The organism is Acinetobacter sp. YH12236 (genome assembly GCF_013417645.1).
In the GTDB taxonomy this organism is placed as follows: domain Bacteria; phylum Pseudomonadota; class Gammaproteobacteria; order Pseudomonadales; family Moraxellaceae; genus Acinetobacter.
In genome coordinates, this window is the sequence record NZ_VPDM01000003.1 from 1 (window position 1) to 188,372 (window position 188,372).

A 188,372-nucleotide genomic window follows, 5' to 3' on the forward strand; every position below is an offset into this window, starting at 1 on the left:
AAAATACAAAATAATTCGGTAATATGATCCATTGAGAAGCCTTGTTTTATAACATTTTGTCTTGAGAACCAATATGTTACAAAAACAGGGCTTTTTTTCTACTCTTTTTTTATATCGAACTCAGGTTAAATATTAAGTATATTTATGAAATAAGCTTATTTTTAGAAAGTATTTAAGTATTTTCTACCTGCATATTGGGATATTCGACCCAGCGAGAATCCTTAACTTTAATATCCCGAACATGATGAAAGCTGGACCAGATCAGTTTGCTACCTTTACTCCATTTTAATGTAGAGATACGAGATTCAACTTTCTCAATCTCTTCCGCTGTTGCAGGACGTAAAGAGCCAATCTCTGCATATAAACGTACACCGGGATAATGCTTAAATTTTCCCTTGAACATGGAACTTAACCAGAACAGTTTGCTGCTATTCACAGCCTGAATGCAGGCAAGTGGCTGATGCTGTAAATTTTCAGAGAAGGTGGTGGAGTAAGTATCAAAAAAGAAACCTGTACTAGACTGCTGATCCAGAAAGACAGTTCCGATCGGAGTAATACTAGGAAAGCCTTGGGGATTGACGGTTGCGATCGAACAATGCATTGCTGCACGCTGCGCATCTGCAACAACTTGACGGATATTTTGCCATTCAGAAGGGGAAATCATGATGTTTTCTCTTTATTATTTTAATCAAGCTTAATCTGTATGTCTAAAATAGGCATTGCCATAAAAATATTCAGGCAAGGGCAATTTAACCAATTAAATATATTAGGTAAATTCCCTGTAAACGAAAAAGAGCCGATATGGCTCTTTCAAATTTTAGAAATGGAAAAATGAATTAACCATCATATTCCACATAATCCCACAGGTTTAAGCGCGCTTTAATTTCTTTGCGGATATTCGGCAACATCGGGAGTAATGTCCCGTCAATCCATAAACTTAAAGCTTGTGCAGAAATCAGTTGCTGTTGTTCATCGACCAGTTGCGCGCCTTTAACCATCACCAGTGTTTCTTCAGAAGCTTCGGTTTCAACACCTTTGAATAGCACCTGTAATTCATAACCGGTATCCTGAATCAGCCATTCCAGTTCGACCTGGATATTCTGATTAGATTTAAGTACGACCTGACCTTCGACCAAGTCCGAATCAGACAGGCAGTCATGTTCAACCCGTATTTTGGCTAAAAACCATTCTTGTTGAGACAGATCCTGCAAGGTCTTAACAGGGGTGAGAATATCACTGAGTTTAAACTGACGACTTAAATCAAAAAATTGCATGGGAGTGGAAAGCGAAAATTCGCAAAATACTGGAAAAGTGTAATTTTAGAGCAATCAACGGAATAGGTAAAACCTTTGTAGGTATTGATCTGATTAATATATAAGAAATAAGCTGAAAAATATAAGTATAAAAACCCGATTTAGAGATTTAGTCAATTTTATATTGTTCAGCTTATCACCAATAAAGATTTAAAATATCCAAAGCCAACTATCAATTAAGGAAAAATCACATTAAATGTAATTTTATTGCAATGTATCTGTCATTACATTAACCATTCTCCCGGGAATTTTGTTGCCAGATTCATCATATAACGCTGGAACTGTGTCGTTTCAGGGTCATGATTATGCTGAATGACTGAACCATTTTTTTGGTGTTCCAGCCAAATGATCTCACCCTCTTTATCTAACTTCAGTTGATAAGCCATTCTGGGTAAATACTGGTTTAAGGACTTAGTAATTTCATCTTGAAGTTGATCGGATTCAATCACCAGACCGACTTCAGTGTTTAAATAGGCAGAGCGTGGATCAAAGTTAAAGGAACCAATAAATACCATGCCATCCAGATCAAAGAATTTGGCATGTAAACTGGAACTGTTCTTATTTTTGGCCGGAATAATATTACCGGTCATAATTTCATACCAGGTCCGTTTTGGCCGTTCAATATAAGGTTTGAATTCCCAGAGCTCGATTCCATTCTTGAGCAGCTGTTTACGGTATTGCTGATAATAGGCATGAACCAAAGCAACATCATTTGCTTGGAAAGAATTGGTTAAAATTCTGATTTTGACACCCTGTTGGGAACGTTTACTTAAATAATCCGCACCTTCCTGAGTAGGAATGAAATAAGAAGAAACCAATTCCAGGTGGTCTTTGGGTTCACCCATGAGTTCCAGCATATGGGTATAAATATAATCGCCATTCTGGGCGCTACGACGAACCTTGGAAGGGGCATCGGCAACAAAATAGGCATTTCCCCATTTGATCGGGCGCTTTCTCAGTTGTTCATCAATCTGCTGCTCCGCAATACCGACTCGGCGTTTCAATTCATTTTTATCGACTTCATCTTCTTTAAATTCAGTTCTTAGTCGTTTTAAAAGTTGTGGATTACCCGAATCATTTAGAACTTGTCGGATATCATAGCTTAGATCATCGTTCCAGAATTTGATAAAGGTTTGATTCGCATCGTGTGCTGGCTTTCCGGCAAAGAAAATATCAACATCGCTAAACTGAAAATCCTTACTGGCATCAAAATATTCACTACTGATATTCCGACCACCTGTGACCGCTGCCGTACCATCCGCAATAATCAGTTTGTTATGCATACGCGGATTAATATATTTCATACGGAATCCGTAATCCAGGGCACGCAATTGACGGAATTTATAAGGATTAAATAGTCGGACTTCGAAATTAGGATGCTGGGCTAAGGCCAGCAACTTATCATCCAGTTGAGTCCCGTTCTGGTCATCAATCTGAACCCGAACCTTCACCCCACGGTCTGCGGCTTTTAATAATTGGGAGAGGATCATGTTGCCAATATAGTCATCTTTCCAGATGTAATATTGCAGGTCGAGATGGTATTTGGCTTGATTAATCAGATATAACCTTGCCGCCATACTCATAAAACCGTCATATAAAGGCAGATAAGCCGTTTTCCCTTCCTGAATCTGTGGCAGTTGTTCCTCTCTGATCCAGTGGGTCGATTGTACTGGAGTAATAGCTTCTTCTTTTGCTGTATTGGGAGCTAATTCACAGCCAGAAATAGTCAGGCTAAAAACAAAAATACTTAAACATGTAATTGACGAGGGCTTAGTCATTGATGTTCCATTAGTTATAGGGGTTTTATTCCTCAACTTGTGATGTTAATGGTTGAATCTCCGAATAGAAAGAGGTTACTGTTAACCATCTGTAAATCAGTAATAAAAGGATCGTTTTACATGAAATCACGTGCAGCGGTTGCATTTGGCCCAGGTCAGCCATTAGAAATTGTGGAAGTAGATGTTGCTCCACCAAAAGCAGGTGAAGTACTGGTAAAAATTAGCCATACTGGCGTATGTCATACCGATGCATTTACCTTGTCTGGTGATGATCCGGAAGGCGTATTTCCAGCCATTTTAGGCCATGAAGGCGCGGGTGTGGTCGTTGAGGTAGGTGAAGGCGTGACGAGTCTGAAACCGGGTGATCATGTGATTCCACTTTACACAGCAGAATGTGGTGAATGTCTGTTCTGTAAATCGGGTAAGACCAACCTGTGTGTAGCGGTTCGTGCGACTCAGGGTAAAGGTGTAATGCCAGATGGAACTACCCGTTTTTCTTATAATGGCCAGCCGATTTATCATTATATGGGCTGTTCAACGTTCTCTGAATATACAGTCGTTGCAGAAGTTTCTCTGGCGAAAATTAACCCTGAAGCTAACCATGAGCAAGTGTGTTTATTGGGCTGTGGCGTGACTACCGGTATTGGTGCAGTACATAACACTGCTAAAGTACAGGAAGGCGATAGCGTCGCTGTATTTGGCTTAGGCGGTATTGGTCTTGCAGTTGTACAAGGTGCTCGCCAAGCCAAAGCCGGCCGTATTATTGCCGTGGATACCAATCCAGATAAATTCGAACTGGCTAAACAGTTTGGCGCTACTGATTTTGTGAATCCAAAAGACTATGATAAGCCAATTCAGCAAGTGATTGTGGAAATGACCGGTTGGGGCGTAGACCACTCTTTTGAATGTATTGGTAATGTCGACGTAATGCGTTCAGCACTAGAATGTGCACACCGTGGCTGGGGTCAGTCTGTGATTATTGGCGTAGCAGGTGCAGGTAAAGAAATCTCAACTCGTCCATTCCAGCTAGTCACAGGCCGTAAATGGATGGGTACGGCATTTGGTGGTGTTAAAGGCCGTTCTCAATTACCGGGCATGGTTGAACAGGCCATGAAAGGTGAAATTCAGTTAGAACCATTTGTGACACATAAGATGCCATTAGAACAGATCAATGAAGCCTTTGATCTGATGCATGAAGGCAAATCGATCCGTAGCGTGATTCATTTTGATTAAAATGATTTAGCGATTTAAACTTCATAAAGGCCGGTAAACACCGGCCTTTTATTTTAATAATTAAAATATATCAGATACATTTGCCTATCAAAGCACCACAGAGCTTTACCTAAAAAACACAAGGCTTCTAAGGTCATTACATGCCAGATGCTTATAGTGAATAGAAGCGTATCGATAGACGCGATTAAAACCATGTTTAAGAATCATTTTAAAGAATAAGGATAAGCTCTATGTCGAATGATAGATTTGATCGTATTAAAAATTCTCCTAAAGATGTCCGTGATGATTTAAATGCCGATCCAATTAGCGGCGAGCCAGGTGCACATCCTATTGGTACAGGCGTAGGTGCCGCCGGTGGTGCAGCTGCAGGTGCAGCGGTCGGTGCAGCAGGCGGTCCTGTTGGTGCAGCAGTAGGCGGTGTTGTGGGGGCAGTGGTCGGTGGTCTCGCAGGTAAAGGCGTAGGCGAAGCTGTGAACCCGACTGAAGAAGCAGCTTTCTGGCGAGATAATGCTGTTGAAACCCCTTATTATTCAGATGCCCGTACCACGTATAGCGATTTAGATTACGATCGTGACTATGATGCGGCCTATCGTGTCGGTTATGAAAACCGTGGGGCATATGATGCTAATACCCGTTTTGAAGACGTAGAAAGCGATCTGAAAGTAAAATGGGAGCAAGTAAAAGGCCAGTCACGTCTGAACTGGGAACAGGCAAAATTTGCAGTACGTGATGCATGGAATCGCGTAACCCGTTAATTGCAAATGCCAAAACCAAGATCTAATATGCTCTTGGTTTTAAGGAAATGGGCAAAGTCTGCTGACCGTCACGACTTTGTCCATTATTAATATCTGAAAGGTTAGAATTCTAGGGCGATAAGTAAAAGTATAAATACTGATAAATATTTTTTTATATTTACTACTTGTCAAAACTGGATAGAGCGCGTATTTTAATTTCAGATTCACATTTTTATGAAAGACATAAACATGTTAAAGCAACCTATCATTTCAAACGCTTATTTTTATTTCTGGCAGTTTAGATAATTGCCTGAATGCGTTTGGGCAATAAAAAGGTTGCCCACCAGTTAATACCTGATCGGCAACCCTGATCAGGTTTTTTTATGCATGTGATTTAACAATTTTTTGGAGACAGCCATGACAAACTTTAACTATTCATACTTTAGCAACTTTTATTGGTCTTACTTTAGCCAGCTAATGACGCTTTCGACATCTTCGATTAGACCCATAACGCTCAAATAAAAGTTTGGACTGATTGCCAGTCCCAGGATTTAAAGTCATGAATATTGCACATACATCACAACAACATCAAACAGAAACCATTTTAGCTTTACCACAGCAGCTTAAGCAGCAATTGCCACTGTCTCCGCAATTGGCTGTACAAGTCGCTGAACAGCGTCAAATTATTCAAAATATTTTAGAGGGTAAAGATCACCGTTTAATGGTGATTACCGGACCATGTTCCATTCATGATGAAGCTTCCGCACTGGAATATGCAGAAAAATTAAAACAGCTTCAGGAACAGGTTTCTGATCAAATTTTCCTGGTTATGCGGGCCTATATTGAAAAACCACGTACCACCGTAGGCTGGAAAGGCTTCCTGTATGACCCAGAACTCGATGGCTCATCCAATATGCAATTGGGTCTGGAAAAATCTCGTGCACTGTACCTAAAACTGATTGGCATGAGCCTGCCGATTGCCTCAGAGATCTTAAGTCCAATGGCAACGGCGTATTTCGATGATCTATTGGCCTGGGGTGCGATTGGCGCGCGTACCAGTGAATCACAAATTCACCGTGAAATTTCCAGCCATATGCCGTACAGCATCGGTTTCAAAAATGGGACAGATGGTTCGATTCAAATTGCTCTTGATGCTATTCAGTCAGCTTCCAATCCACATCAGTTCATGGGCATGAGCCAATCGGGTCTGCCGTGTATCCTGAGCTCAAAAGGGAATCCAAAAGCACATTTGATCCTGCGTGGTTCAAATAGTGGTCCGAACTACCAGTTGTCTGAAATTGAAAAAATTAAAGCGAAACACTCAACCGATTTGCCGGCCCTGGTTATTGATTGCAGTCATGGCAATAGTTCAAAAAACCCAATGCTACAACCTGAAGTGCTGGAGCAGATCGTCGCTGAACGTTTGCACAGCAATGTGCGGGGTGTAATGCTCGAAAGTCATCTGGTCGATGGCAATCAGAAAATCTCTGAAGATATGGTTTACGGCCAGTCAGTGACTGATGGATGTCTGGGCTGGACAAAAACCGAGCAATTATTGTTAAATATGGCTGATTCACTGCGATGCGAAAGTTTAAAGCGTAGCGCTTAAACTCACGATCTTATCTTTCCTCAATTCGTTGAGGAAAGATATTATGATCGGATATGGTTGTTCAGAAGTATTTTTCTAAATGCTGAAAGCAACAATTCGATATTTTGAAAATTAAAACAATGAGTATTAAAACGATTTTAAAAAATTCATAAAAAATAATTAATTTAAAAAAATAAACAATAACAATAACAATAATTATTAGAGGTCAGCCTGATACTGTTTTTAAACAGCGGATGAGTAATGATCCCGGGAAGCTTGCTATGTATACAACTGAATTACTCGATGAAGCACGTAAATTTATGCACCATATGCTGACCAAAGTCGTGGAATATGGTGGTTCCGATCTTTTTATTACAGCTGATTTCCCGCCCAGTATCAAACAGCAAGGGTTAATGAAACCGTTTGGCCAGCAGAAACTCACAGCCGATAAGACCCGTTTGTTTGCTTATGCCTTGATGAACGAGCGACAGATTCAGGAATTTGAATCGGTGATGGAATGCAATTTTAGTATTAGCATCCCGGGCGTGTCGCGTTTCCGGGTTAATGTCTTCCAGCAACAGCACAATGTAGGCATGGTGATTCGGGTCATTACGACAGATATTCCAAGCTTTGAGCAGTTAGGCTTACCAGCTTCATTGCAACAGGTCATCATGCAGAAACGTGGTTTGGTGCTGGTAGTTGGTGCAACGGGTGTCGGGAAATCGACTACATTGGCAGCCATGATTGATTATCGTAATACGCATACTGAAGGGCATATTATTACGATCGAAGACCCGGTGGAATATGTCTATCAGCATAAAAACTCGATGATCACCCAGCGTGAAATTGGTGTAGATTGCGTTTCCTGGCACAATGCACTGATTAATACCATGCGGCAGGCACCTGACGTTATCGTGATTGGCGAAATCAGGGATACAGACAGTATGGAGCATGCAATTGCCTTTGCTGAATCTGGCCATTTATGTCTTGCAACACTCCATTCTAATAATGCCGATCAGGCACTGGACCGGATTATTAACTTCTTTCCAGAAGAACGCCGTAATCAGTTACTGCTAGATTTATCAGCTAATATCAAAGCCGTGATTTCTCAGCGGCTAATTCGCACTGAAGATGGTAAAGGTCGTCGGGCTGCGGTAGAAATTCTGCAAAATACCCCTTTAGTTTCTGACCTGATTCGTAAAGGTGAATTCCATGAACTTAAAACGATTATGGCTCGTTCGCGGGAACTGGGCATGCAAACCTTTGATCAGGCATTATTTGATTTATATAACCAAGGCATTATTTCTTATGAAGAAGCCTTGCGTAATGCAGACTCCAGCAATGAATTACGTTTGCAAATCAAGCTGAAGAGCAGTCGTATTAATCCTGTTTTACAGGCAGAAAATGCACAGATTTCACTTCTGGAACAGTCCAGATCGCGTGTACTTTCTCCTGATTAATCTTTTTTTTAATAAACAGATTACTATTCAGCTCAATAGAACTGAGTCATAAATCTTCTTTAATGGTGGCTTTTAAGCAAGGCAGCTTTCAGCCACCTATCTAATTTTTTAATTTTATCCTTACTTACCTGGTGAATTCAGTTTCACCATCTTGCATTTATCCTGAATATGATCTTGTTCATCGTAATATTCTTTTAAAATGAAGTAGTTTTTAAAATGCAAATTTTGCCTAGTTAATTGATATTTTGTTGAACTTCATCACATAATATTCCAAAAATATTTTCTTTATAAATCAAATCTGTTTGAGGCTTTAAAAAAAACGCTGCACAATAAAAATCAAATGATATTGGCATGAATCAAGCATTTAAATTCATGTAATTGTGTATTTCCAGGGGAAGAGAATGTTCACGGCAGAACTGTTGGACGAAGCAAAAAAATTCATGCATCACATGCTGACCAAAGTAGTGGAATATGGGGGCTCAGACTTATTTATTACCGCAGATTTTCCACCGAGTATTAAACATCAGGGCTTAATGAAGCCCTTTGGACAACAAATTCTTACTGCTGAAAAAACCAAACTGTTTGCTTATAGCTTGATGAATGATAAACAGCGTCAAGAGTTTGAAGCTGAACTAGAATGTAACTTCGCGATTACTGTACCGGGTGTATCGCGCTTCCGGGTAAATGTTTTTGTACAACAGCTTCAGGTCGGGATGGTAATCCGGACCATTACGGCAGAAATTCCAAATTTCCAGAAACTGAAATTACCAGAATCATTGAAACACGTGATTATGGAAAAACGCGGTCTGGTACTGGTTGTAGGAGGAACGGGTTCAGGTAAATCGACCTCTCTGGCAGCGATGATTGACTACCGCAATGAAAATTCGGCGGGGCATATCATTACCGTGGAAGATCCGGTGGAATATGTACATAAACACAAGAAATCCATGATTACTCACCGTGAAGTTGGAGTCGATTGCCATTCCTGGCACAATGCGCTGAAAAATACCTTGCGTCAGGCCCCCGATGTAATTCTGATCGGTGAGATTCGGGATACCGAAACCATGGAACACGCAATTGCCTTTGCTGAAACCGGACATTTATGTCTGGGTACACTGCATTCCAATAATGCTAACCAGACTTTGGACCGGATTATTAACTTCTTCCCGGAAGAACGCCGTAATCAGTTATTAATGGATTTATCTTCGAATATGAAGGCGATTATTTCCCAGCGTCTGATTCGTACTCAGGATGGAAAAGGGCGTCGGGCTGCAATTGAAATCATGTTAAATACACCTTTGATTTCTGATCTGATTCTAAAAGGTGAGTTTCATGAGCTGAAAGCCATTATGGGCAAATCTCGTGAACTGGGCATGCAGACTTTCGATCAGGCCTTATTTGACCTGTATAACGAGGGTGCGATTTCTTATGAGGAAGCATTGCGTAATGCTGATTCGACTAATGAATTACGTTTACAGATCAAGCTGAAAAGCAACCGCCAGGATAATCCTGCTGCTGGAGAAGCAACACAATTCACGATGATGCAAGAACCGAAAGCTGAAGAAAAAGAACAGGAAAATACTTCAGCATCTGAATAAATACATCTTCGTGTCAGAATTAAAACAGGCAGTTCATCTGCCTGTTTTTTTATTATATTTAGATATTAACTTGTATTAGGCAGTCTTAACTTGAACGACCAGTTTAAAGTAAACAATACTGCATAAGGTGAGTAAACTACAGAGAATAAAGGCGAACTGATAACTATAAGTCGCAATAAGCGCCCCAATCAGTAGCGAACCGACCGCAATTCCTACATCATAGAAGGTATAAAAGGTCGAAGTAGCATAACCAATCCGGTGTTTCGGTGCACGTTGAATGGCCAGTGTTTGAATGCAAGGTTGTGCGCTGCCAAAACCGACACCAATCAATACCGCAGCCAGTAAGAATCCCCACAAAGTCTGAATCTGACTGAGTAAAAAAAGTCCTAAACTAAATACTAAGAGCGCAGGATAAATTACATATTGTGGGCCTTTACGATCATAAATTTTTCCGGTAATTGGACGCAAACTCATCATGGAAATGGCAAATACAACAAAGAATAAACTGGCATAAGCCATCAGATTTTTACTGGCAGCAAAAGGCGCAATAAAAGACATGATGCTGGCGTAAGAGAAGGAAATCAGAGCAGCCAGAACAGCAACAGGCAGCGCTTTCTTTTCTACAACATCAGACAACGCCAGTCCTTTTTTCTCAGGAATAGTTTGAATGATGTTCTCAGTCTCCTTGACCGGAATCATTAAGCAGAAAGCAAATCCGATAAAAACTAATGCAATCAGCAATGTTGTGATCTGAAAATAAGACCAGTATTCAATCAGACTTAAGCCAATCAATGGTCCTAGAACAATACCCAGATTGACTGACATAACGTAATAGCCCATGCCTTCGCCTTTACGCTGCTCTGGAATAAACTGATTCACCACAGGAACACAGACGGTAGTCAAAATACTAAACCAGATCCCATGCAAAAAACGGATGATAAATAAGGTCGTCAGCTGATCGGCAAGCAAGTAGGCTAGGGAAAATAGACTGAAAAAGATTCCAGAAACAATCAAGGTTTTACGGATACCCAATTTCTCAATAATCAGGCCGCTAAATGGTCGTACAGCAATCGCTGAAATCATGAACAAGGTCATGGCCAGACCAGCTTGGGCTAAGTTTCCACCTAATTCTTTCAGGATATAAATCGGTAAAATCGTGGTTTGTGCAAAATAGAAAATAAATAAAAACAGGTTATTGGCCAGACACAGCACAAAAGGCTTGGTCCATAAAAGCAATAGATTGGATTTCATAATTTTCCTAAATTGATCTATAGGGAAATGCTGCGATGAGCATGAATATTATTTTTATAAAGCAGCCTGAGCTATCTGATGCGAGTGATAGCAGGTACAGCAAAGACTTTAAGAAAAATGTGTGAAAAATACAATAAAATTCCGATATAAATACATTGTATTTGATGGTGAGCTTTAAATACGAAGTTTTCAATGCGTAAAAAAATCAGCCCGCAGGCTGATTCTTATTTTTCCATACTAAATCAAAGTAGCTTATAGGCCAGCTTCATATTCTGTATTAGACAATAGCTTTTCTACATCTGCCATATTGTCCGGTTTGATTTTATAGATCCAGCCTTTGCCATACGGGTCATCATTAATGAAGTCAGGATCATCTTCAAGCGCAGCATTGATTTCAACCACTGTACCAGAGACAGGTGCATGAATATCAGAAGCAGTTTTCACTGATTCAACCACGCCAGCCTGTTCGCCCGCAGTAATATGTGAGTCAAGATCTGGTGCTTCTACATAAACCAGATCACCTAATGCATCCTGTGCATGGTCGGAAATACCGGTCACAACAAGATCACCCTCAATGCGTACCCATTCATGCGTACTTGCGTACTTTAATTCTGAAGGATGATTCATTGATAACTCCCTAAAAATCTTAAGATCATTTTTGATATGTTTTATACATTCTTTTTGGCCAAAACAAAAGGTTTATCCGTGCTTATAAATAAGGATCTTTACGCCAGTTGCTCGGGCTACGACCACTCCAGCGCTTAAACGCCCGACTAAAATTGGCCACATCACTATAGCCAAGTTCATCAGCGATCTGCTCCAGAGTAAAGTCTGTACGGGATAATAAGGAAGTGGCATGCCGGTAGCGCACTTCATCCACCAGCGTTGAAAAAGAAGTACCTTCAGCGGCCAACTGACGCTTTAAGGTTCGATCCGACATATGCAGCCGTTCAGCTACGCTTTCAATACTCAGATAATGCTGTTCGGAATGAGTCAGAATATCCCGTACCCGCATGGCAATCCGGTGCCGTTCACCAAGTGCCGATAATTCAGCTTCACACTGGTTAATCGCAATCTGGCTAGCAATTGGATCAGCGTGTACCAACTTGTTCATCAGGTAGCTTTTATCAAAGCTTAAAATTAAATGCGGCTGTTCAAAACGGAACTGATGCGTAGGAAATTTCGCCATGAAGCGCTCAAAACCTTCCGGTTTTTTGAAATCAAAGTCGATTTCACCGGTTGCATCGTTAACCCCGGTAATGGCTTTGGCCATACTGATCAGGCCAATCATCAGGGCAATTGAAATTTCGGTGCGAAGCGGTTCCAGCTGAATATCAGTTTGCAACTGTACGGTTGCCTTAGCGCCAAAGGTCGAGAAAAATAGCTGCAGGAAGGGTAAACGTAACTGAATGAATCGGTTCGCTAGCACCAGAGCTTCGGTAATATTATTCGCCGTCATGATGGCATAACCGATAAAGCCATGAATCGAAATCCGCATCTGGGTACCTAAGTGATAACCCAGTGTCGGTTCACCAGTGAGCTTCAGGGCATGCTTGACCAGTTCATTGGCCACAGGGGTCGGAATACGGTAATCAGGATCTGCCAACTGTTCACTGGTCAGGCCAAAAGGCTTAAAAAGCGACTCATTATTATACCCCCAGCGGGAAATGACATCGAGAAGCAAGAGACCGTATACACCTGGAATACCTTGGTCTTGGCGTGGAGCTATTGTTTTCATGCGCGATCCGTTGCACTCATTCAAATTTTTTTATTTTCACTTCATATTGGCATGAAAAAGCCATTTTCTTGATAAAAATTGTTGGACAAAGCTGTGGCAATTTCCACAAGCAGATTTTAATCAACTTAAAGCAGAGTAGCTCAACTTAAAGTTGGAAATCAATGTAAACCAGAGATATTTTAGGGATTTAATTTAAAGCCTACAGATTTCTATTAATTCAGAATAGGGCTGTTTTTTGAATAATCTGGAATTTAAAAATGCTTGTGGAATAGTTGATATTCCCATAAAAGCAAACCGAAGCATGGCTATTCAAGTGACTCAAATAGAATGCTTCGGTTTCTGTTGTAGAGCTTAGCTACTACTGGATAGAGCGATTATGCTTCGTGTAAGTTATCAGTTTTGGCATGTTGCTGTACCAAGAACCCGCCGGTTTGACGCTGCCATAGCTGCGCATAGATTCCGTTTAAGGCCACCAGTTCATCATGCGTACCTTGCTCGGCAATTTTACCTTGATCCATCACAATCAGACGATCCATCTGCGCAATGGTAGAAAGACGATGCGCAATGGCAATAACCGTTTTACCTTGCATCAAATCATCCAGACTATTCTGAATAGCCGCTTCAACCTCAGAATCCAGAGCACTGGTGGCTTCATCCAGAATCAGAATCGGCGCATCTTTCAAGAATACCCGGGAAATGGCAATACGTTGGCGCTGTCCACCAGAAAGCTTCACGCCACGTTCACCTACATAGGCGTCATAGCCTCTACGGCCACGCAAATCAGTCAGATTCGGAATAAATTCTTCTGCTTTGGCCTTGCGTACAGCTTCAAACATCTCTTCATCAGTTGCATCCGGACGACCGTATTTGATATTTTCAGCTACGGTACGATGCAGCAAAGACGTATCCTGAGTGACCAGCGCAATATTTTTACGCAAACTGTCCTGAGTGACATCGGCAATATCCTGATCATCAATCAGAATACGGCCCTGATTCAGATGATAGAAATGCAATAGCAATTGAATCAGGGTCGATTTACCAGCTCCAGAACGCCCCACGATGCCAATTTTTTCACCCGGACGAATGGTCAGATTAAACTGGTCAATCACCGGTTTTTCATTATAGGCAAAAGTGACATTATCGAATTTAATCTCACCGTGTTTCAGTTCCAGTTCTTTCGCATCTTCTTTGTCTTGAATATTGATCCGACGACCCAGAGTTTTCATCCCATCTTGAATGGTACCGACATTTTCAAACAGGGCAGAGGTCTGCCACATCATAAACTCAGCAATACTATTCAGCTTTAATACCATTGCTGTAGTGGCTGCAATAATCCCGAGCTGCGCCTGACCTTGCATCCAGAGCCAGATCGCAGTTCCCAGCACACCTGCATACAGCACAACGCTCAGCATCAGAATGCTGATTTCGTATTGAGCGCCCAGCCGCATTTGCTTATACACCGTAACCATAAATTCCTGCATAGAGGATTTGGCATACTGGCTTTCACGACCCGCATGCGCAAACAATTTTACGGTCTGAATATTGGTATAGGCATCAGTCACACGTCCGGTCATGACTGCACGCGCATCCGCTTGTAAGGACGAAATCTTGCTTAGTCTTGGAATGAAATAGCAAGCAGCACAAATAAACAAGAATAGCCAGACCATAAGCGGCAAGATAAGTAAGGGTGAAATGGCACCCAAAACAATATTAATTGTGACGAAATAAATCAGCACATAAGCCAACATATCGCCCAAAATGACCCAGAATTCCCGGATCGCCAGCGCCGTTTGCATGACTTTGGCCGATAAACGTCCGGCAAAATCATTATGGAAGAAGTCCAAACTCTGTTTGAGCAATAAATTATGGAAGCGCCAACGCAGACGCATCGGGAAATTACTGTATAAAATCTGATGCTTGATCAGGGACTGGGCACTGGCAAACAGGATATTGGCCAGCAAGATAATACTCAATAAGGTCAGGTTGCTGGCATGTTGATCTAAAAAAGTCTCTGGCTGACTTTGACTCAACCAGTTCACCAGATCACCAATTTTTGAATACAGTAAGGCCTCAAAACTGGCTGCACCTGCGGTACACAATACTAGAATCAGCAAATAACGGCGTACCCCATAAGCTGCCTGCCAGACAAAGGGGAAAAACCTGGTGGGTAAAGGTTGATTCAGGTTTTTGGTGGGATAGGGATCTACCAGCCGTTCAAGCCATCGAAACATTCACGTACTCTTATCATGTATTTTCTTTGCGGAAATTATAAAGGATTCTGCTTTTTGAAGTCTGAATTTGAGTGAAATTGCCACAAATGTTTAACTAAATCAAACTTTAGGTTGCAGAGCAGAAACTCATGCCAGATTTATACCAAATAATATGAAGACTAAAAATAAGAGATTGAATTCATTTTAAATACTGAATAAAAAGCCCGAAATAAGAGATTATTTCGGGCTTAAGTTGAGAGGTTAGTTTAAGTGATAATCGGAGATGAAGAACTCGTGTTAAAAGATTCCTTAAAATCACTTCCAGAAGGCGCCTGATATACCTTCAAGCCAAATTCCGGAATAATCGCCAGAATATGATCCATGATATCTGACTGGATATTTTCATACTCTGCCCAAACTGTTGTATTGGTGAAAGCATAAATTTCCAGTGGTAAACCTTCGCTGGTCGGTTGTAATTGACGCACCATCAATGAGAAATCTTTGGCAATACCCGGATGCTGTTGCAGATAAAATTCCAGATAAGCGCGGAACGTTCCTAAATTGGTCAGACGGCGCTGGTTGTATTGTGAATGATGCTGGAGCTGCTGGTTAAACTTCTCTAGTTCTTCTGATTTGGTATTCAGATATTGATCCAGCAGGATAAAATTTTTCAGCTTGTTCTGTTCTTCAGCCGTCATGAAATGTACGCTGGTTTGATCAATATGAATTGAACGTTTGATCCGGCGGGCACCCGCTTCCTGCATGCCGCGCCAGTTTTTAAAGGTATCAGTCACCAGTTTATTGGTCGGAATCGTGGTCACAGTCTTGTCAAAGTTCTGCACAGTCACTGTATGTAATGACATATCAATGACATCACCATCGGCATTTAGGGTCGGCATTTCAATCCAGTCACCAATACGTACCATGTCATAAGATGAAATCTGAACCGAAGCCACCAGTGACAGAATCGTATTTTGAAAGACCAGCATCAGGACAGCGGCCATCGCACCAAAGCCAGCGAGCAAGGTGAATACATCTTTTTTCAGGAAAGTGCCTAAAATCATCAAGCCACAAACAATGAAGATGATCAGCTTGACCAGCTGTAAATAACCTTTAATCGGCTTGTTGCGTGACTTGGGATTACGCTGATAAATCAGGTTAAAGATATTCAGTAACTCACCGAGTGCCAGAGCAATGGTCAGGAAAATAAACGCCTGAGCACCCATTTGCACAAAGGTTTGCACCTTATCGGATAAATGCGGGACAGTGGTAATCCCGTTCATGATCACGATTGCCGGAACAATATTGGAAATCCGGCGAATCACACTATGTTCAGCAAAAATCTGATTATTGGCAAAGGGCATTTTGGAAATCAGTTGACGAATACCGCGTACGACAATCTGTTTGGCAAACACATTGGCAAGGATGGCCAGTAAAATCACAATACTCAGTGAAGATAACATTTCCAGCCATGGGTACTGATCGGCCCAATCTCGAATATTCTGAATAAAATTAAACTGTTCCAACTGATCTTTCTCTTTAACTCAAAAAATTTGTTAGAGTTTATAGGTTTAAACGCAATTTTTTAATCTTGGATAACCTTTTAAAACATATCTTTCTTAGAGGAGGCGAACTTAATCACTATTCAGGCATTTATTTTTTCCTTCAGGATAATTCAGATTAAATAGATCAATGAAAATTGATTGGTTAATGGCTAGGAAATGTGAAAAATCGATAGAACAGCCTAACTTGGTATTCCTATGCTTCTTTTTAAACTTTAAAAAATTAAAAAAGGTCAGAGTGAATTAAAGAATTTGGTATAGCGTTTATTATGTTAGTTCAACATAACTTAATGTTTATTTTACATTTTATATACTTACTTTTTTTAGGGGATAGTGCTAGGATTAAAATCATATAATCTTAATCATTAAAAATGAAAAATCTTCAAATAGTTATAGCACAAGCTTACATTCCTATGAACTGGAACATATTGAGCAATCAATAAGCCATGAAATTAATAACACTATATTAGAGATAGTGGTTAATGATGAATCTTTTGAAAAAATTGATTGTTACTTGTATTCAAAAAAAGATACGAAAAAATTCTTAAAAGCTCTATACATTATGTAATAGCACTCTTAGAAAGAGCAAAGTATAGGGTAGAAAAAGCTCAGCAAAATAACGTGAGTCCTTTGCATATCTGCTTATACGTGATTAAGAAAATTGAGGGATTTATTGAATATTTACAGACTAAATTTTAGTTATTAGCGCTTTCATTTAAAGCCTGTTATATGAAATCTTAAGTTTCCAAATAGGATTTGAATTGAGTGAAATTTGCTATCTATTAAAACAAGAATATGCAAAAGGCAAGCTGACATAGACTTAATGAAACAGATTAAAAAAACCGGCAAATATGCCGGTTTTTTATTTATGCTTTCCTTTTAAGGAAAATGTGCTTACCACATTAAATCATCAGGAATCACATAAGCTGCATATGGATCTTCTTCATCAGTAGTTTCTTCATTTTTCTCTGAATTATTCACGATGATAAAGCCTTCCATTTTTGAATTGATGCGATCCGCCAGAGCTTTAGGCAGGAAGGCATAACTCTCATTTTCACGTGCAATCACCAGACTGCCAGCGACCAGTGCATTATAAATCTGCTGGTTGATATAAACTTTCTTGATCTTGCTGTCATCAATAAACTGATAACTAATTTCGCCATCCGTATCGCGGATTTTATGCTGATTAATCATCTGCATGATGGCAGCTTTGAGTCCTTTTTCCTGCAACTGGGCTTTTTTCGCTTGTTCAATGGCTTGGTCTTTAGCCAGCTTTTCCTGTTTGTCCTGTTCAATCTTGGCCTTGATTTCGGCTTCTTTACTGTCACCTGTGCGTTTTTCATGTACAGCCTGTTTAGACAGTTTGTTGGCTTTTTTATTATCGACCAAGCCTGCCTTTATCAATTGTGCCTGTAATGCATTTTTAACCATGAGAATTTCCAGAAATTAGTCGTGTTGATGTCGATAACGTAAATAGATCACCCAATAGGTCAGGCTAAGCAGCAGGCTTAACACTGTAGGGACCAGGAATGCATTTAATTTTAAATAAGGATAAATCCAGCTGGCAAGTATGCCACCCACCAAAAAGCCGGCCAGAATCAGCATATGCAGGATCACTTTACGAGATTCTACTACCAGACCACGCAGGCGATAGCCCATAGCCAGACCTAAATCGGTCAGTACACCAGACAAATGGGTGGTCCGGATAATCGCACCTTTATAGTGGCTGACCATGGCATTTTGTACACCCATCGCGACACAGGCCCATAACAAGGCATAACGCGGGAAATAGGGCAATAACAGCCAGCAAATGAATATAAAAAAAGCCACTAGGCTTAAAGGATAACCATACAGGCGTCCCAAGCGAAAGTGACTATTTCCTAAAATCAGCCCGCTATACATCGAGCCAATCACATAACAGAGCGTAACCAGAATCAGATACAAAATCTGGCGTGGTTGCCAGTCCAGCAGCGCCATCGCCAGCATACTGACGTTACCGGTCATATGTGAAACGGACTGATGCAACACGGTCACCAGTCCTAATACATTAATCATTCCGGCATTTACCGCAAGGAAGAATGCACCCAATTGAACCCACGATGGTAAACGCTGTAATGGCATGGCAATATCATTAGAAAAACATCTTGATTCTTCAATATAAAATCAATCTGTAGCGCGGTCTACTGCTGTTGTAAATAAAACATCGGTAGATGAGTTGAGTGCAGTCTCGGTAGAGTCCTGCAATACACTGATCACCATACCAATTGCCACCACTTGCATTGCGATATCTGAAGAAATCCCGAACAGGCCACAAGCCACGGGAATTAGCAATAGTGAACCACCAGCCACACCTGAAGCACCACACGCAGACACAGTCGCTACGATAGAAAGAATTAGCATAGTAGTGAAGTCAACATTAACACCTAAAGTATTTACTGCAGCTAAAGACAACACGGTAATCGTCACTGATGCGCCGGCCATGTTAATTGCTGCACCTAAAGGAATCGCTACGCTTGAAGTAGTCTCTTTCACACCTAAGCGTTTTGCCAAGTCCAGGTTTACTGGAATATTGGCAGCAGAACTGCGGGTAAAGAACGCAGTAATGCCACTTTCACGTAAGCAGGTAAAGACCAGTGGATACGGATTACGACGGGTAATGAAACCGACCATTAACGGGTTAATCACCAAGGCTACAAATACCATGGTACCCAGCAGAACAGCTAATAAATGCGCATAGCTGGTCAAGGTATCTAGGCCCGCTTCAGCAAAAGTCACGGCAACCAGACCAAAAATACCCACTGGCGCAAAGCTGATCACCAGACGAATTACATAATTGATTGCATTGGCAGCGTCATTTAAACAGGTTTTAGTTGTGTGTGATGCATGACGGAAGGCAATTCCTAACGCAATTGACCATGCCAGAATTCCAATAAAATTCGCTTCAGCAATGGCAACCACCGGGTTCGCTACAAAGCTCAGCACCAGATTTTTGAGAATTTCACCTAGGCTGCCTGGTGGCTGTAAATCACCTTGCGCTGCAATATCCAGAAATAATGTGCTTGGAAATAAAATACTGGCGATGACAGCGCTTAGTGCTGCCAGGAACATGCCGACAGCATACATCAGCATAATAGGTCTTATCGTTGAATTGGTCTGGCCAACCTGGAAATTTGCGATTGATGCAAGAACCAGAATGAAAACCAGAACTGGCGCGACGGATTTTAGTGCCTTAATAAAAAGATCGCCCAATAGGCTTAAGGAAGGTGCAGCTTCAGGAAATAACAGAGCCACACCAACGCCTAGAATAATGGCGATGATGATTCGGGAGACTAAACTCAGACGCGATAGGGCAGAAAACATAAGGTTGCCTTGTGAAAATTACGAGGGCTAAATGCGAAAAAAATTTGCGTTATTTTATACTTAAATTAAGGATCGCTTAAAATATATTTTTAGATAATATTTAAATATCTGAAAATTAATAAATAATTAAGATGATTTTTTATCTTGATCGTATTATTTCCATACAAAATTCTTAGAAATAGCCAGATTCAATGATCGGTTTTTAATCTTTATTTTTTAGATGAATATAAAATTTAAATCAATCATTTCCAGTTATATTTCAGTTCAATTCTTTGCATGACAGCATGTTTATCATGCAAAGAATTGAAAAATCTTAAATCATATAATGCTGAGGCTTCTCGAAGATTTCCGGAGCCAGATCCTGAATTGCCTGAAAATGGGTCAGATAAATCTGTCCACTCAAATGTGTCATTAGTTTGGAGGCCTGCAAGCGGTCGAATACCGGGCCTTTCACTTCTGCAAAGTGCAGTCGAATATTCAGTTTAGACAATTCAGCATTGAGTTCTTCCAGCGTTTCCAAAGCACTCAAGTCAATCGCACTGATACTGGAGCAGTTCAAAATCACATGCTCTAACTTGTCATTTAAACTTAACTGATTAATCAGATAACCTTTTAAGGTATGTGCATTTAAAAAACTTAGGTTTTCATCTATACGCAGAGACAAAACCCGATCAGAGGTCATCACCTGATGACGCTGGATATTTCGGAAATGCTGGGTGCCTTCGACCAGACCCACGACTGCAATATGAGGACGGCTGATGCGCCATAGCATAAGAATAAAGGTCGAAATAATCCCGACAATCAAGCCAGTGGTGATATCCAGTAATACCACGCCAAAAAAGGTAATCCACATGGCAATGCCGTCAGCTTTGGAATAACGCCAGGCATCGACAAAAGGCTGGAAATTGACCAGTTTCCAGATAGACACAATAATGGTTGCAGCCAGAATGGTCAGCGGCAGATCCTCAAAAAAGCTGGTAAAGAACAGACTAACCACGACAATCAATAAAGAAGACAAAACACCAGCCAAAGGTGTTTTGGCACCAGCGTCAGCATTAACCACCGTACGTGACAGGCTGCCGGTTACAGGAAAGGCGGAGCTGATTCCGGCACTGATATTGGCTACACCGAGCGCAATTAATTCCTGGTTACTGTTTAAATTGCTACGCTGCTGTAGCGCCGTTGCCTGAGCAATAGAGAGAGATTCTACAAAACTGATCATGGCAATCATGCTGGCACCCGGTAATAAGGTCATCACCAGCTCCCAGTTCCAGTGTGGGAAAGACAAGGGCGGAAAGCCAGAAGGAATTTCACCGACCGTTTTAATGCCTTGAACTTTTAAGTCTAAAAACAGAACGGCTGCAATACCGAGAAAAACCAGAATCAGTGGAACTGCTCGAACCAGAAAATCAGTCGAACCGATCCGGCTTTGTACTGCTTGAGATTTTAATAGTTTCGGCAGATAAACCAGTAAACCGATAGAAAGCAGGCCAAAGATCAGACTCGGGAGATGCAAAAGTGGTAAATATTCAATCAGGCTTTTCACCAGCTCGGGAATATTATTGGCTTTTAAAGGTAAATCCACCAGAAACTTGAACTGACCAAAAGCAATCAATAGAGCCGAAGCAATAATAAAACTCTGAATGACCGGATGGCTGATCAGCTGAATTAAAAAGCCGAAACGGAATACACCTAAAAGCAGGGAAATAATGCCGACCATCAATGCCAATAAAGTTGCCGCTTCAATATAGACCGGAGAACCCACTTCAAATAATGGATTCAGTGTGGCAAAGGTCATCATGGAAATGATGGCTACTGGTCCAATCGATAAGGTCGTACTGCCGCCCAATAAGGCATAAATGATCATTGGTAGAATACTGGCATAGAGTCCCATAATCGGTGGCAAACCTGCCAGCATGGCATAGGCCATCCCTTGGGGTACCAGCATCGCGACGACAATCAGGGCAGCCAGTACATCTGATTTTAATTTCACTGGGCTGTACTGACTTAACCATGACCAGGCAGGGAGTCTATTGAGCAGTCTAGACTTAAAATTTGGCATATACAGGTCTAAATCACAAATATAGATATATTATGCACAAATTCTGCTAAGAAGTCTTAGGATATAAATAGGTGATCATTCACATTTTAAAAAATGAATGAGGGGACAAAGGATCAAGGCAAAAGACTTAAAACTCTCAGTAAAGAAAATTTAAATCAGGCAGATCGCTTTAAAATAAAACAGGACGAATGAGGTAAATTGCAGCTTTAAGCGACTGCTTGATTTACACAGTAGATTTGATAAAGCTTTTTTAACATTTCTACCAGGTTCTGGTCTTTGATCGAATAATAGATCTGTTTACCGTCTCGACGGGTATTTACCGCATCGCTTTTACGCAAAATCATGAGCTGCTGAGACAGGGTTGGCTGTCTGATGTCGGTAATCTCTTCAATTTGAGAGACATTCAGTTCATTTTGGGAGAGATGACATAAAATGAGCAGTCGGTCCGTATTGGCCATTAACTTTAAAATACCGACAACCTGTTGAGCTGAATCCCGCATCGCGGCAATTTCAAGATCGGTTTTCATTTACTATGTCCATTTATACAATTACAGCCCGCGAATTATACGACTCGAACAGCGTGAATTGATGGATAGAAAGCGTGAATTACTATGGTTTTTAATGAATTGTGTTATCAAGAATAGTTATAATTTACTAATTAAAATATAAGATAATTTTATCGTGTTCCGGTTTTTTAAAAAGAAGATGTTTCATTTCAAACTGCTATCGTGATTCCATCTTGTTTCAGGCATCTACAAAGCCGGAAAATGCTTGTATCATGTAAATACATCTTGGCGAATAACATCAAGGATATTCTAATGACTACAGATTCAGCTTTTCCAACACCTGCCAATTTAGGTATCGCGGTTTATAGCAATAATGCAGAGGCAATTGGTAATACCCCTCTGGTTCGTATCAATCGTGCCATTTCAGGCGGAGCGACTGTACTTGCGAAAATTGAAAGCCGTAACCCGGCATTTTCGGTGAAATGCCGTATTGGCGCAGCCTTGATTGCTGATGCAGAAAAGTCAGGTAAATTGAAGCCGGGCATGCACATTGTTGAGCCAACCAGTGGTAATACCGGTATTGCGCTGGCATTTGTAGCAGCGGCTAAAGGCTATGATATTACCTTAACCATGCCATCCAGCATGAGTATTGAACGCCGTAAAGTGGTGAAAGCATTAGGTGCTAATTTAGTACTGACAGATCCAGCCAAAGGCATGAAAGGCGCGGTGGAAGAAGCACAACGTCTGGTGAATGAAAATCCTGAACTGTATTACCTGCCACAACAGTTTGAAAATCCAGCTAACCCAAAAATCCATGAAGAGACGACCGGTCCTGAAATCTGGGAAGCGACTGCAGGTAATGTCGATATTCTGGTAGCGGGTGTAGGTACAGGCGGTACGATTACCGGTATTTCACGCTTTTTTGAAAAAGTGAAAAACAAGCCGATTTATTCAGTTGCTGTAGAGCCTGCTGAATCTGCCATTATTGGTCAGGCAAAACGTGGTGAGACACTCACTCCAGGACCACATAAAATTCAGGGTATTGGCGCGAACTTTATTCCAAAGAACCTGGATCTGGATCTGGTAGATGAAGTGATTGCCATTACCAGTAGCGATGCAGTGGAATGGGCACGTAAAACTGCGACTCAAGAAGGCATCTTGGTGGGTATTTCAAGTGGTGCTGCAATGGCTGCAGCTGCGCAACTGGCTGCACGTCCTGAAAATGCAGGCAAAAATATCGTGGTGATTCTGCCAGATGGTGGTGAGCGCTATTTATCTTCAATTCTTTTTGAAGATATTTCTGCTGAGTAAATATTTAACAAATTAGTTTCACTAAATCTCGAAAAAGCCTGAAGTCATCTTTGGGCTTTTTTATTGGACTTTATGCCTTCATATAATGAAAGATCAAGAATTTAAACCAGAAGCTTGACCTTCCCATTATGGTAATGTTTAAGCTATAGCATAGGCAGTGAATGGGTGAATGGAGAGCGCAGAATGAATACACCAGCAACCACACAGTTGTACGAACAGCAGGTACAGATTTCAGGAATGACCTGTGCCTCTTGTGTCGCACGTGTGGAAAAAGCCTTAAAGAAAATTGAAGGTGTGGTGGAAGCGAACGTCAATCTCTCCACTGAACAGGCTTTTTTAAAAAGTGAACAACCTATTCCTGCATCGCAACTCGTCAATGCTATCAATAAAACCGGTTTTGAAGCCGTGATCCAGCAGTTTGATTTAAATATTGAAGGCATGACCTGTGCCTCTTGTGTAGCTCGTGTTGAAAAAGCCTTGAAAAAAGTCGATCAGGTACTGGATGCGCAGGTTAATCTGGCAACCGAAAAAGCTCACGTCACTGCAATTCATCCTCTCGCTGTTTCTCAATTGATCAAGGCTGTACAAAAAGCTGGCTTTGATATTCAAACCGACCGAATTGAACTGGCTATTGAAGGAATGACCTGTGCCTCCTGTGTGGCACGTGTAGAAAAGGCTTTATTAAAAGTCGATCAGGTAAGTGAAGCACACGTCAATCTCGCCACTGAAGCAGCTTGGGTCAAGGCGCCGCGTAGTCAGCTTCCAGCTTTAATTGCTGCCGTCAAAAAAGCGGGGTATAACGCCCATGAAAAATTAGATGCGCAGACTATTGATGCTCAAACGATTTTTCAGGAAAAGAAAACCGCTGAAACTGAACAGCTAAAACGTGACTTATGGTTAGCACTAATTCTGGCTGTTCCGGTGTTTATTCTGGAAATGGGTTCACATCTGATTCCGGCTTTTCATCACTGGATTGCACATACGCTAGGTACCCAAAACAGCTGGTATATCCAGTTTGTACTGACGACTCTGGTTTTGCTGATACCAGGACGGCGGTTTTATCAGCATGGGATTCCGGCATTGTTGCGACTGGCACCCGATATGAATTCTCTGGTTGCCGTGGGAACAATAGCCGCTTATGGATTTTCCTGTATTTCCACTTTCTTTCCGCAATTATTGCCGCAAAGCACTGTACATGTGTATTTCGAAGCGGCGGCTGTGATTGTTGCCTTGATCTTACTGGGACGTTATCTGGAAGCTCGAGCCAAAGGTAAAACCTCTGAAGCGATTCAATATCTGGTTGGCTTGCAGCCAAAAACTGCTCGAGTACAGCAAAATGGAACCTGGGTTGATCTGAAAATTGCTGATGTACAGCAGGGCATGCTGATCGAGATTCGTCCGGGTGAGAAAGTCGCAGTTGATGGTGAAGTCATTTCTGGTCAAAGTTATATCGATGAAGCGATGATCAGCGGTGAACCTTTAGCCGTGGCTAAACAGGCTGGAGATCGGGTGATTGGCGGAACGGTAAATCAGAATGGCACCTTGCAGATCAAGGCGACAGCAGTCGGACAAGATTCAGTTCTAGCTCAGATTATTCATATGGTGGAACAGGCACAAGGCGCAAAACTTCCCATTCAGGCGGCAGTCGATAAAGTGACCTTATGGTTTGTACCGGCTGTGATGCTGCTCGCGACTTTGACTTTTATTGTCTGGTTCCTGTTGGGTCCTGAACCGAATCTGACTTATGCACTGGTCAATGCTGTTGCAGTACTGATTATTGCCTGTCCTTGTGCAATGGGCCTGGCTACGCCAACATCTATTATGGTCGGCACCGGCCGGGCAGCAGAGCTGGGTATCTTGTTCCGTAAAGGCGAAGCATTGCAACTCTTGCAGCAAACCAGAGTTGTGGCGGTGGATAAAACCGGAACCTTAACTGAAGGGAAACCAGCCCTAACCGATTTTGCAGTGACATCTGGTTTTGAGCAGCAAATAGTATTGCAAATGGTCGCAGCAGTGGAAGCCAAATCCGAACATCCCATTGCTCATGCGATTGTGGAAGCTGCGAAAGCACAACAGTTGCAACTACCTGAAGTCAGTGATTTTGATTCAATCACTGGTGCAGGCGTGAAAGCTCAAGTTTCAGGTCAGCAAATTCATATTGGCGCAGAACGCCTGATGCAGCAATTGGGTTTAAGTGTCGATATTTTTAAAGAGAAAGCACAACAGTTAGGTGAACAGGGACGTACTCCTTTATATGTCGCTATAGATCAAAAATTGGCTGCCATTATTGCTGTGGCTGATCCGATTAAAGCCACAACCTATAGTGCGATTCAGGCCTTACATGATCAAGGCTTAAAGATTGCCATGATTACCGGTGATAACCAGCATACTGCACAGGCCATTGCCAGACAGTTGAAGATTGATCATGTCATTGCTGAAGTTCTGCCTAATGAAAAAGTCGATGCGGTACGCCAACTCCAACAGCAACATGGCATCGTCACTTTTGTCGGTGACGGGATTAATGATGCACCTGCTTTGGCTCAGGCCGATGTTGGAATGGCAATAGGAACTGGTACGGATGTCGCAATCGAAGCAGCAGACGTGGTGCTGATGTCTGGAAATTTACAGCATGTGGCAACCGGTATTGGCCTGAGTCAGGCGACCATGCGCAATATCAAACAGAACCTGTTCTGGGCCTTTGTTTATAATATTGCCTTGATTCCGATTGCTGCAGGTCTACTATATCCATTCTTCGGTATTTTGTTATCACCGATGTTTGCAGCAGGTGCAATGGCCTTATCCTCAGTTTTTGTGGTCAGCAATGCGCTTCGTTTAAAGACTTATCAGCCGATCCAGTTGAAGGAGGCAGTGTAATGAATATTGGACAGGCCGCGAAACGCTCCGGGATCTCGGCCAAAATGATCCGTTATTATGAAGATATCGGTTTATTACCCAATCCTAAACGTAGCGATTCGGGTTATCGTATCTATAGTGACGATGACATCAAGACTTTAAGTTTTATTCAGCATGCGCGTGAACTGGGTTTTTCTTCTGAACAGATGAAAGAATTGCTCGGCCTGTGGCAGAACGATGCCAGACACAGCAGTGATGTCAAACAGTTGGCGCAAAAGCATATCGAGTTACTGCAACAGAAAATTGCGGACATGCAAAACATGATGAAAATTTTGCAGCAATCGGTTGCGCAGTGTGCTGGAGATGAGCAGTCTGATTGCCAAATCCTGAAACAGATTGAGCAGGGTGTGTCACATGGGAAAACTGCCCATACGGCTATCAAAGCAGATCAATAGGCTTGAATTAAAATTCGCTTAACCCAAATTTAAACTGATCAAAGGGAGATCAAGATGAAATTCCGTATTGAAAATATGACTTGTGGTGGTTGTGCGCGTAGTGTGACGGCAACCATTCAGGAGCTGGATGAAAATGCTAAAGTCAATGTTGATGTAGTCAGCAAAATGGTGGAAGTTGAATCGAGTGCAAGCGAATTTGAGATTATCGCGGCATTAACTGAAGATGGCTTTCCGCCTGAAACTATGGCTTGATATTTGCCATTTAAAAAATAATTTTAAAATGCCTAATCATGATTAGGCATTTTTTATGAAACTGCAGATATTTTATCTGGCGTCATCAATGCCTGATTAATATACAGTTTAATCAAGCGTTCACGCGAACCAATCGCTTTTTGATAACTGGTCGAATTTAATAATAGTGAAGCGCCGTAAGTGACCGTCCAGATATAAGATAAATAATCCCGGATTGACATGGCACTGTCTAAAGATACCAGATAATCATGGGTCATATCTTTAATGCGGATAATCCGTTCTTCACGAATACGATAGAGTTCCTGAAATAACTCTTTCAGGTTTTTTTCATTATTGGTTAAACGCTCTTCAATAACATGCAGCAAAATAGTCCGGTTTGAATTGAGCATGTGATAAAGCATATATTGCGAAACATAATTTTTAATATCGTTATTATATTTATCGGAAATTGCCAGAATTCTTTTTTCATTCAGAATGATGAGTTCTAAATATAACTGGTTCTTGCTTTTAAAATGCTTGTAGATGGTTCCTTTGGCGATGTCTAGTTCTTCAGCAAGTTCACTCAAGGTGATGTCCTGATTATTATCAAGCAGTAGACTTTCCGCCATGCTCAGGATCTTCTCTTTACGAAGAAGGAAGTTCTGCTGTCTTACAGTCGTCATCTTCTTGACTCATCATTTTCGAAAAGGAACCTACTAAGAATATGCTATTTTCACATGTATAGCTATAAAACTAAGGTCGTGATATTTATCTAAATTTGTATATTTATTCAACATTTCTTGTAGAAAAAAGTCATATACAGCTGCGCTAAAAATATTGTCAAGAAAATTGAACCCTTGAGATCAACTTTGCTAAATAAAATTCCATTTTCAATATATTTGATTTATGGTTTTAGGGCATAAAGCTGAATCATATTTTCGTTTTAAACCCAGACCAGACAAGGTTTAGCGAAGTGAAGCCAGAGTCATTTTAACAGCTTAAATTTTTCATTCATTAATGGATTTAAGTTTTAAGGATTCAGTAAATACCAAAGGTATAAAGTTTGTGATTTTAAATTTTATATCGCTAATTTATGTCAATGAATTCATCACCAGATTAATTCGACATGATGATTTTTGAATGACATGCATGGATTCGAGCAAAAAGCCTCAAAATATTTTCTCGAATCCATAATGAAAAAATACTCAGTAACAGGATTGAGTATCACCAGTGAAGGAATGTGAAAATGCCTATTTATAATGCGCCGCTAAAAGACATGGAATTTATTTTAAATGATGTGTTTCAGGCCGAACAATTTTGGCAAGACAATGAAAATCTTGCACATTTAGATATGGCAACTGCAAATGCAATTCTGGAAGAGATGGCCAAGTTTTCCAAGAATGTGATTCTTGATCTGAACCGCCCTGCAGATGAAGAAGGTGGTGCTCAGTTTAGTAATGGTGAAGTCAAAACACCTGCAGGCTTTAAAGAAGCGTTCAGACAGTTTGCCGAAGGTGGCTGGGTAGGCTTGGGTGCTCCTGAAGAATGGGGCGGTCAGGGCATGCCAAAAATGCTGACTGTACTTGCAGACGAAATGATCTGGAGTACCAATCCCTCTTTCATGCTTTACCCGCTGTTAACCGTGGGAGCTGGCATGGCGATCAATGACCGTGCTTCGCAGGAACAGAAAGAAACCTATCTGCCAAAATTCTATACGGGTGAATGGTCAGGCACGATGTGTTTAACTGAGCCGCATTCAGGGACAGATCTGGGCATTATCAAAACCAAGGCTGAACCAAATCAAGACGGTTCATACAACATTACCGGGACCAAAATCTTCATTACCAGCGGTGAGCATGATCTGAGTGAAAATATCATTCACCTGGTACTGGCCAAAACCCCAAAAGCGCCAGCAGGTTCACGCGGTATTTCTCTGTTTATTGTCCCTAAATTCCTGGTTAATGCCGATGGTTCACTCGGTGAGCGCAATGCGGTCGCTGCCGGTTCGATCGAACATAAGATGGGTATTAAAGGCTCGGCAACCTGTGTCATGAACTTTGATGGTGCCAAAGGCTATATGGTGGGTAATGAAAATGAAGGTCTGGCGGGCATGTTCGTGATGATGAACTACGAACGTTTGTCGATGGGGATTCAAGGCATTGGCGCGGCAGAATTTGCTTATCAGAATGCCGCACAATATGCGACCGACCGTTTACAGGGCCGTGCATCAACCGGTGCTAAATCACCAGAAAAACCAGCCGATTCAATTCTGGTCCATGGCGATGTACGCCGTATGTTGCTGAATGTGCGTGCCAATAATGAAGCTTCTCGTGCTTTCGCAGTCTATGTCGGCCAGCAGCTGGATATTACCAAATACTCCACCGACCCTGAGGCGGTACGTAAAGCAACTGATCGTGTGGCTTTATTAACGCCTATTGCCAAAGCTTACCTCACCGATAAAGCACTGGATGCTGCACTTGAAGCACAAATGTGCTTCGGTGGTCATGGCTATATCCGTGAATGGGGCATGGAACAATGTATCCGTGACCTGCGCATTTCACAGATCTATGAGGGGACCAATGGGGTGCAGGCAATTGACCTGATTGGCCGTAAAACTACGAAATGTAAAGGTGCATATATTGCAGAGTATATTGCAGAAATCCGTGAATTTGCCCAAAGTCTAGATGATGCCTTAACGATTAAAAAGGCAACCTTAGATACCTGTCAGCAACTGGAAGATATTACCAATTTTATTGTTGAGCAGTCTCAGCAGAATCCTGATTTCGCCAACTCCATTGCTGTTGATTATCTGCATGCGGTAGGTTTGTTGAGCTTCGTCTATATGTATGCGCGTATCAGTAAAGCGGCGGTTACCAAAGAAGAAAGCTATTTCAAAAACAAGCTGGTACTGGCAAATTACTATATTGCTAAAGTACTCCCGGATTTGAGTGCGAGAATTCAACGTATTCAGGCAGGTGCGGAGCTGGTGATGCAATTGCCAGAAGAATATTTCACTGCACAGGCCTAAACCCGCAAATATTGCGAAGGACGAACACTGTAGAGCTATTACTTTGCAGTGTTGATAACAATGATGTTAAAGGATGAGATTAGAATGATTGTAATTGTAGAAGCTGTACGTACCGCAATGGGCGGTTTTCAAGGCTCACTTTCAAGCTGTACGGCACCAGATTTGGGTGCTGTAGCGATCAAGGAAGCGGTAGCGCGTGCAGGTCTGGCAGCCAATGATATTGATGAAGTGATTATGGGCTGCGTTCTTCCTGCCGGTTTAAAACAGGGTCCGGCACGTCAGGCCATGCGTCAGGCGGGTCTACCGGATTCCACCGGGGCGACCACGATTAATAAAATTTGTGGTTCAGGCATGAAGGCGGTGATGCAAGCAGCAGACGCAATCAAGGCCGGTTCAGCAGAGATTGTGGTTGCAGGTGGTATGGAATCGATGTCAAACGCACCCTATTTAATGGACAAGGCACGGGCCGGTTTCCGTATGGGGCATGGCAAAGTGACTGATCACATGTTCCAGGAAGGTCTGGAAGATGCGGAAACAGGTCTGTCGATGGGAATCCTTGCTCAGGAAATGGCAGATAAAAAGGGCTATACCCGTGAGCAGCAGGATGCCTATGCGATTGGCTCATTAAATAAAGCCGTGACAGCGGTGCAGCAAGGTTTCTTTAAAGATGAAATCGTACCGGTCACTGTCAGTAGCCGTAAAGGCGATGTCGTGGTAGAACAGGATGAACAGCCTTTAAATGCCAAGGCTGACAAAATTCCAACCTTACGTCCAGCTTTCAAAAAGGATGGAACAATTACTGCGGCAAATGCCAGCTCCATTTCTGATGGTGCTTCGGCACTGGTTGTGACTTCTAGTGAAATTGCCGCGCAGCGTAACTTAAAGCCGCTGGCTAATATTGTGGCCTATGCCAGCCATTCGCAGCATCCATCAGAATTCACCATTGCACCAGTGGGCGCGATTGAAAAAGTCCTGAAAAAAACGGGTTGGGATGCTCAGGAGGTTGACCTTTGGGAAATCAATGAAGCTTTTGCCATGGTGACCATGTTAGCAATAGATGCTTTTAAACTTGATCCAGCAAAAGTGAACGTCAATGGCGGTGCCTGTGCGCTTGGTCATCCCCTAGGTTCTTCCGGTTCCCGAATTATTGTGAGCTTGATTCATGCCTTAAAGCGTACTGGTGGCAAGAAAGGCATTGCAGCACTATGTATTGGCGGTGGGGAAGCAACAGCGATTGCTGTAGAACTGATTTAAGTCTTTTCATAATTGCATGATCATATGCTTAAAGTAGCAAACTTAAATATTTTTTGAATTAGACCACAATGCTTCTGGTACGCCAGGAGCAGGCGTCTCTTTATTTTTAATTTTTGAGAATTTTTATGAACGGTTTAGAGCGTATTCGTTTGCTCGCATTACAAGATAAAGTAGTACCTGTAGAAAAAGCACTACAATTGATTCAAGATGGTGATGTAATTGGTTTGAGCGGTTTTGGCGGCGCCGGTGAAGCGAAAACTGTGCCTTTGGCATTGGCTGAATATGCCCGGCAGCATCCGATCCATATTACCTTGGCGACAGGTGCAAGTCTGGGGAACCGGATTGATGGGAAACTGAATGAAGCTAACGTTATAACCCGCCGTTATCCTTATCAGGCTGATCCTTCTTTACGTCAGGCCATCAATAATGGTGAAGTGATGTATATCGATCAGCATCTTTCTGAACTGGCAGACAATATCCGTCATAAAAACCTGCCGGCGATTAATGTAGCTATAATTGCCGCAACGGCCATTACTGAAGATGGCCAGATTATTCCGACCGGTTCTTGTGGAAACTCGGCGAATTTCATCGAAATGGCAGATCGGGTCATTGTTGAAATTGATACAACAGTTAATCCGGTGCTAGAAGGCGTACATGATATTTATTTGCCTAAAACCCGTCCAAACCGTGGTCCGATTCCTTTGACGCAAGCCAGTGACAAGATAGGTACAATCGGAATCCATGTTGCACCTGAAAAAATTGCTGCGATTGTCATTAATGAGATTCCGGATACTTCTTTCGCAATGGATGAGCCGGATGAAGAAACACTGGCGATTGCCAGCCACTTAATTCAATTCTTTGAAAATGAAGTCGCCGCAGGACGATTACCTGAAAATCTGGGGCCGCTGCAGTCCGGAGTAGGTTCCGTGGCAAATGCCGTATTTGCAGGTTTTGAACATTCTAATTTCAATAATCTTGAAATGTATTCTGAAGTCCTGCAAGACTGTACTTTCCAGCTTATCGATTCAGGAAAAATGACCTTTGCTTCTGGTTGTTCCATGACCCTGAGCGATGAATGTGCGGCACGGGTGATGAAGAATTTTGATCAGTACAAAGATAAAATTGTCTTACGCCCGCAAGAACTTTCCAACAACCCTGAGCTGATTCGCCGTCTGGGTATAATTGCAATCAATACCGCACTGGAGTTTGATATTTACGGGAATGTGAATTCAACCCATGTCGCTGGCACCAAGATGATGAATGGTATTGGCGGCTCAGGTGATTTTACCCGTCATGCACATATTGCGATTTTTGTGACTAAATCCTATGCCAAAGGTGGTGCGATTTCGTCTGTGGTTCCACTGGTGAGCCATACAGATCATACTGACCATGACGTGGATATTCTGGTAACAGAGCAAGGTTTGGCCGATCTGCGCGGATTGGCACCACGTGAACGTGCCCGCAAGATTATCGATATTTGTGCTCATCCCGATTATCGTAAAAGTCTGAATGATTACTTTGAGCGCGCCTGTGCGCATGGTGGGCAAACACCGCATTTGTTAAATGAAGCTTTGTCCTGGCATGCCCAGTTTGAAGAAACCGGTTCAATGAAAATTGCTTAGTTCTCTTTCTTAAAATAAGCCCAAAATAAAGCCTGTGAATCACGGGCTTTATTTATTGTACTAGATAAATATTTTAGTTCTGAATCAGACGTGGGTTATTAAAGACTTTATCCAAGATATGCCGATGAATGAAACGCAGTTTATCTTTCACAGCTTCAGTCAGCTTAAAGGGGTAAGCATCTTCCAGACCCATACTGCGGTTTAAGGCATTCAAATTAAAAGTCAGGGTGACCCAGTTTTCCAGGATATGTTCAAAATCCTGTCCACCAATCGGGCATTCTTTAAAGTCCATACTGGCTAGATTTCGGCCATTACCTTCCACGCGTAGACCGGCATAAAATGCAGTTTCCAGTGTTTCCATGATATGCAGATAATGTGACCAGGTTTCAGCCCAATCTTCCCACGGGTGTGCAGTGGCATAGGGACTAATATATTTTTCATGCCAGTTGATAGGCGCACCTTGATTATAGTGCCTCTCTAGTGCTTCACTATAATTTTGCCGCTCATCTCCAAAATAATGGCGAAGTTCATCGAGTAATTCCGGATGTAGATGCTGGATGACATTAAAATAAAAATGCCCACTTTCATGACGAAAATGCCCTAATAATGTCCTGTAATTTTCACCCATATTGACCCGGGTTGTTTCCCGATAAACCACATCGGCCTCGAAGGCATTTAAGGTAATCACCCCATTGGCATGGCCGGTAAGTACTGGCTTGTCTTTTTCAGGAAGAAGAAAATCAAAACGCAAACCTAATGGATCATCATCCGAATGTTTTGGACGAGGCATAATGTTCATACGTTGGGTCAGATATAGAAACCGGCGTTTGGCTTCCTCAAGCCGATACCAGTAAATCATGTTTTCGGCATTTTCCAGATTTGGAATTACATGAGTCAGCTGGCAGGATTCGCAAAAATCTTCCTCGTCATCTACGGGGATCATCCAGTTACATACCTGATGATGGGTATAGTTATAACAAGGTTTATAACGGGAATGTTGATACTTTTCGGCAACGGGAACCCACTCCTGAGCATTCAGCTTTTTAAATGTCGTCATTTCTTTTTCGGATGCGATATAGCCGATAGGAGAAAGGCAGTGATCACATACGAATTTGGCGAAAAAGATCTGCTGTTCGCAAACTGGACATTCAAAATACTTCATCGATACTCCCTGCAAAATGAATAGAATTACAATGGATTGCTGACAATCTATAATTTATATTCATCTTGCATTGCGGAATTTTATCCTGTTTAAAAATTCATCATAAAAATTTCTTAAAAAACACTATGTTGATTAATTGTAAATGCATGTGATCGATTATTCATTAAATTATAGTTTAGTGACTGTTTATAGAAGAAAAGCTGACAGAAATAAAAAAACCGATGAACTGACCTATGTATTTTTTTCTTAAATAAAAACGAGAGTATCAATTTAACCAATCTGAATAACGCAAATAATAAAAAATCAGAGAGCAAAAATTATTAAAAATAAAATTGATTGAATAGCGTTTTTCAAAAGACCTAATTGGTATATATTTTACTCAATTTTCAAAAATATATCATGCTGAAAAATAAATTATTTTTCATTTTATAGTTCTGCTTTTGGGGTATTAAAATATGATGAAGATAAGAAAAGCCACTGTTCAGGACACACTAGCAATTGCGAACGTCATTACCCCATTTGTTGATGTCTTGATTTCTAGTGAAGAGGGACGCAAGCGTTTTCAACCTAAAATTCTTCAGACCATTTTTGATCGAGCTGATATTCATTATTTTGTTGGAGAAATTAATCAAAAAATTGTGGGCGTGGTGGCCTATATGGAACCTGCACACTTCATGCACTTTTTTCTGGATCCAGCTTATCAGGGGCAGGGATATGGACGACAAATGTGGAATTTTTTAGAAGAAAAAATTCGTAATCAAGGGCATCAAAAAATTACAGTCAAATCCAGTTTATATGGCTTCAATATTTATAAAAAATTTGGTTTTGTAGAAACAGGTGAACTTACTCATGAACATGGCATTCGCTTTATTCCAATGGAAAAAGTTTATTCTGATGAAACATCTTCAGTCTCTTAAAATAGAAGAGCCGTTTATTATAAGTTAATCAAAGATCAGGAGTTATTTTCTTATTTATTAGCATAGTTGGAATCTGAGAAATCAATTTTATCCCTGTCAAATTGATAAATTTTAATTATTTTTAAATTAGAAAATTAAACTTTTAGCTATTAGCCATTATCTCATTTTTAATTAGTCATAGATTGTACTAAGGCATAGAATTAATTCACTTTTACGGTATTAATGATCAGGGTATGGCAATCAGCTGGATTTTCTTTACTTTAATGGCTGCATTTATGCAGGCCTGGCGAAATGCCTTTCAAAAGCAGCTCAGTACCACTGTCGATATTTGGGGCGTGACACTGGCACGTTTCCTGTTTGGCTTGCCGCTGGCCGGGCTTTACATTGCAGCTTTATACCACTTCAAACCGGTAGAAAGTGTGGTGCATTTTACCCCGAAGTATTGGATCTATATTCTGATTGCCGGTATCAGCCAGATTCTGGCAACTGCCTTGATGGTGCAGCTGTTTAAACAGAAAAATTATGCGATTGGCATTGGACTGGCAAAAAGTGAAGCGATTCTGGCTGCCATTATTGGAGTAATTTTCCTGTCAGATCATCTGTCTGTACTCGCCTGGATTGGGGTGCTGATCGGTGGTTATGCGGTATTCCTGCTGAGTAAGGGCAATCAGCTCACCGGCCTATCCACCAAGACTTTAGCCATCGGAATCGGCAGCGGTTTGAGCTTTGCTATTACTTCACTCTTGGTACGTGAAGCCAGTCTGGAACTACCAATGTTGCCAACCGTACATCGCGCTTCATGGGTACTAATTTCGGTGATTGGTTTCCAGTGCATCAGTATGCTGATTTACCTGAGCCTGTTTAGTCGAAAAACCTTAGTTGCCATGTGGCAACGTTTAGGTCTAACCTTTAAAGTCAGCTTCTGCAGCTTTATAGCATCCCTCGGCTGGTTTACCGCCATGAGTATGATGAGCGTGCCAATCGTGAAAACCTTGGGACAAATCGAAATCCTGTTCAGTCTGCTGATTTCAGCTTATTTCTTTAAAGAAAAACTGGCGCGTGCCGAGCATTGGGGCTTGGTACTGGTGGTGATTGCAGCGATGCTGGTGATCTGGGCTTAACAAATACTCGAATAAAAGAAAGCCACGAATTATCGTGGCTTTTTTATAAGAATGAATTAAGCAGCAAGAAAAGTTTGTACGGCCTGATTAAAGGCTTCCGGTTGTTCAATATTGGAAATATGCGAAGCATTGATTTCAAACAACTGGCTTTGAGCAATTTCAGCCTGCATGGCTTGTCCATCTGCAACCGTCGTCACTGGATCTTGCTGACCGGCCACAATCAGTACCGGCACTGAAATCGTTTTGATCTGTTCACGTAAATCCGCCTTAGCCAAAGCTTCGCAGCAACTTGCATAACCTTCCGGGCTGCCAGCTCCAAGGTCGTTTGAAAGTTCTGCAACGACTGCCGGGTTGCTCTGGATAAAGGGATCGGTAAACCAGCGTGATGCCGCAGTTGCAGCAATCGGAGCAAGACCTTGCTCACGGACAAGCGCAGCACGGTCTTGCCATGCCTGTTCCTGGCCAATTTTGGCTGCAGTATTGCAGACAATCACCTGGCTAAAACGTTCTGGCTTATGAATCGCTAACCATTGACCGGTTAAGCCACCCATAGAAATACCACAGAATGCTGCTTTTGCAATGTTCAAATGATCCAGAAGATTCACTATATCCTGACCTAGCTGTTCAAGGCTATACGGACCTTGCGGTGCAGAAGAAGCCCCATGACCACGCGTGTCATAACACACGACAAAATAGTCTTGCTGGAAAAATTCAATTTGTGGCTGCCACATGCTGAATTTGGTACCCAATGAGTTAGAAAAAACCAGGGCAGGTTTGCTGGCATCACCAAAAGTCTGGTAATTGATCTGGGCATCGTTGGATGTAAATGTTGGCATTTTTTTAAGTCCTTAATCTTATAAATCCCCCTAAATCCCCCTGAGCAAGGCTTAAGCATTGCTTTAAGCTGAAGTGCAAGAAGGGGGACTTTTAATGAGGATTAAACACGTTCAATAATCAACGCGATGCCTTGACCGACACCGATACACATTGAACATAGCGCATATTGACCACCGGTGTGTTCCAGCTGGTTGAGTGCAGTCGTCACTAAACGCGCACCTGAAGCACCGAGTGGATGACCCAAAGCAATCGCACCACCATTTGGATTGACTTTCTCTGAACCGTCTTCGATACCCAAGTCACGGGTACATGCCAGTGCCTGAGCAGCAAAAGCTTCATTCAGCTCAATCACATCCATCTGCTCTAAAGTCAGACCGGTTTGTACCAGTAATTTCTTGATGGCAGGTGCTGGACCAAAACCCATGATTCGTGGTTCAACACCTACAACGGTTGAGCCAATAATTTTGGCACGTGGTTTTAAGCCATGCTGAGCAACAGCTTCATCAGATGCAATCAGCAGGGCAGCCGCACCATCGTTAATACCAGAAGCATTACCCGCCGTTACAGTCCCCTCTGCTTTCACCACAGGTTTCAGTTTCGCCAGAGCTTCTGCTGTGGTAGAGGCACGCGGATGTTCATCAGTATCGACAACGATCGGATCGCCTTTACGCTGCGGAATCATCACAGGAATGATTTCCTTGGCAAAGAAACCTTTGGCTTGTGCTGCTGCTGTACGTTGCTGGCTGGTCAGGGCAAACTTGTCTTGATCTTCACGATTAATATTGAACTGTTCTGCCACGTTTTCAGCAGTTTCCGGCATGGTTTCCACGCCATACAGTTCTTTCAGTTTCGGGTTGATAAAACGCCAGCCCATGGTGGTGTCTTCAATTTTCTGGCTACGGCCATAAGCGGTTTCTGCTTTACCCATGACAAAAGGGGCGCGTGACATGGATTCCACACCACCAGCCACAATCAGATTCGCTTCACCGGCTTTAATGGCACGTGCCGCAATCGCTATTGCATCCAGGGAGGATCCGCAAAGACGGTTAATGGTAGTGGCTGGCACTTGATAAGGTACACTTGCAAGCAGTGCTGACATACGACCCACGTTGCGGTTGTCTTCACCGGCCTGGTTGGCACAGCCGTAGATAATGTCATCAACTTTTTCCCAGTTGATACTTGGGTTGCGTTCCATCAAGGCTTTAATCGGGATCGCGCCAAGATCATCAGCACGAACAGGTGCCAGCCCACCAGCATAGCGACCGAATGGGGTACGAATGGCATCGATGATATATGCGTTTTTCATTGTGTATTTGCTCACATATTTAAAAGAAGAAAACTCCTCCCTTTTTAAAGGGAGGTTGGGAGGGATTTAATGAAGTAGTTTTAATCCTCAAATCCTCCCTAAATCCCTCCTTTAATAAAGGAGGGACTTCCCCTTAATTTGATTGAGTCGCATCAATCAGTTTGGCACCAGTTAATGCCTGCAATTCTTCAAATGACAGACCTTCAACTTTCTCAATCACTTTCATCCCTTCAGGTGTCACATCAATTACACACAGGTCAGTATAGATGCGGTCCACACATTTCAGGCCAGTCGCAGGATAAGTCAGTTCAGCCACAATCTTAGGTTCGCCTTTTTTAGTGACGTGATTAGTAGTGATAAAGACTTTCTTGGCGCCGACGGCCAGATCCATCGCGCCACCGACTGCAGGAATTGCATCGGGTGCACCGGTATGCCAGTTGGCCAGATCACCATTTTCAGCGACTTGGAAAGCACCCAAAACTGCGATATCTAAGTGTCCGCCGCGCATCATCGCAAAAGAATCCCCATGATGGAAGAAAGAACCACCTTCGAGCAAGGTCACGAATTCTTTACCGGCATTAATCAGCTCAGGATCGCGGTCTTCTTCAGCAGGAGGAGGACCGAAAGCCAGCAGGCCATTTTCAGAGTGCAGGAATACGTCTTTGTCGCTTGGCAGGTAGCTTGAAATCTTGGTCGGCAGGCCAATACCGAGGTTCACATAAGCACCATCAGGAATGTCTTGTGCCACACGTTCAGCGATCTGGTCACGGGTCAGTTTGTTATAGCTCATGAATCTTCTCCTTATCCGTGATTACTGTGCAGGTTTAACTTGAACAACGTGTTGAACAAAAATTCCTGGGGTAATGATGTGCTCTGGATCCAGTGCACCCAGTTCAACCACCTCAGAAACCTGTGCAATGGTTACACCAGCTGCCATCGCCATAATCGGGCCAAAGTTACGGGCAGATTTACGGTAGACCAGATTGCCCCAACGGTCGCCCTGATGGGCCTTAATTAAAGCAAAGTCAGCTTTAATCGGATTTTCCAGGACAAAATCTTTGCCTTCATAGTTCAAGGTTGGTTTGCCTTCAGCCAGCAAGGTACCAAAACCGGTTGGGGTATAGATTGGACCTAAGCCCATACCTGCTGCCTGAATACGGCAAGCCAGATTACCTTGCGGCACCAGTTCCAGTTCGATCTTGCCTGCACGATAGAGTTCGTCAAATACCCAGGAATCAGACTGACGCGGGAAAGAGCAGATAATTTTACGCACAGCGCCCGCTTTAAGCAGTTTCGCCAGACCATAGTCGCCATTACCAGCATTATTATTGACAATAATAAGATCCTTGATTCCCAATTCGATCAGACCATCAATCAGTTCAGCAGGCTGACCCGCTGTCCCAAATCCGCCGATCATAATGGTAGAACCATCCTTGATCTGGGAGAGTGCTTCTTTCAATGATAATGAACTTTTATCTATCATAATCTGGTCCTTACATACCCTAAACTAATGGATGTCTTTAAATTCGTTTTGAATCTGATGTTGCAACCGGAACAGCATTACGGTCTTTCTGTGACAGCAGAAAATGTGCTACCAGGCCAATACAAATCCCCCAAAAGACTGAACTCAGCCCCAAGAAATGCATGCCGGAAGCAGTTGCTAAAAAGGTGATCAGTGCGGCATCACGTTGCGACTCTTTGCCCATCGCCATAGAGATGTTAGTGGCAATTGCTCCGAGTAAGGCCAGTCCTGCCAAAGCTGCAATTAATTCCTTCGGCATCAGGCTAAACAGCATGACAATGCTGCCGGCAAACAGGCCGCCTAAAATATAAAAAAGCCCGTTCGCCACACCCGCGATATAACGCTTTTCTTTCAGCTCGTGCGCGTCTTTGCCTAAACACAATGCGGCCGTAATAGAGGCCAATACAATAGTAATCCCCCCCACACAGGCTACTGCGAGCGAGGCAATACTGGTTGCACTGATAATTGGCTTGGCAGGCATGTCATATCCACTGATCTTGATAATGGCCATTCCTGGTAAAAACTGGCCCGACAGACTGACCAGAATAAGCGGGAGGGCCAGATTCAGGGTGGAACTCCAAGTCCATTCCGGTGCAATAAATTGCGGAATTGCCAGACTGAAATCTGCCGTGACCGGATTAATCTTGCCCAGCAGCATGCTTAAAATCACACCGGCAACCAGCACCCAGACCATGGCATAACGTGGACTGAAACGCTTGGCCAGCAAAAACACCGCCAGCATGCCAAAGACGATATAGGGCATGGTATCGGTCGCGGTGAACAGTCCTAAACCAAACTGCAGTAAAATTCCGGCCATCATTCCGGCAGCGACTTCCTGGGGAATCCAGGACAGCAATTTGTCGAAATAACCGGTAATCCCAATGAGAAAAATCACCACAGCAGAGGTGATATAGGCCGCAACCGCTTCATTGAGCGAAATATCGGGAAACAGCGTGACCAATAGTGCCGTTCCGGGCGCAGACCAGGCGGTGACAACAGGTATTTTGTATTTAATCGATAAAAAGATACCTGCGAGCGCCGCACCAATAGAAATTCCCCAAATCCATGAAATCATCATGTCTGGGGAAACCTGGGCTTGCTGCGCTGCCTGGAAAAAAATGATCAGTGGTCCTGAATAGGAAATCAGCACTGCTAGAAATCCTGCAACAGTCGCTGAAATTGACCAGTCATTTTTTAATGTCTGAAACAGGGTGTTCATTGGTAATGTGCCTCCTTGCGTCGAACCATGAGCCTGTCAAAAATCGTGATGATCAGGACTAGCCTTGATCTCCACCACCGACCGGTACTACGGTACCTGTCATATAAGATGATTCATCGGAAGCCAGGAATAGAATGGCATTTACTTGCTCCTGAATTGTGCCGTAGCGACCCATAAACGTACGGTCAATGGTCTGATCTACCACTTGCTGCATCCATTCTTGTTCAGATTCAGTCAGTGGATTGGCATTGCGCGGTACTTTACGGGGAGGTGCTTCGGTGCCACCCGTTGCAACTGCATTAACGCGAATACCATCTTTGGCATGTTCAAAGGCAAGGGAAGCCGTCAGGCCATTTACGCCACCTTTCGATGCCGAATATGGCACACGGTTAATGCCGCGTGTGGCAATAGAAGATACGTTTACAATGGTACCCTTCTGATTTTTAATCATTTCTGGTAAAACTGCACGGCAGCACCACAGCGTTGGAAACAGCGAACGGTTCACTTCCTTGATGATTTCTTCTTCAGAGAATTCTTCAAAAGGTTTCATCCAGATGGCACCACCCACGTTATTGATCAGTACATCGACACGACCATAGGTATCTAAGGCTTTTTCAACGACAGATTGAGCACCGGCATAAGTTTCCAGATCGGCTTTTACAGTAATGGCATCGCCACCTGTGGCTTCAATCTCTGCCAATACTTCTTCTACATAGGGAGAAAGATCGGCCATGATAACTTGAGCGCCTTCGCTCGCCACCTGAATCGCGACACCGCGACCGATGCCTTGCGCAGCACCAGTCACGATCACGACTTTATTTTCAAATCTTGGGTTACAGTTCATGAGGTTCTCCGGCTTCTAAACTTAGTTGGCAGAGAATTTTTCAAACAGGAAGCTGGCAGGTTTAACACCTTCCGCATCCAGCCAGCCGCGAACCGCTTCAACCATTGGCACTGGACCACACAGATAGATGTCGACATCGCCACCATTTAACCATTCATTTTCAATATGACCAGTCACATAACCTTTACGTTCATGTGCAGATTCCGGGTTTGCCACTACAGTACGGTATTCGAACCACGGGAATTTATCTTGTAGTTCATTCAGTTTTTCAATGGCCACCAGATCAAAATCATTGGTCACACCAAATACCAGACGCACTGGATGCTCTGAACCTTTTTCTTCCAGCACTTGCAACATCGACATGAATGGTGCAATACCTGTACCACCCGCCAGCATCAAGACAGGGCGGGTCACAGGGCGCAGGTAGAAGCTACCAAACGGACCGGTAAAGGTCATTTTGTCACCGGCTTTTGCGTCAGCGCTGAGGAAGCTCGACATTTTGCCGTTCGGCACATTGCGCACCACGAAGCCGGTTAAACGGTTGCCCGGCTTGGAACTGAATGAGTAAGAACGGGTTTCAGTGGTGCCAGGAATGCCGACATTGACATATTGTCCGGCCAGAAAATGGATATCTGGTTGACCATCATCGAGTTGAATATCAAAAGTAATGGTGGAATCAGACAGGTTTTCTACACGGGCCAACGTACCTTGAAATGCATGAATCTCGGTTTTACAGACATCAGAGGAGGCCTGAATTTGGAACACGGCATCCGAAGTCGGTTTACATTGGCAAGCCAGGATAAAACCTTCTGCGGCTTCTTCTGGAGTCAGTGCATCTTCAATGTACATTTCTTCAGGCATGTCATACGCACCTGATTCACAAAAAGCGCGGCACGTTCCACATGCACCGTCACGGCAATCTAGAGGGATATTGATCTTTTGACGGTAAGCTGCATCGGACAAGGTTTCGCCTTGGGCAACACTAATAAAACGTGTAACGCCATCTTCAAATTGGAGTGCAACATTGTGGTTTGACATGGCTGAATATCCTATATAAATCTTTGAAACTGGACCCTTCAGCCAATTTTCCATCTGGCTAAAGGGTTTTACCTGGCTGTCGAGACAGTCTTAGAGGTGATAAATGTCGATAACCTGGTTGATGTAATCGTTTTTCAGTACCACGTATTTGCTTAAAATCTGTGGTTTTTCGCCTGAAAAATCGATTACATAACGAGACATACCGAAGTAGCTGTAACTGGTTTTGTAGCGGAAACTCAGGGTATTCCAGTTAAAACGTACAGTGACCTTGTCGCCATCACGTTCCACAATTTCAATATTGCAGATGTTGTGGCTGGTACGGGTATCCGGCATGGTGGCAGATGAACGTTCTGTCTTGATCCGGAACACACGGTCTTCAAGACCCTGACGGTCTGGGTAGTAAATCAGTGAGATTTCAGACTGTGGATCTTCAGTCAGACGGTCATCATCATCCCAAGCAGGCATCCAGAAAGAAGCAGTAGGGGCGTAGCACTGTAACCAGTCATCCCATTGCTCATCATCTAAAAAGCGGGCTTCCTGATACAGGAACTGTGCAATATTTTCTAAAGTGATGTCGCTCATGCGGTTTCTCCTTCAGTGCTTGCAGCAATTTCTTTTTCAGTCGCAATGCCTTTTTTGATCAGCTCTAACCAGTACTGGTGCTGAGCCAGGTACAGGCCTTCATCTTCTGTTTTAATACCAGACAGTTTTGGTTTCAGGCCAATTTCATTGGCTGCATCATCTGGCCCTTGAATCCAGTGCTTAGACCCGCGACACATGTCGTTCCATTCCAGTGCGATCCCGGCATAACCAGCCTGACAGGCACGGAATTCTTCCAGATCGTCTGGGGTAGCCATACCAGAAGCATTAAAGAAATCTTCATACTGACGGATACGGCGAGTGCGTGCTTCCGGCTCTTCACCGACAGGACCGATACAGTAAATCGTCACTTCAGTCTTATCGACAGAGATTGGACGCAGAACACGGATTTGTGAGCCGAACTGATCCATGAAGTAAACGTTTGGATAGATACACAGGTTACGTGAACGTTCGATCATCCATTTCGCCATGGCTTCACCATACCGTTCGGTATATTCATCTTTCTTGGCAAAGTTTGGACGGTCTTCCGGGTTGGCCCATTGTGTCCAAAGCAGCATGTGACCATGTTCAAAGCCGTAAGAACCACCGCCTTGTTTGCCCCATGAACCTGCGCTCATGGCACGAATATTATCGCCAGCTTCTTTTTCCTTACGTTGCTGAGTCGTTGCAGCATAGTTCCAGTGCACGGCAGAGACGTGATAACCATCGGCACCGTTTTCTGCAGTCAGCTTCCAGTTACCTTCATAGGTATAAGTCGACGAACCGCGTAAAACTTCCAGACCTTGCTCAGACTGACCCACGATCATGTCGATGATCTTGGTGGCTTCACCCAGGTATTCTTCCAGAGAAGGAACATCCGGATTCAGGCTGCCAAACAAGAAGCCTTTGTAATTTTCAAAACGGGCTACTTTTTTCAGGTCATGAGAACCGTCCTGGTTAAAGCAATCTGAATAGCCTGCATCAGCCGGATCTTTCACTTTTAACAGCTTGCCCGAGTTATTGAATGTCCAGCCATGGAATGGGCAGGTATAGGTTGCTTTATTGCCACGCTTATAACGGCACAGTTGTGCACCGCGGTGAGAGCAGGCATTGATCATGGCATTCAGTTCGCCATTGCGGTTACGTGCAATGATGATTGGCTGACGGCCAATATGGGTTGTGTAGTAATCGTTGTTATTGGGAATCTGGCTCTCATGGGCCAGATAAACCCAGTTTCCTTCAAAGATGTATTTCATTTCCAGATCAAACAGGGCTTGATCAGTAAATACGGAACGGTGCAGTTTAAATTCACCAGATTCAAAATCATCGACCAGTAATTCATCAATACGGTCTAAATGGCTGGTGTTAATTACAGGAATACGAGGCATGTCCAGTCTCCGACTTTCCAAGGAGGGGAAGTCATCGGGATGTTGCTCAGACTGACATCCCGATTCCATTTTGAATTAAGCGCTTGCGCGACGACGTTCTACTTCAGTGCTTGGCGCTGCAGCCTGGTCTTTCACCAGTTCAATATTGAACTGGATATGTTTGAATGGATCATTTAAACCACGGCGTGCGATTTCAGCTTCATCGGTCACATCAACAGCGGTTGCGACCAGACCATCACGTGTGGCGAAGGCAAAGTCATCCCACAGGTATTGATCGCCTTCGATATTGAACTGTGTGGTTAACTTTCGGTAACCCGGTGCAGATACGAAGTAATGCACATGAGATGGGCGGTTACCGTGACGACCTAATTTGTCCAGTACGAACTGGGTAGTACCTTCAGGTGGACAGCCATAACCGACCGGCATGGTAGTCAGGGCAACATATTTACCGTCTTGATCGGTAAAGATAGAACGGCGCAGGTTAAAGTCAGATTGCGACTTGTCAAAGAAAGAGTAGTTGCCCAGGCTGTTGGCATGCCAGACTTCAACTTTTGCACCTTCAATGATGTTGCCGTCAGTATCGGTCACTGTGCCTTCAATAATCAGGGTTGGAATTTTGCCCTCTTCAGAACCGTCATCCATACGCGCAAAACCAACTGACTCAGGAGCACCTGCAACATACAGCGGGCCTTCGATGGTACGTGGTGTACCGCCAGTAATGCCTGCTTTGGCATCTGCTTCATCCGCGCGTAAGTCTAAGTAATGTTCCAGACCCAGACCTGCAGCCAGTAAGCCTAATTCATTGGCTTGACCTGCATCAGTAAAGTATTCCAGACCTTTCCAGAGTTCAGTCTGAGAAATATCAAGATCTTCAATAGCCTGGAAAAGATCACCTAATAAACGTACAACAACTTGTTGTACACGCTCATCAACTGGTCCTGTCGCTGTATCGACATTCATTTTTTTAACCAGTGCATCAATTTCTTGGCGGTTCATACTATTGCTCCTAAAGTATGTTTTCATATTTTAGTGGCGCATGTTTTAGCATTCGTTTGGCTGGCTAAATCTTGCTGGCCACAAGTCCTTTTGGATTACCCTCAGGTGTAAGGGGGGAAGAAAACTCTTTCATTTCCATTCCCGAATTTATTCATTACTTGTCATCATCCCGAATCGATGATGGATGGCGGTTCAATGCCATAACTTTGATGTTCATATACGGGTAGAGCGGCAAGCCTTGTAGCAGGTTGTGCAACTCTTCATTGCTTTCAACATCAAAAATACTGATGTTTGAATACTGTCCGGTGATGCGCCAGATATGACGCCACTTACCTTGACGTTGCAGATCCTGTGAATAGGCTTTTTCGACAGCCTTAATTTCATTGGCCTGTTCAACTGGCATATCTTTTGGAATATTGACGTCCATTCGTACTTGGAAAAGCATGGGATTCTCCTGGAATTATTGACGACGCAAGTTGTCAATTTTGTTTTCATCCAACTCAATACCCAGACCTGATCCTTTCGGAATCTCAAGTTCAAAGTTTTGATACTGGAGTGGGGTTTTTAAAATATCTTCAGTCAGTAGCAGGGGGCCAAACAGTTCGGTGCCATAAGCGAGACTTTCAAAAGTCGAGAATGCATGGGCAGAGGCGATCGTGCCCACCGGGCCTTCCAGCATGGTGCCGCCATACAGGTCGATACCTGCCAGCTGTGCCACTTTTGAAACTTCACAACCTTCAATCAGGCCACCGGATTGCGCGACTTTGACTGCAAAAACTGATGAGCCATACTGACGTGCAATCTGATAGGCAGACTGTGGTCCCATCAAGGATTCATCCGCCATGATGGCGATATCAAAACGCTGGGTCAGACGTCGCATTGCATCCAGATTATCAATGGCACATGGCTGTTCAATCAGGTCAATGCCGCCGTCCTGGAGTAACTGAATGCCTTTAATCGCGTCTAGCTCTGTCCAGGCACGGTTCACATCAACACGGATCGAAATGTCTTTGCCTAATGCCTGTTTAATGGCAAGCACGTGTTCAACATCCTGTTCCACTGGACGAGAACCAATTTTCAGTTTGAAAATATTGTGGCGTTTGGCCGCAATCATTTTCTGGGCTTCAGCAATGTCTTTCTCGGTATTGCCAGATGCCAGGACCCACAGCACTGGTACGCTGTCACGTAAACGTCCACCTAGAATTTCACTCAGTGGCTGGTTCAAACGTTGTGCCTGAATATCCAGTAGCGCAGTTTGAATGGCACACTTGGCAAAACGGTTACCATTAATATTCTTTTTGATGGCTTGTAATGTCTGTGCAACATTCAAACCTGATAATGTTTTCAGAAGCGGTGCAAAGTAAGTCTCAATATTCACTTTGACACTTTCTGGGCTTTCTTCACCGTAGCCTAAACCGCCAATAGTGGTGGCTTCGCCCCAACCCACATAGCCGTCTTCGGTGGTGATTTTGACCAGGACCAGTGTCTGGGTTTGCATGGTTGCGACAGCCATCTTGTGAGGACGGATCGTCGGTATTTGAACCAGCAAGGTTTCAACTGACTTATACATGATTACGCTTCACATTCTTGCTTTAATGTTTTGACTTGATATACCTTAAAAGAATAATTTTGATTGGTCTAAGATCGATTTAGCATTTTTTTATACTTTAAAGGTATGCAATAATATGGAACTCAGGCATTTGCGTTACTTCGTCGCAGTCGTCGAAGAACAAAGTTTTACCAAGGCGGCAGAAAAACTGTTTATTGCTCAACCACCTTTAAGCAGACAGATACAAAATCTGGAACAGGAACTGGATATTCAGCTCTTTGAAAGAGGTAGCCGACCGCTTAAGACCACAGAAGCAGGTCAATTCTTCTATCAACATGCGGTTAAACTTTTGTCTAATGCGGAAGAAATCAAATCGATGACCAAGCGGATTGGTATCGCGGATCGCACCATTAGCATTGGTTTTGTTGGCTCGTTATTGTTCGGTTTACTGTCGCGTATTGTGTTTCTATTTAAGCAGCAACATCCCCAGCTCAAAATTGAGATGGTTGAAATGAATACTTCAGAGCAGATTCAGGCACTTAAAGAAGGGCGGATTGATGTCGGTTTTGGACGTTTAAGGATTTCAGATCCGGCAGTGAAACGGGTGTTACTGCGTGAAGAAAGGCTGATGGTCGCGGCACATTCCAGCCATTTTCTTTCGCAACGAGATGGCGTGAATCTGGCTGAACTGGTAGATCAGCCACTCTTTTTATACCCGAATAATGGTAAGGCGAATTTTTCTACCCAGGTGCGCGGTATATTTTCCGAGTATGGACTGGAACCGAAAAATATCCGTGCAGTCAGTGAATTGCAACTGGCGCTGGGTTTTGTGGCTGCTGGAGAGGGTGTCTGTATTGTGCCGGAAAGTGCCCAGAATATTCGGCTGGCTCATTTAAACTTTATCTCTTTATTAGATGAATTTGCGGTCAGCCCGGTTTTTATGGCTATTCGTAATATGGATGAAAGTGAATATATTCGGTATCTGTTTGATGCGGTCTATCAGGTCTATGATCTTGAAGCAATTAAATATGATCGTGCTGTATTTTAATTCAGATCAATACCTGTCTGGATCTTATAGGGAATAAAGCGAATCCATATTTTAATATTGAATGAAGGTTTCATTTTTTGGATGAATATCATTAAGGCATAGTAAATAAAGCCTTTTCTTTAAGGCAGACTTTATAGGTATAGAAGCATGCCTATTCAGTTTTGGACATTTATGCACATCTTCTGCATTGTGAATCTCATAAATTGAACTTCACAATTAGGAGGTGGAGATGTCTACAAATAAAGTGAATATAAATACGCTGATTGATGAAGCAAAGTTCACGCCATTTCATTGGGGCGTCCTGATCTGGTGTTTGCTGATCATTATTTTTGACGGTTATGACCTGGTAATTTACGGCGTGGCTTTACCGCTACTGATGCAGGAATGGGCACTCAGTGCAGTACAGGCAGGCATGTTAGCCAGCACCGCCTTGTTCGGTATGATGTTTGGAGCGATGAGTTTCGGCACTTTGTCCGATAAACTGGGACGTAAAAAAACCATCATGATCTGTGTCGCGATCTTTAGTGGTTTTACGTTTATCGGTGCCTTTGCAACATCACCTGTCGAATTCGGAATTTTACGCTTTCTTGCCGGACTCGGAATTGGGGGCGTGATGCCAAACGTCGTTGCCCTGATGACGGAATACGCACCAAAAAGGATTCGCAGTACATTAGTTGCCTTGATGTTTAGTGGCTATGCCATCGGAGGCATGACATCTGCCTTGCTTGGCGCATGGCTGGTACCACAGTTCGGCTGGAAAATCATGTTCTTGCTTGCGGGTACTCCTTTACTGTTCCTGCCGATACTCTGGAAATATTTACCAGAATCCCTGATGTATCTGACCAATAAGCAGCAAACGGCTGAAGCGCAAAATATTATCCAGAAAATCTCGCCAACACAGATAATTGGATCTGACACCCAGTTCGTCCTGAATGAAGTACAAAAAGGCGATGAAGCACCTTTAAAAGCATTATTTCAGCAAGGCCGCACATTTAGTACCTTTATGTTCTGGCTGGCATTTTTCATGTGTCTATTAATGGTCTACGCACTGGGTAGCTGGTTACCAAAACTCATGATTCAAGCCGGATATTCACTGGGTGCCAGCATGATCTTCCTGTTTGCCCTGAATATTGGTGGCATGATCGGGGCTATTGGTGGGGGTTATCTGGCAGACCGTTTCCATATCAAAAAAGTGCTGACCATCATGTTTCTTTGCGGGGCAGCTTCTTTAATCCTGCTCGGTTATAACAGTCCGCAATTCGTGCTTTACAGCTTGATTGCAGTGGCCGGTGCAGCAACCATTGGTTCACAAATTCTGCTTTATACCTTCGTGGCACAATATTATCCATCAACGGTGCGTTCTACCGGCATGGGTTGGGCTTCCGGAATCGGACGTATCGGTGCGATCGTTGGACCGGTATTGACAGGTGCTTTACTCACCATGAATTTACCGCATCAAATGAACTTCTTTGCAATTGCGATTCCCGGTTTGATTGCTGCGCTGGCAATTTTCTTGGTGAACTTAAAAATGTCTGTAGAAGGTCAAGCCCTTGCTACACCTGAGATTCATACTGATTCTCTCGCTGAAAAAGCAAGTTAATGGATTAAATATCAATTAATAAAGAAAACACTTCTAATGATAGAGATCGCCATCGTAAGCGGTGGTGATCTGTTGCTAGAATCGAGACGCATAATAAAAAAGTGAGTTTAGGATGAACACGAAACAATTATTTAATAATCAAACAATCACATTAAAACGCACGGTTCTGATGAGCATGATGGCAATGAGTTTAGGGGGCATCAGCTTGGCTACCCAGGCACAAACTCCAGCTCAGTCCAATCAGCAGGAAATTGAGCAGTTGCGTCAGGAAGTTCAAGCTCTACGCGCCCTGATTGAACAGCAGCAAACTCAGACAGCTGCTGTGACTGCACCTGTAGCGACAACGCCGGCACCTGCAAATACAGCAGTAGCCCCTGCGAGCAAACCTGTGATGAAAATTGCCAGTGGGGCCGAGTTTAATTTATACGGTAATATCCGTGCCGATGCCTCTTATCAGGCTGAGGGCGGTGCAGCGACACGTATGTATAACCAGATTAATGCAGTACCTCTTGAAGGCACAGGTGAACGCAGTGATGAGTTTAAGTCCACGCTTTCAGCCACCCGTTTAGGGATGGATTTTAAAGCGCCCGTGGGTGCTGGGGATAAAGCCTTAAGTGGTAAAGTTGAGGTCGATTTCCTGGGGGGGGCTAGTTTTGATAACCTGCGTATCCGCCATGCCTATATCAGCTATGCTGACTGGTTAATTGGTCAAACTTGGTCAAACTTTGCGACCCCAGACTATATACCTGAGACGGTAGATGCACTGGTTTATGCCGGTGGTTCAATTAAACGGACGCCTCAGATTCGTCATACCAGTACTTTGAGTCCAGCGACCAATCTGGTGCTTGCAGTAGAAGATCCGAAAGATGCGACCATTACGGGAATCAAACAGCGTTTACCTGCTTTAACTGCACGCTTAAACCACAAATTTGCGGATAATCTTTCTGTTAGCGCGCGTGCGATGGGGAATGAAAAACGCGTGAATGAAGATGAAAAAACTGCATGGGGGGTGGGCTTAGGTGCCAAATACGAGTTTGTTCCAGGCACCAGCCTTAAGGCAGATTATTATCATGTCAAAGGTGATAGCAGTTTTGTCTCTTATGCCAATCCTGGGGTTATAGCAGCAGGTGGAAATCTTTACCAAAGTGAATTTGATTCGATTACTGTCGGCTTGACCCAGCAGTTTAATGACAAATTGCGTGGCACGTTAGGTTATGGCTATATGAATTTTGATGATGATCAAGACTATATCAACGCCTTATCAGCCACAGATAAAACTAAAGCCAATAAAGATTTATGGCAGGCATGGGCCAATGTGTTTTATAACCCAACCAAACCACTTAGTTTGGGTCTGGAATATGTCTATGGTGAACGTGAAGCCTATGGACCTGTATTAAATACGGAAGGTAATGCGATTAGCAGTCGTAAGGGCGAAGACAACCGAATTAATGCGGTTGCCATTTATAGTTTCTAAGCTTTGGTGATCTAGTAGTACTACCATAAAAGCGTGGATGAATTAATCCACGCTTTTGCTATTTTGCAAGATCGTTTTTGCCAGCAGATTCACCGCGTGTTCAATCTCAGGTGTCCACTCATAAGAACAGTTCAGCCGGATATAATTTTGGCTGGTGTGTTCCGGTTTAAACAGTAAAGCTGGGGCAATCGCAATATTCTGCTGAATCAGCTGTTCATATAAAACCTGACCATCCAGCTGTTCCGGCAATTTGATCCAGAGAAAATAGCCACTGGAATAATAATAAATTTCACAGACTGAATCTAAACGCGCTTTGAGTTCCTGATAAAACTTTTGTTTATACTTTTCCAGCTGCTGTCTTAGATGACGCAAATGCTTTTCATAATGATGATGGGACAGAAAATCGACCAGTGCATTTTGTAATAACGGACTAACAGTCAAAGTACTCATGAGCTGTAAATGCTGGATTGCATCGGAAAATGGGCCAGCGAAAACCCAGCCAACCCGCGCACCCATGCCCAATGTTTTGGAAAATGAAGAGCAGTGCAATACCCGTTGATGCTGATCAAAATATTTCACGGAAACCGGCTTATGAGCGCCATAATTGAGTTCCTGATAGACATCATCTTCAATCAGATATACCTGATATTCATTTAACAGTTCTGCAATTCTTTGCTTGATCTCTGAATTTACCGTAAAGCCAATCGGATTATGCACATTCAGCATCAGCCAGCAAACTTTGATCGGGTACTGTTTAAGTGCTTGTTCAAATGATTCCAGGTCAAAACCAAACTGCGGATGTTCAGGGATTGTGATGACTTGCAAGCCTAAACGTTCAGCCGCCTGCCAGGCACCATAAAAAATGGTTTGCTGGAGCAGGATAAAATCACCAGGTTGAGTCAAAGCCTGTAAAGACAGATTGAGGGCTTCCAAGGCACCAGAAGTAATGACAATGTCATCCGAAGTGCAGTTTATGCCTTGTAACTGATAACGGTTGGCAATCAATTGGCGTAATTCCTGATTACCCGGTGGCATATGATTTTGATGGCTATAACTGCTTTTTCTTTTGCTATGCTGCGCCAGAATCTGCATAAACCGGCTGTTATATAATAGTTCAGCATTTGGAAAAGCTGAACCAAAAGGTGCAATATTTGGAGTTTGCAGTGACTTTAAATAATTAAATACCACAGAGTTAATTTTAACTTTGGAGTTTAAGCCAATCTGTACCGCGGGTTCTTTGCTGTTATAGGTTTGAGGTCGCTCCGCAATATAGTAGCCAGATTTATCTTTGGCATAGACCAATCCTTGCGATTCAAGCACCTGATAGGCATTAAGCACCGTCATCAGGCTATAGCCGGACAGTTCAGTTTGTTCCCGTAATGAAGGTAATTTGTCATGCGCCTTCCATGCGCCATTTTCAATCATCTGGCGAATATTCTGGGCCAGCTTTTCAGATTTGAACATAAGAAAATAAAATCTAAACTGTACTAATATAATCAGAATTATATTATGAATAAGTTATTAAAGTATAACAAATGAAAAAAATAAGTGGCTAACTGTTATATTTTTTTAAATGAATATTGTATCTATACAGTTGATTTAGGTCTGCTGATAATAAAACTCATAACGCCAGACCAACCTATGGGTGATCATATGAATTCAGAAGACAACAAAGCACCAAAATATGCGGATAGCAGTATTTCTGATGCAGCATTCAAGAAGATGATTCTCTGGTTTGCACTTTATGCCGGTTTATTCTGCCTCGGCGTTATCTTTGTAGTAAATGCAGACAAAATTATGATGAGCGGCTTTTAAAATTCTCTTCTCCCTGAACACTATCATCGCCCCAATCTAAATTGGGGCTTTTTTTATGCCACACATTACCAGTTTTATTTTTTACTTTTTCTGCATCCACTCTATGACTTTGTCACAATTTGACACTCACAAAGTCAGATTTCCTTGCTAGATTCAGACTGTTTGATGATAAAAATGAATACAGGCTTTTCGCCAGCGCATCATACAGAAATAACAACGATATAGCAGATGGACAAACAACAAGGATAAAGGAGTGAAGCATGCTCGGAAATATGATGTTCCAGCCCTTACTGATCAGCAGCATGATTGAACATGCCGGTCGTTATCATGCCGATACCGAGATCATTTCTAAAAATACCGATACCAGCATTAAAAAGACCAATTGGGGAGAAATCCGGGAAAACTCGAAACGTTTTGCCAATGTATTACAGCAATTCGGTCTGACACTCGGCGATCGGGTTGCGACCATTGCCTGGAATAATCATCGACATCTAGAATCATGGTATGCCATTTCGGGAAGTGGACTGATTTGCCATACCATTAACCCGCGGTTATTTCCGGAACAGCTGGTATTTATTATCAATGATGCTGCCGATCGAATACTGCTGTTTGATAAAACCTTTGCACCTTTAATTAAAGCCGTCAAACCGTTATTAAAAACTGTAGAACAGTATATCTGTCTGGATGCTGAAGATTCGTCGATTCGTGAAGCCATTCCGGAAGTTCAGTTTTATGACGATTTGCTTGCCCAGCAATCTGCAGAATTTGACTGGCCTGAACTGGATGAAAATACAGCAAGTTCACTGTGTTATACCTCCGGTACGACTGGAAATCCGAAAGGGGTTTTATATAGCCATCGCTCAACAGTGCTGCATAGTTATGCGATTATCATGCCGGATTCCCTGAATGTGGCAGCGCGTGACATCATGCTGCCGGTGGTACCAATGTTCCATGTCAATGCCTGGGGAACCCCATATGCCGCTGCCATGGTCGGTTGTACCTTGGTGTTGCCGGGGCCAGGCCTGGATGGAGCTAGTCTGGTTAATCTGATTGATACGTATAAAGTCTCTGTGGCTTTAGGTGTTCCGACGATCTGGCAAGGGCTGATTGCGGCTGCCCAGCAAAGTGGTTCAAAACTGGAAAGCCTGAAACGGAATGTGGTCGGTGGTTCTGCCTGTCCACCGGCTATGCTGAAAACCTTTAAAGAGCAGTTTAACTGCGAAACCATTCATGCTTGGGGGATGACTGAAACCAGTCCACTTGGTAGTGCCAATCAGCTAAAAACCAAACACCTTGATCTGGCGGATGAAGAAAAAATGCAGATTCGTCTGTCTCAAGGTCGTCCACCGTTTGGCGTTGATTTACGTTTAACCGATGAAGAAAAAGGAACCCAGGAAATTGCCCGAGATGGTGAAACCATAGGCAATCTGCAGATTAAAGGGCACTGGATCATTGATCATTATTTTGGCAAGGAAGAATCTACGCTCACAGCAGATGGATGGTTTGATACCGGAGATATTGCTACCTTAAATGAAGATGGATTTATGAAGCTGTGTGACCGTTCCAAAGATCTGATCAAGTCAGGCGGTGAATGGATCTCTTCAGTCGATCTTGAAAATATGGCGATGGGACATCCTGAAATTGCCATGGCTGCCGTGATTGCGGCACAGCATCCTAAATGGGATGAGCGTCCCGTTCTGATTGCGATTAAAAAGCCAGAGAGTCATGTGAGTGAAGCTGAAATGCTGGATTACTATGCGGACAAGGTCGCTAAATGGCAAATTCCGGATCGCGTGATCTTTGTAGATTCTATTCCGTTAAGTGGAACCGGCAAGATGCTGAAAAAAGACCTGCGTGAACTTTATGGCTCTATCTTGCTGGAACAGGCCGTAGGTTAAGCTATTTCTTTAAAAGGTAAAATTTTGCCTTTTTAACTCACCGAATATTTAAAACAGAAACTGATCTCTTATATAGAGGTCAGTTTTTTTATATGTTTTTGCTAAAAATATACAGACCAAAAAAGCAATTTATTCAGTTCATACAGTTTTAACAGCACTTTCTGGCTAGGATTGTCTTACAAAAAGTCCAACTATGGTTTCTAAGCACATAATTTGACCTACATTGACATGGTGTGAGCTTCAAAATTCTTTATTCTGGACTACATAATAAATAGACAGTTGTACATTAATGCTGTCTGCGGAATAGAGGGGATAAAAATGACAAGTATGACAACCTACAAGCCGCATTGGATTCGTGAAGATTTCATTGATTTTGTTGGTGAAAAAATCCATCCAACCTGGGCACTCAAAAAAGTCAAAGCATCGGTCGTGAATATTCAGGCGGTTAGCCCAGACTTTTTCAAAATCCAGTTACGTCCAAATTATAACTTTAACCGCGGATCATTTCAGGCCGGTCAAAATATCGCGGTGACTCTGCGTCTGGATGGAGTACGTCATCAACGTCATTATTCTATCGTGACCATTTTAAAAAATGGTGATGTGATTATTGCAGTCAAGCAGCAAGGTAAAGTGTCGCGTGCCCTAACTTTATTGCAACTAGGTGCAGTGGTCGAGCTGTCTCAGCCACAGGGCGAATTTACCTTATTAAACTCTCCTAAACCGATTCTGTTTCTGGCATCAGGCAGTGGCATTACTGCAATTTATTCCTTATTGCAAAAAGCAGTCGTGCAGTTTCAGCATCCGATTGATCTAATCTATTTCACCCGTGATGATGCATTTCATGCCGAGATCAAAACCTTGGCGTTGATGCATCCTCATCTGAAATATCATCATTTTAATACAGTCGAGCATAAGCAACATCTGAGCCAGCAATTGCTAAACAAGCTGGTACCAGACTTTGAACAGCGTGAAATCTATGCCTGTGGTTCAGCGGGAATGATGAAAACTGCACTCAAAATTGCCGATAAACTGGCGGTGAAATCCAGCTTCCATTCTGAATATTTCCAGATTGCGATGGATGAAAAAGTGAAAGCACAGCCTGTACAGTTTTTAAGATCGCAGCAGGAATTCCAGGCAGAATCTAATCTGCTGGAAAGTGCAGAGCAGGCGGGTCTTCGTCCAGCGCATGGTTGCCGTATGGGCATTTGTAATACTTGCTCATGTACCAAAGTCAGCGGTTCAGTTAAAAACATGCTGACGGGTGAGATCGACCACGGCAGCAATACTCCAATCAAACTTTGTATTTCACAGGCCGTCAGTCCTGTGGTGATTAATTTATAAGCTATTTCAACCATTACTAAACGAATAAGAAGGTGCTCCCATGAATATGCAAATTGATTTTAAAAAACACAGTAAATCTCAATTTCTAAGCCCGGAACAGGTTGAAGAGTTCGGTGCCAAGGTTGATGCTATCCGCCGTGAAGTAATGGAAGATTTGGGCGAAAAAGACGCAGAATATATTTATAAAATCCGTAATTTTGTACGTTATAGCGAGATTGCTTCCCGTGGCATGCTGATGGTCGCAGGCTGGTTGCCACCGGTCTGGTTAGCGGGAACAGGCTTATTGGGTATCTCGAAAATCGTGGAAAATATGGAACTTGGCCATAATGTGATGCACGGCCAGTTCGACTGGATGAATGATCCGAGTCTGAATGGTTCGACTTATGATTGGGATACTATTTCCACTGGGGATGACTGGAAATACACGCATAATTATATTCACCACACGTATACTAATATTGTCGGTATGGATCATGATGTCGGTTATGGTCTGATCCGTGTCAGTGAATCTCAGCCGTGGGAACTACGTTTTATCTGGAATATTCCTTTAACCATTCAGTTGATGGTGTTCTTTGAATGGTATGTGGGTGTACAGCGTTTGCATCTGGAAGATGTAATTGCCTATAAAACCAAAACCTGGAAACAGGTCTGGGAAGAAGCAGCACCTTTACGCAAAAAAATGCGCCGTCAGGTTCTGAAAGATTATGTATTTTTCCCGATTATTGCTGGCCCAAATGCCATTCCAGTATTTACTGGGAATGCGGTTGCCAATGTGATTCGTAGCCTATGGGCGTCTGCGGTGATCTTTAATGGACATTTCACTGAAGATGCAGAAACCTTTGAAATGGACAATACCGACAATGAAACCCGTGCGGAATGGTATCTGCGTCAGATCCGTGGTTCGAGCAACTTCAGTGGCGCGAACTGGTTGCATATTCTGAGTGGGAATTTAAGCCATCAGATTGAGCATCATCTGTTCCCAGATATGCCAGCAAACCGTTATGCTGAAGTTGCACCAAAAATCAAAGCCTTATGTGCTGAGTACGGGATTCACTATAACGAAGCCAGCTTTATGAAACAGTTCTCGACTGTATGGGTCAGACTGGCGAAATGCTCACTGCCAAATGAATGGAATCAGCAAATTGCAGAAAAAACTCACGCAGTTAAATCGGTGTTTCGTTACTTTAAATCTAAGCTTGTAAATTAATTTTTAGGGTTTCTCTATTATCCAGTTTGGTACTCCTCAATAGATTTGGATGGTCTATTGAGGATTTTTTTATCTGTTAAAAAGTGGTCAGTTCACACGAATTTATGAATGAAATATGAAGATGTTTTTCAAAAAATGACGAAGGCGGGACAGATTTACTACCGCTGAAACGCTTCGCCTACAAGCTATGCGTTTACCTCAAGGAGGTTCTTTTTATAATGGCCGCGTTCTATCATTCAAGGTCTCAGTTTTGAAATATCTTAAATATTTTTCAGGCATCTCACTTTTATTGCTGTTAACCGCGTGTAATACCCCGGAAACTCCAGCACCAGATTATCAGGGGAACTGGAAAAATACACTGGAAAATCCAAAATTGGAAAATATCCTGGTGATTTCCAAAAATGGTGAAAACTATTTCATTACCAATACTATTAAAGACAAAGAAAGCGGCAAAACTGACAAGAAAAATCCGATGCCAGCTTCAGTCGCTGATAATGGTCTGCTTCAGATTAATTCAGGTACAGGTGTCGTTGATTTCGCAATTGACGAAAAAACTGGCAATCTGGTCGGTTCAGGCTCCGTCTATAAAAAAGCCAAATAATGCTCTAATCTAATCAATTCAGAGATAACACGAAAAATGCCATGATCAGGGAGGATTCATGGCATTTTTTTAGTTCACCAATTTTATGAGACCAGCAAAATCTTCTACAAAATAATCTGCCTTGGCTTTGATCAGATCTATTTCATGCGCAGAATACTGGTCGTAAATTGCAACGACATCAATTCCCGCATTGTTGGCAGCTTCCACCCCAATTAAAGAGTCTTCAACAATCAGGCAATCTTTAGCCTCAATTTCAAAATGCTGGAGCGCATTTAAATACACTTCTGGATGCGGTTTGATATTCTCAACATTTTCACGAGTCAAAATAATCGCAAAATCATCATCAAAACTGATTTTCTGATTAATCTTCTGGTTATTGTCCTGATAACGCTGCACATTGAATAAACTAGTGGTAGTCGTGAGTGCCAATTGTATCCCTTGCTGTTTTAGAGCTTGAATCAGCAGCTCAGCTTGCGGTTTGAGTTCAATCACATGATCCAGAAAATGCCGTGAAATATGATAACGGCGATTTTTAACCTCTTCCTTGCTTGGCTTGAAACCATATAGGTCTTTTAAATAGCCACAATATTCCAGATAGGGATCGGGCATATGTCTAAAGGCTTTCAGTTGCAGGTCACGCTGTTGCTGAATCTGATCCAGACCGACTTCGATCCCCGACAATTCCTGAATCAGGGCAGCATCGACTTGGTTCCAGATTCCCACTGAATCAATCAAGGTCCCATCCAGGTCAAAACATACCAGCTTTTTATCTTTAAACATGTCACACCCAATTCTCTTTCACCGCCATTATCCCGTTTTTGGATAGAGATAAAAAGTCCAGTTTGGGTGCACATCCAGACTGTATTTATCAATAAATTCGTAAAATGAACTTATTTTGAGCATTTTAAGTATTACTAATAATAAAAATCGTAATACTAAATTGGCACGTCATTTGCATTTATTTACACATCATAAAGTGATCTAGGGTTCCGGCAGTTTTTTCAAAAAACTGCGCCTGAGACCGAGAGTTCACGGCTCGATTGATTGAGCTACACGGAGGGATAAAAGCCCGGGAGGTTGGAACAAAAACCTTAGAGAGGTCATGCACATGGGCGCAATAGACAATAAGTACCACAACAATCAAACACTTTGGACTGAAATCTTGCCGGGAGGGCACCATTGGTCCGGACGCATTCAAAAAGGTGCAGTTCTGCAATTCAAGGCATTGGGCGCTAATGCCAATGTATCCCTGTTCTGTGTCAATGCCGAAGACAAGCTGGAACGCTACAACATGCCAGACAGCCTGAAAGGCCAGCATACCGCGTACCTAACTGCAGGCAATGTACTGTATTCCGATCTAGGTCGTGTGATGGCATCCATCGTGAAAGATGAAGCTGGCTGGAACGATACCTTCTGTGGTCCATCTCGTCCTGAACAAATTGAAAAACAGTTTGGCATCCGTACGTTTCAGGATGCCCGCAATGACATGTACCAAAGTGGTTTAGATGGTTTATTGGTTGAATTATCTAAATTCTCTTTAGGCCAAACTGACCTGAGTGCTACCGTAAACCTGTTCTCCAAAGTCACCCCAAATGATGCGGGTGCATTATCTTATGTGCCTTCAGACAATACCGACCAAATCATCGAACTGCGTTTTGAAATGGATTGTCTGGTGTTCCTATCTGCTGCACCGCATGGACTTGATAATAGTGCGGCATATCAACCGGCTGACATCCAGTTATCTTTGTTTAAAGCCAATAGTTTAGGCGAAACTGATATCTGCCGTGACTCCTGTCCGCAGAACCAGCGTGCATTCCAGAACAACGCACGTTACTACGCACTTTCTAACGTTTAAGGCAGGAGAATAACCATGACAGCTCTACAACAATTCGAAAAAACAGTTCTTAGCGAAATCTGTCCTGCCGGTGAAGCATGGATGTGCGAAGTCAAAAAAGGCCAGTACTTCCGCATCATTGATCTGGAAGGGAATCAGGCAGTCGATACCTTATTTATCTCGGCTGAAAATCCGGAAGAGCGTTATAGCGCAACCGATACACTGGCGATTAACCAGCAGATTTATCTGGAAAAAGGTACCACTTTATATAGCAACTTTGGCCGTGCTATTGCCGTGATCAATGATGATAACTGTGGCCGTCACGATACCTTAGGCGGTGCATGTTCATGTGAAAGTAATACAGTCCGTTATGCACATGACAAATACCCAATGCACAGCTGCCGTAACAATTTTATGTATGCGCTGGCAAAACATCCGGTCGCGAAAAAACATGGCTTAAACGTGCGTCACATCGGTCCAAACATCAACTTCTTTATGAATGTGCCGGTGACTGCCGATGGTCACCTGAAATTTGATGATGGTATTTCGGCACCGGGCAAGTATGTGGAAATCAAGGCAGAAATGGACCTGATCGTACTGATCTCGAACTGTCCGCAATTGAATAACCCATGTAATGCCTATAACCCGACACAAATCCAGCTGGTGGTACGTGAAGGCGAGGAGGTATAAGTTATGTTTAATAAAGTTCTGATTGCCAACCGTGGCGCGATTGCCTGCCGCGTGATCCGTACCCTGAAAAAACTGGGGATTCAATCTGTCGCTGTCTATTCCGAAGCCGATCGTGATTCATTGCACGTCACTCTTGCAGATGAAGCTGTGTATATTGGTGAAGCTCCTGCCAGCCAAAGTTATTTAAATATCGAAAAAATTCTGGAAGTCGCGAAACAGACCGGTGCTCAAGCAATTCACCCGGGTTATGGCTTCCTGTCTGAAAATGCAGAATTCTGCGACCTGTGTGAATCACAAGGCATTGCCTTTATTGGTCCAAATTCGGCACAAATGCGTGCTTTTGGTTTAAAGCATACGGCGCGTGAGTTGGCAATTCAGGCCAATGTACCATTGCTTCCAGGCAGTCAATTACTGGCAGATGAAGCTGAAGCACTGACAGAGGCGGCGCGTATCGGTTACCCAGTCATGCTGAAAAGTACTGCGGGTGGTGGCGGGATCGGCATGCGTCTGGTCTGGAATGAAGCTGAGTTGAAAGATGCCTATGCAACCGTGTCTTACTTGGCACAAGCCAACTTTAAAGATGCAGGTCTGTACCTGGAAAAATTCGTACAAAATGCGCGTCACATCGAAGTGCAGATTTTTGGTGATGGCCAAGGCAAGGTGATTGCGCTGGGTGAACGCGATTGTTCGGTACAACGTCGTAACCAGAAAGTGATCGAGGAAACGCCAGCACCGCACATTAGCGATGAGCAACGTGCCTATATCCAGAATGTAGCGATTCAGCTGATGGAGTCAGTGAACTACCGTTCTGCGGGTACAGTTGAATTTGTCATGGATACCGACACACAAGAATTCTACTTCCTTGAAGTGAATACCCGTCTGCAAGTCGAACATGGTGTGACGGAGCAAGTCTTTGGTGTGGACCTGGTGGAATGGATGGTGACGCTTGCCAGCGGAGACTGGACTGCACCAACAGAGCCACTGGAATCCAAAGGCCATTCGATTCAGGTGCGCCTGTATGCCGAAGACCCGATCAAGAACTTCCAGCCAAGTGCCGGTCTGCTGACCTATGTCGAGTTTGATGAAAACGCACGTAATGAAACCTGGGTAGAAACGGGTTCGAATGTATCGTCTTTCTATGACCCGATGATTGCCAAAGTCATTGTCACAGCAGATGACCGGGAAGCCGCGATTCAGGCGATGACGGATACACTGGCGAAAACTCAAGTGGCGGGCATCGAAACCAACCTGGAATATCTGCAAAACATCATCGACTGTGAGGTGTTTAAGGCGGGAACACAAACCACACGTTTCCTGAATACCTTTGAGTGGAAAACCCAGAAGATTGAAGTGCTGCAAGCAGGCATCCAAACTGCTGTGCAGGATGTCACTGGTCGTCTCGGTTATTGGGATGTGGGGGTGCCACCATCTGGTGCGATTGATCCATTATCGCTCAATGTCGCCAACCAGCTTTTAGGCAATGCGCCAAATACCGCCGGTCTGGAATGTACCCTGCAAGGTCCAACACTGAAATTCCACTGCGACAGCCAGATCGTACTGGCGGGTGGGGATATGCCATCAACACTGGATGGTGTGGCTGTGCCAATGTGGCAAACCGTGAATGTGCGTAAAGGTCAGGTGCTGAAATGTGGCAAGATCGCTACCGGTTGCCGGACGTATATCGGCATCAAAGGTGGTCTGAATGTACCTGAATACTTGGGTTCACAAGCGACCTTTACCCTCGGTCAGTTTGGCGGTCATGCCGGTCGTAACTTACTAATCGGCGATATGCTTCCAATCACCGCATTCACAAGCGATGAAGTGAAAGCACTTGCGCCTGAACAAATTCCATCATTCAGTCATGAATGGGAAATTGCGGTGATGTATGGCCCACATGGTGCGCCTGATTTCTTTACTAAAAATGACATTGATACTTTCTTTGCCAATACCTTTGAGATTCACTTTAACTCCAGCCGTACCGGTATCCGTTTGATCGGACCAAAACCAGAATGGGCGCGTGAGGATGGCGGTGAAGCAGGTCTGCATCCATCGAATATTCATGACAATGCTTATGCGATTGGTGCGATTGATTTCACCGGTGATATGCCGATTATTCTCGGTCCAGATGGGCCAAGTTTGGGTGGTTTCGTCTGTCCAGCAGTGGTGATCAATTCTGAGCTGTGGAAACTCGGTCAGCTCAAAGCCGGTGACAAAGTGAAATTTGTTCCAGTCAGCTATCACCAAGCCAAATTGCTGAATGAAAAATATCATGCGCAGCTTGAAGCACTGGATACTCAGGAAGTTTCATTTAATGAATCCTTCTACCCAGAACTTGCTACGCTAAAAAATGCAGTGCTGGATATCTTAAAAAGTGAAAATGGTGCGCCAGATGTGGTGTATCGCCCAGCGGGTAATAACTACATGCTGGTGGAATATGGCGAGCTGGTGCTGGATCTGAACCTGCGGTTCCGTATCCATGCCTTGATGCAATGGGTTCAAAAACAGAATATTCCGGGCATTATTGACCTGACACCGGGCATTCGTTCGCTGCAAATCCATTTTGATTCTATCAAGCTGGATCAGCTCGACCTGTTGCGCCTGTTGCAAGTGGCTGAAACTGAATTGCCTGATGTGACTGAAATGGAAGTGCCATCGCGTACGGTATATCTGCCACTTGCTTGGGAAGATTCGCAAACCCAGTTGGCAACTGAACGCTATATGCAAACTGTGCGTCCAGATGCGCCATGGTGTCCGGACAATATCGAATTTATCCGCCGTATTAATGGTTTGAAAGATAAACAAGCTGTGAAAGATGTGGTCTATGATGCAAGTTATTTGGTGATGGGCCTAGGCGATGTATATTTAGGTGCACCTGTGGCAACCCCGCTTGATCCGCGTCAACGTTTAGTCACAACGAAATATAACCCTGCACGTACCTGGACGCCTGAAAATGCTGTAGGGATCGGTGGTGCTTATATGTGCGTATATGGTATGGAAGGCCCTGGTGGTTATCAGTTTGTCGGTCGTACTACGCAAATGTGGTCGCGTTACCGTAAAAATGCCGACTTCGAGCAAGGCAAGCCATGGTTACTACGCTTCTTTGACCAGATCAAGTTCTATGAAGTGTCTGAAGAAGAACTGATGCAAATGCGTGAGGACTTTAAGGCAGGCCGTCTGAAACTGCGTATTGAAGAAGGTGTGTTGAACCTGAAAGAGTACAACCAGTTCCTGACCGACAATGCCGACACCATTAGCGAGTTTAAGGCAACACAACAAGCGAACTTTGAAGCAGAACGCCGTCGCTGGCATGAAGCTGGACTGGCTGAATACGTGTCTGAAAGTCTGGATGCGGTCGATGATGGTGAAACCGTTGCTATTCCGGATGGTGGCTGTGCGGTGGAATCACATATGCCGGGTTCAATCTGGAAAATTGAATGTCAGTCTGGTGATATCGTGGAAGAAGGTGCCACCTTGGCCGTAATTGAAGCAATGAAGATTGAGATTCCGATTATTGCCCCTGAACGTATGCGTGTAGATACGATTACGATTGAGAAAGGGCAAACGGTGAAAACAGGGCAGGTGTTGTTTACGTTAGCACCAGTGGCTTAAAGAATTTCCCTAATCCTCCTTTGAAAAAGGAGGGAACTTTTAAAGACCGTCCATAAGGGCGGTTTTTTATTTGCAGTATAGAGTGGACATTAGTAATATATAGCTTATAGTCTATATTTGGGTTGTGGTATGTGGACGGTACTGACCACAGATGTATTTAATGAATGGCTTGAACAACAGGACGAATCGACACAAGAAAAAGTCTTAGCAGCTTTGGTGGTATTACAGAGTCAAGGGCCAAGTCTTGGGCGACCTTTGGTAGACACAATATATAACTCTAAATATACCAATATGAAAGAGCTACGTGTTCAACATAGAGGAAAACCAATCCGGGCATTTTTTGCTTTTGATCCATTAAGACAGGCAATTGTACTCTGCATTGGTGATAAAAGTGGTAACAAGCGTTTCTATACGGAGATGCTGGCAATTGCAGATGAACAGTATTCACTGCATTTGAAATCTTTAGGAGTAAACTGACATGGCTAAAACTTTGCAAGAATTATTGGCGAAACGTTCTCCTGAGAGTCAGGCACGTATTCAGGAAATGGCGGAAGAGCTGCTGCTTGAGCAACATCTTCATATGATTCGTGAAGAGTTGGAAATTTCTCAAAAAGAACTGGCTGAAACTTTAGGGATTAAACAGCCTTCACTGTCTGCAATTGAGAATCGTGGCAATGATCTCAAGATTTCGACAATGAAAAAATATGTAGAAGCTATGGGTGGAAAGCTGCGTATCGATGTAGAGCTGCCTACAGGGAAACATATTGGGTTTAATGTTTAATCAGCTCATACTGTGAAAACAGGACAGGTGTTATTTATTTTGGCACCAGTGGCTTAAAAATCCTCCCTAACCCTCCTTTTCCAAAGGAGGGAATTTCCCCCTCTTTATTAAAGAGGGGTTAGGGGAGATTAAAATTTATTTATTACATCTTTCAATATGCTTAAAAATTTTTTCACATAATTCTTTAGCTTTAGGTGTAAGCTTCCAATCAGGATTTTCATCAAAATCTTTGATAATTTCACGGCAAAATTTTAGTTTATCTTTAATAGTCCCGACACCAGGACCATCAGCAAAAGCAGTTTTGGTTGTATTTGATGTTGGTTTCTTAATTTTTTCATCTATTAAGCGACCAATACCGTATTGAGCATTATCAAAATAATCATCTTGATTAATATTATCAATTAAGGAAATATCATAGCTCTGTCGTACATTTTTTAGGCGTGGAAATTTTGCTTTCGCAACTCGAATAATTGCATTTTTAGGTAGAGTATTCTCTGTTTCTTTACATTCCAAAATAATTAAATTATCTCTATTCAATTCTTTTCTTAAAAATTTTATTTTTTCAGAATTTTTTTGTATGTCTCCATCAGCAATCAATAGCATGTCACTTGCGACGGAAGTTGCACTTTGACCTCGATCTTGCTGAAGGAATTCAATTCTTTCTTCTCTTGTTTTAGGGTAATCATCATCAAATGACCAGTGAGATAAATTACTTCCGGAATATTCCACGAATGTATAATGATAATTAGGCATAAAACGACGATACTTTTTATAAAGATCAGGATTTGATTCTTTTAACTCCGACAAATACTGTTCCATATATTTAGTGATATAGAGTCTATCGGTAATTCCTTCTACCCAAATCGTGCAATTAGCTAGATATACAGATGAAGGGCGAACACCTAGAGAAGCAAGTAAATCGCGATCACGGTCGCATCGATAAATTTTAAACTCGAATTCTTTAGGATTATCTTGTCTAGCTTGTTTTACAAATTTTTGAATCATAACTTGGTCAGATTCATCTGCCATATCAAGTAAATGATTTGAATGTGTAGTAAAGAAATAATAGTGTGAAGTTTCATTTAAGTAGAAATTCATCAGTTGTCGAACCATACCTGCATGCATATGCAATTCTGGTTCTTCTATAAAGAATGCATGGATTTCTGTATTACCATTTTTGTCTTTGCTTTTGATATAGGCTTCATAAGTCAGAATAATTGCTTGTTGAAGACCATCACCTAGTTTATAAATTGGGAATTGATCATCCTCACCAATTTTAATATGTACAACATCATTCTCATGACCATTATCATCTTTACCAATATATGGAATTAGAGTGACGGTTTCATTATCAAAAAAATACTGACTTAATTTTTCTTCATATTGTTTTATCAGTTCACGTTGTTGTGGTTTACCTAATAAATGGACTTTTAGTTCATAGTAAAGGCGTTCACCTGTAATGATGTTGTCTTGATTAAATTTATTATGATCTTGGAAATAATCTTTCTGAGCTCGCTCAATATATGGATATTTATTCTCTTTGTCAGTGACAGGACGCATTCCTCGAAGTATAGGGATGTAAAATTTTTTGTTTATGAAAATAGGATTTAAGTTTAATTCTATTTCTTTATTAAACATTGATGTAGCAATAGATTTATTGTTGTTTGAGTAAAGACTTGATAGCTGTCCAATTCTTGATAAGTAATCAAGTGCTTGTGGAAAGTTAGAATTTGCAGAACCTATTTTTGATGGCTTAATGTCCTCTGTTGTTTTCAAAAAATGGTTATAGTAGGTATTATTATCACTATATTTTTTACTTATTTGTAATTGCTTTTTGAAAGCCAATAGCCTTCTAAATTGAAGAGAATTATATAGTTGCTGACCTTGAGTGGTTTGAAACAGATTACGAATGAAACGACTTTTACCAGAATTATTTTTTCCAATAAAAAAGTTAAGACGTTTGATTTCTATAACTTCATTATAGCCCGTTTCACTGTCGTTATCTGATGTATAGTTTTCTAAATTTTCAGCCCAATAATATAGTTTTTCTGTCATAAAAAAAGCCCCCGAATTATGGGGGGTAATTTATCAGTAATGGTACACTTTTAAAACATTTTCAAAGTCTTATAGACTTACTTTTACAGCTTCACCAACTCCACCCGACGATTCTTCGCTTTACCATCTTCATTCGAATTATCTGCAACAGGCTGAGTATTCCCGAAACCTTTGGCAGTTAAACGACTGCCTTCAATACCTGCTTTGGTCAGGGCAGTAACCACACTTTGCGCACGCTGATCAGACAGCTCTAAGTTATAAGCTGCATCACCGGTATTGTCGGTATGACCATAAATGCCCAGTTTTAAATCCGGGTTGTCATTTAATAAGGCAACCATCTGCTCAATTTGCGCTTGTGAGTCCGGCAAAATCTCGGCTTTATCGGTTGCAAAGTTAATCTGTACGCTGACTTTATCGTCCTGATCAAGACTTTGTTTTAGTGCACTTGAAGTCAGGGCTTTGGCAGTCACATTTAAAGATTTAGATTCAGCCACCATCAGCGAAATATAATTACCAGATTGGGTTAGCTGGAACCATGCAGTCTTATCTTCCTGACGAACCACATAAGTCTTGGTCGGGTAGTTAAAAATATCCCCCAGACCCGCATAATATTGCACCTGAAAATCCTTCGGAATTTTTTCGATGATGTCTTTTGGAATCTGGCTATTGGCAATTTCCACACCGCCCAAATCCTTGATCACACTCTCCAGATTACGCTGAATTTCTAAAAAATTGCCTTCTTTATATTCCGGTTTCGAGGTAATGCCTGAACTGAATAATTGTCCTTCGATCCATTCCAGTTGCTGTCCTGTCCAGAATGGAACACGCTCAAAATTGCGCTGCTCGGTATTTTGATAGATATAACCATCTGGCAGGGCAATATAAGGAAAGTCACCGAGTGTCGCTGTGCTGAGTGGTATTTTACTGATGTCAAAAGCTTGTGTCTGTGCCGTTTCGGCAGCTTGCGTGGTATCTTCCTGCTGGATTTCGGTTTTGGAGGTTTCTGCTTGCTCGGTTTTGCTACATGCCGCAAAAATAAAAGGCGTACAAAGAATGGCAGTACGAAGGAGAGTGGAAGTCTTCATTAAATTTCCTTATTGTTCGGGCATTTTTATGGAATTTATTGTATAGAAATTCACCTGTAGTGCAAATTTTAATCGAAACCTAAATCTGAGCGGCTTTAGTATTCATAATTAAAGCTAGAGAAGAGTAATTGGTGAAGATTCCATTATCAAAAACTGTACCATAAAACCCCATTTTGATATCGTTTTGGTGCAAGTTTGATCACTCTTGGCGCATAAATATTTTAGACACATTTTGTAGCATTTATTAAGTTTCAGCTAACTGTTTTAAATCAATTTTTTAATAATAAAAAACTCTTTATATTTGGCATATTTTCTGCTTTTATTTATATACCGAATTAAAAGAGGAGAGCATATTACTTGAAGAACCAGACGCAATTCTCGATCAATCCATCATGTCTAAAAATAATTACAGTACATGATTAATTTAACGGCCTCTTGGTGAATTAATTCACTCATTTTGATTCCAAATAAGCCCCATAACCGTTGATGGGGCTTTTTTTAAGCTGAATTTCAGTCTTTTCTGCTCGTAATTAGTAAATTTCCTCATCTAAAACTGGCACGCTTTCTGCATTTCCTTAAGTAATACGAAATTCACATTCAGTAATACCAAGGAGATGCGCATGAATAATCAAAGCAAAAAAGCCAAGCTGCATCCATTTGCCCAATTTTTCATTGAACTGCTCAGCGTTCGCGCCGGGCTTTATGTCAAACAGGATTCACTCAAGGAAAACAGACGTGTCTAAACCGAAATTGGCACGAATCAGTATCACCGTGCCGGAAACCACATTACAGGCCATGGATCAGAAAATTGTCGAGCAGCATTATGAAAGCCGCTCGCAGGCCATTGTCGACATGATTAACCGCCACCTGATTGATGAACTGGTTTCTCGTGATGAAGTCATGGTCGGTACGCTGACGCTGGTCTATGAGGTCAGCCTGAAACCGTTACGTTCCCAATTGGTCGATTTGCAACAGCAATATCTGGAACAGGTGATCAGCTCGCTGCATATCCAGCTGGATGATCAGAAAGTCCTGCAAGTGATGCTGATGCAGGGTGTAAGCAGTGATTTAAAAGAAATTAGCGAACAATTTATTGCATTAAAAGGGGTGCTCAAAGGACACCTGGAACTGATGGATGCCGTGATGCCTCCCATTCCCCAAAATACCAATAAAGGAGTATTGTCATGAATACTTTATGGACAATTCAAGACTGGCAGAACGCCTACCAACAGCAGCAGATTCAGTTACAGGACCTGATCGATTATGTTGCATCATTTCAAAATGATGATCATGCCTGGATTTCAATTGCATCTGCAGAACAATTACAAGCACAAATTGATGCCTTAACAGGAAAATCACTAGCCGAATTGCCACTCTACGGCATTCCATTCGCAGTCAAAGACAATATTGATGTTGCCGGTTTTTATACCACCGCAGCCTGCAAAGAAGCTTCTTATCTGGCGACCAGCGATGCCACAGTCGTAGCTAAATTAAAAGCAGCAGGGGCTATTGTGGTGGGTAAAACCAACCTGGACCAGTTTGCAACTGGCTTAGTTGGTGTACGTTCACCCTACGGCGCAGTGAAAAACAGCTTTAATCCGGAATATATCAGCGGCGGTTCAAGCTCTGGTTCATCGGTCGCGGTGGCGAATGGTCAGGTGCCTTTTAGTTTAGGTACCGATACGGCGGGTTCAGGTCGTGTACCGGCAGGACATAACAATATTGTCGGTTTAAAACCAACCAAAGGCTGGTTCTCGACAACCGGTTTGGTGCCAGCATGTCGCACCATTGATGTGATTTCAGTCTTTGCCTTGACTGTAGATGATGCGTGGCAAGTCGCACAATTCATGCAAGGCTATGATGAGACAGATGAATATTCCCGCCAACATCCAGCCAATGTACCAACCCAATTTTCCAAAGGCAAAATTGCCATTCCGGCACAACTGGAATTCTATGGCGATGCTGAAACTGAAAAAGCCTTTGAATTGGCAATTGCCCGTGTCAAACAGCTTGGTTATGCAGTTGAAGCGATTGATTTCAACATCTTCAATCAGCTGGCTTCAGCACTTTACAACAAGGCTTGGGTGGCAGAACGGACCAGTGCCGTTGAAAAACTGGTTTCTCGTGATGTAACGCATCCGGTGATTCACCAGATTATCAGTCAGGCAGACAACTTTAATGCTGTCGATATGATGCAGGCGGAATATGAACGTGCGCAATTGGCTCGTCAGATCAATCTTGCGCTAGCAGACTTTGATGCCTTGATGGTGCCAACAGCGCCAACCATCTACAAGATTGCTGATGTAGAAGCCGATCCACTAGTGAAAAACAGCCACATGGGCGCTTATACCAACTTCGTGAATTTTGCGGATTTATCGGCTTTGGCACTGCCTAATGCAATTCGTGCTGATGGCTTGCCAAGCGGGGTAACTTTTATTGCACCTGCCTGGATGGATCAGGTATTGGCAAACTTTGGTCAAACCTGGCAGCAGGCAACGGCTTTAACACTAGGAACATCTGAAAAAACTTATGAATCAACAAGCCAGATTCAGTCACAGCATGCAGTAAAACTGGCTGTTGTCGGCGCCCATCTGACTGGTATGCCATTGAACTTCCAGCTCACCACACGTGGCGGCACTTTAGTGCAAAAAACCAAAACGGCAGCCAGCTATAAATTGTTTGCACTGAAAAATACCACCCCACCGAAACCGGGCTTGCAGTACCACAGCAAAGGTCAAGAAATCGAAGTGGAAGTCTGGGAGATTCCGTTTGCCAACTTTGGTCAGATCGTGGCAGAAGTTCCAGCACCGCTGGGCATTGGCAATGTACAGCTGGCAGATGGCAGCTGGGTGAAAGGTTTTATCTGCGAAGGCTATGCGCTTGAAGATGCAACTGACATCAGTCATTTCGGCGGTTGGCGTGACTTTATTAAATCAAAACAAATTTCAAATACGCGTTTTAAATGTAATTGCATAGGGGAAATAGCACAATGATCAAGAAAGCAACTTTAGCAGCATCTGTTTGCTGCGCCATTTTATTCAGTGGCTGTGACAATACGGCTAAAGTTCCAGAATCCTCTGGTCAAGCCAAAGGCAGTGTAAATACTCAGCCGATTCGTATCGGCTATAGCGACTGGCCAGGTTGGGTGGCTTGGCAAGTGGCGATTGAAAAAGGCTGGTTAAAAGAAGCAGGGGTGAATGCAGATTTTAAATGGTTTGACTATTCTGCTTCATTGTCTGCCTTTGCTGCAAATCAGCTGGATGCAGTCATGGTAACCAATGGTGATAATCTGGTGACTGGCTCTGGTGGTACCAAAGGCGTGATGATACTGGCAACGGATTATTCAGCTGGAAATGACGTAATCATTGCCAAGAATGGAATTAACTCGATTCAGGATTTACACGGTAAAACTGTTGCCACTGAAAAAGGTCTGGTCGATCACTTGCTGCTATCAACTGCTCTGGATGATGCAAAGGTTAAACTGAATGAAGTGAAACTGGTCAACACCATGACCAATGAACTGCCACAGGTCTTTGCAACAGCGGATATTGATGCGATTGCGGTATGGCAGCCAGTCGCGAATCAGGCCTTGTCTGCGGTTGCCGGGTCAAAAATTATTTTCAGCTCTAAAGATAAAGCTGGTCTGATTTATGACACCTTGACCGTGAATCCTGCGCATCTGGAAGCCAATAAAGAGCAATGGAAAAAGGTCATTCAAGTTTGGGATAAAACTGTTAAATATATCAATGACCCGGCAACACGTGCAGATGCTGTAGAAATCATGTCGAAACGTGTCGGTGTTGATGCTAAAGCCTATATGCAGTTTGTAGATGGTACCCATTTGCTGGATCTGGAAGCGAACAAAAAAGTCTTTACCAAAGGTGAGGGTTTCGATTCGATCTATGGTTCAAGCTATCACGTCAACAAGTTTAACGTCACTAATGGCATTTATAGCACTGAAATGAATGTGGATAGTGTGATTGTTCCAACGCTGGTACAAGAGCTGAAATAAGTCGAAATCCAAACAATAAAAAATCCCCAGTTTCGGGGATTTTTTATTGTTAGATGTGTAAATATCTTTTATAAATCGAAAAATGATCATTAATATTCAAATTTAATGGATATTGAAAAGCTCCTTCTCCTTCTGGGATGAGAGGCATAGCTTCGCATGAGGATGAGGGTATTTATTAGAAAGAACCCCTCCCTGAGGAGCATGCTCCGCAAGTCTCCTACAAGGAGAGGCAATTTACTTCTTAATAATTAAAAATGACTGATGAAAGAACGCTAATATCAAAAAATTAAAGCTGCGTACTTTTGGAAAAGACATTGATAAAAATAATGCCAATGATCATAAACGCCAGACCGATCAGCGCGGGAAGATCCAGTTGCTGTTTGAACACCAACAGTCCAACCGTAGAAATAAGGATAATGCCTGCACCAGACCAGATCGCATAAGCAATGCCCATTGGAATAGTTTTCATGGCCATGGAAAGAAAGAAAATGGCAATCGCATAGCCAACAAATGTGGTGATTGACGGCCAGAGTACGCTAAAGCCATTGGATGCTTTTAGTGCAGAAGTCGCGATGACTTCTGCAAGAATAGCAACAGATAGATATAAAAAAGCCATATTCCTCCTTATAACACCCGTTCTGCATGATGCAGCAGGTGATTCTGTTCCGCGCTCATCCACTGTGCTGCTTCTGCAGTCGTGCTAGTCCTGTGCTGAAACTCATATTCAGGTTGGTAGATATCAATCTTAAAAATCAGGTCAATTGCACGACCATCCAGAACCACATGCTGGACCAGACGGGTTGCATCCAGAATTTCAAAATTGTCCAGATCAAAGGCGTTGCCTGTTTCACCGGTACGGGTGCTGTAGGTTTTACTTAAACCTTGGGTGCCAATAGAGACTTCAAAGCTTTGTAATAGATCAAATGAAGTAGTATCGGCTGACTTGATATCTAGTTCTGCAACTTGAGATTGCATCTCTGGCAAACGGGTCAGGGCATAGGCAATATGATCATCACAGATGATCAGACCGCCATCCATTTGCAGTTTTGCACCTGATTGGACATCTACCGCAGATTCTAAGCGTAGGCCTAAGAACAGCCCTTTCTTCACTTGCTGACGCCAGTCTTCGACATAGACATTGCTTGGTGAAAATTCCAGAATGCAGTTACCAATCGCATGTAGTTTGGCCGGTTCAGGCCACTGCACATGATTTTGATAATTGGCGTAGTCTTCAACTTCCCATGACAAGAGCTGCGTTGCATCATCCCATACCGTATTGCCAATCCAGCCCTGACGTTCTGTCACTGGTGTGTCATTCTGACTTTTCAGGCGTAGATCAATAGTAAAGCTGCGTGACTGGAACCAGTACACAATGGTGTTTTGATCGGTCAGGCCATTAAAGAAACTGATGCTTTTCCTGCGAAATGCCCCATATAAAAAGCTCGGAACTACTTCAGGTTGAGTAGTTGTTGGCGTTAATTTTTTTATGGCTTCTAACAGGTTCATGATGCTGCCTCCGATTTTTCATTTAAACCAAAGGAAGACAGTGGAACGGCATTTTTTAGAACCAGCTCACCATTGGCAATTCGCTGTTTTAAATACTGGAACGTTTGTGCGGTCTGATTAAACAGGTGTTCACCACCAATCAAAGGCTTATATTTGGAATCATCAGTTTTTACCACCGGTTCAATCACCGTGTCATAGTTACAGGCACAGAACAGCGGAAAGGAATAACGCTCTTCAGAGACTTTTTTTACGCGGTGTTTGGTCGCCAGGTATTTGCCATTGGACAGGATTTCCATCATGTCCCCAATGTTCATCACCAGCGTATTTTCGATGAGTGGAATATCAATCGATTCACCGGATTTGTTCAGCACCTGCAAACCTGGCGCAGTTGGTAATAGTAAGGTAAAGCATTCATAGTCAGTATGTGCACCGATGCCTTCGGCATCTTTGATATCCGGATTGTACGGATAATGAATCAGGCGCAATTGACTTGGCGCATCATTAATTTTATCGGCGAAAAAATCCTCTTTGACACCGAGAGCTAGGGCAAAAGCAGAAAAAATCTGTTCGCTGATGGTGCGCAAGTGGCCGTAATATTGGCTGACAATGGCTTTAAAATTCGGATATGCAGGCCATAAGGTTGGGCCTAGCAATGGGCAGTCTGTTCTAGAACCCTGATAGTCATAATTCACATCGTAGGCTTCTTTGAGGTCATAACTGTTGCCCGCGAACTGTTCTTCACCAATTGGCACATAACCGCTATGGTTACTGGATTTGCCAATATAGCGCTGCATTTTTGTGTCCAGATCCTGCTCGAAATAGGATTTGGCCAGTTCAACCAGTGACGTGGCATAATCAAAATTAAACTGATCCCATTTAAGATAAAGGAATCCAACATCTTTGCAGGCCTGGTCTAAAGCTGCCGCAACTTCAAGACGATCGGCCAGATGCGGACTTTGCATTTTAGAAATATCGACGAGTGGGAGTACGTATTGGTCTTGCATTGCAATCACCTTATTGTTGGTCGTCCAACACAGCGATTAAAACCTTTGGGTCGTCCCAAAGGCTCTTTTTAAAAATGGATTATTTGCTCGTGCTGACTTTGGTCAAGCGTGGAATTTCTGGAAGATCGGCTAGTGCAGGATCCAGCTCATCCTCCTGTGCATGTACCAGATGATTGACGTGCTCGCGAAGCTGTTTAAATTCCTGAGTCAGCATCAGATCTGGATGGCGTGGACGTGGTAAATCCACTTCAATAATTTCTTTGATTTCACCTGGATTGGCTTTCAGCGCCACAATCCGGTCTGCCAGCAAGATGGCTTCATCCATATCGTGGGTCACGAAAATGATGGTAATGTCGATGTTTTGCCACAGATCCATCAGGTGACGCTGCATTTTTTGGCGCGTATGCGGATCCAGTGCACCAAAAGGTTCATCCATCAGCAACACTTTGGGTTCATTGACCAAGGCGCGGGCAATCGCCACACGTTGCTTCATCCCGCCTGAGAGTTGATGCGGATACTGATCTTGATATTTTTCCAGGCCAATGATATTGATCCATTCACGTGCCTGCGCTTCGGCAGAAGCATTACTTTGACCTTTCATTTTCGGGCCAAACATGATGTTTTCTTTCACGGTCTTCCATGGGAACAGGGTATAGCCCTGAAACACCATGCCACGCTCCGGACTTGGGCCAGTAATCGGCTTGCCATCCACCAGAATTTCACCGCTGGTATAAGGATCTAGCCCAGCTACCACACGGCTAAAAGTCGATTTACCGCAACCCGATGGACCAATCACACAGATAAACTCACGTTTATGAATTTTCAGGTCAATGCCATTTAAAATGGTGCGTTCAGTTTTGCCATGCTTGAAGGATTGAGTGAGCTGTTTGGCTTCCAGGATGACCGGACGGCTATAAATCTTGTCAAAGTATTCGCGGGTATTAAATTCAGAGTTTTGCATCAGTTTGCTCCCGGTTTCCATTTAAATAAGCGTTGTCCCAATTTCATTAAAATCACGTCACAGAGCAGACCAATTACCCCAATGATCAAGATTGCTGCAAAAACATTGTCAAAATTCTGATAACGGGCCTGCTGGGTGATAAACCAGGTAATACCGGAAGTACTGCCGATTAGTTCAGCCACGATCAGGTAAGTCCATGCCCATCCCAGTAGTACGCGTAAGTTACGATAAATTTCAGGAAGGGCTGCTGGAATGACCACATGAAACAGGCTTTTTAATTTATTGGTACCCAGAGTAAAACCGGCTTCAATCAGACTGCGATCCACCAGTCGTGTGGTATTGGCAATAATCAGGATTTGCTGGAACAAGGTGCCAATCACAATGATGGCTACTTTTGGTGCATCATTGATGCCTAAAATAGCCACCGCAAGGGCACCAAAAGCTGGAGCTGGCAAATAGCGGAAAAACTCAACAAATGGCTCGGTCAGTTGGGAAATTTTGTTAGAGAAGCCACATAAAATACCGAGTGGAATACCAATCAGGGAAGATATTAAGAAGGCAGTAAACACTAACTTGATACTGTGCCACAGGCTTTCATGAAACCATGGAGCATTGGCTTGAGCAGGTTCTGTGGTAAATGCAGTGACCAATGCGATCGCCACTTCATGCGGGGCAGGCAGATAGATCGGATTGACCAGAATACCTTGGGGCGGCGCCAGACCTTGATCCACTGCGGATTGCGCAGCAGAGAAAAAGATATCCTTATCAATACGACTACCGACTTGTAAATAGCTAACGCTGCCTGAATCGGCAATCTGGACTTGTGGATGCCAGATAAATGGCAAATAACTGACTGCACACCAAATCAAGATCGGTATTAAAAAAGAGCCCAAGCCAAACAGTATTTTATTTCTTTGACTGAGTTCACGTGCAACGTAACTCATAGTGTTGCCCCTCAATATTACAATTTTTATAAAACGTAATACTGATCAAGCAAAATGGATGCCATGATAAGCAGAAACATTTAAAATGATAAAATAACCTGATATTTCAAAAGAAAAATTTAAACTGAGGGGCAAGATTAATAACTTACTTAAGTTAACAGTTTGATTACATCCAGAAACATAAATAATCTTATTTTAGTCTTTATTGATCAATTTATAGTCAGAACTATTTCATATCTTTACATCGGTTTATTTAATCTCTTATTTTCCTTAAGGTATTGTCCACTTCTTAACTCATTGAATTATAAAAGGGGAGCAATGCTAGAATTTAAAAATCAAATCGTACACGGCGCAATTTTCGATATGGATGGAACCATGTTTGATACTGAACGTTTGCGCTTTCAAACCTTGCAACAAGCTTCGCGTGAGCTGATCGGCGTCGAATTTTCTGAAAACTATTTAATGCAGTGTTTGGGCTTAAGTGCCCGTAGTGCCGAGCAGCTGGCCAAAGAGCGTTATGGACAAGATGTTCCTTATGCCGAGATCCGCCAGCGTGCTGATGTACTGGAACTAGAACATGTACGCAATTATGGTGTTCCAATTAAAAAAGGTTTATTACAAGTACTGGAACGCCTACGCAAGGCAGGCCTGAAAATGGCTGTGGCGACTTCGAGCCGACGTGCGATCGCAGAAGAATATCTGATCAATGCCAATGTCTATAAATTTTTTGATGTACTGGTGTGTGGCGATGAGATTAAACAGGGGAAACCTCATCCAGAAATTTTTATCAGCGCAGCCGAAAAAATCAATTTAAGTCCGGCTCAATGCCTGATGTTTGAAGATTCTGAAAATGGCCTGCGATCTGCTTATGATGCAGGTGGTATGACGGTACTTTTCAAAGACATTAAAACGCCGAATGAATCGATGCTGGCAGAAGCCCAGTATTATTATGAAACAATGGAAGATTTTCTGACAGACCTGAACCAGTTTGTTCCTGTTCTGGAAATGCCAGAACTTGAGACCGCATTTCCGCAAACGCTGAATCAGTTAACGGTCGGGATTCACGGCTTCGGTGCAATTGGCGGTGGTTATTTGGCTCAGGTGTTATCACACTGGGATGGTTATACACGTCCACGTAAAATTATTGCCTCAACGCGTAATCCACTCTATCAATCTGCCGTAAATGCGTTTGGCACTTATTGCATTCGTTATGGTCAAAACTCTTTTGACCAGCGTATTGAGAATATGAGTGTGATTGATGCATATGATCTGAAGCAAATGCAGAATATGTATATTGAATCCAGTCTGGTGGCAGTCTGTGTCCCTGAGGAAGCTCTGGTTTCTGAAGCAGAAGTAATTGCACAGGGTTTATATGCGCGATACTTGGCCTACGAGCAGCAGGAACAGCCGCTGACGCTGTTAATTATCCTGAATAAAATCGGGGCCAAACAGCTGGTGATGCAGCAGATTCTGAGCCGTCTGAAACAGATTACGGATGAACAGACAGCGCAGCACATTATGGATCAGCATTATTTCTGTGACACCGTGGTGAACCGTATGGTCTCCAAACTGTCCGACCAGAAACTGTACCGTCAGCTGCGCATCAAATACAACATGTTCAAGCAGTATCAGCTGGATGAAGATCTGTCCGTAGTGGATCTGGATGATTCTACAGCCCTGAATGCAGAGCAGGAACATCAGGCGGGCTTATATATTGAAGACCTGCGCCGTAATTTTCAGCCAAGTCATATTCTGCAGTCGATGGACCTGATTCTGTTTAATGCCGAAACGGATATGCCAATCTATGTGGAAAATAACAGTCCATTATTGGCTAAAATGCGCCAAATGATTCTGGTAGATGATATTGCCAATATCCAGCTGATTAAAAACCGCTTATGGAATGGTGTGCATGCGATGATGGCCTGGTATGCCAGCCTGCGCGGTCATCAGACCATTGGCGTGGCCATGTCAGATCATGCGGTCAGAAAATTCATGCAGCAGGCCTTAGCGCAGGTGAAGCATGGTCTCTGTTACCAGATTCCTAAGCATGCTTCAGATCTGGAACGTCTGGCACAAAGTTTTACTGAATCCTGTGCCTATGCTTATCAGGACCCATGTGCACGTGTAGGGCGTGAACCTTTAAGAAAGCTGAAACACAATGAACGGGTTATGGGTTCATTATTGACCTTGCTTAAATATAGCTTGCCATTTGATGTGGTTTTAAAAGGCGCAGTGCTGGGTTATATCTATGCTCTGGAACAGGGTGAATGCGAGCAGCAGGAACTGTTGATGCATTTACAGATCCAGTTAAGACATATGGCATTAGAACCGCAGCTATATGAGACCTTGTATGATGAAATGTCACAATTCATCAATCAGGTTATCGCTGGAAAATTGTCCTTGCAAAAATTTATGCAACTGGATTTGCAGCAAGCGCTCAGCTAAATATCAGCAGTAAATAAAAAGACCCAGAACGATTCTGGGTCTTTTTTTATGGAAGTTTATAAATTTATAATTTATACAGTCGTGGATTCTTGCTGATAAATACAGGATTGGGCAATCTGTTGCTGATCATCTGCGTACAGATCAATATTTTCCCATTTTTCCATCTGCTCTAATAGCCAGATAAAATCGGTGAATTGAGGCTCAACACTTTCACCTGCAAGGTTACGAATAATATTCTGAATCTTATGGAAGTCATAAACGTGTCGAGAAGCTGAACATTCAAACTGGATAATCTGATAATCCATCAGCATGTCCCAAACTTCAGAAAGATCGGTAGCATGCTTTAAATCCATCTGGGCTTTTTTTACAGCAGCGACTAAGGCCTCTACAGTCAGTGGATGCAACTCGCCCCATTCCTGAGTTATCGCCAGCACTTTGTCTGCCACTTTAGGAATGACATTCTGGCTGGCTGCGACAATCAGGCTATAACCTTCAAGCTTGGCCTGAATATTCCATGGCTCACCCACACAAAAACCATCAAAAATCTGTGCTGCAATTCCTTTGACCATTAAAGGGGGGGGTGAGGTCTTGAGCAATATATTTTTGGCATATTGTGGATCAGTTAAAGCCAGCCATTCTCTTAAACAGTAATGATGAATGGAGTATTTATAAACATGAGCCAGACCTACTTTATGTTGCTGCTTTAAGGCACTGACCAGCTTTTGTGACGTGATCTGTTCATTATCTTCAGGCTGAATGCCCAGTTCATAACACAAATCCTGTCTTAAGCTGATAAATGCCTGATTGATACTGAGGACTAATGGGGTCTGCAAAGCGACTTGTAACTGGTCTGCGCCCAAAGCAGCCGCGGGAAGCATGGCAGACAGGCAATGGGCAGCATCCAGAAAGCCATAGGCCAGACGGTCGCGTAAGCTGGACCAGGAGGCTTCACGGATCAGGTTTACCTTTAAACCCTGTTCAGTAAAATAACCTTGTCGCTCCGCCCAAAGAATGGCAACACAATCAAGCAGTGGAATATAGCCAATATTGAGTTCTGTTTTTTCTAATGTTGTCATTGAATGCTCCTTATTGGCCGGATAACAGTTTTTGTGCATCAAGTAAGCGCCTTGCCATATCGCCAATGGTAATCCGGTGACTCATGGCATTTTTGCGCAACAGGGCAAATGCTTCTTCTTCGCTCAGTCCATGCAGCTGGATCAGCAGGACTTTGGCTTTATCAATATCCCTGCGATCACTTAATTTTTCCTGAGTTTCCTTCAGGTCATGTAACAGTTTTTTATGTTTCTGGAATTGTTCAATCGATATTTCCAGAATATTTTCCAGTTTGGTTGGATCAATCCCGTCCACAATATATGCCGTGACTCCGGCATCAATGGCATTTCTGATGGTGTCCTTGTTGGAATTTTGGGTAAATAGAACCGTAGGTAATTCATACTGACTCACGCAGCTTTCGATAATATCGCGATGAGGATGATCCATATTTAACAGAATGACATCGGCATGCAGGCTTTTGATATCAACAATGTTGAGGTCATTCAGAATGACACAAGCCACCACATGAAAATCATGCGCAAGCAAAGAAGCCTGAATAAATTCAGCGCGTTCTGGATCATCATCAATCAGGGCAATTCGTAATTTAGACATGCAAGATTTTTAACTAGTACATCGGGGAATATTCTATGAGGACTTATGCAAAAAACATACCATGCAATTTGGTGCAAAAAATCAGGAGATCAGGTTAAAAGTGTCATAAAAATAGTGCATAGAGTCTGATGAGACTAAATTACTCTGACTAAAATGAGGCGTAACCAAAATAATCGCACTAAAATAAGGAATTTTAAGACAATAAAGAATATAAAATTTATCGCTTAGATCAATTTTAATTTCATCAAGATGATCGGGAAAAATAAAAAAATCAAATATAGATAAAAATATTGGAATAATAATTGCTTATTTTTAATCCACTATAAAATAAAAAGGTGGAATAGACATGAAATTACAACTTATACCATCCCTGCTAGTAGTAATGAGCAGTCTTTTGATGGCGGGTAATGTGATGGCAGAAGATGGTGGTTTACGTTTTACCGAGAAAACTCTGGCCAAAGTGGCAGAAATGAAAACCAAGAAAAAATCAGCTGAAACCCAGCAAGCTGTACCATTACAAGCACAAGTAATCGAAAATGCCTCTAAATAAAATAATAGCCAGAATACATGAAGAAACTCTCCAGCAGGAGGGTTTCTTTTTTGGGCTGAAATCTATAAGCCATAGTTCAAAAAATAAGAATTCTATTTTCTAGTTATGACTAAGATTTTGGTCTAGAAACCTGTCTATTAAACTGATCTTGATGAATCAGAATATTGTTTATATCTTCAAAATTTTTAATTTAAATCACTTTTTGCCAACTCGAATTAGATGGTTACAAGAAAAAAATACATATCTATAAATTACAAATACTTAATAAATTAGATGTCAGAACTTGTATGAATCTGTCTGTGATCTTGTAAAGTACTGACAGATTTTTTGTATAGAAAAAATTTAAAATATTGCCGCACCAGTCAGATATTTTGGCAGAAAATATCTGCTTAATTTTGCATGCTTCATTTATGCTACAGCTTAAATTTTTAAGCCAAGTCCTAAAGCAGATCAGGATCACTTATACAGGATTGTATAAATTCGCCATGAATATGACAAAAATCCCTCTCAAGAAAAATCCGCTTAGCCTGATGATACTGTCGGCATTTTCAGGCCATCTTTATGCTGAAACTACGCTAGCACAGGATAGTGTTCAGCAACTGGACACTATTGTGGTGACCACTGAGCAAAATACAAATTCCCAGCAACAGACTGCGGCCGAACTCGCTAAAGTTTCGGGAGGAACCAATTTTATTTCAGATCAGCAGCTCGAACATCAGCGTCTGGGAACCATTGCTGACGTCTTCCGTCTCCAGCCCGGCATTTATGCCCAATCGCCGGGCAATGAAGGAGCCAAAATTTCTATCCGTGGTTCTGGCATTAACCGTACTTCTGGTGCACATGCATCCGGAACTTATGTCATGATCGATGATATTCCCTTTACCGGACCGGGTGGTACAGCTTATGAACTGCTTGAACCATGGTGGATTGATCATGTTGAGGTGTACCGTGGTGCCAATGGTTTAAAACAGGGCGGATTGTCCTTAGGTGGAACAGTTAATTATAAAAGTAAGACTGGTGCAGAGCAGAATGGCTCTGAATTAAAATATGAAACGGGTAGCCATGGCTATCAGAAATACCAGTTTAGTACTGGCCGACAACTCGATAAGTTAGATTATTATCTGACAGTAACGGGTTCACAGTTTGACGGGATTCAGGATCATGCCGAAGGTGATGGTAAAGGTCTAGCTTTTAATCTGGGTTATCAGATCAGTCCAGATATTGAGACCCGCTTTTATGCCCGTTACCGTGAAAGCAAACATTTAACGCCAGGGCGCATTACCCAGGAACAGCTCAAGAATAATCCTGAAGCAGCCAATGATTTTAATCTGGCTGTAGATGCCAAGCGGATTCAACCGGGCAGTACCTGGCTGGCAAATACTACCACTTGGAACTTGCAGGATGATGCCAAACTGACCGGTAGTCTGGCTTATCACCATTATCCATTGGATCTACGTGAAAGTAGTTATCGTACCAATGTCGATTATGAGGATATTAGTGCGCGGGTTCAGTATGAGAAACCTTATCAGTTATTCGGTCTTGAACATCAAGGAAAAGTTGCTTTTCGAAGTACCACGCACCGTCCGAATAGTGGTGTAACCGAAACAATTCGACGCGATACTACGATTGACGGTGCGCTTTATCCGGCAGATACCGTAACACGCCGTTATACCTATCGTGGTTCAGACAATGTGCTGCAATTTGATCAGGAAACTCAGTTGAATGATCAGTTTAAGCTTGATCTAGGATTGGCAGCAGCCTATACCCACCGTGAGAGTGAAGTGACTTATCCTGTGGCTAGTCCTGAAGTTAGCCGCTATGAATGGAATTTCGCCCCGCGTATTGGCCTGACTTATCAGCCAAATGAAACATTACAATGGTTTGCCAATTTAAGCCGTAGTATTGAACCGGCACATCCATGGGCGATGGCATGGTCTTCGCCATACTATTTTGACAGTGGTGTCGCTTCAGGGCGGGTACGTGAACCTATTTATCTGGACACACAAACTGCAAATACTTTAGAACTGGGTGGCCGGGGTCAATCAGCCTGGGGTGATTGGGCACTGAGCTACTATTATTCCAAAGTTAAAAACGAGTTATTAACCTCAGAGTTGATCAAAACCTATGAGGATGGATCGGAACGACCTTCTGAGCCAATTGCCGTTGAATCCAATGCGACTCCAACCCTTCATCAAGGTGTAGAACTCAGTCTGGATACACCATTGTATGCATCACAGCAGGGCGAGCTTCGTCTACGTCAAGCTTATACCTTGAGTGATTTCCAGTATAAAAACGATCCTTTATTTGGCAAAAACCAGTTACCGGGAATTCCAAAACACCTTTATCAGGCACAGCTCAGTTATGCCTTGAATAACGGTCTTTATGTGGGTCTAAATACTGAATATGCATCGAAAATGGCACATGATTATGCCAATAGCCGCTTCAGTGATGATTATCAGATTTGGGGTATTGATCTGGGATATGCACCAGAAGATCAGTCATGGAGTGCCTGGGTTAACTTCAAGAATATCACCGATGAAAAATATGCAGCAGTGGTGATTCCAGGTTATGACGACAAAGGTGCAGATCGAGCACGATCTTCACCGGGTGAAGGCTTCTCAACCTATGCAGGTGTGTCGTTTAAATTTTAAAATCATCACTTCATAAAAAAGCGGGCATTTTTATCCGCTTTTTTATCCTGTCAGCTTGTATAAAACTAGCCTTCCAAAATTCCACTGACACCTGTCACAATCATATCAATCGCAATTGTACCGATTAATAGTGCTGCGACACGACCAACAATATCGACATAAAGGTCAATATAATTGGAATATTTGTGTTGCATATGATCATGCAGATATTTCATCAGGATCAGTAAGCTGCAGGTTAAAAATAAAGTAAAAAAGATCACTAAAATAGTCTGCATTAAACTGAGCTGTACACCGGTAATAACCGAAGCTGAAATTGTTCCAGGGCCAATCATAAAAGGCATGGCAATCGTACCCGCCAGATGATTCGGCGCACCCCGCATCACCCCAATGGTATCCGCACCTTCAAAGACATAGCGATATCCAATCACCAGAAAAATCAGACCACCAAAAATCTGGAAGGATTCAAAGCGAGCATGTAGCACTTCATTGAAGAAGGCTTCGCCAGTTTTCGCAAAAATGATGAAAACAATAAAGCTGATCAGGCTGCCCTGAATCAATGCCATATTGAAGACCTTTGCTTCGGAATTACGAATAATTCCGAGCATATAGATACTCATCAAAAATGGATTGAGTAACGAAAAAAACAGGGCAAAGGCATTTAAACTTGCTGACATCATTCAATCCTTCCGTAGTTGAGTGATCCTAGATTTCACGATCCGGGAAAAGTGGACGTTTACCCGGACTGATCCGGTTGATGTGCAGATACATCATATGACGTTCATATTTATCTAGAATGTCGTTAATGACTTGTTCCTTGCTATAACCGACCAGATCATTGCCCTGAGATCCTTCAAACAGGTAACTTTCCAGACGATAGTAATAGCGTTTAGTCCGTTTACCCCGTGAACTAAAGTTCGGTGTGGCATAACGTACTGGCCAGATTTGATAGACAAAGTTTTCTTCTTCATCCAGCTGAATGGTGAGATCCAGATGATACAGTTCAGGTTCTTCCTCAAGCGGTTTTTCCTGAATATTCACTTGAATACCCTTATCGGTTAACTCAGTCGCAACTGCCTCAATGGCCGGCTTGCAGACGTCATCCAGCATGGCGCGAGTCTGTGAAAGGCTTGGATGCAACATCACCCGGCTCAGACGTTTCTTCCAGTTAAAGATGTCAACATTACCGACGACTGGTGCAGCATTCAGACTGGTACTGGCCTGACGGAAATCCTCAAGCCGCAAGGATTTATACAAACCGGCCATGACAAAGAAGATCACGAAACTAAAAGGTAAGCCCATAATAATGGTGGTGTTTTGCAATGCTGTCACACCGTTAGCCATTAGCATAGCTAGCGTCAACAGGCCAATCGCAATCGCCCAGAACACACTGAGCCAGCGCGGTGAATCATGCTCAATATTAGTGAATTTAGTGGTGAAGTTCCCCAATACCAATGCCCCTGAATCCGCTGAAGTCACATAGAACAGCAAACCTGTAATGGTGGCGACACCTGCGAGAAATGTGAAACCTGGATACTGTGCCAGCAGGTCATAAAAACCATGTGCCGGATTTTCTAAAACAGTTGTCGCAAGCTGAGTATTACCATCAAAAATCACGCTGTATAAAGCACTGTTACCGAAAATAGACAACCAAGTGAGGGTAAATAACAGAGGAATAACCAAAGTCCCGGTGACAAATTCACGAATAGTACGACCACGGGAAATACGTGCCAGGAACAGACCTACAAACGGCGACCAAGCAATCCACCATGCCCAGAAGAACAGGGTCCAGCTATTCATCCATTCTTTAGGCTGCTCAAAAGGAAAACTGCTTAAAGAGAGTTTCGGGAACTGGCTGAGATAATCACCAAAATTCTGAATTAGAGCCGCTAATAAAAACTCTGTATTTCCCATAAAGAGAATAAAGAGCAGCAACCCGATTGATACATAGATATTAATTTCAGACAGAACCCGAATACCTTTATTGACACCCGCAGTGACGGAAATAATAGTAATAATGACTGCAACACCAATTAATGCAGTTTGAATCCAGATATTTTCCGGCAAGCCAAACAGGACATGCAGACCGTAATTTAGCTGAACCACACCAATACCGCAGGTCGTGGCGATACCAAATATCGTACCGAGTACTGCAGCCGTATCCACCGTATGGCCAATCGGGCCATTAATTCTTTTTCCAAAAATAGGATAAAGCGCAGAGCGAATTGTCAGCGGTAAATTATAGCGATAACTGAAATATCCCAACGCAACCCCAATCAGCGCGTACATGCTCCAGCCAGTCAGACCATAGTGAAACAGGGTCCAGACCATGGACTGACGCGCGGCTTCAAAGGTTTCAGCTTCACCGACTGGTGGACTCATATAGTGCGACAGGGGTTCAGCGACCGAGAAGAACATCAAGTCAATCCCGATCCCGGCTGAGAACAGCATGGCCGACCAGCTCAGCAGGCTGAATTCGGGTTTAGAATGTTTGGGACCAAGCTTGATTTCGCCATAACGTGAGCAGGCGATAAAGACAATAAAAACCAGATACAGCGTTGCCGCCAGCAGGTAATACCAGCTAAAGGTACTACTGACCCAGTTTAAAATATTAATAATGACTAGATTGGCTTGTTCATTAAATAAAATCGTGATGATAGAAAACAGCAGAATAAGCGTCGCCGAACAATAAAAGACTACCTTATTCAGACTATCTTGCACCTCTTCGTTTTTCTTTTGCATAAATCTCTGACCATCGTTTTTGTTGCCGGATGATCTACAGTGCAGTGTGATTTAAAAGCAAAAACTGGCCCTAAAGCTTCCTTGTTTTCGTGAATTACAAACTTTTGCAAATCCAAAACAAACTGCGCTGTACATCAAGGGTGAGCTGGCACTATAATTTTTATTAATTGAACGTTCAATTAAAAAAGCGTTTATGAATTGTTACATTATTCAGCTATTTGCTTTAGCAGAGTGATTTTTTATTGTTACATCCGTTATTCAGGTTAGTCCTATGCCAAAAGTTGGTATGCAACCGATCCGTCGTCAGCAACTGATCGATGCCACCTTAGCTGCAGTGAATGAGCTAGGTTTTGCAGAAGCTTCAATTAGTCAGATTGCTCAGAGGGCAGGTGTCTCAACCGGCATCATAAGTCATTATTTTCAAGGTAAAAATGGGTTAATTGAAGCCACAATGCGTTACTTATTGCAGCAATTAGGTAAGTCTGTTGCTGAAATCAAGTCACAGGTGAATGGCGCCCCTGAACAACGCTTACTGGCGATTGTGCGTGGCAATTTTACTGCTCCACAAACGGATAAAGCGGCCATGAAGGTATGGTTGGCTTTTTGGGCCAGCAGTCTGCATCAGCCCGATTTACATCGTTTACAGCAAATAAACCATTACCGCTTACATTCCAATCTTAAATATGAATTCATGAAAAAGCTGAGTAAGGATCAAGCTGAGAAGGCAGCACAAGGTCTGGCTGCACTCATTGATGGATTCTGGCTAAGAGGTGCTTTAGTAAGTGGCGAAATTGATCCAGAACTGCCGATTGAACTGTGTAGTGAATATATCCGGCAACAACTCAAATAACCAATCTGCGAGGGAATTCCATTGACAACATTCAAACTGCAACGTCCTTATATCCATGGACAATATGTCGATGCAACGTCCAATAGCACGTTTCAAACTATTAATCCTGCAACAGGCGAAGTCCTGGCTGAAGTGCAGGTCTGTTCAAAAAATGATATCGATCGTGCGGTTGAATCTGCACAACAAGGGCAAAAAGTCTGGGCAGAAATGACCGCGATTCAACGCTCGCGCATCTTGAATAAGGCAGTCGCCATTTTACGCGAGCGTAACGATGAGCTGGCAAAATTAGAAAGTCTGGACAGCGGTAAAGCCTTTAGTGAAACATCGACTGTTGATATTACGACAGGTGCAGATGTACTCGAATATTATGCGGGAATTCTACCGGTTCTTGAAGGCCAGCAAATCCCGCTGAGAAGCAGTTCCTTTGTCTATACTCGCCGTGAACCTTTGGGTGTTGTCGCTGGAATTGGCGCATGGAATTATCCGATTCAGATCGCATTGTGGAAATCTGCACCGGCACTCGCTGCAGGCAATGCCATGATTTTCAAAGCCAGTGAAGTTACCCCTTTAACTGCGCTGAAACTGGCAGAAATTTATACTGAAGCCGGTGTACCGCATGGTGTCTTTAATGTGGTTACCGGCAGTGGTGAAATTGGGGGTTATCTGACTTCGCATCCTGATATTGCCAAAGTGTCGTTTACCGGTGGCGTTTCTACCGGCAAAAAGGTCATGGCGCAAGCTGCAAATTCTAGCCTAAAAGAAGTCACGATGGAGCTGGGCGGTAAGTCTCCGCTGATTATCTGTGAAGATGCCGATCTGGATTTGGCGGCCGATATTGCCATGATGGCCAATTTCTATAGTTCCGGTCAGGTGTGTACCAACGGTACTCGCGTATTTGTGCCTTTGGCATTGAAAGCAGAATTTGAAGAAAAGATTTTGCAGCGTGTTGAACATATCCGTATGGGTGATCCTCTCGATCCTGAAACCAATTTCGGCCCAGTGTCCAGCTTTGAGCATATGGAAAAAGTACTGGGTTATATCGAGAAAGGCAAGATAGAAGGGGCACGCCTATTATGTGGCGGCGGCCGTGCTGAGGATGAACAGTTTGCCCAAGGGGCTTATGTCCTGCCAACCGTATTTACCGACTGCCGCGATGACATGACCATTGTACGTGAAGAAATCTTCGGTCCAGTCATGAGCATCCTGAGTTATGACACCGAGCAAGAAGCCATTCGTCGTGCCAATGACACCGATTATGGTCTGGCCGCCGGTGTTGTCACACCAGACTTAGCCCGTGCACACCGAATTATTCATCAGGTCGAAGCAGGTATCTGCTGGATCAATACCTGGGGTGAATCGCCAGCAGAAATGCCGGTCGGTGGTTATAAACATTCCGGTGTCGGACGTGAAAATGGTCTAGTCACTTTGCAGCACTACACCCAGACCAAATCGGTTCAGGTCGAACTCACTCCTTTCCAGTCTGTATTTAGCGCATAAGGGGGATTTGATGAATTACGACTATATTATTATCGGTGCGGGCTCTGCGGGTAATGTTCTGGCAGCGCGTTTAACTGAAGATCCAGATACTAAAGTGCTATTACTTGAGGCAGGTGGCCCGGACTATCGTCTGGATTTTAGAACCCAGATGCCGGCTGCTTTGGCTTATCCTTTACAAGGACGCCGTTACAACTGGGCCTATCTGACCGACCCAGAACCCCACATGAACAATCGCCGTATGGAATGCGGCCGTGGTAAAGGTCTGGGCGGTTCTTCACTGATTAACGGCATGTGCTATATCCGTGGTAATGCTATGGATCTGGAACAGTGGGCTAGCTTTAAAGGTCTGGAACATTGGAACTATGCGCAGTGTCTACCCTATTACAAAAAAGCTGAAACCCGCGATATTGGCGGTAATGACTATCATGGCGATTCAGGTCCGGTTTCAGTCGCAACACCTAAGAATGGTAATAATGAGCTGTTTCATGCCATGGTCGAAGCTGGAGTACAGGCGGGTTATCCACGTACCGATGACCTAAATGGCTATCAGCAGGAAGGCTTCGGGCCGATGGATCGTACTGTGACACCACAAGGTCGTCGTTCCAGTACGGCACGTGGTTATCTAGATATGGCCAAAGGTCGGGATAATCTCACCATTATTACCCATGCCATGACCAACCGGATTCTGTTTAACCGTAATCAGGCGATTGGCGTAGAATATTTTGAAGGTCAAAATACCTTACAGCCGATTCAGGTCTTTGCGGATCGTGAAGTTCTACTATGTGCAGGTGCAATTGCATCTCCACAAATCCTGCAACGCTCTGGTATAGGTCCGGCTGAATTGTTAAAAAGTCTGGATATTCCGGTGGTTCAGGACCTGCCGGGTGTGGGTGAAAACCTGCAAGACCATCTGGAAATGTACTTACAATATAAGTGCAAAAAACCGGTCAGCTTATACCCAGCATTAAAATGGTATAACCAGCCCATGATTGGCGCAGAATGGTTATTCCTGGGTAAAGGCATTGGTGCCAGCAACCAGTTTGAAGCGGGTGGCTTTATCCGTTCTTCGGATGAGTTTGAATGGCCAAACATCCAGTATCACTTCCTGCCAGTGGCGATTAACTATAATGGGACCAATGCTATTCATGAACACGGCTTCCAGGCTCATGTCGGTTCCATGCGTTCACCATCTCGTGGTCGGGTTCGCCTGAAATCCAAAGATCCGTTTGAACATCCAAGTATTCTGTTCAACTATATGAGTACCGAACAGGACTGGCGTGAATTCCGTGATGCCATCCGTATTACCCGTGAAATTATGCATCAGCCCGCCCTGGATCCATATCGTGGTGAAGAAATCAGTCCGGGCAAAAATCTGCAAACTGATGCAGAAATTGATGAATTTGTTCGTAATCATGCAGAAACAGCGTATCATCCGTCCTGTAGCTGTAAAATGGGTGAGGATGATATGGCAGTTGTCGATGGTTATGGGCGTGTGCATGAGATGCAAGGCCTGCGTGTCATCGATGCTTCAATTATGCCGCTTATTATTACAGGCAACCTCAATGCAACCACGATCATGATGGCTGAAAAGCTTGCAGATCATATCCGTGGCAAGCAGGCATTACCTGCTTCTACAGCGCCTTTCTACCGGGCCCCACGCGCTTAAGTCATGGCTATATTCCTGTTGCTTATTGCATCAAGGAATATAGCGAAATTTATTTTTACCCAAAGCTGGATAAGGCTGTAATCGGTTTCAGTGTTATCCATTCTTTGCTTAATATAATTTATATTTTATGAGAATTTTCAAACAAACAGTCCTTTTCGGCTGTGCTGCTGTTTCTAGTGTTTATTGTTTTGCAGATGATGCGGAAGCAAAAAAAATTGAAACCAGTGGAAACATCAGTGTAGTTTCTAAATACATCTCTCGTGGTCTGACCAATGCACCAGAAAATGATGACGTTGCTTTACAGGCAGCGCTGAATCTGGCTTATGGTAATTTTTATGTCGGTTACTGGGGCTCAACCTTAGGTTATTCCTATCCAGAACTGGAAGGCAAGAAATCACATCGCCGTGATAAAGTCGAACATGATTTTATCGTGGGCTATACCTATAGCAGTGAAAACTACGACTGGAATTTTTGGGATGCGACCTATTATTATCCGGGTGGCAGCCATACCACTTCAAATGAATTAGGTTTGAATGTAAGTCGTGCACTGAATGACAAGACCAGTGTTACAGCGGGTGTGTCGACCTATTTATATGATGTGGCCTATGCCAATCAGGGCGATACTTTTTATACCTTGGATTTAACCCATCAGATTAATGACAAGCTTGGTGCACATGTCGGTGCAGCAGGTGGTTATTTTAATGATGAAGGTAAATATGAAGGTAATGAGCTAGGTAATACCACAAAACAGCATGCTTTCCGTTATGCAACTGCTGGATTAAGTTATGAAGTTGCGCCGAAGTTGACCTTTTCTGGTGATTATATCTTCGGTGGTTACGACCGTTTCGGTGATAAGCAGCGCGATCTCGCTGTGTTTGGCATTGGCTATGACTTTTAATTTGGATCTTGATCTGATTTAAAATATGCATTTCGCAGTCCATGAAATCCAGTCGGGAACAGCAAGTATCAATAAAAACAGCCTGTTCCCGGCTTAAAGCCAGATTTTCTGAATATTTAATTAACAGATATTTTGATAAATCTGCAGGAAATTCGAGCAAACATTATCAATTTCATAAAATGATTCTATAATAGCGCCCATTCTTACTCGAGCTTATCCTGAAACTAACTGGTTGAAGGTTTAACCCGGGTTATTTTTATTTTTGAGTCAAATTCTCCTCCGTGATTCGGCTTGTATATTCAGATTTAGCATCTTATCTGTCCGTGGCGGCACATAAGAATATTTAGGTATCCACATGGAAATTAAGGTCAATTATCTCGATAATCTTCGTCAAGAAGCCAAGTTCGATGACTTCACGGTAATCGCCGATCAGCCGATTCGCTATAAAGGTGATGGTTCTGCGCCAGGTCCATTTGATTATTTTCTGGCTTCATCTGCGCTGTGTGCGGCGTATTTCGTTAAAGTTTATTGTGCAGCGCGTGACATTCCGACCGACAATATCCGTCTGTCCCAAAACAATATCGTCGATCCTGAAAACCGCTACAAACAGATTTTTAAAATTCAGGTCGAGCTACCAGCTGATATTTCTGAAAAAGACCGTCAGGGGATTTTGCGTTCGATTGACCGCTGTACCGTCAAAAAAGTCATTCAGACCGGTCCTGAATTTGTTATTGAAGAAGTAGAAAGTATTGATGCCGATGCTCAGGCATTATTAATGCCTAATCTGGCTTCAGACAGTCTGACCTGTATTCCGGGTAAAGACCTGCCACTGGAAGAAACCATTGCAAATATGTCTGCGATTCTGGCAGGCCTCGGCATGAAGATTGAAATTGCGTCTTGGCGTAATATCGTACCGAATGTCTGGTCACTGCATATTCGTGATGCTCAGTCACCAATGTGCTTTACCAATGGTAAAGGTTCAACCAAAGAAAGTGCGCTGGCGTCTGCACTGGGTGAATTCATTGAACGTCTGAACTGTAACTTCTTCTATAACGACCAGTTCTGGGGTGAAGATATTGCCAATGCAGAATTTGTGCATTATCCGGATGAAAAATGGTTCCAGCCAGGTCCAAATGGTGAACTGCCAGCCGAAGTTTTAGATGAACATACCCGTGAAATTTATGATCCTGAAGATGAGTTACTAGGTACTCATCTGTATGACACCAACTCGGGCAATAAAGCACGCGGTATCTGTTCATTGCCATTCGTACGTCAGTCTGATGGTGAAACTGTGTATTTCCCATCGAATCTGATTGAAAATCTGTACCTCAGTAATGGTATGAGTGCGGGCAATACTTTGGCTGAAGCTCAAGTACAATGCCTGTCTGAAATTTTTGAACGTGCGGTTAAACGCGAAATTCTGGAAGGCGAACTGGCACTGCCGGATGTACCTGAACACGTACTGGCAAAATATCCGAAAATTGTTGAAGGTATTAAAGGCTTGGAAGAACAGGGCTTTCCGGTACTGGTCAAAGATGCTTCTTTAGGTGGCCAGTTCCCGGTGATGTGCGTGACCTTGATGAACCCGCGTACGGGTGGTGTCTTTGCCTCATTCGGTGCCCATCCAAACTTTGAAGTCGCTTTAGAGCGTAGTCTGACTGAACTGTTACAAGGTCGTAGTTTTGAAGGCCTGAATGATCTGCCAAAACCAACCTTCAGTTCAAATGCAGTTACTGAACCGAATAACTTCGTTGAGCACTTTATTGATTCTAGTGGTGTCGTGTCTTGGCGTTTCTTCAGCGCAAAATCAGATTATGATTTTGTCGAGTGGGATTTCACCAATAATGGTCAAAACTCGAATGCGGATGAAGCTCAGGAATTATTCACGATTCTTGAAGACATGGGCCATGAAGTTTATATGGCGGTGTATCAGCATTTGGGTGCCACCGCTTGCCGTATTCTGGTACCGGGCTATTCGGAAATCTATCTGGTAGAAGATCTGGTTTGGGACAATACCAACAAGGCTTTGTTATATCGTGAAGATATCCTGAATCTGCATCGACTGGATGATGAACAACTGCAAGCATTGGTTGAGCGTCTGGAAGAAGCGGATGAAGACGATTATACCGAGATCCGTACCCTGATCGGGATTGAGTTTGACGAAAATACCGAATGGGGTCAGCTGACCATTCTTGAATTGAAACTGCTGATCTATCTGGCTCTACAGCAATTTGAAGAAGCTAAAGATCTGGTTGAGCAGTTCCTGCAATACAATACCAACACGGTTGAACGTGGCCTGTTCTATCAGTGCATGAATGTAGTGCTTGAAGTCATTCTGGATGATGAAATGGAACTGGAAGACTATGAACATAACTTCCGCCGTATGTTTGGCGATGCCCGTATGGATGCAGTCCTCGGTTCAGTAGAAGGTACAGTACGTTTCTACGGTTTAGCTGAAACCAATATGCAGCTTGAAGGTCTGGATCGTCATCTGCGTTTAATTGATAGCTATAAGAAACTGCATACAGCGCGTGCCAAGTTTGTAGCAGCGTAGTAAGTGAAGATGATTAGCTGACTTTGCTAGTCTTTAAATCTTTAAAAAAATAGCCCATCTTAGAATGGGCTATTTTTCTATTGCTCTAAAATTTTAGAAGTAATTTAAAAAAGAAAAAATAAAGGGCGATCCTTGCCGCCCATTTAAATCTTAAATAACAGCTTAAATATTATTTAAAGTCAAGGAAATGTTATTGACCATATGAATCAGACGAGGACCGATTTCATTTTCCAGTTTTTCCTGATTGAGTAAATAAGTTGGGGCACCACAGTTAAAGGTCAAAATACCATGTTTAGGGTGAATTAAAGGTACTGCGACAGAGTTAACATCTTTGGCCCAATCACCGAGAGATAAGCAATAGCCATAATCCTGATAATCGCGGATAGCACGTTCTAAATTACGCTTAATGGTTGGCCATTGATCTTCATTTCTTTTCTTGATCGCATCAAACAGATATTCACGTTCTTTAACTTCCATCGCAGCCAGACAGGCACGGCCCATCGCACTACTATGAATAGGCAGGGTAGAGCCAACTGGACGACGCATGGTCAAAGTAGACTCTGTGTGAACGACTTCCAAATAAATCATGCTCAGGCGATCACGGGTTGCCATTGCCACTGGCGCTTGCGCATAACGTGACATTTCTTCCATAAAGGGATAAGCCTGTGTACGAGCCGAAATATTGCTTAGCGCCGCATAACCCAAAGCCAATACGCCAACATCCAATAGGTATTTGGTCGTATTCGGTAACTGTTTTAGATAACCTAAAGAAACCAGCGTGCTGGTAATCCGGGCAACAGTCGGTTTTGGCAGATTAGTCAGTTGTGCAATTTCCTGGTTGCCCAGTAATTGATTCGTTGCAGAAAAACATCTCAGGATTTCTAAACCACGTGCAATAGACGCGATAAATTGCGGGTTATTTTCTCTATGAATATGTGAAATCGGATCTAAACGGATCTCATCAAAATTAGGTATTTCGCCAGTTTTATTTTTTGTCATGGTCAGAGCAATTAAAGGTAAATTAATAAATATGATAGCAATTAAATTTCACGATACAAAATAAAACACTTCTATTAATGATAAAAATAAATAAAAAAGTGCTCATTTTATCTGTATTTAAGTCAATTAGCGCTATTCAGCTAAAAACGATGCAGAATTTACAGGTTTTTGAGACCTGTAATGATCTTTAAGTATCTTTAGAAAATTTAAAGTTCGCCAGATAAAATTTCAGGAAAATGGAGCCAATAAAAACTAGAATCATCAGCACGATTTAATTGAAACATTCTTATCTCGCTGCGCTTTTATAGAATCAATTATGACCTGATTCCGATCATCTAACTCTTTTCTAAATCTACTAACAATCTAAAAAATTTCGCATTGTGAAATAAAATTCTAACTATAATTTTTAATTAAAGCTAGAAAAATTTGCTTTTTTGCTTAAAAAATAAAATTTTTAATAATTTTTCTTGCTCAAAATGAATTTTTATGATTATTTATTTCGTATTACGAAACTAAAATTAAAGGGTAAAGGAATTTACCCAGATGAACTAAATAACATGGAGATCCCTATGATTCGCGATCCGGAAATGCTCGAGCAACTTCTTTCGACTATTCGTAACTTTGTCAAAAATGAACTAGTCCCTTTAGAACATGAAGTTGAAGAAAGTAACGCGATTCCTGAGCGTATTGTCGAGCAGATGAAAGAATTAGGTCTGTTTGGCCTAACTATTCCAGAGGAATACGGCGGTTTAGGTATCACCATGGAAGAGGAAATTCTGGTCGCAATGGAATTAGGCCGTACATCGGCTGCATTCCGTTCTTTGATCGGGACCAATAATGGGATCGGTTCAAGCGGGATCGTGATTGACGGTACAGAAGAGCAAAAACAGAAATACCTGCCACGTTATGCGACTGGTGAAATCATTGGTTCATTCTGTTTAACTGAGCCAGATTCAGGTTCAGATGCAGCATCTTTAAAAACCAGCGCGGTTAAAGATGGCGATTACTATATTTTAAACGGTACCAAACGTTTTATTACCAATGCACCGCGTGCAACGACATTTACGGTGATGGCGCGTACCAATCCTGATATCAAAGGTGCAAGCGGCATTTCTGCATTCCTGGTAGAAGCGAATACACCGGGCCTAAGTCTGGGCAAAATTGATAAAAAAATGGGTCAACACGGTTCATACACTTGTGACGTGATTTTTGACAACTGTAAAGTTCATAAAGATCAGTTGATCGGTGGTGTTGAAGGCATTGGCTTTAAAACTGCAATGCGTGTCCTGGATAAAGGCCGTCTGCACATTGCTGGCTATAGCGTAGGTATGGCAGAGCGTATGCTGGAAGATGCTTTAAATTATGCAGTGGAACGTAAGCAGTTCGGTCAACCGATTGCGAATTTCCAGCTCATCCAAGGCATGCTGGCAGACTCTAAAGCTGAGATTTACGCAGCCAAATGTATGGTTCTAGATGCTGCTCGTCTGCGTGACGAAGGTAAGAATGTGACCACAGAATCTTCATGCGCGAAAATGTTTGCCACTGAAATGTGTGGCCGTGTAGCGGATCGCTGTCTGCAAATTCATGGTGGCGCGGGCTATATCAGTGAATATTCAATTGAACGTTTCTACCGTGATGTGCGTTTATTCCGTCTGTATGAAGGTACAACTCAAATCCAGCAAATCATCATCGCACGTGAAATGATTAAACAAGCGACCGCTTAAGCAGCAGATTTTAGAATATTGGAAATATTAAAATGAGCACAAGAATTAGATTTGACTGGCAAGATCCATTTTTACTGGAACAGCAACTGACTGAAGAAGAGCGCATGATCCGTGACAGCGCACATGCATACTGTCAGGACAAGCTGATGCCACGCGTATTAGAACAGTTCCGTCATGAAAAAACTGATCCAACCATTTTCCGTGAAATGGGTGAACTCGGTCTGTTGGGTCCAACCATTCCTGAGCAATACGGCGGTGCCGGCTTAAATTATGTCAGCTATGGTCTGATTGCCCGTGAAGTAGAACGTGTGGATTCAGGTTATCGTTCAATGGCCAGCGTACAAAGCTCGCTAGTGATGGTGCCAATCAATGAATTTGGTTCTGAAGAACAGAAGCAGAAATATTTAGCGAAATTGGCGACCGGTGAATATATCGGTTGTTTCGGTCTGACTGAACCAGATCATGGTTCTGATCCGGGCAGCATGATTACTCGTGCCAAGAAAGTCGATGGTGGTTACCGTCTGACTGGCGCAAAAATGTGGATTACCAACAGTCCGATTGCAGATGTCTTTGTGGTTTGGGCAAAAGAAGTGTCTCCTGAAGGCAATGTCGGTGATATTCGCGGCTTTATCTTAGAAAAAGGCTGGGAAGGGCTTTCTGCACCAGCGATTCACGGTAAGGTTGGCCTGCGTGCTTCGATTACCGGTGAAATCGTGATGGACAATGTTTTTGTACCAGAAGAAAACGCGTTCCCGGAAATTCGTGGTCTAAAAGGTCCATTTACCTGTCTGAACAGTGCCCGTTATGGTATTGCCTGGGGTGCGATGGGTGCAGCTGAATTCTGTTGGCATACAGCGCATCAATACACCATGGACCGTAAACAGTTCGGCCGTCCATTGGCTGCGAATCAGCTGATCCAGAAAAAACTGGCAGACATGCAAACTGAAATTGCGTTGGGTCTGCAAGTGGCTTTACGTTTTGGCCGTATGAAAGACGAAGGCATTGCTTCAGTAGAAGGCACTTCACTGATCAAGCGTAATAACTGTGGTAAAGCCTTAGATATTGCCCGTTTAGCGCGAGACATGATGGGCGGTAACGGCATTTCTGATGAATTCGGTGTGGCACGTCATCTGGTGAACCTGGAAGTGGTCAACACTTATGAAGGTACACATGATGTACACGCCTTAATTCTAGGACGTGCTCAAACAGGTATTGCTGCATTTTCCAACTAAATGCAGATCAACTTCTAGCCAGCATTGCTGGCTAGTTTGTTTTGGCTGACTTTAATTAAAGTCAGCCAATCCAGTTCTGGGATAGATTTTAAAAATCTAGTCAGATTCAGAATTAAAGATCAATCAAACCCTTTATGTTTCATTTAATTAATTAGGTGAAACATAAACTTCTAAAAGGCACAGGAGTGCCAGCAAAGTGTAAAGGACATTATGAATACGCTTAATTCACAACAAAACCTTCTACCAGAAGAAAATATGCCTAAGAAAAAGGTCTGGATTCTGGCTTTTATCTTTTCATTTTTAGCGTTATTGGTAGACGGTGCAGATCTTGCACTATTAGCCTACAGTCTAACCAGCCTCAAACAAGAATTTTCTTTAAGTAGTATTCAGGCAGGTGCACTCGGTAGCTGGACACTTGCTGGTATGGCAATCGGTGGCTTTTTTGGTGGCTGGGCTTGTGACCGCTTTGGACGAGTTCGGGTGATTGTGATTGCGATCGCTTTATTCTCTTCATTAACCTTCTGGCTAGGCTTTACTCAAAGCTATGAAGAATTTAAGTGGTTGCGATTCTTTTCAGCAATTGGCTTAGGCGCCCTCTATATTGCCTGTAATACTCTAATGGCAGAGTATGTGCCAACAAAATATCGTTCTACAGTACTTGCTGCTTTAATGACAGGTTGGACACTGGGTTCAGTCGTTGCCACTGTACTTGCAGGATGGTTACTTCCAGAGCTAGGCTGGCGTTACCTTTACTATATTGCCATTGTTCCGATTGTTCTTGCGATTGGCATGTTCTTCCTGGTACCAGAACCACAAGCCTGGCTAAAAGCCCGTCAAGAACGTCTTGCAGCTAAAGCCTGCGGCGTAGTGCAAGAAAAACCGAAGAATACCTTCAAAATGATTTTTGCCGATGCGTTAAGCCGTCGCATGTTCATCCTCTGGTCGTTTAGTACGGCATTCTTACAGTTTGGTTATTACGGTGTAAGTAACTGGTTACCGGCTTATCTGGAATCAGACTTAGGTATCAAATTTAAAGAAATGACCACCTATATGATTGGGACCTTCCTGATCATGATGTGTACCAAAGTGATCGCAGGTATTATTGCGGATAAAATTGGTCGTCGTGCTGTATTTGCTTTCGGTACCATGGGCACCGCAATCTTTATCCCCATCATTGTCTTTGGCAACACACCGGACAATATCTTATGGCTCATGCTGTTTTTCGGATTCCTTTACGGTATTCCATATGGCATTAACGCGACTTATATGACTGAAAGTTTCTCTACCAAAGTCCGTGGTACAGCTACAGGTGGCGCTTATAACATTGGCCGTCTAGGCGCAGTATTGGCACCTTTAACTATCGGCTATTTTGCGCAAGGTGGATCAATTGGTACAGGTCTACTCATCATGAGTGTGGCTTATTTTATTTGTGGTTTGATCCCGGCCATTTTCATTAAAAACCGTTTGTTTGACCCACAAAAAGCTGACTAATTAATTGATCAAACATTTATAAAGACAGGAAGATGCTAGGAAGCAATTAAATGAATAAAATCACACAGGATATCGAAACCATACTCAAGCAGATTCCAGATGGTGCACATATTATGACTAGTGGCTTCGGTCTGGCAGGACAGCCAATCGAACTGATTGAAGCTTTGATTGATATTGGTCCTAAAGATCTGACCATCATCAACAATAATGCTGCTTCTGGTGATCGTGGCCTAACCAACCTATTATTGTCAGGACTGGTAAAGAAAATGATCTGTTCATTTCCTCGTGCCAATAACTCCAAGGTGTTTGAAGAGCTGTATAAAGCTGGAAAGGTTGAACTAGAGTTGGTACCACAAGGCAATCTGGCTTGCCGTATTCAAGCTGCAGGTGCAGGTCTGGGGGCTATTTTTACGCCTACAGGATACGGCACTAAGATAGCTGAAGGTAAGGAAACCCGCCATATCAATGGCAAGGACTATGTGCTGGAATATCCAATTCATGCAGACTATGCCTTGGTTTATGGCAATCAGGCTGATCAATGGGGCAACTTGACCTACCGTAAAGCAGCGCGAAACTTTGGCCCGTTAATGGCAAAAGCAGCCAAAACCACGATTGCTCAAGTACATGAAATTGTAGAGCTAGGCGAGCTTGATCCAGAGATTATCGTAACACCAGGTATTTTTGTGCATCATGTGGTGAAGGTAGGAGATATTAAATAATGACAATTCAAAAACGTACACGTGAACAAATTGTAGAAAAAGTTGCACAAGATATTCCAACCGGTTCTTATGTGAATTTAGGTATTGGTTTACCAACACGCGTTGCCGGTTATTTAAAACCTGAACAGGATATTATTCTGCATTCTGAAAATGGCGTTCTGGGTTTTACCGCTTTAACTGACCCTGAACTCGCTGATGATGATCTGATTAATGCCGGTAAAGAACTAGTCAGCATGCTGGATGGCGGCAGTTTTATGAACTCCGCAGATTCCTTCGATATTATGCGTGGCGGCCATTTAGATTTCTGTATTATGGGCGCCTTTCAGGTTGCCGTAAATGGTGATCTCGCTAACTGGCATACCGGTGCACTAGATGCCGTCCCAGCAGTGGGTGGGGCGATGGATCTGGCAGTTGGTGCTCGCTGTGTTTATGTTTGCATGGAACATGTCACTAAAAATGGCGAACCACGGATTGTGGAAGAGCTGACTTATCCAATTACCGGTAAAAACTGCGTTGACCGTATTTATACCGATTTGTGCATTATTGAACTCAAAGATAATCAGGCTTGGGTGCTAGAAATAGTGGATGGCTTGAGTTTCGAAGAACTTCAGCAACAGACCGGATGCAAGTTGCTCGATGGCCGTGCAGCTGCACAGTTAAAAGCATCCATATAATAAGCTAAATCTTTTAAATATGGTTAAAAATCGCAGCTTAGGCTGCGATTTTTTATACGCTGTATATTTATGCGCTTAGTTGCGTATTCTAAAAGCGGACATTTCTATTTTTAGCTTACAACTAAATTTTGCATAATCGCCATTATGTTAAATGAGCTAGAAATTTTTAGGCAAAGCTTATTACAAAATCAATAATTAATAAGATACATCCAATTTTCCCTAGTGTATGAGCAAAGATCCCAACTGGTGAGAGAGATAGAAATTTATCTTTGGAAAAGAAATTTCTTAACGTTACTTCAGCTGTGAGTTGTTCATAAGTCATTAGAACGCCCATTTCAATACATACTAGAAATAACCCGATATTTCCTAAATATGCACTTATTTCTGTTTTACCATCTACAATATCCGAATAAATTTGGAATAAAGAGAATGCTGCAAATCCAAAACAGAAATACTTGAAATATGATTGCATCTTCATTCGGTTTTATTCAAAAGATTAAGTGCCATCAATCTAATGTATTTGTACAAGAAGTAATAGATATACCTGGAACAAGAGAAAACATTTCTTAGCAACTACAAGGCTAAAAATTCTAAACTTTCATTAGAAGAGATCATGTAACAAATGGCATATTATTTAAAAAATTTATTAGGCTCATTTGTAGGTTTAGTAGCTTTAACTGGTGCTGTATTAACACTGTTTGCATATAGCTCTGGGCCTTATATGACCCTAGGTATTATCTGCGGAATCATTCTTATGATATTAGGATTAACGCTCATTGGTTATATCAATGCAGCTACCGCACTGCAAAGTAAGACTCAACAAACCTTATACTTACATTCCGTATTAGTGATCTTGCTCTTCGCTACAGACTTAATTTTTGGCAATTTAGACTTATTGTTTACTATTTTAAGAAACATAGGCTTCTTTGTAATACTCCAATTTGGAGTCTATCTTTATGTAAAAAAGCGACAAATGAGCTTTAAAGAATTTCTAAAATTAACATAGATAATGTGTCATGTACTGCGCACCCAATCTTATATTCTATGAGTGCACAAGGTATGAGTTTAGATTGATTATGACTGGGACTGGATATTGACCAGATTGCGTTCTCGGCTTAGGTCGTAACGGTTAATACTAAAGATCAGCAAGGCAAAGACAAAGCCTAATGCAACGCATGCTGACCAGCCATACATTTTCCATAGGTTTAGCGATAGAAATGCACCGATCCCGGCACCTGAAAAATAACAGGTCATATAAATGGCATTAATACGGGAACGGGCCTGCACTGAGATCCGATATACCAGATTCTGATTTAAAACATGTAGCGAAGAAATCCCAAAATAGGCAGGAATTAATCCAATGATATATACCCATAAATAGCTTTGCGCAAAAAACAGGGGAATCCAGGCCAGAATTAAACCTGTGGTAGCGAGTTGTGCAACCCATTTTTCCCGATGTCGACCAATCATTTTACCGGTCCATTGTGATGACCAGATGCCGACTATACCAACGATGCCCATTAACCCAATCTGGAAATCATTAAAATGGTAGGGGGCTTCCGCCAGTACAAAAGTCATGGTGGTAAAAATAATACTCAGCATACCAAAGCCCAAACCACCAATGATGCTGCGTCGAATCAGCATCGGTTCAGTTTTGGCAAAGGTAAATAGTGAGCGATAAATCTGCAAGATGCTCATTTGTAGCTGGCTTTTCGCTTTAGGTAACTGATACCACATGGCGATGCTGAGCAAGAGAATAGAACAGCCACTCAATAGGTAAACGGCATGCCAGGACCATAAGGTAGAAATCAGTCCTGATACAGTTCGGGCAAATAGAATACCGACCAAAACACCACTCATCAGCAGACCAACCACTTCAGCACTTTTTTCTCTTTGAGACAGGTTAGCGGCAAAAGGAATCAGAATCTGGGTGGTAATCGAACAGAAAGAGGCGAGCAGGGTAAAACCATACAGCATATGCAGATTAGTACTGGCAGAAAGCCCGATCAATGCCAGACCGGTACATAGCATGAGGCTACAAATGTAGAGACGTTTTTCAAATAAATCGCCTAGAGGCACAAACAAAAATAACCCGGTGGCATAGCCAATCTGGGTTAAAACCACAGTCCAGCCAGACTGAGCTACACTGATTTGCAGATCCTCTGCGATAGAATAAATCAAGGGCTGGTTAAAATAGTTACAACCTGCGCAGAGTGCGCAGGTCATTGCCATCATGAACATGAAACGGCGTGAAATTTGCCCTTGGGCTGACATCCTTGTCTCCTGAGGCTTTAAAAACTATAGTTGGCAGAGAGGTTGATACGTGAAACATCCGCTTCTCTATTATCAAAAGTTTCACGTTTACCGTGATGGTACTCTGCACCGAGATTAATCTTTGGAACAGGAGAGTAGATCACGTTTGCTACATAGTCAGTTAAACGTTTATTGGTCTTAGGATTCGCGCGTGCATAGTCGCTGGAATCATCAAAATCAACAACGCTAGCATTGATGCTACTACGTAGTTTCGGCGTGAATTTATGCGTAAAGCCGATACTTAAACTATTAAACTCATTGAGCAAAAGTTCATTATTGATTGGATCAACTGAGTAATCTCCACCCCAAGCAGCACCGTCGGTGGTTGAACCTTGAGTCAAGAAAGCTGCAATACGCTGGTCGCCGACCATATGGAAATAGTTACCCTGAATCGAGTTTTGATCATTGAGATGATAACGTCCACCAAGGCCTACACCCCAACCAACTTTTTCAATATCACCTGTATCTGTTTGCGCCTGCTTTTGATTGACAAAGCCTTGAGCCAATAAATGCAGCGGACCTGATTGATGAACATATTTAGTGGTTAAAGCAGGTAGGGCAGAAGAACGATCACCACCGGCCATATACTCCAGACCTACATTCCAGGTATTTTCCGGATCAAGTTTGAAAGCATAGCTGACTTGAGGCGTACGTAGGACTGATCCACCCAGCAATAAACTGTAATCGACAGCTTCAGTGCTAATTTCCGGTGTCGACATTAATGACCAGGCCTGACCAAAAGTCCAGTTATAGTATTTTAAATGTGCATGACGAATACGTAATCCACCATCGCCTTTACCATTATTGGTCCAGAAGTCAGCTTCTAAACGTGCAGAAACATTCGGGTTTCCACCCAAGTCTTTCGCCAGGAAACCAATTCGGCTGGCAGCTGCAGTAAAATCTGAACGGGTAGAGTCAGGCTCAGTAAAAGGGACTTTATTAATCTGGTTAATGGTACGGCCACGAGCTTCAGTAGTACTTTTGAAATCGACTGCGCCATCAAAGCGAATCAATCCATAGACATCGACATTGTCTACCATTGAACTCAAAGTTTTAGAGTCTTGTGCTTTGGCTTCTTCTTGCTGGTTCTTTAACGCAAGTTGTGCTGCTTTTTGCTGTTCCAATTCGGCCTGGATTTGCTTTAACTGTGATTCTAAAAACTGCATCCGGTCTTCTGACGCTTCTGCTGAAAATGCCTGTGCTGAAGCAATACCACATAATGTCGCTAAAACTAATTTTTTCATTTCTTAATCCCTAAAGAAATATTCTGATATCTAAGAAGGAAAATCTTTCCTTAATGTTGCTCTTATTGCGTAATACAGAAATACTGACTTTTGAATAATGAATACGAGTCTTTTTTAACCCAGAAACATCCTGTTCAGGTCAAAGGGCATGTATTCGATATTTAAAGTCATAAAAATATGGATGAAGGAGGGCAGTAAATTTACCGCCCTCCTGAGTTAAAAGTTATTCAGCTTTTTGTGGATCGTATAAACGGTCCTTAATAAACAGGGCAGGAATCAAACCGCATAGGAAGTAAGCTGCACCCATCACCAATAAACCAGTACCGATCGAACCATTCATCGCAAGATAACCAATGGTAATTGGAGCGAATATTGCACCGATACGACCAATATTGAACGCACCACCGACTGCTGTACCACGAACCCCAGTTGGGAAACTTTCAGTGAGATAGGTTGCATTAATCGCATATGGAATACCGTACAGGAAGCCGAAGATTAGCATCAGTACACCAATGTTATCGGCATTGTGCATATACACGACAACAGGAATAAATAGCGCTGTTCCCATGGTGCCGAAAGCAAACACAATACGACGACCAATTTTGTCAGCAACATAACCTGCAATGATTTTGGCGAACATCATGGTAATAAAGGTACCCACCATGTATAACGCCATTTCCTTGAATTTAATGCCTAACTCGGCTTCAAGATAACTTGGTAACCAGTTACTTACACCGAAATAACCGAACAGCAGGAAACCAGAGCTGAAAGACCACAAGATGAACATCTTGCCATGGGTTTTATCTTTAAGAATGGTGATATACGGATTGCCTTTTTTGGCATCATTATCCACGATCTGACCAGTTCTTTTCATTTCACGGACACGTTTCCATGACTCTGGCTCTGGTACCATGAAGTGCATCAAAATACCCAAAGCTAATGGGGCAATTGTCACCCAGTACAGCATACGCCAGCCGAATTCAGGAATAATCCAGCCAGAAACCATGGTAATCACTAATGATCCTAAAGTGAAACCAGTCATTAATGTTGCCAGTACTGTAGTACGGTATTTGGTCGGTACGTATTCTGACATCAGGGTATTACAGGCAATATATAAACAGCCCAAACCTAAGCACGAAAGGGTACGTAAAATCGCAAACTCTTGATAAGACTGGGCAAAACCTGAATAGGCAGACAAAATCGAGAAGGAAATAGTGGCCAATACGATGACACGTACGCGACCGAATTTGTCACAGGCCCATCCGCCAATAAAGCCACCGATCCCCATACCCAAAAGAGAATAACTTCCCAAGGCACCGGCCTGTACAGAAGTTAGCCCCCATTCTGCTTTCAAACTGGTCAAGCTGAAAGCCAGAATACCAATGTCTGCACCGTCACATAGTAAAATCAAAAAAGCGAAGACAAAGGCCGTCATCCACAGGCGTTTAGGTGCCTGCTTAACGGTGTCGTCGGAGGAGACCCCCGTTTTAGTTTCCTCAGCTACGATGGTATCGCTTGTCATTCTTATATCCTCTATATATTAAAGTAGCATTCCTCTGCTACCGCTAAATCCATTTTCTTCCTCACGGAAAAGCATTTTCCTCATCTAAGGTCTAAGCATCTGTGCGCATTCGCCCTGTTACGATCAGGCTGGATCTGATTTTTCCGTTTCACCTTGAGTGAAAAATCACTGAACAACGTAGTATCCTTATGACGGAAATTAATTTTTTTATTTTGTATTGTGGTTAATATTTACATAAATGAATAACCAAAATTCGAATTAAATAATTAATTCCGTATTGCGAAATCAATTAATCATAAAATAGCCAACTGAACAAGAGTTTTTACTCTAATTTTTATTAAAAAATAACTTTTTTGAGTTTTTGAGAGAAAAAATCTTGATTTATGGGTCTAGAAACCGTAGTTTTATATAAAATAGAATTTCGCTATACAAAATAAATGGAGATTTTTGATGGAACAGGTAGTTCAAGTAGAGCAAATCTCGACACATGTGGCGATGGTCAAGATCCATCGTCCAGAAGCTAAAAATGCCCTGAATACAGAAGTGCGTCAGAAACTGGCTGCGGCTTTTCTGCAATTGAATGACGATGAAAATATCCGTGCCATTATTCTCACTGGCGGTGAAACTGACTTCGCTGCAGGCGCTGACCTTAAAGAACTGGCAAATGCTGAAACGATCCAGATGATGCAGCGTCGTACCGAACGTTACTGGCAAGCGATTGCACAATGTTCAAAACCAGTGATTGCAGCAGTAAACGGTTATGCATTGGGTGGTGGCTGTGAACTGGCAATGCATGCGGACATTATCATTGCTGGAAAAAGTGCCCAGTTCGGTCAGCCTGAAGTCAAAGTAGGGGTAATGCCGGGTGCTGGTGGTACACAGCGTTTATTCCGTGCCGTGGGTAAATTTCATGCAATGCGCATCATTATGACGGGTTGTCTGGTTCCTGCACCAGAAGCGTATCAGATTGGTCTGGTGTCTCAAGTAACTGAAGACAGCGAAACCCTTGCAACAGCAATCAAAATGGCTGAAGGTTTGGCAAAAATGCCGCCAATTGCGCTTGAACAAATCAAGGAAGTGGCTTTACTGGCTGAAGATGTGCCACTCAATGCCGGCTTAATGCTGGAACGTAAATCTTTCCAGATGCTGTTTTCTTCAGAAGATCAAAAAGAAGGTATGCAAGCCTTTATCGAAAAACGTAAACCAAATTATCAGGGACGATAAGCATGAGCATTCAAATTCAGAAAATCGGTATTATTGGCGTAGGTACCATGGGTGCGGGCATTGCCCAAATCGCGATTCAGTCCGGTCATGATGTGGTGTTGTTTGATGCCAAAGCGGGTGCTGCTGAACAGGCACAGGAAAAGCTGGCTAAAACATTAAATACCCTGGCAGATAAAGGAAAATTCAGCCATGAAAAAGCTGCTGAAGATCTTGCTCATTTATCCATTGCCCAGCAGATCGAAGACCTGAAAGATTGCGATTTAATCGTTGAAGCGATTATTGAAAATCTGGAAATCAAACAAAAGCTGATGCAGCAACTGGAAGGCATTGTGAAACCGGAAGCAATTCTGGCATCCAATACATCTTCACTGTCTATCAGTGCGATTGCTGCCAATTGCAGCCAGCCGGAACGCGTTGCCGGTTATCACTTCTTTAACCCGGTTCCACTGATGAAAGTGGTTGAGGTCATTGAAGGCTTTAATACCCGTGCTGATATTGTGGATGCACTTACTCAGTTATCTACAAAAATGGGACATCGCCCGGTAAAAGCCAAAGATACCCCAGGATTTATCATTAACCATGCAGGTCGTGCCTTTGGTAGCGAAGCCTATGCAATTCTGAATGAAAATGTCACTCCATTTTATGAAATTGATCGCATCTACCGTGACGGGATCGGTTTCAAGATGGGGCCATTTGAGTTAGGCGATCTGACCGGGATGGATGTATCTCATCCAGTGAGCGAATCGATCTATCACCAATATTATGAAGAAGCGCGTTACCGCCCAAGCGTGATTACCCGCCAGCGTTTTATTGCTAAACAGCTAGGTCGTAAAACTGGTAAAGGTTTTTATGATTACACTTCAGGGAGCAAAGTAGGTGATGTGGCTCCAACACTGGTTGAAAAGCTGGATCAATATCCATCGGTTTGGTTAGGTACAGAATATAGCGAAGACCGTCAGGCGCTTGAGCAATATCTGCAGCAGTTCAACATCCAGATTGAGCAAACTGAAACACCTTCAGCAGATGCTTTAATTTTAATTGCGACTTATGGTGAAGATGCCACTTCAGCCGCAGTTCATTATCAGGTGTCTCCGCAGCAAGTAGTCTGTATCGATCTACTTTACGGTCTGAATAAACACCGTACTTTAATGCCAACGTTTGTGACCAAAGCTGAACTGGTAAATGCAGCGCAATCGATTTTAAATCTGGATGGCGTGAGTGCGAGCACAATTCAGGAAAGCGTGGGTTTTGTGGCTCAACGTGCTTTAGCGATGATTGTGAATCTTGGCTGTGATATCGCCCAGCAAGGTGTTGCCACTGTAGAAGACATCAACGTTGCCGTGAAATTAGGCCTTGGTTATCCATATGGCCCAATTGAATGGGGCGATATATTAGGTGCTGAAAAAATTCTGAAAATTTTAGACCGCATGACTGCGATTACCCGTGACCAGCGTTACCGCCCAAGTCCTTGGTTGCGCCGCCGCGTTCAGCTCGGTTTGCCTCTTGTTCATACTACACATTAATTAAAAAGTTAAAGGAATAACACTCATGTTAAATGCCTATATTTATGATGGTTTACGTTCTCCAATCGGTCGCCATGCAGGAAGCCTGGCAACTGTACGTCCAGATGATCTAGCAGCAACAGTCATTAAAAATCTGCTAGAAAAAACAGGTATTCCTGCAGCTGACATAGAAGATGTGATCTTTGGTAGCACTAACCAGGCCGGTGAAGACAGCCGTAACGTGGCTCGTTTTGCTGCACTACTCGCAGGTATGCCAGTGACAGTTCCGGGTCAAACTGTAAACCGTCTTTGTGCTTCAGGCCTGGGTGCTGTGATTGATTCAGCACGTGCCATTACCGCAGGTGAAGGTGAGCTGTATATTGCAGGTGGTGTAGAAAGCATGACGCGTGCACCATTTGTAATGGCTAAAGCTGAAAGCGCGTATTCACGTGATGCCAAAATCTATGACACCACCATTGGTACACGTTTCCCGAACCGTAAATTCACCGATCAGTTTGGCGCGCACAGCATGCCGGAAACAGGTGATAACGTCGCTGAAGAGTTTGGCATTACGCGTGAACAGGCAGATACTTTTGCTGCTGCATCACAAGCGAAATATCAAGCTGCAAAAGAAGCAGGTTTCTTTGAAGGTGAAATTACCCCGATTGAAGTTTCACAAGGGCGTAAATTGCCGCCTAAATTAGTGACTGAAGATGAACATCCACGTCCATCTTCAACATTTGAAGCATTATCCAAGTTAAAACCGCTTTTCGAAGGTGGTGTTGTGACTGCAGGTAATGCATCAGGTATCAATGACGGCGCTGCAGCACTGATTATCGGCAGTGAAAAAGTTCAGGAACAGTATGGCTTAAAACCTTTAGCTCGTATTCTGTCTTCTGCAGCCGCTGGCATTGAGCCACGCATCATGGGTGCGGGCCCAATTGAAGCAATCAAAAAAGCTGTAAAACGTGCAGGTTTGACGCTAGATGATATGGACATTATCGAGATCAATGAAGCATTTGCCAGCCAGGTGTTATCTTGCCTGAAAGGTCTGGATGTGGCTTTTGATGATCCGCGTGTCAACCCAAATGGTGGTGGCATTGCGATTGGCCATCCACTAGGCTGTTCAGGTGCGCGTTTGGCTTTAACTGTTGCGCGTCAATTACAGCGTACTGGTAAAAAATATGCCGTGATCAGCCTGTGTATCGGTCTGGGTCAAGGCCTGGCGATGGTGATTGAAAACCCTGAAGCTGCATAACAGTTTCAGTTATTGCTTTCATGCCATGTATAGATGATATGCATGGCATTTTTTATTAGGATTTTTTCAAAATAAAAAAATCCCTGCAAATGCAGGGAATGTTTAAATCAGCGTAAGGATTATTTACGGCCAGTAACCAATAAAGTTGCTGAACCGAAAGCATAAAGTTTACCGTCTTTATCTACAATTCGGCCTTCTGAAGTCAACACATTGCGTCCAATCCGGATCACTTCGCCAATCGCAGTATAAGTTTCGCTATTTTTCATGGCTTTGAGCATTTTGACATTCAGGTCAATAGTGGAAAAACTCACGCCCGCATCAACTGTAGTATGAACTGCTGCACCGGTTACGCTGTCTAGAACCGTGGCGCAGAATCCACCATGAATGCCGCCTTGCAGGTTGAAATGACGTTCATCTGGATAAACTTCATATTCCACGTAGTTTTCACGGACGACACTGAGTTTCATGGGAATCAGTTGTCCCATCGCTGAACCAGGCAATTCGCCATTTTTAATTGCAGTTAGATATTCAAGTCCATTCATTTGAGCTGTAGTCATATAGCTTCCCTTTAATAAAATATTTCGCCTTATGAAATAATATTCTGTTTTTCTAAAATTATGATATAACAGATAGTGATCGAAATGCTATATTTTTCCAGGATGGAATGATGACAATAAAAAATCTCGTCACAGATGCTGAATGGCAGGCACGCTGTGAACTCGCAGCACTTTATCGTATTATTGCGCATTATCGGATGACCGACCTGATTGATACTCATATCAGCCTAAGAGTCCCAGATCAACCAGACTGTTTTCTGATTAACCAATATGGTGTCGCATTTGAAAAAATGCGTGCCTCAACGCTGGTGAAGATTAATCATGAAGGACAGGTGGTAGAAAGCTATGAGCAGGACAAGCCAGTCAATATGGCAGGTTTTGTAATTCATTCTGCGATTCATGACGCGCATCCTCATCTCAACTGTGTCATTCATACGCATACTGCAGATGGTATTGCCGTCTCTGCTCAGAAACACGGGCTTCTCCCAATTTCCCAGCACGCCATGAAATTTTATCAGCATGTGGCCTATCACGAATATGAAGGCGTCGCGCTTTCAACTGATGAACAAGAACGCTTGATTCAGGACTTGGGCAGCCATCGCGCCATGATTTTACGCAATCATGGCCTATTAACGGCTGGGGAAACCATTGCGCGGGCTTTTCATGAAATCTATTTCCTGGAGCGCGCCTGTCAGGCACAGGTGAAAGCCTTAAGCGGCGGTGCTGAATTGCATTATCCAGCAGAAGAAGTCCGAATTAAAACAGCCAAGCAGTTCGCCAGTCCTCTCATTGAACCGATTTTACAGCGTGCCTGGCAGGCCGCTTTGTCCCTGATTGAGCATCAATATACGGAGTATGCATCATGATTGTTATTTCCAGTTCTGTACCAAATATTGAAGCCATTCTGGTCAAGTCTTTTCAAAAATATGCGCCTGCTGGCAGTTTCTGTACAGTGGACAGTCCTGAAGCTGAACAGGCAACCACAGTCGCTGCCTGGTTTCCAGATCTGGAAAAAGTGCAGCAGCTACCAAAGCTTGGCCTGATTCATTCGATTGCTGCTGGGGTAGAACATTTAAACTTAAATGCTGTACGTCCAGATCAAGCCGTTTGCCGGGTACTGGATCCACATCATCAAAAGGGCATGTTTGATTATCTGCTTTGGGGTGTGCTGTATTTTCAGCGCTATTTTGACCGCATGATCCAGCAGCAAAAGCAGCAACTGTGGAAGCAGTATCGCCAGAGCTATAGCCATCATATCCAGATCGGGATTATGGGACTCGGGCATATGGGCGGATACGTAGCAGAACGTTTTGCAGACATGGGCTATCAAGTCTCTGGTTGGTCGAATTCCCCAAAAGACATTAATCAAGTTAAAAGTTATGTAGGGCAAGAACAGCTTTCCGAATTTCTGGCGCAAAGTCAGATTCTGATTAACCTGCTACCACTCACCGAAGAAAATACCGGCATTCTTTCTGCTGAATTATTTCAGCAACTTCCTGAACAGGCAGCTTTGATTCATGTCGGGCGTGGCCAGCATTTAATCGAGCAGGATTTATTGGATGCGCTGGATTCTGGTCATCTTCGTGGTGCGATTGTTGATGTCTTTGAGCAGGAGCCATTACCTGTGGACCATCCATTCTGGCAGCATGAAAAAATTGTGGTGACACCACATGTTGCCTCACATGCCCCAATGTCTGTGGTGGTAGAGCAGATACTGGAAAATGACCGCCGATTAAATCAGGGCCTGGATTTGTGTCATCAGGTGGATGTCAATAAAGGCTATTAATTGTAGAGATACAGACAAAAAAATAAGGAAATTGATGATGTGGGAAATGATTCAGACCCAGGTTCAGCAAGGCGTTGCCACTTTAAGTTTTAACCGTCCAGATTCACTGAACAGTTTCAATCGGCAAATGCATGAGGAAGTGCAGCAGGTGCTGAAAAGCTGGAATACAGACTCGGATATTCGGGTGATTGTGATTCGTGGTAATGGTCGGGCATTTTCAGCGGGACAGGATTTAAAAGAACGTGCCGGGCAGCTCGGTAGTGTGCCGTTGCCTCCCGAAGGCTCTCTAGCCAAATATTATAATCCTTTGATCAACCTGATTCGTAAAAGTCCCAAACCGGTGCTTGCGGCAGTAAATGGTGTGGCTGCCGGTGCAGGGGCCAATATCGCGCTGGCTTGCGATCTGGTTATTGCCAAGGAAAGTGCCAAATTTATTCAAGCCTTTTCTAAAATTGGCTTAATTCCTGATGCCGGCGGCACCTGGATGTTGCCGCGTTTGATCGGCTATGCACGTGCCATGGCACTGACTTTACTTGGTGAGCCTGTGCATGCCAAAGAAGCGGCTGAAATGGGTATGATCTGGAAAATGATCCCTGATGCAGAATTTGATGCTTATATCGATGAGCTTGCACAGCGACTGGCACGACAGCCGACCTATGCACTGGCCTTAACCAAACAGGCTTTGCAACGCAGTGCTGAAAATAGCATGGATCAGCAACTGGAGCTGGAACAAAACCTGCAATACTTGGCCTTAAGTAGCCAGGACTACAAAGAGGGTGTGCAGGCCTTTGTTGAAAAACGTCCTGCACAATTTACCGGACGCTAAGGAGAACATTCATGAACATTCAAACGCGTATCACCGAGCTTTTAGGCATTCGCTATCCGATTATTCAGGGCGGCATGATGTGGGTCGGTACCGCAGAAATGGCCAGTGCAGTCTCCAATGCGGGTGGTTTGGGAACGCTGACGGCATTGACACAACCCACACCTGAAGCGCTGACCAAGGAAATTGCACGTTGCCGTGAAATGACGGATCAGCCTTTTGCGGTCAATTTAACTTTATTACCCGCTGTAAACCCACCGCCGTATGCCGAATATCGTCAGGCCATTATTGAAAGTGGAATCAAGATTGTAGAAACGGCAGGTAACAAGCCACATGAACATATTGAGGCCTTTAAACAGCACGGCATCATTGTGATTCATAAATGTACCTCGGTCAGACATGCACTTTCAGCACAACGAATCGGTGCGGATGTGATCTCGATTGACGGTTTTGAATGTGCCGGCCATCCGGGTGAAGATGATATTCCTGGACTAATCCTGATTCCTGCAGCCGCTGATCAGCTTACCGTACCAATTGTGGCCAGTGGTGGTTTTGCTGATGGACGTGGTCTGGTGGCAGCACTTGCTTTAGGTGCAGAAGGCATCAATATGGGGACACGTTTCTGTGCCACACAAGAAGCGCCAATCCATCCCAACATCAAGCAGTTTTATGTCGACAATGATGAACGAGCAACGCATCTACTTTACCGCCAGTTCAGAAATACTGCGCGTGTTGCGAAAAATGCGGTATCTGATCTCGTCGTTAAAATGGGTGAAGACCCAAATCTGGAATTTGAACAGATTCGCCCTTATGTTAGTGGCTTAAAAGGCAAGCTGGCTTTGGAAAATGGCGATGTAGATGCAGGCGTACTGACAGCAGGTCAAGTGATGGGGTTAATCCATGACATTCCAACCTGTCAAACGCTGATTGACAATATCATGCAAGAAGCAGAACAGATTGTTCAGCAACGTTTGGCTCAGTTTTTCCCGCGCTAGATCGATTTATTTTGATCATTTAATAAAAAGCCATTCATTACCGAATGGCTTTTTTATACCAAAGTTTTAATTTTTTAAATGTGATTTTTTATGTCATGACTAGATTTTATCCATGCACTTATATTATATTCGACCTAAAACATAATTTCGTATTATGAAATTAATTGTCATAAATATACAAATTAGAACTCATACAAGGGAATTACGATGAGAAATTATATTGCGCCATTAAAAGACATGAAATTTGTGCTGAAAGATCTGCTCAATGTTGAACAGAAATACGAAGGCTATGCAAAGTTCGCAGACAAAGTTTCTATGGATATTATGGAACAATATCTGGAAGTCGCTGCTGATTTTTGCCAAAACGAACTTCTACCGATTAATGCAACAGGCGACCAGCAGGGCTGCCGTTTGCAGGATGGCGTCGTAACTACACCGGATGGTTTTAAAGCGGCTTATGACAAATATGTAGAACTTGGTTTTACCTCATTAACTGGCGATGAAAAATATGGTGGCCAAGGCTTCCCGACTTTATACCGTATTGCCATTTCAGAAATTATTACGGCGACTAACTGGTCTTGGGGTATGTACCCAGGCCTGTCACATGGTGCGATGCGTACCTTAGAGCATCACGGTAGCGACGAACAGAAACAGAAATTCCTGGTGCCTTTAATTGCAGGTCGCTGGACCGGAACTATGTGTTTAACTGAATCACATGCCGGTTCTGATCTGGGCCTGATCCGTACCAAAGCAGTGCCAAATGAAGATGGCAGCTACAGCATCAGCGGTGAGAAAATCTTTATTTCAGCAGGTGAGCATGACCTGGCTGAAAATATCGTACATATCGTATTGGCACGTTTACCGGATGCACCAGCAGGTACTAAAGGTATTTCACTGTTTATCGTGCCTAAATACAATCTGGATGAAGCTGGAAATGTGGCTTCACGCAATGGTGTGGTGTGTAGCGCGATTGAACACAAGATGGGTATTCATGGCAATGCGACCTGTGTACTGAATTTTGATAATGCCAAAGGTTTCCTGATCGGGCCTGAAAACCGCGGCTTGAACTGCATGTTTACTTTTATGAACTCTGCGCGTATTGGTACAGCGATTCAAGGTTTGGCTGCAGCTGAATCATCTTATCAAGGCGCATTGGCTTATGCCAAAGACCGTTTGGCAATGCGCTCACTTGAAGGTGCGAAAGAGCCAAACCTGCCTGCGGATCCAATCATTGTGCATCCGGCAGTACGCAATATGCTGCTCACTCAAAAGGTATTTGCTGAAGGTTCACGTGCCTTGGCTTATTATCTGGCGACTTATGCCGATATTGCTGAAGCAACGGACAATCCTGAAGAGAAGAAAGCAGCAGAAGACCGTCTGGCATTATTAACCCCAATTGCTAAAGCATTAATGACAGAAACAGGTGTGGAAGCAGCTAAACACGGTATGCAGGTTTTCGGTGGACACGGCTATATTGCTGAACATGGCATGGAACAGATTGCCCGTGATGCACGTATTGCCAGCCTCTATGAAGGTACCACTGAAATTCAATCAATCGATTTACTGGCGCGTAAAGTGCTGGGTTCGAAACTAGGTTTGCTCACTGCATTAACGGATGAGATTCAGGGCTTTGTTAAAGAGCATCAGCAACATGCCCAGTTTAACCAGCAGGTTGCACAAGTGAGCCAGCTGACTGAGCAATGGCTAGAATTAACCAAAACGATTCAGGCTCAGGCACAACAGTCTGCCAATGAAATCGGTGCGGCATCTGTGGATTACCTATATTTCTCTGGTTATGTAGTGTCTTCGTATTTATGGCTGAAAATGGCGATTACGGCGCAGCAAAAAATTGAGGAAGGCAATACTGATCCGTTCTATGCAGCGAAGATCAAAACGGCACAATTCTTCTTTGCCCGGATTCTGCCAAGAACTTCAACTCACGTTGCCAATATTCAGGCCGGTGGTGAGAGCCTGTTCCTGCTGACTCCTGAAGAGTTTAAATTCGATTAATCCTTTTGCCCACGATCAATCTCTCGATCGTGGGTCTTTTTTTCTTACTACTTTTTTCATCCTGCACAAAATTCAATATCGATGGGTGCTTTTTAGTATTGCATTGACCATAAAACAACAAGATCAGGAGTCTATATGGATTTAGACACGATTACTCGACAATGTCCTTATGGTGATCTGCAACTGACTTATCATGAAGTCGGACAGAAATCCTCATATCCCACCATCATTCTGATCCATGGTACGGGTGGAAATACGGACAAACATTTCAGCTATATTTTCCCCATGCTCGGTATCCATCAGCGGGTTTTATCGCTTGATTTGCATACTCCAGATAAAGCCGATCTGGCAGTGACTGATTTTAGCCAGCAAGTTGAAGCACTGATCCAGCATGCAGTTGCAGAAGATGAAGCAATTACTGTGGTGGGTTATTCACTTGGTGCTGTGATTGCTGCACAAGTAGCTGCGAGTCTTAAACAGCGCGTGGCACGTTTGATTCTGTTAGCAGGTTGGGCAAAAACCAGCTCGGTGCAACAACTACGGACCACGATCTGGCAACAGCTATTTAACGATCAATCCGCAGCTTTACCGCATTTTGTGAATTATTGCCTGTATAGCGATGATTATTTGTCTGCACGTAGTGAACAGCAGGTGTTGGATCTGGCACGCTTCGTTAAGCCTTCTCAAGATGCAGCCAAACAGCGTGGACTGAATTATCGCATTGACATCACCGCCATTTTGCCGAACATCTCTGCGGAGACTTTGATCGTGGCTTGCCGTGAAGACCGGATGGTGCCTTTAGCGCAAGCAAAATTACTCTTTGCTTCGATTCAGAACAGCCGCTATATCGAAATAGCTTCAGGACATGCAATCCATATTGAAGCGCCAGCGGAAGTGGTGCAACTGATCAACCAGTTTAGCCAGCATCCAGAACAGTATCCGGCGAATCAGAAAATCCAGCCCATGATGCCTTAAAAAAAGGAGAAAAATAATGCAAGCTCAAGGACAGCGCAGCAAGATTTTAATTGTAGGCAGCGGTTTTGGTGGATTAGGCATGGCGATCCGTCTTAAACAGCAGGGCATTCACGATTTTAAAATCATTGAACGTGCAGCAGAAGTGGGCGGAACATGGCGTGATAATACCTATCCCGGTGTCGCCTGTGATGTACCGTCACATTTATATTCTTTCTCGTTTATTAAAAATCCCAACTGGTCACGTGTCTTTCCGCAAGGGGCAGAAATTCAACGTTACTTAATTCAATGCTGTGATCAGGAAAATATCCGGCCACATATTGATTTTCATACTCAGCTCGAAAAAGCCAGCTGGAATACCGAAAAACGTATCTGGAATATTCAGACATCTAAAGGTTCTTATGAAGCAAATTTTTTAATTACAGCAACCGGGCATCTGGCAGATGAACATCTGCCACAAATTCCGGGACTAGAAGAATTTCAAGGTCAGGTCATGCATTCTGCACGTTGGAATCACGAAGTGAATCTGGATAATCAGCGTGTGGTTGTCGTGGGTTCAGGGGCTTCAGCTATCCAGCTTGTACCGGAAATTGCCAAAACAGCAAAAAGTCTGACCGTATTGCAACGCAGTGCGCCGTATATTTTACCGCGACCAGACCGACCTTATTCTGAGTCAGAAAAACAGCTTTTCCGCAAAGATCCGGATAGCATGGCAGCGTTAAGACATTCCTTGTTCTGGGGTAATGAATACAATTTTGCTCAGCGCCGTAATCTGAAAAGCCAGATCGAGCGGGTTAAGAAAAATTGCCTGCAATTCTTAAAACACCAGATTCCAGATCCTGAATTACAGCAGAAACTCACACCGAATTATGAACCGGGCTGCAAGCGTTTATTGCTGTCCAATGATTATTATCCGACTTTTCTAAAACCGAATGTCACGCTTGAAGATTCAGCTTTGGCTGAAATTGAGGAAGACGGTGTAATCAGCAAGTCTGGCAATAAGATTCCTGCAAATATCATCGTCTTTGCTACCGGATTTGAAGCAGCACGACCACCTTATGCTTCAAAGGTCATAGGTAAGCATGGTCTAAGCTTGGAGCAGCAATGGTCTAGTGGTATGCAGGGTTATCAATCTACGACCGTCCATAATTTTCCGAATCTATTTATCTTAAATGGTCCAAATACCGGTAGTGGACATAACTCAGCGCTTTATTTCCTGGAAACCCAATTTGATCTGGTACTGGATGCCTTGCAGTTTTTTGAACAGGAACAGATTCAGGTTTTTGAAGCCGATCAGAACGCCGAAAATCGCTATATGCAGGAGTTACAGCAACTTTCCCAAGGCAGTGTCTGGTTATCAGAAAGCTGTAAAAGTTGGTATCTGGACCCGGTGAGTCGCAAGCTGACTTTAGTCTGGCCGGATTATGCACATTCATTTAGAGATAAAAACCAGCATTTTATTCGCAGTGGTTACCATTATGAATACATGGAAAATGCTCAAAGAAAAGTTGTCTGATTTTTAAATTTTATTCATTAAAAAAACCAGTCTATTTGACTGGTTTTTTATTAAAAGATGATAGAGATTAATCTGCTTTTTGCGGATCATATAAGCGGTCACGTATAAACAGTGCAGGAATCAGACCGCAAATAAAATAGGCACCTGCCATTACCAATAGTCCCGTTCCAATTGAGCCTCCATGGGCAAAATAACCAATAGTGAGTGGGGCAAATACTGCTCCGATACGGCCTATATTGAATGCACCACCTACTGCTGTACCACGAATCGAAGTAGGGAAGCTTTCAGTCATATATGTGGCATTAATGGCAAATGGCATACCATACAAGAAGCCTAACATGAGCATCAGGTACAAAATATTGGTCGGTGTATTGAAATAAATTACAATCGGAAGAAACAGGGCTGTGCCCATGGTTCCAAAAGCGAACAAGGCACGTCGTCCGAAACGATCTGCCAGAATGCCTGCGACGATCTTGGCAAAAATCATGATCATAAACGTGCCAACCATATAGCCAGTCATGGCCTTAAAGCTGATGCCCAGATCCGATTCCAGATAGGCAGGTAACCAGTTGCTTAAACCGGCATAACCAAATTGCAGGGCACCTGCACTTAAAATCCATAGTAAAAACATCCAGCGGTGATTTTTATCTTTGAGAATGACTTTATAAGGATTCTGCTTTTTCACCTTAACTTTGCTAGCTGCTTCCTGACGTTTTAATTCACGTGAACGTAGCCATGAATCCGGTTCAGGAACAAGAAAATAAAGCAGAAAAGCCAGAACGATCGGGCAAATGGTAATCCAGTACAGCATACGCCAGCCATATTCAGGAATAATCCAGCCCGCCAGTAAAGTTGCACATAATGAACCTAAGGTAAAACCGGTCATAAGTGCTGCCAGAACAGTCGTCCGGTATTTTGTCGGAACATATTCTGACATTAAGGTATTACAGGCGATGTATAGGGAACCCAGTCCAATAGCTGCAATACTGCGGATAATTAAAAACTGATGGTAAGATTCTACAAAGCCCAAGGTGCAGGATAAGCTGGAAGCAAGAATCATATAAAATACAATAACTTTCACCCGGCCAAAACGGTCACAGGCCCAACCGCCAATTAATCCGCCAATCACTCCACCGACCAGACTCCAGCTCCCTAAGGCACCTGCCTGAACGGTGGTTAAATTAAATTCAGCTTTGATACTGGTAAGGCTATAGGCCAAGAAAGCCAGATCAACACCGTCTGCAAGTAAAATAAGAAAACATAGAATAAACGCGGTCATCCATATTTTTTTAGGCTGAACTGTGACCCGTTCAGCTTCTAGCACTGAAGTTTCATACGTCATCATCGACATCCTTTTCTTGTTACGTTGTTGTTTTATAAGAATGAATCCACATTCTTTTGTTGCTTTTACTGATTTATTATTTCGCTATAAGAAATTTCATATTATTAATTGATAAAATATATCCAAATAATTAGCCATAAAATTCGTGATTTTATTTGTAAAAATTTGAAATTAGCCAAATATTGCATTGATTTGGGAGGAAAGATAACGTTATTATTTTTTAATCAAAATAAAGTTTCACGATACAAAATAAATTTAAAATCAAGGATAGGAGTGCTGTAATGACAAGTCAGCCATGGATGGAAGAATATAAAAAATGGAATGTTAATCCGGAATTTACCCGGCCTGATCCTGACAAAACTTTGAGTACGACAATTGCAGAGAATCTGCTTAAGTTTAAGGATAAGACTGCATTTTTTTATCTGGATCGAAAGTTCAGCTATCAGGAGATTGATGTTTATAGCCAGAAACTGGCTACTTACCTACAGAATCTAGGCCTAGCAGCCGGTAGCCGAATCGCGGTGATGTTGCCGAATATTATTCAATATCCGATTGCGACTTTCGCGATTATTCGTGCAGGTTATATTCTGGTGAATGTAAACCCGATGTACACCCAGCGTGAGTTGTATCATCAAGTTCAGGATTCAGGAGCAGAAGCCTTGATTATTCTGGGCTCAACCTTAGAACAGTTAAATAATCTGGATGAATGTCCTGCGCTAAAACATGTGATTTCTACCCATCCGCTCGATTTCATTCAGGATCAGTCAGTTTCAATTTATAGCCAAACAGCGCAATATCCTGATAAACATTTTTCTGACTTTAAGCAGGCCATTGATCAGGTACAGGTGATTGATTTTGTAGCGCCTGTACAGCAGCAGGAAGATACTGTCATTCTGCAATATACCGGTGGGACTACAGGTGTTTCCAAAGGGGCTGAACTCAGTCATCGCAATATCTTATTTAATATTGCCCAGAACAGTACGGTGTTTATCAGCCATTTTGGTGACCGCTATGCCACTGAAGAAGAATATGTGTTTTGTGCCTTGCCGCTGTATCACATTTATGGTTTTACCATCTGCCTGTTCAGTTATGGACTAAGTCGCGGTTTTGCCAATGTACTGATTCCAAATCCAAGAGATCTGGATGCATTGGTAGATCAATATCATAAGCATCCTCCAACGGTATTTCCGGGCGTGAATACCATGTTTAATGCATTGGCTCATCATCCACGTTTCCGCGAGCTGGATCACTCACGCCTAAAAACCACGACAGGCGGCGGTGCATCTGTTTTAAAAAACACGGCAGAATTATGGTGCGAAGTCACAGGCTGTCATATCTATGAAGGCTACGGTCTTTCTGAGACCTCACCAACGGCAACATTTAACCCGCCTTTAAGCAAGCGCTTTAGCGGTAGTATTGGCTTGCCATTGGCAGGCACAGAAATTCAGATTCTGGATGATGAAGGAAAACCTGTAGCACTTCATCAGGCTGGAGAAATTGCTATTCGCGGCCCTCAGGTGATGAAAGGTTACTGGAAGCAACCGGAAGCAACAGCACAGGTATTTACCAAAGATGGTTTCTTCCTGACAGGTGATATCGGTTGTATGGACGAGCAGGGTTATATCACTATTCTGGACCGTAAAAAGGACATGATTCTGGTCTCCGGCTTTAATGTCTATCCAAATGAGCTGGAAGGCGTTTTATCCAAACATCCTAAAGTACTGGAATGTGCCGTCATTGGAGTGGATGATGAAAAATCTGGACAAGTTCCGAAAGCCTTTATTGTAAAACAGGATACCAGTCTGACCGAGAATGAAGTCATGACTTATCTGAGACTACAATTGACCAGTTATAAGCTGCCAAAATATATTGAGTTTGTGTCTGGATTGCCAAAGTCTGCAGTCGGTAAAATTCTACGCCGTGAGTTGCCTAAAACCGTGCAGCCGGATGCCAAAGCCTGCTGAGAAATGACATAGTCAAAATAAAAAAGGAATCTTTCGATTCCTTTTTTTATTGCTGAGCAGTTTAGCGCTGCTGGATGACTTTTTTACTTTTCAGCTCTTCCATTTCAGCAGGGCTTAAATACTGGCTCAAGATGGCGTCGGTATCTTCACCCAGACACGGTGGTGCTTTTTTATATTCTACCGGGGTCTTGGAAAGTTTAATCGGCGAACCAATCGAGGTGTAATCGTCACGTAGAGTATGCGGCATCTGAATGACCATTTCACGCGCCAGAACCTGTTCTTCTTCCAAAGCCTGTTTCAGGTTATTGATCATGCCCACTGGGACTTTGACTGCATGAATAAGATCTACCCAGTGTTTTGCCGGTTGAGAATAGAAATGCGCCTGCAGAAGGGTGGTCAGTTCTTCACGATGTGTAACCCGGCCTGAATTTTTCAAGAAACGCGGATCTTCTGCCACTTTGGTCAAACCCACGGCCTGACACAGCGCTTGAAATTGCAGGTCATTCCCACAGGCAATAATGAACTCACCTTCCTGTGCTTTAAACACCTGATAAGGCACAATATTGGCATGGGCATTTCCGAAGCGGCCAGGGACTTTACCTGAGGTCAGATAATTCATGGCTAGAACAGAGAGGGAAGCGACCTGGGTATCCAGCAGTGCCATATCAATATGCTGACCTTCACCAGTTTTTTCACGGGACAATAAAGCAGCTTGAATCGCAATTGCAGCATATAAGCCAGTGGTCAGATCAGCAAAGGCTAGACCTGCTTTTTGCGGACCACCCCCTGGAAGGTCATCACGTTCACCCGTAACACTCATCATACCGCCCATACCCTGAACAATGAAGTCATAGCCTGGTTCTTGCGCACGCGGGCCATTCTGGCCAAAGCCGGTAATTGAACAGTACACCAGACGCGGATTTATCTGGCTCAGACTTTCATAATCCAGACCATATCTTTTCAACGAACCCGCTTTATAGTTCTCAATCACTACATCACTCTGTTCTGCGAGTTTCTTGATAATGCGTTGACCTTCCGGAGTAGATAAATCTACGGCAACTGAATGTTTACCGCGATTGGCTGAAAGATAGTAAGCCGATTCATGGGTATCTTCCTGCTGATTATTTTTAAGCCAAGGTGGCCCCCAGATGCGTGTGTCATCTCCATGATCAGGCTTTTCAATTTTAATCACTTCTGCACCCAGGTCAGCCAAAATCTGGCTACACCAAGGACCAGCCAAAATCCGGCTTAAATCCAGTACACGAAAGCCTGTTAAAGCACCCATCGTTACGCTCCTTGTTCGATGTTATTTAGATTACATGTCATTTTAATAATCGCTTTAAAGCTATATGAAAATGGAAAAACAATCAACTTTACGATACTTAATTTCGTCTAACAAAATAAAACATCTAAAATGATTGAAAAATCATCCTAACTTCTTTAGCCTGATGACGAGAATAAATACGATTCAAAAATAACAGGAAAGGGAAAAGTCTCGGGAATGAGACTATAAGAACAGGAGTAAGTACTGTGCTTTGAAAACGGATCGCGCTTAAAGCGCATGCATACAGAAGTGTGCATACACAAGATCAGAATGAAAAAACCTAAGGATAGGAATAGAGATTTAAATATGACGGAATTAGTAAGAGAACAAGTTTTAGAAAGAGAACTCGCAAAGATAAAACCCACTACCAAACGAACCCAGCAGATTGCCTTTGTCTTTGCCTTTTTGGCACTCCTGGTCGATGGCGCGGACATGCTACTGCTGTCCTTCAGCTTAAACAGCCTGAAAGCAGAATTTGGTTTAAGTAATTTACAAGCCGGTACCTTGGGTAGTTTTACACTGGCGGGTATGGCGATTGGTGGTTTTATTGGTGGCTGGGCTTGTGACCGTTTAGGCCGGGTACGTACAGTCGTTATTTCAATTCTGATCTTTTCAGTATTAACTGCAGCCTTGGGCTTTACCCAAAACTATGAACAGTTCGCGGTACTACGTTTCCTGTCTGCGTTTGGGATCGGGTCTTTATATATTGCAGCCAGTACCCTGATGGCTGAATATGTACCAACCAAATACCGGACTACAATTTTAGGTACCTTACAGGCAGGTTGGACGGTCGGCTATATCGTAGCTACTGTATTGGCAGGTTGGATTATTCCTGAATATGGCTGGCGTACACTGTTTTTTGTCGCGATTATCCCATCCGTCATGGCGATTTTTATCCAGAAACTGGTTCCTGAACCAGAATCGTGGCAGCGTGCAAGATTACTGCGTTTATATGCACCCGCTGAAGAAACCACCAAACAACCTGTTAAGAAAAGTACCATTAAAGAAATCTTTGCAGATCCTGCGAATCGTAAAATGTTTATTTTATGGATTTTTACGGCTGGGTTCCTGCAGTTTGGCTATTACGGTGTAAATAACTGGATGCCGGCTTATCTAGAATCTGAATTACACATGAACTTTAAATCAATGGCGGGCTATATGATCGGGACTTATGTCGCCATGATTTTTGGTAAAGTTCTGGCCGGTTTTGCTGCAGACCGTTTAGGTCGACGCGCCGTTTTCTCTTTTGGCGCGATTGGTACGGCGATTTTTCTACCCGTAATTGTGCTGTTCAACACCCCAGATAATATTGCCTATCTGCTAATTTTCTTTGGTTTCCTATATGGTATTCCATATGCAATTAACGCAACTTATATGACTGAAAGCTTTGCGACGTCAATCCGCGGTACAGCAGTCGGTGGTGCTTATAATGCAGGGCGTATTGGGGCCATGTTTGCGCCTGCGATTATTGGCGCAGCAGCGAGTGGTGGTTCAATTGGCTTGGGCTTCCTGATTATGGGCGGTGCCTATTTCTTGTGTGGTGCAGTGTCTGGGATCTTTATCAAAGATCGTCAATATGACCCACAAAAAGCATAATGATCATTTTAAACAATGATGTTAAAAATGAGCCTCATAAGGGCTCATTTTTTATCTATTTAATTTAAAAATAAGATTTCTATTTTTTATTGGTCTGACTCTTTTTGCAGATGAATACTTTTCAGACCATCATTTACTTTATTGAGTAAATGAATCAGGGTAATCACATCATCAAAAGCCAGTTTATTTAAGGCTTGTCCATAAAACTCAAAAAAATCATCCTGCAGGCTATCCCAGGTCTGAAAACCTTCCGTGGTAAGCGCAACAATTTTGGCACGTCGATCCTGTTCATTGATAACACGCTCTACCAGTCCATCACGTTCCAGTCGTTTTAAGACGGCATCCAGATTTTGTCGGCTTACACCCAGATATTCGGTCAGATCTGAAAAAGACATACCAGACTTAACTTTAGGACGAGACAGGGCACCGAGCACCGCCCAATGCACGGGAGATATTTTTAGCTCATTTAAGCATTTTCGATCCAGACTGTTTCCCACCTGAAACAGCCGGAAAAACAGCCGGTTATGAGCGGAATATAAGGATTGATCATATTTTTTTGACAAAGTATCACTCACTATATGCAACATCCTCAATACTGAAATAGCCAAACGGTGCAAAGTATAACCTATCGCTTTTTCGCATAAATCAGTTTCTTTTATAATTTGTTTTAAAAATCATAGTTTTTTAGTAGAAATCTGCATCTTTAAATCCTGTACTAAGCGATTAAATCATTTAAAAATATCTTTCTTGATATTCACAGTTTCAGTTTGTTCTCTAGCTGAATATCAAGGCAGTCATCTAGCAAACTAAAGAAATAAAACATCCTTCATGAAACAGAAACAGCTTAGTAATAAGCTGGGACTAGATATGGGTTACTCTAAAGATAAAAGTCAATATAGGTCAATACATTGAATAAATAAAATTATTAACTAATTGTTATTTAAATATTTATAAAAATATAAATATTATTTTATGTAAATATATTGACATAAATTCAATCTCTTTCTATTTTAGATAAAACACACCGAATTAGAACAATAGCCGATTAAATTCGACAACGAATAGCGTAGGGATAAAACAATGAAAGGATTAAAAGATAAGGTCGTGATTGTGACAGGCGGTGCTGGCGGAATTGGTTCTGCAACCTGCCGACGTCTGGCTGAAGAAGGCGCAAAAGTTGCCATTTTTGATATGAATCTGGAAGCTGCCGAGAAGCTGGCAAATGAAATTAATCAATACGGTCAGGCGTTAGCAATTCAGTGTGATATTACCCAAAGTGACGTCGTTGAACAGGCAGTCCAAAAAACGGAAGCCGAACTGGGCCCGATCGATGGACTGGTGAATAATGCCGGTTGGGACATTTTCAAACCTTTCATCAAAAGTACGCCTGATGAATGGCAAAAACTCATCCAGATCAATCTGGTCGGTATGCTGAATATGCACTTTGCTGTGCTGAAAGGCATGGTCGAACGTAATTCCGGCAGTATCGTTAATATTGCCTCAGATGCAGCCCGTGTCGGTTCTTCGGGCGAAGCAGTCTATGCTGCCTGTAAGGGAGGATTGCTATCTTTCTCCAAAACTCTGGCACGCGAACATTCACGCCATAACATCAAAATTAATGTGATTTGCCCAGGACCAACTGATACCGCTTTACTTGCAGGCGTGACTGAAGGTGCATCAAATCCAGAAAAATTACGTGAAGCCTTTGTTCGTGCCATTCCACTGGGCCGTTTGGGTCAGCCGGATGATTTAGCTTCTGCGATTGCTTTTTTCTTAAGTGAAGATGCCAGCTTTATTACCGGACAGGTCCTTAGTGTCTCTGGCGGTTTGACCATGAATGGTTAAAGCATCAAATTAATTAACACTAAATTAGACAGATAAAACAGTACAGGACGTAATGAACATGAATTTTGAAGATATCTTATATGAAGTAAAAAACGGTGTAGCCTGGATCACGATTAACCGTCCAGAAAAAATGAATGCCTTTCGTGGTACGACCTGTGATGAACTGATCAAGGCTTTAAATAAGGCAGGCTATGACCGTAACGTTGGGGCGATTGTATTGGCCGGCGCGGGTGAAAAAGCGTTTTGTACTGGTGGTGATCAGTCTGCGCATGATGGTAATTATGACGGTCGCGGTACCATTGGTTTACCGATGGAAGAATTGCATACCGTCATTCGTGATGTCCCCAAACCGGTAATTGCGCGCGTACAAGGTTATGCGATTGGGGGAGGTAATGTACTGGCCACGATTTGTGATCTGACGATCTGTTCAGATAAAGCAATCTTTGGTCAGGTCGGGCCAAAAATGGGTTCAGTCGATCCAGGTTATGGCACAGCATTTTTAGCACGCGTCGTGGGTGAGAAGAAAGCCCGTGAAATCTGGTACATGTGCCGCCGTTATTCTGGTCAGGAAGCGGTTGAAATTGGATTGGCCAATAAATGTGTACCAGCAGATCAACTCGATACAGAAGTTCAGGCATGGGGCGAAGAAATCTGTCAGCGTAGTCCGACCGCAATCGCGATTGCCAAACGCAGTTTCAATATGGATACCGCACATCAGGCGGGGATCGCTGGCATGGGCATGTATGCGCTAAAACTTTATTACGATACTGAAGAGTCTCGTGAAGGCGTGAATGCATTGAAGGAAAAACGTCAGCCTGAATTCCGTAAGTATGCTAAATAAGGAGACTGATCAATGAAAAAGAATCCTTATATCACCGAAGATCTAGAACTTTTAGCTGAAACGGCAGAAAAATTTGCCCAGAAATATGTGGCTCCCGGTTTTCTGGAGCGTGATCAAAGCCGAGTCTTTGATCGTGATCTGGTGAAAAAAATGGGGGAAATGGGCTTTATAGCCCCCGAACTCCCTGAACAATACGGTGGTCAGGGTATGGGCCGACTGGCAGCAGGGATTATCCATGAAGCCATTGCCAAAGCAGACTTAAGTTTTTCCTATATCAACTTGCTGGCTTCTTTAAATGGTCAGATTCTGGCAGAACATGGACAGCCTGAAGTGGTGGAGCCATGGTTAAAAAAACTGACCGCTGGTGAAGCGATTTTTTCTATTGCGTTGACCGAGCCACGTGGTGGTTCAGATGCTGCCAACTTACGTTTAAAGATTGAACGTGATGGCGATGAATATGTCATTAACGGTGAAAAAACTTCGATTTCAGCAGCCGATCAGGCAGATGCTTCAGTGGTCTTTGGCCGCAGCGGTACAAATGAGAGCGGAGCCCATGGTGTTACGGCGCTCTTGGTTCCGATGAATTTACCAGGCATCAGCACCACACGATTTGACTGCCATGGTCAGCGTGCGATTGGTCGCGGTTCGATCTTCTTTGACAATGTCCGTGTACCAGTAAATCATCGTCTGGGCAATGAAAATAAAGGTTTCGTTCAGGTTATGCAGGGCTTTGATTTCTCGCGTGCCCTGATTGGTTTGCAAGTATTAGCGGTTGCACGCGTCAGTCTGGATGAGGCTTGGGAATATGCTGCGCAACGCGAAGCTTTTGGTCAGCCACTCACCGCCTTCCAGGGTGTTTCCCATCCGCTGGCAGAATATGAAACGCAGGTAGAAGCTGCACGCTTACTGTGCCTACAGACCTTATGGCTCAAAGATAACCATCTACCACATACCTCTGAAGCAGGCATGTGTAAATGGTGGGGACCAAAGCTGGCTTATGATGTGATTCATCAATGCCTGTTGACTTATGGTCATGCCGGTTATGACCGTGGTGTGATGGAACAACGCATGCGTGATGTACTAGGATTCCAGATTGGCGATGGCACAGCACAGATCATGAAAACAATTATCGCTCGGCATAAGGCAGGACGTAAGGCTGTACCAGCTTAAGGAAAGTATGCCCCCGCCAAAATAAGACTATTATAAAAAATGAGGAATAAGCGAATGGATTTCGATGCGGTTCTGATCCCGACAAGAAAAGAGGCCATGCTCAAACAGGGACACTGGCTCAATCAAACAATTCTCGATTTTTTACGCAGTGCGGTAGAAAAAAATCCGGACAAAACCGCTTTAGTGAGTTTTAAGGTCGAGAATCAAACTGAACAGACTTTCAGCTACCAGCAGATTTGGGACATGACCAACAAAATTGCGCTGGGCTTGAAACAGTTGGGTATTGAGAAAAATGATGTGGTGTCTTGCCAGTTGCCGAACTGGTGGGAATTTACCTTGCTGTATCTGGCTTGTAGCCGTATTGGCGCCGTATTGAATCCACTCATGCCGATATTCCGTGAACGTGAATTGGAATTCATGCTTAAACATGGTGAATCTAAAGTATTTGTTGTGCCTAAAATCTTTCGTAATTTTGGCCATGAACAGTTGGCCAATCAGCTACACAACAAGCTGGACACCCTAAAACACGTAGTTGTAGTGAATGGGGATGGCGAGAATAATTTTGATCGCCTGTTACTCAACCATGGTCTGGAACAGAATGCTGCAGCCGTTGCTGCACTAGATGGGCTGGAATCTGGCCCGGATGATATTACCCAACTGATCTTTACCTCTGGCACTACAGGTGAACCGAAAGGCGTGATGCATACCGCTAATACCTTGTTTTCCAATATTGTGCCTTATGCCGAGCGACTACATTTAACTGAAAATGATGTGGTATTGATGGCGTCACCGATGGCGCATCAGACCGGATTTATGTATGGCCTGATGATGCCGATTCAGCTCAATACCAAAGTGGTATTACAGGATGTCTGGGATGTATCCAAAGCAGTCGACTTGATTCATCAGCATCAGGTGAATTTCACTATGGCCTCAACGCCATTTTTGAACGACCTGTCCAATACTGTGGCTGAACAGCATGACAAAGTCGATTCACTGAAAATTTTCCTTTGTGCTGGTGCGCCTATTCCAGGACCACTGGTACAAAAAGCTCGGGAGAGTTTAGGGGTCAAAGTGATTTCAGCCTGGGGAATGACTGAATGTGGCGCGGTCACTACTACCTGTCCAGAAGATGACGATGAACGTTCTTTTAATACTGATGGTATTGCCTTACCGGGTGTAGACGTCAAAATTGTCGATAAAACAGGACAGACCAAGCCGGTAAATGAATCTGGTCGCTTGATGATTCGTGCTTGTTCCGGTTTTGGCGGTTATCTTAAACGTGCTCATTTAAATGATATCGATGCAGATGGCTGGTTTGATACGGGCGATATCGCCTATCAAGATGAGAAAGGTTATATCCGGATTTGTGGCCGTAAAAAAGATGTAATCATTCGTGGCGGTGAAAATATTCCGGTCGCAGAAATTGAATCACTTTTATATAAACATCCCAATGTGGCGGTGGTCGCTTTAGTGGCCTATGCAGATGAACGGCTAGGTGAGCGTGCCTGTGCGATTATCAAGTTAAAAGATCAAGCACAGTCTTTAAGTTTTAATGATTTGGTCGATTTCCTGAAAACCCATAATCTGGCAGTGCAATATATTCCAGAACGTTTGGAAATTTGGGACGAGATTCCAATGACGCCATCGGGGAAAATCCAGAAATTTAAACTCAGAGAATTACTGGCCCAGCACATTGCATCAACAGCAGCAGTAGCGAATTAGAATCTCAACATAAAACGAATAAACCCTGATGTGACATCACATCAGGGTTTTTTACCAGCAAATAAGTAACTGGTCTCCAATGACTTATATCTGGATGAAATTATTTTAATAACTTTAACAGCGCCTCAGCCGTTGCAGCAGAAGATGCTGGATTTTGTCCGGTAATTAACAGGCCATCTTGCTGTACATGCACTTGCCAGTCCTCAGCCTTGGAATACTGTCCGCCTTTTTCTTTTAGCGTATCTTCAACTAAAAATGGTACAATATCAGTCAGACCAACACCATCTTCTTCGGTATTACTAAAACCGGTCACTGATTTACTTTCGACGATAGGTCGGCTTTCTGCATTTTTAACATCGCGAAGCACACCCGGTGCATGACAGACAAGTGCCACAGGTTTATTGGCCTGTAGAGTCTGTTCAATTAAGGAAATAGAATTCTGGTCATTGGCCAGATCCCATAACGGTCCGTGACCACCCGGATAAAAGATCGCATCAAAATCCTGATTCAGCACATCACTTAATTTATGCGTATTGGCAAGAGCCTGCATGGCCACTTCATCTGCTTCAAAACGTTTGGTTGTTTCGGTTTGCGCATCAGGTTCATTGCTTTTTGGATCAAGTGGTGGCTGGCCACCGGCTGGAGAGGCCAACGTTACGTCTGCGCCTGCATCAATAAAAGTGTAATAAGGAGCAGCCAGTTCTTCGAGCCAGAATCCGGTTTTTTTACCCGTTTCGCCAAGTTGATCATGGGAGGTTAATACAATCAGAATTTTCATATTTTTCCTTAAAATTATCTTGAATGATTTGATGGAATAACAAAACAGAGGAAAGAATCTGAATACCTAAGGCCATCAGACTTTTTCGATTGCTTAAAAATAAAAGGAATAAAATCTAGATAGTTGAATTGATGCTAAATCAATAGCATCACTTTCCTTGAACTTTGGATAGCTCAGTTTTTCTTTTTCTTGCCACCGCCGTCCTGCTTATTCACAGTCGACCAGGCAATACGCTCTGCTTCGTCTTCAGGACGACCACGATCTTTTTCACTGTCTTCAATATGCTTAGCCTGTCGTTTTTGCTTTTCGGTATAAGCTGATTTATCACCTCTAGACATTTTAGAATCCTCATCAGGTAGAGTCTGAAATCACTATAACAAGGGATGATTTTGGCGCGGGTAATCATCTGTCAGGATTTGTTTGAATTGTTTTATAGCTTTAAGATGAATTTTATAGATATCCATCAAATTCTGTTTTTCAAAGATTCTAAAACTAAAACGTATTAAATATTTTAGAAAAAAGTAGATAACAGCTAGAAAGGCTGTTATCTACTTTCAAACTTTGATTAGCCGTTAATAATACTGCCGCCATTTACATGAATGACCTGACCTGAGATATAGCTGGCTTCTTCACTGGCCAGAAATAAATAGGCAGGAGCGACTTCACTCGGTTGTCCCATACGTCCCATTGGTGTCTGTTTACCAAAATCTTCCAGTTGTTCTTCATCAAAGCTGCTTGGAATGAGTGGTGTCCAGATTGGGCCTGGTGCAACACCATTCACACGAATTCCGGTTTTATTTTTCGCCAGATTGGTAGATAAGCTGCGGGTAAAAGAAGTAATCGCACCTTTGGTGCTTGAATAGTCTATCAGTGTGTCATGTCCATGATAGCTGGTGATACTGGTGGTATTGATAATACTGTCACCTGCCTGCATATGTGGAAGTACCGCCTGAGTCAGATGGAACATGGACAGGATATTGACATTGAAGGTCTTGAATAACTGGTCTGGAGAAATATCGGTAATACTGTCCTGCGGATACTGCACACCTGCATTATTTACCAGAATATTAATGGTTTTAAATTCCTGAAGGGTCTGCTCAACCATTTTCTTGATTTCATCAGGATGCTGTAAATCGCATTGAATCAGCAGACAACGTCGTCCTTCTGCTTCAACCATTTTTTTTGTATCAAGCGCATCCTGATCTTCATCCAGATAGCAAATGGCAATATCGGCGCCTTCGCGGGCAAATAATACTGATACAGAGCGACCAATCCCGCTGTCACCACCTGTAATGAGTGCTACTTTGCCTTTTAATTTATCGCTACCTTTATAATTTTCTTTAATGACTTCCGGATTAGGATCCATTTTAGTCTGGTCACCCGGTTGATGGGCTTGGGTTTCAGTTGAAGCTGGAGTTTCAGGATAGTTATTCATATTTTTTCCATGATTGCTCTTGATGAAAAAATATATTAGGAGCTTTTAGTTGGGATTGAATTAGACTCAACATTTCATAACAGAACCTGTGCAAGATTTAGCATTTATTCATTTAGCTTAAATTGACACTTTAGAACTGCCTGTTTGAGTTATTTAAAATCGACTTCTAGGATGAAATATCGGGTTTATTTGTAGGGAAAAGAGCGATAAGCAGGAATATACCTTCAGTGGATTGCAGCAGAGTTAAGTCGATTTAGGAACCAATCTGCAAAATAAAACCAATAACTTATTTACAACCAAATAAATCTAAAATACACAGCTAGATAAGCTACAAGTATTTCTTTACAACTGCGCTTTTAACCAGAATGGAGAAGCACATTGCGCGCTATCCGCTATAAATATATTGTCCTGATTCTTTTACTTCTGCTCGCTGCATTTGGCGTATTTCGCTGGTGGCAAGGGCCACAAGTCACAGGTTATACCTTAGAGCCGATGCCGCTGGTGCAATCAGTGGTTGCCACCGGGCAGGTGATCACCGTTTCACGTGCTCAAGTCGGTAGTGAAGTAACTGGTGTTGTGCTGGAACGTCGGGTTAAGGAAGGTGATCGGGTCAAACCGGGCGATTTGCTGGTTGTACTTAAATCAGATGAACTGGCAGCTCAAGTTCGTCAGGCAGAAGTCGCATTGAATGAACTGGCAACCAATCGCCGTCCACAAGCCTCAGCAGAATTGGCTTCAGCAAAAGCTCAGCTGGAACAGGCCAGCCGTGAAGCGACGCGCCGTCGCAATGCCGAAGCAGGCATCCTTTCGGCAGAAGAAATTGAACAGGCTGTAGAGGCAGAAAGGGTAGCACGCAATAATTATGAAACTGTGCGTTTAAAAGCAGCTGCACTGGCACCTGGTCAGGTAGAAGAGGCTTCATTACGTGAGCAGCTTTCGGTGGCACAGGCTCAACTGGCTAAAACTAAAATCCGGGCAACTGTTGCTGGAACGGTGCTGACCCGTGATGTTGAGCCTGGCGATCTGGTTCAGCCAGGACGTACCTTATTTACCATTGCAATGGATGGCAATACCGAAATCCGTGTACCACTGGATGAACGTAATCTGTCACGACTGGCGTTGTCCCAGAAAGCGACTGCAATTGCCGATGCTTACCCGGATAAACCTTTCCCAGCCCGGATTAATTTTATTGCACCGAGTATCGATCCTCAACGCGGCACGGTAGAAGTGCGTTTATCGGTTGATCCGGTACCAGATTTCCTGCGTCAGGATATGACGGTATCGGTTAATGTCGAGACAGGTCGCCGTGATCGTACCTTAGCGATTCCGAATGATGCGCTAGGGAAAGTACAGGACGATCAGGCCACCGTATTACTGGTACGTGATAGCAAAATCCAGCGACAAAAAGTGCAACTGGGTCTGCGCGGACTTGCCATGTCTGAAGTGATTTCCGGTTTAAAAGCGGGTGATCAGGTACTGTCAGATGCAACTTCAACTTTAAAAGATGGCACACGAGTTCGATTTAAGCCCGAAGAAATCAACTATGCCGACCAGAATAATGATGCCAGCAATAAAAATGAATTACCGGTGAAATTCGAGTGAAAAAATTACTAGGGCGTCTCTGGATTGAATGGAAGATCGCAATCAGTTTTTTGCGAGAAGGCCGAATGCAGTCTCTGATGATTACAGTGGGTGTTGCTGTAGGGGTGTCTGTGATTGTTTTTATCTCGGCACTGATACAGGGCTTGCAGTCCAATATCATCGAAAGGACTTTAGGGACACAGGCACATATCCGTTTATTGTCTCCCGATGAAGTGAACCAAGTTATACCCGCACCCGCAGGCACTGTGCAGCTGGTTCTAGAAGATAAACGGGCCCAAAGACTACGCTCTATCAATAATTGGCAAGAGGTCGTGACGACCTTGGATCAGGTGCCTTTATTGACAGCTGTTTCTCCAGTAGTTTCTGGACCTGCATTCGCACAGCGCGGTGAAGCTCAGGAATCGGTTGCGCTGGTGGGCATGGATCCAGAACGTTATCAGAAAATAATTCCACTCAAAGAATATATGATCAGTGGGCAGTTACGTGTCGGTGCAGATGATGTAATGATTGGCAGTCAGCTGGCTAAAGATCTGGGTGTACAGGTGGGTAGCAAATTACGATTAGACACCGGTCAGGACAACAGTACTGTCGTAAATATTTCCGGAATTTTTGAACTTGGAGTACGTGAGCTGGATTCGCGCTATGTCTATATGGATTTAAAACAGGCACAGTCTTTACTCAGCCTGCCAGGCGGGATCACTGTAATCGACCTGACGGTAGAAGATATTTTTGAAGCAGAAAATATTGCAACGCAGGTCGGGCGTTTGACTTCCTTACAGGCAGAAAGCTGGATTAAAACCAATGGACAGTTAATGAATGCCATCTCAGCACAAAGTCTTTCAACCAATATGATTATTATTTTTGTGGCCATCTCCGTCGCTTTTGGTATTGCCAGCGTCTTGTCAGTCAGTGTCGTACAACGGACTCGTGAAATTGGCATCTTAAGGGCAACAGGGGCCACACAAAGACAAATCCTGCGCGTTTTCCTGTTTCAAGGCGCAATTTTTGGCTTGTTGGGGTCTATTATCGGCAGTGCAGTCAGTTATTTACTGGTCTGGATCTTTAATGAATTTGGCCCAGGCCTGTTCTATATCCCAATTTCAATCAATCTGCTATTGCTGGCTTTATTGCTGGCCACATTGACTGGTGTAGTGGCAGCGGCTATACCATCCCGTCGTGCTGCGGCACTTGATCCTGTGGAGGCGATTCGTCATGTCTGATTCATCGAATGAGGTTCTGCGGCTGGAAGCACTACGTAAATCCTATAATATTGGTCAGCCCAATGAGGTTGAAGTTCTGCATGGCATTGATTTGTGTATTGAACGTAATGACTTTGCAGCACTAATTGGTCCTTCAGGCTCGGGGAAAAGTACTTTATTGAATATTCTGGGTCTATTGGACCAGCCGACTAGCGGTGAACTGTATCTGCTTGGTCAACCCACCAGCCGTATGGATGACGCTGCACGTACCGCATTACGCGGCAGCAGTATTGGTTTTGTATTTCAGTTTCACCATCTGATTCAAGCTTTTAATGCATTAGACAATGTCCTTATGCCGTTAATGATGGCACATGGAAAGCCTGATCAAAAGGCTCTAGACCGAGCCTATGAACTTCTGGCTGCAGTCGGGCTGGAAAAGTATGCACATCGAAAACCGAATGAGCTTTCCGGCGGGCAACAGCAACGTGTTGCAATCGCTCGAGCACTCATTACAGAACCTGCCTTGTTGCTGGCCGATGAACCGACCGGGAACCTGGATACCCAGACCGCGTCTGAAGTTTTTGAACTGTTTCGTAAAGTAAATAAGGAACAGGGCTGTGCCATTTTGCTGGTGACTCATGATCCGCGCTTGTCTGTTAGTTGTGATCGCACCATCAAGTTAGTTGACGGCCTGATTCAAAGTGATACCAGAACAGCTCCAGCAGATATTCCTGAAAATACTTAATTTTTAAATATTTTAAGAATTTGTATTCTCCAATTATGGATAAATAAAGATTTTTCTTATCACTTAAGCCTTGCAATAAAGCTGATACAAGGTTTGCATCAGGGTAAGTACTTTGGGGTCGGAAAGCTGATAGAAAATCTGCTTTCCTTCACGACGCGTGCTGACCATTTCGGCTTTTCGCAGTACCGTAAGTTGTTGTGAGAGAGTGGGTTGGTGAATATCTGTTTGTAGCTCAATCTGTTGCACATTCATTTCACTATCGACCAGTACACATAGAATTTTCAGTCGGTCAGAATTCGACAACACTTTTAAGCGTTCGCTTACCACATGAGCCTGAGAAAAATCAATACGTGTCTGAGTTTCATCTGCTGTCATATAAAAAACCTGTATTAGTCACACAATATTTAAAAATCGTCTTGATTAATATTTATAATTATATAATATAAAATTATATATTTTAAGTGGAATATGCTCATGCATGACTTTTTGGCAGCGTTTCTCGGTGGATTACTGCTTGGTCTTTCAGTGGTCGGCTATCTGTATGTGAATGGCCGTATTGCGGGCGTGAGTGGGTTGGTTGGGCAGGTACTTAATCGAAAGACAATTTTCAAAACTCCTGCGGTCTGGTTTTTAGCAGGACTATTTATAGTTCCATTTATCTACGGCGTATTGTTTCAGCCAGAAATTGAGCTGAATGCCAGCCCATGGATGATGGTCATTGCCGGTTTGCTGGTTGGTTTTGGTACACGTTTAGGTTCAGGTTGTACCAGTGGACATGGCATCTGTGGGATTAGCCGTCTGTCAAATCGCTCCTTTGTTGCGACCGGGTCTTTTATGCTGGCGGGATTTATCACGGTTTATGTTGTTCGTCATCTGGTTGGAGCTATCTAAATGAAAAATCTATTCGCTTTTCTATTTGGTGGCCTGTTTTCAGTCGGCTTAATGCTCTCAGGTATGTCTAATCCTGAAAAAGTTCTGGATTTTCTGGATCTGTTTGGGGATTGGGATGCCAGTCTTGCCTTTGTCATGATGGGGGCAATTCTGGTGGCTTTTATTCCTTTCCAGAAAGCTAAACATAATCCACATCCGACCACTTTATTTAATGAACCCATTGATTTACCAAAGAATCAAAAGATTGATCCTAAACTGCTGGCGGGTAGTTTATTATTTGGTATCGGTTGGGGAATTGCAGGCATTTGTCCGGCACCCAGTTTTACCCTGATTGGCTTGGGACATTATCAAGCTCTGTATTTTATTGCAGCTATGCTGCTTGGGGTCTGGATTCACCGTAAATGGGCAGGAGTATAAATATGACACAGCAGCCACACGTCAAAGCATTTTTTGATAAAAATACCAATACTTTTAGTTATGTGGTGAGCGATCCTCAAACTGCTCAATGTGCCATTATTGATAGCGTGCTGGATTACGATGCTGCGTCTGCCACCACGTCGACCGAGCATGCCGATCAGATGATTGCTTATGTGAAATCACATGGTTTGACCGTGGAATGGATTCTGGAAACTCATGTACATGCCGATCATCTGACAGCTGCCCCATATCTGAAACAGCAATTAGGCGGCAAGATTGCAATCAGTAAGAAAATTGCGTTGGTGCAGGAAACTTTTGGCAAGATATATCATCTGGACATGAAACAGATCAATGCGCATCAGCCTTTTGATTATCTGTTTGAAGATGGTGAGCATTTCAAGATTGGCGAACTGGAAGTTTATAATATTCCTACACCAGGCCATACACCTGCCTGTTTAAGCTATGTGATTGGTGATGCCGTCTTTGTAGGGGATACACTGTTTATGCCGGACTATGGCACGGCTCGTTGTGATTTTCCAAATGGCAGTGCCTCGGTTTTATATGATTCTGTTCACCAGCTGTTCCAACTTCCGCAAAGCACCCGGGTATTTCTGTGTCATGACTATTTGCCAGAGTCACGTCATGAATATCAATGTGAAACGACGATTCAGCAGCAAAAACACCAGAACGTTCATATCCGTGAAGGGATTAGCAGATCTGAATTTGTACAGATGCGTCAGCAGCGTGATGCAGGTTTAAGTATGCCGAAGCTGATTTTGCCTGCCATCCAGATCAATATGAATGGAGGGCAGTTTCCAATGCCAGAAGACAATGGTGTGTCTTATTTGAAGCTGCCGCTAAATTATTTTAAGAAGTGATCAATTTATCAGGAACAAAATATTAATCTTTAAATTAAGCGCTTATAAAGTTTGCGAATTTTAATATTCCACCCTATGCTATTTGGGTTAACTCATTTTTATATTTTCAGGGTGCATCGTGCTCAGACAGTTCTTTAAACAGATCTGGTTTGTGATGCTTATGGTATTCGCCGTAAGCTGGAGCGGCATGTCGATTGCTTCAGCAAAAACGATGCATCTGGAAACGTCAGCCAAGCAGATGAGTTCCGATTGTCAGGAAATGGCAAAAATAGAGAAGTTACATCGCCAGCATCAAGCTATGCATGGTTCTGCTCATGATATGAGACAGGACATGAATTGCCACTCCGACTTAAATGACCATAAAGATGTTTGTCCAGATTGTATTTATAGCTCTTGCCATAGTCTGAGTAGCTGGATCGATGTGGAAATCTCGAAGTTAACTCTTCCTGAGATTCATGCCTTAGAAACCACTTTTATCTCTAATTATCAAGCCAAGCACCTTGCCGGGTATTGGCAGGAAATTCTGCGCCCACCTAAAGCTTAATCCTCGTTATTAATATTTCAAAAATCAAGGATTAAGTTATGTCGATTAAAATTAGTCAAAGCCTGTTATTGGGCTTAAGTTTAGTGATCTCGTCTTCATTATTGGCTGCTGTAAAAGAATACCAGCTGGTTATTGAAGAAGGTCCAGTCAATATCACCGGTAAAACCGTACAACGTATTACAGTGAATGGAAAATTTCCTGCACCTTTACTGGAATTTGAGGAAGGTGATGAAGCTGTTATTCGCGTCAAAAACAAGCTAAAGAATAAAGAAAGCTCTCTTCATTGGCATGGTTTATTGCTACCCGGTCTGATGGATGGTGTCCCGGGTTTTAACGGGTTTCAGGGCATTGCACCCAATCAGGAATTTGTCTATCGCTTTAAAATTCGTCAGAGTGGAACCTACTGGTATCATGCCCATTCCAAGGGGCAGGAACAGGACGGCCTTTACGGCGCCTTTGTAATCTATCCCAAAAACCAGGCGGAAGTTCCTGCACATGAGCAGACCGAGCGTGATTATGTGGTCATGCTTTCAGAATTTCATGAGCAGTCCGGCCAGCAGATCATGAATAATTTAAAAAAATCTGCCGAGTATTATCAAAATCAGCGTGAAACTCTGGTCGATGTTTTTCAGCAAATCAAACGGGATGGACTTAAGGCCACCTGGAATGATCGCAAAATGTGGAATCAGATGCGCATGCTGAAAACCGATCTGTCTGATGTAACCGGCTATACCTTTCTGGTGAATGGAAAAACGCCTGAACAGAACTGGATGGGACAGTTTAAACCAAATGAAAAAGTGCGATTGCGTTTTATCAATGCCTCTGCCATGTCATTTTTTGATGTGCGTATTCCACAGTTGAAAATGACGGTGGTCAGTGCAGACGGACAGCCTGTCAAACCTGTAGTTGTCGATGAATTCCGCATTGGTGCCGCAGAAACCTATGATGTGATTGTGGAGCCCACTGCGGAACATTATCAGATTGAAGCTGAATCGATTGACCGTTCCGGTTTTGCGATTGGCAGCTTACAGAATGAGTTAAAGCCAGTTCATCACGCCATACACAAACCTATATCCCGTCCTCGTGCCTTATTGACCATGGAAGATATGGGACATGGCAATATGCAGGGTGAAGCACACGAGCAGATGAATCATCAGAATCATGCTAGCCATGACATAAATGTTAAAAAAGATACTGAACATTCGATGATGGGACATAAGCAGCATGCATCAGCCAAAATTATCGAACAAGGAGAGGACAATCATACCGAGCATTCAGATACTTCATCCGCTATAGATCATGTGAATCACTCAAATATGACCGGGGATATGCAACATGAAAAAGATGCCAAAACTTTTACGCAGCAACCAGTTTACGGCTGGGCCAATGCCTCTACACCGGTAGGGCATAAAGCTTTGCAATATAGCGACCTCAAATCTTTAACTCCGCAAAAAGATATTCGCGACGCAGAAAGCGAATTGGTGATTCGTTTAGGCGGCACCATGGAACGGTATATCTGGACCATGAACGGCAAGAAATTTAATGAAGCAGAGCCGCTCAAAGTGAAATTTGGGGAACGGATCAGGCTGAAATTTATCAATGACAGTATGATGGCACATCCGATGCATTTACATGGCATGTTCATGCAGCTCGAAAATGGCCAGTTTGCAATAGATATGCCGAATAAACATACAGTGATTGTCCCACCTGGAAAAACCGTTACGACTTTGCTGACTGCAGATGAACTAGGTGAATGGGCGATTCATTGTCATCTGTTGTATCACATGACTGCCGGAATGATGAATAAACTGATTGTAGCAAATGTTCAGGAAAATGACGTTTCGACTCAGAATACTGTGCGGGAAGAGCATTCCCATCATCACATGACAAAACCAGTAGAAAAACAAGGAGATGCTCATGTGCACCATTAATCTTTGTTTGAAGCCTGTTTTGGCTAGTGTATTGGCGTTGGGAAATATGACTGTTTTTGCCGAAGATATATCTCAACAGCATGCTGATCATTCGATGCATCATCAACAATCACTCCAATCGTCAGAGCATCATTTAACTTCAGCAGCACTGGAAGTTACTGAAAATTTAATTCCAGATTCAGCTTCAACCTATTCCAGCGAACATGATCATCGCAAGGAACATGGAGGGCAAATTTATACGCGGGTCAAACTGGACAATAAATGGATCAAAAACTCAGAAGGTGAGGGAGGCTTACAGTCTGAGAATGAGCTTCGGATTGGCACGGATGAAAATAAACTGTTCATTAAACTCAAAGCTGACAAGCAGGAATCCAGAGCAACAGAATATGCAGTCCAAGCTCTGTATAGCCGGAATATTTCAGATTTCTGGGATGCTCAGGCGGGTCTTCGCTACCGTCAGGAAAATTTGGGTCAGCCTAATGCTGGGCAAAATATTGAACATGTAGATGCAATATTTGGATTCCATGGGTTGGCGCCGTATTTCTTTGAAACCAATGCACATCTGTATCTTGGTCAAGATGATTTTATCGGACTTGAGCTAGAAACAGAACGTGATCTGCTACTCACACAAAAACTGATTTTGCAGCCTTATGTTGAAGTTGACCTCATTTTGAAGGATAAAGCAGCCAATGCTAAAAAGACTGGAATAAGTCATGCAGCATTAGGTCTGGAAACTCGTTATGAGATCAATAAAAAGATCATGCCTTACCTTAATATTGCTTATGAATATTCCAAGGGCAACGAGAAAACTTCATGGCAGGACGCATCTGATTCTGAACAGGGCGGGCGTTATGGAATCGGTTTAAGAGTGATGTTCTAAACAGATATCTATATAAGCTAATATTTATGAGGCGGAAAAATCATTTTCTCGCCTCATATACTCAGCTATATTTTATTCTTAAGGCCTTTATAAACTTTTAAATTTTTCTTTGTTTTAAATTATTTATCTTCAGAATAAATATAAATACGATTGGACTTATAAAAACCCAAAGTGCCATAAAGCTAATACTACTACTGAATTGAGTTCGTAAAAGGGACAATACCAATAGTAAAAGACTGCCTGAGATCAATTTAACGATGACCGGATAACTCACAAGAAAAGAATATCGAGACTGTCTGGTTTTTAAAATCTGTTTTTCACTCACTGCATAAAAACCAAAACAGGCCATCCAGATCAGTCCTACTATTGCCATCCATATCATGAAGAAGACTCCTGCTGTGCAGTTTTAAGCTTGGCCTGAATTTTATGAACAGCTTTTTGCTGGATAGGTGTAATTTTCTGATGTAGGAAGTAAGCGAGAAGTGCCAAGATCCAGAGCATCAGATCGATACGCAAAAACAGCCAATAGTTCGCAAAAGAATCCAGATAATGCTGGGACCACAAATAATACAGGTCGATGAGTGGAAGCATAAAAGCGGCACAGATGAGAATTTTAAGCTGCGTTTTCCATAAATGCTGTTGTGGCGTTAAACAGGCCAAGATAAAACTAATCAGCCAAATACTAAAGAAGATATAGATTTCATAATTTGTGGTGCCCACAGGAATGTGAATCAAACGGTTTGCATAAAGATAAGCCAGCATGGCAATAGGTAAACCAATTATCATGGTGATATTCAGACGATTCACCAGATAATATCCAAAGTGAAAACGATCCGATTTTTTCTGCATCTGTCGTTTCAGGCTCCAGAGCAATAATCCGGAAGCGATCATGGCACAGCCTAATATGCCTGAGAAAAATAGGGCTAAACGTAAAACAGGTTCGGCAAAACGTGCCATATGCAAACCATATACTCCAGCATTCAGGGTAGCAATTGCACTGTCATTACGGGTGTTTTCAAGCAATTTGCCTGTCGTCGCATTGAATACGAGTTGTGCCTGATTGCGGGTAATAGAATGATCTTTCAATTCGGTTAAGGTAATCTTTGCCAGCTGGGTATTCGGCTGCTTCACGGTAATATTGTCAAATTCTGATTTTCCCCAGTGCTGCTGCGCCGTAGTGATAAAATGTTGAATCGGTAACATCTCCGTTTTAATGGGCACAGCAGAGGGAGCAAGCACATTTTTGGTTCGGATTTCTTCAAAATATTGAAATGGATTTTCTGGATATAGCTGCTTCATGCCAGAAGGCAAAACAATATAAAAGAAAATAGCCAGTCCAGTAAAAGTCATAGTTAAAAAGAACGGTAGCGCAATGACGGAACTGACATTATGAAAATCCAGATAGGAACGTTGTCCTTTAAAAGCTCTCAGAGTAAAGAAGTCGGTCAGAATTTTTTTATGAGTAATGATTCCGGAAATCAGGGTCATCAACATGATGAATGCAGCAATGGTGACAATCAGACGGCCAATGGTATAAGGTACGCCATATAGCTGAAAATGAAAGTTATAGAAAAAATCTCCGCCCTGTGTAGCCGAAAGCGTTAATTCCTTACCTGTCATAGCATCCAGGGTTTTAAGTTGATAAGCACCCTCTGCAGTTTGCCAATAAATTTTATTAACCGGTAAATCATGATTTGCTACCCCGATATACCAGTTCTGTGCATCAGGTGCATGTTGCTGTAAATAGCTATAAGCAGTTTTTAAAGCTGTTTCCTGGTTCACCTGCATCATGACAAATTGTGGCTGCATCCACATTGTAATTTCATGGCGATAATAGGTAACCGCACCTGTTAAAAAGATCGCGAAGAGGAGCCAGCCAAAACTTAAACCTAGCCATGAATGTAGCCATGCCATAGATTGACGGACAGATTTATGCATGGTTTAACCTATGAAGCGGGAAATGACAAATAAAACAATGAGAGGAATCAGGCTATAGACTGAAAGTGTTTTAAGATTTTGGATACAGAAGATTCCAATCACAAAACAGACATAAAAAATCAGGGCAATAAAGGCAGCCAGATAAACCGATTCAGCTTTGGGTAAACTCGCCTGTAAAAAATAGGCCAGATCGAGAGCAATCAGATAACTACATAAATAACCAATACCAAAGCTCATGCCTAATCGATACAGGATAGCAAGTGGCTGAAGGGTAGAAATCATGGAAAGGCCTTTATATGAATCTGTATAAATAAATATTGAGGCAACTTAATGCACGAAGCTTAAGGTCGTGACCAGGTACTGTTTCTTATACACTTGCTGATTCAATTTTCCTGTCTTGTCTACTTCTTGACTCACCTCTAGTACATATTGACCCTTCCATGGCGTAGCAATATTAATTTGGCCATGCTTGTTGGTCGTATAGTTTTTAAGCCAGTGCTGTGGGGAATAGACAGTCACTTTGACATCCGCAGCGGGTTTACCCTGATACATGACTGTAAAAGTATTACTGTTCGGTTGAACCGGTACGATATCCAGTTCTGACTCTGCTTTCAAGTTTTGTCTGCCGGATTTGGCATGATAGCTCAGCAATGATTCTCCATAGATCAATTCATGACTGAGTTGGACATCTGTCTGGCCTTGGGTGGCATAGAGCAAATGATCCTGTTGCATTTGAGGACTAAAGGTCTTTCTAGACTGAATGGCCTTTGCCTGATTGAAAGACTTTAAGGCACCTTCTTGAGTCTCTTTGAGCTGTTCACTATATTCACCAAAGAATGCATGTGTTTTTGCATCTGAAGCACGTTCTAGCCAAAGCATATGGGCCTGAGCAGAAAGGGTCATTGACAGTCCAATTGTCAAAGTAATGATTTTTTTCATGAATTTTACCTGATTATTGTTTACATATAAGAAAATGAGCTCTGAATATTCTTTCAAAGCTCAAGCGAAAAATTAATATTTGAATTTTACGGCCACACTGTAATTTGCCGGTGCACCATAGAAGCCTTGCTGATTCGGGAAATTAAATAAGTATTTTTCATTGGTCAGATTATTCCCGTTGGCCTGCAAGGTCATATGTTCATTGAGTTCATAACTGGCCATCAGATTCACAAGCGCATATGCATCCTGTTTGATAATGCCTGCTTGTTGGGTAACAACACCCTCTGTAGCAGCTTCAGGAACTTCTAGATAAGTTTTATCCTGCCATTGCACACCAAGGCCCAGTTTCAGTTTTGGAATCTGTGGCACCTGATAGGTGGTCAGAAGATTGAAAGACTGATTAGGATTAAAAGTACGGGCATCACCGCCATTGATCAGATCTTTAAGACTAAACTGAGTGTAGCCAAAGCTTAGATTTAAATGATCCGTTAACTGACCAGCCAAACCGAATTCATAACCTTGTGAACGTAGATCACTCACCTGGGTTTTACGTAAAGTCGGGATACCGTCAGAATCTCGCAACGGATAATTGCTTTGTTCTGTTCTGAATACGGCCATGCTGGCGGTGAGCTTATCATCTAGCCAGGAACTTTTAATCCCGGCTTCATAACTTTCACCTTCAACCGGTTTATTAATACTGCCATCCAGCGCTTTAGTTGTTTGTGGACGGAAAATTGAGGTATAGCTTAGATAACCTGTATATTCAGGACTAAATTCATAAGTCAGGCCTGCATAAGGTAATAGCTTATTCTCATCATAAATCGTGTCTGTTCCATAACTGCTGCCTGTACTTTCAGCCTGAACATAGTTGGCACCTAAAAGCAGTTTCAGATCGTCAGTCATATGTAAACGGGTGGCGGCATATAGGCTTTGGTTTTTTTGCCGGATGTGCATTTCACCACTGGTTTTTGACATATCCCAAACTGGTTCGGGCGGCGTAAAACTGGATAAATCTGTGGTAAGTGGGTTGGTAAAGCTGCCTGCATAACCTAACTCATTCAGATTGTTTTCAGCCCAGATATAGCCAAAAGATGCCTCATGTTGTTGTCCCCAAAGTGGATAGGTGCCACTAAAACTCAGACTGGCCTGCTGTTCCTTGTTGTCATCAATATACATGCCTGGGTAGAGGAAGATGCCTGAAGTGCCATTTGCGCCAGGTTTGCCGGACAGAAACAAGAGTTTTGAATCGCGTTGTGTACGTTTTTCATCATAGGTCAGTTTGGCTGTCCAGTCGCCACCCAGTTTTTGTTCAAGCTCGGCAAAGTAACTTTTAATATTGCTATCCCAGTGCGCCCAGCTTGGACTGTAATTATAATTCCGTGAGTAACTGAGCTGCTCGCCTTCAGTATTGATCAGTGGATTAGAACCCCAATTGACACCATTCGGCTTGTGATTGGTTTCAGTATAGCCAGCAGTTATTAAGGTCGAATCAGTCAGGTCAGCCTCAACCACTGCACCAATGCCATTTTTTTCGAGTTCATAGTGTTCCAGATAACTATCACCTGTCTGCTGATAGCCAAATACTCGGCCTCTGATTTTTCCATCCTGTGTCAGGGGAGAGGAAACATCTGCTTCATAACGTTGGGTATTCCATGAACCATAACTGGTATTAAACGCGGCCTGAAGTTCCTGAGTAGGGCGTTTTCTAATCATATTAATGGTAGCGCCCGGATCGCCAATACCATTATTTAAGGCATTTGCACCTTTAACGATCTCTATACGGTCAAATAAAAAGCTGTCTGGATTGTCATTATTGTAGTTATAGCCTTCAAGCGGAATCCCAACGCCGTCTACCAATACGTTTGAGATTTCAAAACCACGTGATAGATAGGAAGTTCGTTCGGTCTCCTGGTTACTTACAATGATCCCCGGTGAGTTGCGGAGTACATCACGGGTATTATCCAGTGCAAAGTCATCTAATTGTTGACGCGTCACTACATTCACTGTTTGTGGCGTTTCCTTAAGAGGAATATTTAGTTTAGAAGCTGTTGCAGAATTTTGAATAATATAGCTTTTAGTCTGTTCAGAGCTTTCTGTTGTTTGTGCTGCATCAGTGACTATCGTGATGGTAGGAAGTTGCTGACTATTTTCTGCAAAACTTTGCTGTGTCATCAATATGGCAAAACTGAGCAAAGATAGCTTGAAAGTTGGATGATTGGTATAAAACATTTTAATGAATGTAAATGATAATAATTATCGATAATGTTATTGATTAGATATTTTTAAATCAATCTAAATACAATAGGAAATTTAAATTAAAAATTACTCATTGATAGAGGAATACTTTGCAGTTAAAGCAGATTAAAAGAAGAAGGGGTTAAGATTTTGCTTAAAATAAAAACGATTTATTTTAGTAAAATAATATGTAAATTATTGACTTCATATTAATTTTTTAAATTTATAAAGTATATTCGCTAAATTTTTTTCATGTAGAGAATGAGATTAATGCTCAAATATAAAAAGAAAAATGAAATAAAAAAAAGCCATCACATTGATGGCTTTTTATAAATGATATTGATCAATAAGTTTTATAAGGCAAGAACTTGCCAGACAATACGACATTGACACGGTCGCCATTCGGATTTTCTTCGCGTTGAATATCCATACTAAAATCAATCGCGCTCATAATACCGTCACCAAATTCTTCATGAATCAGTTCTTTAATGGTAGAACCATATACATTCACCACTTCATACCAACGATAAATTAAAGGATCGGTCGGTACGCTGGTTGGCAGGGAACCTTTATATGGCACGATCTGTAGCCATGCAACGGCTTCATCACTTAAGCCAAAAATCTGACCAATCTTTTCTGCTTGCTCTTTATTAAACGCCATCTGACCTAAACATGCAGCGGTTACCCATTCTTTAGAAAGACCAATCTCTTTGGCAACATCTGACCACTTAATTGACTTTAAAACTTTCGCTGAAATGATCATGTCAGTTACTTGTTGACGATGGGTAATCATAATCCTCTCCAAATTATTCTCAAATGAATGTATGCAGAACGCATAATGCAGATATCATGCCAACAGCATTTTAGAGTTCATGCTAAATAGAAAATGAATATTTAAGCGATTGTTAATTATTTGTGGCACAGCTTTTGCTTCTATTTCGATATACATGGCGACGACGCCATTCACCATTACCTGTTCTAATATTCAAGGCAACGGCGCCTAAGGTCTTCAGTGATCTTAGGCGTCTTTTTTTCGAAAAACAGGTCCGTATATTGAAAAAGAGGACGACAACATGGCATATCTTGCTCCTGCGGAGTTTGCAAAAAAAGTAGTAGATGCGGGTGAATCCAAGCTTCATATGGCAACCCGTGATGTTTTGATTCGTGCCTTTATGGCAGGTGCGATTTTGGCCTTGGCAGCCGTATTTGCAATTACGATTGCAGTGCAAACTGGTGTGCCACTGATTGGCGCATTACTGTTTCCTGTCGGCTTCTGCATGTTGTATTTATTGGGCTATGACTTGCTAACCGGGGTATTTGTATTAACACCGCTGGCATGGCTGGATAAACGTCCTGGCGTAACTTGGGCACGCATTTTAAAAAACTGGGGACTGGTATTTTTAGGTAACTTTACTGGGTGTTTAGTCGTTGCAGTACTGATGGCTGCTGTTTATACCATGGGCTTTGCGACTGATCCGAATCCAGTCGGTGAAAAGATTTCTCATATTGGTGAAGACCGGACCTTAGGTTATGCGGCTTATGGTTTCTCAGGCTGGATGACTATTTTTATTCGCGGCATGCTGTGTAACTGGATGGTCTCTTTAGGGGTGATTGGTGCGATGATGTCAACTACAGTGAGTGGCAAGTTCATCGCAATGTGGATGCCAGTGATGCTGTTCTTTGCCATGGGCTTTGAACATTCAGTGGTAAACATGTTCCTGTTCCCATTTGCCATGATGATGGGTGGTGACTTCTCGATTGCAGATTATTTCCTGTGGAATGAATTACCGGTTGCTTTAGGTAATCTGGTAGGGGGTTTAGCCTTAACAGGTCTGGCACTTTACACCACACATGTACGTACTGGCGCGAAAAAAGAATTCTAATAATGAATCATTTTTAAAGGGATCAATATGATCCCTTTTTTGAGTTTTCAATATGAAAAAAACATTAAAAGTCGCTATTGGACAATATTCTACGGCTGGTATTAAAGATCAGAATCAGGATTTTTATGGCATCTTTTTACCAGAAGGTCATGTACTGAAGCAAAAAGGTATAGCTTGTGCGATTGCCGACGGGATCGGCAGTAGCAATGTCAGTCACATTGCCGCAGAAACAGCCGTCAGCAGTTTTCTCTCAGATTATTATTCGACTTCGGATGCCTGGAGCACCCAGACTTCAGCAGCACGGGTGATTCGTGCCACTAATTCATGGTTATATGCACAAACTCAACAAAGTCAGGGACGTTTCGATAAAGACCGGGGCTATGTCTGTACCTTATCTGCACTGATTTTAAAGCAGCATCAGGCACATATTTTTCATGTCGGTGATAGTCGTATCTATCGAATCCGAGATGGTGAAATTGAATTATTAACCCATGATCATCGTGTCTGTCTGTCTTCGACAGAACATTATCTCAGTCGTGCCTTAGGGGTGGATTATCGTATTGAAATTGATTATCAAAGCCTTGAACTAAAAGAAAAAGATGTCTTTCTACTCATGACTGATGGGGTTTATGAGTTTGTTACAGACCAACAATTATTAGATTTCACCTTAGCAGCAGATCACTTAAATCAGCTTGCCAAATTCCTGGTTGAACAGGCTTTAAAACAGGACAGTGATGATAATTTAAGTCTTCAAGTGCTCCGTATTGAGCAGTTGCCTGAACCAGATCAGTTTTATATGCACCAGGATTATGTCTTTCCACCCCAGCTCAGCAAAGGTGAAGCATTTGAAGGCTATGCCATTGACAAAATCCTGCACCAAAATCACCGCAGTTGCCTGTATTTGGCACACGATCATGATCGGCAACCGCTAGTGATTAAAACTCTGGCAGTAGATTTACAACAAGATGAACAGGCTGTTGAACAGTTTCAACTTGAAGACTGGGTTTCAAAGCGTCTTAAGCACGAAAATCTGCTGCAATGTTATACGCATCAATCAGAGAAAAAATATTTATTCCAGAGTTATGAATATTTGCAGGGAGAAACCTTAGATCGCTGGCTGCATCAACAGAAAAAGCCTTTGCAGATGGAAGATATTCTCCCTATTTTGCAGCAAACAGCATTGGCCTTAAATGCAATGCACCTACTGGAAATGTTGCATCAAGATGTACGTCCTGAAAATGTTATGGTCTTAAACGTTGATAATACACTTAAAGTCAAACTGATTGATTATGGTTCAACTGCTGTACGAGGTTTAGTCGAAATTAATCCTAAACATGTGAATCGGCCACTTGGTACCTTGGCATTTATGGCGCCTGAATATTTCATTGAACATTCACCATCGATTCAGTCCGATCAATTTTCTTTGGCAGCCATGGCTTATTATTTACTGACTAAACAGCTTCCTTATGGTACAGATTTAGCTCGATGTAAGTCATTGAAACAGATGAAAAAATTTCAATATCATTCCATTCAAAAATATCGGCCGGATTTACCACTCTGGTTAGACCAGATTCTAAAAAAGGCACTGAATATCGAGCCGATGCATCGTTATGAGGCATTGACTGAATTGATCCATGATCTGGAACACCCATCCAAGGAATTATTAAAATCCAAAGCTCCTACCATGATTGAACGTGATCCTTTACGTTTCTGGCAAATCAGTTGTGCTGTATTAGGACTTTTACTTTTATTAAGTATTGCATGGCCATTTATTTAAGAAGGTTGGAGTGAATATAAGTAAAAAAATTAGACAGCGTTCTATGCTTTAGGCAACTTGCGTCACTAGTATATTTACGGCAATCAATCCACAACCAGAAACTACAAGAACTATATCATTACGATTTCAACCACCTTTTAAAATGGGAGAGATAAAAACAAAAAGCAAGGAAATACCATGGCGGCTCAATTTCTCCTATCAGCCTTAAGTACCGTAATCATATTGGCATTTACCGGCTGTACAGTTTCATCCAAAACACCTGTAACAGATAGTTATGGCGCTCAGCCGTCTTTACCTGAACCAAAATCAAGACTGTTTCCGGTCGTCAACATTGCCCCTGCAAAAGGTTGGCCTGAAGGTGTCATGCCGACGCCAGCACCAGGTTTAAAAGTGCAAGCATTCGCACAAGGCCTTCAACACCCGCGCTGGTTATATGTATTGCCGAATGGAGATGTACTGGTAGCTGAAACTGATGCTCCACCTAAGCCTGAAGACAGTAAAGGGATTAAAGGTAAAATCATGAAAATGGTGATGAGAAGAGCAGGATCATCCTATCCAAGCGCCAACCGTATTAGCCTGCTGCGTGACAGTAATCAAGACGGCATTGCTGACCAGAAAACGGTATTTCTGCAAAATTTAAACTCGCCGTTTGGAATGACCTTAGTGGGTAATATGCTTTATGTCGCAAATACAGATGCTTTAGTGCGATTCTCTTATCAGCCAGGTATGACCCAGATCAAAGAAAAAGGAACTAATGTATTAGACTTGCCTGCAGGCCCTTTAAATCATCACTGGACGAAAAATGTTATTGCCAATCCTGCAGGCACGAAGCTCTACATTACGGTAGGCTCCAATAGTAATGTGGCTGAAAATGGCATAGCTCAGGAAGAAGGACGCGCCCTGATCATGGAATTGGACCTTTCTACAGGTCAAGCCCGGCCGTTTGCTACAGGCCTGCGTAATCCCAATGGCATGGACTGGCAGCCTCAGAGTGGAGCCTTATGGACTGTAGTGAATGAGCGTGATGAGCTGGGCAATGATCTGGTTCCTGATTATATGACCTCAGTAAAAGATGGCGCTTTTTATGGCTGGCCTTATAGTTATTATGGCCAGCATGTGGATACCCGGGTAAAACCGCAAAAGCCTGAACTGGTCGCGAAAGCAATTAAGCCAGATTATGCATTGGGGAATCATACTGCATCACTGAGTCTGACATTTTATAAGGCTAATTTAATATCCCAATATCGTGATGGTGCACTCATTGGCCAGCATGGTTCCTGGAATAGGAAACCTCATAGTGGTTATAAAGTTATTTTTGTGCCATTTCAAAATGGTCAGCCTTCTGGTCAGCCTCAAGAGGTTCTGACCGGATTTTTAAGCAAAAATGGAGATGCATTTGGTCGGCCTGTGGGTGTAGCTACAGATGCTCAAGGCGCAATATTAGTTGCTGATGATGTAGGGAACGTGATTTGGCGAGTATCACCGAATCAATAAATAAGTAGATGCTAATAAAATAAAACCCTTATAGTCTCTCCCAAAACTATAAGGCTTAGCGGCTGTAGTCTCTACTTTTATCACTTGCCATCCCAGTAAGTTCGCTGTCTTTCGACTTTATTATCATTGTAATGCGATTATTATCAGCTTTCCTTGCTGACTCTTTATGTGAAACATAATGTCAAAAATTGAGGAAACAGGATATAGAGTATTTGCTCCAATCGATGTAAGCTTAAACTTACAAAAAAATAATATATTTATACAAAAGTTAACATTATGTGAACTTTCCTATATTTTACAAAGGGTTTTATGACTAAAAATAATTTAATTGTAGTAGATAAATAATGTTAAAAAATCATCTTTAAGGTTTTAAACAGCATTAAAATTAAAAGATATGATTTAAGAATCATCTTTTGCTTCAGGTTTGGCAGACAGGGTTCCATGTTATAGAAGATACTTATGAACACTTTAACTAAGGTAATTGATGGATCTGATTTCTCTGCCATATATGTGGTTGGGGATCTGCATGGTTGTTATAGCTTGCTCATGCAAGAATTAGAGAAAGTTCATTTTAATTTTGAGAAAGATCTACTGATTTGTACCGGAGATCTGGTCGATCGTGGTAATGAAAACCTGGAATGCGTTTCATTGCTAAGTCAGCCCTGGTTTTATTGTGTTCGCGGCAATCATGAGGAAATGTGTATCAAGGGCCGTGACGATGCATGGATTCAAGATATGCATGCGCAGAATGGTGGTGAGTGGTTCTATCTTTTATCAACCGAAAAACAGGATGAACTCAGTGAAATTTTTTCTGCACTTCCTTTGGCCATTGAACTAAACCTCGAGTATAAAAAGATTGGCATTTTACACGCAGATATTGCGCTTAATGACTGGAATGTATTTAAAAAGAAAATTGCAAAAGGTGAAAATAGAATTCCAGGCTTAACTTCAGCATATACCAATGCTCTTTGGGGTAGAGGGAGAATTCGCAATCATTCTTATCGCTATGGAACCGTTAAAAATATCGATGAGATCTATCTGGGTCATACGATTGTAAAAAACCATACTCAAATTGATAATTGCCACTATATTGATGTAGGTTCTTCTTATACGAAGAAGTTGTGTGTTATTAAAATAAAAGATGCAAACTAGGTGCTACAGCAAGAGCCAATTGAAAGACACATCAATAATTTTTACCTTTAAAATTAAATTGATAGCTCATTTTTATAAAAGGCGATCTATATTTATTTTTGAATGAGAAACTGTATTTTGTTCTATTTAATTTTGAGTAAGTATTCATACAATTAATTCATCTATAGTGAATTTCTCTCATCTTTTACTGAATTTATATCGTTTTACTCATCTCTAGATTCACGTTTAAATGAAGTTATACAGAAATTTGGCTTTATTTAAAAATTAGGATAGTGAATCTCCATGGGTAATCAATTTACATGCTCAATCAAGCGCATCCGTTTCGATGAAAATTATCAACCAGCAGACAACACACGTTTAACCACAAACTTTGCCAATCTGGCACGTGGTGAAAGTCGACAGGAAAATCTGCGCAGAACTCTGGCCATGATTAATCAGCGTTTTAATTCATTAGCGACAAGTGATAATCCTAAAGGCGACCGTTATTCCCTTGAAATTGACATTATCTCTGCGGAACTTGATGTCGAAGGCCATGGTCAAACTTTCCCTTTTATCGAGATGCTGAAAAGTACCGTCATTGATCATAAAACCAATGAGCGCATTGAAGGCATGATTGGCAATAGCTTTTCATCTTATGTACGTGATTATGACTTTAGCGTTGTATTGCCATCCATCAGCGATAAAACTGATGCAAAGCTTGACGACTTTGGTGATTTGCACGGCAAACTTTATCAGCATTTAATTCATTCAGATGTGTTTAAGGCCGAGTTTAAGAAACAGCCGGTGATTTGCCTGAGTGTATCTACCACGAAAACCTATTACCGTACTGCACATGTGCATCCTGTACTCGGTGTGGAATATAAAAATGATGATTATTCACGTACAGATGCATACTTCAGAAAGATGGGCTTAAGCGTTCGCTATTTCAAACCTGAACATGGTAATGCACCGTTGGCATTCTATTTTGCCGGTGACTTATTGCGTGATTACACGGACTTCGAACTTATCAGTGCGATCAGTACCATGGAAAGTTTCCAGAAGATTTATCGTCCTGAAATTTACAACACCAATTCGCCTGCAGGTTTGATCTATCAACCAAGCCTGAATTATCAGGATTATTCGTTGACACAAATCGTTTACGACCGTGTGGAGCGTAGTCAATTAGCAGTTAAGCAGGGCAAATGGACAGAAGAAAATTTTATTAAGCCGTATAAAGACATTCTTGAAAAGTGGGCCGCAAATTTTACTGTAGATAATGCTCATCAAGAGCATACTGCCTGAATGAAGAAATAAATTAACGAATATAGAGATAGAAGATTAGACATGAGCATTTTACTCCCAACATCTACAGCTGGCAGCTTGCCGAAACCGTCTTGGCTTGCCGAACCTGAGCAACTTTGGTCACCCTGGAAACTGGAAGGCGAGCAGCTCCTTGAAGCCAAGCGAGATGCTTTGAGCTTGTCCCTACATGAGCAACTACAGGCAGGCATTGATATCGTCAGTGATGGCGAACAAACCCGTCAGCACTTCGTGACCACCTTTATTGAACATCTGGAAGGTGTGGATTTCGAAAAGCGTGAGACGGTGCGTATTCGAAATCGCTATGATGCGAGTGTGCCATCCGTTGTGGGTGCTGTCGCTCGCAAGAAACCTGTATTTGTAGATGATGCCAAGTTCTTGCGTAGTCAAACTAAGCAGCCAATCAAATGGGCGTTGCCGGGTCCAATGACCATGATCGATACGCTTTATGATGCTCATTATAAGAGCCGTGAAAAACTGGCTTGGGAATTTGCAAAAATCCTGAATCAGGAAGCACTTGAACTCGAAGCAGCAGGTGTAGATATCATCCAGTTTGATGAGCCTGCATTTAATGTATTTTTTGATGAAGTAAATGACTGGGGCATTGCCACATTAGAACGAGCGCTTGAAGGTCTGAAATGTGAAACAGCAGTACACATCTGCTATGGTTACGGTATCAAAGCCAATACGGACTGGAAAAAGACTCTAGGTTCAGAGTGGCGCCAATACGAAGCAATTTTTCCGAAACTGCAAAAGTCTAAGATCGACATTGTTTCACTTGAATGCCAAAACTCTCATGTACCAATGGATCTGATTGAATTGATTCGTGGCAAAAAAGTCATGGTCGGCGCCATAGATGTCGCAACCAATCAAATTGAAACACCAGAACAGGTTGCAGATACTTTACGAAAGGCGCTTCAGTTCGTGGATGCTGACAAGCTGTATCCTTCAACCAACTGTGGTATGGCACCTTTATCGCGTCAAGTCGCACAAGGCAAACTGAATGCTTTAAGTGCTGGCGCAGCTATTGTTCGTCAAGAACTGACAGCCTGAGTATTCATTTGTCTTAAGAGCTGTATAAGGAATACATGTACTTTTACCGCTCTTCATCAAAGCGATAGTCAATTAGGGATTTAAGAGATGATTGAAGCGACTGACTTTAGAAATGCCATGTCCTTACTCACCACAGCAGTGAATGTCATTACAACCTCGGGTGAGACAGGAATGCATGGTTTTACGGCATCTGCAGTATGCAGCGTGACTGATACACCACCGACATTGCTGGTCTGTATGAATCAGTCATCTCGTTCACATGTGCATTTTATTGAGAACAAAATTTTGTCAGTGAACGTCTTAGGTCCACAGCACGAACAGATTTCTAATGCATTCGCATCCAGCAAATTCAGTTCTGAACGAAGATTTCAATTAGGTTCTTGGACAATACTAAAAACAGGCTCACCTGTACTAGGCGATGCATTAGTGAGTTTTGACTGTGAAATCGAGAATATCCAGCAAGTAGGGACACATAGTATCTTTATGTGTCGAGTGGTTGCGATTCAACGGAGCGAACAAGATCAGAGCCTGGTGTATTTTAATCGTACTTACCATTCGGTTGGACAGTTAGAATTTGCTTGAATGAAAATGAGAAAAATGACAATAAGATAATGTGGATTTTCTCATTTTTAAGATTTGTATCGAATTTAACAAATCAAAAGCAATCGATATTCACCCTCATTTTCAACCGGAGCCCGATGTACACAAGGTAGGGCTCTTTGGGCTGGATGATCGACTGCCAATCGCCAAAGATGTCCCTGACCTAAATTTACAGGTTTTGCATTAGGCTTAGGTTGATAATGCAGATCAAAGAAATACTCTTCCAAAAAACCTTCAAATCCGGCTTCTGGGCCATCATATAATTCTTTCAGCTTTGCCCTGATTTCTGGAATCAGAATCTTTTGTTCCACCTGATCATTAGGCAAGATATCGCTTGCAGCACCATGATAGGTACATAAGAAAGTATCTGTTTCAATCGGAGAGCGATCGACATGGAATGAATAGACATCTGTAGTAATGAAATCGAGCTCATTATCCCGTTCATAGCATTTGAGCAGATTGAGTGAAGGGGAAGCGCCGTAGTCAGTCAGTAGCTGTATATCTTCTAAGATAATCTTTCTTGCCAGATGACCGCTTTCTGACAGCTGGAGTTTCATAAGATCATCAATTGAAACTTCAGTCATATTTTCCTGTAAATGAAGCTTATTCACGATCTCGGCAAAATCACCCGCTAAATTTCTAGACCAGCAAATCGCATTCATCGCACCCTTAAAATCCGAATTAACGAGTTCTGAAAAGTTTGAGACTACACGAATTTGTTTATTGCCTGAAAATTGATTATGCATGCTTAAGTGAAATGACTTATGAACTATGCCTAATATTACCCTTAGATTCCTCAAAATAACTTTATGAGCTCATAAAAAAAGAGATTTTAAAACCTAAAATCTCTTTCCTTTCACAGTATCTTAATTTTCAGCTTGTGCTTTGGCTGCAATATTACTTTTATAGATAAAAAATAGTGCAACAGCTAATAGGGCAATTGCTGCTAGTCTGGATCCATCTAAATGAATCACCGGATTATTCAACCATCCAAAATGATCGATGAGCAGACTCATTAATAACTGGCCACTAATGACGGCGACAGTGGTGGCAGCAGCGCCCAGTCTAGGCATAGCAAATACAATCGTAAGCATATAGGCCACGCCAAAAAATGCACCTGTTAATTGCCATCTTGGTGCGGTGAATAAATTCAATGCATGGTTGGGTTCAAGAAAGAAAGCGATTAGAAAACTGACTAGAGCACCTAAGACAAATGTCAGCCAAGAACTTTCTAATACACCTACTTTAGCACCCAAACGACCATTAATTGAAGATTGAGCACATAAAACTGCTCCGCCAAAAATAACGACTAATAACATTATATAAATCATGGAGAAGCTTCCTTATTGAATAAGCCATAATGCAGCTAAAATAGCTACCAGCGCGCCAATACGATATTTGTCTACAGCCCGTTTATGGCTACCTAACAAACCCCAGTGATCAATAATAAGACTGGTTGCAACCTGGCCAAACAGGATGCCCACCATGGTCAGGCCAACGCCAATATGAGGTGTCGCTACAGTTAAAGCCACTACATATATAGGGCCTAATATACCGCCAGTCAGTTGCCACCGTGGCTGCTTGAACATGAGAGAAAGCTTTGGACGGCTGAAGATCAACCCCAAGGTTAAGAGCAGTGATCCGATCGCGAAAATTCCCAAGGTCGCCCAGAAATGCCCAATTTCTTCCCCGAGTGGACCCAGTAAACCCGCTTCAACAGATAACCCCATACCTGCAAGAACGACTAATGGGAAAATCCACAACTGTTTCATATATGCTTTCCAAAGGAAGAAAGCAACGAATTATATTCTCTTATTTAAAAGCTACAATTCCGCAATTTTTCAAAACATAATTGCTATTATGACAATAATAAAATGATTGAATTAAATTCAGGGATAGATCAAGTATGCAACTCAATGCATTACGCTATTTTGTGATGGTGGCAACGACAGGCAGTTTTTCAGCTACGGCAAAGCATTTTCAGGTTCCATCTTCCTCAGTATCTCGTTTTATTTCCAAACTTGAACAGGAAATTGGGCAACAACTTTTTTATCGTAATACACGCTCTGTTCGGCTAACTGACATAGGAGAAAAGTACTTTGTGCAAATTAAGGAAGTGCTGGATACGCTAGATCTGGCCAATGAAGAAATTTCTGGTAAAAATGCGATCAGAGGGTTAATTCGTATCAATACAGCGGTTGCGTTTGGAAGGCTACATATATCGCGTATCGTAAATAAATTGCATGATAGCTATCCGGATCTTTCAGTCGAGCTAATCTTGACGGATACTTTTATTGATCCTGTACAAGAAGGCGTAGACATTGCGATAAGGATTGGCTCATTACAAGATTCAGCATTAATTGCACGCAAGGTCTGTGATCAACAGTATGTGCTGTGTGCGAGTCCTGCATATCTTGAAAAATATGGAACTCCACATTCTCCACACGAGATTCAGAATCATCAATGTCTGGTATATAAGGGCGTTTCCGGAAGCCAACGCTGGTATTTCCGTCAGCAAGAGCATGACACTCCGGTTTTAATTGAGCCACAAGGGCCTTTAAGAAGTAATAATGCAGAAGTCCTGGTAGATGCGGCATTGGAAGGACGGGGGATTGTATTATTTCCAACCTGGATTTTTACGGAAGACTATTTCAAAACACGTAAACTGGTTCAACTCCTTCCTGACTGGATCAGTACAGTGGAACCTTATTCTATAGGGATTCATCTGGTTTCTCCTGAAAACAGAATTCGTTCACAAAAGGTTAGAACTGTGCTTGATTTTATTTTAAAAGAAATTGGAGATCCGCCGTACTGGGATAATATTCTTAAGCTATAAAGATTTTATGATTCAATTATAGGAAGCTTGATGGGCTTCTTAGTTATCTCGTTTTTGATCAAGAAGGATTCTAAAGCAGAGCTAAAATTAAAAGCATAAAATGGATGAATTTATACGATTTCAAATTTCTAACTTTAGATTTTATCTACACATTGCAATTGCAAAATTCTTAACTTTCCTTAAATGTATCTGCATTATTGCTATAAATCCAAAATTAAAATAAAAAAGCCTATCTCATTCGAAATAGGCTTTTTTACCTCTGAGGAATCTTCTCGCCATTTAATTCAGTAAGAATGCTATGGCTTAAAGACTGATAATCATATTATGAGAATATAAATAGTTTTTCAAACATAATTTAAATTTTATTTGGTTAAATTATTACGAATCTCAGTTGTACTTTCAGGATGGTGGAGGAACTTATTTTCAATAATCTGTGCTTTCTCCTGAAGAATTTGTACTAATTTTTCCAGATTTACGAAATCAAATCTATTTTTTGAAGCTAATAAAGTAAGCGCTAAAGGTGGCTCTTTAAGAGAGAATTTAACTGGTACAGACAGACCTGCAACTTGAGGATCAAGTTCACCACTAGAATAATAATATCCCTGTTTTTTGATCTTTCTCATTTGTTCCAGAAAAGCGGTTTCATTCTGCACAAATCCTACTTCTGCAAATGCATCTACATAACGTTGATAATAGTCAAGCAACACTTGTTTCGGTAAATGTGCCATGATGACTTTTGAAGATGAACCTACATAGACAGGACGTGGACAACCGCGTCCGAATGAAAGCAGATGTGCATTTTTAAAGACTTCGTCATGTAAGTCGATACAAGAATCATAATTGAGATGAGTCAATATACAAGAGAACTCAGTCCGTTCGACGATTTCCTGCATAAAGGGAATGCTGATCTGAACCAAAGGATCAGTTTTTCTTGAAATATAATCCAGAACAGCAATTTTCGAACCCAGCGTATAGTCACCGGATGTGCCACTGATTCGCTGTAATAATTCAGCCGATACCAATTCTTTTAAATAGCGATAACTGGTAGGTTTGGAGAGGTTTAATTCTTCACTGATGATATCTACATTAATCACTGAACGTGATAACGAAAATAGATCGAGAACCGTAAGAATTTTTCCAAAACTTGCTTGCGCCATAAAAAAAAACCTGAAGTGCTGACTATTGAAAAAGGTGATGACTCACTTTAGCTTAAAAGAGGGTAGTAGAGGCAACTATTTACCTAAAATTCTCGGATAATGAGGATATAGGAAGAAAAGAGATAAATATCCAGCTTAACGGCCTATGCAATGATAAAAATCATACTTATTCTCATATAGAGATATTTTTATTGACAATAAAGCGTTTATTTGAAAAAATTACTTACACAAATATCCAATGATGAATAATTAAGCAAAGCATTATCTTTTGCTTTTTATATTTTCATCAACCAGTTTCAGTTTAATCAGCTGAATATTCTAATTTTATAGACTTTCAACAAGTAAAAATTTTGTCACTGAGTTCTTTGGGCTTGGTGGGCAGGTTATTTGCTTTAGAAAATAAAATAAGCTCTTAGAGAGAAACCATGCTGCTTATAAAATCTTTACTCGCATTTCGTCCAAATAAAATGGACTGGATTTTTGCGACTAAAACGTTTGTGGCTGGTATTTTGGCGCTCTACGTTGCGTTGAGTTTGGATCTTGCTTATCCGATTTGGGCTATTGGCACAGTTTTCGTTATTGCCAATCCTTATACGGGAATGACCGCTTCAAAAAGTATCTATCGTGTACTAGGTACTTTATTAGGCGCAATTGTGGCAGTTGCAGTTACTCCTTGGCTAATCAATACCCCGTGGTTGTTTACGCTGTTTTTATCCTGTTGGGTTGGTCTTTGCTTATATTTCTCTCTGCTTGATCGTACACCGCGCAGTTATATACTGATGCTGGCTGGATATACGACAGTCATCATCTGCTTTAATATCATTTACTTTATTGATACTGCCTCATTATTTGATATGGCGGTAGGACGCTTTCTGGAAATTACTATTGGCGTCGTTTGCAGCGCGATTGTGACGACGACCATATTTCCAATGCATATTGGCCCCGCAGTGAAAAGTCGTGTCAGTAAAACCTTAGCGGATACTCAGCAGATTTTTAATAAAATTCTATTGGAACCACGTCAAGATCAGAACTATACAAAAGCTTTAAGCAAGTTGGCTGGAGATATTGCAGATATTCATGTCATGGCTGTGCATTTAAGCTATGAAAAGTCAGCTCTACAGGGAATGACCAAACCACTGCAGGAAATGCTGAACCAGATCACAATGCTGGTGAGTAATTTGGTGGCGATGTCTGAACGCATGCAACAGTTAGACTTCATTGATACAGGATATCGCCAGTCATTGGCAGATTTACATTCCAAAATTAATACATATCTAACAGATGAACATCTATTGAAAGAGTCTGAATTGAATCAGCTTCCTGCTGATTTTGAAACAGATTTCCTGAAAATTTTTGAACATTCAAAAGATGGTCAAATTGTGATATTGAAAAGCTTGAAAATGGATATCCGCCATTTCATTCAGAATATCCATGCAATTAAGTTGATCTGGCAGCGAATCCAACAAGGGGATACTTCACTGCCTGAAATGATTGTTCCACTTACTACAAACTATCCAACCCTGCATCGTGATCATGGTGTAGCAGTGCGGGGCGGGGTTTCTGCATGCCTCACAGTTTTTATTGCTACTGCCTTTTGGATCTTAAGCGGCTGGAAAGCTGGATTTATGCTGGCTGAAATGGCTGCGATCAGTGCATGTATCTTAACGGCGCTGGATAATCCGGTGCCTGCATTGAAGCTATTTATTCGCAGTAGCTTATATGCTTCGATCGTGATCTTCATATATGCCTATGGAATTTTTCCAAATATTATAGAATTCTGGCAGTTAGCACTTGTACTTGCACCATTCTGCATATATTGCCTGATGCTTTTTTTGCATCCACCCTTGGTTGGAATTGGCTTGCCTTTGTTGATGGGTACGATCATGGGACTGAATTTTCAGAACCGTTATACCCTGGATCAAATTTCTTTCTTCGATGCAGCGATTGGTACAGTGATTGGGCCAATCATCGCTGTATTTATTATCCATATGATCCGTGCAATGTCTCCAGATATAACCGTACAGCGCATTTTGGCCATTCATAACCGAGCCATTCGTCAGGCACTGTATATTCCTTATGGGGTACGGTTCCGTATTCATTTACGTACGATGATTGACCGCATCGGGGTATTAAATACTAAAGCAGTAGAATCTGAAGATCTGAAAAATAAAATCAATCAAGCACTCATTGAATCCAGCGCCGTCGTGGATCTGGCACGGTTACAGGAACTCATACTCAAGTTACCTGAACAGCAGCCTTTGACCCAGCAACTCGAAGATCTTCAAATACAGCTGGATGAATATTTTCGTGCCAAAGAAATTGGACAAAATTATGATGCTGCCTTCACACAGTTAATTAACAACATACAGGCTCTAGAAGCAGATCTCATCATGCAGGAACATACAGATGTTGTAGAACGGCTGCATATTTCACTCAACAATATTCGTAGCAGTTTATGTCATATCAAGACACCGCCAAGATATGCAGGCGCAGGAGATTAATACATGGGAGAGCTGAATATCTATGGTTTGTATGTGCCAATTTTATTGATTCAAGCTGTGATTGCCTATGTTCTGCTTAGAATCTTGATGAAATGGCTGGACAAACTAGTCGCGAATGACTGGATTATCATGCCAAATATCTTCTACTTATGCATTTACGTACTTTTGCTGGGCGCCGTCCATTGGGCAGACTTATTACTATGAGGTCTGATATTAGAATGATTAAGGAAAACCGTATATGACATCTGTCAATTTACGCAAATATTTGCGACCTGTACTTTTGACGGTAGTGGCTGTTCTCGCCATTTTAGTGATTCGACATATCTGGAATTATTATAATTCTGAGCCATGGACGAGGGACGGGCGTGTACGTGGTGATGTAATTCAGGTGTCATCAGATATTTCAGGCCTGGTCACAGAAGTACTGGTGCAAGATAACCAGACCATCAAGAAAGGGCAGCCATTATTTAAAATTGATGTTGAACGTCAAGAACTAGATGTTGAAGAAGCTCGTGCGGATCTTGCGAAAGCGAAAGCAGGTTTAGCGCAAGCTGAGGCTGAACTGGCAAATGCTAAAGCCAATGTAGTGAAATCCCAGGCGAGTATTCATCTGGCAGACAAGAATGCGAGCCGTTATTCAAGTTTAATGAATGGTGCTATTTCAAAACAGGAACAGGATCAGATTTTTGCTGCACGAGATGAATCACATGCCGAGCATGAGCAGTCCTTAGCTGCAATCGAACAGGCCAAAGCGAATATCGAACAGCAAAAGGCATTAATACAAGTCGCTGAAAATAACCTCAATCTCGCGCAACTTAATTTACATCGTTCAGAAGTTGTTGCTCCGGCAAATGGGACATTATCAAATTTTGAATTAAAAGAAGGGAATTATGTCAAAGTTGGCCAAGCGGTGGCAGCATTACTAGATCGCAAACAGCTCTATGTAGTGGGTTATTTTGAAGAAACCAAACTGGATAAAATTTACGTGGGAGCACCAGCTACAATTCAGCTGATGGGTGATTCGCAAAAACTTAAGGGCCATGTGCAAGGTATTGCCTCGGGGATTGAAGATCGCGAACGTACTGCTGGTTCAGGTCTTTTAGCGAATGTGAATCCAACCTTTAGTTGGGTACGTTTAGCCCAACGTGTCCCTGTTAAGATTATTCTGGATGAATTACCAAAGAATGAACTTGCCTTTGTTGCAGGGCGAACAGCAACAGTGCATATAGAAAAGCAAGAAAAATAAACTGACCTGTAATTCAATAACACAAGGTTCTTGACGAAAAGAGAACCTTGTTATGAATCCTGATTTAAAAAGATCAAATAGCTATATAAAAACAGTAATAATAAGAAGTATGTAATTTGGCCATTAAATTACCTTGTCATTACATTTTTATTGACCATTCGTTCAAATTTTTATATTTTCGTATGAACTTTTTTTAAACAGGAGGAAATTTTTATTATGAATGATGTAAGGCTTTTATATGTAAGTAAGTTCAAAGATGAGAGATATTCTACCTCTGAACTTTATAATATTTTAACAGAAGCCTTAGAATTTAATGAGTTACACAAAATCTTTGGCGCACTCTATTTCGGTAATAATTATTTTGTCCAGTGTTTGGAAGGCACTGAAGAAAGTGTAAAAGACCTTTTCTATAATCGAATAGTTAAAGATCCACGCCATAAGAACTGTGAAATTCTCTCTTATGAACTAATCGACTCATATCTTTTCTCCAGTTGGCACATGAAGTATGCCAATGTCCATAATGATCTCATTGAGTTCTTTATCAAGAATCATCATGATGGATTTAATCCTTATCTCTTGGAACCAGACACTATTCCTGCTTTTATAGAATTACTCAGACAGCACGAAGATGATTTATACAAAGCCCAGGTGATGGCTTAGTCAGATTAAGATGTAACATGTGATATGTTAATTTAAAGAAATTGCTATATTACATGTTATATTTATAATTTTAAGTTATTGAAATTTATATAATAATTAAATTTTTAGTTTTAAAAAATAGAGATGGTTAACCGTCTCTATTTTTTAATAGATTTAAAATTCCGAGACAACTTAAATAAATTCCAGCACTTCAAGTCTCAATATTTAAAATATTTCCTGATTACATATTTCTATTCTTGAAATAAAATCGAGAGGCATAGTTAGTCTTTCAGCAGTTATTGTTTCGAAATGAACCCAGATAGCTGCGTCTCTATTCTCAAAACTAATACTTACAAGCTTAACCAAGTCATAGGGTTCAACATTGTGAGTCAAGATAATATTATAAAAGTGATCTGAGCGTACGTAAGAGATAAGCATTTGATGAATAGCTACTTGTTCATCGCTACTTAGCTCACTATATTTACTTAGTTCAGGTAAATCATGTTGTCTGTTCACTTTAGTCCTTATCGATCTTCAAGTTTTTTATAGAGGACCAGAATTTTATCAATTTAGACAGGGCAGCATTTAGTTGTTTTGTATAAATAATTGAACTTTTTATGAATGATGCTGAACAACAACGCTAGCCAGATTAAAGCGCACACTATAATTAAAACTGTAACTATAAGAGCGTAGAAAACAATGTCTCAAATAAAAATTTATACTTTAAATGAAACAATCGAAGTACATAGAATAGAACTGATTCAAGCTTTAATCAAAAAGCTAAGTTGTCCCGACAAAAGATTTTTCAACGATTTATACCTTTAGAGTCTGAAAATTTTATTTACCTAAAGAATCGATCTAGATTTTATATCATTATCGAGATTTCAATATTTGAAGGAAGAACAAAAGAGACCAAGAAAGCATTTGTTTTGGCTTTATTTAAAAATATAAGTCATTTATGTGAAATTAAATCTAATGATATTCAAATAACTATATTTGAAACTCCTAAAAGAAAATTGGGGTGTTCGAGGGAAAATTGCGGATGAGCTTCATCTAGGTTATGAGGTAAATATTTAAGTGATTTATATAAAGAAAACTTTCAAACTAATCTTAATAACTACGTTTTAACACGACGAGGATGAAAAAGACATATTAACTAATTAGTGAGTGCTACATACAGGAATAGGCTATATGCATAATATCTTATTTAACATAATATACATTATACGAAATGAATCATGTAAATCCAAAATAGAAATGTCCGCCTTAGATTCGCACTTATTGCTGATCTTGGCGGACATTCACATGTGAACATGAATCTTGAATAAATTAAGAAAGCTTAAGTCAGATTTAAATTAAAACTCTTTTGTCACGCTTAACCCAGCACTCCAGTTACGATCTTCTGCTGGTTCATAGAAACGACCATTGCTTTCGTTGACAATGACTGAGCCTGAATAATCCTTATCAAACAGATTATCTACGCGTGCAAACGTTTTTACAGACAAATCTTTGACATTCCAGTTATAGCCTACATTAGCCCCAGCCACTGTATAACTTGGTGCATATTGTGAGTTAATGTCGTTAACATAAATTCGGTCTGAGTAACGTACATCTATTCCACCATGTAAGCCATTTTCAGGTTTCCATCCCAAACTAAAGAATGCCTGATTCTTAGCAATTCCAGGAATATAGTTACCTGACGAAACTGCAGCTACTGTACCAATTGCTGGAATATCGGCATCAAATGTCGCATCAATATAGCTATAGCTGACTTGTGCTGCCAGATCACGCCAAAGATCTTTATTCCAAGATAGCTCTAATCCTTTTCTTAAGGTTTTATCTGCATTACGAAATGTTGAGCGCCCGCCATCACTTCCCGCAGAAACAATGTCATTTTTGGTTTGAGTCTGAAATGCTGCTAAGGTCATATCACCAAAGCGATTCGCAGATTTTAATCCTAGCTCATAAGTTTCACTTTCAGCCGCTTTTAAGCTTAATACATCGTTGCTACCATCAGCCGGATAAGCCATTTCGGTAAATGTTGGTGTTTCAAAACCTTGTGCATAGCTTGCATAAGTCATTAAATCAGGAAGAATTTTCCAACTTAATGCAACTGAAGGCAGTACTTTTTCATAAGTCATTTTACCTGAATTATCGCCATTCGACTCGGTAATATAATGATCTTCTGATTTAAAATGCACATTGCTATAACGCAAACCAGCATCTAGTATCCAATCTGGCGCAAAGTTATAAGATGCTTGAATATAAGGATCTGCATTCCAAAGCGTATTGTCTTCATTACGACGGAGTTCACCTTTAACGCCTAAAGTATTACCGACAAAGTTTTGATAGCCTTTACGGTCTTCGATCATACCATCTACAGCCACACCAGCAATCAATTTAGTGTTTTGTAAAATATCTGTTCCGGTCCAGCGAAGATCTGCTCCATAAAACTGACGGTCAAAATCAATGACACCACCCGCATGATTTGGACCACCTTGTGCTGTACTTGGAATAGATTGATATTGAGTGACTTCACGCTGTCCCCAATATGCCATACCGTACAATTCATGCTGATCATTGATTGGCTTGTTCCAGGTCAGTCCTGTCTGGAATTGCTCAATTTCTTTACGTGCATTATATAGCAGCACATTCGCTGCGACCTGTTTAGGATTTTCTCGCCATTGATCTCGAGTTAAACCACCTGGATCATCTGCTGTAATTTTGACATAGTTATTGACCCAGTTAATTTTAGAGCCATCGTCCAGATCCCAAGTCAGCTTGGCATTGTTCAGTACTTTATGTGCACCACTATGATCACGGAAACCATCCGTATCAAAATAAGATGAACTGATGATATAGCTTGGTTCAGAAGCATTTTCTGAACCACCTTGTAGCACCAGGTTCGTTTGGCCTTTGTTCTGACTGCCGCCCGAATATCCCAAAGTGACTGAATCAGGTCCCTGCCCTTCACGGCTTTGTGTCAGGATGGTTCCGCCAGAAGAATTACCGTATAGTGAGGAAAATGGACCACTCAGCACTTCAATATGATCCAGACTATTCAGGTCAATATTCGAGGTTTGCCCCTGCCCATCCGGCATAGTGGCAGGAATACCGTCTACATATAAACGTACTCCTCGCACACCGAAAGTCGAACGTGCACCGAAGCCCCGCATTGATATCTGTAAATCCTGAGCATAATTTTCGCGGTTATTCAGTTGTAAACCTGGTACACCTTTTAAGGTTTCAGACAGATTCACATTCAGGCTATTCTGTTGTTCCTGATTCAGATAATAGGTAGATGCCGGTGTTTCCAGAATGGCACGATCTGTACGGGTTGCTTCAACCACAATGGGAGCCAGTCGCTGTACCTCTGTAACCGGTTCTTCCGCATAAATTCCTTGACTGATACAAGCAATCAGACAGGATAAAGTCGATTTCATCGGCAACCGCGTGGTATGAAGGTGCATAGCTAATATTCCTGATATCTGGCATTCACTCATGCCATGGGAGTTCAAACGTTTTAAAAGTGTCTTATTAATTTTAAAGACTCAGCATCTGCATAAGATCAAACTGAATACTTGCAGGAAAGCTGAGCTAAAGGTTCATGATTTTCTAATCAAGCTTTATTGTCATAACAGCCTGTATTTTGCATAAAAAAGCCTGACGAATCAGGCTTTTTTACTTAACTATAAAACTTCATTATTTATTGTCAGGTAGTGCATAGGCAACCAAAGAATCACCCATTTTGGTACCGAAGGAACCGTGACCACCCGCCATAATCACAACATACTGCTTACCATTGGCTTCATAAGTCATTGGCGTCGCTTGACCACCTGCAGGCAGACGACCTTTCCACAGCTCATCACCATTAGTCACGTTGATCGCACGGATGTAATTGTCTTGAGTTGCACCGACAAACATCACATTACCTGCAGTCGAGATTGGACCACCTAACATTGGTACACCCATTTTAAATGGAGGCAATGGAATGCCCGGCATACTGTCACGAATCGTACCGATACGACGTTTCCAAGCGATTTCATGATTGGTCAGATCAACACCAGCCACATAACCCCATGCAGGTTGCTTACATGGTAAGCCGAATGGAGAGAGGAAGGCACTGATTTCAACACCATAAGGCACGCCATACATTGGCTGTACCCCCGCTTCAGTACCTGCACCTTTGGCAGTCTGCTTACGGTTCGGATCTTGCGGAATCAGACGAGATACAAATGGCAAACCAATTGGGTTGGTCAATGCAATTTGACGGTCTGGATTCACAGACATACCGCCCCATTCGAATACCCCCAAGTTACCCGGGAAGACCAGCGTCCCGTTTTCAGAGGGTGGTGTATAAATACCGTCATAGTTTAATTTCTTGAACGATACACGACACATCAACTGGTCAAACATAGTGGCACCCCACATGTCCTTATCCGTCAATTTATCTTGAGGAGCCAGATTAAAGTCAGAGAACGGTTGAGTTTTTGAATACCACTCGCCTTTGGTTTGCGGACCGCGTTTTACTGACTGAGGTACTGGTTTTTCAGTAATCGGAACGATCGCTTCACCTGTACGACGGTCTAATACAAAGGCATTACCGGTTTTGGTCAGCACATAGATCGCTGGAACCATTTTCCCGTTTTTGTCTTTGATATCAGTCAATGTCGGTTGAGCGGGTACATCCATATCCCACAAGTCGTGGTGAGTAGTCTGGAAGTTCCAGATCAATTTACCGGTAGATGCATTAATCGCCAGCATAGAGTTCGCATAACGCTCGTCTAGCTCAGTACGGTGACCACCATAGATATCCGGTGTACCTACACCTGTTGGTACATAGACGATATCCAGCTGTGCATCATAAGCCAATGGCGCCCATGCGTTTGGAGAGTTATTTACGAATTTTTGCCCTGGAGCAGGAATCGCATTTGGATCTTCCGCACCCGTATCAAATACCCAGAGCAATTCACCAGTATTTACATCATAACCACGAATCACACCTGAAGGTTCTTCAGTTGAATAGTTATCTGTGGTTGAACCGGCGATGATAATGGTTGTACCTGTCACCACAGGAGGTGAAGTCGGGTTATAACCGCCTGGATATGGGAATGGCATGTCTTTTTGCAGATCGACTTCGCCGTTATTACCAAAGTCGGAACATACCTTACCAGTAGTTGCATTGACCGCCACCAAACGTCCGTCATTCACAGGTAAGATTACTTTCTGAGGACATTCGGCAGACGTAGTTGAACGCGCAGCCAGGCTGCTTTCAAAACCTGCAGTATTGTTCGCATCATAATAAGATACGCCACGGCAAGTTAAATGCTGGAAGGTATTGTCCGCTTTTAGCTTAGGATCAAAACGCCATTTTTCCTTACCCGTCGCAGGATCAAGTGCAATCAGGTACTGGTGAGTGGTACACATAAACAGGTTATTACCCACTTTAATCGGGGTTACCTGATTCGTAGTTTCACCAGAATCTTTATCCGTTTTTACATCACCGGTATGAAATTCCCAAGCTAACTCCAGATCTTTTACGTTATCAGCAGTAATCTGTTTTAATGGAGAATAACGTAAACCTGACTGAGTACGACCATAGGCTGGCCAGTCTTCGTCAGCAATACCTGGAATAGACTGATGCACTGCAGGCTGCTGTGATTTTAATTCGCCACGGATTTCTTGCGGGTCATTAAATACAGAGTAAATCATGACAGCAATCGTAATTGCCAAGGAGCCAGTCAGCGCTATTTTTGCCGCTTTGCTATCGCCAAAACCGCGAGTCACTGCAGGAATCAGCAGAGCCAGACCGAATAGACCTAAAATATCTAGACGTGGTGCCAGTGCAAAGAAGTCTGAACCCACTTCCCAAAGCCCCCATACCACTGTACCAAGGACCAATACTGCATAAACAATAAGAGCTGTGCTTTTACGTTTTTGTAATAACACTGCTGTCGCCAGGAAGAACAGACCGGCAATGATGTAGTACCAAGACCCACCAAGTGTTGCCAGATATATTCCTCCAAATAGCAGAACCAAACCGAAAATGGCAGCAATAGCTGCCAGAATCGTTTTCAGTACTGAACCTGAAGACGAAGTATTCATATTGAACACCTTTTTTTTGATTTCTTGAACGTCTAAGCACTTAAGCGGCATAGACACCATATTGTTAAGTTCTTAGTTATAAATACATGAATACTTGGAGTATCAGTTCATCAATGCCCCAAAGTAATGGAAGAATCAATTGTGTATTTGCAACTAAAAACTCCGATTAGAACGACGTATTAAACTTGATTCCACCCACCCAGACATTTTCACCTTCTTTATATGCGCCGACATGATGGACATATTGCAGGTTTGGACGAATGGTTAGCCAGTTAGTTGCATGAATGCCGTAATAGATTTCCGCATCGACTTCTTCACTACGGTTACCCAATACATCATTGTTCATATTGATGCGTGCAACACCCAAAGCGATTTCATCCTGTGGGCGGGCATTCATCGCACCTTTGTAGACAAGACCGACATTTTGCATATCACTAACTTGGTTGGTTTTAGAGTCATGAACAGTGACGTTCACGAAACCGCTTAAACCTCGTGATGTATCCCCTTGATGTGAAGTCAGCTGTTGCTTAGCTACAATCCACCCCCCGTGATGATGACCATTTTGGGTTTGTTCATCTTGTGGAGTCACGCCATCAAATATTCTGGCATCAGCGGTACTGTAGTAATAACCGGCACGATATTCACCTGGCAGTTTTTGCTCACCCAGTTTCGGTGTCCAGACCACTTCTGCAGGAATGATCGCGCCTTTAGATCCGTCTGTGCTCAGGTTAAAGCCTTTGCCGCGTTCCAGATTCTCAGGGTTATATTCATAGACACCGACCTGGGTATAAACTTCCGGGGTAACGTTATATTTAACCCGCGCAGCCCATTGAGAAACCGGCCAGTTATACCATTGATCCCCTACCCAGTTACCCACTTGTGAACCGCACAATGCCAGATTCTGGAAGTCACAATCAAAACTGTTAAAGTCTTCACCTTCACCAAAACGTCCGACTTTTACATCCAGTTTTTGATCCAAGAATTGTTTCTTGATCCAGAAATCTGTTAGACGCCAAGTTTGACCGCGACCCCATACTTCCTGAACTGAACTTAAATGTCCTGTAAGCGCATCAGAAGTATTCGAAAGGTTGCGACCATCACGATGAGTTACTGTAATTTGTGCTTCAGTGTCTTGCCAGCCAGCAATTTTTTCCAGATCCAGATGAGTACCCAGGTTTAACTGACCTGTATATTCTGTGCCATGGCTATTTGAGCGTTTCGCGTCAAGTAAAGTCGCCATTTCACCTGTATATCCAAAGCTAAAATCATAGCCCTGTTCTTGAAGCTGGATACGTTGACCATTCCAGTCACCCAACATCCACGGACTTTCTGCACTAAATGCATCAGCGGCCTGAGTAGTTGTATTTGCCAATAGCAATCCAACTAAGGATGTATAGACAGCCTTAGATAAGGGAGAAATAGACATTAAATGCTTCACCTTAATCACGTTTTTACTAAATATAGTACACTGATTTAATTTTTTAGTTTCAAATAATGAAGGAAAAGTATTAATAATGTTATGAAGTTTAGCTAATCTAATTCTTTTGTTAATTTTAATTTAAGAAAATTTTAAATTTTAAATTCAATAATTTAAGAGGGATTAAATATAATATTAATAAAAATAATGCTATCTATAAATATTTTTTCTACATCAGTTCTTTTGTACAAAAATTTACCAATTCAAATTGCGTTATAAAAAACATTTGGTCTTTTTGTGCGTTTTTTATACTGAAACTTGATGGTCATCGCCTTTCTATTCTTGAATTTGTTACCGAGGAAAATTGAAAAAATCTGGTTCTATAAAAGTATCTAAAACCATTAAATAAGATAAAAAGTGATATCTGTTAAATAAATTTTAAATATATGTAAAAATTATAATTATTGGCTATTCATATTAGATTATAGATGTATATCTTGTTTAATTCTTTCTATCAATATTCTTATTAACCACCTTATATAAGTTTTATCTTTTAATGGGTTATATTGAGTAAAACGAGTAATGATCATTAACTGAATTGAATCGCTACAAAATATGTAACGATTCTAGTTTAAAACCAAATAAAAAATATTTTAATAATAATTATTAAATTTAAAAACAATAATTTATGTCAGTAAAAGTATATATTTTACTTTAAAATCTTCCCAAATATCCCCTCTCTTTTCCTGCTTGCAATTAAAGCTTTTCAGTCACATGATTAAGTGATCAAGGCTGCATATCAAGTGAGTAAAATCATGACGCCTGAACAACGCTTCCAAGCCATTTTGACCCAATCCAAGCAGCATGATGAAGAAAAATCCCAGCGCTCAAAGCTGGAAAATAACCTGATCGTGCTCAGTCATGAACTAAAGGAACTCGCAGAACGCATTGAGGAACAAGTCACTGATCTCATCTTCGCTGAAATGGATCATTTTCTAGAGTCCCAAGGCTGGAATTCAGAATTTATTAATACCAGAAATAAAAGATATACCCTGAATGAAAAAAATATTTATCTCAGCGCACTTAAGCCAACGATTGGAAAATTTTTATTTGTGATCAAGCATGACCTATTTGAAAGTACTGAACATCAGGTGGAAGCCTGCTTTAAGGATAGTACGACCTTGAGTCATTTTAAAACTGCCATGCAAGGTGGAGATCTTAAAAATGATATTCCGATCAAGGCGCTTGAAGAATGGTTAAAAGGCTTGCAGTTAACCTTGCAGAAATTAAAAGCTGAAAGTAACAACCTCCAGGCTGATGGTCTAACCTATGAAGTGATCAAGGTCGGTCAGATCCATCATAAAAGACTGCCTAACTTTATCGAAGCCTTTTTATCCATTCTGGAGCATAGATAAGCCTGTTTAAAGTTAGGGTTGGTTTTTAAACTTTATTTACAGGCGCTGTAATTCATTGACCGCACTTCCTTGTTCTGCGAGCCATTTCGCGCGTCGCTGGAACAAGGCTGGAGCAGCCTGATTGACCTGATCAATTAAGATTTGTAGATCAGCACGTACCAGTTTTCGGTTTTCTACCACCACTTGGCCGTTCACCATGGTCATATGCACATCTTGTCCTTGGACTGCATGCACCAGATTGGTATGTAAATTAAATAGTGGTCCCTGATTAATTAAAGGCGTCATTCTCGGTGTCGCAAGATCTACCGCAATAATATCAGCAAATTTCCCAGCTTCTAGCGAACCAATCTGATCCTGCATGCCTAAGGCTTTGGCACCTGTCCGAGTTGCCATCTGACAGACAGACCATGAATCCAGTGCTGCAGCATCCAAACCGGAAAACTTCGCCAATAATGAAGCAGTTTTCATTTCTTCAAACATGTCTAAATTATTATTTTCTTTCTCGCCATCAGTACCTAATCCTACAGCAATGCCATATTTAAGCATTTCCGTAATGGGGGCGGCGCCAGATGCCAGTTTCATATTCGATATCGGGTTATGTGCGACACCAACATTATAGTGTTTTAAAATTTCGATCTCTGCTGAATTGGCCCAGACACAATGCGCTAATAGGCATTGAGGTACATCCAGCATGCCCAATTGTTCCAGCGTCTGGATCGGGCGCACGCCATAACGTCGAAGGTTTTCTTCAACATCAAACTTGCTTTCGTTGCTATGCGTGTGAAAACCCGTCTGATATTCATGACACATTTTCTGGATACGTGCCAAGGCTTTTTCTTCAGCATAAAACAGATGTTCCAAGCCAACCCAGACCTGAATTCGCCCATTTGCGGCTTGATGCCATTTTTGAATTAAAGCTTCATTACTATTGAGGGTTTCAAAATAGTTGTGATCTGGATGTTCAGCCACATATGGCACCAGCACTGCACGTATACCGAGTTGCTGTGCGGCCTCAGCACTACCTTCCATATAACGCCACATATCCACAATGGTAGTCGTGCCGGATAGCAGCGCTTCGGCATAGCAGAGATAAGAGGCAATTTTGGAATCTTCGGGAGTCACTACCCGATGCATCGGGTCAATAAACTGTTGCAACCAGTCCCAGACTGGCAAACCCTCAGCTGTACCGCGTAGCAGGCCTGAGTGGCAGTGGGTATTAATCAAGCCCGGCATCAATAAACTTTTAGGATACTGGGTAACTGCAGTTTCAGGATATTGCTGAGTTAATTCCTGTAATGTTCCTACCTGCTTAATAAGAGCACCATCAATCAGGATGGCACCATCTTTAATACAGTCCAGGTTGGAGTTCATGGTCAGGACATAATCTGCGCTTATAATTTTCATAAAGTAATTCCTGAGATTTGCCCGATTAAGGGCTAAAGGTTTTGCCGAGTGACGCTGGTAAATTGAGTTTCAATAACTTCTTGTCACGTGAAATGAGGACTAAGACGACAATGGTTGCGATGTATGGCAATGCCGATAACAGTTCATTCGGTACTTCTAGACCCAGCGCTTGGGCATGAAACTGCAAAATCGTTACACCACCAAATAGATATGCACCCAACATCAAGCGCGTTGGTTTCCATGCAGCAAAAACCACTAATGCAATTGCAATCCAGCCACGTCCTGCGACCATATTTTCAATCCACATTGGGGTATAAACCGTAGATAAAAATGCACCACCAATACCAGCCATTGCACCGCCAAACATGACTGCACCATAGCGAATCGCCAGCACGTTATAGCCCATGGCATGTGCGCTTTCTGGAGATTCCCCTACTGCTTTCAGTAACAGGCCTAAACGGGTTTTACTCAGTACCCACCACACCAGCACAAAAGCAAGAATGGACAGATACACCACATAGTTTTGCTGGAACAGGACTGGCCCTATGAATGGAATATCAGCGAGTCCCGGAATTTTTAGGTTTTCCAGACCCGGTAAGGCGGTACTGACATAATTCTGTCCTAGAAAGGCTGAAATCCCGATCCCAAAAATAGTGAGTGCCAGACCACAGGCGGATTGATTGGTGCTTAAAGATAAGGTAAAAAATGCAAAAATTAGTGCCATCAATGTGCCTGCCAATCCGCCCATAAATAAGGCGCTGGCGACACTGGCTTCATACTGGCTAGCGAAAGCAAATCCAGCAATGGCACCGACCAGCATCATGCCTTCTACCCCAAGATTGATGACACCGGTACGCTCTGCTACCAGCTCACCCAGCCCGGCAAAGATCAATGGCGTTGCCGCAGCGACAGTTCCGGCAACAATTGCGGTTAATTCAATACTCATGTTGTTATCCTTCTTCTGTCTGGATCAGGCTGCTTGCGCAGTGGTCATGGTTTTTTTGATTTTCTTTTTGGTAAAACGGTAGCGGTTTTCAATCAGGGCATCTGAAGCCAACAGGAAAAATAAAAGCAGGCCCTGGAAAATTCCGGTAATCGCGACTGGGAGTTGCAACTGCATTTGTGCCAGTTCGCCACCTAAATAGATCAGCGCCATCAGGAAACCTGAAAGTACGATTCCAATTGGATTTAGTCGGCCCAGATAAGCCACAATAATGGCTGCATAACCATAACCTGGTGAAATATTCGGATTGAGCTGGCCGATTGGACCTGCAACTTCACAGATTCCGGCAATCCCCGCCATCAGACCTGAAATTCCCAAACTTAACCAGATGGCTTTTTTTGCTGAAAATCCTGCATATTGAGCTGCCAAAGGTGCCTGACCACTGACTTCCAGTTTATAAGCCATCAGACTCTTACGGATAAAAACCCAGAACAGCACCACTGCGATGATCGTGATAAAAATTGAGGCGTTAATCCGTGTGCCTTCCATAATCAGCGGCAGGGTCGCGCTTTCCGAGAACATTAAGGATTGTGGAAAGTTCATGCCATCTGGATCACGCCATGGACCATTGACCAGATACATCAGCAGGAAAAATGCCACATAGTTCATCATTAAGGTGGTCAAGGTTTCTTGCGCATTAAAATGGGTTTTTAGCAGCGCTGGAATCAGGCCCCAAATTGCACCACCAATCGCACCCATAATCACCATTAAAGGTAAAATCCACCAGCCGATCTGCTCATGAAACAGGATGGCAATACCACCGCCAAAGATGGCCCCCATAGCCAACTGCCCCTCAGCACCAATATTAAACAGACGGGCACGAAACCCAACAGCCAGACCCAAGGCAATTAAAATCAGCGGACTGGCTTTAATTATCAGTTCACTCAGATTATAGACTGAAGTCAATGGCTCAATAAAAAAGATATATAAAGCCTGAGCAGGATTCACTCCAAGCATTAAAAACAATAGGCTACCTACCGCCAGCATGGCGAGTAATGCAAGCACAGGTGAGAGCCATTTCATTAATTGAGAAGGATGTTCTCTAGGTTCTAATAAATGCATATTTACACCTCTTCTCTACGCATGCGCTTCATGGACAGGCTCGGATTCAGCCAATATTGCTGGATCTGCCTGAATACCTGACATGAGCAGGCCAATCTGTTCTGCATTGGTATTTTTAGCCGGGACAGGTGCTGACAGCTTTCCACCAGCCAGAACACAAATCTGGTCGCTAATTTCAAACAGTTCTTCCAGCTCTTCTGAAATCACTAAAATCGCAACGCCTTGGCGGGAAAGATCAATCAGGGTTTGACGGATAAACATCGATGCGCCGACATCAACGCCCCAGGTTGGCTGGGAGATGATCAGCACTTTCGGCTGTTGCAGGATTTCACGCCCTACAATAAATTTTTGCAGATTGCCGCCCGAAAGGCTGCAGGCTTCCGCTTGTGGCCCTGCGGCTTTTACTCCGAATTTTTCGATACATTGCTGGGCAAAAGCGACAGTTTTCTCAAACTGGATAAAGCCCCATTTGTTTAAACCCTGACGAAAAGCAGTCAATAAAGTGTTTTGTGCCAATGTCATATTCGGCACAGCACCACGACCTAAACGCTCTTCCGGAACAAAGCCCAAGCCTAGATCACGTCGCTGACCTGCACTGAGTTCAGAAATGTCATGATCTAATAGAAAGACTTGACCTTTTTTCGCCGTTTGCTCACCGGAAAGCAGAGCCAGTAATTCAGATTGACCATTACCCGAAATACCAGCAATGCCCAGAATTTCACCGGAATTTAGGTTGAGTTGAATATTGGATAAGGACACACCAAACGGATCATCAGTTTCGTAATTCAGGTTTTTTACCTGAAACAGCGTGCGATGTTCGCCTGTATATTCAACATGCGCATACGTCGGCAATTCCCGGCCAATCATTAATTTGGCCAGTTCACTGGTACTATTTTCAGAAGGCAATACATAGCCGGTGACTTTGCCATTACGCAGAATCGTTGCTTCATCACAGAGTTCTTTGATTTCATGTAATTTATGGCTGATATAAAGAATTGAAACACCTTGCGAAGCCACCAGTCGCAAAGTTTTAAATAACTGACGTACCGCTTGTGGGGTTAATACGGAGGTCGGTTCATCTAAAATGAGTAAGGAAGGATTTTGGAGTAGACAGCGGATAATTTCGACCCGTTGTCGCTCACCAACCGATAAAGAAAAAACTTCACGCCGTGGATCTACCGGTAAGCCATATTGTTCTGATACTTCGGTGATTTTAGCCCCTAAGCTTTTCAGGTCTATTTTCTCATCCAGACCTAATAAAATATTTTCAGCCACAGTCATAGTTTCAAACAGCGAGAAATGCTGGTACACCATACCGATGCCCAGTTTTCTGGCCATCGACGGACTTTCTATCTGTACTTCTTTGCCATTCCAGACGATATGACCGCTATCTGATTTCGTGGCGCCGTAGATGATTTTCATCAAGGTACTTTTACCAGCACCGTTTTCACCCAAAATGGCATGAATTTGCCCAGGTTGGACTTTTAAATTAATACTGTCATTTGCTTTCAATGAGTTATAGCTTTTGCTGATATTGATCAGCTCCAGTCGTGGAATTTGCTGCTCATTGAGCGATGACATTTCGATGTCATTTGACATGTGAGGCAGATCGCTCATAACTCAGTCTCCACTCATTTTGGCCCAGTCCATAAAGTGATTCATGGACTGGGGGATGGTTTTTCAGGATTTACTTTCTTTTATTTTTAAGTCATACACATAGTGAAAGAATTATTTAGGTAATGAACCTTCAACCCCTTTCACATAGAAGTTCATTTTTCCAAGCGCTTCATCTGTCATTTTTCCGCCTTTGGCAATCACCAAAGTTCCATCCTGTTTATAGATTGGACCCTGGAATGGATGTAATGTGCCTTTATGAATCGCACTTTGTGCATTTAAAGCGGACTGTTTCACCTTGGCAGGAACAGCAGGCCCGAAGTTTTCAATTTTCACTGCATCCTGTTTTACGCCATACCAGAGAGCGGCAGGTTTCCAGGTTTTATTAGCCACTTGCTGCATCGCTGGGGTATAAATTTTTTCCCAGTGCAATACTGAAGCAGCCAGATGTGCTTTAGGACCAAATTTGCTCATGTCTGAATCCCAACCAAAGGCATAAACGCCTTTTTGTTGAGCCGCTTGCACAACTGCTGGAGAATCTGTGTTTTGCATCAGCACATCAGCTTTTTGAGAAATCAGCGCCAAAGCCGCATCACGTTCTTTACCCGGGTTAAACCATGAGTTCACCCAGATCACTTTGGTTTTGACTTTAGGATTGACGCTTTGTGCACCCAAGGTATAGGCATTAATATTACGAACCACTTCCGGGATCGGGAATGAAGCTACAACGCCCAAAGTATTAGTTTTAGTGGTTTGCCCTGCCACTACACCCAGCATGTAAGCACCTTCATAGGTACGCACATCATAGATGCCTAGGTTTTTCCCCTGCTTATAACCGGTCGCGTGCATGAATACGGTATTGGGGAACTGTTTCGCGACTTTTTCCATCTGGTTCATATAACCAAAAGAGGTCGCAAAAATCACTTTATTGCCCTGCTGTGCCAGATTACGAATCACACGTTCAGCATCGGCCGTTTCAGGTACATTTTCGATATAAGTCGTTTTAAATTTTCCGCCCAAAGCTTTTTCAGCTTTAATACGCCCCTGATCATGAGAATACGTCCAGCCATGGTCACTGGTTGGTCCAATATAGACAAATGCAGCTTTATCGACTGCAAAGCTCTGACTACTGATCCCCAAGCCAATAATTGCAGCCGCAATTACAGGCAGTGAAAATTTTTTCATTATCTTTTTATGTTTGGACATATTCAGCATAAATTGCCTCCGTGAATGCCATTTGAGTTTTATAAATAGCGGCTTTAAAAGATCTGAATCGATATCAAAAATTTTACTGATTGCTATATTTCTATTAATTAGCAACTTCTATTCCAATTCAGTTCAAAAAATAGAACAGGTGGATTGCAAGACACTTATAATTTTTAGAATGATCTGTTCTTTTATTTATTTTTATAAATTACAATTATTTACTACCAAGTATTGAGTATAAAAAAGTTGAACAGTTAAGAATATAAGCCGAGAAATATAGATTTCAATCTAAGACAATGAGTAAAGTTGCTAGAAAACCAAGCTCAGCTCAAGGTTGAGAAATTAATAAAATTGAAAATTTAAAAATTCTTGTGATTTTCTTTTGATCTGCGCTAGATAAGTGCGTCAGCTCTAAATCGTGTGCGCCAATAAATGGCTTATAATTGGCAATGCACTGAATGAATAAAATGGATTTTTAAAAATAGAAAATTAAGGAAAGTATTTTTAGAAAATAGAGACTGGATTGCAGGGTTTTAAATTGAGCCTACAATCCGGAAAATCTGTTTTTATGGTCTTATAAATAATATAAATAAAATGAAGTAGAATTATAAAAAGAATAATTTCAAATCTTCACCGAGATGACCAGAAGTCTTTTTGCAATTGAACCGTTTCCTGTTCAAGTTCCATGATTGGTCCAATCAGCTCAATATTCTTCTGACCATGAGCAAAAACATACTCAGCAGAAACACTCATAGTCGGATTCTCATTGTGGTTTCCAGTACATTGCAATAATTTTTCTTCGGTCATGGCATAGACCACCCGCCCGATATTGGCCCAATAAATCGTTCCAGAACACATGCAGCAAGGTTCAACTGCCGTATATAAGGTGCATTCAGCCAGATAATCCGGCGTAAAATTGCTGGCTGCGATCCGGGCTAAAGTACTTTCTGCATGGTTGACCGTATCAATATTACATTGGGTCAGTAAAACCGTTTCATGATCAGGTGCAACCAGCACCGAACCAAAAGGATGATGGCCTAAAGACATTGCCCGCTTGGCAACCTTATTGGATAATCTTAAAAAAGATAGCATTTGCTCATGGCTAGGCTGTGGCATAAATTACTCTAAAATTAGTAGTTCAATGGTCATAGCTCCTCTAAAAAGAGGATTTTCGACATATATGGAATAAAAAAGCACCCCAACAGACCAGGGTGCATAAAGGAGGAAATTTAATTTAAACAATATAGCGTTTGCTTAGGCCCCATTCCCCCAGAATGCGGCGATAAGTTGTCGAAGAACGGTCAGCTTCAAAATGTGCTTCCATAGTGATATCCAAAGGTAATTCTTCTGGTTTCTGGCTTTCGACCATGTCCTGATCTTCAGCAAAAATCTGCGCATTAAAGTCATAAACCGCTTGCAGATCACCAGTCGTATCAAAATTACGGGTCAATGGCACAAATAAACGGGTTTGATTATGAGATACCGGACAGCAGGCATTCAGAATTTTCAGGATGCCATTTTCCGGAAAATGCACTGTTAAAATCGCTGAAAATGGTGGATAGACATCAAACACACGTTTCCACAAGAATCCTTCTGGGGCCAGATGCTGCAGGCCATGCGGATAATTGCTGACATCGCTGACATATTCCGTATGCAAGCCATAAGGGGTGCGTACAGTTGAATACTTTTGCACGATCGGGTTATCACGAGAAGCAAACGATTCATGATGCACCCAGGCAAAATGCGCCACATCAATAAAGCCTTCCAGCTGCCGGCCACTTGAACCACCGATATCAACAAATGGCGGTAAGATCGATTGGTGCTCTTCGCTCTCCCAGGTATCCAGATCAGGGAAATTAGCTTCTGATTCATCCCGGCTAAACAGGCTTGTCCAGACCAGACCGTATTTCAAGACTACTGGAAACTTGGTTAAGGTAAAACGATCCGAAATGTTAGTCAGTTCTGGTTGAGCCGGTATTTTGGTGCATTTTCCTTGAGTGTTGTAATGCAGACCGTGATAAGGACAAATGATTTCTTCACCCTTTACCCAGCCTTTGGTTAATGGCACACCACGATGCGGACAGATATCACGAACCAGATGAATGCTGCCACTCTCAGTTTGATATAGGGCCATCTTCACATCCAGAAGTTGTACCTGCTGTGGCGTAGTACTCACATCCTGAATACGGGCAACTGGATACCAATGCTGAGCCAGGATATTCCAGTCTGATGGGTCAAAGCCGCTACAGTGCGGTTGACTGAATAAATTAAGCACCGGGATCGCATTCATAGTTCACTCACAAATATTTATTGCATGACAACGGCTTAAATTTTTATTTCATTAAGCTGCCTTGTTGTTCTTTTATAAAATTAGCCAAATGCCTGTTCTACTGTCTATTAGAATGTTTCGTAGCCCGTGTTCCAAAAAATAGAACACAAAACTTTTACTGTTCCATTTCTTTGAAAATTGGCACAGAAATCGCTTATCCACTTACATAGAACCAGAATCACTTAGTTTCTAGCTGAAAATTATGTGATTAAAACGATGTGCAGGTGGATTGACGTGATTTTATGAATATTACTTTTTCAAGATTTTCAGAATATTTTATTGCCGTAGCCAAAACAGGCAGCCTCAGAAAAGCAGCTGATCAGCTTTATATTTCTGTCTCCGCGATTCATCGTCAGATTGCTCTAGCAGAAGAAGAATTTGGCATCGTGCTTTTTGAACGGTTGCCGAGTGGCCTGAAGCTGACATTAGCGGGTGAATTGCTGTATGCAGATTTACTCAAATGGCAAAAAGAATTCCATCAGACCTGTGTACGTTTTGATGAAATTCAGGGTTTATCACGCGGCAGCATTGAACTCGGACTCATTGCGGCACTCAGTGACGGTTTCGTTTTAGATTCTCTACAATATATGTATGAAAACTATCCCTGGATCAATTTCAATATCCAGATTCAGGAAAGTGATACCGTCTCTAAAATGATTATGGATGCTGAAGTTGATTTTGGCATTCTGCTTAATCCTAAAAGTCATAATCAGCTCGAAGTCATGTCTTTTGTGGAAATCCCGGTTGGATTTGTGATGGCCAAATCTCATCCTTTAGCTCAGGCAGAAAAAATCTATTTTTCCGACACTTTATACTTTAAGCATCTCATTCCCTGTGCCCCTTTAATCATTCATGACTATGTCTATAGCCTGTATAAACATCACCAATTTATGCCACAGCAAAAGCTGGAGTGTAATGACATTCGCATGATTACCTCTCTGGCAGAGCGCAACTTAGGGATTGGGGTACTGTCCTATATCGATGCTTTGCCTTATTTAGAACGTGATGAACTGGTGTTTAAACCGATCATTGAAAAAGGTATGCATCCACTGACCCTTGCCCTTTGTGTGGCACCGAAACGGCAAATTTCCCGTATCTCACAAATCATGATGAACTATCTGATCGACCAGATGGAACATTTGAAAATCAAATTACAACAGCTCAATGCCTCATGTGCTGCCTGATTCATGTGCAGCACAAATAAAACTTATTGGAAAAAAGATATGACAACCTTATGGATTAAAAATCCTCTTGCTGTATTTACCGCAAATGATCTGGATGCCCGTGGTGGCTTGGTCATCCGCGATGGCAAAATTATTGAACTGGTGGCTTTGGGACAAACCCCAGCATCGCCTTATGACCAGTTCTTTGATGCCCAGAATTTGGTGATTACACCGGGACTGATTAATAGCCATCATCATTTTTATCAGACCTTGACCCGTGCTTGGGCTCCCGTGGTCAATGCTCCGCTATTTCCATGGCTAAAAACCTTATATCCGGTCTGGGCCAAATTGAATACTGAACAGCATTATCTAGCCACTCAAATTGCATTGTCTGAATTACTGCTTTCCGGTTGTACCTTTTCTGCAGATCACCATTATCTGTTTCCACAGCAGCTGTCCGATGCCATTGATGTTCAGGTTGAAGCATCAGAACAATTAGGGATTCGGGTCATGCTGACCCGAGGTTCCATGAGTCTGGGTGAAGATTCTGGTGGCTTGCCACCACAGCATACCGTACAGGATATGGACACCATTCTGCTGGACTCAGAACGGTTGGTGCAGAAATATCACCAGCGTAGTGCTGATGCGATGGTCAATATTGCGCTTGCACCATGTTCACCATTTTCAGTCACCCAAGAAATTATGCGAGAAAGTGCTGCACTGGCAGAAAAACTGGATGTACGTCTGCATACCCATCTGGCCGAAACACTGGATGAAGAAGAATTTTGTCTGTTTAAATTTGGCATGCGCACCGTCGATTATCTGGAAAGTGTAGGCTGGCTTAATTCCAGAACCTGGCTGGCGCATGGCATTCATTTTGATGCCGATGAGATCCAACGCTTAGGGCGGGCTCAAGTCGGTATCTGTCATTGTCCGCATTCCAATATGCGTCTGGCTTCAGGGATTTGTCCAACCATGGATCTACTGGAAGCAGGAGCAGTCATTGGTCTAGGTGTGGATGGCTCTGCTTCGGGTGATGCGTCTAACCTGATTCTGGAAGCTCGGCAGGCGATGTATTTACAACGTTTAAAATATGGTGCAGAAGTGATTACGCCTGAACGTGCTTTAACCTGGGCCACACAAGGCTCGGCACAGGTACTGGGACGTGAAAAGCACCTAGGACAAATCGCAGCAGATTTTCAGGCAGATTTAGCTTTTTATAGTCTGGATGATGTGCGTTTTTCAGGGATTCATGATCCGATTGCCGGCCTGTTACTGTGCGGTGCAGACCGTGCCGAACATGTCATGGTGAATGGACAATGGGTCGTTAAAGACCGGGAAATCCTGAATCTGGATCTTGAAGTAGTTCAAGCTGCACATCGGCAGGCAGCGAAAGCTTTACTTGCGGCCTAAAAAATCATTATCGAATTGCTGTTATTTAAATATAAAAAAGCCCTTCATCATTGAAGGGCTTTTTGCCAAGAGATTAAACGCAGAATTAATCTAAAGGATTGCCAATAATATTACTGATAATGCCTTTCATGATATGCGGTCCCTGCTCTTTACGCAGTTCCTCATACCATTCTTTGGTCACGGCTTCATCTTTCATATGTGTGACATCACAACGTTTACGCGCACGTAATACCAGCTCATTGGCACGTTCATTACGTTTATTTTGATAGCGTTTCAAGGCATCTTCCAGACCCAGCGTATTAATCTGTAAAGATCTTGCCAGATAAATCGCATCTTCCATGGCCTGACAACCACCCTGACCAATATCCGGTGTGGTGCTATGTGCGGCATCACCAACAATTACAACACGACCTTTATAGAACTGGGCAAACGGTTCAATATCATGAATTTCAACCCGATTAGTTTTCTGTTCATCCAGCGCATCAATCAGATGCTGAACCGGCGCACACCAGCCTTCAAAATACTGTTTCAATAAGGTTTTATATTCTGCCCGATTATTCTCTAAACCAACTGGCAACGGTACATCAAAGAAGAAATAGAATTTTCCGTCTGCCACAGGCATCAGCGAAACGCGCTTACCTTGCCCGACAAATGTGGTCCATTGATCTGCTGGAGTAAGCTTTTCTGAAATTTCTACCAGACCATTCCAGTTGACATAACCGGCATAGCGACGAGAAACCTGTTCACCCAGTACATAGGCACGGGTAATGGAATGGGTACCATCTGCACCAATCAATAGGTCTGTTTTGATTTCTGTACCATCCGCAAATTTAACCAGAACACCGTCTTCCTGTTCTTGTAGCTCAACCATTTTCTTGCCAAGCTGAATATCTTCACGGCCAAACTCGTCCATCAGCATGTTCTGTAAATCAGCACGTGCCACCGGATATGGACGTTGTCCCACTTCTTCAATTAATGGCAATAAACTGAACTGGGTCATGGTGTCGCCGGTCAAGCCATCAATATAAGCCAGCTGATCCATCTGACCACCGAGCTTGGCGACCTGTTCAGTTAAGCCCAGATAATTCAAACATTTTACCCCATTTGACCAAAGTGAAATCGCCGCGCCCACCGGTAAAATCTTTTCTGCCTGTTCATAGATGGTGACTTTATGTCCAAACTTTTTTAGTGCAATTCCTGTGGTCAATCCCCCCATCCCTGCACCAATAATTGTAATCTCCATCTATTTGCTCCTCTCAAAATTGTGTTTCTTCCCCCCTGTGTAGCTAAAAGCGTGCCATTTCGAAAATAATGCACTGATTTTTCTCAAAAGTTGGCACAAGCCGTGCATTCATCTATTCATTAAAAACCTGTTTTTATAAGGTCTTTCAGCAGAATTACAGACTTTTATAAAAAATTAGATTCACGTTAAACATAATTTGAATGGAACATAGTTATGGCAATATTATTTGCACCCATTTTCGAGATCCCTGCGCATATCCAGCAGCTTACCAACCTGGCTGATAGCCGGATTGGTGCAGAAATTCTTGAATGTTCAGATGATTTTTTTGCTGAAGCAAAACGAATGTTGCAATTTGATGCACCAATTTTTGTTGAAGATAAATTTGATGATCATGGTAAATGGATGGACGGCTGGGAAACCCGCCGCAAGCGTCATGCCGGCTATGACTGGGCCATTGTCAAACTAGGTGTGGCTGGAACTATCAAAGCACTAGATATTGATACCACGTTCTTTACCGGAAACTATCCAGCTTCTGCTGCAGTTGAAGCCTGCTATGCACCAAATGGTGACTTAAGCACCGCAACCTGGCACTCAATTTTACCAAACAGTATATTAGGTCCGAGCCAGCATCATATTTTTAATATTGATTCAGACGAAGTCTTTACACATGTACGCCTAAATATTTTCCCTGACGGGGGTGTAGCTCGCTTTAAAGTCTATGGTGAAGTAAAAATTCAGGTTCAGGACAGCAATCAGGTGATTGATCTGGTCGCTCTGGAAAATGGCGGTCGTGTCATTGCCTATAGTGATGCGCACTTTGGTCATCCACGTAATCTGATTAATCCGGGGCGTGGCATCAATATGGGTGATGGCTGGGAAACCAAGCGCCGTCGTGCACCCGGCTTTGACTGGTGTATCTTGGCTCTGGGTCAGAGTGGTCAGATTGAAAAAATTGAGATTGATACCGCGCATTTTAAAGGTAACTTTCCTGCTCAAGTCTCTATCCAAGCGATTTATATTGAAGATGCGACTGACCAGCAGTTAATTCCGCAAAGTATGTTCTGGCCATTCCTGCTTGAAGCACAAGAGATGCAGATGGATCATATTCATAGCTTTGTTGAGGAAATCTTAAAACAGGGAAAAATTTCTCATATTCGGGTGAACATGATTCCGGATGGTGGCATTAGCCGGATTCGACTGTGGGGAAAAGTTGCCTGAGTAATTATATCTATGAGCATGCAAACCATAAAAATACAGCCCTTAACTGCTGAAAGTTTCTTGCCTTATGGAGAGGTCATTGCCTGCGAAGGCAATGATTTTTTCCATATTAATGATCAGCAGACCGAGCGTTATCATGCTCTGGCGGTTGCTGAAACAGATGCTAAAGTTGGTCTAAGTATTTTTAGAAATATTCAGACTACAGCCATTCCCTTTGCAATCGAAATGCTGGAACGTCACCCTGTCGGTTCACAAGCGTTCATCCCGATGCAGGGCCAGAAATTTCTAATTGTGGTTGCGCCTAATCTGGATCATGAAAAGCCTGATCTCAGTCAAATTCAGGCTTTTATCAGTAATGGTACACAAAGTGTAAATTACCGTGCCGGTACCTGGCATCATCCTTTGCTGACCTTTGAAGCTCCAAGTGATTTCGTGGTAATCGATCGGATCGGTACTGGTCCAAACTGTGATGTTTATACTTTTCCTGAAAAGATCTTTATCGAAAATTAAGCCCATTAAAAAAGCCCTTATCAATAAGTAATGCCAGTCAGTTAAGAGATTGACTGGCATTTTTTTGGGTATTTCTGTGGTTTCCCTTTCACAACTCGTGGGTAGTTTCTACTTCTTTTTTTCGGTAAAACATACCTTTTAGATTTTTCCATTAAACTTTCTAGATGTTTAGGCAAATTACCTGCGGAAGCCAAAGAATCAAACTTCAATAGGTTAAGGATAGCAATAGAGGTAATATGAAAGCTCATTCT

Annotated in this window: 161 protein-coding genes, 3 pseudogenes and 1 riboswitch; of the genes and pseudogenes, 89 read left to right on the forward strand and 75 right to left on the reverse strand. The window is 42.4% G+C overall.

Features of this window, described 5'->3' with window-relative positions; all coding sequences use genetic code 11:
• Positions 1–172: 172 nt before the first annotated feature.
• The 3 genes from FTV14_RS02225 to FTV14_RS02235 all read right to left on the reverse strand — a co-directional run bounded on the left by FTV14_RS02225 (position 173) and on the right by FTV14_RS02235 (position 3,091).
• Positions 173–664 (reverse strand): pyridoxamine 5'-phosphate oxidase family protein, encoded by a 492-nt coding sequence (locus tag FTV14_RS02225; protein WP_180053221.1) that lies wholly within the window; start codon positions 662–664, stop codon positions 173–175.
• Between the two features lie 172 nt (positions 665–836).
• A complete protein-coding gene (locus tag FTV14_RS02230) occupies positions 837–1,274 on the reverse strand; it encodes a hypothetical protein (RefSeq protein ID WP_125278624.1) in 438 nt (145 codons plus the stop codon).
• Positions 1,275–1,537: 263 nt separating this feature from the next.
• Entirely contained in the window at positions 1,538–3,091 is a 1,554-nt protein-coding gene (locus FTV14_RS02235) for a phospholipase D family protein (protein ID WP_166138148.1), read from the reverse strand.
• 120 nt (positions 3,092–3,211) lie between these two features.
• Here FTV14_RS02235 and FTV14_RS02240 point away from each other — a divergent pair, with 120 nt between their 5' ends.
• The 5 genes from FTV14_RS02240 to FTV14_RS02260 all read left to right on the forward strand — a co-directional run bounded on the left by FTV14_RS02240 (position 3,212) and on the right by FTV14_RS02260 (position 9,704).
• On the forward strand, positions 3,212–4,324 hold the full coding sequence (locus FTV14_RS02240) for an S-(hydroxymethyl)glutathione dehydrogenase/class III alcohol dehydrogenase (RefSeq protein ID WP_180053222.1): 1,113 nt from the start codon (positions 3,212–3,214) through the stop codon (positions 4,322–4,324).
• Positions 4,325–4,554: 230 nt separating this feature from the next.
• The gene (locus FTV14_RS02245) at positions 4,555–5,079 is read left to right on the forward strand and encodes a hypothetical protein (RefSeq protein ID WP_180053223.1); all 525 of its coding nucleotides are present in this window, start codon (positions 4,555–4,557) and stop codon (positions 5,077–5,079) included.
• Positions 5,080–5,617: 538 nt separating this feature from the next.
• Positions 5,618–6,667, forward strand: coding sequence for a 3-deoxy-7-phosphoheptulonate synthase (locus tag FTV14_RS02250; protein ID WP_180011009.1), 1,050 nt, complete (start codon positions 5,618–5,620; stop codon positions 6,665–6,667).
• A gap of 260 nt (positions 6,668–6,927) precedes the next feature.
• Entirely contained in the window at positions 6,928–8,106 is a 1,179-nt protein-coding gene (locus FTV14_RS02255; RefSeq protein ID WP_180053224.1) for a PilT/PilU family type 4a pilus ATPase, read from the forward strand.
• Between the two features lie 401 nt (positions 8,107–8,507).
• Positions 8,508–9,704, forward strand: a complete 1,197-nt coding sequence (locus FTV14_RS02260) for a PilT/PilU family type 4a pilus ATPase (RefSeq protein ID WP_125278619.1) — start codon at positions 8,508–8,510, stop codon at positions 9,702–9,704.
• 75 nt (positions 9,705–9,779) lie between these two features.
• Here the strand turns inward: FTV14_RS02260 and FTV14_RS02265 are convergent, their stop codons facing one another.
• The 5 genes from FTV14_RS02265 to FTV14_RS02285 all read right to left on the reverse strand — a co-directional run bounded on the left by FTV14_RS02265 (position 9,780) and on the right by FTV14_RS02285 (position 16,429).
• Complete coding sequence (locus tag FTV14_RS02265) at positions 9,780–10,955, reverse strand: MFS transporter (protein WP_180053225.1); 1,176 nt, start codon at positions 10,953–10,955, stop codon at positions 9,780–9,782.
• 252 nt (positions 10,956–11,207) lie between these two features.
• Complete coding sequence (gene gcvH, locus FTV14_RS02270; protein WP_104426083.1) at positions 11,208–11,582, reverse strand: glycine cleavage system protein GcvH; 375 nt, start codon at positions 11,580–11,582, stop codon at positions 11,208–11,210.
• A gap of 82 nt (positions 11,583–11,664) precedes the next feature.
• On the reverse strand, positions 11,665–12,693 hold the full coding sequence (locus FTV14_RS02275; protein WP_104426084.1) for an AraC family transcriptional regulator: 1,029 nt from the start codon (positions 12,691–12,693) through the stop codon (positions 11,665–11,667).
• A 374-nt stretch (positions 12,694–13,067) separates the two neighbouring features.
• Positions 13,068–14,924, reverse strand: coding sequence for an ABC transporter ATP-binding protein (locus FTV14_RS02280; protein ID WP_179992608.1), 1,857 nt, complete (start codon positions 14,922–14,924; stop codon positions 13,068–13,070).
• A gap of 245 nt (positions 14,925–15,169) precedes the next feature.
• Complete coding sequence (locus tag FTV14_RS02285; protein ID WP_180053226.1) at positions 15,170–16,429, reverse strand: mechanosensitive ion channel family protein; 1,260 nt, start codon at positions 16,427–16,429, stop codon at positions 15,170–15,172.
• Positions 16,430–16,836: 407 nt separating this feature from the next.
• Between FTV14_RS02285 and FTV14_RS16125 the strand changes: the two are divergent.
• Positions 16,837–17,164 (forward strand): annotated as a pseudogene (locus FTV14_RS16125) (hypothetical protein).
• Positions 17,165–17,359: 195 nt separating this feature from the next.
• Here the strand turns inward: FTV14_RS16125 and FTV14_RS02290 are convergent.
• The 5 genes from FTV14_RS02290 to FTV14_RS02310 all read right to left on the reverse strand — a co-directional run bounded on the left by FTV14_RS02290 (position 17,360) and on the right by FTV14_RS02310 (position 22,414).
• The gene (locus FTV14_RS02290) at positions 17,360–17,896 is read right to left on the reverse strand and encodes a DUF2058 domain-containing protein (RefSeq protein ID WP_180053227.1); all 537 of its coding nucleotides are present in this window, start codon (positions 17,894–17,896) and stop codon (positions 17,360–17,362) included.
• 15 nt (positions 17,897–17,911) lie between these two features.
• Entirely contained in the window at positions 17,912–18,586 is a 675-nt protein-coding gene (locus FTV14_RS02295) for a YoaK family protein (protein WP_104426089.1), read from the reverse strand.
• 42 nt (positions 18,587–18,628) lie between these two features.
• Complete coding sequence (sstT, locus tag FTV14_RS02300; protein WP_004785593.1) at positions 18,629–19,825, reverse strand: serine/threonine transporter SstT; 1,197 nt, start codon at positions 19,823–19,825, stop codon at positions 18,629–18,631.
• 313 nt (positions 19,826–20,138) lie between these two features.
• Positions 20,139–21,887 carry a SulP family inorganic anion transporter gene (locus tag FTV14_RS02305; protein WP_180053228.1) on the reverse strand — a complete coding sequence of 583 codons (1,749 nt, stop codon included), beginning with the start codon at positions 21,885–21,887 and terminating at the stop codon, positions 20,139–20,141.
• A gap of 206 nt (positions 21,888–22,093) precedes the next feature.
• Positions 22,094–22,414 carry a metalloregulator ArsR/SmtB family transcription factor gene (locus FTV14_RS02310; RefSeq protein ID WP_104426093.1) on the reverse strand — a complete coding sequence of 107 codons (321 nt, stop codon included), beginning with the start codon at positions 22,412–22,414 and terminating at the stop codon, positions 22,094–22,096.
• 291 nt (positions 22,415–22,705) lie between these two features.
• Here FTV14_RS02310 and cysK point away from each other — a divergent pair, with 291 nt between their 5' ends.
• The 4 genes from cysK (at position 22,706) to FTV14_RS02330 (ending at position 27,264) form a co-directional block, all read left to right on the forward strand.
• Complete coding sequence (gene cysK, locus FTV14_RS02315) at positions 22,706–23,704, forward strand: cysteine synthase A (RefSeq protein WP_159122914.1); 999 nt, start codon at positions 22,706–22,708, stop codon at positions 23,702–23,704.
• 183 nt (positions 23,705–23,887) lie between these two features.
• On the forward strand, positions 23,888–26,578 hold the full coding sequence (locus FTV14_RS02320; RefSeq protein ID WP_180053229.1) for a heavy metal translocating P-type ATPase: 2,691 nt from the start codon (positions 23,888–23,890) through the stop codon (positions 26,576–26,578).
• Positions 26,578–27,012 carry a Cu(I)-responsive transcriptional regulator gene (gene cueR, locus FTV14_RS02325; RefSeq protein ID WP_180053230.1) on the forward strand — a complete coding sequence of 145 codons (435 nt, stop codon included), beginning with the start codon at positions 26,578–26,580 and terminating at the stop codon, positions 27,010–27,012. Before FTV14_RS02320 ends, cueR begins: the two co-directional genes overlap by 1 nt.
• Positions 27,013–27,066: 54 nt before the next feature.
• Complete coding sequence (locus FTV14_RS02330) at positions 27,067–27,264, forward strand: heavy-metal-associated domain-containing protein (protein WP_180053231.1); 198 nt, start codon at positions 27,067–27,069, stop codon at positions 27,262–27,264.
• Between the two features lie 53 nt (positions 27,265–27,317).
• Here FTV14_RS02330 and FTV14_RS02335 read toward each other — a convergent pair whose 3' ends face one another.
• On the reverse strand, positions 27,318–27,926 hold the full coding sequence (locus FTV14_RS02335) for a TetR/AcrR family transcriptional regulator (protein WP_005235816.1): 609 nt from the start codon (positions 27,924–27,926) through the stop codon (positions 27,318–27,320).
• A 563-nt stretch (positions 27,927–28,489) separates the two neighbouring features.
• Between FTV14_RS02335 and FTV14_RS02340 the strand changes: the two genes are divergently transcribed.
• From FTV14_RS02340 to FTV14_RS02350, 3 genes are all read left to right on the forward strand, one after another.
• Complete coding sequence (locus tag FTV14_RS02340; RefSeq protein ID WP_180053232.1) at positions 28,490–30,271, forward strand: acyl-CoA dehydrogenase C-terminal domain-containing protein; 1,782 nt, start codon at positions 28,490–28,492, stop codon at positions 30,269–30,271.
• A 78-nt stretch (positions 30,272–30,349) separates the two neighbouring features.
• Entirely contained in the window at positions 30,350–31,525 is a 1,176-nt protein-coding gene (locus FTV14_RS02345; protein WP_180053311.1) for a thiolase family protein, read from the forward strand.
• A gap of 125 nt (positions 31,526–31,650) precedes the next feature.
• Entirely contained in the window at positions 31,651–33,147 is a 1,497-nt protein-coding gene (locus FTV14_RS02350; protein WP_180033696.1) for a succinate CoA transferase, read from the forward strand.
• Positions 33,148–33,220: 73 nt separating this feature from the next.
• Here FTV14_RS02350 and FTV14_RS02355 read toward each other — a convergent pair whose 3' ends face one another.
• Positions 33,221–34,309, reverse strand: a complete 1,089-nt coding sequence (locus FTV14_RS02355) for a putative zinc-binding metallopeptidase (protein WP_180053233.1) — start codon at positions 34,307–34,309, stop codon at positions 33,221–33,223.
• 458 nt (positions 34,310–34,767) lie between these two features.
• On the opposite strand from FTV14_RS02355, the gene FTV14_RS02360 reads away from it, so the two are divergent.
• Together FTV14_RS02360 and FTV14_RS02365 are read left to right on the forward strand one after the other, a co-directional pair.
• Complete coding sequence (locus FTV14_RS02360) at positions 34,768–35,226, forward strand: GNAT family N-acetyltransferase (RefSeq protein ID WP_180053312.1); 459 nt, start codon at positions 34,768–34,770, stop codon at positions 35,224–35,226.
• A 233-nt stretch (positions 35,227–35,459) separates the two neighbouring features.
• Positions 35,460–36,347: a DMT family transporter gene (locus tag FTV14_RS02365; RefSeq protein WP_180053234.1), complete on the forward strand. Its 888-nt coding sequence runs from the start codon at positions 35,460–35,462 to the stop codon at positions 36,345–36,347.
• Between the two features lie 56 nt (positions 36,348–36,403).
• Here the strand turns inward: FTV14_RS02365 and pcaD are convergent, their stop codons facing one another.
• From pcaD to FTV14_RS02425, 12 genes are all read right to left on the reverse strand, one after another.
• Positions 36,404–37,183 (reverse strand): 3-oxoadipate enol-lactonase, encoded by a 780-nt coding sequence (gene pcaD / locus FTV14_RS02370; RefSeq protein ID WP_180053235.1) that lies wholly within the window; start codon positions 37,181–37,183, stop codon positions 36,404–36,406.
• 101 nt (positions 37,184–37,284) lie between these two features.
• The gene (gene pcaF, locus FTV14_RS02375; RefSeq protein WP_180053236.1) at positions 37,285–38,490 is read right to left on the reverse strand and encodes a 3-oxoadipyl-CoA thiolase; all 1,206 of its coding nucleotides are present in this window, start codon (positions 38,488–38,490) and stop codon (positions 37,285–37,287) included.
• Between the two features lie 133 nt (positions 38,491–38,623).
• Positions 38,624–39,280 carry a 3-oxoacid CoA-transferase subunit B gene (locus FTV14_RS02380; protein WP_180053237.1) on the reverse strand — a complete coding sequence of 219 codons (657 nt, stop codon included), beginning with the start codon at positions 39,278–39,280 and terminating at the stop codon, positions 38,624–38,626.
• Positions 39,281–39,301: 21 nt separating this feature from the next.
• Positions 39,302–39,973 carry a 3-oxoacid CoA-transferase subunit A gene (locus FTV14_RS02385; protein ID WP_180053238.1) on the reverse strand — a complete coding sequence of 224 codons (672 nt, stop codon included), beginning with the start codon at positions 39,971–39,973 and terminating at the stop codon, positions 39,302–39,304.
• 37 nt (positions 39,974–40,010) lie between these two features.
• Positions 40,011–41,231: a benzoate/H(+) symporter BenE gene (gene benE / locus FTV14_RS02390; protein ID WP_064096714.1), complete on the reverse strand. Its 1,221-nt coding sequence runs from the start codon at positions 41,229–41,231 to the stop codon at positions 40,011–40,013.
• A 58-nt stretch (positions 41,232–41,289) separates the two neighbouring features.
• Entirely contained in the window at positions 41,290–42,075 is a 786-nt protein-coding gene (gene benD / locus FTV14_RS02395) for a benzoate diol dehydrogenase BenD (RefSeq protein ID WP_180053239.1), read from the reverse strand.
• A 21-nt stretch (positions 42,076–42,096) separates the two neighbouring features.
• Complete coding sequence (gene benC / locus FTV14_RS02400; RefSeq protein WP_180053240.1) at positions 42,097–43,113, reverse strand: benzoate 1,2-dioxygenase electron transfer component BenC; 1,017 nt, start codon at positions 43,111–43,113, stop codon at positions 42,097–42,099.
• Between the two features lie 90 nt (positions 43,114–43,203).
• Positions 43,204–43,695 (reverse strand): benzoate 1,2-dioxygenase small subunit, encoded by a 492-nt coding sequence (gene benB, locus FTV14_RS02405; protein ID WP_004785632.1) that lies wholly within the window; start codon positions 43,693–43,695, stop codon positions 43,204–43,206.
• Positions 43,692–45,080, reverse strand: coding sequence for a benzoate 1,2-dioxygenase large subunit (gene benA / locus FTV14_RS02410; protein ID WP_104426109.1), 1,389 nt, complete (start codon positions 45,078–45,080; stop codon positions 43,692–43,694). The genes benB and benA overlap by 4 nt, the downstream gene beginning before the upstream one ends.
• Positions 45,081–45,155: 75 nt before the next feature.
• Positions 45,156–46,076, reverse strand: a complete 921-nt coding sequence (gene catA, locus FTV14_RS02415) for a catechol 1,2-dioxygenase (protein ID WP_180053241.1) — start codon at positions 46,074–46,076, stop codon at positions 45,156–45,158.
• A gap of 154 nt (positions 46,077–46,230) precedes the next feature.
• On the reverse strand, positions 46,231–46,521 hold the full coding sequence (catC, locus tag FTV14_RS02420) for a muconolactone Delta-isomerase (protein ID WP_180002032.1): 291 nt from the start codon (positions 46,519–46,521) through the stop codon (positions 46,231–46,233).
• A gap of 15 nt (positions 46,522–46,536) precedes the next feature.
• Positions 46,537–47,646 carry a muconate/chloromuconate family cycloisomerase gene (locus tag FTV14_RS02425; protein WP_180053242.1) on the reverse strand — a complete coding sequence of 370 codons (1,110 nt, stop codon included), beginning with the start codon at positions 47,644–47,646 and terminating at the stop codon, positions 46,537–46,539.
• A gap of 115 nt (positions 47,647–47,761) precedes the next feature.
• Between FTV14_RS02425 and FTV14_RS02430 the strand changes: the two genes are divergently transcribed.
• From FTV14_RS02430 to FTV14_RS02440, 3 genes are all read left to right on the forward strand, one after another.
• A complete protein-coding gene (locus FTV14_RS02430) occupies positions 47,762–48,673 on the forward strand; it encodes a LysR family transcriptional regulator (protein ID WP_125278484.1) in 912 nt (303 codons plus the stop codon).
• A 229-nt stretch (positions 48,674–48,902) separates the two neighbouring features.
• Complete coding sequence (locus tag FTV14_RS02435) at positions 48,903–50,273, forward strand: aromatic acid/H+ symport family MFS transporter (protein WP_180053243.1); 1,371 nt, start codon at positions 48,903–48,905, stop codon at positions 50,271–50,273.
• Between the two features lie 112 nt (positions 50,274–50,385).
• Positions 50,386–51,747 carry a DcaP family trimeric outer membrane transporter gene (locus FTV14_RS02440; RefSeq protein WP_180053244.1) on the forward strand — a complete coding sequence of 454 codons (1,362 nt, stop codon included), beginning with the start codon at positions 50,386–50,388 and terminating at the stop codon, positions 51,745–51,747.
• 42 nt (positions 51,748–51,789) lie between these two features.
• Here the strand turns inward: FTV14_RS02440 and FTV14_RS02445 are convergent, their stop codons facing one another.
• Entirely contained in the window at positions 51,790–53,211 is a 1,422-nt protein-coding gene (locus FTV14_RS02445; RefSeq protein WP_180053245.1) for a PLP-dependent aminotransferase family protein, read from the reverse strand.
• Positions 53,212–53,400: 189 nt separating this feature from the next.
• Between FTV14_RS02445 and FTV14_RS02450 the strand changes: the two genes are divergently transcribed.
• The 5 genes from FTV14_RS02450 to FTV14_RS02470 all read left to right on the forward strand — a co-directional run bounded on the left by FTV14_RS02450 (position 53,401) and on the right by FTV14_RS02470 (position 58,609).
• Complete coding sequence (locus FTV14_RS02450) at positions 53,401–53,562, forward strand: hypothetical protein (protein ID WP_162835335.1); 162 nt, start codon at positions 53,401–53,403, stop codon at positions 53,560–53,562.
• A gap of 260 nt (positions 53,563–53,822) precedes the next feature.
• Complete coding sequence (locus FTV14_RS02455) at positions 53,823–55,460, forward strand: long-chain-fatty-acid--CoA ligase (protein WP_180017337.1); 1,638 nt, start codon at positions 53,823–53,825, stop codon at positions 55,458–55,460.
• 318 nt (positions 55,461–55,778) lie between these two features.
• Positions 55,779–56,801, forward strand: coding sequence for a flavin reductase family protein (locus FTV14_RS02460; protein ID WP_180002026.1), 1,023 nt, complete (start codon positions 55,779–55,781; stop codon positions 56,799–56,801).
• 40 nt (positions 56,802–56,841) lie between these two features.
• On the forward strand, positions 56,842–58,008 hold the full coding sequence (locus FTV14_RS02465; RefSeq protein WP_180053246.1) for an acyl-CoA desaturase: 1,167 nt from the start codon (positions 56,842–56,844) through the stop codon (positions 58,006–58,008).
• 250 nt (positions 58,009–58,258) lie between these two features.
• Positions 58,259–58,609, forward strand: coding sequence for a hypothetical protein (locus FTV14_RS02470; protein ID WP_159122938.1), 351 nt, complete (start codon positions 58,259–58,261; stop codon positions 58,607–58,609).
• 69 nt (positions 58,610–58,678) lie between these two features.
• Here FTV14_RS02470 and FTV14_RS02475 read toward each other — a convergent pair whose 3' ends face one another.
• Positions 58,679–59,389, reverse strand: coding sequence for an HAD family phosphatase (locus FTV14_RS02475; protein WP_180053247.1), 711 nt, complete (start codon positions 59,387–59,389; stop codon positions 58,679–58,681).
• A gap of 190 nt (positions 59,390–59,579) precedes the next feature.
• A riboswitch (guanidine-I (ykkC/yxkD leader) is annotated at positions 59,580–59,687 on the forward strand.
• Between the two features lie 30 nt (positions 59,688–59,717).
• Here FTV14_RS02475 and FTV14_RS02480 point away from each other — a divergent pair.
• The 5 genes from FTV14_RS02480 (at position 59,718) to FTV14_RS02500 (ending at position 65,523) form a co-directional block, all read left to right on the forward strand.
• Positions 59,718–60,464: an urea amidolyase associated protein UAAP1 gene (locus FTV14_RS02480; protein ID WP_180053248.1), complete on the forward strand. Its 747-nt coding sequence runs from the start codon at positions 59,718–59,720 to the stop codon at positions 60,462–60,464.
• A 15-nt stretch (positions 60,465–60,479) separates the two neighbouring features.
• The gene (locus tag FTV14_RS02485) at positions 60,480–61,133 is read left to right on the forward strand and encodes an urea amidolyase associated protein UAAP2 (RefSeq protein ID WP_180053249.1); all 654 of its coding nucleotides are present in this window, start codon (positions 60,480–60,482) and stop codon (positions 61,131–61,133) included.
• Positions 61,134–61,136: 3 nt separating this feature from the next.
• On the forward strand, positions 61,137–64,742 hold the full coding sequence (gene uca / locus FTV14_RS02490; protein ID WP_180053250.1) for an urea carboxylase: 3,606 nt from the start codon (positions 61,137–61,139) through the stop codon (positions 64,740–64,742).
• A gap of 129 nt (positions 64,743–64,871) precedes the next feature.
• Complete coding sequence (locus FTV14_RS02495) at positions 64,872–65,219, forward strand: type II toxin-antitoxin system RelE/ParE family toxin (RefSeq protein ID WP_179992580.1); 348 nt, start codon at positions 64,872–64,874, stop codon at positions 65,217–65,219.
• A 1-nt stretch (position 65,220) separates the two neighbouring features.
• The gene (locus FTV14_RS02500) at positions 65,221–65,523 is read left to right on the forward strand and encodes a helix-turn-helix domain-containing protein (protein WP_179992579.1); all 303 of its coding nucleotides are present in this window, start codon (positions 65,221–65,223) and stop codon (positions 65,521–65,523) included.
• Between the two features lie 135 nt (positions 65,524–65,658).
• On the opposite strand, the gene FTV14_RS02505 is transcribed toward FTV14_RS02500, so the two are convergent.
• Together FTV14_RS02505 and FTV14_RS02510 are read right to left on the reverse strand one after the other, a co-directional pair.
• Positions 65,659–67,578, reverse strand: a complete 1,920-nt coding sequence (locus tag FTV14_RS02505; RefSeq protein WP_179992578.1) for an AAA family ATPase — start codon at positions 67,576–67,578, stop codon at positions 65,659–65,661.
• 83 nt (positions 67,579–67,661) lie between these two features.
• Positions 67,662–68,663 (reverse strand): OmpA family protein, encoded by a 1,002-nt coding sequence (locus FTV14_RS02510; protein WP_179992577.1) that lies wholly within the window; start codon positions 68,661–68,663, stop codon positions 67,662–67,664.
• 620 nt (positions 68,664–69,283) lie between these two features.
• Between FTV14_RS02510 and FTV14_RS15975 the strand changes: the two genes are divergently transcribed.
• Genes FTV14_RS15975 through FTV14_RS02525 form a run of 4 tightly spaced genes read left to right on the forward strand, consistent with a single transcriptional unit; the run spans position 69,284 to position 72,675 of the window.
• Positions 69,284–69,406, forward strand: coding sequence for a hypothetical protein (locus FTV14_RS15975; protein ID WP_257219743.1), 123 nt, complete (start codon positions 69,284–69,286; stop codon positions 69,404–69,406).
• The gene (locus FTV14_RS02515) at positions 69,399–69,851 is read left to right on the forward strand and encodes a transcriptional regulator (protein ID WP_180053251.1); all 453 of its coding nucleotides are present in this window, start codon (positions 69,399–69,401) and stop codon (positions 69,849–69,851) included. Before FTV14_RS15975 ends, FTV14_RS02515 begins: the two co-directional genes overlap by 8 nt.
• On the forward strand, positions 69,848–71,656 hold the full coding sequence (gene atzF, locus FTV14_RS02520; protein ID WP_180053252.1) for an allophanate hydrolase: 1,809 nt from the start codon (positions 69,848–69,850) through the stop codon (positions 71,654–71,656). Before FTV14_RS02515 ends, atzF begins: the two co-directional genes overlap by 4 nt.
• Entirely contained in the window at positions 71,653–72,675 is a 1,023-nt protein-coding gene (locus FTV14_RS02525; protein ID WP_180053253.1) for an ABC transporter substrate-binding protein, read from the forward strand. The genes atzF and FTV14_RS02525 overlap by 4 nt, the downstream gene beginning before the upstream one ends.
• Before the next feature lie 286 nt (positions 72,676–72,961).
• On the opposite strand, the gene FTV14_RS02530 is transcribed toward FTV14_RS02525, so the two are convergent.
• From FTV14_RS02530 to FTV14_RS02550, 5 genes are all read right to left on the reverse strand, one after another.
• Positions 72,962–73,291, reverse strand: coding sequence for a multidrug efflux SMR transporter (locus FTV14_RS02530; RefSeq protein ID WP_180053254.1), 330 nt, complete (start codon positions 73,289–73,291; stop codon positions 72,962–72,964).
• 8 nt (positions 73,292–73,299) lie between these two features.
• On the reverse strand, positions 73,300–74,181 hold the full coding sequence (locus FTV14_RS02535; protein ID WP_180053255.1) for a hypothetical protein: 882 nt from the start codon (positions 74,179–74,181) through the stop codon (positions 73,300–73,302).
• Positions 74,178–75,185 (reverse strand): isopenicillin N synthase family oxygenase, encoded by a 1,008-nt coding sequence (locus tag FTV14_RS02540; protein WP_180053256.1) that lies wholly within the window; start codon positions 75,183–75,185, stop codon positions 74,178–74,180. Before FTV14_RS02540 ends, FTV14_RS02535 begins: the two co-directional genes overlap by 4 nt.
• Positions 75,186–75,264: 79 nt before the next feature.
• Positions 75,265–76,146, reverse strand: a complete 882-nt coding sequence (locus FTV14_RS02545) for an ABC transporter ATP-binding protein (RefSeq protein WP_180053257.1) — start codon at positions 76,144–76,146, stop codon at positions 75,265–75,267.
• Positions 76,146–77,090: an ABC transporter permease gene (locus FTV14_RS02550; RefSeq protein WP_179992570.1), complete on the reverse strand. Its 945-nt coding sequence runs from the start codon at positions 77,088–77,090 to the stop codon at positions 76,146–76,148. The genes FTV14_RS02545 and FTV14_RS02550 overlap by 1 nt, the downstream gene beginning before the upstream one ends.
• Before the next feature lie 318 nt (positions 77,091–77,408).
• On the opposite strand from FTV14_RS02550, the gene mtlD reads away from it, so the two are divergent.
• Positions 77,409–79,535, forward strand: a complete 2,127-nt coding sequence (gene mtlD / locus FTV14_RS02555) for a bifunctional mannitol-1-phosphate dehydrogenase/phosphatase (protein WP_180053258.1) — start codon at positions 77,409–77,411, stop codon at positions 79,533–79,535.
• 71 nt (positions 79,536–79,606) lie between these two features.
• Here mtlD and FTV14_RS02560 read toward each other — a convergent pair whose 3' ends face one another.
• Positions 79,607–80,611 carry an ABC transporter substrate-binding protein gene (locus FTV14_RS02560; protein WP_180053259.1) on the reverse strand — a complete coding sequence of 335 codons (1,005 nt, stop codon included), beginning with the start codon at positions 80,609–80,611 and terminating at the stop codon, positions 79,607–79,609.
• 10 nt (positions 80,612–80,621) lie between these two features.
• Complete coding sequence (locus FTV14_RS02565; protein ID WP_004785667.1) at positions 80,622–81,200, reverse strand: ANTAR domain-containing response regulator; 579 nt, start codon at positions 81,198–81,200, stop codon at positions 80,622–80,624.
• A gap of 346 nt (positions 81,201–81,546) precedes the next feature.
• Here FTV14_RS02565 and FTV14_RS02570 point away from each other — a divergent pair, with 346 nt between their 5' ends.
• Both FTV14_RS02570 and FTV14_RS02575 read left to right on the forward strand, forming a co-directional pair.
• The gene (locus FTV14_RS02570) at positions 81,547–81,750 is read left to right on the forward strand and encodes a hypothetical protein (protein WP_125278494.1); all 204 of its coding nucleotides are present in this window, start codon (positions 81,547–81,549) and stop codon (positions 81,748–81,750) included.
• 485 nt (positions 81,751–82,235) lie between these two features.
• On the forward strand, positions 82,236–84,401 hold the full coding sequence (locus FTV14_RS02575) for a TonB-dependent receptor domain-containing protein (RefSeq protein WP_180053260.1): 2,166 nt from the start codon (positions 82,236–82,238) through the stop codon (positions 84,399–84,401).
• A 65-nt stretch (positions 84,402–84,466) separates the two neighbouring features.
• Here the strand turns inward: FTV14_RS02575 and FTV14_RS02580 are convergent, their stop codons facing one another.
• Together FTV14_RS02580 and FTV14_RS02585 are read right to left on the reverse strand one after the other, a co-directional pair.
• Positions 84,467–85,075, reverse strand: a complete 609-nt coding sequence (locus FTV14_RS02580; RefSeq protein WP_159122944.1) for a MarC family protein — start codon at positions 85,073–85,075, stop codon at positions 84,467–84,469.
• Positions 85,076–85,103: 28 nt separating this feature from the next.
• The gene (locus FTV14_RS02585) at positions 85,104–87,140 is read right to left on the reverse strand and encodes a choline transporter (RefSeq protein ID WP_159122945.1); all 2,037 of its coding nucleotides are present in this window, start codon (positions 87,138–87,140) and stop codon (positions 85,104–85,106) included.
• A gap of 271 nt (positions 87,141–87,411) precedes the next feature.
• On the opposite strand from FTV14_RS02585, the gene betI reads away from it, so the two are divergent.
• From betI to FTV14_RS02610, 5 genes are all read left to right on the forward strand, one after another.
• On the forward strand, positions 87,412–87,990 hold the full coding sequence (betI, locus tag FTV14_RS02590; RefSeq protein WP_034705247.1) for a transcriptional regulator BetI: 579 nt from the start codon (positions 87,412–87,414) through the stop codon (positions 87,988–87,990).
• A gap of 21 nt (positions 87,991–88,011) precedes the next feature.
• On the forward strand, positions 88,012–89,487 hold the full coding sequence (betB, locus tag FTV14_RS02595) for a betaine-aldehyde dehydrogenase (RefSeq protein ID WP_180053261.1): 1,476 nt from the start codon (positions 88,012–88,014) through the stop codon (positions 89,485–89,487).
• Positions 89,488–89,497: 10 nt separating this feature from the next.
• A complete protein-coding gene (gene betA / locus FTV14_RS02600) occupies positions 89,498–91,153 on the forward strand; it encodes a choline dehydrogenase (RefSeq protein WP_034705253.1) in 1,656 nt (551 codons plus the stop codon).
• 127 nt (positions 91,154–91,280) lie between these two features.
• The gene (locus FTV14_RS02605) at positions 91,281–92,051 is read left to right on the forward strand and encodes a hypothetical protein (protein WP_180053262.1); all 771 of its coding nucleotides are present in this window, start codon (positions 91,281–91,283) and stop codon (positions 92,049–92,051) included.
• Positions 92,052–92,406: 355 nt separating this feature from the next.
• Complete coding sequence (locus FTV14_RS02610) at positions 92,407–94,605, forward strand: OsmC domain/YcaO domain-containing protein (protein WP_180053263.1); 2,199 nt, start codon at positions 92,407–92,409, stop codon at positions 94,603–94,605.
• Between the two features lie 162 nt (positions 94,606–94,767).
• On the opposite strand, the gene FTV14_RS02615 is transcribed toward FTV14_RS02610, so the two are convergent.
• Complete coding sequence (locus tag FTV14_RS02615; RefSeq protein ID WP_004785687.1) at positions 94,768–95,604, reverse strand: IclR family transcriptional regulator; 837 nt, start codon at positions 95,602–95,604, stop codon at positions 94,768–94,770.
• A 569-nt stretch (positions 95,605–96,173) separates the two neighbouring features.
• On the opposite strand from FTV14_RS02615, the gene FTV14_RS02620 reads away from it, so the two are divergent.
• The 5 genes from FTV14_RS02620 to FTV14_RS02640 all read left to right on the forward strand — a co-directional run bounded on the left by FTV14_RS02620 (position 96,174) and on the right by FTV14_RS02640 (position 101,444).
• A complete protein-coding gene (locus tag FTV14_RS02620) occupies positions 96,174–97,328 on the forward strand; it encodes an acyl-CoA dehydrogenase family protein (RefSeq protein ID WP_034171043.1) in 1,155 nt (384 codons plus the stop codon).
• Positions 97,329–97,360: 32 nt separating this feature from the next.
• Positions 97,361–98,560 carry an acyl-CoA dehydrogenase gene (locus FTV14_RS02625; RefSeq protein ID WP_180053264.1) on the forward strand — a complete coding sequence of 400 codons (1,200 nt, stop codon included), beginning with the start codon at positions 97,361–97,363 and terminating at the stop codon, positions 98,558–98,560.
• 210 nt (positions 98,561–98,770) lie between these two features.
• Positions 98,771–100,051 (forward strand): MFS transporter, encoded by a 1,281-nt coding sequence (locus tag FTV14_RS02630; protein ID WP_180053265.1) that lies wholly within the window; start codon positions 98,771–98,773, stop codon positions 100,049–100,051.
• Positions 100,052–100,101: 50 nt separating this feature from the next.
• The gene (locus tag FTV14_RS02635) at positions 100,102–100,770 is read left to right on the forward strand and encodes a 3-oxoacid CoA-transferase subunit A (RefSeq protein ID WP_180053266.1); all 669 of its coding nucleotides are present in this window, start codon (positions 100,102–100,104) and stop codon (positions 100,768–100,770) included.
• The gene (locus FTV14_RS02640) at positions 100,770–101,444 is read left to right on the forward strand and encodes a 3-oxoacid CoA-transferase subunit B (RefSeq protein ID WP_180002014.1); all 675 of its coding nucleotides are present in this window, start codon (positions 100,770–100,772) and stop codon (positions 101,442–101,444) included. Before FTV14_RS02635 ends, FTV14_RS02640 begins: the two co-directional genes overlap by 1 nt.
• Before the next feature lie 166 nt (positions 101,445–101,610).
• Here the strand turns inward: FTV14_RS02640 and FTV14_RS02645 are convergent, their stop codons facing one another.
• Positions 101,611–101,922 (reverse strand): hypothetical protein, encoded by a 312-nt coding sequence (locus tag FTV14_RS02645; RefSeq protein ID WP_180053267.1) that lies wholly within the window; start codon positions 101,920–101,922, stop codon positions 101,611–101,613.
• Positions 101,923–102,066: 144 nt separating this feature from the next.
• Here FTV14_RS02645 and FTV14_RS02650 point away from each other — a divergent pair, with 144 nt between their 5' ends.
• Entirely contained in the window at positions 102,067–102,450 is a 384-nt protein-coding gene (locus tag FTV14_RS02650) for a hypothetical protein (protein WP_180053268.1), read from the forward strand.
• Between the two features lie 68 nt (positions 102,451–102,518).
• On the opposite strand, the gene FTV14_RS02655 is transcribed toward FTV14_RS02650, so the two are convergent.
• The 3 genes from FTV14_RS02655 to FTV14_RS02665 form a co-directional block, all read right to left on the reverse strand.
• Positions 102,519–103,718, reverse strand: coding sequence for an MFS transporter (locus FTV14_RS02655; RefSeq protein WP_180053269.1), 1,200 nt, complete (start codon positions 103,716–103,718; stop codon positions 102,519–102,521).
• Between the two features lie 17 nt (positions 103,719–103,735).
• Positions 103,736–105,001, reverse strand: a complete 1,266-nt coding sequence (locus FTV14_RS02660) for a DcaP family trimeric outer membrane transporter (RefSeq protein ID WP_180053270.1) — start codon at positions 104,999–105,001, stop codon at positions 103,736–103,738.
• A gap of 223 nt (positions 105,002–105,224) precedes the next feature.
• Positions 105,225–106,523 (reverse strand): MFS transporter, encoded by a 1,299-nt coding sequence (locus FTV14_RS02665; RefSeq protein ID WP_179993397.1) that lies wholly within the window; start codon positions 106,521–106,523, stop codon positions 105,225–105,227.
• 450 nt (positions 106,524–106,973) lie between these two features.
• Between FTV14_RS02665 and FTV14_RS02670 the strand changes: the two genes are divergently transcribed.
• Genes FTV14_RS02670 through FTV14_RS02680 form a run of 3 tightly spaced genes read left to right on the forward strand, consistent with a single transcriptional unit; the run spans position 106,974 to position 110,507 of the window.
• Positions 106,974–107,747 carry an enoyl-CoA hydratase gene (locus tag FTV14_RS02670; RefSeq protein ID WP_004785705.1) on the forward strand — a complete coding sequence of 258 codons (774 nt, stop codon included), beginning with the start codon at positions 106,974–106,976 and terminating at the stop codon, positions 107,745–107,747.
• 2 nt (positions 107,748–107,749) lie between these two features.
• Positions 107,750–109,270: a 3-hydroxyacyl-CoA dehydrogenase gene (locus FTV14_RS02675; RefSeq protein WP_180053271.1), complete on the forward strand. Its 1,521-nt coding sequence runs from the start codon at positions 107,750–107,752 to the stop codon at positions 109,268–109,270.
• Positions 109,271–109,295: 25 nt separating this feature from the next.
• A complete protein-coding gene (locus tag FTV14_RS02680; RefSeq protein WP_180053272.1) occupies positions 109,296–110,507 on the forward strand; it encodes a 3-oxoadipyl-CoA thiolase in 1,212 nt (403 codons plus the stop codon).
• Positions 110,508–110,626: 119 nt separating this feature from the next.
• On the opposite strand, the gene FTV14_RS02685 is transcribed toward FTV14_RS02680, so the two are convergent.
• Positions 110,627–111,064, reverse strand: coding sequence for a PaaI family thioesterase (locus tag FTV14_RS02685; RefSeq protein WP_180002010.1), 438 nt, complete (start codon positions 111,062–111,064; stop codon positions 110,627–110,629).
• A 110-nt stretch (positions 111,065–111,174) separates the two neighbouring features.
• Between FTV14_RS02685 and FTV14_RS02690 the strand changes: the two genes are divergently transcribed.
• The 7 genes from FTV14_RS02690 (at position 111,175) to FTV14_RS02720 (ending at position 119,166) form a co-directional block, all read left to right on the forward strand.
• On the forward strand, positions 111,175–111,930 hold the full coding sequence (locus tag FTV14_RS02690) for a class II aldolase/adducin family protein (protein WP_125278512.1): 756 nt from the start codon (positions 111,175–111,177) through the stop codon (positions 111,928–111,930).
• Complete coding sequence (locus FTV14_RS02695) at positions 111,927–112,850, forward strand: glyoxylate/hydroxypyruvate reductase A (protein WP_180053273.1); 924 nt, start codon at positions 111,927–111,929, stop codon at positions 112,848–112,850. The genes FTV14_RS02690 and FTV14_RS02695 overlap by 4 nt, the downstream gene beginning before the upstream one ends.
• A 37-nt stretch (positions 112,851–112,887) precedes the next feature.
• Positions 112,888–113,676 carry an enoyl-CoA hydratase-related protein gene (locus tag FTV14_RS02700; protein ID WP_125278514.1) on the forward strand — a complete coding sequence of 263 codons (789 nt, stop codon included), beginning with the start codon at positions 112,888–112,890 and terminating at the stop codon, positions 113,674–113,676.
• Positions 113,677–113,687: 11 nt separating this feature from the next.
• Positions 113,688–114,668, forward strand: coding sequence for a nitronate monooxygenase family protein (locus FTV14_RS02705; RefSeq protein WP_180053274.1), 981 nt, complete (start codon positions 113,688–113,690; stop codon positions 114,666–114,668).
• A 207-nt stretch (positions 114,669–114,875) separates the two neighbouring features.
• The gene (locus FTV14_RS02710) at positions 114,876–116,678 is read left to right on the forward strand and encodes an acyl-CoA dehydrogenase C-terminal domain-containing protein (protein ID WP_125278516.1); all 1,803 of its coding nucleotides are present in this window, start codon (positions 114,876–114,878) and stop codon (positions 116,676–116,678) included.
• Between the two features lie 135 nt (positions 116,679–116,813).
• The gene (locus FTV14_RS02715; protein ID WP_180053275.1) at positions 116,814–117,653 is read left to right on the forward strand and encodes an alpha/beta fold hydrolase; all 840 of its coding nucleotides are present in this window, start codon (positions 116,814–116,816) and stop codon (positions 117,651–117,653) included.
• A gap of 16 nt (positions 117,654–117,669) precedes the next feature.
• Positions 117,670–119,166, forward strand: coding sequence for an NAD(P)/FAD-dependent oxidoreductase (locus tag FTV14_RS02720; RefSeq protein WP_180053276.1), 1,497 nt, complete (start codon positions 117,670–117,672; stop codon positions 119,164–119,166).
• A gap of 67 nt (positions 119,167–119,233) precedes the next feature.
• Here FTV14_RS02720 and FTV14_RS02725 read toward each other — a convergent pair whose 3' ends face one another.
• Positions 119,234–120,508 carry an MFS transporter gene (locus FTV14_RS02725; RefSeq protein WP_180053277.1) on the reverse strand — a complete coding sequence of 425 codons (1,275 nt, stop codon included), beginning with the start codon at positions 120,506–120,508 and terminating at the stop codon, positions 119,234–119,236.
• A 281-nt stretch (positions 120,509–120,789) separates the two neighbouring features.
• Between FTV14_RS02725 and FTV14_RS02730 the strand changes: the two genes are divergently transcribed.
• Positions 120,790–122,472 (forward strand): AMP-binding protein, encoded by a 1,683-nt coding sequence (locus FTV14_RS02730; protein WP_180053278.1) that lies wholly within the window; start codon positions 120,790–120,792, stop codon positions 122,470–122,472.
• Between the two features lie 61 nt (positions 122,473–122,533).
• Here FTV14_RS02730 and FTV14_RS02735 read toward each other — a convergent pair whose 3' ends face one another.
• The gene (locus FTV14_RS02735; RefSeq protein WP_180012227.1) at positions 122,534–123,757 is read right to left on the reverse strand and encodes a CaiB/BaiF CoA-transferase family protein; all 1,224 of its coding nucleotides are present in this window, start codon (positions 123,755–123,757) and stop codon (positions 122,534–122,536) included.
• A 345-nt stretch (positions 123,758–124,102) separates the two neighbouring features.
• Between FTV14_RS02735 and FTV14_RS02740 the strand changes: the two genes are divergently transcribed.
• Positions 124,103–125,392, forward strand: coding sequence for an MFS transporter (locus FTV14_RS02740; RefSeq protein WP_180053279.1), 1,290 nt, complete (start codon positions 124,103–124,105; stop codon positions 125,390–125,392).
• A gap of 86 nt (positions 125,393–125,478) precedes the next feature.
• Here the strand turns inward: FTV14_RS02740 and FTV14_RS02745 are convergent, their stop codons facing one another.
• On the reverse strand, positions 125,479–125,967 hold the full coding sequence (locus FTV14_RS02745; protein ID WP_034706362.1) for a MarR family winged helix-turn-helix transcriptional regulator: 489 nt from the start codon (positions 125,965–125,967) through the stop codon (positions 125,479–125,481).
• Between the two features lie 505 nt (positions 125,968–126,472).
• On the opposite strand from FTV14_RS02745, the gene FTV14_RS02750 reads away from it, so the two are divergent.
• Genes FTV14_RS02750 through aliA form a run of 4 tightly spaced genes read left to right on the forward strand, consistent with a single transcriptional unit; the run spans position 126,473 to position 130,970 of the window.
• Positions 126,473–127,237 carry a glucose 1-dehydrogenase gene (locus tag FTV14_RS02750; RefSeq protein WP_159123581.1) on the forward strand — a complete coding sequence of 255 codons (765 nt, stop codon included), beginning with the start codon at positions 126,473–126,475 and terminating at the stop codon, positions 127,235–127,237.
• Positions 127,238–127,295: 58 nt separating this feature from the next.
• The gene (badI, locus tag FTV14_RS02755) at positions 127,296–128,078 is read left to right on the forward strand and encodes a 2-ketocyclohexanecarboxyl-CoA hydrolase (RefSeq protein ID WP_180053280.1); all 783 of its coding nucleotides are present in this window, start codon (positions 127,296–127,298) and stop codon (positions 128,076–128,078) included.
• Positions 128,079–128,090: 12 nt separating this feature from the next.
• Positions 128,091–129,248 (forward strand): cyclohexanecarboxyl-CoA dehydrogenase, encoded by a 1,158-nt coding sequence (gene aliB, locus FTV14_RS02760; protein WP_180053281.1) that lies wholly within the window; start codon positions 128,091–128,093, stop codon positions 129,246–129,248.
• A 54-nt stretch (positions 129,249–129,302) separates the two neighbouring features.
• Positions 129,303–130,970 (forward strand): cyclohexanecarboxylate-CoA ligase, encoded by a 1,668-nt coding sequence (gene aliA / locus FTV14_RS02765; RefSeq protein ID WP_166138724.1) that lies wholly within the window; start codon positions 129,303–129,305, stop codon positions 130,968–130,970.
• A 100-nt stretch (positions 130,971–131,070) separates the two neighbouring features.
• On the opposite strand, the gene FTV14_RS02770 is transcribed toward aliA, so the two are convergent.
• The 3 genes from FTV14_RS02770 to FTV14_RS02780 all read right to left on the reverse strand — a co-directional run bounded on the left by FTV14_RS02770 (position 131,071) and on the right by FTV14_RS02780 (position 133,183).
• Entirely contained in the window at positions 131,071–131,748 is a 678-nt protein-coding gene (locus FTV14_RS02770; RefSeq protein WP_166138729.1) for a type 1 glutamine amidotransferase domain-containing protein, read from the reverse strand.
• Between the two features lie 173 nt (positions 131,749–131,921).
• Positions 131,922–132,086: a hypothetical protein gene (locus FTV14_RS02775; protein ID WP_166138732.1), complete on the reverse strand. Its 165-nt coding sequence runs from the start codon at positions 132,084–132,086 to the stop codon at positions 131,922–131,924.
• Between the two features lie 227 nt (positions 132,087–132,313).
• Positions 132,314–133,183 (reverse strand): SDR family oxidoreductase, encoded by an 870-nt coding sequence (locus tag FTV14_RS02780; protein WP_159123576.1) that lies wholly within the window; start codon positions 133,181–133,183, stop codon positions 132,314–132,316.
• Between the two features lie 378 nt (positions 133,184–133,561).
• On the opposite strand from FTV14_RS02780, the gene FTV14_RS02785 reads away from it, so the two are divergent.
• Genes FTV14_RS02785 through FTV14_RS02795 form a run of 3 tightly spaced genes read left to right on the forward strand, consistent with a single transcriptional unit; the run spans position 133,562 to position 136,729 of the window.
• Positions 133,562–134,785, forward strand: coding sequence for an efflux RND transporter periplasmic adaptor subunit (locus FTV14_RS02785; RefSeq protein ID WP_180053282.1), 1,224 nt, complete (start codon positions 133,562–133,564; stop codon positions 134,783–134,785).
• Complete coding sequence (locus FTV14_RS02790) at positions 134,782–136,005, forward strand: ABC transporter permease (RefSeq protein WP_159123574.1); 1,224 nt, start codon at positions 134,782–134,784, stop codon at positions 136,003–136,005. The genes FTV14_RS02785 and FTV14_RS02790 overlap by 4 nt, the downstream gene beginning before the upstream one ends.
• Positions 135,998–136,729 (forward strand): ABC transporter ATP-binding protein, encoded by a 732-nt coding sequence (locus tag FTV14_RS02795; RefSeq protein ID WP_159123573.1) that lies wholly within the window; start codon positions 135,998–136,000, stop codon positions 136,727–136,729. Before FTV14_RS02790 ends, FTV14_RS02795 begins: the two co-directional genes overlap by 8 nt.
• A gap of 63 nt (positions 136,730–136,792) precedes the next feature.
• On the opposite strand, the gene FTV14_RS02800 is transcribed toward FTV14_RS02795, so the two are convergent.
• Complete coding sequence (locus FTV14_RS02800) at positions 136,793–137,104, reverse strand: metalloregulator ArsR/SmtB family transcription factor (RefSeq protein WP_125278654.1); 312 nt, start codon at positions 137,102–137,104, stop codon at positions 136,793–136,795.
• A gap of 99 nt (positions 137,105–137,203) precedes the next feature.
• On the opposite strand from FTV14_RS02800, the gene FTV14_RS02805 reads away from it, so the two are divergent.
• The 6 genes from FTV14_RS02805 to FTV14_RS02830 all read left to right on the forward strand — a co-directional run bounded on the left by FTV14_RS02805 (position 137,204) and on the right by FTV14_RS02830 (position 142,270).
• A complete protein-coding gene (locus tag FTV14_RS02805; RefSeq protein WP_034170880.1) occupies positions 137,204–137,620 on the forward strand; it encodes a YeeE/YedE family protein in 417 nt (138 codons plus the stop codon).
• Positions 137,621–138,037 (forward strand): DUF6691 family protein, encoded by a 417-nt coding sequence (locus FTV14_RS02810; protein WP_125278655.1) that lies wholly within the window; start codon positions 137,621–137,623, stop codon positions 138,035–138,037.
• Between the two features lie 2 nt (positions 138,038–138,039).
• A complete protein-coding gene (locus FTV14_RS02815; RefSeq protein WP_180053283.1) occupies positions 138,040–138,915 on the forward strand; it encodes an MBL fold metallo-hydrolase in 876 nt (291 codons plus the stop codon).
• 118 nt (positions 138,916–139,033) lie between these two features.
• Positions 139,034–139,459 carry a hypothetical protein gene (locus FTV14_RS02820; protein ID WP_180053284.1) on the forward strand — a complete coding sequence of 142 codons (426 nt, stop codon included), beginning with the start codon at positions 139,034–139,036 and terminating at the stop codon, positions 139,457–139,459.
• Between the two features lie 38 nt (positions 139,460–139,497).
• Positions 139,498–141,390 (forward strand): copper resistance system multicopper oxidase, encoded by a 1,893-nt coding sequence (locus tag FTV14_RS02825; protein ID WP_180053285.1) that lies wholly within the window; start codon positions 139,498–139,500, stop codon positions 141,388–141,390.
• On the forward strand, positions 141,377–142,270 hold the full coding sequence (locus FTV14_RS02830) for a copper resistance protein B (protein ID WP_180053286.1): 894 nt from the start codon (positions 141,377–141,379) through the stop codon (positions 142,268–142,270). Before FTV14_RS02825 ends, FTV14_RS02830 begins: the two co-directional genes overlap by 14 nt.
• A gap of 378 nt (positions 142,271–142,648) precedes the next feature.
• Here the strand turns inward: FTV14_RS02830 and FTV14_RS02835 are convergent, their stop codons facing one another.
• The 5 genes from FTV14_RS02835 to cynS form a co-directional block, all read right to left on the reverse strand.
• Complete coding sequence (locus FTV14_RS02835; RefSeq protein WP_180053287.1) at positions 142,649–144,208, reverse strand: PepSY domain-containing protein; 1,560 nt, start codon at positions 144,206–144,208, stop codon at positions 142,649–142,651.
• Between the two features lie 3 nt (positions 144,209–144,211).
• The gene (locus FTV14_RS02840) at positions 144,212–144,490 is read right to left on the reverse strand and encodes a hypothetical protein (protein WP_159123564.1); all 279 of its coding nucleotides are present in this window, start codon (positions 144,488–144,490) and stop codon (positions 144,212–144,214) included.
• Positions 144,491–144,535: 45 nt separating this feature from the next.
• A complete protein-coding gene (locus FTV14_RS02845; protein WP_180053288.1) occupies positions 144,536–145,147 on the reverse strand; it encodes a DUF4198 domain-containing protein in 612 nt (203 codons plus the stop codon).
• A 72-nt stretch (positions 145,148–145,219) separates the two neighbouring features.
• The gene (locus FTV14_RS02850; RefSeq protein ID WP_180053289.1) at positions 145,220–147,376 is read right to left on the reverse strand and encodes a TonB-dependent siderophore receptor; all 2,157 of its coding nucleotides are present in this window, start codon (positions 147,374–147,376) and stop codon (positions 145,220–145,222) included.
• A 349-nt stretch (positions 147,377–147,725) separates the two neighbouring features.
• Positions 147,726–148,175, reverse strand: coding sequence for a cyanase (gene cynS / locus FTV14_RS02855; protein ID WP_004785763.1), 450 nt, complete (start codon positions 148,173–148,175; stop codon positions 147,726–147,728).
• Positions 148,176–148,455: 280 nt separating this feature from the next.
• Between cynS and FTV14_RS02860 the strand changes: the two genes are divergently transcribed.
• The 7 genes from FTV14_RS02860 to FTV14_RS02890 all read left to right on the forward strand — a co-directional run bounded on the left by FTV14_RS02860 (position 148,456) and on the right by FTV14_RS02890 (position 156,622).
• Positions 148,456–149,265 carry a formate/nitrite transporter family protein gene (locus FTV14_RS02860; RefSeq protein ID WP_104426134.1) on the forward strand — a complete coding sequence of 270 codons (810 nt, stop codon included), beginning with the start codon at positions 148,456–148,458 and terminating at the stop codon, positions 149,263–149,265.
• A gap of 52 nt (positions 149,266–149,317) precedes the next feature.
• Positions 149,318–151,042, forward strand: a complete 1,725-nt coding sequence (locus tag FTV14_RS02865; protein WP_180053290.1) for a bifunctional protein-serine/threonine kinase/phosphatase — start codon at positions 149,318–149,320, stop codon at positions 151,040–151,042.
• A 177-nt stretch (positions 151,043–151,219) separates the two neighbouring features.
• Positions 151,220–152,536 carry a sorbosone dehydrogenase family protein gene (locus FTV14_RS02870; protein WP_180018101.1) on the forward strand — a complete coding sequence of 439 codons (1,317 nt, stop codon included), beginning with the start codon at positions 151,220–151,222 and terminating at the stop codon, positions 152,534–152,536.
• A gap of 459 nt (positions 152,537–152,995) precedes the next feature.
• Positions 152,996–153,688 carry a metallophosphoesterase gene (locus tag FTV14_RS02875; RefSeq protein WP_125278667.1) on the forward strand — a complete coding sequence of 231 codons (693 nt, stop codon included), beginning with the start codon at positions 152,996–152,998 and terminating at the stop codon, positions 153,686–153,688.
• A 282-nt stretch (positions 153,689–153,970) separates the two neighbouring features.
• Positions 153,971–154,969 (forward strand): putative oxygenase MesX, encoded by a 999-nt coding sequence (locus FTV14_RS02880; RefSeq protein ID WP_125278668.1) that lies wholly within the window; start codon positions 153,971–153,973, stop codon positions 154,967–154,969.
• Positions 154,970–155,011: 42 nt separating this feature from the next.
• Positions 155,012–156,040, forward strand: a complete 1,029-nt coding sequence (locus tag FTV14_RS02885; RefSeq protein WP_180001986.1) for a methionine synthase — start codon at positions 155,012–155,014, stop codon at positions 156,038–156,040.
• 87 nt (positions 156,041–156,127) lie between these two features.
• The gene (locus tag FTV14_RS02890) at positions 156,128–156,622 is read left to right on the forward strand and encodes a flavin reductase (protein ID WP_159123555.1); all 495 of its coding nucleotides are present in this window, start codon (positions 156,128–156,130) and stop codon (positions 156,620–156,622) included.
• 65 nt (positions 156,623–156,687) lie between these two features.
• Here the strand turns inward: FTV14_RS02890 and FTV14_RS02895 are convergent, their stop codons facing one another.
• The 3 genes from FTV14_RS02895 to FTV14_RS02905 all read right to left on the reverse strand — a co-directional run bounded on the left by FTV14_RS02895 (position 156,688) and on the right by FTV14_RS02905 (position 158,412).
• Positions 156,688–157,386, reverse strand: coding sequence for a DUF1826 domain-containing protein (locus FTV14_RS02895; protein WP_166137214.1), 699 nt, complete (start codon positions 157,384–157,386; stop codon positions 156,688–156,690).
• Between the two features lie 120 nt (positions 157,387–157,506).
• Positions 157,507–157,971 (reverse strand): DMT family transporter, encoded by a 465-nt coding sequence (locus tag FTV14_RS02900; protein WP_034170895.1) that lies wholly within the window; start codon positions 157,969–157,971, stop codon positions 157,507–157,509.
• A gap of 12 nt (positions 157,972–157,983) precedes the next feature.
• Positions 157,984–158,412, reverse strand: a complete 429-nt coding sequence (locus FTV14_RS02905; RefSeq protein WP_034170896.1) for a DMT family transporter — start codon at positions 158,410–158,412, stop codon at positions 157,984–157,986.
• 134 nt (positions 158,413–158,546) lie between these two features.
• Between FTV14_RS02905 and FTV14_RS02910 the strand changes: the two genes are divergently transcribed.
• On the forward strand, positions 158,547–159,476 hold the full coding sequence (locus FTV14_RS02910) for a LysR family transcriptional regulator (RefSeq protein WP_180053291.1): 930 nt from the start codon (positions 158,547–158,549) through the stop codon (positions 159,474–159,476).
• Between the two features lie 362 nt (positions 159,477–159,838).
• On the opposite strand, the gene FTV14_RS02915 is transcribed toward FTV14_RS02910, so the two are convergent.
• The gene (locus FTV14_RS02915; RefSeq protein WP_180053292.1) at positions 159,839–160,633 is read right to left on the reverse strand and encodes an IclR family transcriptional regulator; all 795 of its coding nucleotides are present in this window, start codon (positions 160,631–160,633) and stop codon (positions 159,839–159,841) included.
• Between the two features lie 425 nt (positions 160,634–161,058).
• Between FTV14_RS02915 and FTV14_RS02920 the strand changes: the two genes are divergently transcribed.
• The 4 genes from FTV14_RS02920 to FTV14_RS02935 all read left to right on the forward strand — a co-directional run bounded on the left by FTV14_RS02920 (position 161,059) and on the right by FTV14_RS02935 (position 165,040).
• Positions 161,059–163,134 carry an FUSC family protein gene (locus FTV14_RS02920; protein WP_180053293.1) on the forward strand — a complete coding sequence of 692 codons (2,076 nt, stop codon included), beginning with the start codon at positions 161,059–161,061 and terminating at the stop codon, positions 163,132–163,134.
• Between the two features lie 3 nt (positions 163,135–163,137).
• Positions 163,138–163,338, forward strand: a complete 201-nt coding sequence (locus FTV14_RS02925; protein WP_180053294.1) for a DUF1656 domain-containing protein — start codon at positions 163,138–163,140, stop codon at positions 163,336–163,338.
• A gap of 34 nt (positions 163,339–163,372) precedes the next feature.
• The gene (locus FTV14_RS02930) at positions 163,373–164,380 is read left to right on the forward strand and encodes an HlyD family secretion protein (RefSeq protein WP_180053295.1); all 1,008 of its coding nucleotides are present in this window, start codon (positions 163,373–163,375) and stop codon (positions 164,378–164,380) included.
• A 216-nt stretch (positions 164,381–164,596) separates the two neighbouring features.
• The gene (locus FTV14_RS02935; protein ID WP_180053296.1) at positions 164,597–165,040 is read left to right on the forward strand and encodes a BLUF domain-containing protein; all 444 of its coding nucleotides are present in this window, start codon (positions 164,597–164,599) and stop codon (positions 165,038–165,040) included.
• 204 nt (positions 165,041–165,244) lie between these two features.
• Here FTV14_RS02935 and FTV14_RS02940 read toward each other — a convergent pair whose 3' ends face one another.
• Positions 165,245–165,535: a hypothetical protein gene (locus FTV14_RS02940; RefSeq protein ID WP_004785797.1), complete on the reverse strand. Its 291-nt coding sequence runs from the start codon at positions 165,533–165,535 to the stop codon at positions 165,245–165,247.
• 183 nt (positions 165,536–165,718) lie between these two features.
• On the opposite strand from FTV14_RS02940, the pseudogene FTV14_RS02945 reads away from it, so the two are divergent.
• Positions 165,719–166,096: pseudogene (locus FTV14_RS02945) on the forward strand (tautomerase family protein).
• Positions 166,097–166,374: 278 nt separating this feature from the next.
• Here FTV14_RS02945 and FTV14_RS02950 read toward each other — a convergent pair.
• The 3 genes from FTV14_RS02950 to FTV14_RS02960 all read right to left on the reverse strand — a co-directional run bounded on the left by FTV14_RS02950 (position 166,375) and on the right by FTV14_RS02960 (position 172,550).
• A complete protein-coding gene (locus FTV14_RS02950; RefSeq protein ID WP_180053297.1) occupies positions 166,375–168,489 on the reverse strand; it encodes a TonB-dependent receptor in 2,115 nt (704 codons plus the stop codon).
• A gap of 232 nt (positions 168,490–168,721) precedes the next feature.
• A complete protein-coding gene (locus tag FTV14_RS02955; RefSeq protein ID WP_180053298.1) occupies positions 168,722–171,124 on the reverse strand; it encodes a glucose/quinate/shikimate family membrane-bound PQQ-dependent dehydrogenase in 2,403 nt (800 codons plus the stop codon).
• 166 nt (positions 171,125–171,290) lie between these two features.
• Positions 171,291–172,550 carry a carbohydrate porin gene (locus FTV14_RS02960; RefSeq protein WP_180053299.1) on the reverse strand — a complete coding sequence of 420 codons (1,260 nt, stop codon included), beginning with the start codon at positions 172,548–172,550 and terminating at the stop codon, positions 171,291–171,293.
• Positions 172,551–173,356: 806 nt separating this feature from the next.
• On the opposite strand from FTV14_RS02960, the gene FTV14_RS02965 reads away from it, so the two are divergent.
• Complete coding sequence (locus FTV14_RS02965) at positions 173,357–173,956, forward strand: hypothetical protein (RefSeq protein WP_180053300.1); 600 nt, start codon at positions 173,357–173,359, stop codon at positions 173,954–173,956.
• Positions 173,957–173,992: 36 nt separating this feature from the next.
• Here the strand turns inward: FTV14_RS02965 and FTV14_RS02970 are convergent, their stop codons facing one another.
• From FTV14_RS02970 to FTV14_RS03000, 7 genes are all read right to left on the reverse strand, one after another.
• A complete protein-coding gene (locus FTV14_RS02970; RefSeq protein WP_180053301.1) occupies positions 173,993–175,360 on the reverse strand; it encodes an amidohydrolase family protein in 1,368 nt (455 codons plus the stop codon).
• A gap of 25 nt (positions 175,361–175,385) precedes the next feature.
• Positions 175,386–176,306 (reverse strand): ABC transporter permease, encoded by a 921-nt coding sequence (locus FTV14_RS02975; RefSeq protein WP_159123035.1) that lies wholly within the window; start codon positions 176,304–176,306, stop codon positions 175,386–175,388.
• Between the two features lie 24 nt (positions 176,307–176,330).
• A complete protein-coding gene (locus FTV14_RS02980; RefSeq protein WP_180053302.1) occupies positions 176,331–177,425 on the reverse strand; it encodes an ABC transporter permease in 1,095 nt (364 codons plus the stop codon).
• A gap of 15 nt (positions 177,426–177,440) precedes the next feature.
• On the reverse strand, positions 177,441–179,042 hold the full coding sequence (locus FTV14_RS02985; protein ID WP_180053303.1) for an ABC transporter ATP-binding protein: 1,602 nt from the start codon (positions 179,040–179,042) through the stop codon (positions 177,441–177,443).
• Positions 179,043–179,153: 111 nt separating this feature from the next.
• Positions 179,154–180,254 (reverse strand): BMP family ABC transporter substrate-binding protein, encoded by a 1,101-nt coding sequence (locus FTV14_RS02990; RefSeq protein WP_180053304.1) that lies wholly within the window; start codon positions 180,252–180,254, stop codon positions 179,154–179,156.
• A gap of 621 nt (positions 180,255–180,875) precedes the next feature.
• Complete coding sequence (locus FTV14_RS02995; RefSeq protein WP_180053305.1) at positions 180,876–181,361, reverse strand: nucleoside deaminase; 486 nt, start codon at positions 181,359–181,361, stop codon at positions 180,876–180,878.
• A 118-nt stretch (positions 181,362–181,479) separates the two neighbouring features.
• Complete coding sequence (locus FTV14_RS03000; protein WP_180053306.1) at positions 181,480–182,535, reverse strand: aromatic ring-hydroxylating dioxygenase subunit alpha; 1,056 nt, start codon at positions 182,533–182,535, stop codon at positions 181,480–181,482.
• Positions 182,536–182,816: 281 nt separating this feature from the next.
• On the opposite strand from FTV14_RS03000, the gene FTV14_RS03005 reads away from it, so the two are divergent.
• Together FTV14_RS03005 and FTV14_RS03010 are read left to right on the forward strand one after the other, a co-directional pair.
• Positions 182,817–183,758 (forward strand): LysR family transcriptional regulator, encoded by a 942-nt coding sequence (locus tag FTV14_RS03005; RefSeq protein WP_180053307.1) that lies wholly within the window; start codon positions 182,817–182,819, stop codon positions 183,756–183,758.
• 39 nt (positions 183,759–183,797) lie between these two features.
• Complete coding sequence (locus FTV14_RS03010) at positions 183,798–185,150, forward strand: 8-oxoguanine deaminase (protein WP_180053308.1); 1,353 nt, start codon at positions 183,798–183,800, stop codon at positions 185,148–185,150.
• Between the two features lie 85 nt (positions 185,151–185,235).
• Here FTV14_RS03010 and hpxO read toward each other — a convergent pair whose 3' ends face one another.
• The gene (gene hpxO / locus FTV14_RS03015) at positions 185,236–186,393 is read right to left on the reverse strand and encodes an FAD-dependent urate hydroxylase HpxO (RefSeq protein WP_180053309.1); all 1,158 of its coding nucleotides are present in this window, start codon (positions 186,391–186,393) and stop codon (positions 185,236–185,238) included.
• Between the two features lie 213 nt (positions 186,394–186,606).
• Between hpxO and alc the strand changes: the two genes are divergently transcribed.
• A complete protein-coding gene (gene alc / locus FTV14_RS03020; RefSeq protein ID WP_180053310.1) occupies positions 186,607–187,611 on the forward strand; it encodes an allantoicase in 1,005 nt (334 codons plus the stop codon).
• Between the two features lie 12 nt (positions 187,612–187,623).
• Entirely contained in the window at positions 187,624–188,121 is a 498-nt protein-coding gene (locus FTV14_RS03025) for an ureidoglycolate lyase (protein ID WP_175967571.1), read from the forward strand.
• Positions 188,122–188,162: 41 nt separating this feature from the next.
• Here FTV14_RS03025 and FTV14_RS15910 read toward each other — a convergent pair.
• A pseudogene (locus FTV14_RS15910) lies at positions 188,163–188,372 on the reverse strand (DDE transposase); the annotation flags it as partial.

Excerpts from the sequence above, each read along its gene's own strand:
- FTV14_RS02580 (WP_159122944.1), bottom strand. The coding sequence starts at position 85,075 with ATGTCAGCAAGTTTAAATGCCTTTGCCCTGTTTTTTTCGTTACTCAAT.
- FTV14_RS02605 (WP_180053262.1), top strand. The coding sequence starts at position 91,281 with ATGAGAATTTTCAAACAAACAGTCCTTTTCGGCTGTGCTGCTGTTTCT.
- FTV14_RS02995 (WP_180053305.1), bottom strand. The coding sequence starts at position 181,361 with ATGCCACAGCCTAGCCATGAGCAAATGCTATCTTTTTTAAGATTATCC.
- FTV14_RS02660 (WP_180053270.1), bottom strand. The coding sequence starts at position 105,001 with ATGAAAAAATTAGTTTTAGCGACATTATGTGGTATTGCTTCAGCACAG.
- FTV14_RS02365 (WP_180053234.1), top strand. The coding sequence starts at position 35,460 with ATGGCAATCAGCTGGATTTTCTTTACTTTAATGGCTGCATTTATGCAG.
- FTV14_RS02840 (WP_159123564.1), bottom strand. The coding sequence starts at position 144,490 with ATGATTTCTACCCTTCAGCCACTTGCTATCCTGTATCGATTAGGCATG.
- FTV14_RS02425 (WP_180053242.1), bottom strand. The coding sequence starts at position 47,646 with ATGTATAAGTCAGTTGAAACCTTGCTGGTTCAAATACCGACGATCCGT.
- FTV14_RS02335 (WP_005235816.1), bottom strand. The coding sequence starts at position 27,926 with ATGACGACTGTAAGACAGCAGAACTTCCTTCTTCGTAAAGAGAAGATC.
- FTV14_RS02990 (WP_180053304.1), bottom strand. The coding sequence starts at position 180,254 with ATGCTGAATATGTCCAAACATAAAAAGATAATGAAAAAATTTTCACTG.
- FTV14_RS02925 (WP_180053294.1), top strand. The coding sequence starts at position 163,138 with ATGGGAGAGCTGAATATCTATGGTTTGTATGTGCCAATTTTATTGATT.
- FTV14_RS02615 (WP_004785687.1), bottom strand. The coding sequence starts at position 95,604 with ATGACAAAAAATAAAACTGGCGAAATACCTAATTTTGATGAGATCCGT.
- FTV14_RS02935 (WP_180053296.1), top strand. The coding sequence starts at position 164,597 with ATGAATGATGTAAGGCTTTTATATGTAAGTAAGTTCAAAGATGAGAGA.
- FTV14_RS02970 (WP_180053301.1), bottom strand. The coding sequence starts at position 175,360 with ATGAAAATTATAAGCGCAGATTATGTCCTGACCATGAACTCCAACCTG.
- FTV14_RS02240 (WP_180053222.1), top strand. The coding sequence starts at position 3,212 with ATGAAATCACGTGCAGCGGTTGCATTTGGCCCAGGTCAGCCATTAGAA.
- FTV14_RS02875 (WP_125278667.1), top strand. The coding sequence starts at position 152,996 with ATGAACACTTTAACTAAGGTAATTGATGGATCTGATTTCTCTGCCATA.
- FTV14_RS02620 (WP_034171043.1), top strand. The coding sequence starts at position 96,174 with ATGATTCGCGATCCGGAAATGCTCGAGCAACTTCTTTCGACTATTCGT.
- betA (WP_034705253.1), top strand. The coding sequence starts at position 89,498 with ATGAATTACGACTATATTATTATCGGTGCGGGCTCTGCGGGTAATGTT.
- atzF (WP_180053252.1), top strand. The coding sequence starts at position 69,848 with ATGAATACTTTATGGACAATTCAAGACTGGCAGAACGCCTACCAACAG.
- FTV14_RS02725 (WP_180053277.1), bottom strand. The coding sequence starts at position 120,508 with ATGACGTATGAAACTTCAGTGCTAGAAGCTGAACGGGTCACAGTTCAG.
- pcaF (WP_180053236.1), bottom strand. The coding sequence starts at position 38,490 with ATGAAAAACGCATATATCATCGATGCCATTCGTACCCCATTCGGTCGC.
- FTV14_RS03000 (WP_180053306.1), bottom strand. The coding sequence starts at position 182,535 with ATGAATGCGATCCCGGTGCTTAATTTATTCAGTCAACCGCACTGTAGC.
- FTV14_RS02450 (WP_162835335.1), top strand. The coding sequence starts at position 53,401 with ATGAATTCAGAAGACAACAAAGCACCAAAATATGCGGATAGCAGTATT.
- FTV14_RS02540 (WP_180053256.1), bottom strand. The coding sequence starts at position 75,185 with ATGCAAGACCAATACGTACTCCCACTCGTCGATATTTCTAAAATGCAA.
- FTV14_RS02870 (WP_180018101.1), top strand. The coding sequence starts at position 151,220 with ATGGCGGCTCAATTTCTCCTATCAGCCTTAAGTACCGTAATCATATTG.
- FTV14_RS02245 (WP_180053223.1), top strand. The coding sequence starts at position 4,555 with ATGTCGAATGATAGATTTGATCGTATTAAAAATTCTCCTAAAGATGTC.
- FTV14_RS02780 (WP_159123576.1), bottom strand. The coding sequence starts at position 133,183 with ATGAATAACTATCCTGAAACTCCAGCTTCAACTGAAACCCAAGCCCAT.
- FTV14_RS02260 (WP_125278619.1), top strand. The coding sequence starts at position 8,508 with ATGTTCACGGCAGAACTGTTGGACGAAGCAAAAAAATTCATGCATCAC.
- FTV14_RS02910 (WP_180053291.1), top strand. The coding sequence starts at position 158,547 with ATGCAACTCAATGCATTACGCTATTTTGTGATGGTGGCAACGACAGGC.
- FTV14_RS02720 (WP_180053276.1), top strand. The coding sequence starts at position 117,670 with ATGCAAGCTCAAGGACAGCGCAGCAAGATTTTAATTGTAGGCAGCGGT.
- FTV14_RS02685 (WP_180002010.1), bottom strand. The coding sequence starts at position 111,064 with ATGACTACAGCTCAAATGAATGGACTTGAATATCTAACTGCAATTAAA.
- FTV14_RS02955 (WP_180053298.1), bottom strand. The coding sequence starts at position 171,124 with ATGAATACTTCGTCTTCAGGTTCAGTACTGAAAACGATTCTGGCAGCT.
- FTV14_RS02585 (WP_159122945.1), bottom strand. The coding sequence starts at position 87,140 with ATGCAAAAGAAAAACGAAGAGGTGCAAGATAGTCTGAATAAGGTAGTC.
- FTV14_RS02485 (WP_180053249.1), top strand. The coding sequence starts at position 60,480 with ATGACAGCTCTACAACAATTCGAAAAAACAGTTCTTAGCGAAATCTGT.
- FTV14_RS02770 (WP_166138729.1), bottom strand. The coding sequence starts at position 131,748 with ATGAAAATTCTGATTGTATTAACCTCCCATGATCAACTTGGCGAAACG.
- cueR (WP_180053230.1), top strand. The coding sequence starts at position 26,578 with ATGAATATTGGACAGGCCGCGAAACGCTCCGGGATCTCGGCCAAAATG.
- mtlD (WP_180053258.1), top strand. The coding sequence starts at position 77,409 with ATGCTAGAATTTAAAAATCAAATCGTACACGGCGCAATTTTCGATATG.
- FTV14_RS02715 (WP_180053275.1), top strand. The coding sequence starts at position 116,814 with ATGGATTTAGACACGATTACTCGACAATGTCCTTATGGTGATCTGCAA.
- FTV14_RS02255 (WP_180053224.1), top strand. The coding sequence starts at position 6,928 with ATGTATACAACTGAATTACTCGATGAAGCACGTAAATTTATGCACCAT.
- FTV14_RS02690 (WP_125278512.1), top strand. The coding sequence starts at position 111,175 with ATGACAATAAAAAATCTCGTCACAGATGCTGAATGGCAGGCACGCTGT.
- FTV14_RS02885 (WP_180001986.1), top strand. The coding sequence starts at position 155,012 with ATGAGCATTTTACTCCCAACATCTACAGCTGGCAGCTTGCCGAAACCG.
- FTV14_RS02895 (WP_166137214.1), bottom strand. The coding sequence starts at position 157,386 with ATGCATAATCAATTTTCAGGCAATAAACAAATTCGTGTAGTCTCAAAC.
- FTV14_RS03005 (WP_180053307.1), top strand. The coding sequence starts at position 182,817 with ATGAATATTACTTTTTCAAGATTTTCAGAATATTTTATTGCCGTAGCC.
- sstT (WP_004785593.1), bottom strand. The coding sequence starts at position 19,825 with ATGTTTTCTGCCCTATCGCGTCTGAGTTTAGTCTCCCGAATCATCATC.
- FTV14_RS02280 (WP_179992608.1), bottom strand. The coding sequence starts at position 14,924 with ATGTTTCGATGGCTTGAACGGCTGGTAGATCCCTATCCCACCAAAAAC.
- FTV14_RS02320 (WP_180053229.1), top strand. The coding sequence starts at position 23,888 with ATGAATACACCAGCAACCACACAGTTGTACGAACAGCAGGTACAGATT.
- FTV14_RS03025 (WP_175967571.1), top strand. The coding sequence starts at position 187,624 with ATGAGCATGCAAACCATAAAAATACAGCCCTTAACTGCTGAAAGTTTC.
- FTV14_RS02700 (WP_125278514.1), top strand. The coding sequence starts at position 112,888 with ATGTGGGAAATGATTCAGACCCAGGTTCAGCAAGGCGTTGCCACTTTA.
- FTV14_RS02505 (WP_179992578.1), bottom strand. The coding sequence starts at position 67,578 with ATGACAGAAAAACTATATTATTGGGCTGAAAATTTAGAAAACTATACA.
- hpxO (WP_180053309.1), bottom strand. The coding sequence starts at position 186,393 with ATGGAGATTACAATTATTGGTGCAGGGATGGGGGGATTGACCACAGGA.
- FTV14_RS02920 (WP_180053293.1), top strand. The coding sequence starts at position 161,059 with ATGCTGCTTATAAAATCTTTACTCGCATTTCGTCCAAATAAAATGGAC.
- FTV14_RS02385 (WP_180053238.1), bottom strand. The coding sequence starts at position 39,973 with ATGATAGATAAAAGTTCATTATCATTGAAAGAAGCACTCTCCCAGATC.
- FTV14_RS02570 (WP_125278494.1), top strand. The coding sequence starts at position 81,547 with ATGAAATTACAACTTATACCATCCCTGCTAGTAGTAATGAGCAGTCTT.
- FTV14_RS02680 (WP_180053272.1), top strand. The coding sequence starts at position 109,296 with ATGTTAAATGCCTATATTTATGATGGTTTACGTTCTCCAATCGGTCGC.
- FTV14_RS02750 (WP_159123581.1), top strand. The coding sequence starts at position 126,473 with ATGAAAGGATTAAAAGATAAGGTCGTGATTGTGACAGGCGGTGCTGGC.
- FTV14_RS02650 (WP_180053268.1), top strand. The coding sequence starts at position 102,067 with ATGGCATATTATTTAAAAAATTTATTAGGCTCATTTGTAGGTTTAGTA.
- FTV14_RS02230 (WP_125278624.1), bottom strand. The coding sequence starts at position 1,274 with ATGCAATTTTTTGATTTAAGTCGTCAGTTTAAACTCAGTGATATTCTC.
- FTV14_RS03010 (WP_180053308.1), top strand. The coding sequence starts at position 183,798 with ATGACAACCTTATGGATTAAAAATCCTCTTGCTGTATTTACCGCAAAT.
- FTV14_RS02265 (WP_180053225.1), bottom strand. The coding sequence starts at position 10,955 with ATGAAATCCAATCTATTGCTTTTATGGACCAAGCCTTTTGTGCTGTGT.
- FTV14_RS02815 (WP_180053283.1), top strand. The coding sequence starts at position 138,040 with ATGACACAGCAGCCACACGTCAAAGCATTTTTTGATAAAAATACCAAT.
- FTV14_RS02800 (WP_125278654.1), bottom strand. The coding sequence starts at position 137,104 with ATGACAGCAGATGAAACTCAGACACGTATTGATTTTTCTCAGGCTCAT.
- FTV14_RS02915 (WP_180053292.1), bottom strand. The coding sequence starts at position 160,633 with ATGGCGCAAGCAAGTTTTGGAAAAATTCTTACGGTTCTCGATCTATTT.
- FTV14_RS02860 (WP_104426134.1), top strand. The coding sequence starts at position 148,456 with ATGGCATATCTTGCTCCTGCGGAGTTTGCAAAAAAAGTAGTAGATGCG.
- FTV14_RS02665 (WP_179993397.1), bottom strand. The coding sequence starts at position 106,523 with ATGACAAGCGATACCATCGTAGCTGAGGAAACTAAAACGGGGGTCTCC.
- FTV14_RS02295 (WP_104426089.1), bottom strand. The coding sequence starts at position 18,586 with ATGCCATTACAGCGTTTACCATCGTGGGTTCAATTGGGTGCATTCTTC.
- FTV14_RS02510 (WP_179992577.1), bottom strand. The coding sequence starts at position 68,663 with ATGAAGACTTCCACTCTCCTTCGTACTGCCATTCTTTGTACGCCTTTT.
- FTV14_RS02495 (WP_179992580.1), top strand. The coding sequence starts at position 64,872 with ATGTGGACGGTACTGACCACAGATGTATTTAATGAATGGCTTGAACAA.
- catA (WP_180053241.1), bottom strand. The coding sequence starts at position 46,076 with ATGAACCGCCAAGAAATTGATGCACTGGTTAAAAAAATGAATGTCGAT.
- FTV14_RS02235 (WP_166138148.1), bottom strand. The coding sequence starts at position 3,091 with ATGACTAAGCCCTCGTCAATTACATGTTTAAGTATTTTTGTTTTTAGC.
- FTV14_RS02775 (WP_166138732.1), bottom strand. The coding sequence starts at position 132,086 with ATGTCTAGAGGTGATAAATCAGCTTATACCGAAAAGCAAAAACGACAG.
- FTV14_RS02310 (WP_104426093.1), bottom strand. The coding sequence starts at position 22,414 with ATGAAAACCGATCTTGAAATTGCCGCGATGCGGGATTCAGCTCAACAG.
- FTV14_RS02305 (WP_180053228.1), bottom strand. The coding sequence starts at position 21,887 with ATGCCAAATTTTAAGTCTAGACTGCTCAATAGACTCCCTGCCTGGTCA.
- FTV14_RS02830 (WP_180053286.1), top strand. The coding sequence starts at position 141,377 with ATGTGCACCATTAATCTTTGTTTGAAGCCTGTTTTGGCTAGTGTATTG.
- FTV14_RS02805 (WP_034170880.1), top strand. The coding sequence starts at position 137,204 with ATGCATGACTTTTTGGCAGCGTTTCTCGGTGGATTACTGCTTGGTCTT.
- FTV14_RS02985 (WP_180053303.1), bottom strand. The coding sequence starts at position 179,042 with ATGAGCGATCTGCCTCACATGTCAAATGACATCGAAATGTCATCGCTC.
- cynS (WP_004785763.1), bottom strand. The coding sequence starts at position 148,175 with ATGATTACCCATCGTCAACAAGTAACTGACATGATCATTTCAGCGAAA.
- FTV14_RS02710 (WP_125278516.1), top strand. The coding sequence starts at position 114,876 with ATGAGAAATTATATTGCGCCATTAAAAGACATGAAATTTGTGCTGAAA.
- FTV14_RS02445 (WP_180053245.1), bottom strand. The coding sequence starts at position 53,211 with ATGTTCAAATCTGAAAAGCTGGCCCAGAATATTCGCCAGATGATTGAA.
- FTV14_RS02610 (WP_180053263.1), top strand. The coding sequence starts at position 92,407 with ATGGAAATTAAGGTCAATTATCTCGATAATCTTCGTCAAGAAGCCAAG.
- pcaD (WP_180053235.1), bottom strand. The coding sequence starts at position 37,183 with ATGCCAACATTTACATCCAACGATGCCCAGATCAATTACCAGACTTTT.
- FTV14_RS02735 (WP_180012227.1), bottom strand. The coding sequence starts at position 123,757 with ATGGGTGCTTTAACAGGCTTTCGTGTACTGGATTTAAGCCGGATTTTG.
- FTV14_RS02630 (WP_180053265.1), top strand. The coding sequence starts at position 98,771 with ATGAATACGCTTAATTCACAACAAAACCTTCTACCAGAAGAAAATATG.
- FTV14_RS02465 (WP_180053246.1), top strand. The coding sequence starts at position 56,842 with ATGAATATGCAAATTGATTTTAAAAAACACAGTAAATCTCAATTTCTA.
- FTV14_RS02350 (WP_180033696.1), top strand. The coding sequence starts at position 31,651 with ATGAACGGTTTAGAGCGTATTCGTTTGCTCGCATTACAAGATAAAGTA.
- FTV14_RS02625 (WP_180053264.1), top strand. The coding sequence starts at position 97,361 with ATGAGCACAAGAATTAGATTTGACTGGCAAGATCCATTTTTACTGGAA.
- FTV14_RS02525 (WP_180053253.1), top strand. The coding sequence starts at position 71,653 with ATGATCAAGAAAGCAACTTTAGCAGCATCTGTTTGCTGCGCCATTTTA.
- FTV14_RS02535 (WP_180053255.1), bottom strand. The coding sequence starts at position 74,181 with ATGAACCTGTTAGAAGCCATAAAAAAATTAACGCCAACAACTACTCAA.
- FTV14_RS02430 (WP_125278484.1), top strand. The coding sequence starts at position 47,762 with ATGGAACTCAGGCATTTGCGTTACTTCGTCGCAGTCGTCGAAGAACAA.
- FTV14_RS02475 (WP_180053247.1), bottom strand. The coding sequence starts at position 59,389 with ATGTTTAAAGATAAAAAGCTGGTATGTTTTGACCTGGATGGGACCTTG.
- FTV14_RS02250 (WP_180011009.1), top strand. The coding sequence starts at position 5,618 with ATGAATATTGCACATACATCACAACAACATCAAACAGAAACCATTTTA.
- FTV14_RS02340 (WP_180053232.1), top strand. The coding sequence starts at position 28,490 with ATGCCTATTTATAATGCGCCGCTAAAAGACATGGAATTTATTTTAAAT.
- FTV14_RS02950 (WP_180053297.1), bottom strand. The coding sequence starts at position 168,489 with ATGCACCTTCATACCACGCGGTTGCCGATGAAATCGACTTTATCCTGT.
- FTV14_RS02655 (WP_180053269.1), bottom strand. The coding sequence starts at position 103,718 with ATGTCAGCCCAAGGGCAAATTTCACGCCGTTTCATGTTCATGATGGCA.
- FTV14_RS02975 (WP_159123035.1), bottom strand. The coding sequence starts at position 176,306 with ATGAGTATTGAATTAACCGCAATTGTTGCCGGAACTGTCGCTGCGGCA.
- FTV14_RS02360 (WP_180053312.1), top strand. The coding sequence starts at position 34,768 with ATGAAGATAAGAAAAGCCACTGTTCAGGACACACTAGCAATTGCGAAC.
- benA (WP_104426109.1), bottom strand. The coding sequence starts at position 45,080 with ATGCCTCGTATTCCTGTAATTAACACCAGCCATTTAGACCGTATTGAT.
- FTV14_RS02960 (WP_180053299.1), bottom strand. The coding sequence starts at position 172,550 with ATGTCTATTTCTCCCTTATCTAAGGCTGTCTATACATCCTTAGTTGGA.
- FTV14_RS02545 (WP_180053257.1), bottom strand. The coding sequence starts at position 76,146 with ATGCAAAACTCTGAATTTAATACCCGCGAATACTTTGACAAGATTTAT.
- FTV14_RS02965 (WP_180053300.1), top strand. The coding sequence starts at position 173,357 with ATGACGCCTGAACAACGCTTCCAAGCCATTTTGACCCAATCCAAGCAG.
- FTV14_RS02930 (WP_180053295.1), top strand. The coding sequence starts at position 163,373 with ATGACATCTGTCAATTTACGCAAATATTTGCGACCTGTACTTTTGACG.
- FTV14_RS02460 (WP_180002026.1), top strand. The coding sequence starts at position 55,779 with ATGACAAGTATGACAACCTACAAGCCGCATTGGATTCGTGAAGATTTC.
- FTV14_RS02225 (WP_180053221.1), bottom strand. The coding sequence starts at position 664 with ATGATTTCCCCTTCTGAATGGCAAAATATCCGTCAAGTTGTTGCAGAT.
- FTV14_RS02560 (WP_180053259.1), bottom strand. The coding sequence starts at position 80,611 with ATGACAACATTAGAAAAAACAGAACTCAATATTGGCTATATTCCACTG.
- benC (WP_180053240.1), bottom strand. The coding sequence starts at position 43,113 with ATGTCAAACCACAATGTTGCACTCCAATTTGAAGATGGCGTTACACGT.
- FTV14_RS02640 (WP_180002014.1), top strand. The coding sequence starts at position 100,770 with ATGACAATTCAAAAACGTACACGTGAACAAATTGTAGAAAAAGTTGCA.
- FTV14_RS02980 (WP_180053302.1), bottom strand. The coding sequence starts at position 177,425 with ATGCATTTATTAGAACCTAGAGAACATCCTTCTCAATTAATGAAATGG.
- FTV14_RS02695 (WP_180053273.1), top strand. The coding sequence starts at position 111,927 with ATGATTGTTATTTCCAGTTCTGTACCAAATATTGAAGCCATTCTGGTC.
- FTV14_RS02290 (WP_180053227.1), bottom strand. The coding sequence starts at position 17,896 with ATGGTTAAAAATGCATTACAGGCACAATTGATAAAGGCAGGCTTGGTC.
- FTV14_RS02355 (WP_180053233.1), bottom strand. The coding sequence starts at position 34,309 with ATGAAGTATTTTGAATGTCCAGTTTGCGAACAGCAGATCTTTTTCGCC.
- aliA (WP_166138724.1), top strand. The coding sequence starts at position 129,303 with ATGGATTTCGATGCGGTTCTGATCCCGACAAGAAAAGAGGCCATGCTC.
- benB (WP_004785632.1), bottom strand. The coding sequence starts at position 43,695 with ATGAGCGACATCACTTTAGAAAATATTGCACAGTTCCTGTATCAGGAA.
- FTV14_RS02480 (WP_180053248.1), top strand. The coding sequence starts at position 59,718 with ATGGGCGCAATAGACAATAAGTACCACAACAATCAAACACTTTGGACT.
- FTV14_RS02810 (WP_125278655.1), top strand. The coding sequence starts at position 137,621 with ATGAAAAATCTATTCGCTTTTCTATTTGGTGGCCTGTTTTCAGTCGGC.
- FTV14_RS02435 (WP_180053243.1), top strand. The coding sequence starts at position 48,903 with ATGTCTACAAATAAAGTGAATATAAATACGCTGATTGATGAAGCAAAG.
- FTV14_RS02565 (WP_004785667.1), bottom strand. The coding sequence starts at position 81,200 with ATGTCTAAATTACGAATTGCCCTGATTGATGATGATCCAGAACGCGCT.
- benE (WP_064096714.1), bottom strand. The coding sequence starts at position 41,231 with ATGAACACCCTGTTTCAGACATTAAAAAATGACTGGTCAATTTCAGCG.
- cysK (WP_159122914.1), top strand. The coding sequence starts at position 22,706 with ATGACTACAGATTCAGCTTTTCCAACACCTGCCAATTTAGGTATCGCG.
- FTV14_RS02865 (WP_180053290.1), top strand. The coding sequence starts at position 149,318 with ATGAAAAAAACATTAAAAGTCGCTATTGGACAATATTCTACGGCTGGT.
- FTV14_RS02275 (WP_104426084.1), bottom strand. The coding sequence starts at position 12,693 with ATGAAAACAATAGCTCCACGCCAAGACCAAGGTATTCCAGGTGTATAC.
- catC (WP_180002032.1), bottom strand. The coding sequence starts at position 46,521 with ATGCTTTTCCAAGTACGAATGGACGTCAATATTCCAAAAGATATGCCA.
- FTV14_RS02330 (WP_180053231.1), top strand. The coding sequence starts at position 27,067 with ATGAAATTCCGTATTGAAAATATGACTTGTGGTGGTTGTGCGCGTAGT.
- badI (WP_180053280.1), top strand. The coding sequence starts at position 127,296 with ATGAATTTTGAAGATATCTTATATGAAGTAAAAAACGGTGTAGCCTGG.
- FTV14_RS02670 (WP_004785705.1), top strand. The coding sequence starts at position 106,974 with ATGGAACAGGTAGTTCAAGTAGAGCAAATCTCGACACATGTGGCGATG.
- FTV14_RS02730 (WP_180053278.1), top strand. The coding sequence starts at position 120,790 with ATGACAAGTCAGCCATGGATGGAAGAATATAAAAAATGGAATGTTAAT.
- FTV14_RS02705 (WP_180053274.1), top strand. The coding sequence starts at position 113,688 with ATGAACATTCAAACGCGTATCACCGAGCTTTTAGGCATTCGCTATCCG.
- FTV14_RS02795 (WP_159123573.1), top strand. The coding sequence starts at position 135,998 with ATGTCTGATTCATCGAATGAGGTTCTGCGGCTGGAAGCACTACGTAAA.
- FTV14_RS02380 (WP_180053237.1), bottom strand. The coding sequence starts at position 39,280 with ATGAGCTATAACAAACTGACCCGTGACCAGATCGCTGAACGTGTGGCA.
- FTV14_RS02645 (WP_180053267.1), bottom strand. The coding sequence starts at position 101,922 with ATGAAGATGCAATCATATTTCAAGTATTTCTGTTTTGGATTTGCAGCA.
- FTV14_RS02835 (WP_180053287.1), bottom strand. The coding sequence starts at position 144,208 with ATGCATAAATCTGTCCGTCAATCTATGGCATGGCTACATTCATGGCTA.
- FTV14_RS02905 (WP_034170896.1), bottom strand. The coding sequence starts at position 158,412 with ATGAAACAGTTGTGGATTTTCCCATTAGTCGTTCTTGCAGGTATGGGG.
- FTV14_RS02880 (WP_125278668.1), top strand. The coding sequence starts at position 153,971 with ATGGGTAATCAATTTACATGCTCAATCAAGCGCATCCGTTTCGATGAA.
- FTV14_RS02845 (WP_180053288.1), bottom strand. The coding sequence starts at position 145,147 with ATGAAAAAAATCATTACTTTGACAATTGGACTGTCAATGACCCTTTCT.
- FTV14_RS02900 (WP_034170895.1), bottom strand. The coding sequence starts at position 157,971 with ATGATTTATATAATGTTATTAGTCGTTATTTTTGGCGGAGCAGTTTTA.
- uca (WP_180053250.1), top strand. The coding sequence starts at position 61,137 with ATGTTTAATAAAGTTCTGATTGCCAACCGTGGCGCGATTGCCTGCCGC.
- benD (WP_180053239.1), bottom strand. The coding sequence starts at position 42,075 with ATGAACTGTAACCCAAGATTTGAAAATAAAGTCGTGATCGTGACTGGT.
- FTV14_RS02500 (WP_179992579.1), top strand. The coding sequence starts at position 65,221 with ATGGCTAAAACTTTGCAAGAATTATTGGCGAAACGTTCTCCTGAGAGT.
- FTV14_RS02740 (WP_180053279.1), top strand. The coding sequence starts at position 124,103 with ATGACGGAATTAGTAAGAGAACAAGTTTTAGAAAGAGAACTCGCAAAG.
- FTV14_RS02890 (WP_159123555.1), top strand. The coding sequence starts at position 156,128 with ATGATTGAAGCGACTGACTTTAGAAATGCCATGTCCTTACTCACCACA.
- FTV14_RS15975 (WP_257219743.1), top strand. The coding sequence starts at position 69,284 with ATGAATAATCAAAGCAAAAAAGCCAAGCTGCATCCATTTGCCCAATTT.
- FTV14_RS02530 (WP_180053254.1), bottom strand. The coding sequence starts at position 73,291 with ATGGCTTTTTTATATCTATCTGTTGCTATTCTTGCAGAAGTCATCGCG.
- FTV14_RS02455 (WP_180017337.1), top strand. The coding sequence starts at position 53,823 with ATGCTCGGAAATATGATGTTCCAGCCCTTACTGATCAGCAGCATGATT.
- gcvH (WP_104426083.1), bottom strand. The coding sequence starts at position 11,582 with ATGAATCATCCTTCAGAATTAAAGTACGCAAGTACGCATGAATGGGTA.
- FTV14_RS02635 (WP_180053266.1), top strand. The coding sequence starts at position 100,102 with ATGAATAAAATCACACAGGATATCGAAACCATACTCAAGCAGATTCCA.
- alc (WP_180053310.1), top strand. The coding sequence starts at position 186,607 with ATGGCAATATTATTTGCACCCATTTTCGAGATCCCTGCGCATATCCAG.
- FTV14_RS02550 (WP_179992570.1), bottom strand. The coding sequence starts at position 77,090 with ATGAGTTACGTTGCACGTGAACTCAGTCAAAGAAATAAAATACTGTTT.
- FTV14_RS02440 (WP_180053244.1), top strand. The coding sequence starts at position 50,386 with ATGAACACGAAACAATTATTTAATAATCAAACAATCACATTAAAACGC.
- FTV14_RS02850 (WP_180053289.1), bottom strand. The coding sequence starts at position 147,376 with ATGTTTTATACCAATCATCCAACTTTCAAGCTATCTTTGCTCAGTTTT.
- betI (WP_034705247.1), top strand. The coding sequence starts at position 87,412 with ATGCCAAAAGTTGGTATGCAACCGATCCGTCGTCAGCAACTGATCGAT.
- FTV14_RS02675 (WP_180053271.1), top strand. The coding sequence starts at position 107,750 with ATGAGCATTCAAATTCAGAAAATCGGTATTATTGGCGTAGGTACCATG.
- aliB (WP_180053281.1), top strand. The coding sequence starts at position 128,091 with ATGAAAAAGAATCCTTATATCACCGAAGATCTAGAACTTTTAGCTGAA.
- FTV14_RS02575 (WP_180053260.1), top strand. The coding sequence starts at position 82,236 with ATGAATATGACAAAAATCCCTCTCAAGAAAAATCCGCTTAGCCTGATG.
- FTV14_RS02825 (WP_180053285.1), top strand. The coding sequence starts at position 139,498 with ATGTCGATTAAAATTAGTCAAAGCCTGTTATTGGGCTTAAGTTTAGTG.